Raw genomic sequence first — 230,686 nt, 5'->3', positions numbered from 1 at the left:
TCACGCACGAGGAGATCATCGCGGAACACGGCGAGCAGTACGCGGCGTGGAAGCGCGGCGAGCCGGTGCGGCGCGGCGGCGGGGAGCTGGAGACCGAGGTCGCGGACCGGGCGGCGCCGGTGGTGCTGGGGCACGCGGACAAGCTGTCGGACTCCGGCACGCTGGTGGTGGTCAGCCACGGTGGCACGATCCGGACGACGATCGGGCGGCTGCTGGGCATCGAGCCGCGGAACTGGGAGGCGCTGGGCGGGCTGTCGAACTGCAGTTGGTCGGTGCTCGGGGAGTCGGTGCGCGGCTGGCGGCTGCTGGAGCACAACGCGGGCAGCCTGCCGGAGCCGGTGCTGGGCGACGACACGTAGCTCCCGGGCGGTCCCCGGTAATCGATTTTTGTTTCCGGGCCCCTTCCGGCTAAGCTCTACCTCGTTCGCCCCGCAGTTCTGGCAAGGGCGACTGCAAGGGGCTATAGCTCAGTTGGTAGAGCGCTTGCATGGCATGCAAGAGGTCAGGAGTTCGATTCTCCTTAGCTCCACAAAGCCGACCGGCGACGTGTGCCCGCGGAAAGCGCGGACCATGTCGCCTTTGTCGCTTCTGCGTGGACTTCGTCCGCGCCTGGCGGGGGCTTCGCCACCCGCACCCCTCACTCCGGCAGCCCCGCGCTCTGTTCACCCCGCACTGTCCCGCTGGGGCGGGATTCGTCGTTTTCCGGCCCCTTCAGCGTCGCCTGGCGGGCGCGCTCCTCGGACAGGGGGCGGGCGTGGGCCGGGCAGCCGATCAGCGGGTCCGCCAGCGTCCGCAGGCAGTCGAGCAGCTTGCGGCTCGCCTCGTCCGCGGGGGTGTAGACGACGATCCGGGTCTCCGGCATGCCCGTGATGGACAGCGACGTCGACATGCAGCGCAGCTCGCCGACCGAGGCGTGCTGCACGACCTTGATGCGCGAGCCCGGCGGCGCCACGTCCCCGCTGCGCCACATCTCCGCGAAGTCCTCGCTGGTCTCGGACAGGGCGCGGATCAGCCGCTCCCAGGACGGCTCGCCGACGTGCCGCCCGTACGCCCCGCGGAACGTGGCCACGAGTATCGGCAGCTCCTCGTCCCGGTTGACCATCGCGCAGCAGCAGGCGCGGGCGGAGAAGAGCTGCCACAGCACGTTCCGGCCCTGCGGCCCGGCGGCGCGGACGGCGGGGAACATCCGCTCGTACAGCCCGTTGGCGGCGAGCACGTCATAGCGCGAGTTGTAGACCGCCGCGGGAAGGTCCATGGCGGCCAGGATCCCCAGCACCTCGGGGCCGACGGACTGGGCGGCGGCGGCCGGCTCGGGCGCGTACGGCACCTCGGCCAGGTGGTACAGGTGCTCGCGCTCCATCGCGTCCAGGCGCAGGGTGCGCGCCACCGCGTCCAGCACCTGGGGGCTGGCGTTGATGCGCCGGCCCTGCTCCAGCCACGTGTACCAGGTGACGCCGACGCCGGAGAGCTGCGCGACCTCCTCGCGGCGCAGCCCCGGGGTGCGGCGCCGCGGTCCCGGCGGCATGCCGACGTCCGCCGGGGTGATGCGCGCCCGGCGGCTGCGCAGGAAGGCCGCCAGCTCCGGCCTGCGGCGTCCTGTCGCCATCGTCGTCATGCTCATCTCCCCAGGGTCAGGGCGTTCCGCCCGCCGTGCCAGGTGCTGTCAGTACCAGCATCAGCAGGCTCTCATTACCAGTACGGCGCGCGGGAGATGCTTGCGGTATGCCTGACACCACCACGACGTCCCCCGCCGGCGGGAGCGCGCCGGGCGCCGCCGCCGTCTCCAGTAAAGCGCGCGGCACCGACAACGCTCCCGGCACACGTACCGGCTGGCTCCTCGGCATCGTCCTCGCCGGGCAGTTCATGGCGCTGCTCGACGTCTTCATCGTCAACGTCGCCGCTCCCACCATGCGCACCGACCTGGGCACCTCGGGCGCCGAGCTGCAACTGATCATCGCCGGGTACGTCATCTCGTACTCCGTGCTGCTGATCACCGGCGCCCGGCTGGGCGCCATGCTCGGCCACCGCCGCATGTACCTCGGCGGCCTCGTGCTCTTCACCGCCGCCTCCCTCGCCTGCGGGCTGGCCGCCACCTCGGGACAGCTCATCGCGTTCCGGCTGGTGCAGGGCGCGGGCGCAGCGGCGATGATCCCGCAGGTGCTCAGCCTGATCCAGCGCAACTTCACGGGCACCGAGCGGGTCCGGGCCCTCGGCGTCTACGCGGCCGTCCTGGCCACCGGCGCGGCCGCGGGGCAGATCGCGGGCGGCCTGCTGGTCAGCGCCGACCTCTTCGGCTGGAGCTGGCGCCCGGTGTTCCTGGTGAACGTGGTGGTGGGGGTGCCGCTGCTGGTGCTCGGCGCCCGGCTGCTGCCGCGCGACGAGCCGCGGCCCGCGGCGGGCGGCGCCCCGTACGGCGGCGTCCTCGACCGCGGCGGGCTGGTGCTGCTGGCGGCCGCGGTGACCCTGTTCACCGTGCCGCTGGTGCTCGGGCAGGAGCTGGACTGGCCCGTCTGGGGCTGGGTGATGCTGGGCGGCAGCGTCGCGGCGGCGGTGGCCTTCGCGGTGTACGAGTCGGGCCTGGCCCGGCGCGGGGGCGTGCCCCTGTTCCCTCCGCGCGTGGTGCGTGCGCCGGGGATGCCCGTGGCCGTGGTGCGCTCCGGGCTTGCGATGGTGCTCAACGGCGCGTTCATGTTCGTCATGGCGCTGCATCTGCAGTCCGGGCTCGGCTTCGGCCCCCTGCGCGCCGGGCTGACCTTCGTGCCGACCGCCGTCGCCTTCGGGGCCGCCGGGCTTACCTGGCAGCGGCTGCCGGAGCGGCTGCGCCCGGCGCTGGTGCCGGCGGGCTTCGTGACGCTCACGGTGTCGTTCCTGGCGGTGGGGCTTGCGATGCGCGACGGCGGCGAGGGCGGCCCCGGCTTCTACGCCGGGCTGACCGGCGTCGGCCTCGGTCTCGCGCTGGCCTTCAGCCCCAACCTGACGGCCGCGCTCGCGCTCGTACGCACCGAGGACGCGCCGCACGCCAGCGGCCTGCTGACGACCACCGCACAGCTCGGCGGGCTCATCGGAGTGGCGACGATCGGCACCCTGTATCTGGAGCGCGTGGGGGCGCTCACGGCGCAGAGCTCCGCGGACGCGGTGTGGGACGCGCTGCTCGCGCTGGCCGCTGTGGGGGTGCTCGGGCTGCTTGCGGGGGTTCGGTACCGGTATCGGCGCTGACCACCTCGGCCGCGCGTGGCAGAATCACAGCATCCTCACAGGGCGGAAGCCGAAGGGAGGGGCTGCGAGATGCCTTCGTGCGCCACCAGGAGGCAGCCGGCGGCCGAGACCCGCCGGCCGGGAGCCATCCGCGCCTCCGCCCTGCACTGTCCAGCCTGCGGTTCCTCGCACGTCGCGCAGGTGCTCGGTGACAACGGCGGAGTGTCCTATGTGTGCACGGCCTGCGGCCATAGCTGGAGCTGAGTGATGGGAGCACACAGCAGGAAGTGCGACTGGTGCGGAAACGGCACCCCCATCGTGCGCGACATGGAGCCGCTCAACCCCGACTACCAGTACTGGTGCGAGGAGTGCGCGCGGGCGCTGATCATAAAGGGCGATCCCATCGAGACGTACCGCGAGCTGGAGGGTGAGCCGATCTACGGCCGGCTGCTGGACGAGCACTGCACGCTCAAGCGCTTCTACTCGTTCGCGACCGCCTGATCTGCCACCGCCGCCGGTGGGGTAGGGTAAAGCCCGCCCAGGGGCTATAGCTCAGTTGGTAGAGCACTTGCATGGCATGCAAGGGGTCAGGAGTTCGAATCTCCTTAGCTCCACTCGGCTCCCCTTCAGGCTGCGATATCCTGAGCGCATGCGTGCCCGACGCCTTCTGCTTAGCGGGCCGCGCTGACGGCAGGAAACACTCAGCGCGGCGTCCCCTCCTGTGCGAGGGGTTTTTTCGTTTCCGCATCCGGACCGCAGGCAGAGACCACCAGGAGCTTTGAGGACGATGAGCAGCGAGACGACCACCGCCGCCGCCACCGAGTCAGTGCCGGCGACGGCACCGCACCGCTACACCGCGGCCCTGGCGGCCGAGATCGAGGGACGCTGGCAGGACTTCTGGGAGCGCGAGGGCACGTACGCGGTGGACACGGCCGCGGCGTCGGACAGGCCCCGGAAGTTCATCATGGACATGTTCCCGTACCCCTCGGGCGCGGGCCTGCACGTGGGCCACCCGCTGGGGTACATCGCCACCGACGTCTTCGCCCGCTACGAGCGCATGACCGGCCACGACGTCCTGCACACCATGGGCTTCGACGCCTTCGGCCTGCCCGCCGAGCAGTACGCCGTGCAGACCGGCACCCACCCGCGCGTCACCACCGAGGCGAACATCGCCTCCATGCGCCGCCAACTGGGCCGCCTGGGCCTGGGGCATGACCGGGACAGGTCGTTCGCCACGATCGACCCGGACTACTACAAATGGACCCAGTGGATCTTCCTGCAGATCTTCGAGTCCTGGTACGACGAGGAGGCCGGCGCCGCCCGCCCGATCGCCACCCTGGTCGAGCAGTTCGAGACCGGCAAGCGCGAGACGCCCGGCCGGCGCCCCTGGGGCGAGCTGACGCCCGAGGAGCGCGCCGAGGTGCTGAGCGGCTACCGGCTGGCGTACGCCTCCGACTCCCCGGTCAACTGGTGCCCCGGCCTGGGCACCGTGCTGGCCAACGAGGAGGTCACCGCGGACGGTCGCTCCGAGCGCGGTAACTTCCCCGTCTTCAAGGCGAACCTGCGGCAGTGGATGATGCGGATCACCGCCTACGCCGACCGGCTGCTGGCCGACCTGGACGAACTGGACTGGCCCGAGGCCATCAAGCTGCAGCAGCGCAACTGGATCGGCCGCAGCGAGGGCGCCCGCGTCGGCTTCCCCGTCGACGGCCACGAGGGCACGCAGGTCTCCGTCTTCACGACCCGCCCCGACACCCTGTTCGGCGCCACCTACATGGTGCTGGCGCCCGAGCACCCGCTGGTCGACGGCATCACCCCGGCCGGCTGGCCGCAGGGCACCCACGAGGTGTGGACCGGCGGGCACGCCACGCCCGCGGAGGCGGTGGAGACGTACCGCGTGCAGGCCGCCGCCAAGTCCGACGTGGAGCGGCAGGCGGAAGCCAAGGAAAAGACCGGCGTGTTCACCGGCGCGTACGCCCTGAACCCCGTCAACGGCGAGCGCGTCCCCGTCTTCATCGCCGACTACGTCCTGATGGGCTACGGCACCGGCGCCATCATGGCCGTACCCGGACAGGACCAGCGCGACTGGGAGTTCTCCGAGGTCTTCGAGCTGCCCATCATCCGCACCGTGCAGCCGCCCGCGGACTGGGACGGCAAGGCGTACACCGGCGAAGGACCCGCGATCAACTCCGCGGGCGACGGCATCGACCTGAACGGCCTGGAGGTCACCGACGCCAAGCGGAAGATCATCGCCTGGCTGGAGGACAACGGCGTCGGCGAGGGCACCGTCAGCTTCCGGCTGCGCGACTGGCTGTTCAGCCGCCAGCGCTACTGGGGCGAGCCCTTCCCGATCGTCTACGACGAGAACGACGTCGCCCACGCCCTGCCCGAGTCGATGCTGCCGCTGGAGCTGCCCGAGGTCGAGGACTACTCGCCGCGCACCTTCGACCCGGACGACGCCGACAGCCGCCCCGAGACGCCCCTGTCGCGCAACGCGGACTGGGTGAACGTCACCCTGGACCTGGGCGACGGATCGGGGCCGCGGCGCTACCGGCGCGAGACCAACACCATGCCCAACTGGGCCGGCTCCTGCTGGTACGAGCTGCGCTACCTGGACCCGCACAACGCCGAGCGGCTGGTCGACCCGGCGATCGAGCGCGCCTGGATGGGCCCGGCCGAGGGCAAGCCGCACGGCGGCGTCGACCTGTACGTCGGCGGTGCCGAGCACGCCGTGCTGCACCTGCTGTACGCCCGCTTCTGGTCCAAGGTGCTGTACGACCTGGGGTACGTCTCGTCCGCCGAGCCGTTCCACAAGCTGTTCAACCAGGGCATGATCCAGGCGTACGTCTACCGCGACGCCCGCGGCTTCCCGGTGCCCGCCGCGGAGGTCGAGGAGCGCGACGGCGGCTACTGGTACGACGGCGCGCAGGTCAGGCGCGAGCTGGGCAAGATGGGCAAGTCCCTGAAGAACGCCGTCACGCCGGACGAGATCTGTGCCGAGTACGGGGCGGACACGCTGCGGCTGTACGAGATGGCGATGGGCCCCCTGGACGTCTCCCGGCCCTGGGACACCCGCGCGGTCGTCGGCCAGTACCGGCTGCTGCAGCGGCTGTGGCGCAACGTCGTCGACGAGTCGACCGGTGCGGTCACGGTCGTGGACGCCGAGCCTGACGAGGGGACGCTGCGGGCGGTGCACAAGGCCGTCGACGGGGTCACCAGGGACATGGCGGGGCTGCGCTTCAACACCGCCATCGCGAAGGTGACGGAGCTGAACAACCACGTCACCAAGCTGCCCGCGGTGCCGCGGAGTGTCGCCGAGACGCTGGTGAAGCTGGTCGCGCCGCTGGCGCCGCACGTCGCCGAGGAGCTGTGGCACCGGCTGGGGCACGGCACGACGGTGGTCTACGAGCCGTTCCCGGTCGCCGATCCGCGGTACGTGGCCGACGAGACGGTCACGTGCGTGGTGCAGGTCAAGGGCAAGGTCAAGGCCCGGCTGGAGGTGTCGCCCGACATCAGCGAGGCGGAGCTGGAGGCGGCGGCGCTGGCGGACGAGTCGGTGGTGCGGGCGCTGGGCGGGGCGCAGGTGCGGAAGGTGATCGTACGGGCGCCGAAGCTGGTGAACGTGGTCATCTGAGGCCGCCCGGCGGCTTCGTACGAGGCACGGGAGCAACCGCGGGGCACTCGCGGGGAGCAACTGCGGGGCACCGGTGGGATCGGCCGCGGGCGGGTCCCCGGGGCGTTCCCTAAGGGACGATTCCGGGAAGGCCGGGGGCCGGCGGGGCCGCCCGGCCTTTCCCGTACCCGTACGCTGGAGGGCAGACCGCCTGCCGTGGCCGCCCGGGGCTGCGCGGCCCGAGATGGAGGGATGCAGACCTCATGGACGTCGTCGTCGCTCTGCTGGCGCTGTTCTTCGTGCTCTGTGTCGCGGCGGGCGTGGTCCTGACCGTGAAGGCCACGCGGGCGGTGAAGCGGGGCGTCGAGCGCACGGTGGCCGACACCCGCAGAACGGTCCAGGAGACGACGCTCAGGGCCCGCCGCGCGGTGCAGCCCGGCGCGGCCGGCGACATCGCGGGCCTGCGGCTCTCCCTGCGCAACTCCATCGACGCCACCCGCCGCGAGCTTGAGCACGCCGTGCAGGGGGACCCCGGGCTGCGCGAGTCGATCGGCCTGCTCGACCGGCTCCACGAGTACGCGCGCCAGGTCGACGGCGAACTGCGGCACCTGGAGCGGGAGCCGGACAAGTCGCGCGTCGCGGAGCGGCTGCCGGAGCTGCGCGGCCGCGCGGAGCGGATCGCGCAGTCGGCGAACTCGCTGCGCTGGGCGGCGCAGGACCGCGCGCGGCACACGGCGGAGGACGAGGACGGGCTGGATGCGCTGACGACGCAGATCGACCTGGAGACGGGCGCGCTGCGGCACTGGACGCCGGCGGCGGGGCAGGAGACCGCCCCGGGCGCCGCGCCTTCGGAGGCACCGTCCGAGGCGTCTTCCGGTGAAAAGGCGCGTCCTGCGGACAGTGCGGGCCGGTCGCCGAAGCAGCAGCCGGCGCTGTCGTCCGGCGGGACGTCGGAGGGGCAGGACGCCTTCCAGGCACTGCTGTCGAAGATCGAGAAGATGCGCAAACCGGAGTCGGCGTAGCGCTGTCCGGGGCCGGGACACGGGCGTGACCTCGGCGGACCGCCTAGCCCGTACGCGCCGTGCGGGCCCTCGGATGCGGGGTGTTCGGCAAGCCCAGTAGTGTCTTGGGCATGTCCTCCGATGTCGCGATCGTCGCCGATTCCACGGCCTATCTGCCTCCCGAGGCGATGCGGCGGCACGGCATCATCTCCGTCCCGCTGACCGTCGTGCTCGGTGACCGGGCGCTGGAGGAGGGCACCGAGATCTCCGCCCGCTCGCTGGCCGAGGCGCTGCGCAAGCGGAACCCGGTGACGACATCACGGCCCAGCCCGGCGCTCTTCGCGGCGACGTACCGGAAGGCGGCGGAGGCGGGCGCGCGGGGCATCGTGTCGCTGCACCTGTCCGCGGAGTTCTCCGGGACGTACGACGCGGCGGTGCTGGCGGCGAAGGAGGCGCCGGTGCCGGTGCGGGTGGTGGACACCCGCATGGTGGCGATGGCCCTCGGCTTCTGCGCGATCGCCGCCGCGGAGGCGGCGGAGGCGGGCGGCACCGTGGACGACGCGGTGGAGGCGGCGGAGCGGCGGGCGGCGGGCACGTCGGCGTTCTTCTACGTCGACACCCTGGACTACCTGCGCCGCGGCGGCCGGATCGGCACCGCCCAGGCGCTGCTGGGCTCGGCCCTGGCGGTCAAGCCGCTGCTGCGGCTGGACGGCGGGCGGATCGAGCTGCTGGAGAAGGTCCGTACAGCGAGCCGGGCGATCCTGCGCCTGGAGGAGCTGGTGCTCGAACGGGCGGCGGAGGGCCCGGTGGACGTCGCGGTGCACCACCTGGCGGCGGCGGAGCGCGCGGCGGAGCTGGCGGACCGGCTGCGGGAGCGGGTGCCGGGGCTGGGGGAGCTGCATCTGAGCGAGGTGGGCGCGGTGATCGGGGCGCACACGGGGCCGGGGCTGCTGGGGGCGGTGGTGTCGCGGCGGGGCGGCGCGTAGCCACGAGTTGTCCACAACCGGCGAGTTATCCACAGGAATTGCCGGTGATCAGCGGGGGTGGGGGCGGGGCTCGTACCTTCGGGCCATGAGCGCACGAACGGGTACGGAGACCAGGGGACCGGGCCGCCACGACCCGCGCAGCCGCCGCCGGCGGGGGAGCGGGGCGGCGGGGACGCCGAGGAGCACGCCGCGGGAGCACCTGCGCCACAGAGCAACGACGATGCTCGGCCCACCCATCCGCCACCCCACAGACGAACCACGCCCACACCTCCGCTGGACCAGCAAGGACCCGCCCCGCTTCCCCCGGAGGGGGACGGGCGGGGAGGGCGCGGAGGGGCCGGGGCCGGCGAAGCCGGGATGGCCGGGCGGGGAGCGCAGTACGGCGGCGGAGTCGCACGGGCCGCAGCTCGCGGAGCCGACCGCGCCGCCGGGGCGGGACAGCGGCGGCGCCGAGGTGGCGGCACCCGCGCCGGAGCCTCCCTTTGACGAGGGTGCGCCGGGTCCGCCCGGGCCGCGGCGGCAGTTCGCCGGCTGGGCAGCGGGCAGCCGTGACGGCGGGCCGGTGCCGGCCCCTGTCCCTGCGCCCGCTCCCGCGTCTGTCTCCGGCTCTGTGCCTGCCTGTCCACCCGCGCCCCTCCCTGCCCCCGCCCCTGCTGCCGGGTCCACCCCTGTCGCCGCGCCACCCCGCCGTACCGCCGCACTCACCCCTGCCCCGCGCCCTGGGCGTGCCGCCTCTCCGCCCGAGGATGACGGCGATCAACCCGCCCTCGACCGCGAGGGGATGGGGCGGTGGGAGCGGTGGGGAGTGGCGGTGCGGGAGCGGTTGCCGGTGTGGATCCGGCTGCGGTGCGGGCTGGAGCCCGGGACGTGCGTGGCCCTCGTGCTGGTGCTCGTCGCCGGGGTCGCTCTCGCCGCGTACCACTTCTGGTCCGGCCGCCCCCAGTCCGTACAGCCTCCGGAGGCACGCGGCTCGGCGCCACCGCCCGCCGCGGAGGCGGCGGTGCCGGATGCCACGGGGGAGCCCAGCGCCAGTGAAGCGGCGGACGTGGTGGTGGACGTCGTCGGCAAGGTGCGCGAGCCGGGTGTCCACCGGCTGTCTGCCGGGTCCCGCGTCGAGGACGCCTTACGCGCCGCGGGCGGTGTCCGCCCCGGCGCCGAGGCGGACGGCCTGAACCGGGCGCGGCCGCTGGTCGACGGCGAGCAGATCGTCGTCGGCGAGCCGCCACCGGCGGCGCCCGGCGCCCCACCGGCCCCCGCCGCGAACCCACCGGCGGGAGGCGGCTCGCCGACGACCGGACCGACAGCGGTGGTGAGTCTCAACTCCGCGACGCTGGAGCAGCTCGACGCGCTGCCGGGCATCGGTCCCGTGCTGGCGCAGCACATCATCGACTACCGAGACCAGAACGGCGGCTTCACCGACATCGAGCAACTCCGCGACGTGAACGGCATCGGTGACAGCCGCTTCGCGGACCTGCGCCCCCATGTCCAGCCGTGACCTCGCCTCGACCACGACCACCGCCGCCGCCGTACCTGGACAACCCCCGGCACCCAGGGGCCGGTTGCCTGGCACGCGACGGGAGGACGGTACGGCGGCTCCGTCCGCCGCGGCGGAGGGACCGGTCGATCTGCGGCTGGTGCCACCCGCGTTGGCCGCCTGGGCTGCGGCAGCGCTCGCGCTGGGCCGGGAGGGCGCGGCGGTGCCGGTGGCGTGCGCACTGGCAACGGCCGCCGCGCTGGCGCTGCTTGCCGCCGCCCACCTCCGCGGCAGGGGGCACGGGCCGCGGCCGGGGCGCAGCGCCGCCACCGTCCGCCCGGCCGCCGCCGGGCGGTCGCGGGTGCTGGTGGCCGGGGCGGCGGCGCTGCTGTGCGGTGCCGCGGGGGCGGGAGTCGCGGCGCTGCACGGTGCCGACCTCCACCGAGGACCGCTGCCCGCGGTCGCCGAACGGTACGGGCAGGCCACCGTCGAGATGGAGGTGACCTCCGACCCCCGGCTGAACCGCCCGCAGGTCCGCGGCCCGGCCGCCACCCCGCCCGCCGTACTCATCAGAGCAGAAGCCCGCCTGGTCACCACCCGCCCCACGGACACGCCCCAGGCGTCGCCGAAGAGCCCCGCACCACAGACCGCCGCCAGCCCGCCGACCGCCCTTCCCGCACCGCAAACCGCCGCTCCGGAGCGGACCACCTCCACCGATCTGACGCCAACTCCACCCGTCACTCCGGCCGCCGGCGCACCCCCCGAAGCCGCCGGCCCGCCGCCGACCACCCTCGCCGGCTCGGCGCCCGCCCCTCTCGCCACCCCGCTCCTCAACTCCACGCCGCTCCTCAACTCCACCCCGCAAGCCGCAGACCCGGGTCCTACCCCACCCGCCACCGCCTCACAGACCGCCCGCGTGCGGACGCCCGTGCTGGTCCTCGTGCAGCCCCGTGACGCCGCCGCGCGGCAGGCGTGGTTGAGGCTGCTGCCCTCGACCCGGGTGCGGGTCGACGCGCGGGTGTCGCCGGACTCCGGGGGCGGCCGGGCCGTGGGGGCCGTGCTGCGGGTCGTCGGGGACGGGCCGCCGGACGTCGTGGTCCGGCCCAGCGGGATGCAGCGCGCCGCGGGCGCTCTGCGGGGCGGGCTGCGCGAGGCCACCGACGGGCTCACCGCCGACGCCCGCGCGCTGCTGCCCGGGCTCGTCGTCGGCGACACCTCCCGCATCCCCGCCGAACTCCAGGACGCCTTCCACGCCACCGACCTCACTCACCTTCTTGCCGTCAGCGGAGCCAACTTCACGATCTTGCTCGCCCTCCTCATCGGACCGCCCCACCTCGCCGCCCGCGCCGAGCGCCGCGGGCTCGCGCCGCGGCTCGGCATTCCGCTGCGCGCGACCGCGTTCCTCGGCGGGCTCCTCACCCTCGGCTTCGTCGTCGTCTGCCGCCCCGAGCCGAGCGTCCTGCGGGCGGCGGTCTGCGGGCTCATCACCCTGCTCGCCCTCGGCACCGGCCGGCGCCGCTCCCTGCTGCCCGCCCTCGCCGCCGCCGTCCTGCTGCTCGTCCTCTACGACCCGTGGCTGGCCCGCGAGTACGGCTTCCTCCTCTCCGTCCTGGCCACCGCCGCCCTGCTCACCCTCGCGCCCCGCTGGAGCGCGGCGCTGCGCGCCCGCCGGGTGCCGCCGCGGCTCGCCGAGGCGCTGGCGGCGGCCGGGGCGGCGCAGGCGGTGTGCGCGCCCGTCGTCGCCGTGCTCGCGGCGCGCGTCAGCCTGGTCGCGATTCCGTGCAACCTGCTCGCCGAGTTCGCCGTCGCGCCCGCCACCGTCCTGGGGTTCGCGGCGCTCGCCGCCGCCCTGCCCGCGATGCCCGTCGCGGAGTTGCTGGCGGTGCCCGCGGGCTGGGCGGCGGAGTGGATCGCCGGCGTCGCCAGGACCGGGGCGGCGCTGCCCGGCGCCACGTACGGCTGGCCCGGCGGGTGGTACGGCGGGCTGGCCCTGGCCGCCGCGACGCCTCCCCTCCTGCTCGGCCTGCGCCGCCTGGCCCGCCACCGGTGGCTCTGCGTCGCCTGCGCCCTTCTCGTACTGCTCGCCGTGCTCCGCCCCGTCCCCCTCACCCGGGTCCTCACCGGCTGGCCGCCCGCCGGCTGGCGCCTCGTCGCGTGCGACGTCGGCCAGGGCGACGCGCTCGCGCTGGCCGCGGGCGACGGGGAGGCGGTCGTCGTGGACACCGGACCCGACCCCGCGCTGGTCGACCGCTGCCTGCGCGACCTCGGCGTCCGCCGCATCCCCCTCGTCGTCCTCACCCACTTCCACGAGGACCACGTCGCCGGACTGGCCGGTGTGCTGCGCGGCCGGGCCGTGGGCGCCATCCAGGTCGGCGGCCTGGACGAACCCCCGGGCCAGGCGGCCGCCGTGCGCCGCACGGCCGCCGCCGCGGGCGTGCCGGTGGTCCGCGCGCGCCCGGGGGAGCGGCGCCGGGCGGGCGGTCTTTCGTGGCAGGTGGTCTGGCCCGCGGCCGGCGCACCGCCCCCGGCCGAGCCGAACGACGCCAGCGTCACCCTCCTCGTGGAGACGGCCGGCCTCACCGTGCTCCTGCCCGGGGATCTGGAGCCGCCCGCCCAGCGCGCGTTGCTCGCCGCCGTCCCCCGACTGCCCCGCCTCGACGCGCTGAAGGTCCCGCACCACGGCTCCGCGTACCAGGACCACGAGCTGCTACGGCGCCTCAAGCCCCGCTTCGCCCTCGTCAGCGCGGGCGCCGGCAACCCGTACGGCCACCCCTCGCCCCGTACCGTCGCCGCCCTGCGTGCCCAGGGCGCCGCGGTGCTGCGCACCGACCTGCACGGCCCGCTCGCCCTCACCGCGGAAGGAGAGGAAGAAGACCGCACCCCCGCCGCCACCCTCGGCGGCAGATAGCCGCGTCGGCAACGGATCCCAACGGACCGGTGAACTCCGGCACTTGACTCAAGCACGTCCCAGCCGTCACAACCCGGCGGTGAACCCCCGGTTTGCATAGAAAGCAGTACCAGTGCTCGAATGAACGCCCGAGCCACTGAAATTCCACGGGGGTGGATGCTTCATGATCGGTCGTCTCCGGCGCAGATCCCCGGCCACGGCAACCCGGCGCGACGCCGGCCTGGTCGGCGTGCGGGTCCCTTCACACGCGGGGGTGCTGAGCTGCCGTGTGCTCGACCCCGTCGACCAGCCGCTGCCGCAGGCGGAGATCGTGCTCGCCGACGCCGCCGGGCGCAAGGTCGTCAGCGGCGAGAGCGATCCGTTCGGCACCTTCGTCGTCGCGGTCCCGGCCGGCAGCTACCGGCTCTCGATCAACGCCGAGGGCTTCACCCCGTACCGCGGCGAGATCGAAGTCGCGGAAGGCGCCCACAACTCCCTCGGCGACCTCGCGCTCGGCCCCTCCCCGCTGCCGCAGCTCCCGCCGCCCGGCGACTGGGAGATCGACCAGGCGCACACCACCATCGCCTTCGTCGCGCAGCACATCGGCATGGCGCGCGTACGAGGCCGGTTCAACGCCTTCAGCGGCGCCCTGCGCATCGGCCGGCGCATGGAGGACTCGGCCATGCGCGTCGCCATCCAGGCGGCCAGCATCGACACCAACATCAAGATGCGCGACGACCACCTGCGCTCCCCGGACTTCCTCGACGTCGGGCGCTACCCGGCGATCGAGTTCGCCAGCGACCGCTTCGTCCACCGCGGCGGCGCCCGCTGGGCCGTCTCCGGCGCGCTCTCCATCCACGGCGTCAGCCGCACCGTCACGCTCGACACCCGCTACCTCGGCACCGGTTACGGCATGGAGGGCGAACTGCGCGCCGCCTGCCGGGCGACCGTCGAACTGCACCGCGAGGACTTCACGCTCAACTGGCAGCACATGCTCGCCCGCGGCATCGCCGTCGTGGGTTCCAGTATCCAGATCGAACTGGACATCCAGGTGGTGGCCGCAAGCTGACGCCACGGGGCTGCGCGGCGCGCCCGGCCGGTCATCCTGCCGGGTCGTCCGGCACGGTCGCGGAGCCCTCCAGCCAGCCGTCGTACGACTCGGCCAGCTCCTCAAGACCCGCCGCCACCGCCTCCCCCGCGTCCTCGACGACGACGAGCCACTGCGCGTCCTCCGCGTCGTCCTCGCCGGCCAGGGCGTCGCGGATCAGTTGCGGCTCGCCGGCCAGGCCGAAGCGCTCCACGGCCAGTTCGGCCACCGCCTCCGCGGCGTCGCGGTCGGGCAGCACGAGTACGTAGGTCAGGTCGCTCACGCCGCCATTGTGCCCGCGGCCGCGGGAGGTGTCGTACCGGCGTGGGATGCTGTACGGCGATGGCAGCGACGACCCGGAACCCCAGGACCAGCAAGGGCGGCAGCGCCGGTGGCGACCCGCTCACCCCTGTCACGCTCGCCGTGGGCCAGGAGGACCTGCTGGTCGACCGCGCGGTGCAGGAGGTCGTGGGCGCCGCCCGCGCCGCCGACCCCGACACCGACGTGCGCGAGCTGACCCACGACGCCCTCCATCCCGGCACGCTCGCCGAGCTGACCAGCCCGTCGCTCTTCGCCGAGCGCAAGGTCGTGGTCGTGCGGGGCGCGCAGGACCTCGCCGCCGACGCGGTGAAGGACGTCAAGGCGTACGTGGCCGCACCCGCCGCCGAGATCACCCTGGTGCTGGCGCACGCCGGCGGCGCCAAGGGCAAGGGCCTGCTGGACGCGGCGCGCAAGGCCGGCGCCCGGGAGGTCGACTGCGCCAAGGTGACCCGCCCCGCGGACCGGCTGGCGTTCGTGAAGGCCGAGTTCCGGGCCGCGGGCCGCACCGCGACGCCGTCGGCCTGCCAGGCGCTGGTCGACGCGATCGGCTCCGACCTGCGGGAGATGGCCAGCGCCTGCGCGCAGCTCGCGGCCGACGTGGAGGGCACGATCGACGACGCGGTCGTCGCGCGCTACTACACGGGCCGGGCCGAGACCTCCGGCTTCGAGGTGGCCGACCGGGCCGTCGAGGGCCGTACGGCCGAGGCCCTGGAGGCCCTCCGCTGGGCGCTGAGCACGGGCGTGGCCCCGGTCCTCCTCACCAGCGCCCTCGCCCAGGGCGTCCGCTCCATCGGCCGCCTCGCCTCGGCCCCCCGCGGCATGCGCCCGGCCGACCTGGCCCGCGAGCTGGGCATGCCGCCGTGGAAGGTGGATCGCGTCCGCCAGCAGATGCGCGGCTGGACCGCGGACGGCGTGGCGACGGCACTCCGCGCGGTGGCCCAGGCAGACGCGGACGTCAAGGGCGGCTCGGACGACCCGGCCTACGCCCTGGAGAAGGCCGTTGTCACCATCAGCACCGCCGCCCGCCCCCGCTGACCGGGCACCCCCGGGGCCGGGAGTCACCAAGGAACGGTTGCGGCGCCCCGCCCGCCTCGGCAGCGGCCGAGCGCAGCGCCCATGCGCAAGGCCCCGTCGGGCCCTGGGGAGGGGCCGGGACGGGGCCTTGCGGGGTTGCTGTGCGCCGCACCCGCGTGGCGAACGCAGGCCGCGTGCGGCGTGGTGTTCTCGGTGCCCGACCGGAGCGGAGTGAGAGGGCTCGCGACTGTCGGCCGGGGTGGGCCCCTCCGGGGGCCGGGGTCAGGCCTGGAGGGCCTGGACGCGCTTGGCCAGGGCGGCCTTCTTGTTCGCCGCCTGGTTGCGGTGGATGACGCCCTTGCTGACCGCCTTGTCCAGCTTGCGGGCGGCGGCGCGCTGCGCCTCCACGGCCTTCTCGGCGTCCCCGGCCTCGACGGCCTCGCGGGTACGGCGGATCGCGGTGCGCAGTTCGGACTTCACGGCCTTGTTGCGCAGCCGGGCCTTCTCGTTGGTCTTGATCCGCTTGATCTGGGACTTGATGTTCGCCACGTAGCTGCCTCTTGAGAGATGTTCGAAGATCGTCCTGTGGGACCTGAACTGCCGGACCTCACCGGGTCCAGGCACAGTGGCTCAGGCTACCAGCAGCCAGGACGGCCGCCCAAACCGCTCCCGGCCCCGCGCGCATGGGACCATGGGGGCGACGAGTGCAGACACGCCCCTCCCTCCCGACAGGACCCCTAGGTGCCCGCGACCGAAACCACCGTGCCGCAGCCCAGCCGTACCGAGCCCGCGCTGATCCGCAATTTCTGCATCATCGCGCACATCGACCACGGCAAGTCGACGCTGGCCGACCGGATGCTCCAGATCACCGGAGTCGTCGACAAGCGCCAGATGCGTGAGCAGTACCTCGACCGTATGGACATCGAGCGCGAGCGCGGCATCACGATCAAGTCCCAGGCCGTACGCATGCCGTGGTCGCCCTCGGAGGGTGACAGCAGCGGCGAGGCGCACATCCTCAACATGATCGACACCCCCGGGCACGTCGACTTCACGTACGAGGTCTCCCGCTCGCTCGCCGCCTGCGAGGGCTGCGTGCTGCTGGTGGACGCCGCGCAGGGCATCGAGGCGCAGACCCTCGCGAACCTCTATCTCGCGATGGAGAACGACCTCACGATCATCCCGGTGCTGAACAAGATCGACCTGCCCGCCGCGCAGCCGGAGAAGTTCGCCGCCGAGCTGGCCGGGCTCATCGGCTGCGACCCCTCCGACGTGCTGCGGGTCTCGGCGAAGACCGGGGAGGGCGTCGGGGCGCTGCTCGACGAGGTGGTCCGGCAGGTGCCGGCGCCGGTGGGGGTCAAGGACGCCCCCGCCCGCGCGATGATCTTCGACTCGGTCTACGACTCGTACCGCGGCGTCGTGACGTACGTGAAGGTCGTCGACGGCACGCTCGGCAGGCGCGAGCGGATCAAGATGATGTCGACCGGCGCCCAGCACGAGCTGCTGGAGATCGGCACGAACTCGCCCGAGATGACCCCGGCCGACGGCCTCTCCGTCGGCGAGGTCGGCTATCTGATCACGGGCGTCAAGGACGTCCGCCAGTCCAAGGTCGGCGACACCGTCACCCGGCTCAGCAAGGGCGCCACCGAGCCGCTCGGCGGCTACAAGGACCCCAAGCCCATGGTGTTCTCCGGGCTCTACCCGGTCGACGGCTCCGACTACCCCGAGCTGCGCGACGCGCTCGACAAGCTCCAGCTCAACGACGCCGCGCTGGTCTACGAGCCGGAGACCTCGGCGGCGCTCGGCTTCGGCTTCCGCGTCGGCTTCCTCGGCCTGCTGCACCTGGAGGTGATCAGGGAGCGGCTGGAGCGCGAGTTCAACCTCGACCTGATCGCCACCGCGCCCAACGTGATCTACCGCGTCGTGCTGGAGGACCGCACCGAGCACGTCGTCACCAACCCCAGCGAGTTCCCGGTCGGCAAGATCGAGGAGGTCTACGAGCCGGTCGTACGGGCGACGATCCTCACCCCCAGCGAGTACATCGGCTCGGTCATGGAGCTGTGCCAGAACCGCCGCGGCACGCTGCTCGGCATGGACTACCTCTCCGAGGAGCGCGTCGAGATCCGCTACACGCTGCCGCTCGCCGAGGTCGTCTTCGACTTCTTCGACCAGCTCAAGTCGAAGACCCGCGGGTACGCCTCCCTCGACTACGAGCCCACGGGCGAGCAGAGCAGCCAGCTCGTCAAGGTCGACATCCTGCTGCACGGCGACAAGGTCGACGCCTTCTCCGCGATCACGCACAAGGACAAGGCGTACGCCTACGGTGTCCGGCTCGTCGCCAAGCTGAAGGAGCTGATCCCGCGGCAGGCGTTCGAGGTGCCCGTACAGGCGGCCATCGGCTCCCGTGTCATCGCCCGCGAGACCATCCGCGCCATCCGCAAGGACGTCCTCGCCAAGTGCTACGGCGGCGACATCTCCCGTAAGCGGAAGCTGCTGGAGAAGCAGAAGGAAGGCAAGAAGCGGATGAAGATGGTCGGCAACGTGGAGGTGCCGCAGGAGGCCTTCATCGCGGTGCTGTCCTCGGACGAGGACGGCAAGGCGAAGAAGTAGCGGCGGCCGCCCCGCGGGGCGCGAAGCGGAATCGTACGGACCGGGCCGGCGCGGGATCCCCCGCCCGGCCCGGCTTCGAAACATATCCGACGCCTTGCAGACCCTTACGCCGTTCGATGTCACCCTCTAATCTGCTGGTTACTCGCCAGTTACCAGCGAAGAGCAGGGCCGGAGGATGCAGTGACCGAGACCGAAACCCAGACGAAGCTGGACAGCCGCCCGCCGTCCGTCGCCACGCTCTTCCTTGACCGCGTCGAGTCCACTCCCGACCGGGAGGCGTTCCAGTACCCGGTGCCCGCGGCCACCGCCGGCGAGGGCGACGAGTGGCGGTCGCTGACCTGGGCGCAGTCCGCCGAGCGGGTCTTCGCGATCGCCGCCGGGCTGCTCGACCTCGGCCTGCAGCCCGAGGAGCGGGTCGCGCTCGCCTGCAACACCCGGCTGGAGTGGATCCTCACCGACCTCGGCATCCTCTGCGCCGGCGGCGCCAACACCACGGTCTACCCCAGCACCAACGCCGAGGAGACCGCGTACATCCTCGCCGACTCCGGCAGCCGCGTGCTCGTCGCCGAGGACGCCGCCCAGCTCGCCAAGGCGCGCGAGATGCGGGCGGGGCTGCCCGACCTGGCGCACGTCGTCGTGGTCGAGGCCGCGGACGCCGTCGCCGCCGAGGGCGACCCGGACGGCTGGGTGCTCTCCCTCGCCGAGCTGGAGCGGCGCGGCACCGACTATCTGGAGAAGCACCCCGAGGCCGTACGGGAGCACATCCGGGCCCTGCGCCCCGACCAGCTCGCCACCCTCATCTACACCTCCGGCACCACAGGCCGTCCCAAGGGCGTGCGGCTGGCACACGACTCGTGGTCGTACATGGGCTACGCGATCGAGGGCATCGAGCTGGTCATGCCGGAGGACACCCAGTACCTGTGGCTGCCGCTCGCGCACGTCTTCGGCAAGGTGCTCACCGCCGGGCACATCAAGGTCGGGCACGTGATGGCCGTCGACGGCCGGATCGACAAGATCATCGAGAACCTGCCGGTCGTCCGGCCCACCCAGATGTGCGGCGTCCCGCGGATCTTCGAGAAGGTCTACAACGGCGTGGCCGCCAAGGCGAAGGCCGGCGGCGGCGCCAAGTACAAGATCTTCCTGTGGGCCGCCGAGGTCGCCCGCGAGTACGCGCGCGTCACCCAGGACAACCACCGCCGCACCGGCAAGCGCACCGCGCCCGTCGGCCTGGCGACCAAGCACGCCCTCGCGGACAAGCTGGTCTACGGCAAGTTCCGCGCCGCCTTCGGCGGCCGGATGCGCGGCATGGTCTCCGGATCCGCCGCCCTCGCCCCCGAGATCGGCTACTTCTTCGACGGCGCCGGCGTCCCCATCCTGGAGGGCTACGGCCTCACCGAGTCCGCCGCCGCCAGCTTCTGCAACCGCCTGGAGACCTACCGCACCGGCACCGTCGGCAAGCCGCTGCCCGGCTGCGAGGTGCGGATCGCCGACGACGGCGAGATCCTGCTGCGCGGCCCCGGCATCATGCAGGGCTACCACGGCCTGCCGGAGAAGACCGCCGAAGTGCTGGAGGACGACGGCTGGTTCCACACCGGCGACATCGGCGAGCTGTCCGACGACGGCTTCCTGCGCATCACCGACCGCAAGAAGGACCTGATCAAGACGTCCGGTGGCAAGTACATCGCGCCGAGCGAGGTCGAGGGCCAGTTCAAGGCCGTCTGCCCGTACGTCGGCTCGATCCTCGTCATCGGCGCCGACCGCAACTTCTGCACCGCCCTGATCTCCCTCGACGAGGTGGCGCTCACCGGCTGGGCGAAGGAGAACGGCCTGGCGGACGGGTCGTACGCCGAGCTGGTCGTCTCCCCGGAGGTCCGGGAGCTGGTCGACGGGTACGTACAGCAGCTCAACGAGCGGCTGCAGCGCTGGCAGATGATCAGGAAGTTCCGGATCCTGCCGCGGGACCTCGACGTCGAGCACGGCGAGCTGACGCCGAGCCTGAAGCTGAAGCGTCCCGTGGTGGAGAAGGAGTACAAGGACCTGATCGAGGACATGTACGAGGGCGCCAGGGAAGCCTGAGGCCCGGCTCCTTTCCGACGCGCCCCCGGGGCCGGAAGTGCCGTGCGGCGGTGGCCGCTTGCGGCCGGTCCGCGGGGGTGCGTCTGTTGTCGTACGCGGGGAACGGGAAGGGCGTTCAGGGGTGTGCGGGCGGCGTGTGCGTCGCCGGTCGCGCCCCTCGAACGTGCGACGCACGCGATCCCGTTGACAGTGGCCGCGGCCCCCGCGGCGGGGTGGTGAGAGGGCTGCTCCCGGAGGCGCGGAGGTCTCGTACGCACGCGTGTCCACCGCGGTGAGCTGTGTCTTCGCCGTTACGGCCGGTGCGGCAGCGGGTCGCCGGGGGCCCGTGGGAAGGGCCGGGCGGGGGTGGCCGGAGGGGGTAGTCCGGGGGGTGTGGCGGGGGTCGGATGGGCCATATCCGGTCACCAGTTGTGTCACTTGGTGCATCTGGGCGAGCTCAGTCTGTCACCCTGGTACGCGGGGAATGCCCGTATGCCGGGATTGGGCCGGGAGAGGACAGTGGGGACGACCTTCGCAGTGCAGGCCGTACGTCGATCCACCGTGGTGTCGGTCGTGCGAAGAGAGCCCGCGGAGCCGGACGGCGGGGACGGCGGAGGCGGCACGGAAGGTGCCGACGACGCGGACGGTACGGACGGCGCGGACGACGTGCCGGCATCCGGCGGGGAGTCCCGCGGCGGCGCCCGCAGAGCGCACCGTACGGCCCGGGGCGACGCGGACGGCGAGGCCGCGGACGACGGCGGGGACGACGGTGGGGACGACGGCGGTGACGACGGCGGTGACGGCTCGGGGGAAGACGGCGCAGACGCCGGGGCGGAAGGCTCCGCGGGCAGCGGCGCGGAGGACACCGGCGAGAATGCGGACGCGGACGCCGCCCCGGGTCCGGAGGGCGTGACCGACGTCGCCCTGACCCTCGCCGCCGGAATGCCCGCCGCCGCAGCCGCCCGCCGGTTCGTACGCGAGCTGCTCGCCGGCCGTGCAGGGCCCGAGGTCGACGACGCCGAGCTGCTGACCAGCGAGCTGGTCACGAACGCCGTGGTGCACGCCGGCACCGACGTACGGGTCCGCTGCCGGCTCGTCACCGAGGACGCCACCGCCGCCGGTCTCGCGCGCGACGGCGCCGACGCCGGCGGCCCGGCCGCGGAGCCGACGCTGCTGGTGGAGGTCACCGACCGGCACGCGGCCCGGGTGATGCCGCTGCCGGCGCCCGAGGAGTCGTACGGCTACGGGCTGCAGCTCGTCGCCGCGCTTGCCGACGCCTGGGGCGTGGAGCACCGGCGCAGCGAGAAGACCGTCTGGTTCCGGATGGGCCCGCTGCGCGAGGTCGCGGACGAGCCGGCCGACGACGACCCGGCCGTCGCGGCACCGGGCCGGGAGACGGGCGCGGCGCAGGACGAGGCGGGCGCGTACGGCGCGGGCGCCGTTCGCGGCGACGCGGCCCACGGCCGGGGCGTACCGCACCACGCGGACGGCTCCGGCGGCGACACCGTCCGCGGGGCGCACGACCTCGCCGACGACGACCTCGCCGACCCGCACGCCGCCGACACCGCCGCGCTCCGCCTGCCCAGCCAGGCCACCGCGCACACCCCGCGCAGCGCCACCGACCCCGAACTGCGCGGCGGCGGCCCCTGGGCCGGCGTCGGCGCCTTCTCGTTCCTCGCCGAGACCTCCGACATGCTCGCCGGGCAGTTCGACGAGGACATGGTCGCCTCGCTGGCCACCCAGCTCCTCGTACCCCGGCTCGCCGACTGGAGCGCCGTCTGGCTCGAAGGCGCCGACGGCGCCGAGCCCCGCCTCGCGCAGGTCTGGCACGCCGCCGAGGAGCGGATCTCCCCGCTCCGCCGCGCCCTGGAGCAGTGCCCGCTGCCGCCGCCCGACGCCCGCCCCGTACCGGTCTCGTGGCCCGGCGGCAGCGGCGGCGTCGCCCGCGGCCCCGGAGACGCCGGCTACGGGCTCGGCGGCCCCGCGCTGGCCTGCCCGCTGGTCGCCGGCGGCCGGCGGGTCGGCACGCTGCTCTTCGGCCGCGCCGGCGTCGCCCGGATCGGCGGCGACGTCGTCGCCGTCGTCACGGACTTCGCGCGCCGCGTCGCGCACGCCGTCTCCGCCGCCCGCCAGTACACGCGCCAGGTGACCATCAGCGAGGTGCTCCAGCGCGGCCTGCTGCCCAGCGGCATCGCGGAGATGCCGGCCATGGACACCGCCGTCGTCTACGAGCCGGCCGAGGGCGCCGCCGCGGGCGGCGACTTCTACGACCTCTTCCCCAGCGGCAGCGACCGCTGGTGCTTCGCCCTCGGCGACGTTTGCGGCCAGGGCCCGGAGGCGGCGGTCGTCACGGGCCTCGCGCGGCCGGTGCTGCGGCTGCTGGCGCGCGAGGGCTACGGCGTCGCGGACGTGCTCGCCGGCCTGAACCGCACCCTCGTGGAGCACGCCTTCGAGGCCGTCGAGGCGGCCACGGCGTTCGGGCTGCCGCCGGAGCAGGCGCGGTTCCTGTCGCTGCTGTACGGGGAGCTGGTGCCGTACGAGCACGACCGCGGCGGCGTCCGCTGCACCGTGGCCAGCGCCGGCCACCCGCTGCCGCTGCTGCTGCGCAGCGACGGCGGGGTGCGGGCGGCGGCGGACTCGCAGTTGCTGCTGGGGGTGCTGGACGACGCGGAGTACTACAGCCAGTCGTTCGACCTGGAGCCCGGCGACACGCTGCTGTGCGTGACGGACGGCGTGACGGAGCGGCGGTACGGGGACCGGCTGTTCGATGACGAGGACGGGCTGGCGGAGGCCCTGTCGTGCTGCACGGGGCTGGGCGCGGCGGCGGTGGCGGAGCGGATCAGGACGGCGGTGCACGACTTCGCGCCGGTGCCGCCGCGGGACGACCTGGCGATGATGGTGCTCCAGGCGCGGGGGACGGAGCCGGGCGGGTACTGAGGCGGGGCTGGAGCCGGGATCCGGGCTGCGCCGGGGGCCGGTGACCGGGGGCCGGTGACCGGGGAGTCCGGGACTTCCGGCGGCCCGGGGGACAATGGGGCGTATGCCCTCCGTACTGCCCGATGGCGAGCCCGCGCCCGAGGACGGGGCCCTGCCCGCCGAGGCGCTGGCCGGGGCCGCCGGCCGCCCCCTCGGCTTCTACGCCCACGTCCCGTACTGCGCGACCCGCTGCGGCTACTGCGACTTCAACACGTACACCGCCTCCGAACTGCGCGGCACCTCGCGCGACGACTACGCCGCCACCTTCGCCGAGGAGGTCCGCCTGGCCCGCAAGGTGCTCGGCGACGATCCGCGCGAGGTCGAGACGGTGTTCTTCGGCGGCGGTACGCCCACGCTGCTGCCGGCGGCGGACCTGGGGCGGATGCTGGCGGCGATCCGCTCGGAGTTCGGCCTCGCGGCGGACGCGGAGGTGACGACGGAGGCCAATCCGGAGTCGGTCGATCCGGCGTATCTGGCGGAGCTGCGGGAGGCCGGGTTCAACCGGATCTCGTTCGGGATGCAGAGCGCGCGGGAGCACGTGCTGCGGGTGCTGGACCGTACGCACACCCCGGGGCGCCCGGAGGCGTGCGTGGCGGAGGCGCGGGCGGCGGGGTTCGCGCACGTGAACCTGGACCTGATCTACGGCACGCCGGGGGAGACGGACGACGACTGGCGGGCGTCGCTGGCGGCGGCACTGGAGGCGGGTCCTGACCATGTGTCGGCGTACGCGCTGATCGTGGAGGAGGGCACGCAACTGGCGCGGCGGATCCGGCGGGGGGAGGTGCCGCCGACGGACGACGACGTACACGCGGACAGGTACCTGATCGCGGAGGAGGCGCTGTCGGCGGCGGGGATGGAGTGGTACGAGGTGTCGAACTGGGCGGCCGCGGGGGGCGGCGCGGGCGCCCGGTGCCGGCACAACGAGCTGTACTGGACGGGCGCGGACTGGTGGGGCGCGGGCCCGGGGGCGCACAGCCAGGTGGGCGGGGTGCGGTGGTGGAACGTCAAGCACCCGGCGCCGTACGCGTCCGCGCTGGCGGCGGGCCGGTCGCCGGCGGCGGGCCGGGAGGTGCTGACGGAGGAGGACCGCAGGGTGGAACGGATCCTGCTGGAGCTGAGGCTGTCGGCGGGCTGCCCGGTGTCGCTGCTGCGCCCGGCGGGGGCGGCTGCGGCGGCCCGGGCGGTGGGGGACGGGCTGCTGGAGGGCGGTCCTTACGAGGCGGGGCGCTTGGTGCTCACGCTGAGGGGCCGCTTGCTGGCGGACGCGGTGGTCCGGGACCTGGTGGACTGAGGGTTCCCCGACCCCGCCCTTCCCGAAACTCAAGGGCCCCGCCCCCGAGACCCCGAGGCTGCGCCACCGGACCCGCTCAGGGCCGGGTGCTGGGGCAGTTTCGGGGTGGCGTCCGACGATCCCCGCACACCCACCCAAGGGTATGCGCCTGCTGTGACATCGCGGGTCCCGGATCCAGCCCCCAGTGCTGTGACCGCTAGGTTCGCGGGTCGGTGGTCCTGGCCTCATGCGGGCGAGGCGAGCATCTCCTGAAGGATGCGCTGCAGCTCGCTACGGTCCTGAGGAGTGATCCTCGCCAGCCTGCGGTCGTACTCCGCCGCGAGGGCTGCGAGTGCGCGGTCCCGTGCCTCTGCGCCCTCGGGGGTCAGTACGAGCCGGTGACGCCGCAGGTCCGCGTCGTCGATCTCGCGCCGGATGAACCCCTTGGCGACGAGGTTGCGGACGTAGACCGTCACGCTCGCTTTGGGCAGCAGCAGTGCCGCCGCGATCTCCGCTGGGTACGGCGACGCGGCCACCTCCGCCAGGACGAAGAACTCCTTCGTCTCCAGCCCGAGATCCGCCAGCTCGTCCGTGCAGGCATCCATCACGACACTCAGCAGCCGCTGGTTCAGCGTCCACAGCTCTGCCCCGTCGACTGCCATGCGAGCCCCTCATCCAAGTGGTACGATTCTGTATTAGTTCCAAGCTGTACCAGTAGCGGTTTTGTACTGGACATCTATGGAACAATAACCTCGCGAAGGGCGCCCTCCATGCTTCAGCACCTCACGATCCCGCGCGGACCGATCGAGCTCGCGGCCGACCTCCACCTGCCCGACAACGCCGACAGCGCCGCGCCGCTGCGCACCGTCGTGCTCTCCACACCCGGCAGCAGCGTGAAGGAGCAGATCGGCGCCAACTATGCGTCCCGCCTCGCCGCCCACGGCATCGCAGCGCTCGTCTTCGACCCGGCCCACCAAGGGCAGAGCGGCGGCGAGCCACGTGACCTGGAAGACCCGTACCGCCGCGGTGAGGACATCTCCTACGCCATCGACACGCTCCTCACGACCCCCGGCGTCGACCCGCAGCGCATCGGCGTCCTCGGCATCTGCGCCGGCGGCGGATACGCGGTACACACCGCCCGCACCGACCACCGCATCAAAGCGGTCGGCACGGTCGTCCCCGGCAACATGGGCACCTCGTTCCGCAGCTTCCAGCCCGACGGCCCGGCCGCCGCACTCGACGCCCTCGCCGACGCGCGCACCGAAGAGTCCCGCTCGGGCGGGCTCACCCGCGTGAACTGGCTGCCCGACACCCTGGAGGACGCCGCAGCAGCCGGTCTGACCGACATCGACACCACCCAGGCCCTCACCTACTACCGCACCGAGCGCGGCGGCAACGAGCACTCCACCAACCGCCGCCTCTCACGCGGCGACTCCCTCCTGCTGGGCTACGACGCATTCCACCTGGTCGACCAGCTCATGACCCAGCCACTCCAGGTCATCCTCGCCGGACGCATCGGCAACACCGGCTCCTACGAGGCGGGCATGGAGCTGTGGAAGCTGGCCCCCAACCCGGTCGACCTCATGGTGATCGACGGCGCCGGCCACTACGAGATGTACGACGAGCCCGAGTACGTCGACGCCGCCGTCGACCGGCTCACCGACTTCTACGTCAACAACCTGTAAGGCATCCAGCCGGACGAGCGGCGCGCGTCGTGGGGAAAAACTCGGCCCTCAGGAGCCGATTCGGGCCGGATCAGGGGGTGCGACCGCGGGTTACGGCCGGATTTCTCCGCCGAGGGTGCCGTGGGCCGGGGGCGGCGGTGGTACGCGCCCCGCCCGCCGGACCCATACGGCGGGCGGGGCGCTCCCCGGCCGGTCGTGAGTACCGTCGCCCGCCCCGGGGCCGCCTCGTGACCGCGGTCTGCCCCCGGCGGCCAGGAGCCGGGGGTTCAGTGGGGATTGCCGGCGGATGAGGACGTTGGCGTCGCTGACGGCCGACAGGTCGCCTTCCGCGCGCGCCGCGGTCCGGCCCTCTGCGAGCTTGGCGCACCGGCCGCAGCCGGGGGCAGGGGCGGCGTCCGGGGGAGGGAACACGTCGGGCAGGTAGACCGGATCGGCCATGGACGTAGGGCGCTTGGTGCTCACGACCGGCCCCTCCGTAAACGCGCGGCGGCGATCCGCCCGTGGCCCGGTTCCAGGTCGCTCTCGCCCGCCGTGGTGACGCAGTGGCCCCCTGCCCGGTGCACTGCCAGGCGGAGGATCGCCCTGTCGGCCCGGTCCCAACTGATGCGGTCCCACGTGTCCACGAGGCACACCGCGGGGCCGGCGGCCTGGCGCATGGTGTAGGTGAGCATCTGCCACTGCGCCCGCTGCCAGGCGCACAGCGCCTGGTCCCCGCGGTCCACCCACTCCCCGGCCACCACCCAGCCCTGCTCGGCGGCATACCGCCTGCAACGCGCTATGCGCTCGTCCAGGGCCGCGGTCGTCAGTGTGGCGTGCCGGTCGTAGATGAACGCCAGCGTGGGCCGGGGTGGGTGGGTGTCGGGTTTCTCCATCACGCTCGCCTGTCGTCGGTGATCAGGTCGTCACCGACCGTAGGAGCGTCTGGAGTGAGGCAGGGGCAGAAATCCTGCCCCTCGCATGCCCGTTCGTTACGCGGCCAGGAGCCCGACCTTCGTCGCGAGTGCGGCTGCGCGCCGCCTGCGCCTCGGGCTCTTGGCCTCGGACTCTTCGAGGATGATCCGGCGGGCGTACCCGTTGTAGCGGATCGTCTCTGGCGCCGCGGCGTTGGCCTTCTCCAGCGTCGCCAGGGCGACCTCGGGCTGGCCGTTGAGCTGGTAGCCGCGCGCCTCCTCGATGCGGTGCCGGGCCCGGCGCGGTTGGCTGGGGATGACGGTCGCGTCAGTCCGTGCGGCCTGCCGTACCGACTCGCCTCCGGCGTGCAGCTCCACGGCCACCGTGACCGCGTGCGGGCCCATGATGGCCGCCCCGAAACTGGTGACGGGGTGGTAGTAGCCGGCCGGGAGCCGTCCGGCCTTGGCGCGTGCGTCGTCCCAGTGCGCCCACGCCGTGCCGGATGCGCCCCGGCGGGCGGCGGTGTAGCCCATCTCGAAGTCGAGCGCACCGGCGATGGCCAGCACGCGGTCGTCGGCGGCGGGCAGCAGCGGGCGGAGGTAGTCGATGGCCGCGCGGTTGACGTCGTCGGCGGCGTCGAAGTCCCGCGGACCGGCGTCGCGGTGGGCCTGGGCGAGCAGCCAGGCGGCGGTGCCGATGGCGTGCGGGTCTTCGCTCTCCTGGGCGGCGACCATGCCGCGGTCGGCGACGCGCCAGAGCAGCGAGCTGTCGGGCTGGTAGGCGAGGAAGAACTGCGCCAGCGCGTACGTCTCGGCGAGCAGCGACTGCGCGCGGCGGCGTTCAGCGGCGGTCTCGGCCTGCCGCGTGGCCAGGTGCGCGTCCAGGATCAGGTCGGGCAGCAGCGCGCCGATGACGTCCCGGTGGTCGGGGGCGGAATGACGGGCGCTCCACGCATGGTCGAGGCGGGCCCGCAGGTGCGGGAGGCCCGGGGCCTCTCGGTCGCCGGGCAGCGGGAAGCGGTTGATGGCGTCGCGGACCGCGGGGAGCCTGGCGTGTCCCGGGCCGATGAACATCTCGACGCTCATGGACTGGTCGCCGGTGAGGTCGGCGAGATCGCGGACGCGCAGCAACTCGGCGATCCGCAGGATCATGGGCAGCTTCGGCAACTGGAGCTTTCCGGTCTCCACTTGCTTCACCCACGACGGCGACTTGCCGAGCAGCCCGCCCATGACGGGACGGCTCATACCGCGACGTTCGCGAAGGATCTGCATCCGCTGGCCGAACGCGAGTGGTTCCATGAGCGGGTCGGTGGCACCGTCTGATGACGTCACAGCCTTACCTCTTCTCTGCGGCTCGCCACTGCCAGGGTAGGAGGCGGGGCCGGTTCTGTGTGCGGTCGACCGCAAACAGTGTGTTACAGAGAGCGTGAGGAAACGCCGGCCGCTGCGGGCCTGGCCTCGCCTCGGAACCCCTCAGGAACCCGGCGCCGTGACGAAGTCGATCAGTTCCTCCACCCGGCCCAGCAGCGCCGGTTCCAGGTCGCGGTACGTCCGTACCGAGTCCAGGATGCGGCGCCACGCCGCGCCCGTGTCCGGGGGCCAGCCCAGTTCCCGGCAGACGCCCAATTTCCAGTCCTCGCCCCGCGGGATCCTCGGCCACGCTGCGATGCCCACCGACGCGGGCTTGACCGCCTCCCAGATGTCCACGTACGGGTGACCCACCACCAGCGCGTGGGTGCTCGTCACCGACTCCGCGATGCGCCACTCCTTCGTGCCCGGTACCAGGTGGTCCACCAGGACTCCCAGCCGGGCGTCCGGGCCGGGAGCGAAGGACTCGACCACCGACGGGAGGTCGTCCACGCCCTCCAGGTACTCGACCACCACGCCCTCGACCCGCAGGTCGTGGCCCCAGACGCGCTCCACCAGCTCCGCGTCGTGGCGGCCCTCGACGTAGATGCGGCCGGCGCGGGCCACGCGCGCGGTGTGGTCGCGGACCGCGATCGAGCCGGAGGCGGACAGGAGAGGGCCCGAGGACGACGCGGGGCGGCCCGGACGTACGAGCGTCACCACCCTGCCGTCGATCATGAAGCCCCGCGGCGTCAGCGGGAACACCCGGTGCTTGCCGAAGCGGTCCTCCAGGGTCACCGTCGGGCCCTCCGCGGTCTTCTCCGTGCGGATGACCGCGCCGCAGAAGCCCGTCGCCACCTCCTCCACCACGAGGTCCGGCTCCGCCGGCACCTCGGGGGCGGGCTGCTGCGGCTTCTTCCAGGGGGGCGTGAGGTCGGTGTCGTAGCGGCGCACGGAAGTGAGATTACGACAAGCGCCGCGCCAGCTCGTCGCGTTGGGCCCGTACGAAGTCCGCCCCGACCGCCGCCCCGTGCCCCGGCACGTACACCGCCCCGGAACCGCCCAGCTCCAGCAGCCGGTCCAGCGCCGCCGGCCAGCGGGCCGGGTCCGCGTCCCGGCCCGCCTGCGGGGGGCCCGACTCCTCGACCAGGTCGCCGCAGAAGACGACGGCCGGGCGGCCCGGGACGTAGACCGCCATGTCGTGCGACGAGTGCGCCGCGCCCAGCTCGGCCAGCAGCACTTCCCGGCCGCCCCCGAGGTCCAGCGGGTACGTGCCGGAGACCGCGTGCCGCGGGGCGACCAGGACGTCGACGGCCTCCGCCGCCGCGTCGCGGTTCAGCCCGTGGCGTACGGCGTCCGCGCGCAGCTCGTCCGCGCCGGCGCCGCGCAGGTGCGCGGCCATGCCCGCCGGGCCGTAGACCTCGGCGCCGGCGAAGGCGGCGGTGCCGAGCACGTGGTCGAAGTGCGGATGCGTGAGCGCGATACGGGTCACGGGACGGCCGAAGCGGTCCCGTACGGCCCGCCGCAGCTCCGCGCCCTCCCGCAGCGAGGCGCCCGTGTCCACGAGCAGCACGCCTTCCGCCCCGCCCACCGCGCCCGCCGTCGCGTCCCAGCGGGGCAGCCGGCGCCGCAGGACGTCCGGGGCGAGCTCTTCCCAACCGCCACCCATACCCCGACGCTATAACCTGACAGGCCGCCTTGCCCGGGCTGCCCTACCCGGCCGTACACTGGCCCGGAACCCTGGCACTCCCCGCCGTCGAGTGCCAGCGGCGGAACGACCGGACGGGACCCCGAGTACGGAGGTGGGCAGCATGCTCAGCGAGCGCCGGCTCGAAGTGCTGCGCGCCATCGTCCAGGACTACGTGGGCACGGAGGAGCCGGTCGGCTCCAAGGCGCTCACCGAGCGGCATCACCTGGGTGTCTCCCCGGCCACGGTGCGTAACGACATGGCCGCCCTGGAGGACGAGGGGTTCATCGCCCAGCCGCACACCAGCGCCGGCCGTATCCCCACCGACAAGGGGTACCGGCTGTTCGTCGACAAGCTCGCCGACGTCAAGCCGCTGAGCACGGCCGAGCGGCGGGCGATCCAGAACTTCCTGTCCGGCGCCGTCGACCTCGACGACGTCGTCGGGCGCACGGTGCGGCTGCTGGCGCAGTTGACGCGGCAGGTGGCGGTGGTGCAGTACCCGTCGCTGACCCGCTCGACCGTGCGCCACGTCGAGCTGCTCCAACTCGCCCCCGCGCGCGTGATGCTCGTGCTCATCACCGACACCGGCCGGGTCGAGCAGCGCATGATCGACTGCCCGGCGCCGTTCAGCGAGGACTCCCTCGCCGACCTGCGCGCCCGGCTCAACAGCCGCGTCGTCGGCCGCCGGTTCGCCGACGTGCCGCGGCTGGTCGCCGACCTGGCGGAGCCCTTCCCCGCGGACGACCGCGGCACGGTGCAGACCGTGCTGTCGGTGCTGCTGGAGACGCTGGTGGAGGAGACGGAGGAGCGGCTGATGATCGGCGGCACCGCCAACCTCACCCGCTTCGACCACGACTTCCCGCTCACCATCCGGCCGGTGCTGGAGGCGCTGGAGGAGCAGGTGGTGCTCCTGCGGCTGCTCGGGGAGGCGAAGGAACCGGGCGTGATGGTGCGTATCGGCCATGAAAACGACCACGAGGGGCTCACCTCCACCTCGGTCGTCTCCGTCGGATACGGTTCAGGCGGCGACACCGGTGAAGCCGTCGCCAAGCTCGGCGTGGTCGGACCTACCCGCATGGACTACCCCGGAACGATGGGAGCGGTACGCGCAGTGGCACGGTACGTCGGACAGATCCTGGCGGAGTCATAGTTGGCTACGGACTACTACGCGGTCCTCGGCGTCGGACGTGACGCGTCGCAGGAGGAGATCAAGAAGGCGTTCCGCAGACTCGCCCGCGAGCTGCATCCGGACGTGAACCCCGATCCGAAGACCCAGGAGCGGTTCAAGGAGATCAACGCCGCCTACGAGGTGCTGTCGGATCCGCAGAAGAAGCAGATCTACGACCTCGGCGGCGACCCCCTGTCGCAGAACGGCGCCGCGGCCGGCGGCTTCGGCGCCGGCGGCTTCGGCAACCTCTCCGACATCATGGACGCCTTCTTCGGCCAGGCGGGCCAGCGCGGGCCGCGCTCGCGCACCCGCCGCGGCCAGGACGCCATGATCCGGCTCGAAATCGAGCTGGAGGAGGCGGCGTTCGGCGCAACCAAGGAGATCCAGGTCGACACCGCGGTGGTCTGCGGCACCTGCAACGGCGAGGGCGCGGCGCCCGGCACGTCGGCGCAGACGTGCGACATGTGCCGCGGCCGCGGCGAGGTCTCGCAGGTCACCCGGTCCTTCCTCGGCCAGGTCATGACCTCCAGGCCCTGTCCCCAGTGCCAGGGCTTCGGCACGGTCGTGCCCACGCCGTGCCCCGAGTGCGCGGGCGACGGCCGGGTGCGCTCGCGGCGTACGCTCACGGTCAAGATCCCCGCAGGCGTCGACACCGGCACCCGCATCCAGCACGCCGGCGAGGGCGAGGTCGGCCCGGGCGGCGGCCCCGCGGGCGACCTGTACGTGGAGATCCGCGAGCTGCCGCACCCGATCTTCCAGCGCCGCGGCGACGACCTGCACTGCACGGTGACGATCCCGATGACGGCGGCCTCGCTGGGCACGAAGGTCAATCTGGAGACGCTCGACGGCCTGGAAGAGGTCGACATCCGTCCCGGTACGCAGTCGGGGCAGTCGATTCCGCTGCACCAGCGCGGTGTCACGCATCTGCGCGGCGGCGGCCGGGGCGACCTGGTCGTGCACGTGGAGGTCGAGACGCCGCAGAAGCTGGATCCGGAGCAGGAGCGGCTCCTTCGCCAACTCGCCCAGTTGCGCGGCGAGGAGCGCCCGCAGGGCCAGTTCAAACCGGGCCAGCAGGGGCTGTTCTCGCGGCTGAAGGACGCCTGGAGCGGCCGCTAGCTCCCCGGCCGGGGACCTCGCCGGGCCGCCGCCGTGCGGCCCGTGCGACGGGTGTTGCGGGTGGGACGCCAGCCGTCCCCAGGTGCGTGAAGACGCGCGGATTCCATGATCCGGCGCGGGCCGCCGGCGTCCGACCTGCATGACAGGATTGAGCCATGCCCACCGAGCTGAACGATCTGTTCACCTTCCCGATCGTGCAGGCGCCCATGGCCGGTGGCGCATCCTGCCCGCAGCTCGCCGCCGGGGTGCTGGAGGGCGGCGGCCTGGCGTTCCTCGCCGCCGGGTACAAGACGCCCGAGGCGATGTACGAGGAGATCCGCCAACTGCGGGCCGTCACCGACCGGCCCTTCGGCGTCAACCTGTTCATGCCCCAGCCCCCCTCGCCGCCCGACCCCGCCCAGATCGAGGCGTACGCGGAGCAGTTGGCCGGCGAGGCCGAGTGGTACGGCACGGCGCTGGGGGACGCCGAGGCCGGCACGGACGACGCCTTCGACGCCAAGGTGGCGATACTCCTGGACGAGCCGGTGGCGCTGGTGTCGTTCACCTTCGGCTGCCCCAAGGCGGCCGTGCTCGACGCCTTCGCCCGCGCCGGGACGTACACCGTCGTCACCGTCACCAACGTCGTCGAGGCGCGCCGCGCGCAGGCCGCCGGGGCCGATGCCGTGTGCGTGCAGGGCGTCGAGGCCGGCGGCCACCAGGGCGGCTTCCGCAACGATCCGCGGGACGACTACGTGGGCCGCGGGCTGCTCACGCTGCTCGCCGAGGTGCTGGAGGCCGTCGATGTGCCCGTGATCGCCGCCGGCGGGCTGATGCGCGGCGGGCAGATCGCCGCGGTGCTCTCCGCGGGCGCCGCCGCCGCGCAGCTCGGCACCGCGTTCCTGGTCTGCCCCGAGTCCGGCGCCAACGCGCTGCACAAGCGGGCCGTCACCGGGGGGGTGTTCACGCGTACGGAGCTGACCCGCGCCTTCTCCGGCCGCCCCGCGCGCGGGCTGGTCAACCGGTTCGTACGCGAGCACGGCCCGTACGCCCCCGCCGCCTACCCCCAGGTCCACCACCTGACCTCCCCGCTGCGCGCCGCCGCCGCCCGCGTCGGGGACCCGCAGGGCATGGCGCTGTGGGCGGGCCAGGGCTACCGACTGGCGCGGGAACTGCCCGCCGCGGAGCTGGTGGAGGTGCTGGCCCGGGAGCTGGCCGACGCGCTCAGCGGCACGACGAAGCCCACCGGCGACGCCTCGGGCGGCCTGCTGTGACCGCCCCGGTGTTCGTCGCCGAGCCCGCCGTGCTGGACGCCGCCCGCCCCGGCGCGGTGCTGGCGCTGACCGGGCCCGAGGGGCGGCACGCGGTGTCCGTACGGCGGCTGCGGGCCGGCGAGGACGTCGTGCTCACCGACGGCGCGGGGCGCGGCGCGTACGGCACCGTGGCCGGCGCGGAGGACCGCGACCGGCTGCTGGTGACCTGCGCCGAGGTGCGCGAGGAGCCGGTGCCGCGCCCGCGGCTGACTGTCGTGCAGGCGCTGCCGAAGGGCGACCGGGGCGAGCTGGCCGTCGAGACCATGACCGAGACCGGCGTGGACGCGGTGGTGCCGTGGGCGGCGGCCCGCTGCGTGACCCAGTGGCGCGCGGAGCGCGGGCGGAAGTCCCTGGCCAAGTGGCGCGCCACCGCCCGCGAGGCGGGCAAGCAGGCCCGCCGGCTGCGCTTCCCCGAGGTCGCCGGACTGCACTCGACGAAGGAGCTGCTGCCGCTGCTCGCGGGCGCGGCGTTCACGGCCGTGCTGCACGAGGAGGGCGCCGCGCCGCTGGCCGCCGCCACGCTGCCGGAGGAGGGCGAGATCGTGCTCGTGGTCGGCCCGGAGGGCGGGGTCGCGCCGGAGGAGCTGGCCGCGTTCGAGGGCGCGGGCGCGGGGGCGTACCGGCTGGGGCCGAGCGTGCTGCGCACCTCCACGGCGGGCACGGCGGCGGGTGCGGTGGTGCTCGCCGCGACCGGGCGGTGGTCCTGAACAAGCGGAGCGAGAGGTTCCGTGCGCCCGGATCCCGACCTTCCGCGCGCGGGAAACAGGGGGTTTTCCCAAGGTGTTCACAATTACGTCCCGATTCGTTCCGCCCCGGGACGGGGCGGGTACAGGACGAAGGTCACACCGCACCGCAAAGCGGTGGTGAGTACTGCTTCCGCATGATGGGATGATCGACGTGACTCAGCCTGCTTACCTGCGATTCCCGCACCTGCACGGCGACTTGATCACCTTCACGGCGGAGGACGACGTCTGGGCCGCGCCCCTCGACGGCGGCCGGGCCTGGCGGGTGAGCGCCGACAACATGCCGGTGGACCATCCGCGCATAGCCCCCGACGGAACCCGCGTCGCCTGGACCTCCACCCGCGACGGCGCCCCCGAGGTCCTCACCGCGCCCGTCGACGGCGGCGCGCCCGTCCGCCTGACGTACTGGGGCAGCGGCAAGACCTCCGTACGCGGCTGGACGCCAGACGGCGACGTGCTGGCGCTGACCACCCACGGCCAGTACTCGCTGCGCCGCACCTGGGCCCGCGCCGTGCCGCCCGACGGCGGCCCCGCGCACACGCTGCCGTTCGGACCCGTCGGCAACGTCGCGTACGGGCCCGAGGGCCGCGTCGCGCTGCTCACCACGGGCATGGGCCGGGAGGCGGCGTACTGGAAGCGCTACCGCGGCGGCACCGCGGGCCGGCTGTGGCTGCGCACCGCGCCCGACGCGGAGTTCACCCGCCCCGCCGAGCTGGACGCCGTCCTCGGCAACGCCGAGTACCCGCTGTGGGCCGGCGGGCGGCTGGCGTTCCTCTCCGACCACGAGGGCACCGGCGCGCTGTACTCCGCCGACACCGACGCCCCCGACGCGTACGCCGCGCTGCGCCGCCACACCCCCCTCGGCGGCTTCTACGCCCGCCACGCCGCCACCGACGGCACCCGCGTCGTCTACGCCAGCGCCGGCGAACTCTGGCTCCTCGAAGGACTCGACGAGGGCACCGAGCCCCGCCGCCTCGACATCCGCCTCGGCGGCCAGCGCACCGACCTGCGCCCCCGCCCGCTGCGCGCCCGCCACAACCTCGGCACCGCCCGCCCCGACCACACCGGCCGCGGCAGCGCCGTCGAGATCCGCGGCACCCTGCACTGGGTGACCCACCGCGAGGGCCCCGCCCGCGCGCTGGCATCCGAGCCCGGCGTACGGGCCCGGATGCCGCGGGTCTTCCGCGCCGAGGGCGCCGAGCACGTCGTGTTCGTCACCGACGCCGAGGGCGAGGACGCGCTGGAGTTCACCCCCGCCGCCGGCCGCGACGCCGGCGCCACGCCCCGCCGCGTCGCCGCCGGGCGCCTCGGCCGGGTCACCGGGCTGGCCGTCGCGCCGGACGGCAGCCGCGTCGCCGTCGCCTCGCACGACGGCCGGGTGCTCCTCGTCGAACGCGCCTCCGGCGACGTACGCGAGGTCGACACCAGTGCGTACGGCGACGCCGGCGGGCTGGTGTTCTCCCCCGACTCCGCCTGGCTGGCCTGGTCCCACCCCGGCCCCGGCGCGCTGCGGCAGTTGCGCCTCGCGACCACCGACGGGCTGGCCGTCGCCGAGGCGACGCCGCTGCGCTTCCGCGACTACTCCCCGGCGTTCACCGCGGACGGCAAGCACCTGGCGTTCCTCTCCGAGCGGGCCTTCGACCCGGTCTACGACAGCCACGTCTTCGACCTGTCGTTCCCGTACGCCTGCCGCCCCCACCTGATCACGCTGGCCGCCGAGACGCCCTCGCCGTTCGGCCCGCAGCGCCACGGCCGGCCCCCCGAGCGCGGCACCTCCGACGACGGCGACGACGCCGGCTCCGGCTCCGGCTCCGGCTCCGGCGACACCCCGCCGGTCACCCGCATCGACCTCGAAGGACTCGCCGACCGCATCCTGCCCTTCCCCGTCGAGGCCGCCCGCTACTCGACGCTGCGCGCCGCGGAGGGCGGCCTGCTGTGGCTCGTCCACCCGCTGCGCGGCGTCCTCGGCACCGACGCCGCGGGCCCCGAGGACGACGGGCCCACCAGCCGGCTGGAGCGCTACGACCTCGGCAAGCAGCGCGTCGAGGAACTCGCCGACGACGCCGAGGGCTTCACCGTCACCGGCGACGGCACCCGGATCCTGCTGCGCACCGAAGGCAAGCTGAAGGTCGTCCCCGCCGACCGCAAGGCCAGCCACCTCGACGACGGCGACGGGGACAACGTCACCGTCGACCTCACGCGCGTACGGCAGTTGCTCGACCCGGCCGCGGAGTGGCGGCAGATGTACGCCGAGGCCGGCCGGCTGATGCGCGACCACTTCTGGCGCGCCGACCTCGGCGGCGTCGACTGGGACGGCGTGCTGGAGCGCTACCGGCCGCTGCTGGAGCGCGTCGCCACCCACGACGACCTGGTCGACCTGCTGTGGGAGGTGCAGGGCGAGCTGGGTACGTCCCACGCGTATGTCATCCCCCCGGGCGGCGGGGCTCCCGCGGGCGCCCCGGAGCGGCGGCAGGGGCTCCTCGGAGCCGACATCACCCGCGGGGACGACGGCAGTTGGCGCGTCGAGCGGATACTGCCGTCCGAGACCTCCGACCCGCACGCCCGCTCCCCGCTGGCCGCGCCAGGCGCCGCGGTCCGCCCCGGCGACGCGATCGTCGCCGTCGACGGCCGGCCCGTCGACCCGCAGGCCGGGCCCGCGCCGCTGCTGGTGGGCTCGGCGGGCAAGCCCGTCGAGCTGAGCGTGCTGCCCGCCGACGGCGGCGACGTGCGCTACGCGGTGATCGTCCCCACCGCCGACGAGGAACCGCTCCGGTACCACACGTGGGTCGCGGGACGGCGCGCGTACGTGCGCGAAGCCTCCGGCGGCCGCCTCGGCTACCTCCACGTACCCGACATGCAGGGCCCCGGCTGGGCACAGCTCCACCGCGACCTGCGCGTCGAAGTCGCCCACGAGGGCCTGGTGGTCGACGTCCGCGACAACCGCGGCGGGCACACCTCGCAGCTCGTCGTGGAGAAGCTGGCGCGGCGCGTCGTCGGCTGGGACGCGGGCCGCGGGCTCCGGCCCGTCAGCTATCCGATGGACGCGCCGCGCGGTCCCGTGGTCGCGGTGGCCAACGAGTTCTCCGGCTCGGACGGCGACATCGTCAGCGCCGCGATCCGGGCGCTGGGCATCGGGCCGCTCGTCGGGCGGCGCACCTGGGGCGGGGTCGTCGGCATCGACAGCCGCTACCGGCTGGTCGACGGCACGCTGGTGACGCAGCCGAAGTACGCCATCTGGCTGGAAGGACCCGGCTGGGGCGTGGAGAACCACGGCGTGGAGCCGGACGTGGACGTGCAGCTCACGCCGGAGGACTGGGCGCAGGGGCGCGACCCGCAGTTGGAGACGGCGGTGCGGCTCGCGCTGGAGGAACTGGAGCGCAGCCCGGCGGCGGTGCCGCCGGAGGTGCCGGGTGCGGTACGGGACGCGCCGGAGGCGGCGTCCTCGGACCCGGCGTCCTCGGAGTCCCCGGCGGGGGAGTAGCGGCAGGGCACGGGTACGGGCCGCGGGGTACCATGCGGCCCGTACCGCCCGACTCGTACGAAGGAGGCCGGGAACATGGCCGGGGAGCCGCAGGCAGACTGCCTGTTCTGCAAGATCACCGCGGGCGAGGTGCCCGCGACCGTCGTCCGCGAGACCGCGACGACGATCGCCTTCCGCGACATCAACCCGCAGGCGCCCACGCACGTCCTCGTCATCCCCAAGGCCCACTACCCGGACGCCGCCGCCCTCGCCGCCGCAGAGCCGCAGCTCCTCGCGGACGTGCTGCGCGAGACCGCCGAGGTGGCGATCGAGGACAAGATCGACGTCACCGGCTACCGCGTCGTGTTCAACACCGGCGCGGGCGCCGGCCAGACCGTCTTCCACACGCACGCCCACGTGCTCGGCGGCCGCGGCCTGAACTGGCCGCCCGGGTAGCGCGGGCCGCCCGCACGTGGCCGCCCGCGAACTCGTCGTCCTCGGCACCGCCAGCCAGGTCCCCACCCGCCAGCGCAACCACAACGGCTACGTGCTGCGCTGGGACGGCGACGCGATCCTCTTCGACCCCGGCGAGGGCACCCAGCGCCAGATGCTGCGCGCCGGCGTGGCCGCGTACGGGCTGACCCGCGTCTGCGTCACCCACTTCCACGGCGACCACTGCCTCGGCCTGCCCGGCGTCATCCAGCGCATCAACCTGGACCGCGTCCCGCACCCCGTGACCGTGCACTTCCCGGCCAGCGGGGGGCACTTCTTCGAGCGGCTGCGGTACGCGAGCGCGTACCGGGAGACCGCGCGCATCGAGGCGGGGCCCGTCGAGGGCGACGGCGTGATCGCCACCACGCCCGCGTACACCCTTCAGGCCCGCCGGCTGCACCACCCCGTGGACGCGTACGGCTACCGCCTCGTCGAGCCCGACGGCCGCCGGATGCTCCCCGAGCTGCTCGCGCGCGCGGGCATCGCGGGGCCCGACATCTCGCGCCTCCAGCGCGAGGGCGTGCTGCGGGGCGTCCGGCTGGAGGAGGTCTCGGCGCCGCGCCGGGGGCAGCGGGTCGCCTTCATCATGGACACCGGTCTGTGCGAGGGGGTGTACGCGCTGGCGGAGGAGGCGGACCTGCTGGTCATCGAGTCGACGTTCCTGGGCGCGGAGACCGGGCTGGCCATCGAGTACGGGCATCTGACGGCGGCCCAGGCGGCGGGGGTGGCGATCGCGGCGGGCGTACGGCACCTGGTGCTGACGCACTTCTCGCAGCGCTATCCGGACCCGGCGGACTTCGCGCGGGAGGCGCGCGAGGCGGGGTACGCGGGGCCGCTGACGGTGGCGACGGACCTGGGCAGGGTGGCGGTGCCGGGGCGGCGCTGAGGGCGGCGGGGACGGGCGCGGAGGGCCGTTGTCAGTGGGCTGAGGCAGACTGAAAACAGTCGGACAAGTGTTCCGTTCTCGGTGCGGAGGCCCGGTGTGGAAGGAGGCGCTCACGTGACCACCCACCCGTCCGCTTCAGCCGTGTCCGCCGTGACGGCCGCATCGGCAGTGGCGGGCGTGGACCCGCTCACGCACGTGCGCGGCCCCGGCGACCCGGCCATCGACGTCTACCTGACGGGGACCGTCTTCCTGGACATCGTCTTCACCGGCCTGGACAGCGCCCCCGTCCGCGGCACGGAGTCCTGGGCCCGGGGCATGGGCTCCAGCCCCGGCGGGGTGGCCAACATGGCGACGGCCCTGGCCCGCCTCGGCCTGCGGACGTCGCTGTCGGCAGCCTTCGGCGACGACGTGTACGGCGACCACTGCCAGGAGGCCCTGGCCGGCGAGGGCGTCGACGTGTCCCTGTCCCGCACCTGCCGCGGCTGGCACTCGCCGGTCACCGTCTCCCTGGCGTACGACGGCGAGCGCACCATGGTCTCCCACGGCCACGAGGCGCCGCCGCCCGACGAGCCTCCGCGCTGCCCGCCGCCGAGCCGCGCCTGCGTCGCGTCCCTCGACCCCGGCCGCCGGCAGCCGTGGATCGAGCGGGCCGCGCTGCACGGCAGCCGCGTCTTCGCCGACGTCGGCTGGGACGACACCGGGCGCTGGGACCTGGCGGAGATACCGGAGCTGGCGCACTGCGAGGCGTTCCTGCCGAACGCGGTGGAGGCCATGCGCTACACCGGCACGGCCTCGCCGCGCGCGGCGGCGCACGCGCTCGCGGAGCACGTGCCGCTGGTGGTCGTCACGATGGGCGCCGAGGGGGCGTACGCGGTCGACGGGCGTACGGGCGAGAGCGCCGAGGTCCCGGCGATATCGGTGGCGGCCCTGGACACCACCGGCGCCGGGGACGTCTTCGTCGCCGGCTTCGTCACCACGTCGCTCGCGGGCTACCCGCTGCCCGACCGGCTGGCGCTCGCGGGGCTGACGGCGGCGCTGTCGGTGCAGGAGTTCGGCGGCTCCCAGTCGGCCCCGGGCTGGACGGAGGTGGCGGCGTGGTGGGAGCAGATACGCACGGTCGAGGAGCAGGATCCCCAGGCCCTCGCCCGCTACGCGTTCCTGGACGGCATCACGCCGTGCGCCCCCCGCCACTGGCCGCTGCGCCGGGCGGTCCCGACGATCGGTTTCCGCCCGGAGCGGGACGCCCCGTAGGGGGCCGGTTCCGGGTCCCGTCGTGCGCGGTCGTGCGGGCCGCGCTGCGCGCGGCCGCCGGGGCTGCGTGGCGGGGCCGGGTGCGGCCGGGCGCTCGGGAGAGCGTGGCGGTCCCAATCCCCACGCCGGGGACGCCGGTCGTACGGGTCGGGGCCGTGCGCTGCGCCGCTGCGGTCGTCCCTGCCGCCGGGGCCCGCAGAAAGCCCGCGGGCAGCGGTCCTGCGGACGCCCCCGCACGCCGGCGGGCTCCCGGTTCCCCTCAGGCCCGGGTCGTGCTGCGTACCTCACCGTCCGGGGCGGCCAGCAGGACCGGGGTGCCCGGACCGCCGAGGTCGCGGACGGCCGCGAGGTCCGCGTCCGCGGGACCCTCGGCCTCGGTGACGACCGCCGCCGCCTCCAGCGAGGTGGCGCCGCTGGCGACGGCCATCGCCACGGCGGTCTGCAGCGCGGTCAGCCGCAGCGAGTCCAGCGCCACGGTGCCCGCGACGTAGGTGCGGCCGGTCTCGTCCCGTACCGCCGCGCCCTCCGGCACGGCGTTGCGCGCACGCGTACTCCGGGCCAGCGTGACGATCTTGCGGTCTTCCGGGTCCAGCGAGCTGCTCTCGTTCATACCGGCGAGCATACGAACCCCGTACGGCGGCCGCTCAACGGGCCGCCTCCACCGCCTGCGTTGTCGTAGGCGCCTGTCAGGGTGGCGGCATGGACAACACGTACCGGATTCACGTCGTACACGCGGATGCCTCGGGAGGCCCGGTGCGCCTGCGGGTGCTGCTCGTGCACCATGAGCCGTGGTGGGACCGGACCATGCTGCTGCCGTCCGACCCGGGGTTCTTCCTGCAGGTGCTGCGGGAAGCGGCGGACGGCGACGCCGGCCGGCCCCGGGGGCCGTTGGCCGGGGAGGTCGGTGAGGCGCAGTTGCTGGACGCCGCGTTCGTCCGCGCCAACGCGCACCGGTTCGTCGCACGCGTCGAGCGCGTAGCCGTGCGCCATCATCCTGTCGACGACGCGCTGGCCGAGTACTACCGCAACGCCTACGACACCCTTGACCACCTGTACTACGCGGGGACGTTCAACGGCCGCTACCGCCCCGGCGAGCACGGCCCGCTGGAGGAACGCCTCGTCCAGGCGGAGTACGACGTCTGGCCCACCGACCCGCGCTGGACGCAGACGCTCCGGGCCGGCCAGTGCTGGGGCACCCGCGCATGGGGGCCGATCGCGCAGGCCGAGGCATCGGTGCGGCTCGGGTGGGTGCTGTGGGACGACGACCCCGAGGGGGCCGCCGCCGCGTTCCGCCACGCGATCGAACTCGAACACGGCGACCCGTACGCCAAAGTGGAGGCGCGTCTGCACCTCGATGCCCTGCTGACCGGGCAGGACCAGTACGCCGCACAGGACCAGGGTGCGGACGCACCCCTGGAACTGGCCCTCCGGCTCCACGCGGAGGGGCACGAGGAGGAAGCGCGGGCAGCCTACGCGCAGGCGGTCTCCCGGGGCGACTGCTCCATAGGCGGCGTTTTCCTGGGCGGCGCTTCGGTCATCGCCGAAGCACGCCGGCGGGCGGGTATGGAGAGCCCGGCCGAGTACGGGTACCGCCTCGCACAGGCAGGTGACCTGTCACGGGCGGCGGCGGAGCTGCGCAGGATCTACGACGACGGTTCTGCCCGGGTGGCCGCCTTCGCGCTGGCCCTCTGCGAAGGGGCCTTCGACCGGGCCGACGAGGTCTCGGGGGGAAGCCTCGAAGGAGACCTGGCGGGAACGTGGATGGGCCAGTTCGCGATGGACCTGGCCTTCGTGCACGCTCGCGCCGGCCATACCGACACGGCCCGCCGGCTGGCGGATCTGGCCGATGAGGGGCTCAACAGCGGGCCATTCCTGCACGCGTTGGCCAGCGGTTCGGCCCGCCCGGTGGAGCTGGCCGTGGAGAGGGGGACCGCCCTGGTCGACAAGATCGTCAACCCGGCGTGGGACGACGGCATCGAGGCGATCGTCGACGTGGCACGCGAACACCTCCCCGAGCTGGCCGTGTACGCCTGTCGTGCCCAGGCCGCTTGCGAGTCCGCGTACGGGCAGGAGGAGAACGCCGCCCGCTGGCGGGCGCGGCTGGCGCGCCTGGAAGCCACCGGTCCCTTCCACTGATCGCACACCGCCGGCCGTGCCGGCCGCGATGGCCGTGCCGGCCGCGATGGCCGTGCCGGGTGCCGCGGAGGCGCACGTAAGGAGGCGGCGCGGGGGAGGGGGCTACGCCCCTTCGTCCTGCTCCACCGGCACCTCCCGCACCGGCTCCACCAGCACCGTCACGATCTTGTTCCGCCGCCCGGCCGGCGACTCCGCCGTCAGCCGCAGCGCCCGCAGCCCCGGGTCGGAACCGTCGTGCGTGACGTCGACCTCCGCCGTCGCCCCCGCGATCGGCACCCGCCCCAACTGCTTGGCCAGCAGCCCGCCGACGGTCTCCACGTCCTCGTCGTCCAGCTCCAGGTCGTACAGCTCGCCCAGGTCGCCGATGTCCAGCCGGGCCGTGACCCGGAAGCGGCCCTCGCCCAGCTCCGCCGCCGGCGGCAGCTCCCGGTCGTACTCGTCGGTGATCTCGCCGACGATCTCCTCCAGGATGTCCTCGATCGTCACGATGCCCGCCGTCGACCCGTACTCGTCGATGACGACCGCCACGTGGATCCGCTGCTGCTGCATCTCCCGCAGCATGTCCGCGGCCTTCTTCGTGTCCGGCACGAACGCCGCCGGCCGCATCGCCGTCGACACCAGCTCCGACTCGGCCTCCCGGCTGATGTGCACCTTGCGCGCCAGATCCTTCAGATACACGACGCCGACGACGTCGTCCTCGCTCTCACCCGTCACCGGGATCCGCGAGAAACCGGAGCGCAGCGCGAGCGTCAGCGCCTGCCGGAGCGTCTTGTACCGCTCGATGGTCACCACGTCCGTCCGCGGCACCATCACCTCGCGCACCAGGGTGTCGCCGAGTTCGAAGACCGAGTGGACCATGCGCCGCTCCTCGTCCTCGATCAGCGACTCCTTCTCCGCCAGGTCCACCATCGCGCGCAGTTCCGCCTCCGAGGCGAACGGCCCCTGGCGGAAGCCCTTGCCCGGCGTCAGCGCGTTGCCCAGCAGGATCAGCAGCCGCGGCACCGGGCCCATGATCCGGGCCAGCGGCAGCAGCACGTACGCGGAGGCCGTCGCGGTCGCCACCGGGTGCTGGCGCCCGATGGTGCGGGGCGAGACGCCGATCGCGACGTACGAGACGAGGACCATCGCGGCGATCGCGACCGTCAGCGCCTCCCAGGTGCGGTCGAAATGGCGCAGCGAGGCGTACGTGACGAGGGCGCCCGCAGCCATCTCGCAGCCGACCCGCACCAGCAGCGCCACGTTCAGATAGCGCACCGGGTCGGACGTCACCGCCAGCAGCTTCGCGGAGCCGCGCCGCCCGGCCCGTACCGCGTCCTCGGCGGCGATCCGCGTCGTCCGCGCCAGCGCCGTCTCGGCGCACGACGCCAGCCAGCCGACCCCCACGAGCAGGACCGCCGCGGCGATCAGCCGGGCGGTCATCGCTCGGTGGGCGCCGGCGAAGGACCGGTCACGCCGCGCTCGGCGCGCCAGCCGTCGACGATCGCCTTCTGCAGACCGAACATCTCGGCCTTCTCCGCGGGCTCCTCGTGCTCGTAGCCGAGGAGGTGCAGCACCCCGTGCACCGTGAGCAACTGCAGCTCCTCGTCCATGGAATGCCCGGTCGGCGCCGCGGCACCCTGCCGGCGGGCGACCTCGGGACAGAGCACGATGTCGCCGAGGAGCCCCTGCACGGGCTCCTCGTCGTCCTTGGCGGGCGGGCGCAGCTCGTCCATGGGGAACGACATCACGTCCGTCGGCCCCGGCTCGTCCATCCACTGCACGTGCAACTGCTCCATCGCGGCGGGGTCGACGAGGATCACCGACAGCTCGGACAGCGGGTGGATCCGCATCCGCGCCAGCGCGTACCGGGCGACCCCGAGCACGGCCTCCTCGTCGGCCTCGACCCCGGATTCGTTGTTGACCTCGACGGACACGGGTCTAGGCCCTGCCGTTCCTGTCGTCGCTGTTCCTGACGTCGAACTTGTCGTACGCCTCGACGATCCGGCTCACCAGCTTGTGCCGCACGACGTCCTTGCTGGTCAGCGTGGAGAAGTGCACGTCCTGCACACCGTCCAGGATCCCCTGCACCTGCCGCAGCCCGCTCTTCGTCCCGCCCGGCAGGTCGACCTGCGTGACGTCACCGGTGACGACGATTTTGGAGTTGAACCCGAGCCGGGTCAGGAACATCTTCATCTGCTCGGGATTCGTGTTCTGCGCCTCGTCGAGGATGATGAACGCGTCATTGAGCGTGTTGTGCGTGAGCAAGTAGTCCTGCGTGACGTACAGCGAATCCTCCGCCGCCACCTGGATGCACACGGTCTCCTCGCGGCCCGCCGGCTCGATGCTGTCGATGAACCGCGTCGGACGGCCACCGCCTCCGGCGGCCTGGTACTTCTCGCGCTTGCGCGCGAGCCGGAAGGGCTCGATGCCTTCGGGGAGGCGGATGTCGACGATGTGCGCGTCGCGACGGTGGTGCACATCGCGGCCCCGTGCCCGCCCGGGCTTGCGGCCCCCGGCCGCCCGGCGACGCATGTAGGCGACGCCGCCCAGCGACTGCACGAGGGCGATGACGTCGTCACGGAGCAGGATCGACGCCGTCGTGTACTGAATGCGGCAGGTCCGGTCGGACTGGGTGACCGGTCCGCCGTCGCTGTCGAGCAGCCCCTGAAGCAGAGCCAGCCGGACCTCGGGGGTGTTGTAGAGGTAGTCGTCCGGGATGAACTTCGAGACGGAGCGTGAGCCGAGCAGGCCGAGTGCGCGCAGGTCCCTGGTGACAGGATTCGCCAGCGCGATGACGTCGCCGGGAGCGCTCTCGCGGTTGAGGACGTAGTCGGTCGGTCCTTTCCGCCGGACCTTAACGCCGGGCAGAGCCAGTTCCAGGGCCGAGACCAGCTCCGGATCGGCGGTGGTGAAGCCCGGCGTGGTGGTACCCGTGATGCAGCCGTCACCCAGCAGCAGACCCAGCGCGTACGGGTCCATCGGCACCTCGCGGGCCGGGAACTGCGCCGGTCCGGTCAGCGTCGGGAGCTCGTACCGGCGGGCGTGCGCGGCGCGCAGATTGCCGATCATTTCCTGGGTCTCCAGGACCCGCCAGGGCTTGTTGCGCCGCTTGTCCGAGGCCGTCCGGACCGTCCACAGGTGCTCGCCGCAGCACAGCGTCCACGAGCCGTCCTGCGCGGTGACGCGGTAGATGTCCCGCTCACCCTGGGGATACACCCCCAGCACCGGGGTTGGCTCGCCGTTCGAGCCGATCACCAGGTCACCGACCTGGAGGTCGCCGATGGGGCGCCAGCCATCCGGTGTGAGTACATTTGTCCAGATTGGCTGCGAACGGCCCCTCATGTATGCCAGGGGGGCGACCTCGATCGTGCCCGCGGCCATCAGGCGCGGGATCGAGTCCGGGTCCAGCATGTCGTGCAGCGCGTCGTACAGCGGGCGCAGGTACGGGTCGATCTTCTCGTACAGCGTGCCCGGCAGGAAGCCGAGGCGCTCGCCGGCCTCGACCGCGGGGCGGGTCAGGATGATGCGGTTGACCTGCTTGGACTGCAGGGCCTGGACCGCCTTGGCCATGGCGAGGTACGTCTTGCCGGTGCCCGCGGGGCCGATGCCGAAGACGATGGTGTGCTTGTCGATGGCGTCGACGTAGCGCTTCTGGTTCAGCGTCTTCGGGCGGATCGTCTTGCCGCGGTTGGACAGGATGTTCTGCGTCAGGACCTCGGAGGGGGCGTGGTGGCCGCCGGCCTCGTCGTCGCGGTCGGATTTGAGCATGGCGATCGTCCGCTCCACCGCGTCCTCCGTCATGGGGGCTCCGGTGCGCAGGACGAGCAGCATCTCGTCGAAGAGGCGCTGCACGAGGGTGACTTCCTCGGACGCGCCGACGGCACTGACCTCGTTGCCCCGCACGTGGATGTCGGTGCTGGGGAACGCCTTCTCGATGACCCGCAGGAGGGAGTCTCCGGAGCCCAGCACGGTCACCATGGGGTGCTTCGCAGGGATGGTGATGTGGGCGCGGGCCTGTCCCTCTTCGGGAGTGCGGCTTACGGGTGTCTGTGTCATGGGCCGGCCCTCGGGCCTGAATCTCATCCCACTTCTTCGCTCGCGGAACTGTGAGGAGGGCCCGCCGGACGGACCACGCCCGGGGTCCCGACGCCTGCTCCACACGCAGGCCCTGACGCCATCGTAACGGGGGGAGGTGCGGCTGTGGCCAGTGAGTTTCGAGGACGGTACGCCAGACGTGTGGAAGAGGAGCGGGTGGCCGCTCACGGGCTACCGCGGTACCGCGGTAGCCCGTGAGCGGCGGGGTGCCGTTACGCCGGCAGCGGAGCCCCCGGCGGCTCGGGCGGGACGTCGGGGGCGGGGCGGGCGGCGTCGGCCTGCGGTTCTGCGGGGGCGGGACGGGGGGTGGGATCGGGTACGGCGTCGGGGTCGTCGGGCGCCGGGTCGCGGCCGGCGGGGCGGCGGTCCCGGGGCTCGGGGGCGGGCGGCTGGTCGGCGGGCTGGTCGGCGGGCGGGGGTGGGAGGGCCTGGGCGCGCACGTACGCTTCGAGCGCGCGCGAAGGATCGATCGGCATGGCGAACTCCGGCTTGCCGCTGGCGTGCTGACGTGGGGGGCACGGGCAGCAGGGCAGGCGTCCGTCCGTACGCGGACGGGCCCGCCCCGCGGGCCCTGTCAGCAGCGCAGCACGGCGTAACGCGTCCGGGCGGCGGCGAGCACCGCCGCCTCCGGGGCGTACGGGCACCACGGGGAGCCGGTCTGCTCGGCGCCGCGGGGCATCCGGGGCGCGGGCCAGGCGGCAGCCGCCACGCGGCCGGCGTAGTCGGTGCGCCCGGCCTTCGCCGGCCGCGGCCCGCGCCGGGCGAGGGCGGGCGCCGGTCCTGTGTCCTCGCCGGGGGCCGCCTCGCCCGCGGCTCCGGCCGCCCCGGGGGCGGCGGAGGACGTGGAGAAGCCGTCCGCGGCGCTCGCGCGCTCGACGGCTCCGCCGGGCACCAGCAGCACCCCGAGGAGCAGCGCGAGCACGGCGCGCAGAGCGAGCCCGCGGACGAGCGCGGCACGGACGATCACGACTTCAGGTAACCATGGTGCTACGTTCCGTACAGTCCATCCTGAGGGTGATGTTCCGCGCGCCGCCGCGCCCTCCACCCGGCGCCCGCGCCGTACGCCAGGACCCCGCCCGCGCGGCGCACGCCCGCGCCCCAGGCGTACGCGACGACACCCCCGCGCCCCGTCCACGTACGTGCCTCACGCTCGCGCTGGCCGCGCTGGCCGAGACGGCCTATGTGTGCTCCCTCGTGCTCCCCCGGGCGCTGCCGCCCCGCCGTCCCGGTCCCGGTTCCGCTCTGCCGCCCGCCGCCGCCGGTGGCTCCCGGAACGCCGCCGCGAACTCCGCGACCTCCCGCCGCCCGTCGGCCGTCCGCCACAGCAGCGCCAGCTCGCACGGCGCCAGCCCCCGTACCGGCACCGACACCACGTCCGGACGCGGGTACAGCCGGGCGTTGCCCTCCGCCAGCAGGACCACGCCCAGGCCCGCGCCCACCGCCTCGAACACCTCCTCCGGCGCCGACGCCTCCAGCGCCACCACCGGCTCCCGTCCGGCCCGCTCAGCCGTGCCCAGCCAGAAGTCGCGCAGCACGCCCGCCGACCGCGGCAGCGCCACGAACGGCTCGTCCAGCAGCTCCGCGAAGTCCACCGACGCCCGGCCCGCGAACCGGTGCCCCCGCGGCAGCGCCACCCAGCGCTCCTCCCGGGCGAGGACCTTCGCCGTCAGCTCCGTGCCCACCCCCGGCACCGGCAGCCAGCAGAACGCCGCGTCGGCGCCCCCGCCGGCCAGCCCCGCCGTGGGGTCCTCCCAGTTGACCAGCCGCAGCGAGATCCGCCAGCCCCGCTCCCGGAACCGGCCCAGCACCTCCCGTTGCAGGTCACGCCCCACCGCCGTCTGCATGCCCACCGCCAGCGACTCCGCGGGACCGGCCCTGCGCGCGGCCCGTACCGCCTCCGCCCAGCCCGCCGTCAGCTCCCGCGCCGCCGGCAGCAGCGCCGCGCCCTGCGGGGTGAGCGCGATCGTGCGCGCCCGCCGCTCGAAGAGGGGGAAGCCGAGCTGCCGCTCCAGCGCCCGGATCTGCTTGGAGAGCGCGGGCTGCGAGACGTACAGCCGCTCGGCGGCGCGGGTGAAGCTCAGCTCTTCCGCGACCGCCGTGAAGTAGCGCAGATCGCGTACGTGGACGTCCATAGCCACCGGTTATAGCCATAGGTCTTGGACGCCGCCACGCAATTCAGCGGAGGCTGCGGGCATGACGACAGCTTCGAACACCGTCCCCTCCCGCACCCTCGGCGCCCTGGAATCCCCGGCCATCGGCTACGGCGCGATGGTGCTCTCGCCCGGTGTGTACGGCGAGACCGACGACGACCGCGGCGTCGCCGCGGTGCACGCCGCGCTCGACGCGGGCGCCACGCACATCGACACCTCCGATGCCTACGGCCCCGACGGCCACAACGAGCGCCTGGTCGGCCGGGCGCTGCGCGGCCGGCGCGACGAGGTGGTGGTGGCCACGAAGTTCGGGCTGCGCCTGCCCGAGGGCGCCGAGGGCCGCACGCATCCCGTCAGCTACGCCTTCGGCCACCTCACGGTCAACGCCGAGCCGCGGTACGTGCGCGGCTACGCCGAGAGTTCACTGCGCAACCTGGACACCGACCGCATCGACCTGTACTACGTGCACTACCCCGACCCCGCCGTGCCGATCGAGGACACCACGGGCGCGATGGCCGAGCTGGTCGCCGAGGGCAAGGTCCGCCACCTGGGCCTGTCCAACGTCACCGCGGACCAGTTGCGCCGCGCGCACGCCGTCCACCCCGTCGCGGCGGTGCAGGCGCAGTGGTCGATGTGGACGCCGGTCGACCCGGAGCTGCACGCGGCGGCGCGCGAGCTAGGGGTCGGTCTCGTCGCGTGGGGGCCGCTGGGTACGGGCTTCCTCACCGGCTCCGTGACGGACGTCGCGGAGAGCGACTTCCGCCGCAACATCGGCGCCTTCGACGCGGCGAACCTCAAGGCCAACCACGACCGCTTCGCGCCGCTGCGCGCGGTGGCCGCCGACGTGGGGCTGACCCCGGGGCAGCTCGCGCTGGCGTGGCTGCTGCACCAGGACGACCACGTCGTGCCCATCCCCGGCAGCCGGACGCCGGCGCACATCGAGGAGAACGTGGCGGCCGCGCACGTCGAGCTGCACCCCGACACCCTGGCGCGGATCGACAAGGTCCTCGACGGGCTGGCCCCGGAGGGCGGGGCACGGCTGCTGGGCGCGTAGCACCCGCCGCGATCGGCGGTCGGCACGTAGCGCCTGCCGCCCGAGCGGGACGCCCGCCGCCCGCCGTCTGCCGCCCGCCGCGGTCGCCGGGACCGGAGCGGCGGCGGGTGCCGGGCGGCGGTCGGGGAGAATGCTCCCCATGACCACCCCTGACACCGGGCACCGCTCCGGCTTCGCCTGCTTCGTCGGCCGGCCCAACGCCGGCAAGTCGACCCTGACCAACGTGCTGGTCGGCCAGAAGGTGGCCATCACCTCCAGCCGGCCGCAGACGACCAGGCACACCGTGCGCGGCATCGTCCACCGCCCCGACGCGCAGCTCGTGCTCGTCGACACCCCCGGCTACCACAAGCCGCGCACGCTGCTGGGCCAGCGGCTCAATGACGCGGTGCGCGCGACCTGGGCCGAGGTCGACGTGATCGGCTTCTGCGCGCCGGCGAACGAGAAGATCGGCCCGGGCGACCGGTACATCGCCGGCGAGCTGGCCGCCCTGCGGCGTACCCCGAAGGTCGCCGTCGTCACCAAGACCGACCTGGCCGACTCCGACACGGTCGCCGCGCAGCTCGTGGCCGTGGACCGGATGGCGAAGGACCTGGGCTTCGAGTGGGCCGAGGTGGTGCCGGTCTCGGCGGTCGAGGGCAAGCAGGTCGGCCTGCTCGCGGACCTGCTGGTGCCGCTGCTGCCGGAGGGCCCGGAGCTGTACCCGGACGGGGAGCTGACGGACGAGCCGGAGCAGGTGATGGTCGCCGAGCTGATCCGGGAGGCGGCTCTGGAGGGCGTACGGGACGAGCTGCCGCACTCGATCGCGGTGGTGGTCGACGAGATGGAGCCGCGCGAGGACCGCCCGGCGGACCGGCCGCTGCTGGATATCCACGCGAACCTGTTCATCGAGCGCGACAGCCAGAAGGGGATCGTCATCGGGCCGAAGGGCAAGCGGCTGAAGGAGATCGGCACCAAGGCCCGCGGGCACATCGAGGCGCTGCTGGGCATGCCGGTGTATCTCGACATCCATGTGAAGGTCGCCAAGGACTGGCAGCGGGACCCGAAGAAGCTGCGCCGGCTGGGCTTCTGAGCCCGGGGAGGGCAGGGGGCGGGCGGTACGCGGGGGCGCGTGGAGGCGCGCGGGTCCCGCGCGCCCCTTACGACGGCGTGCGCGCCGACGTCAGCAGCCGCTCGACGTCCGAGGCCGGCAGCAGCAGCGCGTCGCCGACGACGGCGAGGGTCTCCCACTCCGGCGGCGTGTACGCCCCGTCCGCGAGCGCGATGCGCGCCCCGCTCAGCAGGATCGACTCCCGCCCGACCGGCACCAGATGGGGCGCCAGCGGCGCCAGCGTCTCGCGCAGCTCCGCCTCGAAGTTCCGCTGCTCCGGCGGCAGGTCGGCGCACAGGTCGGGCATCCGCCCCGAGTCGGCCTCGATGGCGGCCAGCAGCGTCAGCAACTGCTCCTCGGTGCAGTCGTCGTAGCCCGCGGTGCGCACGGCGGTGACGGCGGTGCAGCGGACGGCGGAGGAGGAGGTGCCGCCGGCGTGCAGGACGGCGAGCGCGACGGCGTGGGTGGCGTCGCGCAGCAGCAGCGCGAAGCGCGTCGAGGTGGGCTCCGCCAGGGACGTGAGGCCGAAGTGGCCGCCGCAGTCGGCGCATTCGACGACGGGTCCCGCGGCGCCGCGGGGCAGCACGGGCACGCCGAGGACGGTGAACCGCCGTCTGCCGCTGCGCCTGCGGTAGTTGCGGTCGCCGCCGCAGCCGGGGCAGAAGAACTCACCGTCTGACTCGGTGTGCCAGGACGTCCGCACGCCGGCGAACCGGCGGAGGATATGCGTCACGTCGACCTCCATCACGCTTCGGCAACGCTGCCGCGCTGACGTGATGCTAACCACACCGGCCGACATCGTCAGCCCTCGTGCACGTCAAGGCGGTGCGAACGAGCCGCGCCCCGCGCCCCGTCCGCGGCCGGACGGCGCGCGGGGCGCCCGGTGCTCCGGGGGTGCCGCGGTGGTCAGCGGGCGGCGCGGTTGACCGCGGAGACGACGGCCTTCAGCGACGCGCGCGTGGTGTTGGCGTCGATGCCGATGCCCCACAGCACCTTGCCGTCGACGGCGACCTCGATGTACGAGGCGGCCTGCGCGCTGGCGCCCTCGCTCATCGTGTGCTCCTGGTAGTCCAGGAGCCGCGCGTCGATGCCGACGCCCTGGAGGGCGTGGAAGAACGCGGAGATGGGGCCGTTGCCGGTGCCGACGAGGGTGGTCTCGGCGCCGTCGACGTCGGCCTGGACGGTGAGGGTGTCGACGCCGTCGCGGTCGGTGGTGGTCTGCCCGCCGCGGAGCTGGATGCGGCCCCAGGCGTTGCCGGGGTTGGGCAGGTACTCGTCGCGGAAGACGTCCCAGATCTGTGCGGGGGTGACCTCGCCGCCCTCGGCGTCGGTCTTGGTCTGGATGATGCGGGAGAACTCCACCTGCATGCGCCGCGGCAGGTCGAGGCTGTGGTCGTGCTGGAGCACGTACGCCACGCCGCCCTTGCCGGACTGGGAGTTGACGCGGATGACGGCCTCGTAGGAGCGGCCCACGTCCTTGGGGTCGATGGGCAGGTACGGCACCGCCCAGGCCAGTTCCTCGACGGGCTTGCCGGCCTGCGCGGCCTTGGCCTCCATCGCCTCGAAACCCTTCTTGATGGCGTCCTGGTGGGAGCCGGAGAAGGCGGTGTAGACGAGGTCGCCGACGTAGGGGTGGCGGGGGTGGACGCCCATCTGGTTGCAGTACTCGTAGGTGCGCCGGATCTCGTCGATCTCGGAGAAGTCGATCATCGGGTCGACGCCCTGCGAGAACAGGTTCATGCCCAGGGTGACCAGGTCGACGTTGCCGGTCCGCTCGCCCTGCCCGAACAGGCAGCCCTCGACGCGGTCGGCGCCCGCCATGAGCGCCAGCTCGGCGGCGGCGACGGCGGTGCCGCGGTCGTTGTGCGGGTGGACGGACAGGCAGACGTGCTCGCGGCGGGACAGGTTCCGCGACATCCACTCGAAGCGGTCGGCGTGCGTGGAGGGCGTGGAGCGCTCGACGGTGGCCGGCAGGTTGAGGATGATCTCGCGGCCGTCCTCGGGCTGCCAGACGTCCATGACGCCCTCGCAGACCTCCAGCGCGAAGTCCAGCTCGGTGTCGGTGAAGATCTCCGGGCTGTACTGGTAGCCGAAGGTGGTGCGGTCGTCGAGCAGCTTCTCGGCGTACTCCACGACCAGCCGGGTGCCGTCGACGGCGATCTGCTTCACCGCGTCGCGCGAGCCGCGGAAGACGACCTCGCGCCAGACGGGCGCGGTGGCGTTGTACAGGTGGACGGTGGCGCGGTGGGCGCCCTTCAGCGAGGCCACGGTGCGCTCGATCAGCTCTTCGCGGGCCTGGGTCAGGACGGAGATCGTCACGTCCCCGGGGATGGCGCCGTCCTCGATGATGGAGCGGACGAAGTCGAAGTCGGTCTGCCCGGAGGAGGGGAAGCCGACCTCGATCTCCTTGTAGCCCATGCGTACCAGGAGGTCGAACATGGCGCGTTTCCGCGCCGGCGACATGGGGTCGATCAGGGCCTGGTTGCCGTCGCGCAGGTCGGTGGAGAGCCACCGGGGCGCGTGGGTGATGCGGTTGCCGGGCCAGGTGCGGTCGGGGATGTCGACGGCGTCGTACGGGCGGTAGCGGTGCACGGGCATGCCGGAGGGCTGCTGGCGTACGGTGGCGGCGGTGACGGGCGTACCGCGGCCGACGGCGTTACCGGGGTGGTCCATGGTGGCGTGGGCTCCTTCGCGCGAGCTGGTCGTCGACCGACGGGTGGCAGCACCGGACTCCGCGGGGAGGGGGTCGGTCTACGACAGCAGACCCTCGCCGCGGCGGCTAAGAAGAAGCAGCCCGTAACGCACGATGCCGACCAATGTAGCCCAGCCGCGGCGGCGCCGGCCGATCAGTATCACGATGCGAGACCCCGCGCCGAGTCCGCGGCGGCCCCCGACACCCGAAATCGCGAAGAATTCGCTGCGGGGAGTGACAAGTCGATTACTCAGTGACACATTGCAGGGTATGGATGCATCCTCACGTACCCCCGTGTTCTGCACGATCGTGCCGCCCCACATGCTGGACAAGCTGGCCCGTACGGACAACCCGGCGCTGTCGGCCCGCGCCCGCCGCACCCTGGAGCGCGACGCGCTGCAGCGCACCCGCCGCCGCATCACCACGGTGCGCGGCGCCGCCGCCCCGCCGGCCGCGCGGCAGGCGCCGGACGACGCGAAGCCGAAGCGGACGGTCTACGACGCCGGGCAGACCCAGGACCTGCCGGGCACGGAAGTCCGCAAGGAGGGCGGGGCGGCGGTCGACGACGCCACCGTCAACCGCGCGTACGACGGCCTCGGCGCCACCTTCGACCTGTTCCTCAGCAGCTTCGCCCGCGACTCCATCGACGGCGCCGGGCTGCCGCTGAACGCCACCGTCCACTACGGCGAGGACTACGGCAACGCCTTCTGGGACGGCGAGCAGATGGTCTTCGGCGACGGGGACGGCGAGGTGTTCCTCGACTTCACCCTCGCCGTCGACGTCATCGGCCACGAGCTGACGCACGGCGTCACCCAGTACACCGCGAACCTGGAGTACTTCGGCCAGTCCGGGGCGCTCAACGAGTCGGTCTCCGACGTCTTCGGCTCCCTCATCAAGCAGTACGTCCTGGGCCAGAGCGCCGCCGACGCCGACTGGCTCATCGGCGCCGAGCTCCTGGCCCCCGGGGTGTCCGGCGAGGCGCTGCGCTCGATGAAGGCCCCCGGCACCGCCTACGACGACGACGTCCTCGGCAAGGACCCGCAGCCGGCGACGATGGCCGACTACGTCGACACCTCCACCGACAACGGCGGCGTCCACATCAACTCCGGCATCCCCAACCACGCCTTCTACCTGCTGGCCACCGACCTCGGCGGCAACGCCTGGGAGCGTGCAGGCCGCATCTGGTACGACGTGCTGACCGGCGGCGGCCTCACCACCACCGCCGACTTCGCCGCGTTCGCCGCCGCCACCGTCGCCGCCGCCGAGGCCCGCTACGGCGACGGCGCGGAGCGCACCGCGGTGCTCTCGGCGTGGTCGCAGGTCGGGGTGGACACCGACGCGGGGGCCACGGTGCCGCGGCAGAACCCGGCCCGGGAGGGTGCGGCGCCGCAGGCGGGGTAGGCGTGGGGACATGCGCATCACCGTCACCCGCACCGGGGGCTTCGCGGGCCTGACCCGCGAGGCGACCCTGGACACGGCCGGCCGCGCGGACGCGGCCGGCCTGGAGGCGCTGGCAGGACGGGCGCTCGCGGAGGGCAGCGCGGCCCCGTCCGCGGGCGTACCGGACGGCTTCGCGTACCGCGTCACGGCCGGGGGCCGCACCGTGCACTTCGCCGACCCGAAGCTGACCGACGCGCAACGCGCGCTCGTACGGACGGTGCTGAAGGAGGGTGCGTAGGAGTACTCCCCGGGGAGCAGCGGCGGCCCTAGGCCACCCCGTGCAGTAGGCGAGGTTTCGCACCCGGGAGCGAAGCCCGGTGCCGGATCCCCGGGGGAAGCTGGGCGCAGTCCAGTTGCTTCCCGGAGGGAGAGCCCGCCATGGGCGCCGTTTCCGCACCACCCGAAGCGCCACCAGGCCCCGCGAGGAGACCGGGGCGCCGCTGGCTGCCCTGGGCCGTGCTCGGCCTGTGGGTCGCGGTCCTCGCCCTGGCCATGCCGTTCGGCAGCAAGCTCGGCGACGTCAGCCGCGACCGCGCCGTCGACTACCTGCCCGGCAGCGCCGACTCCACCCAGGTGTCGCAGATCGCCGAGGACATGCCCGGCGGCGACACCCTCGCCGGCATCCTCGTCTACCAGCGCGACGGCGGCGTCACCGCCGCCGACCGCGAACTGGCCGCCGAGCACGCCGGCGAGGTCGCCGACCGGTTCGAGCTGGCGAAGGACGGCACGCCGCAGGCCGTGCCGTCCGAGGACGGCAGCACGCTGATGCTGCCGTTCTCCGTCGTCGGACTGCCCGACGAGGACGCCCAGTCGGCGGCCGTCGAGGAGATCCGCGAGGAGGTCGTCGCGGATCCCCCCGAGGGCCTGTCCGTCGAACTCGGCGGCCCCGCCGGCATCCAGGCCGACTCCGAGGCGGTCTACGAAGAGGTCGACGGCACCCTGATGTACGCCACGGCGGGCATCGTGACGATCCTGCTGATCCTCACCTACCGCAGCCCGTTCCTGTGGCTGCTGCCGCTGGTCTGCGTGGGCGTCGCGTCGATGAGCGCCATGGCCCTCGTCTACGGCCTCGTCCAGGCGTTCGACCTGACGGTCAACTCGATGAGCTCCGCGGTGATGACGGTGCTCATCTTCGGCGCGGGCACCGACTACGCGCTGCTGCTCGTCGCGCGGTACCGCGAGGAACTGCGCCGCACCACCGACCCGCAGGAAGCGATGCTGACGGCGGTGCGCAACTGCGGCCCGGCGATCCTCGCCTCCTCCGGTACGGTCGCGGCGGGCCTGATCTGCCTGCTGGCCGCGGACCTCAACTCCAGCGCGGGCCTCGGCCCGGTCGGCGCGGTCGGCGTGGTGTGCGCGCTGGCGGTCATGACGACGCTGCTGCCGGCGCTGATGGTGCTCTTCGGCCGCCGCATCTTCTGGCCGCTGGTCCCCGCCTACGGCAGCGAGCCCAAGCGGCGCGGCTTCTTCGACCGGATGGGCTCCTCGGTGGGCCGCCGCCCGGCGGCGATACTCCTGGGCGGCGTGGTGCTGCTGGGCGCGCTGGCGCTCGGCGCGTTCAACCTGCCGGGCAACCTCAAGCAGGAGGACGCCTTCACCGACAAGCCCGAGTCGATCACCGCGATGGAGAAGCTGAAGGACGCCTATCCCGAGCAGAGCGCCCAGGCGATCGTCGTCGTCGCCAACGACGCGCAGGCGGACGCGGTGCTGTCGGCGGCGCAGGGCGTCGAGGGCGTCGCCTCCGCGGAGATAGCGCGCTCCGGCAACGGGTTCAGCGAGATCACCGTCTACGCCGCCGACCCGCCGCAGTCCGCGGGGGAGGACCGTACGATCGCGGACCTGCGCTCCGAACTCGGCGCCGTCGACGGCGCCGACGCCCTGGTCGGCGGGCCCAGCGCCGAGGCTCTTGACCTGGCGGAGGCCAACTCCGGCGACCGCAAGCTCGTCATCCCGCTCACCCTGGCCGCCGTCCTGGTCATCCTCATCGTCCTGCTGCGCAGCCTGGTGGCGCCGCTGGTGCTGACCGTCGCCGTGGTGGCGTCGTGGGGCGCGGCGATGGGCATCGGCGGCCTGATCTTCGAGCCGGTCATGGGCTATCCGGGCATCGGCGGCGAACTGGCGCTGCTGACCTTCGTCTTCGGCGTGGCGCTCGGTGTCGACTACGGCATCTTCCTGCTGCACCGGATGCGCGAGGAGGCCACCAACGGCGCCGGCACCCGCACCGCGGCGCTCACCGCGCTGCGCCGCACCGGCGGCGTGATCGCCTCGGCGGGCCTGGTGCTGGCGGCGACGTTCGCGGCGCTGGCGACGATGCCGATGGTGATGATGTTCGAGCTCGGTTTCGTCGTCGCGGTCGGCGTGCTGCTGGACACGTTCCTGGTACGCACCTACCTGGTGACGTCCGCGAGCTGGCTGCTGGGCAAGAAGATCTGGTGGCCGGGGCCGCTGTCGAAGCGGGAGGAGGTCCCGCCGCCCGCTCCCGGGGAGCGGCAGGAGCCGGAACCGGCGGGCGCGGGCGCGGCGCGCTAGCACCTCCCCGCCACGGCCGTACGCACCGTACGGCCCACCGCCCCGGCCGTTTCCGCGCCCCGCGGGCGTGCGGGAACGCCCTGCCCGTACCGAGGAGTTTCGCCTGAGGAGCCGTAGGCGAGGATGGTGGTCATGCAGTCAGCGAGGACCCGGCTGAGCGGGCTGAAGAAGCCGACGCGCCGGGACGTTCTGTTCACCGCGCTCGTCGGCGCCGTCGTCGCGTGCCTGGCGCTGTTCGGCGGCGTCGAGGAATCCGCGCACCGGCCGGACGCCTTCGGCTGGCTGCTGCTGTTCGTCATGGTGGCGGTGCTGGCCTGGCGCCGCCACTACCCGATGGCCGTCTTCCTCGTGTCCGTCCTCCCCGAGGCGCCCTACCACCTCCTCGACAACATCCACAGCGCGCCGACGCCCACGATGATGGTCGCCGTCTACTCCCTCGCCGTCGCCGGACCCCGGCTGCGGACGCTGCTGATCACCTGCGGGCTCGTCGTCCTGGCCGTCACCATGCTGACGCTGCGCAACGCCGACCAGGGCGCGGAACTGCTGCGCACCTCCGGCTGGGTCATGTCGGTGGCGCTGCTCGGCGAGGCGGTGCGGGTGCACCGCAACTACGTCGGCGCCATCGTCGAGCGCGCAGAACGCGCCGAACGCACCCGGGAGGAGACCGCCGCCCGCCGGGTCGCCGAGGAGCGGCTGCGCATCGCCCAGGACCTGCACGACCTGCTCGCCCACAGCATCACCCTCATCGGCGTGCAGACGTCGGTGGCCGCGCACCTGCTGGTCGCCGACCCCGGCCGGCTGGACCGCGCGGCGCTGGCCGACGCCCTCGACGGCATCGCCGGCACCTGCCGCGACTCCCGCGCGGAACTGCGCACCACGCTGCAGGTGCTGCGCGGCGGCGACTCCGTGGACGGCACCCGGCCGCCCCCGGGCCTGGCGGGTCTGGACGACCTGGCGGCCGCGGCGCGCTCCGGCGGCGCCGAGGTGCGCCTCGACATCGCCGACGCGGCCCGTGACGTGCCGCGGGGGGTGGGGGCGGCGGCGTACCGGATCGTGCAGCAGTCGCTGACCAACGCGGTGCAGCACGCCGGGTCCGCGGTGCACGTGCGGATCGCCGTCACCTACGACGAGGGGGCGGGCGAGCTGCGCATCGCCGTCGTCGACGACGGGCCCGCCCACCCGGAGAAGGCCGCCGCTCAGGCCGCGGGCGCCGGTGCGCGCCCCGGCTACGGCATCGTCGGCATGCGCGAGCGGGCCCGCAGCGTCGGCGGCACCCTGGAGGCGGCCCGCCGCACGGACGCCGCGGGCTTCGCGGTCACCGCCGTGCTGCCCTGCGTACCGGCCGGCCCCGACGGCGTCGAGACCGTGGAAGCGGACCCCCCAGCACAGGCAGAACCCGCGGAACCCGCCGCCCCCGGCGACCATGCCGCCCCCGCCGACCGGCCAGGGGCCCGTACCGCTTTCACCGACAGGAGCCGCACCGCATGACCGCGCAGCCCATCCGCGTCCTGCTCGCCGACGACCAGACCCTGGTGCGCAAGGCGTTCGCCATGCTCGTCGACTCCGCCGCCGACATGGAGGTCGTCGGCGAGGCGGGCAACGGCCGCGAGGCCGTGGCGCTGACCCGCAGCGAGCGCGTCGACCTGGTGGTGATGGACCTGCGGATGCCCGAGCTCGACGGCATCGAGGCGACCCGGCTCATCGCCGCCGACGAGGACCTGGCGGGCGTGAGGGTCCTGGTCCTCACCACCTACGACACCGACGAGCACATCATGGCCGCGCTGCGCGCCGGCGCCTCCGGCTTCCTCGTCAAGGACACCCAGCCGGCGGCGCTGCTGGAGGCCATCCGCACCGTCGCCGCCGGCGACGCGCTGCTCTCGCCCGGCCCCACGGCCCGCCTCATCGAGCGCCTGGTGCGGCTGCCGGAGGCGCCGCAGCCGGCCGCGACGCAGCACGGCGGGGCGGCGCTGGGCGCGCTGTCGGAGCGCGAGCGGCAGGTGCTGGTGCTGGTGGCGCGCGGGCTGAACAACACCGAGATCGCCGAGTCGCTGGCGCTGTCGCCGCTGACGGCCAAGACCCATGTGAGCCGGATCATGGGCAAGGTGGGCGCCCGCGACCGGGCGCAGTTGGTGGTCATCGGCTACGAATCGGGGCTCATCACTCCCGGATCTTCCTCATCTTCCGGATGAACCTCCCGTATCACACGTAGGATGTCCCTCCTTGTGCGTACGATAACGCCATGCCCCAGGAGCTGAAGCACCCCCAGCCGCGTTCGGACCGCAGGAAGCGCATGGGCGGCCAGATCCAGCGCGAGATCATGCAGCTCATCCTCGACCGGGGGCTGCGCCCCGGCGCGGTGCTGCCCACCGAGACCGAGCTGATGGACGACCTGGGGGTGAGCCGCAACTCGGTGCGCGAGGCGCTCAAGGCGCTGCAGGCCCTCGACATCGTCGAGATCCGCCACGGCTACGGAACCTACGTCGGCGAGGCGTCGCTGACGCCGCTCGCCGACGGGCTGACGTTCCGCACCCTGGTGCAGCTCGGCGGCGACGACGCGCACGCCCTCACCGAGATCCTCCAGGTCCGCGAAATACTCGAAGAGGGCCTGATCAGCCGGGTGGTGGAGAGCATCCCCGAGGCCGACCTCGACGCGCTGGACACCATCGTCGCGCGCATGGAGACCCGCGCCGGGCAGGGCGAGGTCTTCCCCGAGGAGGACCGCGAGTTCCACGAGGTCCTCTACCGCTCGACAGGCAACACCCTGGTCCCGCAGCTCCTCGGCGCGTTCTGGAACGTCTTCCACCGCGTCGCCGGCGCCCGCGGCTGGGCCGACGACCCCTCGCCGCTGGGCACCGCCCGCCGCCACAAGGAGATCGTCGCCGCGCTGCGGGCCCGCGACCGCGAGCACGTACGGGCCGCGATGACCACCCACTTCCGCGGCATCGAGGCGCGCGCCGGGAAGGCGATGCGCGGCGTCGGGTGAGCGGCGCGGGCATGAGCAGAAGGTGAACTGCGGGTAGCTGCGGACGGACCCTTGACCGTACGGGGGGCTGCCTTTACGTTACGCGGTGGACATCCCACGTCCTACGTTGGACATGGGCTATCCACTGCTGTCCGCGTCACCCCGACGTGCCCCACGTGCCCCACGTGCCCGACGTATCCCGACGAAAGCGAGACGCACCATGCAGCCACGCCTCGCACCTGCCGCAGACCGCTCCCGCCGAAGAAGCCCCCGCCGCGCCACCGCCCTCGCGGCGTGCGCCGCGGTCCTCGGCGCCGGCCTGACCGCACTCGCCCCCCACGCCAGCGCACAGGACCCCGCAGCAGCACCCGAGTTCAGCCAGGAAGTGCTCTTCCAGGGCGGCACCGGCGGCTACTTCTGCTACCGCATCCCCGCCGTCGTCGAAGCCGCCGACGGCACCCTCCTCGCCTTCGCCGAAGGCCGCGTCGACAGTTGCGCCGACAAAGGCGACATAGACATCGTGCTGCGCCGCTCCACCGACGGCGGCGCCACCTGGAGCGCCCCGCAGGTCGTCCTGGCCGGCGACGGCGACACCCGCGGCAACCCCGCCCCCGTCGTCGACCGCGAAACCGGCCGCATCTCCCTCCTCAGCACCCACAACCCCGGCGCCGACGACACCGTCCGCACCCCCTACCTCCAGCACTCCACCGACAACGGCCGCACCTGGAGCGCCGCCCGCAACATGGCCGCCGAACTCTCCAGGCCCGCATGGGACCGCTGGTACGCCACAGGACCCGGCCACGGCCTCCAGCTCACCACCGGCGACCACGCGGGACGCCTCCTCGTCGGCGGCAACCACCAGGGCCTCGACGGCCGCCAGGGCGCCCACCTCCTCTACAGCGACGACGGCGGCACCACCTGGCAGCTCGGCGCCGACGACACCCGCGCCGTCCAGCCGCCCGACGTCAAACCCCAGGAACTCAGCCTCTTCGAACGCCGGGACGGCTCCGTGTACGCCGCCGCCCGCGACGAACGCGGCACCGACCCCGGCAACCGCGCCGCCGCCGTCAGCAGCGACGGCGGCACCACCTTCGACGCCCCCTTCGCCACCACCCCGGACCTCGTCAGCCCCGTCGTCCAGGGCTCCACCCTCCGCCACGGCGAGACGGTCCTCGCCTCCCTGCCCGCCCACCCCGCCGACCGCAAGGTCATGTCCGTACGCGCCTCCCGCGACGACGGCGCCACCTGGGAACCCTGGCAGCAGGGCCGCGTCATCCACTGGGGCCCCACCGCCTACTCCGACATGGTCGGACTCGGCGGCGACCGCGTCGGCCTCCTCTACGAAGCCGGCGCCGCAAGCCCGTACGAGACGATCCGCTGGGCCCGCTTCAACGACGCCTTCCTCGACCAGCCCAACGACGACCCGCCGCAGCCCCCCGCCCCCGCCCCCGGAGCGACCACCCCCGACGTCTCCGGCAGCGGCAACACCGCCTACGTCCGCGGCAGCTCCCACCTGCGCCCCGGACAGTTCGGCCAGTCCCTCTACCTCGACAACGCCGCCCCCCACGTCGACGCCCGCGTCGAAGTCCCCTGGAACGACTCCCTCGACGTCGGCGACGGCGACTTCACCTGGACCGGCTGGTTCAAGTACGGCCGCACCAACGGCGCCCACGCGATCATGTGGGCCTACGGAGTCGGCGGCAACGCCCCCTCCGTCTGGCTGCGCGCGGAACCCGAGCAGAACCGCATCATCGCCCGCATGCAGATGGAACAGGCCGCCGTCAGCGTCCAGACCACCGGCGCGTACAACGACAACGCCTTCCACTTCGTGACCCTGCAGCGCGCCGGCGGCAAACTCACCCTCAGCGTCGACGGCACCTCCTACGCCGCCGACGCCCCGCCCGGCTCACCCACCGCGGGCAGCGAGTTCGGCATCGGCGGCATCGACGTCGGCCAGCGCCTCGACGGCGCCAACCGCTTCCACGGCTACCTCGACGACATGCGCGTCTACGACCGCGCCCTCAACCGCGGCGAGCTGACCGCCGTCCGCAAGGACAACGCCGACGTCCCCCGGGGCCAGCAGCTCCGCCTCCCCCTCGACACCGTCAACCCGCAGTAGCACCGCGGCGACGCCGGCCCGGGCAGCCACCGGCCCGGGCCGGCCCCGCCCACCGCCCGCCGCCCGTACCGCGCCGGGCGCGAAGCCCGCCGCGTAGGCAAGAATGGGGCCCATGACCCTGTTCCGCGACGACGGCATCGTGCTGCGCACCCAGAAACTGGGCGAAGCGGACCGGATCATCTCCCTCCTCACCCGCGGCCACGGCCGCGTCCGCGCCGTCGCCCGCGGCGTGCGGCGCACCAAGTCGAAGTTCGGCGCCCGCCTCGAACCCTTCAGCCACGTCGACGTCCAGTTCTTCGCCCGCGGCAGCGACCTCGTCGGCCGCGGCCTGCCCATGTGCACCCAGACCGAGACGATCGCCCCCTACGGCGCCCCCATAGCCGCCGACTACGCCCGCTACACCGCCGGCACCGCCATGCTGGAGACCGCGGAACGCTTCACCGACCAGGAAGGCGAACCCGCCACCCAGCAGTACCTGCTCCTCGTCGGCGCCCTGCGCACCCTCGCCGGCGGCGCCCACGCCCCCCAGCTCGTCCTCGACGCCTACCTGCTGCGCTCCCTCGCCGTCAACGGCTACGCCCCCAGCTTCGGCGACTGCGCCCGCTGCGGCCTCGACGGACCCCACAGGTTCTTCTCCGTCAACGCGGGGGGAGTGCTGTGCGGCGATTGCCGCGTGCCCGGTAGCGTCGTACCGTCACCCGAGGTACTCGCGCTGCTCGGCGCACTCCTGACCGGCGACTGGCACACCGCCGACCGCTGTGGAGCACATCACGTCAAAGAAGGCAGCGGCCTCGTCGCGGCCTATCTGCACTGGCACCTGGAGCGGGGCCTGCGCTCGCTGCGCCACGTCGAAAGGTAGCCGGGCGGAACCGGCCCGCCATGAGACGGGCCCCGGGCGGGCAGAAGCCGGGCAGCAGAGAACAAACGGACGGGAACGACACGGCCCACGCCGAGGAACGGGAGAGCACGGCACATGGCACGACGAGGGATCCGCGGCACGTCCCTGACGCGGCACCGCCGCTCCTACCGGCCCCCCGAGCCGCACCCCTCCGGCGCCCGCGCGCCGAAGCTGCCCGGCGAGCTGGTCCCCGGACACGTCGCGATCGTCATGGACGGCAACGGTCGCTGGGCCAAGGAACGCGGCCTGCCGCGCACCGAAGGCCACAAGGTCGGCGAAGCCGTCGTCCTCGACGTCGTCAAGGGCTGCCTCGAACTCGGGGTGAAGAACCTCTCCGTCTACGCCTTCTCCACCGAGAACTGGAAGCGCTCACCCGACGAGGTGCGCTTCCTCATGAACTTCAACCGCGACGTCATCCACCGCCGCCGCAGCGAACTCGACGCCATGGGCGTACGCATCCGCTGGGCCGGCCGCATGCCCAAACTGTGGAAGAGCGTCGTCCAGGAACTCCAGGTCGCCGAGGAACAGACCAGCGACAACGACGCCATGACCCTCTACATGTGCGTCAACTACGGCGGCCGCGCCGAGATCGCCGACGCCGCCGCCGGCATCGCCCGCGACGTCGCCGCAGGCCGCCTCGACCCCAAGAAGGTCAGCGAACGCACCTTCGCGAAATACCTCTACCACCCCGACATGCCGGACGTGGACCTGTTCATCCGGCCCTCCGGCGAGCGGCGCACCTCCAACTACCTCATCTGGCAGAGCGTCTACGCCGAAATGGTCTTCCAGGACATCCTGTGGCCCGACTTCGACCGCCGCGACCTGTGGCGCGCCTGCGTCGAGTACGCCTCCCGCGACCGCCGCTTCGGCGGCGCCATCCCCAACGACATCGACACCGGCTTCGACACCGGCTTCGACAACGGCTTCGACAACGGCTTCGACAACGGCTTCGACAACGAGGCGCACACCCGCTGACGCGGGCGCGCGCGGCGCGCCCGCACCGCCGCGGTCAGTCCCGCGCCTGCGCCGCGCACTCCGCGCACGTACCGAAGACCTCCACGGTGTGCGCCACATCCACGAACCCGTGCTCCGAGGCGATCGACTCCGCCCAGCGCTCCACCGCGGGACCGTCGACCTCCACCGCCTTGCCGCACACCCGGCACACCAGATGGTGATGGTGCTCACCGGTGCTGCACCGGCGGTACACCGCCTCACCCTCCGTCGTCCGCAGCACGTCCACATCGCCCGCGTCCGCCAGCGACTGCAGCGTCCGGTACACCGTCGTCAGCCCCACCGACTCGCCGCGATGCCGCAGCATGTCGTGCAGCTCCTGGGCGCTGCGGAACTCGTCGACCTCCGCCAGCGCCGCGGCCACCGCCGCCCGCTGACGCGTCGACCGGCCGCGTACCGGGGGACCTGCGGTCGTCACCCTTGCCTCCTGCTGCTCGCTCGAAGCCCTGTCCGCCCCACGAGCCGCCATTGTGCCAGCAGCACCCACGGAAACGGACACAGCCGCCGCAGCCGTCCTCACCGCGCCCCACCGCCGACCCGCTCACCGGCCCCCGCACCCGGCCCCGCCGCGACCGGCCCCCCGGCCCCGGCCACCGCCCCGCCACCCGACCGCGACCGCAGCTTCGCCAACGGCACCGCCAACGCCATGACCAGCAAAAACAGCCCGAGCGCAAACAGTACGATCGTCGCCCCCGGCGGCACGTCCACGTAGTACGAGAACACCGTCCCCGATAGCGTCGTCACCACCCCCATCGCCACCGCCAGCGCCAGCGTCGCCGCGAACGCGCGCGTCGCCTGCTGCGCCGCCGCCACCGGAATCACCATCAGCGCACTGACCAGCAGCAGCCCCACGACCCGCATCGCCACCGTCACCGTCACCGCCGCCGTCACCGCAAGCAGCAGATTCAGCGACCGCACCGGCAGCCCCGTGACCTTCGCGAACTCCTCGTCCTGGCAGATCGCGAAGAACTGCCTGCGCAGCCCCAGCGTCACCAGCAGCACGAACACCGACAGCCACAGGATCGCCGTCACATCGGAATCCGACACCGTCGTCACCGAACCGAACAGATACGTGGTCAGGTTCGCCGTCGACCCGTTCGGCGCCAGATTGATCAGCAGCACACCGCCCGCCATGCCCCCGTAGAAGAGCATCGCCAGCGCCAGATCACCGCGCGTGTGCCCGTACGAGCGGATCAGCTCCATCGCCACCGCGCCCGCCGCCGCCACCAGCACCGCCGTCCACACCGGGCTCGTGTTCAGCAGGAACCCCAGCGCCACCCCCGTCAGCGCCACATGCCCGATACCGTCACCCATGATCGCCTGCCGGCGCTGCACCAGATAGATGCCCACCGCCGGCGCCGCGATCCCCACCAGCAGCGCCGCCAGCAGCGCCCGCTGCATGAACGGCGGCTCCAGGAACTCCAGCATCATGTCAGCAGCCCCGTCCTGTCCGCCGCCGCCGGCTCGCCCGCACCGCCCGGGTGCGGATGGCACGCCAGATCGTGCACCTGCGCCGCCGCGTCCGCCTCCCCGCGCCCGTACTCCCGCACCACCAGACCGTCGCCCAGCACGACCGTACGGTCGATCAGCGGCTGCAGCGGCCCCAGCTCGTGCAGCACCAGCAACACCGACGCACCACCCTCCACCTGCCCGGCCAGCGCCTCCGCCAGAATCCGCTGGCTCGGCAGATCCACCCCGCCCAGCGGCTCGTCCATGATCAGCAACTCCGGCTCCGCCGCCAGCGCCCGCGCGATCAGCACCCGCTGGTGCTGCCCGCCGGACAAACGATTCACCGACTCCTTCGCCCGGTCACCGAGACCCACCACCTCAAGCGCCCCGTCCACCGCCGCCCGGTCCGCCCGCCCCAGCGGCCGCAGCCGCGACCGCGACAGCCGCCCCGACGACACCACCTCCCGCACCGACGCCGGCACCCCCGACGCCGCCGTCGAACGCTGCGGCACGTACCCGATCCGCCGCCACTCACGGAACCGCCCCAGCGGCGTCCCGAACAACTCCAGCTCACCCGACGTCAGCGGCACCCGGCCCACCACGGCCCGCACCGTCGTCGACTTCCCCGAACCGTTCGCCCCCAGCAGCGCCACCACCTCACCGCGGCCCACCGCCAGATCCACCCCGCCCAGCACCGCGCGCCCGCCCAGCGACGCGCACGCACCGCGCAGACCCACCACCGGCTCCACGCCCGCTCCCTCCGCCGGCACCCCGCTCACTTCGCCCCCAGCGCCTTGTGCAGCGCCCCGAGGTTCGCCTCCATGATCTCGAAGTAGTCGTCACCCCTGGACTTGTCCGTCACGCCCTCGATCGGGTCGAGCACATCCGTCTCCAGACCCAGGTCACCCGCGAGGGTGCGCGCCGTCTCGTCGCTGACCAGCGTCTCGAAGAACACCGTCGTCACCCCGTCGTCCGCCGCGATGTCCTGCAACTGCTGCATCCGCGCCGCGCTCGGCTCCGACTCCGGGCTCAGCCCCTTGATCGACTCCTGCACCAGGCCGTAGCGGTCGGCGATGTAGCCGAACGCGGCGTGCGTCGTGATGAAGGTGTCCGTACGCCGGTTCTCCAGCCCCGCGGCGAACTTCCCGTCCAACTGCCGCAGCCGGTCCGCCAGCTCCGCGGCGTTCTTCTCGTACGCCTTCGCGTGGCCCGGGTCCGCCTCCGCCATCGCCTTGCCGACGCCCTCGGCGACCTCCGCGTACCGCACCGGGTCCAGCCAGATGTGCGGATCCGTCCCCTCCTCGCCGCCGTGGTCGTGCCCCTCGTGGCCGCCGTCGGCCTCCTCCTCCGCGTGGCCCCCGTCCTCCTCCGCGTGGCCGTCGCCGTCCTCCTCGCCGCCGTGCTTCTCCAGCGACGTGAACTCCGACGCCTCCACGACATGCTCCGCGCCCGACTGCTCGATGGCCTCGTCCACCGCCGGCTGCATGTCCTTCAGGTAGACGATCAGCCCCGCGTCCGCCAGGTCCCCGGTCTGCCGCGGGCTCAGCTCCAGATCGTGCGGCTCCGTCCCCGGCTTCGTCAGCGTCGAGACCTCCGCGTTCTCGCCGCCTATCTCCTCGGCCAGGAACTGCATCGGATAGAACGACGCGGTCACCCGCAGCCTGCCGTCCTCCGTCGTGGTGCCCGAAGCCCCGTCGCCGCAGGCGGACAGGGCCAGCAGCGCGGCCGCGGACAGCGCCGCGGCGGCGGCGGGGGTGAGACCGGATATGGACCGGCGGGAAGCTCTCATGACACTCATTTTCATCAAAGATGGAAACGATTGTCAAAAATATTTACGGGCGGTACCCTCCGGCCCACCCGGCGACCGCCCCGGGGCGGCCCGCCGCCCCCCGCACCCCCGCCCCGCCCGCCCCCCGATTTGAAACCAAGGGCACCGCCGCCGGTAACCTGGAGCACCGCTTCGTCGTCGTAATGAAGAGAGCACCGTGGCCGCCGACAAGATCGACACCATCGTCAGCCTGAGCAAGCGCCGTGGCTTCGTCTACCCGTGCAGCGAGATCTACGGCGGCCAGCGCGCCGCCTGGGACTACGGCCCCCTCGGCGTAGAGCTCAAGGAGAACATCAAGCGCCAGTGGTGGCGCTCCATGGTCACCTCCCGCGACGACGTCGTCGGCCTCGACTCCTCCGTCATCCTCGCCCGCGAGGTCTGGGAAGCATCCGGTCACGTCGCCACCTTCACCGACCCCCTCACCGAATGCACCTCCTGCCACAAGCGCTTCCGCGCCGACCACCTCGAAGAGGCCTACGAAGCCAAGCACGGCCACCCCCCCACCGGCGGCCTCGCCGACATCAACTGCCCCCACTGCGGCAACAAGGGCGGCTTCACCGAACCCAAGCAGTTCTCCGGCCTCCTCTCCACCCACCTCGGCCCCACCCAGGACGCCGGCTCCGAGACCTTCCTGCGCCCCGAAACCGCCCAGGGCATCTTCACCAACTTCATGCAGGTCCAGACCTCCTCCCGGAAGAAGCCCCCCTTCGGCATCGCCCAGACGGGGAAGTCCTTCCGCAACGAGATCACCCCCGGCAACTTCATCTTCCGCACCCGCGAGTTCGAGCAGATGGAGATGGAGTTCTTCGTCAAGCCCGGCGAAGACGAGACCTGGCACGAGTACTGGATGCAGCAGCGCTGGAACTGGTACACCGGCCTCGGCATGCAGGAAGCCAACCTCCGCTGGTTCGAGCACCCCAAGGACAAGCTCTCCCACTACTCCAAGCGCACCGTCGACATCGAATACCGCTTCGACTTCGCCGGCAGCCAGTGGGGCGAACTCGAAGGCATCGCCAACCGCACCGACTTCGACCTCAAGGCCCACTCCGCCGCCTCCGGCCAGGACCTCTCCTTCTTCGACCAGGAAGCCGGCGAACGCTGGACCCCCTTCGTCATCGAACCCGCCGCCGGCGTCGGCCGCACCATGCTCGCCTTCATGCTCGACGCCTACGTCGAAGACGAAGCCCCCAACGCCAAGGGCAAGATGGAAAAGCGCACCGTCATGCGCCTCGACCCCCGCCTCGCCCCCGTCAAGGCCGCCGTCCTGCCCCTCTCCCGCAACCCCGAACTCTCCCCCAAGGCCAAGGGCCTCGCCGCCGACCTCCGCGGCCACTGGAACATCGAGTTCGACGACGCCGGCGCCATCGGCCGCCGCTACCGCCGCCAGGACGAAATCGGCACCCCCTACTGCATCACCGTCGACTTCGACACCCTCGACGACAACGCCGTCACCGTCCGCGAACGCGACACCATGAAGCAGGAGCGCGTCTCCCTCGACCAGGTCGGCACCTACCTCGGCGGCCGCCTCCTCGGCTGCTGACCCACCCGCCACACGGCCACACGGCGACGGCGCCCCCCGGCCGGGGGGCGCCGTCGCCGTATGCGCAGACCGTACGGAAGCCGCGTGCCCGGACCGTACGGAAGCAGTGCGCAGACCGCACGGAAGCCGCGTGCACAGACCGTACGGAAAACGTGCAGCAAGCTGCGGCACGCTGACCCCTTGCTGCACACTGAGCCCCACCGCCAGGCCAGAAGGAGCCACGCACAGCACGAACAAGCAGCAGCAGGAGGCGCGCCATGCACGCGAGGGCCACCAGCCGGGTCACCGCCACCGACCCCGACGGCCACGAACACACCGTCCACGTCACCGGCGCCGGCGCCCGGCGCACACTCCGCTGCGAAAGCTGCGACTGGACCAGAGCCGCCCAGTTCCTGCCCTGGCTCAAAGCAGAAGAACACCTCGCGGAAGCACACGAAGCCTCCGCCGGAACCGGATCCGCCGACACCGGCCCCGCACCCGCCTCAGGGACGTAGCCCCCGTCTCAGGGACGCAGGCCCCGCACCACCACATCCACCACCAGCGCGAACTCCGCCGCCACCCCCGGCTCCTCCCAGTCCGGCGCGAACGCCGGATCGTGGAACCGGCGCGTCGCATCGAACACCGCCCGCGCCACCCCCTCCACCGAACGCCGCGCCGCCTGCGCCACCGCCGTCGCCTCCGCATCCCCCTCCGCCACGGCCGGCGGCACCGACAACACCCCCTGACGCACCCCGTCCTCCAGGATCAGCGTCAACTGCCCCGTCAGCTCCGCGACATGCCGCGCCACCACACCGGCCACCGTCGCAGAACCCGCCGCTCCCGCAGCCCCGGCCGCGGCCGGGCCCGTACGGCCCGCGGAGCCGCTGTCGCCGATCAGCGCCATGTACGTCGCGAACATCTCCGGATCGTCATGCGCCTTGTGCCGCTTCGCGTCGAACAACTCCGCCAGCCACCGCCGCAACCGCACATCCGCAGGACCCTCCTCCGCCGCGACCTTCTCCAGCGCCGCCGACGTCCGGTCCAGCCACCGCGCCGCCACCGCCGCGTGCAGCGCCGCCTTGCTCGGAAAATGCCGGTACACCGAGCCGTGGCTCACCCCCAGCACCCGCGCCACGTCCACCACCGTGGCCTTCGCCGGGCCATAGCGGCGCAGCACGTCCTCCGTGGCTTCGAGGATGTGCTCGGGGGTCAGGGTCTCGGGCGGCATCGGCGCTCTCCGGCTCTCGGGCTCTCCCGACTGGCGTCGGCTCTGCTACCAGCTTCGCAGCCGCCGCCGACAACGACACACCCGCCGCCGGGAGCCGCCCCGCCCGGCAGCGGCGCGGGCGGGGCGGGGCCGCGGCCCGGGGGACCGAGGGACTGAGGGCTGCATCCGGCTACGCGCCGGCCGTACCGGCTACGCGCCGGACTTCCCGCTCGTCCGCTCGCTGTCCAGCATCGCCATCTGCTCCGGCGCATACCGCTCGCCCGCCGCCGCGCCCGGCGGCACCGCCTCCTCGATCGCGGCCAGATCCGCCGCGTCCAGCACCACGTCCAGCGCGCCGAGGGACTCCGCGAGCCGGTCCCGGCGCCGGGCGCCGACGAGCGGCACGATGTCCTCGCCGCGGCCCAAAACCCAGGCGATGGCGATCTGCGCGACCGTCACCCCCTTGTCGTCCGCGACCCGCCGCAGCGCGTCGACGAGCCCCAGGTTCCGGTCGATGTTCTCGGCGGCGAACCGCGGGGAGTGCGCGCGGAAGTCCTGCGCGCCCATCCCGCGCACGCTCTCGCGGGTCATGTGCCCGCTGATCAGGCCGCGGGAGAGCACGCCGTACGCGGTGACGGAGACACCCAGCTCGCGGCAGACGGGCAGGATCTCGTCCTCGATGCCGCGGGAGATCAGCGAGTACTCGATCTGGAGATCGGCGACCGGCGCGGTGGCGGCGGCCCGGCGCACGGTCTCCGCGCCCACCTCGGAGAGGCCGATATGCCGCACGTAGCCGGCGTCGATCAGCTCCTGCACGGCGCCGACGGTCTCCTCGACGGGCACATCGGGGTCGAGGCGGGCGAGCCGGTAGACGTCGATGTGGTCGGTGCCGAGGCGCTGCAGCGAGTACGCGGCGAAGTTCTTCACGGCGGCGGGCCGGCCGTCGTAGCCGAGGAAGCCGCCGGCGGGGTCGCGCAGGGCGCCGAACTTGACGCTGACGACGGCCTGGTCGCGGCTGCCGGGGCGGGCGGCGAGGGCGTCGCGGATGAGCAGCTCGTTGTGGCCCATGCCGTAGAAGTCGCCGGTGTCGAGGAGGGTCACGCCGGCGTCGAGGGCGGCGTGGATGGTGGCGATGGACTCCTTGCGGTCGACGGGCCCGTAGAGCGCGGACATGCCCATGCAGCCGAGGCCGAGGGCGGAGACGCGGGGGCCGGTGGTGCCGAGGGAGCGAGTCGGGATCGAAGTCATGATGACAAGTATGGAATGACGGATGACAGATGTCAAAATCTGTCAGCGCTACATTCTCACGTGATCCGGAACACCGTCGTCCCCGCCGCCGTTGACCCCACAGTCCGAGACCAAGGAGTCTCAATGATGAAGTCAAGCCGTCTGCGTGGCCGGCGGGGCGGGGGTGAATGCTCGGTTGTCGCGCAGGAGTGCCCACAAGACGCTGGCGCGTCGGCGGGCCAGGGCGATGACGGCCTGGACGTGTTTGCAGCCTTCGCCGCGCTTCTTGAGGTAGAAGTCCCGGTTCGGGCCTTCGCGGATGATGCTGGTCTGCGCGGAGAGGTAGAACACCCGTCGCAGGCGGCGGCTGTAGCGCTTGGGCCGGTGCATGTTGCCGGTGCGCCGGCCGGAGTCGCGTGGGACGGGCACGAGGCCGGCTGCGGAGGCGAGGTGGCCGGCGTCGGTGTAGGCGGTCAGGTCGCCGGCGGCGACGATGAACTCGGCGCCGAGGATCGGGCCCATGCCGGGCAGGGACTCGATGATCTCGGCTTGGGGGTGGCTGCGGAACACCTCACGGATCTGCTTGTCGATCTGCTTGAGCCGGTCGTCCAGGGCCAGGATCTGCGTGGCCAGGTCGGCGACGAGCTGAGCGGCGACGTCCTCGCCGGGCAGCGCGGTCTGCTGTGCCTGGGCGGCATCCAGTGCGGTCGCGGCAACGGCGTCGGCGCCGCGCACGCTGCGGTTGGCCAGCCAGGCCGTCAGTCTCGCCCGGCCACGGCGCCGGATCGCGGCCGGTGTCTGGTAGCCCGTCAGCAGGACCAGCGCACCTTTGTGGGCGGAGTAGTCGAAGGCCCGTTCCAGCGCGGGGAAGACGCCGGTCAGCATGTCGCGGAGCCGGTTGATCATCCGCACCCGGTCGGCGACCAGGTCGGCGCGGTGGGCGGTCAGCAGTGCGAGGTCGGCGGCCAGCTGCGCGGGCACGTCGATCGTGGCGAAGTCCCGGCGGTGGCGGGCGGTTTCGGCGATGACGTAGGCGTCACGGGCGTCGGTCTTGGCCTCGCCCCGGTAAGCCCCGGCCATGCGGTTGACCGTGCGGCCGGGCACGTAGACGGCCCGCTGGCCGTGGGCGGCGAGCAGAGCCAGCAGCAGCGCGGAGGACGTGCCGGCAATGTCCACCGCCCAGCAGACCTCGTCCGCCAGGCCGAGGATCTCCCCCAGCGCGGTCAGGATCGCGGACTCGTCGTTGTCGATCTTCTTCGACCACAGCGTGGCGCCGGTGTCGTCGACCACCGCGGCCCAGTGATGGCCCTTGCCCGCGTCGATACCGGCCCAGACCCGGACCTGTCGCTTACTCACTCGCCCCTCCTCGTTCCGTACAGCATGCCGCCGGCCCGAGGAACACCCCGCTGTCATCTCCGTAATCAGCGACCGCACACAGCGCGCACATCTCAATCAGCAGCCAGGGCGCCCCGGAGAACCGGACGGCCACTCCTTGGAAGCCACTGAAGGCAAGAACCCATAAGCCACATCCGGCCCTCCCGGGCCGCCCAACAACTTACGGAGTAGCCCATGCGTCGAGTTCGCCCCGCGTCGTTCGGTGCCGAGCCGGCTGGTGCCCGGCTGGCGCGGATTCTCAACTCGCCGAACTACGACCCGGAGGCCGGCGCGTTCCGCAACCCCGTCCCCGCAGGCATCGGCCCGCAGCCCGGCGGCGGTTCCCGCGGCGAGATGTTCCGCGCCCTGCTCCGCCGCGACGGCCGCAAACCCGCGGGCCCCATCCCCGTGCAGCGCCCCGACCTGTCCGCCCCGCCCGCCGACGGGCTGCGCCTGACCTGGCTCGGCCACGCCACCGTCCTCGCCGAGATCGACGGCCGCCGGGTCCTCTTCGACCCGGTCTTCGGCGAGCGCTGTTCGCCGTTCTCCTTCGCCGGCCCGCGCCGCTTCCACCGCGTACCGCTGCCGCTCGGCGAACTCGGCCCGCTCGACGCGGTCGTCATCTCCCACGACCACTACGACCACCTCGACATGTCCACCGTCCGCGAACTCCGCAAGGCGGTCGCCCCCGACGTGCTCTTCGCCGTGCCCCTCGGCGTCGGCGCGCACCTGGAGCGCTGGGGAGTGCCGCAGGACCGCATCGCGGAACTGGACTGGAACGAATCCACCGAGGCCGCGGGCCTGACCCTCACCGCGACGCCCGCCCGCCATTTCTGCGGCCGGGGCATCCGCAACAAGCAGCGCACGCTGTGGGCGTCCTGGTCCGTGCGCGGCCCGGAGCACCGGGTGTTCCACAGCGGCGACACCGGCTACTTCCCCGGCTTCGCCGGCATCGGCGCGGAACACGGCCCGTTCGACGCGGCGATGGTGCAGATCGGTGCGTACAGCGAGTACTGGCCGGACATCCACATGACCCCGGAGGAGGGCGTACGGGCCCATCTCGACCTGCGCGGCGGGGTGCTGCTGCCGATCCACTGGGGCACGTTCAACCTCGCCCCGCACCGCTGGGAGGAGCCCGCGGAGCGCACCGCCGCCGCGGCGACGGCGGCGGACGTCCGCGCGGCGATCCCCCGCCCGGGCGAGCCCTTCGAGCCGTCGGCCCAGACGCTGCCGACGACCCCGTGGTGGCAGGAGATCGCCGCCCCCGAGCGCACCCCCCAGCCGGGGGGCGGCCGCCAGGCCCCGGCGAAGCCGAGCCCGGCGACGGAGCAGTAAGCGGGCACCGGGCCAGGACCGGGGGCGGTGGCGATCGCCCCCGCCCTCCTGGGCCACCGCGCCACTGCGGCGGCGGTTGGCAGACGTCGTCGGTCAGGTGCCGAGGACGGTTCGGGCCTGGACGATGCGTGAGCGGGTACGGCTGACGTCGAACCGGGTGTAGTTCTGGCCGTGCCTGACCAGTTCCTCGTACGTGCGCACGGCGGGTTCACCGATCCGTTTGATCACTCTGGCGAGGTCGGTGACCCGGTCGAGCGGGCTGTCGCCGACGTCCGCGCGCAGCGCGTGCGACCCGACCTTGTCCACGAGGCCCGCGCAGAGCAGGACGTAGCGGGACCGGGCGTCGGCGTTGAGGGCGACCCGCTCCTCGGCCCGGCCCCGGTTCGTGCCGCTCACGCAGGAGCGCACGGCGCTGGGCCGGGCGCGCGTGGGGTCCAGCCGGCCGTACACCTTGCAGGCCTGGAGCGCGGTGAGCCAGCCGGTGGCGATGTCGCCGGTACGGACGTGGAGTTCGGCCAGGTTGTAGTAGACGGACCCCAGCACCGCGTGGTCCCGGTCGGCTCCTCCGGTCTGGGCGACCTTGAGCGCGGGGGCGTTGGCACTCCGGTAGTGGTCCAGGGCAAGGGCCCAGTCGCCGCGGGCGATTGCCTGATCGCCCTGCCGGATGGCGTAGGTGACCGTCCACCGCTGGTCGTCGAGTGATGGTCGCTGGTCCATCGTTCCTCCTCGTCGAGGCGTGGACAGCTCGCATGGTGACCGCACGACCGACGTTACCTTCTGCGTCCGGGGGGCGGGAGGCCGCGGAGCGGGGTAAGTGCCTTGAGGGCAGGTGCCGTTACGCGGCCGGGGGGGGTGCGGCGGGGAGCGTTGCCGGGTAGGCCGTCAGGGGCGTGGTCTGGCCCTCTTCGTGGGCCTTGGTGAAGGCTTTGCGGCCCAGGGCGGTCGTGGCGCGGGTCGTGATGCGGAGGACTTGGCCGGTGCCGGTGCCGGTGCCGGTGCCGGTGCCGGTGCCGGGGCCGAGGTTGGAGCCGGGGACGGGGGCGTGGGGAAGTGAGCCGGGGGCGTACGGGGGCGTACCCCGCCCCCGTATCGCCGGGTACTCCACGCCCCGGCTGGCGCATCCGACTCTATTGTCACCCGGGCCCGTTAGGCTGCCTCCCGAAGCATGGACACAGTGCGCGCATCGGACACGGTGCGGGCACCGAACGGCAGAGGGCGGCTGTGGGGGAGAGCGAAGCGGGAGCCGGCCGGCGGCTCGCCGGGCGGTATCGCGTGGTGGGGCAGCTCGGCCGGGGCGGCATGGGCACGGTGTGGCGTGCCGTGGACGAGGTCCTGGGCCGCGAGGTCGCGGTGAAGGAGCTGCGGGCGTTCGGCGAGGGAGCAGGGCATGACGCGGGCGAGCTGCGGTTAAGGATGCAGCGGGAGGCGCGGGCCGCGGCCCGTGTCGACCACCCGGGCGTGATCGCCGTGCACGACGTCACGGAGCACGAGGGCCGGCCGCTGATCGTCATGGAGCTGGTCGAAGGACCGTCGCTGGACGACGTCATCCGTGAACGGGGCGTGCTGGACCCCGCGGAGGCCGCCGGTATCGGCGCGAAGGTCGTCGACGCGCTGGCCGCCGCCCACCGGGCCGGCGTCCTGCACCGCGACGTCAAGCCGGCGAACATCCTGCTGGCGCGCAGCGGCCGCGTCGTCCTCACCGACTTCGGCATCGCCGCGATGGACGACCCGGGCGACGACGGCACCACGCGGCTGACCGCCCCCGGCGAAATGGTCGGTTCCATCGACTACCTGTCGCCGGAGCGCGCCCGTGGCGACCTGCCGGGGCCGCCGTCGGACGTGTGGTCCCTGGGCGTGACGCTGTACGCGGCGGTCGAGGGCATGTCGCCGTTCCGCCGCTCGTCCACGTGGTCGACGATCAGCGCGATCGTCGTGGACCCGCTGCCGGAGCCGCAGCGCGCGGGCGCGCTGACCGGTGCGCTGCGGGAGTTGATGGACAAGGACCCGGACCGCCGCGCGGACGCGCTGCGCGCGGGCCGGCTGCTGGCGGCGGTGGCGGCGGGCCAGCCGCTGCCGGACCCGGCGGAGACGATGCGCCTGGGCGGCCCGATTGCCGCGAGCGGCGGCGGTACGGGTCCCGGTGTCGGTACGGGCGCCGGTACGGGTGCGGGGGCGGGCGGGTTCGGGCCCGCGCCGGAGTCGCAGACGCCGTCGATGCCGCCGGAGGCCCTGAACCCGTCGGCGGGCTTCGCGGGAGCCGCCCCGTACGGCCGGGGCGGGCAGCCGCAGGGGCAAGCTACCCCGTACGGGCAGACCCCTCCCGGCTCGGCGGAGACCTCCCCCGGGCACCGACCGTCGCGGCGCCGCCGCCCCTTGGTGCTGGCCGGCGCGGCGGTCGCGGTGGCGGCCGTGACGGCGGCCGCGTTCACGGTGCCGGGATGGGTGGGCTCCGACGACGGCGACGACGCGAACGCCGCGGGGGCGGACCGGAGTTCGAGCGCCCCGGCCGAGGACGGCGCACAGCGGGGAAAAATGCAGCCGTCCGAGGAGAAGGAGGACGGCAAGGAGTCCGCCTCCCCGTCCCCGAGCCCCTCCGCCGCAGGCACCTCGCAGCCGACCGAAACCCCCGGCAAGACCACCGACCCCACCCCCAAGCCCTCGCGCCCCGACGCGACCTCGGCGAAGCCGACGAACGGGCCGACGACCTCGGCGCCCCCCGCGGACCCGTGGGACTCCTGCACGTACTACTCCGGCACGGCCCTCACGCAGAACGGCGACTCCGGCGAACGCGTGGTGCAGCTCCAGTGCATCCTCCACGCCCGCGGCTACGACCTCGGCTCGGACGGCGTCGACGGGGTGTTCGGCCCGAAGACGGAGGCGGCGGTGAAGAAGTTCCAGGGCGACGAGGGCCTGGCCGTCGACGGCCAGGTGGGCCCCGACACGTGGGGTGCGCTGCGGGGTTGAGTTCGGGCTAGAACTCGTCGTTCTTCACGGCGGCGAGGAATGCGGTCCAACCTGCGGTGCTGAAGAGGAGTTTGGGACCGTCGGGGTCCTTGCTGTCACGGACGGGGACGAGATCGGGGATACCCTCCCCGATCTCGACGCAGTCGCCGCCTTCGCCGTTGCTGTATGAAGACTTGTGCCATGCGCCGATCTCGACACATTCGCCACCATCGCCGTTGCTGTACGACGATTTACGCCAGGTGATCATGATCTCCCATAGTCCTCCGCCACCGATTCCATCAGCTCCAGGGACGCCGTCGGTGACAGGGCAGCGGCCCTGACCAGATCGTAGGACGCACGGTAGTTCCGTACCAGGGCCGGATCGTCGATGAGGGCGCCGCTGTAGGCGCTTTCCACGTACACCATGGAAGGTCCTTCCGCGAAGGTCATGATCCGCGCCATGCCGTTCATGAAGGTGTGGGCTGCTGCGGCGAACGGAAGTACCTGCACGATGATGCGGTGGCTGCGGGCCAGCGACACGATGTGGCGTAGCTGATCCGCCATCACCGTGGGCCCGCCGAACGGCGTGCGGAGCACAGCCTCGTGGAGAACCGTCCACACTGCCGGTTGGTCCGGGTTTTCGAGCAGGCGCTGGCGTTCCATGCGGCGCTGCACGCGAACTTCAATCGCCTCGTCGCGCGCAAGCGGTTGGGTCGCCCGGTTGAGTGCGCGGGCGTAGTCCCGTGTCTGAAGCAGACCGGGGACCAGCAGCGGGGCATGGTCGTGCAGGTGCGTCGCGACCGTCTCCAGGTCCGCCGCATCCGTGAAGTAGTCCGGATACGAACTCCTCCGCGCCAACAGGCAGAGCCGTTGCAGGTGCTCCCCCGTACCGAAGAGGTCGTCCAGCAGCTTCGAGATCTCCTCCTGCGGCAGTCGCACACAGCTCTCGAAGTGCGCGATGTACGCCGGTGAGCAGAACACCCGCTCACTGAGCCGTTCTTGTGAGAATCCGGCATCTTCGCGCAGTCGGCGCAACTCCGCTCCGTAGAACGTGCGTGGTGAGTCGTAGGGATCCGGCCGTCGTGTCTGTTTCATGTGACCGAAGGTAGTGGCTCATGTGCCGTACGAAGTCGATACATGCGCGGTTGTACGACCGCCGGTACCCTGCCGCCAGCGACGTAAGACCTCAGGGGGACGAACATGGGCGATCTGTGCGTGGACTACGAACGCCTTCAGGTGATCGAGCGTGATCTCGGCATCGTGAAGCGGGAGTTCGAGAGCTGCGAGGACCATCAGGAGCAACTGCGCGGAATATGGGGATCCGGCACCGTCGCGGATGCGATGGAGGATTTCACCACCAACTGGGACCGGCACCGCAAAGAGGTGCTGGAGTCCGTGAAGTCCGTCGGCGAGATGGCGAGCAGCGTCCATCAGTCGTTCCTGAAGACGGACAAGAAGCTTGAGCAGGAATGCAAGGGTGAGTGACGGACATGGCCCGCCCCACCGACTGGCAGCCGCTCGCCGACTCCGATCCCGTGCCGGGGAACGTCGAGGACATCCGGGATGAGGCTGCCCGGCTGAAGAAGATCGGCGAGACGATCGAGTCGCAGGTCGGCAAGCTGCGCGACATCGGCAAGGACGGCGCCCTGAAGGGCAAGTACGCCGACAAGCTGCGCAGCGCCGCCACCGATCTGGCCGGGAAGATGGAGAAGACCTCCGGGCGGTACAAGGAGGTCGCCGGGCATCTGTCCTCGTGGGCGGGTGATCTGGACGAGGCGCAGAAGGCCGCGGAGCGGGCGCTGAGGAAGGCGGAGAGCGCTGCCGGGACGATGGCGCAGAACAAGCCGCCGGACCAGGCGTCCCCGCCGGACGCGCCGGAGCCCACTGACGACGAGAAGGAAGCGGACAAGCGGCGGGAGAAGGCGTACGGGGCGGCCGAGGGGGAGTTGGAAGAGGCGCGCCGGATGCTCGGGCGGGCGACGTCCGCGCGGGACAGCGACGCGGATACGGCGGCCGGGCGGATCAAGAAGTCCATCGATGACGATGTCAAGGACAGTTGGTGGGACAACGTCAAGGACTTCGTCGACAAGTACGCGGACATCATCAAGATCGTCATCGATGTCATCAGCTGGATCGCCACCGCGGTGGCGATCATCTCGCTGTTCATCCCGGGCCTGAACGTGGTGGCGTTCCTGCTGATCGCGGGATTGCTGGTGGTCGGGGGCAGAGCCCTGCTCGCGGCCACGGGCAACGCGAGCTGGATGGACGTGCTGGTCGACTCCATCGGGCTGCTGACCATGGGGCTCGGCCGCGCCGGGATGGCCGCCCTGAAGGGCACCAACGCGCTGGCGAAGACGGCGGCGACCGGGGCCCGTTCGCAGCAGGTCGCCCAGAACCTCGCCCGGTCGTCCGCGCAGCGGCAGGCGCTGGGCCGGGTGCTCAGCAGCCGTACGGCGAGTGCCGGGGCGAAGCGCGCGGCCCGTGCGCAGATCGACGCGCTGAAGGCGCAGGCGCGGCGGCAGGCGACGAGCGTGCCGCAGAACCTGCCGTCGGTGGGGCGCCTGGGCAAGATCCTGAACATGGGCGACACCGAGGGCCTGTCCATGATGCGCAACATCGGGCGGATCTCGGACCGGTTCCCCGGCCTGGTCGGCGGCGGTACGGCGGCGAAGGCGGGGGCCGCGTACTCGGCCTCTCTGGGCGCTGCCTGGGGCGGTACGATCGTCGACCTCGGCGACAAGGCGTTCGGCAGCAGCGACATGCTGCCCTTCAAGCCGTTCAACGACTCGTACAACGACTGGAAGGGCGACACCTGGAAGGCGCCGATCGGCTCGACGTGGTGAGGCAGCCGGCGCCGTAACGCCCGGAGGCCGGGCACCCGACGTGAAGAGGAGCCATGGTCTTCCTGCCCCGCCGCACCACCCCGTCCGCGCGGGGGCGCGCCGACGGGCCGCTGCTGGTGGCCGCCCGCGCCGCGGTGCTGGTGCCGCTGGCGGCCGGGGCGGTGCTCGTCGCGCTGGCGGCCCTCTTCGACGGGACTGCCGACGCGATGGCCTGGGTCGAGCGGGGGCTGCTGTGCGCGGCCGTTGCGGTGCTGGTGTGGTCGGTCGTCACGGCGGCGGTACGGAACGTGGGCGACGGCGAACTGGAGGTCACCGCCGTCTTCGGGGCGGTGCTGCTGATGATCGCCGCGTACTTCACGGGGCCCGTGGCGCTGGTCGCGGTGCCGGGGGTGGCGCTGGTGACGGGGGTGGTGTCCGCGGTGCGTACGGACCGGGCGGAGCGGCGGCGCCGGCGGGAGCGGCGGGAGCGGGACGCGCGGGTGCGGGCGCACCATGCGGAGAAGAAGCGGCGTAAGAGGGAGAGCGGGGGAGCAGGCGGTGGCTGAGCAGGCGGGACGCATCGATTACGGCAAGCGGCCGGGGCGGCCGGAGCCCACGGAACGGGCTGAAGGACCGGCGCGTACGGAACGGGCGGAGGGCGCCGAGCGTACGGAACAGCCGCAACGGCCCGAGCGTACGGAAACGCCCGAGCGCGCCGCGCGCACCGACCGTACAGACAAGTCCGTAGTGGACCGGGACGAGGGCGCCGCCGTCGGCTACACCCTCGTGCTGCCGCCCAACTGGTCCCGCATCCCCCTGCGCGACGGCACGGACGAGGCGATCATGCGGATCGTCGACGAGGCCGTCGCCGACCTGCCCGACGACATGCCGCGCGACCGGATACCCCCGGTGCGCCTGGAGCTGGTACGGCGGCTGCGCAAGGCCGCCGCCGACGCCCGCAAGAGCGGCGGCCTCGACCTCTACCTCCCCGTAGAGCAGATGCACGGCGTGACGGTCGCCGCGTCGTTCGTCGTCTCCGAGATCACCCTGGCCACGGGCGCCGACCCGTCGCTGATCCTCGCCCGGCTGCTCGCCGACGCGGAGAAGTCGCAGCCCGCGGCCGTCGACGGATCCGTCGGCTACCGCAACGAGCGGGTCGCGCGCGGCTCCGGCGACGAGGGCGGCGAGTACGCTTCGCGGCGCGTCGACTACGTGCTGGCGGTCCCCGAGGACGACACCCGGTGGGTGACGGTGGGGTTCAGTACGCTCGCGGACGGCGATCCGAAGGGGCAGTTCGCGGACGTGCTGGTCGAGCTGTTCGACGCCCTGATGACCACCTTTCGCTGGACGAGGAGCAGCCGGTGAGCTGGATCGAGGTCGACTACGACGACGCCAAGTGGCTGTGGGTGCCGCAGCAGTGGGAGGGCATGCCGTGGCCCGGGCCCGCGGAGTGGGCGGAGGCGTTCGCGGAGGCGTGGTGGACGCTCGCGGACGTCGAGCCGGGCGACGAGGAGGAGGTGGCGCGGCTGCGGGACGCGCTGCTGGAGTTCGCGACCCGCGCGGGCACGGTCTTCCCCGGCCAGGACCTGTACCTGTACATGCCGGACCCGCGGCAGGCGCCGGTGCCGCTGGCGGTGTGGGGGCTGGCGACGGCGGGGGAGCGCAACGACCGGCTGCGTGAGCTGGTGCGGTCGATGGACGCCGAGGCGGTGGAGGCGCCGATCGTGGAGCTGTTCCGCCACCCGCACCTGGGAAACGGGCTGCGGGCCATGCGCTACTTCACCGACCAGGCCGACGGCACGCTCGGCTGCTCGCTGAACTACGCGTTCCGCTCCGAGCCGCACGGCGTGGACGTCCTGGTCCGCGCCCTCAGCTCCGACGTGGGGCGGCTCGCGGCGGCGGCGCAGGACATGGACGAGCTGGCGCTGGCGGTACGGGTCCGGCGCGACGAGGACCGCTGAGGAGCGCTGACGGGCCGCGTGACCTGGCGCGTACGCGGTCCTGCCCGCGGTGAGGGACAATGGACGGTCCGTCCCCGTACGCAACGAGGTAGCCCGCCGCATGTCCGAGCTGCAGATCGGCCCGCACACCGTCTCCCCGCCCGTGGTGCTCGCGCCCATGGCGGGAATCACGAACGCGCCGTTCCGCACGCTGTGCCGGGAGTTCTCCGGCGGCCGGGGCCTGTTCGTCAGCGAGATGATCACGACGCGGGCGCTGGTGGAGCGGGACGCCAAGACGATGCGGCTCGTCCACTTCGACGGCACGGAGAGGCCGCGGTCGATCCAGCTCTACGGGGTGGACCCGGTGTACACCGGGCGCGCGGCCCGCATGATCGCCGACGAGGACCTCGCCGACCACATCGACCTCAACTTCGGCTGCCCCGTCCCGAAGGTGACCCGCAAGGGCGGCGGCTCGGCGCTCCCGTACAAGCGGAACCTGCTGCGGGCGATCCTCCGCGAGGCGGTGGCCGGCGCCGGGGACCTGCCGGTGACGATGAAGATGCGCAAGGGCATCGACGACGACCACCTGACGTACCTGGACGCGGGCCGGATCGCCGTCGAGGAGGGCGTGACGGCGATCGCGCTGCACGGCCGCACTGCCGCGCAGCACTACGGCGGCACCGCGGACTGGGATGCGATCGCCCGGCTGAAGGAGCATGTGCCGGAGATCCCGGTGCTGGGCAACGGTGACATCTGGTCGGCGGCCGACGCGCTGCGGATGGTGCGCGAGACGGGGTGCGACGGGGTGGTGGTCGGGCGCGGCTGCCTGGGGCGGCCGTGGCTCTTCGGCGACCTGGTGGCGGCGTTCGACGGGTCGTCCGAGCCGTCCGCGCGGCCGACGCTGAAGGAGGTCGCGGGGGTGATGCTGCGGCACGCGGAGCTGCTGGGGCAGTGGCTCGGCGACGAGCGGCGGGGCGTCATCGACTTCCGCAAGCACGTGCCGTGGTACACGAAGGGCTTCTCGGTCGGCAAGGAGCTGCGGCACCGGATGGCGATGGCGGGCACGCTGGCGGAGCTGGACGACCTGCTGGGCACCCTGGACCTGGACCAGCCGTGGCCGGAGGGCGCGGAGGGGCCGCGGGGGCGCACGGCGGGGCGGAACAAGGTGGTGCTGCCGGAAGGCTGGCTGGCGGACCCGTACGAGTGCGCGCAGGTCGACGCGGCGGCGGAACTGGACACGTCGGGAGGCTGAGGCGGGGGCCCCGACCCCGCCCCGTCCCGAAACCGGGGGCCGGGACCCCGGACTCCCGCCTCCTGCGCTGTGCCCGGCGCTCCCGGTCCGTGACCCCCGGGGCTAGCCTCGGGGCGGTGGATACGACCCATCGGCCCGCCGCGCGGGTCATCTGCCTCGACGCCGCCCAGCGCATACTGCTGCTGCGCTGGCGCGACCCCTTCGACGGTGCCCTGATCTGGGAGCCGCCCGGCGGCGGCATCGAGCCGGACGAGACGCCGCTCGCCGCCGCGCGGCGCGAACTCGCCGAGGAGACCGGGCTCGACCCCGCCGCCGTGGCGGAGCGGGGCGTGCCCGTCGCGCGCGACTTCCACTGGAAGGGCACCCACTTCGCGGGCACCGAGCACTTCTTCCCCGCCCGCTACCCCGACGACCGGCCCCCGCTGCGCCGCACCGGTCTCCTCCCCGACGAGCAGGTCACCCTCGCCGGCCACGCCTGGATCGCCTGGCCCGACATCCCCGCCCTCCCGGACCCGCTCGAACCCCCGCACTTGCAGGCCGTCCTCGCCGACCTCGCCCCCGGCGGCCCCTGGAGCAGTCCAGCGGGCGGTTAGCGGCGTACGCGGTGGTGGAGGTAGACGACGCCGCTGTCGAAGGTGCGGGTCTCCACCAGTTCGAGGTCCACCTGGCGCTCGATACGGGCGAAGAACGGCGTGCCGCCGCCGAGCAGCACCGGGTTCACCCTGATCCGGTACTCGTCGATCAGCCCCAGCTCCGCCGCCTGGGCGGCGAGCGTCGCCCCGCCGATCGCGATGTCCCCCTCACCCGGCTCCTCCCGCAGCCGCGCGATCTCCTCGGCCAGCCCTCCGGAGGCCAGCCGCGCGTTGCCCTCGACCGCCGTCAGCATGTGGGAGAACACCACCTTGGGCAGCGGGTTCCACAACGTGGTCCACTCCCGCTCCGCCTCGCTGAGGGAGGAGGGGTCCTGCGCGGCGGTCTCCCAGTAGAGCATCGTCTCGTAGAGCCGCCGGCCCATCAGATGAACGCCGACGTCCTTGATCTCCTCGATGGAGAAGCGGAAGACCTCCTCACTGGGCGCCCCCCAGTCGATGCCGCCGTCGGGCCCGGTGACAAAGCCGTCGAGCGAAACGGCCATCGAGTACGTCACGCTGCGCATCGCACATCCTCCTCGGTAAGGGGTTCGACAGTAAGACCGGCGAGCCCCCCAGAACTCATCGCGACGCGCGAGACGGCCGCGGCACGGCTCGGAGCCCTTTGACGAGATACGGGTGCGGTGTCCGGGGACCGGTCCCCGGCGGGGTCTGACAGCGTGGCCCGGATCCGGAGCCCGACCGGGTCATCCCTTCAACGACAGTGAGGCCCTGTGAGACGGATACATCGTGCGCTTCTGGTGGGGCTGTTAGCCCTCGGAGTCTCGGCTACGTACCAGCCGGTCGCGTCCGCCGAGGCGGGTCCCCGGTTAACGGTCGCGGGAGTCCTGGCCAGTGCCGACGACGGGAACGTGGCGGCCAACACCCTCGACAACGATCTGAGCACCCGCTGGTCCGCGGAGGGCGAGGGGGTGTGGATCCGCTACGACCTCGGCTCGGCGCAGACGATCGGCTCGGCGTCGATCGCCTGGCACCAGGGCAACACCAGGAAGAACACCTTCGACGTCGAGGTGTCCGACGACGGATCGTCGTGGAGACCGGTCCTGACACGAGAAACCAGCAGCGGGACCACGCTCCAGCCGCAGGACTACGACTTCGCCGACACCTCCGCCCGGTATCTGCGCATCGTCGGCCACGGCAACACCTCCAACGACTGGACCAGCATCACCGAGACAGCCGTCTACGGAGCCGACGGCGGCGGCGGCGATACCTGTGACTACCCGGCCGACGTGCTGGACCTGACGAACTGGTACATCGGGCTGCCGGTCGGCGAGGAGGAGTCGCCGACCAACGTCGAACAGCCGGAACTCGCCACGTACGCGAACGACCCCTGGTTCACCGCGACCCCGGACTGCGATGCCGTTCAGTTCCGCGCCGCCGTCAACGGTGTCACCACCAGCGGCTCCAGCTACCCCCGCTCGGAGCTGCGCGAGATGACGGGGCAGAACAAGGCGAGCTGGTCGTCGACCTCCGGCACGCACACGATGGTGATCGACCAGGCCATCACGGATCTTCCCGCGGACAAGCCGCATGTCGTCGCCGGGCAGATCCACGACGCCGACGACGACGTGTCGGTCTTCCGTCTGGAAGGCAGCAAGCTCTACGTCACCTCTCCCGAGGACAGCAATCACAAGCTGGTGACAGACGACTACGAGCTGGGCACGCCGTTCGAGGCGAAGTTCGTGGTCAGCGACGGCGAAATCAAGGCCTACTACAACGGCGTCCTGCAGACCACGCTCTCGGAGGACTTCTCCGGCGGCTACTTCAAGGCGGGCGCGTACACCCAGGCCAACTGCGAGCGCTCGTCGCCGTGCAGCGACGACAACTACGGCCAGGTCGAGATCTACGGGCTGAGCGTCACGCACGACGACGGTCAGGAAACCGAGGACCCGACGCAGGCGGCCGAGCGGTACGGCTGGGGTGAACCGCTGCCGATCTCGGACGAGTTCGACTACACAGGACCGGTCGACCCGGAGAAGTGGGACGTACCGTCGGGCACCGTCGGTGGCACCGCCCAGTGCTGGGAAGGGCACGCCGGGAACGGCCGCCGGTGCGGGAAGAACAGCACCGTCGCCGACGGAATACTCAGCATGCGCGGTGAGGCGAACGGCGACACGGGATGGATCAGGCAGAACCGTGACATGCAGTACGGCCGCTGGGAAATCCGCTCACGCTCGCGGAACACCGGCTCTTCCGGCGGGCTCTACCATCCCCTGCACCTGATCTGGCCCACGGCCGGTGACCGGCTCAAGAACGGGGAGTACGACTGGGTCGAGTACTCGAACCCCGACGCGCAGTGTCTCTCGGCGTTCCTGCACTACCCGGAGAGCCCGTCGGACGAGAAGGAATACCGCGAGCTCTGCCCCGTGGACATGACGGAGTGGCACAACTTCGCGTTCGAGTGGACGCCGGACGAGCTGGTCGGCTATGTCGACGGTGTCGAATGGTTCCGGCTGGCGGACGGCGCGAACTCCGACCGCGGGGACATCCAGAAGATGCCGCTGGGGAACCTCACCATTCAGCTCGACAACTTCACCGGCGACAGCGGTCTGCGCCCGGCGGTGTTCGAGGTCGACTGGGTCAGGACGTACCCGGTCACGTCGGAAGGGGGCTCTCCTGGCGCTCCGGTGACGGTCACGGGAGTCTCGGCGAGCGCCGATGACGGCAACGTGCCCGCCAACACCCTCGACAACGATCTGAGCACCCGCTGGTCCGCCCAGGGCGAGGGGGTGTGGATCCGCTACGACCTCGGCTCGGCGCAGACGATCGGCTCGGCGTCGATCGCCTGGCACCAGGGCAACACCAGGAAGAACACCTTCGACGTCGAGGTGTCCGACGACGGATCGTCGTGGAGACCGGTCCTGACACGAGAAACCAGCAGCGGGACCACGCTCCAGCCGCAGGACTACGACTTCGCCGACACCTCCGCCCGGTATCTGCGCATCGTCGGCCACGGCAACACCTCCAACGACTGGACCAGCATCACCGAGACGACCGTCCACGGGGCCGACGGCGGCGACGGCGGTGATCCCGGCGATCCCGGCCCCGGCCGTACCGTCGAGGTCGCCGACTCGGACCAGTTGCAGGACGCGATGGGGGACGCGCGGGCCGGGGACCGTATCGTGCTCGCGGACGGCCGGTACACGATCGGCAAGATGAGCGGGAAGAACGGGACCGCCGACGAGCCCATCACCGTCGTCGCGGAGAACCGCGGGCAGGCGGAGGTCGCGGACGGGCAGTTGGAGGTGGCCGACTCCTCGTACGTCACCTTCGAGGGTCTGAAGTGGACGAACAGTGACACGCTGAAGATCACAGGATCGAACAATGTGCGCCTGACCCGCAACCACTTCCGGCTGACCGAGGAATCCTCGCTGAAGTGGGTGATCATCCAGGGTGCGAACAGCCACCACAACCGGATCGATCACAACCTGTTCGAGGAAAAGCACCAACTGGGAAACTTCATCACCATCGACGGATCCGCAACCCAGCAGTCGCAGCACGACCTCATCGACAACAACCACTTCCGCAACATCGGCCCGCGTGCGGCGAACGAGATGGAAGCCATCCGGGTCGGCTGGAGTGAGATATCCCGGTCGAGCGGATTCACCGTCATCGAGTCGAATCTCTTCGAGAACTGCGACGGTGATCCGGAGATCGTCTCCGTGAAGAGCAACGACAACATCGTCCGCCACAACACGTTCCGCACCTCGCAGGGCGTGCTGTCACAGCGGCACGGGAACCGCGGCTCCTTCTACGGCAACTTCTTCCTCGGCGAGGGGAAGGCGGGAACCGGGGGAATCCGGATCTACGGCCAGGACCACAAGATCTACAACAACTACTTCGAGGGCCTGACCGGCACCGGCTTCGACGCCGCGCTGCAGATCGACGGCGGCGACGTCGACACCTCGGGCGCGCTGAACGCGCACTGGCGCGTCTACCGGGCGACCGTCGTGAACAACACCTTCGTGAACAACGTGTCGAACATCGAGGTCGGCGCCAACTACAGCCTCGCGCCGGTCGACTCGGTCGTCGCCGACAACGTGGTCACAGGAGGCAGCGGCAAGCTGTTCAACGAACGCAAGGCGCCGGTGGACATGACCTACGCCGGCAACATCGCGTGGCCGACCGGATCGGCGACCATCGGCGTCAGCGTGCCCTCCGACGCCGTCAGGGCGGTCGATCCGCTGCTGGCCCCCGACGGGCCGGTGCACCGGATCGGCGCGGGAAGCCCGGCCATCGACGCCGGCACAGACGACCACCCGTTCGTGACCGACGACATGGACGGCCAGGCCCGCACCGGCGCCGTCGACGTCGGAGCCGACGAGCGGGCGTCGTCCGCCGTCACGCGAGCGCCCCTCACCGCGGGCGACGTCGGCCCCGGCTCCGCGTAGGACGTGCCACACGACCGGTGGCGGCTTCAGCCGCCACCGGTCGTGCCCGTCGTGCCGGACACTCCGGTCCGGCACGGGCGCCCTCCCCTCCCGTACTCCAAGGAGACGCACGTGAACGATCTGAACGCCCCCCTACGTCCCCCAGTCGCCCACCGGCTCCGCCGGACGGGTACGACAAAGCGCAAAGGCGCATCGGTGAGACGCCTGCTGACCGCCGCGCTGTGCGCGTGCACGGCGCTCGGCTCGGTGGCCCTGCTCGGCCCCACGGCATCGGCGGCGACGCTGCCCATCACCGCGGCGACGGCCAGCTCCCACGACGGCAACGTGCCGGCCAACGCGGTCGACGGCGACCTGTCCACCCGGTGGTCCGGCGCCGGTGACGGGGTCTGGATCCGCTTCGACCTCGGCTCGGTCACCACCGTCGACTCGGTATCGCTGGCCTGGTACGTCGGGGACAGCCGGCGGACGACGTTCGACGTCCAGCTCTCCCAGGACGGCTCGGCGTGGTCGACCGTGCTGTCCCGGGAAACCAGCAGCGGCACCACGCGCAGCCTGGAGACGTACGACTTCGCCGGCGGGTCCGCCCGCTACGTACGGATCGTCGGGCACGGCAACGACTCCTCCGACTCGTCCAAGTGGACGAGCATCACGGAGGCGGCCGTGTCCGGGGAGCCCGGTGGCGATCCGCAGCCCCCCGGGCAGTCTCTCGGCGTCGGCGGCGTGGCGACTCCGCCGGGTGCGATTCTCGTTCCGGACCAGGATTCCCGGTTCGAGATCGAATCCGGCGGCACCGCCGCCGCGCCCAAGGTCTACGACTGCCAGGGCAACACCATCCGCGGCGGCGTCCTGATCGACGCCGACAACGTGGTGATACAGAACTGCCGGGTCGACGCCGAGCAGCAGTACGGCATCTACTCCGACGACAACACCAACGTGACCATCCAGAACAACGACATCAAGGGCGTCGAAGGCCCCGGCGACCTGAACGCCATCACGTTCTTCGGCAACCGGCACAAGATCCTCTACAACACCGCCATCGACTTCGTGACCGGCGACCCGGGCGACAGCCACACCGACTTCATCCAGACGTGGGTGTCAAGCTCGCACCCCATCGCCAGTGACGACGTGCAGATACGCGGCAACAAGGCCGTCGGCCCGGCCAACCCGGACCGCGAGAACAGCGTCCCCAGCATCCACCAGTGGCTGATGGCCGAGGACTACGGCCGCGGCGGGAACTCGGGCGGCAACACCGACGGCATGAAGAACTGGATCGTCGCGGACAACGAGATGGGCGACAGCTGGAACCAGTCCATCAAGCTGGACGGGCCGGACGACGTGTCGATCACCCGCAACGAGTTCGTGGGCTCCTCGACCCGGGTCATGGAAGTCACCTCGGCCTCGACCGGCGTGAAGTTCTACGGCGACAACCACGTCGGCCCGGACTACGGGTAGGTCGGCATGTCCATCACCCCGGGCGAAGGGCCCGCCTGACGGATCACCGCCCTCACGACGGCAGACCCCCCGTCCGGTCCTCCGCCGTCGTGAGGGCGGTGAGCAGGGCCAGGGGGGTGGCCGCCGACCACGACTGCGGGGAGCAGGCGTGCGGGAAGGGGACCGGGATGGGCTGGGTGGTGCGGGGGTAGCCGGCCGTGGCCTCCGGGAGGCGGCCCGCGGTGTGGGTCGCCAGGTCGGTGAGGGCCCTCGCCACGGTGCGGGCCTCCTCGCGGAGGCCGTAGCGGGCCAGGCCCAGCGTCAGGATCGCGTTGTCGTGCGGCCAGACGCTGCCGCGGTGGTACGCCATCGGGTGGTACGCCCCCTGCCCCGCGGCTACGCTCCGCACCCCCCAGCCCGAGAAGAAGTCCGGCTCCAGCAGCCGCCGTCCCACCCGCCTCGCCCGGTCGGGATCCAGCAGCCCGGACCACAGCAGGTGCCCGGCGTCGGAGGCCAGCGTGTCGGCGGGGCGGCCCGCGCCGTCGAGGGCCAGGGCGGGGAAGTCCTGGGCGGAGAGCCAGAAGTCGGTGAGGAAGCGGGCGCGGAGGTCGCCGGCGGCGGCGGTGAGGCGGTCGGCGAGCCGCGGGTCGGCCCAGACGGTGGTGGCGAGGCGGGCGGCGTGGACGAGGGCGGCGTAGGCGTAGCCCTGGGGGGCGGCGGGCGCGAGGGCGCCGGTGACGCGGGTGCCGTCGGCGGCGCAGAGGGCGCCGGGGGAGTCGCGCCAGCTCTGGTTCGCCGGTCCCGTGCCCGCGCCGTCGTCGGCGCGGTGGCGCAGGTAGCCGGAGTCGCCGAGGCCGCCGTCGCGGAACATCCACTCCACCGCTGCGCGGGCCTGCGGCTCCAGGCGGCGGGCCGGCTCGTCGTCGCCGGTGTGCTCGGTGAGTGCGCCGAGGAGGACGAGGAACAGCGGGGTGGTGTCGACGGCCCCGTAGTAGCGCCCGTACGGCACCTGCCCGAAGTGGGCCAACTCGCCGTGGCGCACCTCGTGCACGATCTTCCCCGGCTCGCCGTCCGCCTCCCCGGCCTGGGTCGCGGCGAGCGCGAGGAGCGTGGCGCGGGCGAGCGCGGGGCGGTGGCGGAGCGCGAACAGCGACGTCACGAGCGCGTGCCGGCCCACGAGCGCCAGGTACCACGGCACCCCGGCCGCCGGCACCCGTACCTGTTCGCCGCCGGGTCCCGCGGCGGGGACGAGGAGCCCGTCGAGGTCGGCGAGGCCCTGCTCGGCGGCCCGGGCGAGGTCCGGCCAGGGGGCGGCTTCCGCGGGGGGCGGGGGCGCGCCGACTGTTGCCTCCGCCGCCTCCGTTCCCGTGGCCGGGGTACCGGCGCCCGTGGCGGCCCGGCGGGCCGCTGCCTCCGCGGCGAGGTCCTCCGCCGCTATCCCCGTCGCCGTCCCCGTCGCCGTCCCCGGCTCCGTCGCCGGCTCCGCCGTCGGTCGCGGGCCCGCTCCCGGCCAGGCCGCGGCACGGAGTGTCAGTTCCGTGGTCTCGTACGGCTCCAGTTTCAGGTGCCACACCAGGCGTCGTGCGCCGCTCCCCGTCTCTTCCACCGCATCCGGCGGCGGCTCCGCCGTGACCGTGGTCCTGGCCTGCCAGCCGCCGCGGCGGTAGCGGAACTCCACGCCCGCCGGCAGCACCTCCCGGGCCCGTACCGCGTGCGGCTTGCCGTAGACGCGGTGGTCGGCCCGTAACTCGAACTGGTCGGCGAAGTCCGCGTCCACCGTCAGCGCGAGCCACAGCTTCTCCGGCTCCGCGCGGTTGCAGGTGACGCGCAGGACGTCGACCAGCGCTCCGCCCTCGACGCGCTGCTCGCGGAAGACCGTGTGCGGCGGCGGCTCGTCGCGGCCCGTGGGCGGTACGAGGACGGCCGCGGCCGGCTCCGCGACCAGCAGGGTCGGGACCGCGCCGTCCACCGTCAACTGCCAGCGGCTCAGATGCCGGGTGTCCCCGAGGAAGAAGCCGTCCGGCTGCGTGCCCCGGGCGCCGGTGATGTCCCCGGCGCGGGTCATCGCGGCGAACGCTCCGCCGTGGAAGAGAAGACGGTGTTCCGCGCCGCTCATGCGAGCGCCTCCCTCGGCGAGGTGTCATCGCGCCATCGCGTTGTTAAGTCTGGTTGGCACGCAAAACTAGCGCGCGGCTGTCGGGTCGACAAGCAGAACCGGGGGCGCATGTACGCACGTTGCGGGAGCATGGCCCGCCCGCCTCCGGCTCCGGCCGGGCCGTCCCGCGATTCGCACGCCCCGCTGTCCACATCGTGAGATTCTCCCCGCCCGATCGCGTGATTCTCCCCACGCTTGATATGTCTTGCGCTCAAACGAGCGCTCAAATGTGGACGTCATCTCTCGTATGCGCGGCACTGAGTGCCACACCGATCCCTTCACCCCTCGAAGCCACAAACGCGTTCCGTAACGCGGATGACCCTCCCCGGCTTGCCGATGCCCGTCCGTCCGGGATCGTCGTTAAGAGAAGTGAAGAAGGGGCGCGGCTCCCGGTCGCCAGCAGGATCCCAGGTGTGAGGGCCGAACCCCCTCGTGATCGTCTACGCCTCATCCCGGGGAGCCTTCGATCTGGGTATGTTCCTCGCCGTCAGGGCAGCTCCCCGCCAGGGGTCCCACACGAGGAGTCGATCCCGTGCCGGAAACGAAGCCGGATAAGAAGAAGGCAGCGAAGAAGTCCCCGGGGAAAGGGGCCGCCTCCGCCAAGGCCGCCGCGGTCAAGTTCGTCTACGACTTCCACGAGGGCAACAAGGACCTCAAGGACCTCCTCGGCGGCAAGGGCGCCAACCTCGCCGAGATGACGAACCTCGGCCTGCCCGTCCCGCCGGGCTTCACCATCACCACCGACGCCTGCAAGGTCTACCTCGCCAGCGGCGCCGAGCCCCCCGCCCTGCGCGACGAGGTCAGCGCCCACCTCGACGTCCTCGAACGGCGCATGGGCAAGAAGCTCGGCCAGGCCGACGACCCGCTGCTGGTCTCCGTACGCTCCGGCGCCAAGTTCTCCATGCCCGGCATGATGGACACCGTCCTCAACATCGGCCTCACCGACGCCTGCCTGCCGGGACTCGCCGCCCAGGCCGGCGACGAGCGGTTCGCCTGGGACTCGTACCGCCGCCTCATCCAGATGTTCGGCAACACCGTGCAGGGCATCGACGGCGAGCTGTTCGAGACCGCCATCGAGGACGCCAGGCGCGCCAAGGGCGTCGCCACCGACGTCGAACTGGACGCCGCCGACCTCGAAGCCCTCGTCGGCACGTTCAAGGACATCGTCGCCGGGGAGACGGGACGGCCGTTCCCGCAGGACCCGCGCGAGCAGATGGACCTCGCCGTACGGGCCGTCTTCGAGAGCTGGAACGGCGAGCGCGCCAAGCTCTACCGCCGCCAGGAGCGCATCGCCGGCGACCTCGGCACCGCCGTCAACATCTGCTCCATGGTCTTCGGCAACCTCGGCCCCGACTCCGGCACCGGCGTCGCCTTCACCCGCGACCCCGCCAGCGGCCAGCAGGGCGTCTACGGCGACTACCTGCAGAACGCGCAGGGCGAGGACGTCGTCGCCGGCATCCGCAACACCGTGCCGCTCTCCAAGCTCCAGGACCTGGACGAGAAGTCCTACGACGAGCTGATGCGGATCATGGAGACGCTGGAGACGCACTACCGCGACCTGTGCGACATCGAGTTCACCATCGAGCGCGGCAAGCTGTGGATGCTCCAGACGCGGGTCGGCAAGCGCACCGCGGCGGCGGCGTTCCGCATCGCCGTGCAGCTCGTGGACCAGGGGCTGATCACCGACGCCGAGGCGCTGCAGCGCGTCAACGGGGCGCAGTTGGCGCAGCTCATGTTCCCGAGGTTCGACAACGGCCACAAGGGCGACCTGCTCGCCCGCGGCATCGCCGCCTCGCCGGGCGCCGCCGTCGGCAAGGCGGTCTTCGACTCGTACACGGCCGTGAAGTGGTCGCGCTCAGGCGAGAAGGTCATCCTCATCCGCCGCGAGACCAACCCCGACGACCTCGACGGCATGATCGCCGCCGAGGGCATCCTCACCTCCCGCGGCGGCAAGACCTCGCACGCCGCCGTCGTCGCCCGCGGCATGGGCAAGACGTGCGTGTGCGGCGCGGAGGAGCTGGAGGTCGACACCAAACGGCGGCAACTGACCGCGCCCGGCGGCGAGGTCATCGACGAGGGCGACGTCGTGTCCATCGACGGCTCCAGCGGCAAGGTCTACCGCGGCCGGGTGCCGGTCGTGCCGTCGCCGGTCGTGGAGTACTTCGAGGGCCGCATGCACGCGGGCGCCGAGGACGCCGACGAACTCGTCGTCGCCGTGCACCGCCTCATGTCGTACGCGGACCGCATCCGCCGGCTGCGCGTCCGGGCCAACGCCGACAACTTCGACGACGCCGCCCGCGCCCGCCGCTTCGGCGCGCAGGGCATCGGGCTGTGCCGCACCGAGCACATGTTCCTCGGCGAGCGGCGCGAGCTGGTCGAGCGGCTGATCCTCGCCGACACCGAGGAGGAGCGGGACGCGGCGCTGAAGGAGCTGCTGCCGCTCCAGCAGCGCGACTTCGTGCAGCTCTTCGAGGTGATGGACGGGCTGCCGGTGACGGTGCGGCTGCTCGACCCGCCGCTGCACGAGTTCCTGCCGGACATCACGGAGCTGTCGGTACGGGTCGCGCTCGCCGAGTCCCGCAAGGACCACAACGAGAACGACCTGCGGCTGCTCCAGGCCGTCCACCGGCTGCACGAGCAGAACCCGATGCTGGGCCTGCGCGGCGTGCGCCTCGGGCTGGTGATCCCGGGGCTGTTCACGATGCAGGTGCGGGCCATCGCGGAGGCGACGGCGCAGCGCCTGGAGGCGAAGGGCGACCCGCGGGCGGAGATCATGATCCCGCTGGTGGGCACGGTGCAGGAGCTGGAGCTGGTACGCGACGAGGCCGAAGCCGTCATCGCCGAGGTGGAGGCCGCGCGGGGCGTGGAGCTGAAGCTGTCGCTGGGCACGATGATCGAGCTGCCGCGCGCTGCGCTGACGGCGGGTCAGATCGCGGAGTCGGCGGACTTCTTCTCGTTCGGCACCAACGACCTGACGCAGACCGTGTGGGGATTCTCGCGGGACGACGTGGAGGCGAGCTTCTTCACCGCGTACCTGGAGAAGGGCATCTTCGGCGTCTCCCCGTTCGAGACGATCGACAAGGACGGCGTCGGCGCGCTGGTCCGCGACGCGGCGAAGGCGGGGCGGGCGACGCGTCCCGACCTGAAGCTGGGCGTGTGCGGCGAGCACGGCGGCGACCCGGAGTCGGTGCACTTCTTCCACGACGTGGGTCTCGACTACGTCTCGTGCAGCCCGTTCCGTATCCCGGTGGCCCGGCTGGAGGCGGCACGGGCGGCGGCGAACGGGGCGGCGAACGGGGCGACCGCGAAGGGGACCGCGAACGGGGCGGCGCAGAACGGGACTTCCCCGAACGGCAAGCCGGCCCGCGGCGCCACGAGCGCCAGGAAGCCGCAGCCGGCCACCTGAACCCCCGGCCACCGTCGGCGTTGCCCTGACCCTCACCCGACGGCAGACCGGTTCCCGGAGGGGCGGCGCCCGTGCGGGGGCGCCGCCCCTCGTCCCTGGTTCAGGCGAGCCACTCGCGGTAGCGGGTGGGGGCGATGCGGGCGTCGGGTGGGGCGAGGAGGGCGTCGCCGGGCGCCGCGGCGAACATGCCGGCGGTGGGGTCGCTCACGACCGCGCGGCCGTCGGGGCGCGCGGTCAGGGTGATCCGGCCGAGTTCGTCCAGGGGGAAGACGTCCGGACCGGCGATGTTCACCGTGCCGTTCAGGGGCGTGCCCGCGGCGACCTCGGCGACCGCGTCGGAGACGTCCTGGGCGGCGATCGGCTGGACCGGGGTGGAGGGGAGGCGGACGGTGTCACCCTCGGTGGTCATGGCCAGGGTCGGCTCCATGAACTCCATGAACTGGGTGGCGCGGACGATGGAGTACGGGATCGGGCCGGCCCTGAGGATGTCCTCCTGCAAGGTCTTGGCCCGGTAGTAGTCCAGGCCGGGCACCAGGTCGACGCCGACGATCGACAAGATCACCGCGTGCCGCACCCCGGCGTCCCCGCACGCGGCCAGGATGTTGTCCATCGAGGTCTGGAAGAACGCGGGGGAGGCGTCGTCGAACGTCGGGGAGTTCGTCAGGTTGACGACGACGTCGGCACCCGCCACCGCCTCGGCCAGGCCCTCGCCGGTGATCACGTCCACTCCCGTGGACGGCGAGAGCGGCACGGCCTCGTGGCCGGCCGCGGTCAGCTTCTTCACGACCTGCGACCCGATCAGGCCGGTTCCGCCGATGACTGCGATCTTCATGGGTCACCTTCCGTCGAGCACGCGGCAGTCGGGCCGGTGCGTGCCGCTCCCGGCGGTCGCGCTGCCGGCCGCGCCGCCTGCGATACGCACACCCTCGACCACGGTAAACGTGCCGGATGCCGCGTGCCCGCCGAAAACAAGGCGTTCCGTCCGGGAAGGGCGACCGGCCGCTCACCGCGCGGACCGCGGGTGGCCGGGGGTTCGTTACGCTGTCGCTCGCTCTACGGGGCCGCGGTGGCGGTTCGGGTCAGGCGAGGTGGTCGGCAGACCGCCGGGGGTGAGGGGGATCATGTCCCGACCGGACGAGTCGGCCGTGCCGCACGGCCGTACGGGGGACGCCGGGTGGTCCACGGTCGCGCCGCCGCACCTGCCCCTGGGGGCAGCCGACCCCGCCGCGGCCGGTCCGTACCGGCTGGAGGCGGTGCTCGGCGCGGGCGGCATGGGCTGCGTCTATCTGGGGCGTACGCCGGCGGGCAGCGCGGTGGCGGTGAAGCTCGTGCACCGCGAGTACGCGGGCGACGCGGCGTTCCGTCAACGCTTCGCCCAGGAAGTCGCCGCCGCCCGGCGCGTGCAGGGCCTCTACACCGTGCCCGTCGTCGACGCCGACCTCCATGCCGACGAGCCCTGGCTCGCCACCGCGTACGTGCCCGGGCCCTCCCTCCAGCACGCGGTCGCCGAGAGCGGGCCGCTGCCCGCCGACGCGGCGCTGGCGCTCATAGCCAGGGTCGCCGAGGCGCTGCAGTCCATCCACGCCGCCGACGTCGTCCACCGCGACCTCAAGCCCTCCAACATCCTGCTGACCGCCGACGGGCCCAAGGTCATCGACTTCGGCATCGCCCGCGCCGCGGACCTCACCGCCGTGACCGCTACCGGCGTACGCACCGGCACGCCCGCCTACATGGCGCCGGAGTACATCCGGGGCCAGACCGTCACCGAGGCCGGCGACATCTTCGCCCTCGGCGGCGTCGCCCACTTCGCCGCGACCGGAGAGCACGCCTTCGGCGGCGGTACGGACCACGGCGTGGTCTACCGGATCCTGGAGCAGGAGCCCGACCTCGACGGCAGCCCCGAGCCGGTACGGGCCGTCGCCGCGGCCTGTCTGGCGAAGGACCCGGAACGGCGGCCGACGCCCGCCGAGGTCATCGAGATGTGCCGCCGGGCAGCGGGGGACGGGAGCGGAGGCGGAGGCGGAGACGGGGCCGGGCATCCGGCGACCGTCGTCGACGTGCCGCCGCCCCGTACGGCGCCGGACGCCGCGGCGTCCGCGGCCCCCGACCCGGGCACCCCCGACCCGTACGCCCTGACCCGGACCGCCGCCCCGGCCGCGCCGTCCCCTCCCGGCGAGCCCGACCCCGAGGCCCGGACCGGCACCCTCGGGCCCGTGGTCCTGCTGCTCGGCGGGGTCGCGGCCGTCGTGCTCGTCATCGTCCTGGTCGCCGTCCTCCTCCCCTCGTCCGGCTCCGGCGAGCGGCAGCAGCCGAGTTCGCCGTACAAGACGTACGAGCCCACCGGCAGCCTCGCCTTCCCCGCCCGCGCCCCGGGCCCCGCCGGCATCGACTTCAGCCCTGACGGCAAGACGCTGGTCACCGGCGGCGAGGACGGCAAGATCCGGTTCTGGGACGTCGCCGGCCGCAAGCAGCGCGCCGCCTCCACCCAGAAAGACAGCGTCGGCAACGAGTTCGGGATCGCCGACGTCGCCTTCAGCCCGGACGGCAAGCTGCTCGCCACCGGCCTCGACAACGGCGGGACGGGCGTGTGGGACGTGGCCGGGCGCCGGCCGGTCTCCTACCTCTCCATGGGGGGCGACAACGTGGCGTTCTCCCCGGACGGCACGTTGCTCGGCCTCGGCAGCAGGACGGGGTCGGTGTTCCTGCGGGACCCCGCCGAGCGCTCGGACGACATCCTCGCGTACTTCGACCACGAGTCGGGCGTCACCGCGGTGGCCTTCAGTCCGGACGGCAGGACACTGGCCTCCGCGAGCGACGACTCCGACAGCAACCTCACCCCGGAGAACTCGGTGCGCCTGTGGGATGTCGCGGGCCGCGACCCGGAACCGTACGGCCAGGACGGTCCCCGCGCCACCCTCGACCACAGGTTCCCCGTGCTGAGCCTGACGTTCAGCCCCGACGGCGAAACCCTCGCCACCGGCGAGGACGACGGCGCGGTGCGGCTGTGGGACGTGACCACCGGCCGGAAGAAGGCGACCCTGCGCGACGCGTACCTCACCACCGTCGCCGACCTGGAGTTCAGCCCCGACGGGAAGACGCTCGCCACCACCTCGGAGAGCGGCGGCGGCGTGCTGCTGTGGAACGTCGCCCGCGGCAAGCCGGGTGCGCGGCTGGCGACCGGCGAGGAGGACGGGAGGGGCAAGGGCCCGGTCGAGGAGGTGACGTTCAGCCCGGACGGGAAACTGATCGCGGGCGCGGACCGCAAGGACCGCGCCGTACGGCTGTGGCGGAACCCCCTGTGACGGGGGCGGGCGGGCTCAGGTGCGGAACGGGCCCGTTATCTCGTACGTGATGCCGCCCGAGGAACTGCCCGTGGTGCCGCGCTGGCTGGAGAAGTACAGCCGGGTGCCGTCCGGGGTGAAGGCCGGGCCGGTGATCTCCGAACCGCCCTGGCCTTCGACGCGCAGGAACGGGGCGACGACGTCGTCGGGGGTGATGAGGCAGATCTCCATGTTGCCGCCGTCCTCGGCGACGTAGAGGTCGCCGGAGCGGCTGCCGGTGACGTTGTCGACGCCGGTGAGCGGGGCGGTGCCCGGTATCAGGGAGTCGTCGTACGCCAGCTCCAGGGTCTGCGCCGCCGCGTCGTACTGCCAGACGCGGCCGTCGCCCTTCGTCGTGAACCAGCAGGTGCCGCTGTCGCTCGCGTAGTGGCAGCCCTCGCCGCCGTCGAACCGCTTCGCGCCCGCCACCTGGTTCCGCGTCGCCGCCGACGCGCCGCTCGGGTCCGGCACCTGCGCCCACGTCACCGGGCCCGAGGTGCCCGAGCCCATCCGCAGCACCTCCAGGGTGCCGGAGGAGAGCGAGCCCCAGGTGGTGGGCCGGAAGCGGTAGAAGCAGCCGTCCGAGACGTCCTCGGTCAGGTAGACGACCCGCCGCTCCGGGTCCGCGGCCGCCGCCTCGTGCTTGAAGCGGCCCATCGCGTCGCGCCGCACCGCGGCCTTCGCGCCCCAGGGGTCGGTCTCGTAGACGTAGCCGCGGTCGACCTCCTCGCAGGACAGCCAGGTGTCCCACGGCGTCTTGCCGCCCGCGCAGTTCTGCCGGGTCCCGGAGACGATGCGGTACGCGCCCGCCACCTCGCCGGCGGCGGTGAAGCGGATCGAGCCGGCGCCGCCGGAGGGGGTGACCTCGGAGTTGGAGACGTAGATCCAGCCGTCGCCGTCCGCGAAGCAGGCGCCGCCGTCGGGCGCGGGGTGCCAGGTGTACGACGTACCGGGCACCTGCTGCCCGGAGCGGGCCACGACCCGGCTGGTGAAGCCCTGCGGCAGCCGGATCCCGTTGCCGTCGGCCTGGCCCGGCGATCCGTACGGGCCGGCCCCCGGCTGCGCCGGATCCGCGGCGGCGGACCCCCGCCACAGACTGCCGCCGAACGCCGCGGCAGAACCGCTGACGACCGCTCCGCGCAGGAAAGAACGGCGCTCCACGACCATCCACTCCTTGAGGTGGGGGAGCCCGGGGACAGCCGCCCGCGGGCCGCCTTCGCACCATAGAACTGCGAGGTTGACGGAGCGGCAACGGTCCGGTTACGCAGAGCTGACCGCTGGCCGTCAGGCGGCGGCGCGGGCGGTGGTGGCGGTGGGGGTATCGGCGGTGGTGTCGGCTCGCTTGCCGGGGCGGGAGAGTTCTTCGTCGTAGCGGTGGAGTACGAGCCGCGCGAGCGCCGGATGTGCGCCGAGCGGCGCCGCGACGGTCATGCCGAGGGCGCGGGCGTCGGCGGCGGTGCGGGCGGCGAAGAGGCCGGGTGCGGTGAAGCAGCAGGCCACGCCGATACGGCGGCAGCCCCGGGCGGCGAGGGTACGGGCCGCCTCCGCGACGGTCGGCGCGGCGGCGGAGGCGTACGCGGGCAGCACGGGCACCCCGAGCCGGTCGGCGAGCAGCGCGGCGGTGGCGGCGGAGTCGGCCGCCGCCGGGGCGGCCCGCGACCCGGCGGCGGCGAGCACCACCCCGTCACCGCGCCACCCGGCCTCCGCCAGCCGGCCGGCGAGCGCGGCGGCGAGGAGGGGGTGCGGACCGAGGGGGGCGGCGATGCGGGCGGCGAGGGCGGGGGCCGCGCCGGGGCGGCCGCCGGCGGTGGGGGCTTGAGGAGAGGTGGGGCCGGCGTGGACGAGGGCGCCGGTGGCGCGGGGGGCGGACCCGTGGGCGGCGGGGTGGCCAGGGTCTTCCGCGTGCTTCCTGCGGTCGTGTTCCGCCGCCGCCCGCAGCGTCTCCGGGATGTCCCTCGTCACGTGGTGGCCCCGGGCGAAGAGCAGGGGGACCAGGACCGCGTCGCCCGTCAGCGTGCTCAACGTGTCCCGCAGCAGCGGTGCGTTCAGTTCCACGTGCCCCAGCCGCACCCGCAGTCCCGGGCGCTGCGCCCGTACCGCCGCCAGCAGCGCCCGTACCGTACGCGCCGCCGCCGGGTCCCGGCTCCCGTGCGCCACCGCCACCAGCGTCGGGCGTCCCCGTCCCCTGCCCGCCGCCGCAAGACCCGTGCTCAGCTCGGCGGTGATCCTGCTCATCAGCTCTGCCGCGGTCGTCATACCCGCGAGCCTTGCCCATCGCCGTTGCGGCCCCGTTTCCGCGCCGCGTCGCCTTGTTGACGGCTGCTCACTCCCGTACGCCCCCGCCGCTGAGGACGGCGAACCCCGCCCGTAATACCCCCGTCCACCGGGGGTGACATCCGTCCCGCACCCTCACCCCATGACCGTCGACACCCACTGCCCCTACTGCTCCCTCCAGTGCGGCATGACGCTCGCACCGGCCGCCGCCGACGGCGGGCTCGACGTGCGGGAGCGCCCGGCGTTCGACGTCAACCGCGGTGCCCTGTGCGGCAAGGGCCGTACCGCGCCCGCCGTCCTCGGCTCCGCCGCCCGGCTGACGCAGCCCCTCGTACGCGACGACCGCGACGACCCCGCCGCACCGCTGCGCCCCGCCTCCTGGACCGAGGCGCTCGACCGCGTCGCCGCCGGGCTCGCGGCGGCCCGGGACGGGCACGGGGCGGACGCCGTGGGGGTCTTCGGCGGCGGCGGGCTGACCAACGAGAAGGCGTACGCGCTCGGCAAGTTCGCCCGCGTCGTCCTCGGCACCTCCCAGATCGACTACAACGGCCGCTTCTGCATGTCGTCCGCCGCCGCCGCGGGCACCCGCGCCTTCGGGCTCGACCGCGGCCTGCCCTTCCCCCTCGCGGACATCCCCCGCACCGGCTGCGTGATCCTCGTCGGCGCCAACCCCGCCGAGACCATGCCGCCCGCCCTGCGCTACTTCACCGAGCTGCGCGCCAACGGCGGCACCCTCGTCGTCGTCGACCCGCGCCGCACCCGCACCGCGGAGCAGGCCGACCTGCACCTCGCCCCCCGCCCCGGCACCGACCTCGCGCTCGCCCTCGGGCTGCTGCACCTCGTGATCGCCGAAGGCCGCACCGACGACGCCTACATCGCGGAACGCACCACCGGCTGGCCCGCCGCCCGCGCCGCCGCCATGGCCCACTGGCCGGAGCTGGTCGAGCGGATCACCGGCGTGCCCGTACCGCAACTGCGCCGCGCCGCCGCGCTGTTCTGCGACCCCGAGGCGGCCATGGTCCTCACCGCCCGCGGCCCCGAGCAGCAGTCCAAGGGCACCGACACGGTCGGCGCGTGGATCGACCTGTGCCTGGCCACCGGCCGCCCCGGGCGCCCCTTCTCCGGCTACGGCTGCCTCACCGGCCAGGGCAACGGGCAGGGCGGCCGCGAACACGGCCAGAAGGCCGACCAGCTCCCCGGCTACCGGCTGCTCACCGACCCCGCCGCCCGCGCCCACGTCGCCGCCGTCTGGGGCGTCGACCCCGGTACGCTCCCGGGCCCCGGGCGCAGCGCGTACGAACTGCTCGACGCCCTCGGCGCCCCCGGGCCCGACGGGGTGCGGGCGCTGCTGCTCATGGGCTCCAACCCGGTGGTCTCCGCGCCGCGCGCCGCGCACGTCGAACGGCGGCTGCGGTCGCTGGACTTCCTGGCGGTCGCGGACGTGGTGCTGTCGGAGACGGCGGCGCTCGCGGACGTCGTGCTGCCCGTGGCGCAGTGGGCGGAGGAGACCGGCACGCTGACGAACCTGGAGGGGCGGGTGCTGCTGCGCCGCCGCGCCGCCGACCCGCCGCCCGGCGTCCGCGGCGACCTCGACGTGCTCCGCGGCCTCGCCGAGCGGCTGGCGCCGGCGCGGGCGGCGGGGTTCCCGGTGGCGGCGGAGGAGGTCTTCGCGGAGCTGCGGCGGGCGTCGGCCGGAGGGAAGGCGGACTACTCGGGGATCACGTACGCGCGGATCGAGGCGGAGGACGGCGTGTTCTGGCCGTGCCCGGAGGGCGGCGAGCCGGTGCCGCGGATGTTCCTCGACCGGTTCGCGACGCCGGACGGGCGGGCGCGGTTCGCGGGGGTGCAGCACCGGCCCGCGGCGGAGGAGACGGATGCGGAGTACCCGGTGTGGCTGACGACGGGCCGGGTACTCGCCCAGTACCAGTCGGGCGCCCAGACGCGCCGGGTGAGCGAGCTGAACGCGGCCTCACCGGGGCCGTACGTGCAGATGCACCCGGAGCTGGCCGCCCGCGTGGGCGCCGACGAGGGCGACCCGGTCGCGGTTCTCTCCCGACGCGGCCGGGCCGTGGCGCCGGCGCGGATCACCACGGCGATCCGGCCGGACACGGTGTTCATGCCGTTCCACTGGCCGGGCGCGGGCCGGGTGAACACGGTGACCAACCCGGCGCTCGACCCGGTGTCGCGGATGCCGGAGTTCAAGGTGTGCGCGGTGCGGGTGGAGCGGGCGGGTCCTGCGGGGGAGTAGCGGTGGGTGCGCCGCGTACGCGGCGTCAGGCCGTCGTCTCGCGCTCCACCCAGGCCAGGTACCCGGCGCTGCCGTGGGTCACCGGGGTGGCGATGATCTCCGGCTCGTCGTAGTCGTGCGCCTCGCGCAGGTGGGCCTCCAGCTCCGCGTAGCGCGCGGCCGTCGTCTTGAGGAGCACCTGCCACTCCCGGGTCTCCTCGACCGCGCCCTGCCAGCGGTAGACCGACGTGACCGCCGCGCTCACCTGCGCGCACGCCGCCAGCCTCGCCTCCACCGCCCCGCGCGCCAGCGCGTCGGCCTTCTCCCGGCCGTCCGTCGTCGTGAGCACTGTCAGGAAGTCCGTCATCAGGTCTCCTTCGTGGATACCCCCGGCTTCAGCCGGGGGAGGAAGCGGAGCCTCCGCGGGCGCGGGGCAGAGAGTCGAGTCGCCGTCAGGGCGATTGGGGCGTGCACCAAAACTGCTGGTGGGGGACACGGCAGGGATTGAGCGGGGTCAATTGTCAGTCCTCCCCGCTAGGTTCTGATGCATGACGACAGAAGAGGCTACGGAAGCGGCCGGGCATGCTCGGTACACCTTCCGTCTTCGCGTGTCGTCTACGGGCCGTACGGCTCTTGAAGCTGAGTGGGGCCGGGTGCGCTGGGTGTGGAACGAGTGCGTCGCGAAGTCCAGGCAGGTGCACCGGCACAATCGGGCGAGGGGTGGGAAGGCGACGTGCGGGCCGGTGCAGCTTGCGGCGATGCTGACCGAGGCCCGCGCCCGCATGCCGTGGTTGCGCGAGGGGGCCTGTGTTCCGCAGCAGCAGGTGGTACGCGACTTCGGAAAGTCCCGCGCCAAGGCGCTGAGGGACATCAAGGCCGGGTTGCCGATGCGGCAGCGGGCCGGGATGCCGAAGTGCAAGAAGAAGCGCGAGGCGCTGCCCACTCTCGAGTACACCCGGCGCGGGTTCCGCCTCAAGGACGGCCGTCTGCACTTGGCCGGCGGGATCGTGGTACGCCCGGTGTGGTCGCGGCAACTGCCCAAGCCGCCCAGCTCGGTGCGGGTGTACCGGGATGCGGTGGGGCACTGGTGGGCGAGCTTCGTCGTCCCCGCCGTGAACGAGCAGTTTCCCGTCACCGGGCGTGTGATCGGTATCGACTGGGGTGTCAGCCAGACCGCCACCACCACGTCCGACGACCACGACCTTCCCCACCCGCAGCACGGAAAGACGGCTGCGCAGAAGCTGGCGAAGTACCAGCGGATGATGGCCCGCAGAAAGCCGAAGCGCGGGCAGGCCGCATCGAACGGCTACCGCGAAGCGAAGCGGCATGCCGCCAAGCTCCACAAGAAGGTCGCCCGGCAACGCCAGGACACCGCCCGCAAGTGGGCCAAGAAGGTCGTCCGTGACCATGACGCCCTGGCGGTTGAGGACTTCCGCCCGAGGTTCCTCGCGAAGTCGACCATGGCCCGTAGGGCCGCTGACGCGGCGATCGGCGCCACCAAGGCCGCGCTGGTCGAGATGGGCCGCAAACACGGCCGGATCGTGCACCTGGTGCACCCGGCGCACACCACCATGGATTGCGCAGACTGCGGAGCGAGAACCAAGCACGCGCTGCCTCTCTCGGAACGAACGTATAAGTGCACCGCGTGCGGAGTGTCCCGGCCCCGGGACAAGAACTCCGCCCGCGTGATGCTCGTCCGGGCCGGTCTTCAACCCGGCTGGCGCTGACCGTGTAAGACCTGCACCCCCGCCGGTGGGCAGGCAACGTGAGCCAGGAATCCCCCTCTCTTTACGAGGGGGGAGGAGTCAAGCCAACTGATCGTAGGCGAGTTTGGCGACCAGACCGACGACCGTGACGACCAGGACACCGCGGACGAAGCCGCTGCCCTTCTTCAGCGCCATGTGCGCGCCGAGCCAGCCGCCGCCCAGGTTGAAGACCGCGAGCAGCGCGGCCAGCGACCACAGGACCGTGCCCTGGACCGAGAACATCACCAGCGCGCCGAAGTTGGTGCAGACGTTGACGATCTTGGCGGTGGCGGACGCCTGGACGAGGTTCATCTGCAGCACCGCGGTCAGCGCGAGCACCAGGAACGTGCCCGTACCCGGGCCTATCAGCCCGTCGTAGAAGCCGATGCCCAGCCCCGCGAGCGCCACCGCGGCGGCGATCCGGCGCGGCGTCACCGGGCCGGTCGCGGGGGCGTCCGTGCCGAACGACGGGCGCAGCGCGACGAACGCGAGCACCGCGAGCAGCACCACCATGATCACCGGTCGCAGCACGTCGCTGCTGACGCCGGCCGCGAAGAACGCCCCGAGCGCGGAGCCGGCGAGCGCCGCCGCCCCGATGCGCACGGCGAGCCGCACGTCGACGGGGGACTTGCGGGCGTACGTCACCGCCGCGGCGGAGGTGCCGACGATGGCCACGGCCTTGTTCGTGCCGAGCAGATACGCGGGCTGCAGATGCGGATACCCCAGCAGCAGCGCGGGCAGCAACAGCAGCCCGCCGCCGCCGACCACGGCGTCGATCCAGCCGGCCGCCGCGGCGGCGGCACACAGCATGACCAGGGTCAACAGGGGTATGTCGGGCATGGTCGGGCGAGCGTAACCCGGGGTGGGGAGCCGTCCGGGAGGCGGGGTGGAACCGGGGTCCGGGGCCGGCTTCGTTGCAGGGGACGGGGAGGGGAGTTCCGCGTGGGGATGCTGTGCGTGTGGGGGAGGGGGGACCGGGCGATACGGGCCGCGGTGGCCGTACGGGAGCGGCTGCCGGGGTGCGGGTGCGCGGCGGCCGCCGCGGCGCGGCAGGCGGCGGGTCCGGGCTCGGGACCGGGGGAGCCCGGCGCTCACAGTGCCGTCCGGTGGGTGCTGAGGGCAGCGTTGCGCGGTGGAAACCGGGGGGATGCGGCGGGGTAACGGCCTCGCCGCAGGCTGAGCGCATGAGCCAGCCCGAGCCCGCAGCCGACCGCCCCGCCGAGGGGCGCCGCGTCGTGATCGCCGGCGGCGGCATGGCCGGTACGCGGCTCGCGCGGCAGCTCGCCGGTGCCGGGGTGCGGGTGACGGTCGTCGGGGAGGAGCCGCACGCCCCGTACAACAGGGTGCTGCTCGCCGACGTCCTCGCCGGCAGCTACGCGCCGGACGTCATCCGCCTCCCCGACTCGGGCCCGGCGGTGCGCACGTTGCGCGGGGTGCGGGCGGTGCGCGTCGATCGCGCGGCGCGCCGGGTGTGGTGCGACGACGGGCGGGAGGTGCCGTACGACGTGCTGGTGCTGGCCACGGGCGCCTGGCCGGTGCTGCCGCCGCTGCGCGGGCTGTTCGACGACGACGGCGACGCCGGCGGTGCCGGTGTCGCGTTGCCGGCGGGGGTGCACGCCTTCCGGACGATGGACGACTGCCTCGCGCTCGCCGCGGCGACGACCCCGGGCGCGGCGGCGGTCGTGGTCGGCGGGGGGCTGCTCGGCGTCTCGGCGGCCCGGGCGCTGGCCCGCCGCGGCGCGCGGGTGGTGCTGGCGCAGCAGGGGGAGCGGCTGATGGAGCGCCAACTCGACCCGGCGGCGGCCGGGCTGCTGCGGACGCACCTGGAGGAGCTGGGGGTGGAGGTCCATACGGAGTGCCGGGTACGGGGCGTGCGGACGCGCGCTGCCGCGCCGGGGCGCCCGAGCCGTACGGCGCGGCCCCCGGCCCGCAGGCCCGACGGCGACGGCTCCGCCGCACCCCTGACCGGTTCTGCCTCCACCCCGCGCCCGGCCCCCGCCACCCGCGTCGTCACCGGTGTCGAACTCGCCGACGGCTACGTCCTCGACGCCCGCCTCGTCGTCCTCGCCTGCGGTGTCCGGCCCCGCGTCGGGCTCGCCAGGGCCGCCGGGCTCGACGTGGGCGCGGGCGTCATCGTGGACGACGAACTCCGTACCTCCGATCCCGCCGTGCACGCCATCGGCGACTGTGCCGAGCACGCCGGGATCCTCTACTGCCTCGCCACCCCCGCCCTCGAACAGGCCGACGTCCTCGCCCGCGTCCTCACCGGCACCGGCACCCCACCACACCGCTACGCCGGCACCCGCGCCCTCACCCGCCTCACCCTCTCCGCCGCCGACACCCCCCTCGACCTCGCCTCCTTCGGCGAAACCGAACCCGCCCCCGGCGACGACGTCGTGCACCTCGCCGATGCCACCCGCCGCGTCTACCGCAAGGTCGTCGTCCGCGCCGACCGGCTCGTCGGCGGCATCCTCCTCGGCGACCTCGGCGCGGTCGGCACCCTCGCCCGCGCCTGGGAGGGCGACGAGCCGCTGCCCGCCGGTGCCCCACTGCACCACCTGCTCACCGATCACCTCGGAGGCTCCTGACGATGTCGACGACCACCCGCACGCCGCCGGCCCCGCAGCCGCCGCAGGCACCCCGCACGCTCGTGCTCGTCGGACACGGCATGGTCGGGCAGCGCTTCCTCGAAGCCCTTGCCGAGCACGGCGTCACCGACACCCACCGCGTCGTCGTCTTCTGCGAGGAGCCCCGGCCCGCCTACGACCGCATGCACCTCACCTCCTACTTCTCCGGCACCACCCCCGAAGGGCTCTCCGTCACCCCCGACGGGTTCCTGGCGGAGCACGGCATCGAACTCCACGTCGGCGACCCCGCCGTCGCCGTCGACCGCGCCGCGCGCACCGTCACCTCCGCCGCGGGCCGCACCGTCCCGTACGACGTGCTGGTGCTGGCCACCGGCTCCTTCCCGTTCGTCCCGCCCGTCCCCGGCAAGGACGCCCGCGGGTGCTTCGTCTACCGCACGGTCGAGGACGTCCTCGCCATCGAGGCGTACGCGCAGGGGGCGACCGCCGGCGTCGTCGTCGGCGGCGGACTGCTCGGGCTCGAAGCGGCGGGCGCGCTGCGCGGGCTGGGGCTGGCGACGCACATCGTGGAGTTCGCGCCGCGGCTCATGCCCGTCCAGGTCGACGAGGGCGGCGGCGCCGCGCTCCGCCGCACCATCGGCGACCTGGGGCTCGACGTGCACACCGGGGTCGCGGGGAAGGAGATCCGCACCGACGCCGCGGGCGCGGTGACCGCGATGGAGCTGTCGGACGGCTCGGCCGTCGCCGCGGACCTCGTCGTCTTCTCCGCGGGGGTACGCCCCCGGGACGGACTCGCCCGCGAGGCGGGCCTGGAGGTGGGCGAGCGCGGCGGCGTCGCCGTGGACGAGCGGTGCCGGACCTCCGACCCGGCGGTCTTCGCCATCGGCGAGTGCGCGCAGGCCGCGGACGGCCGGGTGTACGGGCTGGTCGCGCCCGGGTACGAGATGGCGGAGACCGCCGCCGCCGCGATCGCCGCCCAACAGGCCCCCGCCGCCGCCCCCAGGACCTTCACCGGCGCCGACACCTCCACCAAGCTCAAGCTCCTCGGCGTCGGCGTCGCCTCCTTCGGCGACGCCCTCGGCACCGCAGACGACTGCCTCGACGTCGTCTACTCCGACTCCCGCGCCGGCCTCTACAAGAAGCTCGTCGTCGCCCGCGACGGCACCCTCCTCGGCGGCGTCCTCGTCGGCGACACCGACGCGTACGGCATGCTCCGCCCGCTCACCGGCAGCGTGCCGCCCGTGCCGCCCGAGCAGTTGGTGCTGCCCCCGGGCGCCGGCGCCCCCGCCGCCCTCGGGCCCGCCGCGCTCCCCGACGACGCCGTGGTCTGCAACTGCCACAACGTCACCAAGGCCGCCATCCGCGGCGCCGTCGCAGACCACGACTGCACCACCGTGCGCGAGGTGGAGAAGTGCACCCGCGCAGGATCCGGCTGCGGCTCCTGCGAGAAGGTCCTCACCGCGCTGGTCAACGACGAGCTGGCGGCCCGCGGGGTCGCCGTCGACAAGGGCCTGTGCCGCTGCTTCGCCCACACCAGGACCGAGCTGTACGAGATCGTCCGCGTCAAGCGCATCAGCTCGTACGTCCGCCTCCTCGACGAGCACGGCCGCGAGGAGGCGCGCAGCGGCGACGGCTGCGAGGTGTGCAAGCCGGCCGTCGCGTCGATCTTCGCCTCGCTCGCGCCCGAGATCGGCGCCGCAGGCTACGTACTCGACGGCGAACAGGGCGCCTTGCAGGACACCAACGACCACTTCCTCGCCAACCTCCAGCGCAACGGCTCGTACTCCGTCGTCCCGCGCGTGCCCGGCGGCGAGATCACCCCCGACAAGCTCATCGTGCTCGGCGAGGTGGCGCGCGACTTCGGGCTCTACACGAAGATCACCGGCGGCCAGCGCATCGACCTCTTCGGCGCCCGCGTCGACCAGCTCCCCGCCATCTGGGCCCGGCTGGTCGACGCCGGGTTCGAGTCCGGGCACGCCTACGGCAAGGCGCTGCGCACGGTCAAGTCCTGCGTGGGGTCGACCTGGTGCCGCTACGGCGTGCAGGACAGCGTCCGCATGGCCATCGACCTGGAGCTGCGCTACCGCGGGCTGCGCTCGCCGCACAAGCTGAAGGCCGCCGTCTCCGGCTGCTCGCGGGAGTGCGCGGAGGCGCAGGGCAAGGACTTCGGCGTGATCGCGACCGCGAGCGGCTGGAACCTGTACGTCTGCGGCAACGGCGGCGCCACCCCCCGGCACGCCGACCTGCTCGCCCAGGACCTCGCCGACGACGAGCTGATCCGGCTCATCGACCGGTTCCTGATGTTCTACATCCGCACCGCCGACCGGCTGGAGCGCACCTCGGTCTGGCTGGAGCGGCTGGAGGGCGGCCTCGGCCACCTGCGGGACGTCGTCGTCGAGGACTCGCTCGGCATCGGGGCCGAGCTGGAGGAGCAGATGGCCGCGCACGTCGCGCACTACCGCGACGAGTGGGCCGCCACCCTGGCCGATCCCGAGCGGCTGGCGCGCTTCGTCTCGTTCGTCAACGCGCCGGGCGTGCCGGACCCCTCCGTGCGGTTCGTCCCCGAGCGCGACCAGGTCAAGCCCGACCTCACCCTGCTGTCAGGCCCCGCCATCCCGGTGCGCGGGACGCTGGAAGGAGCCTCCGCATGACCACGACGGCGTACGCGCCCGCCCGGACCGTACTGCGCGTCGAGATCCGCACCGCGGCCGGCTGGCACCCGGTGTGCGACCTCGCCCTGCTCACCCGCGGCCGCGGCGTCGCGGCGCTGCTGCCGGACGGCACGCAGGTCGCGATCTTCCTCGGCCGCACCGGCGACGCCTACGCGATCGGCAACCGCGACCCGTTCACCGGCGCGTACGTGCTGTCGCGGGGGCTGCTCGGCTCCGCACCCCCGGCCGAGGGGGGCCGGCCGTTCGTGGCGTCGCCGCTGCTGAAGCAGCGCTTCGACCTGGCGACGGGGCGGTGCCTGGACGACGAGGAGGTGGCGGTGCCGGCGTACGAGACGCGGATCGCGGAGGTGGCGGCGTAGCGAAGGTACCCCGCGGGGGTGCGGTTTCCGGTACGCGCCGGGGAGCAGGACTGGTGCGCACCGGAGACGCTCATCCCGTACGAACCGGGCGTCCGGCCCGTACCGCCCGAACCCCCGCGCACCGCCCCGGCTACCGTTCCGTGCATGGGGTACACCGACGCCGACCTCGAACGCTGGGCCCCCGAGCCCGACAAGCGCCCCGGCCGCACCGCCTTCCAGCGCGACCGCGCCCGCGTGCTGCACTCCGCCGCGCTGCGCCGGCTCGCGGGCAAGACCCAGGTCGTCACGCCGGGCGTGAGCGACGACGGCGTGGGCGGCCAACCCCTGACCTTCGCCGACGCCACGCCCCGCACCCGGCTCACGCACTCGCTGGAGTGCGCCCAGGTCGGCCGCGAGCTGGGCGCCGCGCTCGGCTGCCACCCCGACCTCGTCGAGACCGCGTGCCTGGCGCACGACCTCGGGCACCCGCCGTTCGGGCACAACGGCGAGCAGGTGCTCGACGGGCTGGCCGCGCCCTGCGGCGGCTTCGAGGGCAACGCGCAGTCGCTGCGGCTGCTCACCCGGCTGGAGCCCAAGCGGTTCACCGACGACGGCAGGTCCGTCGGGCTGAACCTCACCCGGGCGGCCCTGGACGCCGCCACCAAATACCCCTGGCAGCGCGGCGGCCATCCGGCGGGCCCGGACGCGGTGAAGTTCGGCGTGTACCCCGACGACGTGCCGGTCTTCGACTGGCTGCGGGCGGGCGCGCCCGGCGGACCCGCGGGCCGCACCTGCTTCGAGGCGCAGGTCATGGACTGGTCGGACGACGTGGCGTACTCCGTGCACGACGTCGAGGACGGCCTGCACGCCGGCCACTTCGACCCCGCGGTGCTGCTCGCCGGTCCTGAGCGGGCCGAGGTCTTCGCCGTCGCCGCCGGGCGGTACGCCCCGGGCACGGACGCCGCGGAACTCGCCGAGGCGCTCGACCGGCTGCTGGCCCAGGAATGGTGGCCGCACGGCTACGACGGCACGGCCGCCGCGCAGGCCCGCCTCAAGGACGCCACCAGCCAGCTCATCGGCCGGTTCTGCCTCGCCGCCGAGGGCGCCACGCGCGCCGCGTACGGCACGGGGCCGCTGTCGCGCTACGCCGCCGAGCTGATCGTGCCGCGGGCGGAGCGGCTGGAGTGCGCGGTGCTCAAGGCGGTCGCGGACCGGTTCGTGATGCAGCGCCCCGACCAGGCGCGGCTGCGGGCGGACCAGCGGGTGGTGCTGGGGGAGCTGGCCGAGGCGCTGACGGCGGGGGCGCCGGCGGGCCTGGACCCGCAGTTCCGGGCGCTGTACGAGGAGGCGGCGGACGACGCGGGGCGGCTGCGGGCGGTGGTGGACCAGATCGCGGCGCTGACGGACGCGGCGGCGCGGCGGCTGCACGCCCGGCTGACGGGGTAGGGCGGGGCAGGCGTACAGGCGACGGCGGCCGCAGGTCGCAGGGGAACGGCGGCGCACGCGGTACGGAACGGCCGCGCGTGTCCCGCGCGGGCGCGGCGGCGCACGTCGTACGACCGGCGGCGGGCACCGGCGCCCCCGTACACAGCGGCAGCCCGCCTCCCGCGCCACGACCGCCGCCGGGGTGAACGGCGAGTTCCGGCCACCGGCGCGTCGTCGGGCACGGGGGCGGGCGGGGAGCCGGGAGCGCCCCCGGTCGGTTACCGGACTCCCGCCCCGCCCCCGTACCCGCCCAGCACCGCCCCCACCAGCCCGTTCTCCCACCACCCGCCCCTGCACCGCCGCCGTTCGCGGGCCGCCGCGCGTCCCGCCCGTCCTGTCCGCCGCCCCGCCCGTCCGCCCAGCCCTGGCGCGCCTCCCCCTTCCGCCGTCACGCCTCGGTGCGGGAGGCTCGCGGTGTCGGCAGCGCAGCCGAGGACACGGCAAAATGGATGGTCGGGGCCAGGGAGCTAGGAGGCGTGAAGTGGTCGACGCACATCAGACGTTCGTCATCGTCGGTGGAGGACTGGCCGGTGCGAAAGCAGCAGAGACGCTGCGATCGGAAGGGTTCACCGGCCGGGTCATCCTCATCGGCGACGAGCGCGACCACCCGTACGAGCGACCGCCGCTGTCCAAGGGCTACCTCCTCGGCAAGGAAGAGCGCGACAGCGTCTTCGCGCAGCCGTCCGGCTGGTACGCGGAGGCGGAGGTCGAGCTGCACCTCGGGCAGACCGTCACCGCGCTGGACCGCGCCGCGAAGACCGTGACCCTCGGCGACGGCACCCGGGTGCACTACGACAAGCTCCTCCTGGCCACCGGCGCCGAGCCGCGCCGCCTCGACATCCCCGGCACCGACCTCGCCGGCGTCCACCACCTGCGCCGCCTCGCCCACGCCGAGCTGCTGCGCGGCGTCCTCGCCGCCCTCGGCCGGGACAACGGCCAGCTCGTCATCGCGGGCGCCGGCTGGATCGGCCTGGAGGTCGCCGCGGCGGCGCGCACGTACGGAGCGGAGGTCACGGTCGTCGAGCCGGGGCCCACGCCGCTGCACGGGGTGTTCGGCCCGGAGATCGGCCAGGTCTTCGCCGACCTGCACAGCGAGCACGGCGTGAAGTTCCACTTCGGCGCCCGGCTCACCGCGATCACGGGCAAGGACGGCATGGTGCTGGCCGCGCTCACCGACGACGGCGAGGAGCACCCGGCGCACGACGTGCTGGCCGCCATCGGCGCCGCCCCGCGCACCGCGCTCGCCGAGGCGGCCGGGCTCGACGTGGTGCCGCCCGCGGAGGGCGGCGGCATCGCCACCGACGCCTCGCTGCGCACCTCCGACCCGGACGTCTACGCCACCGGGGACGTCGCCGCGTTCGAGTACCCCGCCGCAGACGGCGGCCGGCTGCGGGTGGAGCACTGGGCGAACGCGCTCAACGGCGGCCCGGCCGCGGCCCGCGCCATGCTCGGGCAGGACGTGACGTACGACCGGCTGCCGTACTTCTTCTCCGACCAGTACGACATGGGCCTGGAGTACTCGGGGCACGCGCCGCCCGGCTCGTACGACCAGGTGGTGTGCCGCGGGGACGTGGGGCGGCGGGAGTTCGTCGCCTTCTGGCTCAAGGAGGGCCGGGTGCTCGCGGGCATGAACATGAACGTGTGGGACGTCACCGAGGACATCCAGAAGCTGATCCGCTCCGGCGCGAAGGTCGACGCGGAGCGCCTGGGTGACCCGGCGGTGCCGCTGGCGGACCTCATCGCGTAGGGAGCAGGACCGGGCCGCGGCGTACCCGCCGGCCGTCCACGTGACGGTCGCGGGCCCGCCGCGTGCGACGGGGAAGGCGCCGCTTACGGGCAACGCCCCCCGCCCGGCGGGAGTCCCGCGGGCCCGGCCTATCCTCGGCGCATGACCATCCGCACCGCCCGGGTCGACGTCGCCGAGATCTTCGCACTGCGCCACTCCGTGCTGCTGCCCGGACGCCCGCCCGCCGAGGCGGAGTTCGCGGAGGACAGCGCGCCGGGCGGCTTCCACCTCGCCGCGTACGACGAACGGGGCGCGCTCGCGGCCTGCGTCTCCTTCTGCCCCGGACTCCTCCCCGGCGACGGCACCCCCGCCTACCGCTTCCGCGGCATGGCCAGCGCCCCCGCCGCCCGCGGGCGGGGCTACGGTGCCGCCGTCCTCGCCGCGGGCCTCACCGAGTCGGCGGCCCGCGACGCTCACCTGGTCTGGTGCAACGCCCGTACCTCGGCGGCCGGTTTCTACCTGAAGCACGGCTTCGAGGTGCGCGGCGCCGAGTTCGTCATCGAGGGCGTCGGCCCGCACGTCGTGATGACCAGGAAGCTCACCCCGGGCGACTGACCGGGCGGGCGCACTACTACCGGCGGGTACTCCCGCGGGAGTAGCGGCCCGTCCGGGTCGCCCGGGGCAGTAGCGCCGGTCTCGGTCGCGGGAGCGAGGACACCCGCCCGGGCTGCCGGGACGCTGGATACGTACCAGCACGGGAACACCAGTCGTCCCGAACGGGTGGGGGAGGTGTCCGGGTAGCGGCGGCGCGTCCGCCTCCTGTGCGGGCCCGCTCCCCCCGGCCGGGTCCGCGACGGGCGGCGGCCTGCGGCCGGCGCGGTGCTCAACCCACCAGCCTGCGGGCTCCGGTTCCCCCGGCCGGAACCCGCGGTCCCCGCCCCGCCGGGCGGCACCCCCAAGGGCTGCCCGGCGGGGCTTCCACCGTCGCCCGGGGCCCTCCCCGCGACGACACGACCGGGCCGTCCGGGTGAGGAAGAACCGCATGCCGTCACCGATATCGGTACAGGGGCGGTTCGTGATGCCCCTCCGCAGGGACATGGCGCTCGCGGTGGCCGTGGCGGCGATGTCGGTGGGGCTCGCGCTGCTGGCGGAGGTCGAGGAGGGCGCGCACCGGCCGGACGCGGTGGGCTGGGTGCTGCTGGTCGCCACCTGTGCCGCGCCGGCGTGGCGGCGTCCCGCGCCGATGGCGTCGTTCGCGGCGGTGATCGCCCTGCAACTCCCGTACCACGCACTGCAGAACGTCCACCACGCGCCGGTGCCCGCCACCGTCGTCGCCGTCTACTCGCTCGCCTTCGCCGGGCCCCGGCTGCGGACCGCGCTGGTCGTCGGCGGGATGCTCACCGTGCTGACGGGCGTGCTGACGACGGTCGACATGAGCCGGGCCATGGACATCCTGCGGATCTCCGGCTGGATCATCGCCGTCGCCCTCTTCGGCGAGGCCGCGCGGGTGCACCGCAACTACCTCTCCGCGATCGTCGAGCGGGCCGAACGGGCCGAGCGCACCCGGGAGGAGACCGCGGCCAGACGCGTGGTCGAGGAGCGGCTGCGCATCGCCCGCGACCTCCACGACCTGCTGGCGCACAGCATCACGCTGATCGGCGTGCAGACCTCCGTCGCCGCCCATCTCCTCGTCTCCGACCCCGACCGGCTCGACCGCAAGGCCGTCGCCGAGGCGCTGGACGGGATCGCCGGCACCTGCCGGCACGCCCGCGCGGAGCTGCGCACGACGCTCCAGGTGCTGCGCACGGGCGACGGCGGCCAGGACGCCACCGGGCCGCTGCCGGGGCTCGCGGGACTCGAAGGGCTGGCCGAGGCGGCGCAGTCGGCGGGCGCGCGGGTGCGGCTGGAGGTCACGGCGGAGCTGGAGGTGCCGCAGGCGGTGGGGGCGGCCGCGTACCGGATCGTGCAGCAGTCGCTGACCAACGCCGTGCAGCACGCGGGGCCCGGCGTGCGGGTGCTCGTCGAGGTGCGCTACGACGAGGAGGCGGAGGCGCTGTCGGTCTCCGTCACCGACGAAGGACCGGCCGCCCGCGGCAAGCAGCCGCTGCCGGCGGCGGGCCCGCGGCGGGAGGGCTACGGCATCGCGGGCATGCGCGAACGCGCCCGCAGCGTGGGCGGATTGCTCACGGCGGGGCACCGCCCCTGCGCGGCCGGCTTCGCGGTGGCCGCCGTGCTGCCCTGCGCCCGGGAAGCGGACGCCTGAGCCGACGGCGCCGGCCGCGGCCCCCGCCGCCTTCGGGCTGCCGTACGCGGCCGGAGGCTGCCCGCCGCCAAGGCGCCCGTACCCCCGTACCCCCGCCTGCGGGCGCACCTGCGCGGATACGCGTGACCGGGCCTGCTCTTCCACCGATCCTTCAGCGGTTCTGGATGTGCGGAGCGCACGCTGGTCACGCGATTCGGGGAGATGAGATGCACCGGGAAGAGGCGACGTTGTTGGTGCTCTCGGGGGACCACCTGATCGACGCTGCCAAGGGGGCAATCTGGTGAGCATTCTCGTGGAACTGACCCGCTCGACGGCACCCGGCGAATGGGACGCCGACCTCGCTCCCGACGGGCCTCCGGGGCTCCACGACACCCTGATCGGCCGGGAGCGGGAGATCGCCGACGTCCGGGCCAGGCTGGCGGCCCCCGGCTGCCGGCTGCTGACGGTCACCGGCCTGGCGGGCGTGGGCAAGAGCGCCCTCGTACGCGCCGCGCTCGCGGACCGTACCGGCACGGACTTCGTCGTGGTGAGCGTGGACCTGGCCGCCGCCGCCGACGCGGACGGCGTCTGGACGCGGGTCGCGGCGGCCCTCCGCCAGCCGCAGGACGGCGACGCCCGGGAGGCGGCCTGGACGGCGCTCGCCGACCGCGCGGCCGACCGCGAGCTGCTGCTCGTCCTCGACAACGGGGACCTGGCCGCCCGCGCCGTCGCCGGGGACCTCGCCGTGCTGCTGCGGCGCATCCCCAGGCTGTGCGTGGTGTTCACCAGCCGGATCGCGCTCGACATCCACGCCGAGCGGATTTTCCCGCTCGGCCCGCTGGCCACCGGCGCCGCCGGGGCGGCGGGACCGTCCGCGGCGTCCGACGCGGCGCGGCTGTTCGTCGCCCGGCTCCAGCCGCACTACCGCTGGGCCGTCACCTCCGCCGCGGACCGCGACGGCATCGCGGAGATCTGCGCACTCCTGGAGGGCGTGCCGCTGGCGGTGGAGGAGGCCGCCCGCGCGGTCGGCGCCCTCAGCCCGCGCCGGATGCTCCAGCGCATACGCGACGGCGAACAGCTCTACAGCAGGAGGCTGGTGGACGTACCCTCCCGGCACGGCTCCATGAACGCCGCGCTCTCCTGGGGCGACGCGGCGCTCACCGCCGGCGAGCTGCAACTGCTGCGCCGCCTCTCGGTCTGCGAGGCCGCCTTCGACCTGGCCGTGGCCCAGCAGGTCGCGGGCCTCAACTGGGCGCAGACCGTGCAGGGCCTGGACGCGCTGGTCCGCAAGAGCCTGCTGCACAGCGTCAAGCGCGAGGGCGCGGAGCCCGAGTTCCGGATGTTCCGCGCCACCCGCCGGCACTACCGCACGCGGCTGGCCGCGGACCCCGCGGACCTGGCGGCCACCCGGGCGCGGCACGCCGCGCACACGCTGGAGTTCGCGCTCCAGGCCCGGCAGGGGCTGCGGCTGCCGAAGGAGCGCGCGTACTGGCTGGAGCTGGTGGCCGAGCGCACGCCCGACCTGTTCGCGATCGCCCGGCTGAACCAGGAGGCCGGCGACCACGCCGCGGCCGCCCGGATGCTGCTGGCACTGGAGGAGGCGTGGACCGTACACGACCTCCTCGGGACCGCCGGCGCGCTGCTCGACGGCTCCCTGGCGGCGCTCACCGGCGCCGAGGGCACCCAGGCCACGGAGGCCGCCGCCCGCTGGGCCCTGACGGAAGGCGACTGGGCGCGCGCCGAGGTGTACGCCGAACGCCTCGGCCGCGGCCTCGACGCCGCCCGCGCCGCGGCGCTCCGCGCCGAGCTGATGCTGGGCCGCGGCGACGCCGTGGGCGCCCTCCAGCAGGCCGAGTTCGCGCTCGCCGGCAAGCGCGCCCCGGGCAGCACGGTCGCGACCGCCCGCGTACTGCGTACGCTCGCCGCCGCGCGCGCCGCGGTCGGCCGGCGGCAGCCGGAGGAGCCGCTGGTGAAGGCGGCGCGAGGACTGCTGGAGCTCGGCGAGCCGCGGCAGGCGGCGCTGACGCTGGCCGCGCTGGCGGTGGCGCAGCGCGGCCACGCCCGGGCCAGGGCCGGCGCCGGCGAGGCGGTGGAGCTGCTGCTGGCGCACGCCGCGCCGGTACGGGACGTCCGCGCCGTGCTGGTCGCGGCGGCCGGGACGGTGCCGGCCGGCGGGGAGGCGTACCGGCGGCTGGGCGCGCTGGCCGACCGGATCCCGGCCCGGGGCGACGACGTGCCGCAGGGGGCGCAGGAGCCCGCGGTCCCCGACGGCCACGGGGGCGTGCTCCTCGCCGCGCGCGCCGCGCTGGCGGAGGCGGCGCGGGAGGAGGCGGAGGCCGCGCCCGCCGGCGGTCTGGAGCGGCTGACGCACCGTCAGCTCCAGGTGGCGGAGCTGGTGGCCGAGGGGATGACGAACCGGCAGATCGCCCGCGCGCTGGAGTTGTCCGAGTGGACGGTGGTCAACCACCTGCGGCAGGTGATGCAGCGGCTCGACTGCCCGTCCCGGGTGCACGTGGCCCGCATCGTGCAGGGCCGCGCCACCGCCCGGCTCTCGGGCTGAACCCGCGCCCCCGCCCGCAGCGGGCCCGTCCGCATCACCTGACGTCCCTTCCCGCCGGACGGGACGCCCGGCTGTCACTTCCGCGGCCGGCCGCCCGGGCAGGCGGAGCCGTACGACAAGGAGCACCGGCCACCGCGCGACGGCGCGGGGGCCGGCGGTCCCTGTCCGGGGGCCGGGCACCCCCGTGCGGTGGTGGTGCTCAGCCCCGCCGCGCTTCCTCCGCCCGGCGGTCGCTGCGGTCGTCGCCTCCGCGGGGAGGCGGTCCTGCCGGGTCGAGGACGGCGCGGGCGATGGCGTCGGTGTCGGTGAGCGTCGCCGAGCCCACCGACGGACGGATCGCCGCCGCGGTGACGCCGTCCGCGGACTCCGTGGGCACGCCCAGCGCGAACCGCCGCGGGTGCGGCGCCCCGTCGCCGTCCACGACGTGGAACGGCCGCCCGGTGACGGCGAGTCCGCCCGCGACGTAGCCGGTCCTGCCGGGGCCCAGCTCGTACGGGCGGCACTGCCCGGTGTCGAGCAGGTGCCGCAGCAGCGGGTCGGCGGTGCGGCGCAGGTCGACGCCGGGCAGCCGGCCCTCGACGAGGACCCGGGCGGTCTCGCGCGAGCCGCTGACCCACGGGGACTCGCAGGCGAACTTGCCCGCCTCCCGGTCGGCCGCCACCTGCATCCCCGGGCCCACGATCCGGGCCACGCCCGCGCGGACGAGCGCGATCAGCTCCTCGGTCCGCCGGGCCGCCGGGCCGCCGGAGAGATAGGTGCCGAGCGGGGCGAACCAGCCGTCGAGGTCGCGGCGGCGCGACTCGCCGCCCAGACCCGCGTGGTCGACCGCGAGCCGGACCTCGTCGCGCAGGTCGTGCAGCACGTCGAGGGCGGCCTCGACCGGCCCGCCCGCGGCGCCCCCGCGGGCGCCGGCGCCCGGCCGGAGGCCGCTGAACACCGGTGCCCGCTCCGGCCGGTCGCGCCCGGGGAGCAACGCGGTGTAGTACGCGGACTCCATCTCCCGGGCGATGAGCGGCCACAGGGACTCGCGGAAGTCGAGCGGCCCGTCGCGCTGCGCGCGCAGCCGCGCGGTCAGCTCCTCGGTGAACACCCGCGGCACCTGCCGGCCCCCGCCGTTGGGGTGCGCGCCGCCCGTCGCGTACGGGACCGCGCGGCGGGCACCGCACAGGACCCGCGGCTCGCGGCCGGACGGCCGGTAGGTGACCCGGCCGTCCCGGTCGCGGTCGAACCGGCCGCCGCGCCCGGTGGTCAGCAGCGTCAGGTAGTCGAAGAAGTTCAGCCCGAGGCCGCGCAGGATGACCGGCTCACCGGGGGCGATCGCGCTCAGGTCGGCGTCCGCGGGGTTCGCGGGGGCGACGTAGACCAGGCCGAACTCGGCGGCGAAGGCGGCGTATCCGCGCTCCTGCGCGGTCGGCAGCACCGGCATCCGGCCCTGCGCGAGCACCACGGCGTCGAGGCCGGTCAGCCGCCGGCCGCCGGCGAGCCGGATCTCCTGGGTGCCGCCGGGCCCGTCGTCCAGCGCCACCGCGTCCGCCGCGTGCACCCGCAGCGCGAGGGACTCCGCGCTCGCCACGGCGACCTGCCGGAACACCCAGCGGAAGTAGCTGCCCGCGAGCGCCCGGGTCGGGTACGAGTCCGGGCCGAGCCGGCGCGCCTCGGCGGCGTCGGCGCCGCCGGCTCCGGAACGGGCCAGCGCCCGCGCCCACTCGTACAGTCCTGGCCCGCGGCGCTGCGGCGCGCCCGCCGGCGTCACGCCCTCGCCGGCGAACGCCGTCACCCGGCCCGCCACCGTGTCCAGCAGCAGCGAGCGGTCCTGCCCGGTGCGCCACTCCCGGCCCGCGCCCGGCGGCCGCGGGTCGATCAGATGGACGGTCACCGCGCGCCCCGCGGCGAGCCGCCGGGCGTGCGCGGCGAGCCGCTCGACCACCGAAAGGCCGCGCGGCCCGGCGCCGACGACTCCCACCACGAGTGACTTCTCGCTCATCAAAGGATCTCCCTCTCCGGGGAGTTCACCCCCGGTGCGCGGGGTCGGAGCGTCGCGGGTCAAACCCCAGCCATCCTGAACGCGCGGACGGGCCCGGGACAGCGGCTGATTCTTGCTAGCCCGCGGGGCCGAATGCCGGGGCCATTGCCATGTCGCCGGACGGGCCGCGGTCGTACGGTGCCCGGCACCCGGAGCCCGGACCGCCGGCCCCTCACGTGCGCGCCGCCAGGCGGAGATCACCGGCCGGTCCCGTACGGATTCCGCCGCCCGGCCGCGTACGACGGAATGCGCGCGCGATCAGTCCGCCGGCCGCCGGTGCAGCGCCAGGTGCGTGAGCACCCCGGCCAGCAGCCCCCAGAACGCCGCCCCGACGCCGAGGAGTTCGATGCCCGAGGCGGTGACGAGGAACGCGACGAGCGCGCTGTCGAGCCGGCTGGCGTCGCGTGTCGCCGCGGCCAGCGCGCCGCCGGTCGCGCCCAGCAGCGCGATGCCGGCGATGGCCGCCACCAGCGCGGCCGGGAGGACCGCGAAGAGGCCGAGGAACGCCGAGCCGAAGACCCCGACGACGATGTAGCCGACGCCGGCCGCCACCCCGGCCCCGTACCGCCGCTCCGGATCCTGATGGGCCGAAGGGCCGCTGCAGATGGCCGCGGTGATCGCGGCGAGGTTGAGCCCGTGCGCCCCGAACGGCGCCAGCACCAGCCAGGCGGCGCCGGTCGAGGTGACCAGGTGGTCCGCGTCCGGGTGGTAGCCCGCGGCGTTGAGCACGGCGAGCCCGGGGGCGTTCTGCGACGCCATGGTGACCAGGAACAGCGGCAGCGCGATGCCCACCGCGGCGTCCACGGTGAACTCCGGTGCCGTGAACGCCGGCACGGCCACGCCCACCTCGCCCGACCAGGTGCCGAAGCCGCCGGTGGCGGCGGTCCAGGCGCAGCCGGTGAGCAGCGCGCAGGCGGTGGCCCAGGAGGCGGCGAAGCGGCGTCCGGCGAGATACGCGCCGAGCATGAGGACGACCAGCGCCAGATCGCCCTCGGCGGTACGGAACAGCCGCAGCCCGAACTCCAGCAGGATGCCGGCGAGCGTGGCCGCCGCGACCTCCGGCGGCAGCAGCCGCATCAGCGTGCCGAAGAGCCGGCTCAGGCCGAGCAGCACGGTGAGCACCGCGGCGATCACGTACGCGCCGGTCGCCTCGGCGAAGGAGTGCGTGGTCAGCACCGTGACCAGCAGTGCCGCCCCCGGCGTCGACCAGGCGGTCAGCACCGGGGCGCGGTACGCCAGGCTCAGCAGCACGCACGTCACGCCGCTGCCCAGCGACAGTGCCCAGAGCCACGACTCCAGTTGGCCCGCGGTGAGGTCCCCGGCGCGCGCGGCCTGGAGCACCACGGCGACCGGTCCTGTGTACGAGACCACCACCACGACGACGCCGGCCACCACCGTCGAGACGGTGAGGGCCGGCCGACGCCTGGCCGCGGGTGCCGCGTCTGGGGTCAAGGGGCGCTCCGGTCAGGCGGGTGCGGCGAGCAGGTCGGGGCCGGTCAGCACCGGCACGCCCCCGGCGGGTCCGGGCGCGGCGACTCGGCCACGGCCACGGTAGCCGCCGCTCAGCGCGGCCGGCGGCCGTACGTGGAGATCAGGATCTGGCTCAGCCAGCGGTTCGCCGGGTCGGCCATCTCCTCCAGCGCGGCGTCGATCCGCGCGTCGTCGAGGAGCCCGGCGCCGGTGATCCGCGGGCGCATGAACTCCAGCCAGAGCTGGTAGTGCCGCGCCTGCGGCGAGCCGCCCTGCATCATCACCGTCCGGCCCTCCGCGGACACGTCCTCCAGGCCGCACTCCAGCGCCGCCTGGAGGTCGAAGTGGCCGCCGCGGGGCTCGTGCCCGGACTCGCGCATCAGCCCGTAGCCGGCCGCGCGGATGTCCTGGAGGAAGTCCTCGGAGACCACGCTGCGAAAGAGCGGCAGCGAGTCGGTGTCCTCCAGGAACAGCCAGCCGCCCGGCTTGAGCGCGGCGACCATCTTGCGGACCGCGGCGGGGCGGTCGGGCAGGTGCTGGACGAGCATGCGCGAGTGCACCAGGTCGAACTGCCCGGCGGGCAGCTCGTCGGTGGTGATATCGACCTGGAGCACCTCGATGCCCTTGTCCTTCAGCCGCGCCAGCCGGCCGGTCTCCAGGTCGGCCGCGGTGACCCGGCCGGTGGGGCCCACGAGTTCGGCGAGCCGCTCCGCGGTGCCGCCGTAGCCGGCGCCCACCTCCAGCACGGACCAGCCGGCGGCGACACCGAGCCGGTCCAGCCGCTCACTGGTACCGGGATCCCAGATCGCCTCGTTCGTCAGCAGCCGTTCGGTCTCCTGGTCCCACAGCGGGTCGAAGACATAACGCTTGGCGGGCTGTTCTGAGCTGGACACACACGCCCCCAGAGATAATCCGGCTTTCGCGTTGGGAGCGTAGGAGCCGGAATTGCCGGGCGGCCATGGCAATTCCGTGTCCCCGGGCCGGACGGGACGGCAGATATCTGCCACCGCCCCGGCTCCGCCTCCCGCCGTAGCCTGCTGAGGTACCTCGCTTTCGTACCGGACGGACGACCGTAAGGAGTGCGTGTTGCGTACGTTCATCGTCGGTTTGGGACGCTCCGGCCGCGAGCTCCATCTGCCGGTCCTGCTGCGGCTGCGGCGCCGGTTTCCCGATCTCTTCTCCGCCTCACCGCCGCTCGGGTACGACACGGGGCCGGCCGGCGGCCCGGACGACGACCCGGAGATCGAGACCGTCGGCTCGCTGGCCGCGGCCCGGCTGCGGCTCGACCCGGCGGCGACGCTGGTGCACGTGTGCACCCCGCCCGGCGAGCGGGCCGGCGTCCTGGCCGCCCTCGGCGAGCTGGGGTTCGTCAACGTCCTGGTGGAGAAGCCGCTCGCGGACACGGCCGAGGCGCTGGCCGAACTGGCGGCGGTCCGGGAGAAGTACGGGCTGCGGATGGCCGTGGTCGCGCCGTGGCTGCACAGCACGCTCACCGAACGGCTCGCCGACCTCGTCGAGAGCGGGCGCTTCGGCCCGCTGCGGCACATCGGGATACGGCAGCACAAGCCCCGTATCCACCGCACCCTCAACAGCGCCGGGCACCAGACGGCCTTCGACGTGGAGCCGCCGCACGCGGTCGGCGTCGCGCTGCGGCTGGCCGGCGACGCCGACGTCACCGGCGCCGCCCTCACCGACGTGGACGTCGGCGGCCGGCGGGTGCCGGGCATGGGCGGGGCCGGGCTGACGCTGCGGCACCACTCGGGGGTGGTGAGCCGGCTGGAGTGCGACCTCACCTCGCCGCGCCGGGAGCGCCGTATCGAGCTGGACTTCGCGTCCGGCCGGGCAGTCGGCCACTACCCCGTCGGCAGCGAGGACCACTACGCACACCTGAGCGCGGGCCCCGTGGACGGCCCCGCGGCGGAGTCCGTGTTCCCGGACCTCGCCCTCGACGCCTGCCTGCTCGACGCCTACCGGCACCTCGCCGGCGACGACCCCGACGACCCCGACGACGCCGTGCTCGACGCGCAGGTGCGGCGCCAGATGCAGGTCGTCCGGCTGCTCGACGCGGCCAAGCACATGTCCGGCTCCAGGACGGAGGCACGTGATGCCGGCTGACACCCTCCCGCTCTGCGGTATCGGCGACGAGGCGGGCGCCCCGGCGGCGGTCCAGACCGGCGCCCTGAACGAGCTGGGCTGGCCGCTGATCGAACTGCGGTCCGTGGACGGCGTCGCCCTCGCGGACCTCGGCGACGCCGCCTTCGACGAGCTGGCCGGCTCTGTGCGCGCCGCCGGTCTCGGCGTGCACTGCGTGGACTCCCGGATCGCCAACTGGGCCCGCCCTGTCACCGGCGACTTCGACGAGGACCTGCGCGAGCTGGACATCCTCGCCGAGCGCTGCGCCACGCTCGGCACCCGGTACGTACGCGTCATGTCGTACCCCAACGACGGGCTGAGCCCCGGCGCCTGGCGCGCCGTCGTCCTGCGGCGCATGGCGATCCTCACCGCGCGCGCCGAGCGCGCCGGGCTCGTGCTGCTGCACGAGAACTGCGCCGGCTGGGCCGGCGCCAGCGCCGACCGCATGCTCCAGCTCCTGCGGTACGTCGACAGCCCCGCGCTGCGCCTGGTCTTCGACACCGGCAACGGGCCCGCGTACGGCTACCGGGCGTACGACCTGCTGCCCCAGCTCACGCCCTGGATCGAGCACGTCCAGATCAAGGACGCGGTCGTCGAGGGCGACGAGATCCGCTACACGCTGCCGGGACACGGCGAGTGCCGCGTCCTGGACTGCCTGCGGCACCTGATCGACCGCGGCTACACCGGCGCGCTGTCGATCGAGCCGCACGTCAAGGTGCGCCCGCACGAGTCCGCGACCGCGGGCGACGACGAGACCCGCGCGGCCTTCGTCGCCTGCGGCCGGGCGCTGGAGGAACTGCTCGCCCGGATCGGCAAGGTGACCGTATGACGACGGCGCAGGTACGGCTGTCGCGGGCGGACCGCGACCTGCTGCTCGACCTGGTCGGGTTACCGACCGCCGGGCCGATGGAGACCGGCCCGGACGCGGAGCCGCCGCGGCTGCGCGAGGCGCAGATGCGCTACGCCAGGGCCGCGGCCGAGCTGGGCTTCGAGGTGGCGTACCACGCCGCGCCGGGCCCCGAGTGGCTGGACCGGCCCGACGTGCCCGCGCAGGTACGCGACATGGCGCGGCGGGTCGACGGGTTCCTCGACAACCAGCCGAGCCTGGTGCTGCGGCTCGGCGGCGCGCTGCCCCGGGCGCGCACCCTGATGTTCAACGTGCACCTCGACACCGTCGCCGGCGGCAAGCCGCCGCACCTGGCCGGCGACCGCTTCCACGGCCGCGGCGCCGTCGACGCCAAGGGGCCCGCGGTCGCGCTGCTCGCCGGGCTGCGGGCCGCGATCACCCGGGTGCCCGCGCTCGGCACCGACGTGGGCGTGCTCATCCAGGCGGTGTCCGGCGAAGAGGGCGGCGCCATGGGCGTCTTCGGCACCCGGCCGCTGGTGGAGCAGGGCTGGACGGGACGTATCAACGTGTTCTGCGAGCCGACCCGCGGCCTGCTCGTGCCCCGCGCCACCGCGGCGGCCACGGCCCGGATCGCCGTCGCCGGCGCCGACTCCATCGACGACCACCCGGAGGCCGGCCACAACGCCTCCGTCCTCCTCGGCTTCCTCGCCCAGCGGCTGGCGCGCACGCTGCCTGGCGCGGTGGCCGAGGGCCGGGTCTGCGTCGCCGGGCTGCACACCGGCGCCGCGCACAACAAGGTCTACGGCACCGGCGCCCTGCTGCTGAACCTGGCGTACCGCACCGCCGCGGCCGGCCGGGCGCAGGAGGAGGCGCTGGAGCGCGAACTGACCGCCGGGATCGACGAGTTCGCCGCCGTCTTCGGCGGGCTGCCGGACTTCGCCCGCACCGCAAGGGACGCCCGCAGGATCACCCGGCTGGCGTGGCTCAAGCGCGGCCTGCCCGCGCTCGACAGCCGCGACGCCTGGGCGGAGCAGGTGCTCACCGGGGCCGGGCTTGAGTACGCCCCGCCGGACGCCCCCGCCTGCACCTGCGACGCCATCTGGGCCCACGCCCTGCCGCACGCGCACACGGTCGTCTACGGCCCCGGAGACCTCGACGCCAACGGCGCCCACGCCGCGGACGAGTACGTCGACGCCCCCGACCTGGAGCGCTACGCCGACGGCATCGCCTCCATGGTGGCCGCCTTCGCCTCCGCTACGAACGGATCGTCATGACCCTGCTGCCGTACCACCAGCTCACCGACTTCACCACCGAGGTCTTCCAGGCCCAGGGCGTGCCCGAGGACCGGGCCCGTACCGCCGCCGAAGCCCTCGTCTACGGCGACCTCGTGGGCATGCGCTCCCACGGCCTCGCCAACCTCACCCGCCTCTACCTGCCGCTCTTCACGTCCGGCCGGGTCGCGCCCGCCGCCGAGCCCGAGGTGCTCGCCGACCGCGGCGCCACCGTGCTGCTCGACTCCCGCAAGGGCCTGGGCCTGTGGGCCGCCGCGGAGGCCATGGACCTCGCCGCCGAGCGGGCCGGGCAGTACGGCATCGGCATGGTGTCCGTGCGCGACGCGACGCACCTCGGCTGCGCCGGCTTCCACGCCGCCCGCGCCGTCGAGAACGGCATGATCGGGCTGGTCGCCTCCAACTGCGGCCGGCAGCGCATCGCCCGCCCGCCGGGCGGCCGGGTCGCCATGCTCGGCACCAACCCGCTCGCCGCCGCCGCCCCTGCGGGCCCCGGGCAGGCGCCGTTCGTGCTGGACATGAGCACCACCGTCGCCCCCACCGGCAAGGTGCGCGAGGCGGCGCGGGCCGGCCGGTCCATACCCGAGGGCTGGCTGCAGGACGCCGAGGGCCGCTGGGTGACCGACCCGCACGCGCTCGACTGCGGCGAGGGCTTCCCGCTGTTCCTCGGCGGCCACCCGGAGACCGGCGGCTACAAGGGCTACGGCCTCGCGCTGCTGGTCGAGGTGCTGGCCGCGCTGGTGCCCGGCGCCGGGCTCGGCCCCGACCCCGAGGCGTACTCCGGCACCGGCGGCCCGAGCGGCCGCGACGACGACATCGGCTTCTTCGTCCTGGCCGTCGCGCCCGGCACCCTCCGCCCCGAGGAGGACTTCACCCGCCAGGCGGCCGGGCTCTTCGCCGCCCTCACCGGCAGCCCGACGCTGCCGGGGACCGACAAGGTCGCCTACCCGGGCTGCCGGGAGGCGGACCTGAAGGCCGCGGCGCTGGCCGAAGGCGTGCCCGTGGCGGACGCGCTCCTCGGCGAACTGCGCTCCGTCGCCGACGACCTGGGGCTGAAGCTCCCGGAGGGAGACCGCAATGACCGGTGACGACACCGCCCGCCCGCTGCGCATCGGGCTGATCGGCCTGGGCGTCATCTCCCGCTTCTACGCCGCGGCGCTGGACGAGGTGCCGGGCGTCGAACTCGCCGCGGTCTGCGACCTGCGGGACGAGGCGCTGGCCCCGTACCGCGACCGCGTCCCCTGCTATACGAGCCACGCGGACCTGCTCGCGGCCGGCGGCCTGGACGCGGCCGTCGTCAACGTGCCCAACGACGCGCACGCGGCGGTGTGCGGCGACCTGATCGCCGCCGGGCTGCCGGTGTGCGTGGAGAAGCCGCTGGCCACCAGGCTTTCGGACGGCCGCGCGCTGGTGCGCGCGGCCCGCGACCGCGACGTCGTGCTGTTCACCGCCTTCCACCGGCGCTACAACGGCAACGCGCTCGCGCTGCTGGAGGCGATCCCGCCCGGCGTGGGCATCGAGTGGATGGTCGTGCGCTACCTGGAGAAGATCGAGGAGCACGCCGGCGCCGACGCCTGGTACCTGGACGCCGACCGCTGCGGCGGCGGCTGCGTGGCGGACAACGGGCCCAACGCCTTCGACACCGTGCGCCAGTTCCTCGGCCCGGTCGAGCTGGAGTCGGCCGAGGTGGTGCGGGACGAGGCCGGCACCGACCGGCAGGCGCGGGTGTCGCTGACCGCCGCCTCCGGCGCCCGCGGCCGGGTGGAGCTGGACTGGTCGTACGAGGGCGAGCGCAAGGACGTCACGGTCCGGCTCACCGACGGCTCGCTGCACAGCGCCGACATGCTCGACGGCTACCCGGAGTTCAAGCAGTCGCTGTGGCACGAGTACCGCGGCATCGTGACCGACTTCGCCGAGGCCGTACGCGCCGGGGAGGACCGCGCCGAGGGCGGGCTCGCGGCGCTGGAGCTGGTCGCCGAGATCTACCGCAGGGAAAGCACGGCCGGCGAGCCGACGACGACGGGAGCAGCGCGGTGAACCCGCAGGAGGACGGCGACAAGCTGACGGTGACGGGCCGGCTGGTGAAGATCCTCGTCCACCGCCGCGAGGACCGCGGGATGTCCGTGGACGAGTGGGCCAGCCGCTGCGTCCGCAGCGGCGAGGTGCACGAACTCGTCACCACCGACCAGCACGACACCACGACGGGCGCGAGGGTCGACCGGGTCGGGTTCCTCGGCTTCGTGGAGATCTCCGAGGCCGGCGTCGTCGACCGCGGCGACCCGGTGGTGATCGACGGCAAGCGGGTCGGCTCCGTACTCGGCTTCGACTCCTGCCACTTCCCCAACCACTACAACATCCTCATCGCGGTCGACGCGACCGTCACCGGCAGGGAACTCGGCCTGACGCCCGACATGAAGGTGTCCATCGGCCCGCAGCCGTGATCACGGAGTGCCCTTCCATTCGCCGCCGGGCAGCGGCGGCGGCCCGCAAAGATCGGCGCGCTGAAGGACCGCTTGCGCGAAGCTTGGGAACCAATTGCGGCCGACTTGGCGTCGAGTTGCTGCCGGGACCCGCCACCGCTGGTCAGCGGGCCCCGGTAACCCGGCCGCCTGTGAAACTGCTTGTGCCGAACCATGCGTTCGGTTACGCTCCCGTGAGGTCTCAGGGGGATATCACGGGGGAGTGATCACCGATCGAGCCTCCGCTTACATGCACGATTATCGGAAGGGTTCGAGAGCGCGATGGAATTTTCCCTACTCGGTCCACTGCGCATGCACGAACAGGGGTGTTCTTATACTCCGACGGCGCCCAAACAACGACAACTTCTCTCGTTGCTCCTGCTCAACGCCAACCAGGTTGTTTCCACGCGCACCTGCATAGAGGAACTCTGGGAGAATACTCCGCCCAACACCGCGCTCTCGACGGTCCAGTCCTACATCCTGCAGTTGCGGCGCATCCTGCGCCGGGTGCCGCGGGTGGGCAGTCTGGAGGCGGCCCGGCGGATACTGGAGACACGTGACGGCGGCTATCTGCTCACGGTGCGCGGGGAGGAGCTGGACACGAACCAGTTCGCCACGCTCGTCGCCAGCGGCCGGTCCAAGCTGTACACCGACGACGTCGCGGCGGCCGAACTCCTGGGCCGGGCACTGGCGTTATGGCAGGGTTCGGTGCTGGCGGACGTCCAGGTCGGGCCGGTGGTCAGGGCGTACGCGGTCGGTCTCGAAGAGGACCGCATGAGCGTCCAGGAACAGCGGATTGACGCCGACCTGCGGCTCGGCCGGCACCGCGAGGTGCTCGGCGAACTGAGTTCGCTGACCACCAAGCTGCCCACCCGGGAGAGCCTGCACGCCCGGCTCATCCTGGCGATGTACCGGTCAGGACGGCGCAGCCAGGCCCTGGAGGTCGTCCACCGGCTGCGTACGACGCTCCGTGAGGAACTGGGCCTGGAGCCCTCACCGATGATCCGGAATCTGCAACAGGCGGTGCTGACCTGCGACCCCGAATTGGACGATCTCATGCGCGGTCCCGACCTGACGAAAGCCGTCCCCGCGAGTCAATTCGACCTCGTGGCGCCCGGCCGGGTCGAGCAGCACGCGCTGGCGTCCGCCGCATTCGGTAGGGACGTATAGCGGAGCCCGGATTCGGCGTCTTCCGGAAAAGCACCTTCTGCGCTTCGCGCCGAGGGTGCTTTTTCCATGTCCATAGGAACTCCGCGGGACGTATTTCGGAACTGCGGTATACATGTCCTGAAATTCGCCCCGCGGTTCAGAGGGATTCCACATGGTCCGCGGCCGGCACCCGGTGCCGGCAGTCGAAGATATAGCCGGCCGTCGCCACGAGATGCGTGTAGTCGAAGGCGTCGTGGTCCGTGGCGACCAGCACGACGTGCGCCGCCTCGACCTCCTCGTCCGACAGCTCCACCCGCACCAGCCCCGCGGCCCCCGGGTCCTCCGAGACCAGCGGGTCGGCGACCCGCACCTGCGCGCCCTCCGCGAGCAGATGCTCCGCCAGGCGGACCGCGGGCGACTCCCGTACGTCGCCGGTGTTCGGCTTGTACGCCAGCCCCAGCATCAGCACCCGGGCGCCGTGGAGCGTCTGGCCGCGCCTGCCGAGGCCCCGCGTGACCCGGCGGACCACGTACTCCGGCATCTGCGTGTTCAGCTCGTCGGCCAGCGCGACCATCCGGAACGGCCTGCTGAGATCCTGCTCGACCTTCCACGACAGATACAGCGGGTCGACCGGGAGGCAGTGGCCGCCGACCCCGGGGCCCGGGGTGAAGCGCATGAAGCCGAACGGCTTGGTGGCGGCGATGTCCAGCGCGTCCCACACGTCGACGCCGAGCGCCTCCGCGTGCATGGCCAACTCGTTCACCAGGGCGATGTTGACGTGCCTGAAGGTGTTCTCCAGCACCTTCGCCAGCTCCGCCACCCGGATCGTGGGCGCGGGCACGACCGTGTCGACGATCGAGCCGTAGAAGTCCGCCAGCCGGCGGCGGGAGCGCTCGTCGACCCCGGCCACGACCTTCGGCGTGGTGGTGAACGTCCAGCGGGTGTTGCCCGGGTCGATGCGCTCCGGGCTGTAGCCGAGGTGGAAGTCCGTGCCCGCGGCCAGCCCGGACAGCCGCTCCAGCAGCGGGGCGAGGACGTCGCCCGTGGTGCCGGGGTAGCTGGTCGACTCCAGCGAGACCGCCGCCCCCGGCCGCAGCCGGCGGGCGAGGGTGGTGCCGGCGGCCTCGATGTACGACAGGTCGGGCAGGCCGTCGCGCATCGGGGTGGGCACGGTGATCACGGCGAGGTCGAAGCCCGCGAGGTCGTCCGGCTCCATCGTGGGCCGGTACGCCCCGCTGTCCAGCAGCGCCGCCAGTTGCGCCGAGTCCACGTCGCCGACGTACGACTCGCCCACCGCGAGCTTCTTGACCCGGTCCTCGTCGACCTCGAAGCCGACGACCTCGTACCCGCGCTCCGCGGCGGCGACGGCCAGCGGCAGGCCCACGTAGCCCTGCCCCATGACGACGACCTTCTCGCCCATGCCCGTACCCCCTAATCGAAGAATTCGCACACTGAGTCCGCGATGAACTCCACCTGGAAGTCCGTGAGGTGCGGCCAGATCGGGATGGCCAGGTTGCGCGCGCTGACCTGCCGGGCCCGCGGCCAGTCCGCACCCTCGGGGGCGTACTTCGCGAACGCGGGCTGGAGCGGGAGCGGCACCGGGTAGTAGATGTGCGTGCCGATCTGCTTCTCGGTGAGCCAGGCGCGCAGGTCCTCGCGCCGCTCGACCAGCAGCGAGTACACGTAGTAGCAGCGGCCGTTGCGGCCGGCGGGCGGTGCGACGAGGCCGCGGTCGGCGAGCGGGGCGAAGCGCTCCGTGTAGTAGTCGGCGATCCGGGCCCGGCGCTCCAGCCGGTCCGCGAAGCCGCCGATCCGGTGCAACTGGAAGGCGGCCAGGATCTCGTCGAAGCGGCTGTTCTGGCCGATGGAGTGGTGCAGGAACCGGGTGATGCCGTCCTGGCCGTGGTTGCGGAGCATCCGTACCGTACGGGCCAGGTCCTCGTCGTCCGTGACGACCATGCCGCCCTCGCCGGCCGTGCCGAACGCCTTGACCTGGAAGTAGGAGAACACCCCGAGGTCGCCCCAGGCGCCGGACGGGGTGCCGTCGAGCACCGCGCCCTGCGCGACCGCGGCGTCCTCGATCACCTTCAGCCCGTGCGCCCGGCCGATCTTGTTCATGGCCGGCATGTCGGCCATGATCGAGAAGACGTGGGCGGGCATCAGGGCCCGGGTGCGCTCGGTGATCAGCTCCTCGGTGCTCGCCGGGTCCATCACCATGGTGTGCGGGTCGACGTCGGCGAAGACCGGGGTCGCGCCGAGGTTCGCCACCGAACTGGCCACCGGCTGGCAGCAGAACGCCGGGACGATCACCTCGTCGCCGGGTCCCACGCCCACCGCCTGGACGGCGAGGTTGAGCCCGCCGGTCCCGCTGGAGCAGGCGACGGCGTGCTCGACGCCGGTCGCGGCGGCGGTCGCGCGTTCGAGTTCCGCGGTGCGCCGGCCGAGGATGAACTTCTGCTCGTCGTCCGTGCCGACCTCGTAGAGCAGGTCGAGGAACGCCTGCCGGTCCTGCTCGAAGAGGTCGTCGGGGAAGAACGGGATGGTCACCGGTCGGCACCTCCGGCGTAGAAGTCGGCGACGGCCGCGCAGACGATGTCCACCTGGTCCTCGGTGAGGTCCGGGTAGAAGGGCAGGGCCAGCGTGCGCTTGCAGGTCCGCTCCGCGACCGGCAGCGAGCCCTCGGGGTGCTCGGGCCCGGCGTAGCAGGGCTGCAGGTGGAGCGGGCGGGGGTAGTACGTCTCGGTGCCGATGCCGCGGGCCGCGAGGAAGTCGACCAGCTCGTCCCGCTTCTCGACCTCGATGAGGTAGACGTAGAACACCGGGTCCGTCTGCGCCGGACGGGGCACCAGCCGGGGCAGGGAGTGGATGCCCTCCTGCCCGCGCAGCCGCTCGTCGTACGCGGCCGCCAGCTCCCGGCGCCTGGCGATGTCGGCGTCCAGCCGGGTCAGCTTGGCCAGCAGCACGGCGGCCTGGACGTCGTCCATCTTGCTGTTGGTGCCGGAGACGCCGGAGAGGTTGGAGATGCCCGCGATGTGGTCGAGCGTCTTGCCCATCCGCCCGTGGTGGCGCAGGATCGCGGCCTGCTGGGCGATCTCGTCGTCGTCCGTCAGGATCATCCCGGCGTCGCCCAGGGCGCCGAGGGTCTTGGTGGGGAAGAAGCTGAGCACGCCGCCGGCGCCGAGCAGCCCGGCGTGCACGCCGTCCCAGCGCATGCCGATGCCCTCGGCACTGTCCTCCAGCAGCTTGAGGTCGTGGCGCCGCGCCAGCTCCGTGAGCCGGTCCATCGCCGCGAGCTGGTGGAAGAGGTGCACGGGCATCACGGCCCGGGTGCGCTCGGTGACGAGCGCCTCGGCGGAGTCCGCGTCCATCGCGTAGTCGCCGTCCGCCGTGATGTCGGCGAAGACGGGACGGGCGCCGGCCATCGTGACGGACGACGCGGTGGCGAAGAAGGTGAACGCGGGCACGATCACCTCGTCACCGGGGCCGATGCCGGCGGCCCTGAGCAGCAGGACGAGGGCGTCGGTGCCGCTGTTCACGCCGAGAGCGTGCCGGGCGCCGGTGTACTCGGCGACGGCGCGCTCCAACTGCCCGACCTGGCGGCCGTGGGAGTACTTGCCCCGGTCGAAGACGGCGTTGACGTGGTCACTGATCTGCGGCCACAGCTCGGTGAAACTCCGTGCCTGGGAGAAGAACGGCACAGGTGGAGCCGCAGCTTCGGAGTGGGTGAGCGCCATATCGGTCAGCGTAGGGAGCGATTCCGGGGGCGGCCACGGACAAGTTGTTGCCTGCACGCGACGCACCCGGGGTGACAGTCCCGGGGTAGGAGCGGGGTCCGCGATCGGACACCGGCACCTGCGTCCGGGCCGCCCCTTTCCCGGGGCGGCTCTCGTCAACGCCCGGCGGGCGGGCCCTTCTCGGCCCCTTCCACCGCCACCCGCGCGCAGCGCAGCGTCTCCCGGCTGGTCGTCCCCAGCGCCTTGCGGACGTGCGCGCGGGCCTCGGCGAGCGTCGCCCCTGCCCCCGGGAAGTCCGGCACCGCCTCCGGCCGCAGCACGGCGGTGTGCCGGTGCACGGCCCGTACGCCGCCGGCCGTTTCGGTCAGCGACCACTCGGTGAGGTGCGCCGCCAGCAGCGCCGGCAGCCGCAGCCGCTTGGAGACGATCCGCCCGGGGCCCGGGCGCACCCGTACCGACTCGGTGGTGTGCGTGCTCCCGTCGGGGAGCACCGTGTCCAGCTCCAGGAGCTGCGCCCGCGGCGAGACCTCGGTGAGCGCCGCGCGGGTGACGTGCGGGACCCGCTCCGCCCAGGCGCCGGCGCGCCAGAGGAAGTCGTGGACGGCCGCGGGCGCCGCCGCGATCTCCAGCTCGTCGGCGAAGGTGAGCAGCACGTCGCCGATGCGGTCCGCCTGTTCCGCGGCGTGCTTCAGGCTCTCCAGGCCCGACTTGGCGTCCGCCTCGGCCGCCGCGCGGAGCCAGGCCAGTCGCTCCGGGTCGTCGCCGGCCGCCGCGTACGCCTGGTCGAGCACCACCTCGCAGCCGCCGGCCGCCGGGCGGATGCGCCAGGTGCCGCTCCGGCCGGCGGCCGGGGGGCGCGGTCCTTCGTACCGGAAGCCGAGGGTCAGCCCGTCCGGGTCAGGCGTGAGGCGTACGCGGACGTCGTCGACCCCGCCGTCCGCGGTCGTCCAGAGCCGCAGCACGTCCTCGCCGCCCTCCGCCGGGTCCCGTTCCGCGTGCACGACGGCGGGGAACAGCCGGGACCAGCCCGGCGCGTCGGCGAGGAGTCCGTACACGACGATCGGGGGCGCCGTGACGGTGCCGGTGTGCCTGACATGGTGGGAGTGCGCCATGGTGGATCGTCCCCTTCTCTGCCGGACGTGCCGTGGCTTCGATCGTGAAGAGCGGCAGTGAGGATTCGATCGTCTCTTGCTGGTGGCTCGACGGAGGCTGCCTCCACTCACCATCGCGGCACCAGGCCGGGGGTGGACCATCGGGGACGCGTACGTCCGTCGTCCGCAGGAGGTCACGTGCCCGAACCGCCGCAACGAGACATCGAGACCACCCGCCGCCGCCTGGCGCGGTGGCTCGCCGACCGGCTGCCGGAGGCCGGGACCCCCGAGGTCGGGGTGGAGGCGGCGCGCGGACGGGGCTTCGGTCCTGAGACCCTGTGGGCCGTCGCCGAGTGGCAGCGGGCCGGGACGCGCCGGGACTTCGCCGTACGGGTGGCGTCCACGCGGTATCAGGTGCTGCCCGAGCCCCGGCTCGTCGACGAGTACCGGGTGCTGCGCGCGCTGGCGCCCACACCGGTGCCGGTGCCCGCCGTGCTGGGCTACGAGGCCGACCCCGCCGTGCTCGGGGCACCCTTCTACGTCACCGAGCGCGTCCACGGGTGGACGCCCGCGGAGCGGCCCCCGTACCACTCGGCCGGTGCGCTCGCCGACCGCGACGAGGCCGGCCGGGCGGCGCTGTGGTGGGCGGGCCTCGGCGTGCTCCGGACACTGCACGGCCTGGACGCGGACCGGTTGAACGTCGCCTTCCTGGAGCACGCCGCCGGCGCCCCGAGCGGCCTCGGCGGCCAGCTCGACTACTACGAGCGGCACTTGGACCACTTCGCCGCCGACCGCTCGGGCGTCGTCCTCGCGGCGCTCGACTGGCTGCGCGAGAACCTCCCGGAGCCCTCGGGGCCGCCCCGGCTGCTCTGGGGCGACGCCCGGCTCGGCAACATCGTCTTCCGCGACGCCCGCCCCGCGGCCGTACTCGGCTGGGAGACGGCCTTCCTCGGCCCGCCGGAGGCCGACCTCGCCTGGTACCTGTACGCCGACCGCCACCTCGCCGGCGACGGGCCCCGGCTCGCGGGCCTGCCGGGACGGCAGGCTACGATCGACCGCTACGAGGAGTGGCTGGGCCGGCCGATCGCCGGACAGGTGCCCTGGCACGAGGTCTTCGCCGGCTTCCGCTCCGCCCTCGTCGCCGCCCGCACGGGCCGGCTGCTGGCCGAACAGGGCCTGGCCGACGGGGCATCGGAGATCCCCTTCACACGCGCCGCGGAGCGCCGGCTCGCGGCGACCCTCGCACCCCTCGACGCCGTCGCCGTCTGAGCCCTGCGGGCCCGCGGCGGGCCCCTTCAGCAATCAAGATCGGCGATACACCGCCGACTTTGGGACAAGGTGTACGGATACCTCCGAGTGAGGCCGTACGTGATCGTCAGCCGGCCCCGGCCCTCGGGGACACGCGGGATGGAGTCCTGTTGTCGCCTCAAACCGACACGAGATCTTCGGGCCTGGAGCGCGGACCCGATCCGAGAGCCGTACGCAGCCGGGCCGCCGCCCTCGACGCCGCGCGCGCCCTGCTGGTCGAGCAGGGCTGGGCCGCCGTCACGCACGTGTCGGTGGCCGCCCGCAGCGGCGTCGGCCGCACCACTCTGTACCGCCACTGGCCCGACCCCGCGGAGATGATCCGCGACGCCATCACCGAGGGCCTGACGATCGCGCACGTCCGCCGCACCGGGGAGCTGCGGCGCGACCTGCTCGGCGAGCTGAACGTGGTCCGCCGCTGGCTGCACGACCCCACCGCGGAGCGCGCGCTGCGGGCCGTCATCGAGCGCGTCAGCGTCGACCCGGCGTACGGCGAGCTGAAGACCTCCCTCCACACCGCGGCCTCCGAGGGGCTGCGCGCCATCGTCGACACCGCCAGGGAGCGCGGCGACCTGCCCGCGGGACTCGACACCGACCTGGCCGTCGACCAGCTCTCCGGCCCGCTGATGTTCCGCCGGCTGGTGGCCGAGCGGACCTTCGACGGCGGGTTCGTGGAGTCCGTCGTCGACTTCTTCCTCAGCGCGTACGACGACACCTCCTCCTGAAGCACTCACTTCCCGGGGCCGCCGCGGCGGCGGGGCGCGGGGCTGTCGGCGCCCGGCCGTAGACTGCACTCGTGGCAGGCAGGATCAACGACGACGACGTGCGGACGGTCAGGAACGCGGTTCCGATCGACGCCGTCGTCTCCGAGTACCTGCAGCTCCGTCCCGGCGGCGGGGGCAACCTCAAGGGGCTCTGTCCCTTTCATGATGAGAAGTCCCCTTCCTTCCATGTGAGTCCGGCCAAGGGCCTGTACCACTGCTTCGGCTGCCAGGAAGGCGGGGACACGGTCGACTTCGTCATGAAGGTCGAGCACCTGTCCTTCTCCGAGACCATCGAGCGCCTCGCCGCCCAGGCCGGCATCACCCTGCGGTACGAGGAGGGGGGCTACACCCCCGGCCGCCAGCAGGGCGAGCGCACCCGGCTGCTGGAGGCGCACAAGGTCGCCGCGCAGTACTACGCCGAGCAGCTCGGCTCCGCGGAGGCGGAGATCGGGCGCGGGTTCCTCGCCGAGCGCGGCTTCGACCAGGCGGCGGCGGAGCGCTTCGGCGTGGGGTACGCGCCGGCGGGCTGGGACCACCTCACCCGGTTCCTGCGCGGCCGGGGCTTCACCGACAAGGAGCTGACCCTCTCCGGCCTCTCCCAGGACGGCCGCCGCGGGCCCATCGACCGGTTCCGGGGGCGGCTGATGTGGCCGATCCGGGACATCACGGGCGAGGTCGTCGGCTTCGGCGCCCGGCGGCTGCGCGAGGACGACAACGGGCCGAAGTACCTGAACACGCCGGAGACCCCGATCTACCGCAAGTCCCAGGTGCTGTACGGGATCGACCTGGCCAAGCGGGACATCGGCAAGCAGGGCCGGGCGGTCGTCGTCGAGGGGTACACCGACGTGATGGCCTGCCACCTGTCCGGGGTGACGACGGCCATCGCCACGTGCGGCACGGCGTTCGGCGGCGAGCACGTCAAGATCCTGCGCCGGGTGCTGACGGACAACTCCCGCTCCGAGGTGGTCTTCACCTTCGACGGCGACGCGGCGGGGCAGAAGGCGGCGCTGCGCGCGTTCGAGGACGACCAGAAGTTCGCGGCCCGTACGTCGATCGCGGTGAGCCCGGGCGGCATGGACCCCTGCGACCTGCGGCTGGCGAAGGGCGACGAGGCGGTGCGGCAGCTCATCGAGGAGCGCTCGCCGCTGTTCGGCTTCGCGATCCGCTCGTTCGTCACGCAGCACAACCTGGAGACGGCGGAGGGCCGTTCGGCGGCGCTGGAGCAGGCGGCGCCGGTGGTGGCGCGGATCAAGGACGTCGCGATCCGGCACGAGTACGCGGTGCAGTTGGCGGGGATGCTGGGGATCCTGGACGAACGGTTCGTGGTGGACCGCGTACGCCAGCTCGCGCGGTATGCGGCGCAGGGCGGCGGGGGCCGGGGCCGGGGCGGTCAGGGCCAGGGCCGCGGCGGTGGCGCGCCGCAGGCGGGCTCCGGACCCGCGGGCCCGGGACGACCGGGACCCGCACCCGGCACGGGCACCTCCGGCGGCCCGGCGCTGTATATGCGGACCCCGGCGCTGCACCGCGAGCGCGAGCTGCTGAAGCTGGCGCTCCAGCACCCCAAGCTGGTCGCCCCCGCCTTCGACGCCTATCTCGCCGACGAGTTCACGGCCGCCCCGTACGCGACGGTCCGCGCCGCCATCGAGGCGGCCGGCGGCGTCGCCACCGCCGACGACAGCGCCGCCTACCTGGCCCGGGTCCGCGACGCGGCGCCGGACGACGGCGTCCGCTCCCTGATTACGGAGCTGGCGGTGGAACCCCCGCGCAGCCGCCGCGACCCGGACGCGATCTACGCGGGCGAACAACTCGCGGGCGTCCGCCTGGCCGCGGTCGACCGCCGCATCGACGACGTCCGCAGCACGGTCCACCGCCTGGGCGCCCAGGGCCCGCCGGACCAGTTCGAGTCGGCGCAGCGCGAGTTGTGGACACTTCAGCAGTACCGCGAATCCCTCCGCGCCCGCGGCGCCGCAGCGCTCTGACGCGGAGGGGCGGCACCGGTCAGCCGCCTGCGGCGGTGGCCTCCGGCGGGTTGATGCCGAGATGCTCCATGATGGCCACCTGTCCGGACACCAGCACACCGAGCACCTGGCTGTGCTCCAAGAGGGTCTTGCCGTGTGCCTCAAGGGCCTTGCTGTGCGCCTCAAGGATCTTGCCCTGCTCAAGCTGGGTCTGCCGCAGCGCCTGGAGAAGCTGTATGTCGGCGCGCCGCTGCTCCTGCAGCGCCGCCACGTCGCGGTCCGAGTTGACCGCCAGGTGCCGTGTGGCCGCCTGCTGTTCGGTCAGCTCGTGCACCTGTGCCTCCAACGCGTCCATCCGCCGATGAAGCTCGTCGATCTCGCCCATGAGCAGCGGTTCGTCTCGTGCTGAGGGCACAAGTCTGACCGGCGCGCCGCATGGCGGTCAAATCACCAGTGTGACCGTATGGTCACGTTGGGCAAGGGGTTGTGTCGCCCCAAGCGTGCGCATTCGTCCGTTGCGTAACCGTCCGGTCACGAGCCGGACACAAAATGTGGTCGCACGACCCTACTGCCGGGCGTGTGTCGTACCCCACACTGGGGGCGGTGCCTGAGTCCTCGGAGCGTGGCGGGGTTGTCCGGAACGGGCGACAAGCCGCCAGGGATCCGCTATCCACGATCGGGACGGAAGGCGGCGAGTCCGCCGCTGCCGTTCCGCTGCCCCACGTCCCCGAACCGGCAGTGACCACCCTGGAGGTCGCCCCCGTGCAGACCCAGACCCTCAAGACTTCCGTACGGGCCGGGCGCGAGGGCGCGCCCGACGTCCTGACCCTGCCGAACGGGGCTCCGGCGGGGCTCGACGAGCCCGGCGCCGCGCCCGCGCCGCCGCCCCCGGCATCCGCCGTGCGGCCCGATCGGGGCGGGCCCACGTCCGACCTGTTCCGGCAGTATCTGCGCGAGATCGGCCGGATTCCGCTCCTCAGCGCCGCCGAGGAGGTGGAGCTGGCGCGGCGGGTCGAGGCCGGGCTCTTCGCCGAGGAGAAGCTGGCCAGCGAGCCGGACCTGGTCACGCCGCTCGCGCTGGACCTGGACAAGCTCGTCGTGCTGGGCCGGATGGCCAAGCGCCGGCTGATCGAGGCGAACCTGCGGCTCGTCGTCTCCGTCGCCAAGCGGTACGTGGGCCGCGGGCTGACGATGCTCGACCTGGTGCAGGAGGGCAACCTCGGGCTGATCCGCGCGGTGGAGAAGTTCGACTACGCCCGCGGCTACAAGTTCTCCACGTACGCGACCTGGTGGATCCGCCAGGCCATGTCCCGCGCCCTCGCCGACCAGGCCCGGACGATCCGCGTCCCGGTGCACGTCGTCGAGCTGATCAACCGGGTCGTGCGCGTCCAGCGCCGCATGCTCCAGGAGCGCGGCTACGAGCCGACGCCCGAGGAGGTCGGCGCCCATCTCGGGCTGCCCGAGGAGCGGGTGAGCGAGGTGCTGCGGCTGGCGCAGGAGCCCGTGTCGCTGCACGCACCGGTCGGCGAGGAGGAGGACGTCGCGCTCGGCGACCTCATCGAGGACGGCGACGCCGCCTCGCCCGTGGAGTCGGCGGCGTTCCTGCTGCTGCGCGAGCACCTGGAGGCGGTGCTGTCCACGCTGGGTGAACGGGAGCGCAAGGTCGTCCAGTTGCGGTACGGGCTGATCGACGGCCGGCCGCGGACGCTGGAGGAGATAGGCCGCATCTTCGGGGTGACCCGCGAGCGGATCCGGCAGATCGAGTCCAAGACCCTCAACAAGCTGCGCGACCACGCCTTCGCCGACCAGCTCCGCGGCTACCTGGACTGATGCCCGTACGGTCGTCCGTGGAACCGGTCCGACCGGGCGGGCGCGTGGGGCCTGTGAAGGACCCCCGACCGGCCGGACCGGGGTCGGGGGCGGCGGTGGTTCTGTGGGGGCCGCGTGCGAGAAGTTAACACCGCCGGGGCCGCGTTGAAAGACCTTGCAAGCATCTTTCCTACGGCCTCCCGTGCTCCGGTGCGGCCTCCGCTGTGGTCGAAGAACGCGGCACGTGGCGACACAAACCAGTGCCAGATTCTCGCGTGTGGGTCAAGACACCCTGGTCAAGCGGCAGTTCGGGCACCGTGCCCGGCTTGCATTGTCTCCTGCCGGGGTTCGCGCAGCGGATGATCAGGCGCATGCGGCCCGCACCATGTGGAAGCGCCCGGCAACCCGGCCCGGCGCACGCGGTCAGGCACGCTCCGCGGGCGCCGAGGCCGTCGAGCCGCGGACCACCAGCTCCGGGTGGAAGACGAACTCGCTGTGCGGGGCCGGGGTGCCGCCGATCTCCTCCAGCAGGGCCCGTACCGCGGCCTGCCCCATCGCCGTCACCGGCTGGCGGACCGTCGTCAGCGGCGGGTCGGTGAAGGCGATCAGCGGGGAGTCGTCGTAGCCGACGACCGACACCTGCCGCGGCACCGCGAGCCCCCGCTGCCGGGCGGCGCGGATCGCGCCCAGCGCCATCATGTCGCTCGCGCACACGATCGCCGTGCAGCCGCGGTCCAGCAGCGCCGCCGCCGCGGCCTGCCCGCCCTCCAGCGAGTACAGCGAGTGCTCGATGTCCGCCCGCGCGTCCGCCTCCGGCACGGACAGCACGTCGCGCATCGAGTCGAGGAATCCCTCGACCTTCCGCTGTACGGGCACGAAGCGCCCGGGCCCGAGCGCGAGCCCGATGCGGCGGTGGCCCAGGGAGGCCAGGTGGGTCACCGACAGCCGCATCGCGTCCCGGTCGTCGGGGGAGATGAACGTGCCCTGGAACTTCTCCGAGTAGCCGTTGATCATCACGAACGGCACGCCCTTGCCGCGCAGTCGCGTGTAGCGCTCCATGTCGGCGGTGGTGTCGGCGTGCAGCCCGGAGACGAAGACGATGCCGTCCACGCCGCGCTCCACCAGCATCTCGGTCAGCTCGTCCTCCGTCGAGCCGCCTGGCGTCTGCGCGGCCAGCACCGGGGTGTAGCCCTGCCGGGTCAGCGCCTGGCCGATGACCTGGGCGAAGCCGGGGAAGATCGGGTTGTCCAGCTCCGGGATGAGCAGCCCGATCAGGCCCGCGCTGCGCCGGCGCAGCTTCACCGGCCGCTCGTAGCCGAGCACGTCGAGCGCGGCCAGCACGGCCTGCCGGGTGGTGTCCGCCACGCCCGGCTTGCCGTTCAGCACCCGGCTGACCGTCGCCTCGCTCACCCCGGCCTGGGCCGCGATGTCGGCGAGCCGCGCGGTCACGGGACCTGACTGTTCCTGGCGCACGTCGTGCCTCCCTTGTCTCGCTGAGACCGTAACTCCTTGCAGAAATTACTTGCAAGGTCTTTCGGTCGCATGTCAATCCTGTTAGCTTCCTCGGCGTCCGGAGCCGCGCTGCGCGGTCACGGTTCCCTGCCTGAAGGAGAGTTCACTATGCGACGTGGCATAGCCGCCACCGCCCTGGCCGCCTCACTTGCGCTGGTGGCGACGGCCTGCGGTGATGACGGGGACGGCGGCGGGAGCGCCGGCGGGCAGGTGACGATCACCTGGTGGGACACCTCCAACGCCACCAACGAGGCGCCGACGTACAAGGCGTTGATCAAGGAGTTCGAGAAGGCGCACCCGGACATCAAGGTCGAGTACGTCAACGTCCCCTTCGACCAGGCGCAGAACAAGTTCACCACCGCCGCCGGCACCAAGGGCGCCCCCGATGTCATCCGCACCGAGGTCGGCTGGACCGCCTCCTGGGCCAAGTCGCAGTTCCTCGCCCCGCTCGACGGCACCGCCGCCCTCAAGGCACAGGACGACTTCACGCCGTCGCTGCTGAAGCAGGCGCAGTACGAGGGCACCACCTACGGCGCCCCGATCGTCACCGACACGCTCGCGCTGATGTGGAACAAGGACCTGCTCAAGAAGGCCGGCCACGACGCGCCGCCCGCCGACTGGGACCAGCTCATGGACGTCGCCGCCGACGTCGAGGACAAGACCGGCGCCGACGGCTTCTGGCTCCACAAGGACCCGTACTACACACTGCCGTTCCTCTTCGGCGAGGGCACCGACATGGTCGACGCCGAGGCGCAGAAGATCACCGTCAACTCGCCCGGGGCCGTCACCGGCGTGGAGAAGGCCAAGGAGATCGTCGACGCTCCCGGCACCGCCGGTCTCGACGTCACCGCCGACGCCTACGCCCACATGCAGGACGCCTTCGTCAACGGCAAGGTCGCCATGATCATCCAGGGCCCGTGGGAGCTGACGAACGTCTATGCCGGTTCCGCCTTCAAGGACAAGGCCGACCTCGGCATCGCCCCCGTCCCGGCCGGCTCCACCGGCAAGGCCGGCGCCCCCACCGGCGGCCACAACCTCTCCGTCTACAACGGCTCAGACGAGGCCCACCAGGAAGCCGCGATCGAGTTCGTCGGCTGGATGACCTCCGCCGACACCCAGGCGAAGATCGCGGTGGAGAACGGCACGCTGCCCACCCGCACCTCCGCCTACACCGACGAGGTCAAGGCCGCCCCCGGCGTCGCCGACTACCAGCAGGTGCTCGCCGACACCGCCCAGCCGCGCCCCGCGCTGCCCGAGTACAGCACCCTGCTCGGCGACGACTTCGCGCAGAACCTCGCCGCCGTCCTCAAGGGCGACACCGGCGTCAAGGACGGACTCGACGCCACCGCCGAGAAGTTCGGCGAGCTGGTCCCCGACTTCTCGTAGCGCGGCAGCGGTCCTGAAGGGCACCGAATGATCAGCAGCCTGAAGCAGTCGTACAGCCGCCACTGGTACGCCTACGCCATGGTGGCCCCGGTCGTCGCCGTCCTCGGCGTGCTCGTGGCCTACCCGCTGGGCCGCGGCGTCTACCTGTCGCTGACCGACGCCACGAGCGACAACGTCGGGCGCACCATCGGCGTCAACAAGATCCCCGACAGCTTCTCCTTCGTCGGCTTCGACCACTACGTCGAGATCCTCACCGGCAGCGCCGCCGACACCTTCTGGAAGCAGTTCGCCTGGACGCTGTTCTGGACCGCCGCCTGCGTCGCCCTCCACTACGGCATCGGCCTGGGCCTCGCCGTCCTGCTCAACCGCAGGATGCGCGGGCGCACCCTCTACCGGCTCGCGCTGATCCTGCCGTGGGCGGTGCCGACGTTCGTCACCGTCTTCTCCTGGCGGATGATCCTCGCCGACGGAGGCGTGCTGAACTCCGTGTTCGCCTCCGTCGGCATGCCGGAACCGGCCTGGCTCAGCGAGCCGTTCTGGCAGCGGACGGCGGCGATCGTCGTCAACACCTGGTGCGGCGTGCCGTTCATGATGGTCTCGCTGCTCGGCGGGCTGCAGTCGATCCCGAACGAGCTGTACGAGGCCGCCGAGACGGACGGCGCCACGCCCTGGCAGCGGTTCCGGTACGTGACGCTGCCCGGACTGCGCGCCGTCAGCAGCACGGTGATCATGCTGGGCGTCATCTGGACGTTCAACCAGTTCATCGTCATCTTCCTGCTCTTCGGCTCCACCGCGCCCGACACCGAGATCCTGGTCACCTGGGCCTACCGGCTCGGCTTCGGCCAGACGCCCCGGGACTACGCGGGATCCGCCGCGTACGGCGTGATCATCCTGTCCATGCTCGTCGTGCTGGTGTCGGTCTACCGCCGCTGGCTGAACCGCAACGAGGAGGCGGCCGTCCGATGAGCCAAGCAACCACCTCCCGCCCGACCCGCTCCGCTCCCTCCCGCCCGGCCCGCCCTGCCGCCGCCCGACCGCGCCGCCGCGGCGAGCGCAGCACCGCCGCCTCCGTCGCGCTGCACGGCACGCTGCTCCTGGCGAGCTTCGTCGCGCTCTTCCCGGTCGCCTGGCTCGCGTGGATCTCGCTCGGCCCCGACAAGACCGACTTCCTGCACGCCGGTGAGATAGCCGGGAAGGTCAGCCTGTCGAACTACACCACCGTGCTGTCCGACACCGACTTCCTGCACTGGGTCGGCAACTCGCTGATCGTCAGCCTCGGCACGTGCGTGATCGGCGTCTTCGTCTCCGCCAGCGCCGCGTACGCCGTCTCGCGCATGCGCTTCCCCGGCCACCGGCAGCTCATGTGGACGTTCCTGGTCACCCAGATGTTCCCGTTCGCGATCCTCATCGTGCCGCTGTACAACATCCTCGCCGGGCTCGACCTGCTGGACACGTACTGGGCGCTGATCGCGGTCAACCTCACCCAGGCCGTGCCGTACTGCGCCTGGCTGCTCAAGGGCTACTTCGACACCATCCCGCACGAGATCGACGAGGCGGGCCGGGTCGACGGGCTCACGCCCTTCGGCACGTTCTGGCGGCTGGTGCTGCCGCTCGCCCGGCCGGGCATGGCGGTCGCGGCGTTCTACACCTTCATCACCGCGTGGGCGGAGTTCGCCTTCGCCTCGGTGTTCCTGCTCAGCTCCGACAAGTACACGCTCCCGATCGGCCTGGCGACCTTCGTCAGCGAACACGACCAGCAGTGGAACCTGATGGCCGCCACCGGCGTGCTCATCGGGCTCCCGGCGGCGGCGTTCTTCTACCTCGTCCAGCGCCACCTGGTGACCGGCCTGACGGCCGGCGCCGCCAAGTCGTAAGCGCTGCCCGCCCTTCCGCTACGCCCCTCCGCCTCCCGCAAGCCACTGGACGCGGCCCGCGCGCCGCCCGCCCACCGACGACCCGGGGAAGACATGACCCAGCACCTGGCCGCCCGTACGGCCGCAGACTCCGCCGACGCCCTCGACTGGTGGCGCGACGCCGTGATCTACCAGGTCTACCCGCGCAGCTTCGCCGACGGCGACGGCGACGGCACCGGCGACCTGCCCGGCATCCGCGCCCGGCTGCCGTACCTCGCGCAGCTCGGCGTCGACGCGGTGTGGCTCAGCCCGTTCTACGCCTCCCCGCAGGCGGACGGCGGCTACGACGTCGCCGACTACCGCGCCATCGACCCCGTCTACGGCACCCTCCACGACGCCGACGCCCTCATCCGCGACGCCCACGAACTGGGCCTGCGGATCATCGTGGACGTCGTGCCCAACCACTCCTCCGACCGCCACGAGTGGTTCCGCCGCGCTCTGCGCGAGGGCCCCGGATCCCCGCTGCGCGCCCGCTACCACTTCCGCCCCGGAAAGGGCGCGAACGGCGAACTGCCGCCCAACGACTGGGAGTCCATCTTCGGCGGCCCCGCCTGGACCCGCGTCCCGGACGGCGAGTGGTACCTGCACCTCTTCGCCCCCGAGCAGCCCGACTTCGACTGGGAGCACCCGGCGGTCGCCGACGAGTTCCGCTCCATCCTGCGCTTCTGGCTCGACATGGGCGTCGACGGCTTCCGCGTCGACGTCGCCCACGGCCTGGTCAAGGCCGCCGGGCTGCCCGACATCGGCGGATCCGACCAGCTCGGGCTGCTCGGCAACGCCGCCATGCCGTTCTTCGACCAGGACGGCGTGCACGACATCTACCGGAGCTGGCGGCGCGTCCTGGAGGAGTACCCCGGCCGGCGCATCGCCGTGGCCGAGGCGTGGACGCCGACCGTCGAGCGCACGGCCAACTACGTCCGCCCCGACGAGCTGCACCAGGCGTTCAACTTCCAGTACCTCGGCACCTACTGGGACGCCGCCGAGCTGCGCCCCGTCATCGACGCCTCGCTGGCCGCCATGCGCCCCGTCGGCGCGCCCGCGACCTGGGTGCTGTCCAACCACGACGTCACCCGCCACACCACCCGCTTCGCCAACCCGGCGGGCCTGGGCACCCAGTTGCGGTCCGCCGGCGACCCCGTCCGCGGGCTGCGCCGCGCCCGCGCCGCGACGCTGCTGATGCTCGCGCTGCCCGGCTCCGCGTACCTCTACCAGGGCGAGGAACTGGGCCTGCCGGACGTCACCGACCTGCCCGACGAGGTGCGGCAGGACCCGGCGTTCGCGCGCGGTGCGGGGCAGGACGGGTTCCGCGACGGGTGCCGGGTGCCGATCCCGTGGACGGTGACGGGGAGTTCGTACGGCTTCGGGGAGGGCGGCAGTTGGCTGCCGCAGCCGGCCGGGTGGGGCGAACTGAGCGTCGAGGCGCAGACGGGCACGCCGGGCTCGACGCTGGAGCTGTACCGCACGGCGCTGGCGGTACGCCGGGCGCACCCGGCGCTGGGCGCGGGGGACACGGTGGAGTGGCTGCCGGCACCGGACGGGGTGCTGCTGTTCCGGCGGGAGTCGGGGGGCGCGGCGTTCGTCTGCTCGGCGAACACCACGGGCGCGGCGGTGCGGATCACGGTCCCGGCGGGACGGCTGCTGCTGGCGAGCGCGGAGGGGGCCGGCGGTGAGCCGGGCGACTCGGGCGGGGGCGAGGTGGAGCTGCCGGCGGACACCACGGTGTGGTGGTCGGCCGGGGAGTCCTGAGCGGTACGGACCGGGGGAGCACCCGGTGCGTACGGAGCGGGGGAACGCCCGTGCCGTACGCACCGGGTGCACGCCCTTTCGGGTGGCGGGTTCCTCCCGTCCGCCGCGCCCCGGCCCGCCGGTTGCCGATAGCCTCGGTGAGCTGGACTGGGGCGAGTGCGGAGGCAGTTGATGCCGGGTCGGGAGACGGGGAGGCCGGGTGCCGGGGGCGGCCGGGGGAGACGCCGCGACCTGCGGAGCCGCCCCTTCCCGGGCGCAGCGCTCGAACAGGCGGGCGGGCAGGCCGAGATCCTGCGGGAACTGCGCACCTGGGCCGAGCACGAGGCCGAGGACGCCATCGAGTGGTATCTCGACGACAAGCGCCTCAAGCGCCGCGGCTCCCGCGTCATCAGCGCACTGACGATCCTCCTCGCCGTCGCCGGCGCGCTGATCCCGCTGGCGAGCGTCGTCTCCGGCGGCCCGCCGCAGGGCTGGGGCTACGTGCTGCTGGCGCTGGCGGCGGGCTGCAAGGGGTTCGACCACTTCTTCGGGCTGTCGTCCGGCTGGATGCGCGACATCACTGCGGCGCAGGCGCTGCGCGCGGAGCTGAACGACTTCCGCATGGCCTGGGCGGCCGAACAGCTCCGCGCGGCGGATGGGGCCGCATCGGGTGACACCCTCGACCCGGCGGCGCTGGAACGCCGGCTCGCGCTGCTGACGTCGCTGGTGGAGGCCGTACGGCGGCAGGTCGAGTCGGAGACGGCCGAGTGGCTGAACGAGTTCCGCGCGACGGCCCAGCAGTTGCAGGACAGCGCGGGGCCGCCGACGGGCGCGGGGGCGTGAGGCGCGGGTGGCCACGGAACGGATGCTGACGGTCGTACTGCCCGACGGCACCGAGCTGGACGTGGTGCTGGAGGCGCCGGACATCGCGCCGGTGGCTCTGGTGTCGCGGCGGCTCGGCCAATGGTGCGGACTCGCGTCAGGAACGGAACCGCTCTTCCTCGACGACGCCACCGAACTGCCGCTCGATGCCATGCTCGCGGACGTGCCCGTACGCCCCGGCACCCGGCTCTGGCTGGGCGCACCGCCGGCGGACCCGGAGCGGAGTCACCTCACGCCGCAGGCCATCCACCGCGCACTTGTCAAGAAGGGCCTCGCGGAACCGCGCGACGGCGGCACGCTGTACGTCTCCCGCCGCCGGGACGAGGTAGATGGTGCGAAGCCCGAGCGCAGCGGATGGCGACGGCTGCTGCCGGGCAGGCGGCGTGGCCAGCGCACCCCACCGGGACATGCGCAGAGGGCCATGAACCCCCGCTGGCTGCTTACGGACACGGCCGAGCTGTGGCACCGCGCCCCGCAAGACGAGGAGTTCCTCCGCATTGAATTGGGCTACTTGTTCAACCACAACGAGGAGATCCGGTACGAGCCGGTCACAGTGGACCTGCCGGGCATCGGGGTCCTCGGCGTCGTGGAGTGGCACGCGGCGGGCCAGGTCGGCGCCTGGCTCGTCGCCCATGTCCTGGCCACGCACAGCCCGGCTGATGTCGACGTACGCGTCCTGACCTCCGACCGACAGCGCGACGTTTGGGACTTCCTCCGCTTGCTCCCCGACACCCCCGCAGGCCCTCGTGTGAGCTACGACGCCGGGTCGTCGGCCCGGCACATCGCCGACCTACTCAGCCGCGGCTCCGCCCGGCCTGGGACTCCCCGGCCCACCGCGGCCGTGCTGGTCCTAGACGGCGCCCGCGATCTTCGCACGTTGCCGGGGGTCACAGAACTGCTCCAGCGCGGGCCTGAGTACGGAGTGTTCGTGATCTGTCTGGAGTCCACCGACCGGCTGGGGCCCGAGTGCCGCGTGGTGTTTGATGCCGACCCTTCCTCCCCGCTGCTGCAGAAGGGAGGCCGCCTATACGAGGGCTGGCACGTGCACTGGGCCGATCGCGCACAGACCGACCGCCTCGCCCGCATTCTCGCGCCCCTGCGCGCCCCCACCGTCTCCGCGGAGCCGGACAGCCCTCGGCTGCTCGACCTGCTCGACCTGCCGCTGTTCGAGATGGACGTGCAGCGACGGCGATGGGCGCGCCCCTCCCACGGGCTCTCCGCTCCGATCGGCGAATCCCAGGGCGTGCCGGTCGCCATCGACCTCGTACGCGACGGCCCTCACGCCCTCGTCGCCGGCACGACCGGCTCCGGCAAGACGGAGTTCCTACGCACTTGGATCGCCTCCATGGCCGCCAACCACCCGCCCGACGCCTTGTCGTTCGTGCTGGTGGACTACAAAGGCGGCGGCGCGTTCGCCGACTGCGCCCGATTACCGCACACAGTCGACGTCATCGTCGACTTCGACACGTACCTCGTCGAACGCACCCTCATCGGACTCGCCGCCGAGCTACGGAGGCGCAGTGAACTGCTGACGAGGACAGGAGTACGCGACATCGGCGACTACGCCGACCTCTTCCGTGCCGGCGACGTGCGTGCACCGGAACCACTGCCGCGGATGGTGCTCGTCGTGGACGAGTTCGCCTCGCTCACCCGGGAGTTCCCCGACTTCATCAGCGGCCTCGTGGATATCGCCCGGCGCGGCCGCTCCCTGGGCGTGCACCTCGTGCTCGCCACCCAGCGCCCCGGCGGCGTGGTGACCCCCGCCATCCGGGCCAACACCAACCTGCGGATCGCGCTGCGCCTCGTGGACCGGAACGAGAGCACGGACGTGATCGACGAGCCGGACGCGGCCTGGCTCGGCAAGTCGGAGCCCGGGGCCGCGTACGTGCGCACCGGGGCGGAGACCCTCGTGCGCCTGCGCACCGCGCGCGTCGGTATCCGCCACGCGCCCGAGCCCGAGCACTGGTCGGACGTGCGGGTGCGCGACGCGCACGGCGACCCGGAAGACAGCGGCTCGCTGCGCGTGGAGTCCGAGCCCGCCGGCATGACGGACCTCACCAGCCTGGTCGACCAACTCGACGCCGCCGCCACCGTCCTCGGCATCCCCCGCCCGCCCGCGTTCCTGCCGCCGCCGCTCGCCGACGTGATCCGGCTCGGCGCGCCGCTGGCCGAGACGGACCTGCCCGAGCATGGGCGTGACCGCATGCCCGTACCCATCGGCCTCGCGGACATGCCCGAGAACCGATTCCAGACAGTCGCCACACTTGACCTCGCGACAATGCCGCTGCTCGCCGCGGGCGGCCCGCGCAGCGGGCGCTCGCAGCTCCTGCGCACCGTCGCCGGCTCCGTCGCCCGCCAGCACAGCAGCGCCGACGTGCACCTCTACGGCATCGACTGCGGCACCGGCGCCCTCCAGGCGCTCACCGAACTGCCGCACTGCGGCGCGGTTGTCTCCCGCAACGAACGTGACCGGCTGACCCGGCTGCTGGACCGGCTCACCACCACTGTGCGGGTCCGGCAGTCGGAGCTGGCCGCGGGGGCGTTCGCCGACGTCCCTGCCCAGCGGCAGGCGGTGGCGTCGCACCTGCGGCTGCCGTACCTGCTGGTGTTCGTGGACGGCTGGGAGGGCTTCACCGACGCGATGCAGGACGTCGACTACGGCAAGCCCGTCGATGACTTCCTGCGGCTCTGCCGGGAGGGCCCGCGGGTCGGGGTTTGCCCGGTCGTCGTGGGCGGGCCGCAGGTGCTTCACGGCCGGATCCGGGCGGCGGCGGCGAACCTGCTTGTGCTGCGGCAGGCCGACGAGACGGACTATCTGGACGCGGGCATCAGGACCTGGCTGGTGCCTGGTCGCATGCCGCCGGGACGAGTGCTTTACGCCGAAGGCAGAGACGTCGTGCAGATCGCGCTGCTCCCAGGCGGTGCGGAGACCGCCCGCGGCCAGGCCGAGGCGCTGGCGCGGATCGGCGCCGCGGCGCGGCAGCGGGACGCCGGAGTGCCCTCCACGCGGCGGCCGTTCCGGGTCGACGCGCTGGACCTGGCCGCCGACCGCTTCCACGTCGGCGGCGGTACGGGCCGGCCCGTGGGCCGCGAAGCGGAGCTGGCGTGGCTGCGCGACCGGTACGCCACCGGCACCTCCGTCGCACTGCTCGGCCCGCGCCGGGCGGGCAAGACGTGGGTGCTCGGCGAGCTGGAGCGGCGCCTCGTCGCGGACGGCGCAGGACAGGTCCGCAAGCTCACCGTCCCGCACCGCGCCAGCCCCGTCGACAGCTCCGACCAGCTCGCCGCCCTCCTCGACCCCGCCGTCCGCGGCGCGACCAGCCCCGCCGAGGCGCTGCTCACCCGGGCCGCCGACCGCGCGGCGCGCGCCGACCGGGAGGCGTTCCTGCTCGACGAGGTCGGCCGGCTCGCCGAGTACCACCCCGCGGCCGTCTCCTGGCTGCGCGACCTCGGCCAGGCCGGCGCGTGGCTCGTCTACACCGGCACCGAGAAGGACTGGCAGACCGTCGTCCGCTCCGCGCTCACCGCCCCCGGCTCCAGCTTCGGCAACGACGTCGACAAGCGCATCCTCGGCCCCCTCGGCGAGCCGCACGCGCTGGCCTTCCTCACCGGCACCGCCGCGAACCTCGGCGTCGACATCGCCCCCGACCGCGCGGGCGCGCGGATCCTCGCCCTGGTCGGCACCTGGCCGTTCTACCTCCAGGTGATGGGCGACGCGGTCGTACGGGCCGTGCAGGCGGACGACCGCCGCCCGCTGACGAGCGGTCCCGCGCTCGAAGAGCTGTGCAGGCAGGAGCTGCTGATCGGGCGCAGCGAGCAGTTCCAGTCCCGCTGGGCGGAGATCGGCCCCGCGGGCCGCGCCGCGCTGCTGCACACGCCCGGCGCGCCGCCGCCGGAGCCGGCGCCGGCGCAGCGGATGGAGCTGCGCGACGTGGGGCTGCTGCGGCCGGGCGACGTGTGGCTGGCGGACCGGCCGTTCTTCGACTGGATCGCGCTGAGCCAGGTGTCGCTGCGGGACGAGTCGTTACGGGGCGGGGGACGGCGCGAGCCGCCGGGAGAAGAGCCGCGGGCCGAGGGCCCCCGAACCGATGAGGAGCAAGCCCCATGAGCCGCTTCCGGCCGAGCCGGGCCTACCAGCCCGAGCTGGATGTCCGGTTCCCCGGCGACCACGTGCCCGGCTGGGCGCGCCCCCTGGTCGAGGGCCAACTGCCCAACTCCGCCGCGTGGCTGGTGGAGCTGCCCCGGCGGGCGGGCAAGACGTGGCTGGCGCGCGCCGTCGAACGGGCCCGGGCGGAGCGGCCGTCGCTCCGGGTCGACCTGCGCTCGACGGCCGAGGCGGTGCGGCGCAGCGGGCTCGGGTGCCTGACGGGCGGCAAGCAGGCGCCGCGGGTGGCGCCGGGGTGCGTGGTGCTCGTCGACGAACCGGCGGTGGCGCGGGGCGCGGAGAACGGCGCCCGGACCCGTACGCGGAACACCCCGGCCGCGCCGGGCGCGCCCACCAGGACCGCCCTGGGCGGCGTCGACCCCGCGGCGCTGGCCGCGGGGCTTGAGCAGGTACGGGACGCGGGCGCCGTGCCCGTCGTCTTCGCCACCCCCGCCGAGCAGTTGCTGCTCGCCCCGCACCTCGGCGCCGACGCGCCCAAGGACGTGCTCCGCCCGCCCCGGATGACCGACGGCGAGTGCGCGCGCATGGCCGCCCGCGCCCCGGAGTGGGCGCCCGCGGTCGTCGAGCTGCTGCGGGCGGCGGAGCCCGCCTGGCTGCAGACGCCGTTCCTCCTCGAACTCGCCCTGCAGACCGCCGAGGAGCACCCCGCGCTCCGCGCCGACGCGGCGCGGCTGGCGACGGCCGCGTACGAGGAGGCGTGCGGCCGGCACCAGTACGTGCCGCAGTGGTTCCACGACGGCCTCGCCCCCGAGCACCGGGCGGCGCTGCGGGCGCGGCGGTGGCACGACGCGGGCGTGGAGATCGCCGTACGGGCCGCGCACACGCCGCCCGCCGACGACCCCGTGCTCGTCCGGCACCTGCCCGACGTGCTCCGCATCCACCACGTCACCGACCTCCACCACGGCGGCGGGCTGCGCGCCAACGTGGACGCCAAGGACACCTCGCAGGCCGGGCAGCGGCTCGCCGAACTCGCGGGCGCGGGCTCGCCGCTGGACGCGTACCTGGACCACGTGCGCCAACTCGCCGACCAGGGCCGGGCGCCGCACCTGATCATCGCCACCGGCGACCTCGTCAACCGGCCCGTCGACGCCGACGGCGAGACGGCCCTCGCCTGGCTGCGCGCGCTGGAGGACCTGCTCGCCGGCCACGCCGACCTGCGCCCCGGCGACCCGCGGGTGCTCCTCACCGGCGGCAACCACGACGTGTCGTGGGAGCTGTGCCTGGACGAGGACCCGCAGGCGCGGCACCGCTGGTTCGCCCGGGTCTTCGCCGGCTACCCGCACCCCGACCTGCACGAGCCCGACACCGCGGCCCGCCGCGTCTACGTCACCTATCCGGACGCCGGACTGCGGGTGGCGCTCCTCGGCACCGCCGAGTCCGGCGGCGAGCCGGCGCACGACCGGGACCGCGAGCGGCTGGAGCGGTTCCGGGAGACGTACGTGGCGGCGGCGGACGCGGCGGACGAGGACGCCGTACGCCGGATCGTGCTGGAATTCGAGCGCCACGACCCCGGCGTCATCGCCCGGGGCGTACTCGACCGGCTGACGCGCGAACCGGGCTACGTCACCCTGGCCGCCCTGCACCACCCGCTGTCGCCGGTGCCGGCGGTGGAGATCGCCCCGTACTCGGGGGTGGTCAACGCGGGCCAGGCGAAGTGGACCATGGCGGAGGCCGCCACGTCCCTGGTCCTGCACGGCCACACCCACCTGGGCTTCACCGCGGCCGAGCGGCTGCTGGGCACGGCCCGCCCCTGGACCACCCGCATCGCGGGCGCCCCGGCGCTGGGCAGCCGGGAGTCGGACGAGCGCAACGGGTACAACGAGGTGTTCGTCGCCCGCGAGGGCGGCGACCACGCGCTGGCGCTCCGCACGGTCCGCTACGAGGCCGGCACCTGGACCCCGAGCCCCACCGTCGGCTTCACGCCGGGCGCCCCGGACGAGACCCCCTTGCCCCTCCTCTGCGGCGACCCGGCCTGACGGGCGGGCGGTTCACTCAGCTCTGCGGCACTTCCTGCCCCGCCCGCTGCTCCTGGTCCTCCGACCCGGGCTGCCCGGGCCCCGGCTCCCCGCCGGCCGTGTCCCCGGCCGCCGCCGCACCCGCCGTGCCGGCCGCAAGGCCCAGCGCACCGGGGTACACCGACTCCCGTACCGCCGCGTACTGCTGCCGCACCGCCTGGCCCAGGGCCTGCTCCTCGTCCGCCTCGAACGTCTCGTGCGGCCCCGTCTCCCACACCGGAGGTGCGTCCGCGCCGAGCCGGCCCTCCGCCACCCCCAGCGCCCACGCCGCCTGCCGGGCCGCGCCGAGGGCCGCGTAGTCCGCGGACGCCGGGACCACGACCTGCGCCTGGAAGATCGCCGGCGCCAGCGCCTGCACCGCCGGGAGGCCCGCCGCGGCGCCGAGGAGGAAGACGCGGCGCACGCTCACGCCCCGGGCGCGCAGCACCTCCAGCGCGTCCGCGAGGCCGCACAGCATGCCCTCGAAGGCCGCGCGCGCCAGGTGCTCGGGGCGCATGCTCTCGCGGCGCAGGCCGTGCAGGGAGCCCGCGGTCTGGGGCAGGCTCGGGGTCCGCTCGCCGTCGAGGTACGGCAGGAGTACGAGCCCGTGGGCGCCGGGCGTGGAGTTCAGCGCCAGCTCGGAGAGCCGCTCCAGGTCGGTCGGCGCCAGGCCCAGCAGTTCGGCGGCGCCGCGCAGGGCGCGGACGGCGTTGAGGGTGTGGACGACCGGCAGGTGCATGCCGGTGGCGTCGGCGAGCGCGGTGATGGTGCCGCCGGCGTCGGGCAGTGCCGCGTCGTGGACGGCGTAGACCGCACCGGAGGCGCCGAGGGTGACGACCGCGTCGCCGGTGCCGAGGCCGAGGCCGAAGACGGCGGCCATGGTCTCGCCGGTGCCGGCGGAGATCAGCAGCCCCTCGGGCGTGCGCCCGGCGGCCTCGGCGGGGCCGAGCACCTCCGGCAGCCCGGCCTCGTGGCCGAGGGCCAGCTCGACGAGGTCGCGGCGCCACTCGCCGGCGTGCGCGGACCAGTAGCCGGTGGTGGAGGCGGAGCCGCGGTCGGTGGTGCGGCGGGCGGGCTTGCCGAGCAACTGCCACACCAGCCAGTCGTGCGGGGTCATGAGCTGCGCGGTGCGCTTGGCGTGGTCGGGCTCGGTGGCGGCGAACCGGCGCAGCTTGGTGACGGGCAGCTTCGCGTCCGGCACGGCGCCGACGGCCTCCGCCCACGCCGCCCGGCCGCCCAGCTCGCCGGCGAGGTCGGCGGCGGCGCCCTGGGCCCGCTTGTCGTTGCCGGTGAGCGCGTGGCGTACGGGCGCGCCCGCGGCGTCCAGCGGGATGACCGCGTGCTGCTGGGCGGCGACGCCGATGGCCTGCACGCCCTCCAGCACGCCGCCGTCCGCGGCCTCGCCGAGCGAGAGGAGCCACGTCTGCGGGTCGGCCTCGTATGCCGCCGTCTCGTCCACGGACTCGGACACCGGGTGCGGGGCGTAGCCCTGCTTGAGTACCGCGCCGGTGTCGGCGTCGCAGACGACGATGTTGGTGCCTTCAGGCGAGCTGTCCAGACCGGCGACTATCCCCATGCCGCAGATGATGCCCTATCCGGGGGGCCGCTCGGGCACCGGCGGGCATTCGGCCGGCGGGACGGACGGGATCCGGCCCGCCGGGCGCGGCGCCGGCTCGAACCGGTGCGCGCCAGGCGGGCGGGGCCGGGGTCAGGTGTTCGTCGTACCCCAGTCGTCGGACTCCTCGCGCCGGCCGCGGCTGCCGTTGGCGTGCCCGTTCCCGAGGAAGTGCACGCGCGAGGCGACGTTCTCCGGCACCACGTCCGCGAACTTCGTGGAGAGCGTGCTCGCCGCCTTGGTCACGGCGTCCCGGCTGGTCAGCGCGGCGGCCTCGGCGGCGTTGCGCACCGCGGGGGACTCGCTGAACTGCTGCGCCGCCTTCCGCAACTGCTCGTAGCGCTCGCGTCCGGCCCGACTGCCCAGGACGTACCCGACGGCGATCCCCGCAACGAAGCTCACCCGGTACCGCATGGTCTCCACCTTCCCTCGGACTTCCTCGACTGGGCTGTTCCACCCTGCTGTCACCGGTACGGGTACCCGGAGGAGGGGAGGGGTGAATACCGATTTCGGAGCGGACCCAGCCATGCGCTAATGTATGGCGAGCAGCACAGGAGCGCCCCCCGGGAGCCGGAAGGGCCTCCGTGCGGAGCAGTCCTCCGTAGCTCAATCGGCAGAGCAGCCGGCTGTTAACCGGCAGGTTACTGGTTCGAGTCCAGTCGGGGGAGCAGGTACGCGAAGGCCCCGAAAGGGGCCTTCGCCCCTTTCTGCCCGTACGACCCTGTCGGCCCACCGCCGCCCCCCGGAACCGGAAGCGGTCCAGCCGCGTCTTTCCGGGCATGCGCAGCGGCCCGGCCCCACCCCGGCGAGGGGGTCTCCGGGCGACAGATCGTATGAGCGGCTATGCTGCGGCAGACGGCGCGCACATCTGTACGTGACGCGCCGTACGGGGCGGTAGCTCAGCCGGTTAGAGCAACGGACTCATAATCCGTCGGCCGTGGGTTCGAGTCCCACCCGCCCCACCCAGATCCTCCCCCGAAGGATCGTTTCGACCAGGGATTTCCTGCTGAACTCCCGTCGGCGTCCGTCCCCCGGCAGCCGCAGAGATCATGAGCCCGGCCGGTTGGCCGGCATCCGGCGTCTGTGGGCGAGCAAGACTCCCGACTCCCCAGCGATCTCAGGCTGCACGCATGCGCCGCTGTAGTCGCGGGCTTGCTCCGGCGGGGCTTTGCGCGTCAGGGGTGGCGCGGTGTGTACGGCGGGAACGCGACGGGGTCGGTGAGGTCCAGGTCCGCGTCTGGCCAGCGGTGGCGCAGCAGGGCTGCGGTGCGGCGGGTCCAGCCGGCGAGGTGGGGGAAGGCGCAACGGTGCTCGGCGGTACGGGCCGCGGCCTCCAGTGTCTCGATGAGTTGGGGGCGGCTGGGGTCCCCCTGTACGCGGACGTCGAGTGCGCCGAACCGTTGCAGGCGGGCGATCGCCCAGAACAGACAGGCCGCCGCCAGCCCGGTTCCGTACCGCCGGTCGTCCTCGGCTTCGGGCACGCCGCGGGCGAGGGCGTGGCGGTGGTGGTCGGCGAGTCCGGTGGCGACGGGGTCGCCGACGGTCATCCACGCGGGGCCCGGTACGTGGAGGCAGACCGCGTCGAGGAGGGCGTGGGTGTAGGCGGCCGACTCGAAGTCGATGAGACGGGCGTCGGCGGCGCCCGACTCGTGGACGAGGACGTTGTTGGTCTCCGCGTCGCCGTTGCTGAGCGCGCCGAACGGGCCGGGGTCGCTCAACTCGGTGAGAACGGCATCGAGTTCGGTCGCGACTCGCCCGGCGAGGGGCACACCGAGCGCCGCGGCTTGACCAGGTGCCCGGTTCCGGAGCCGGGCGAACCGGGCCGTGTCGGCCGCCGCCGGGTCCGCAGGCCCGAGGGACGTCCGTCGCAGGAGGTATCTGCCGGCGTGGCCGGCGGTCGACGCGCCGAGTTCACCGCGGGCGCGGGCGAACGCGGCCAGGCGGTCGGCGTGGGCGGCGGCGCCGTCCCGGCGGAGAAGTCCGTCGAGCGCGGTGCGCGGGGCCAGGTCCTCCAACACGACGAGCCCGCCGGAAAGGTCGGCGGCGAGGACGCGCGGGGCGAGCGCCAGACCGAGGTCGTCGGAGAGATGACGGAGTGCAGCCACCTCGGTATGCAGGCGCCAGGGCTCGGTGCGAGTGGAGCCCGGCCGGTCACGTACCCACTTGACGACGACGGTCCGCAGAGCGGCGATGCCACGGAGCGTCACACGCGCGATCGCCCAGGGCTCCAACCGCTCCCAGGCGACGACGCGGACGGGCGAGGAATGGAGATCCGTCAGGAGCGCTTCGACGATGGCGCATCGCGGAGTCGCGCCGGAGGCAGACATCGAGGGAGTGTACGGCGCTCGCAGCGGACCGGACTGCACCCCGGCTCCTACGCGGACGACGCAGCGACGAAGCAGCCCCGCCGGACGGCGGGGCGGCGGCTCGTCCGCCGGTGCCCAGCGGCACGCCCGGCCGCCGCTGCGTGTCGTCGGCGAGTCCACTCCGCCGGGGAACCGCCTTCGGTTTCCCCGCGCGCACAGAACGGCGTCCATGGCGGACGCACACGCTCTCCGTCGTTCTCCGCGCGGAGGGCACGCACTCGTCGACGAATCCGGCCCGCGGGCCTCCTCGACGAGGCGCTCCGTTCCACGGACAAAGGCATCGCCCCACGCTAAAGGAGGCCCTGTGTGCAATCCGGTCAGACCCGGGCGGCCAGCTTCACCTCGACCGGCAGCTCGGGGAAGGCCATTCGAGAGGTATCGATCGTCGTGCTCGCCACCTGAGGGCCAGGCCGTGGCGGTCCCCGCCGGAGCGGACCGCCACGGCCTCGAAGCGGCTGACCGAGGCGGCTGACCACAAGCTGATCGGGGATCAGGATTCGTGCGATCTCGTGGCTACCGTCTGTGCAGGTCGTTGAGCTCACCGCCGGCGCGTGAAGCTCGATCCTCCCGACTGCCGGCAACGCGGGCAGCAGGGCCAGGACTGCCCGGCCCTGCCCGTGGCTCAGGCCGACGGTCCCGACCCCCGGCGCGCGCACCTCAGGCACTCAGTCGCCGGTCGCCGGTCGCCGGTTACCCGGCGTTCTACGACTCAGTCGCGGACGTCGTGGTCGACGGGGTGGCGGTGGGCGCGTCCTGAGCCGATGGGCGAGGCCGGTTCCGCGACGTGACGGGGTGGAGCCGGTCGCAGCCGGCTCCACCCCGTGCCTCACTTCCGTGCCGCCCTCACTTCGTGCGATAGGTCGCCGTCACCTCGACCTCGACCAGCCAGCCCGGCACTGCGAGAGAGGCGACTTCCATGGTCGCCCGGGCCGGGCGGGCCCTGTTGACGAGGATCGGCGGCTTCGGCGCCGAGGTGCCCATCGGCGCCGGGACCGTTTCGCCCGAGGCCAGGTCGACGTTGGCGTAGAACTGCCGGTACGCGCGGTTCCAGCCGGCGTAGTCGGCGAGTTCGGCGCGCGGCGGCTTCATCAGATAGCACTTCATCGTGATGACATCGGCCGGAGCCAGTCCGGCCGCGGCGAGGTTGTCGGAGATCTTGCGCAGCACCACCAGTGCCTGCGCCTCGGTCACCGTGACGCCCTCGGCGCCCTCGGTCATCGACGGGTCCGTCCAGTGCTCCGGCGTACCCGCCGGAGCGGCCGGGTTGAGCGCGTCGGGGCCGAGTCCACTGCTGGCGTAGAGTGCGACGGACTCACCGGTCGCCACGCCGGTGGCGATGGCCGGATTGCTCTGCCCGGCCGGCAGCATGACCTTGACCTGGCGCGGCCCGGGCCGCCAGCCGCGTGCGGCCGCGAAGGCGGTGGCGGAGGTCAGCAGCGCGCCGCCGGCGCCGGCGGCGGTGAGCATCACGGCGCGTCGCTTCGGTGTGCTCATCCCAGCATCACCCTCTCGTGTAGTTCGGTGACGACCTTGCGGGCCGAGGTGATGGCTCCGTGCTGCCAGGCGATCGCGTGGCTGAGCCAGTCGCCGGTGAAGTACACGTGGCCCGCGGGCTCAAGCAGCCGCCGGTACTCGGGGCCGGTCTGCGACTCCCAGCCGACCCATCCGCCCTCGATGAAGGGGGTGCGGTGCCAGGCGACGCTGAAGGAGGCGGCGAGTTCGGTGCGGTACTTGTCGCCGTGGATTCTCACGCCCTGACGCAATGCCCGCGCCTCGCGCTCGGCGTGCGTCAGCCGACCGTAGGCGACGGCGTCCGCCCCGAAGTTGTAGTAGCCGATGAGCGTGCCCCGCCGGCCGTGGTAGCCGTACGAGGGGTACCAGATGGTGGCCAGGTCGGTGTCGGTCGGGGTGATGCCGCCGTAGATGTGCTCGTCTGTCTCCCACCAGCGGCGGCGATACTCCAGGCCGATCTTGCCCACGGGGACGGGAGAGGGAGTTCTGAGCGCTGCGGTGACGTCGGCGCCCAGGTTGTGGTCGAGCCGGGCGGCGATCATCGGCGGGATTGCGGAGACGACGAAGTCGGCGCGCTCGGTGTGGGTGCGGCCGCGGACGTCCCGCCAGGTGACTTCCGCGCCGTCGGGGCGGTCGGTGACGGCGGTGGCCTCGGCCCCGTAGACGATCCGCTCGCGGCCGATGGCCCGCGCCAGCGCGTGCGGTATCCGGTCCATGCCGCCCTTGGGCTGGAACATCAACATGGCCTGGTCGTAGCCGAACTCGAAGGTGAAGCGGTGGCCGATGCGGCTGGCGAAGACGTCCGAGAGAGAGGGGACGGGGTCGAGAACGGTGCCCGACTCCAAGCCGGCGCCGGGCTCGACGGAGTAGCCGCGGCGTTCGCTGCCGGAGTATGCCCAGCCGTCCGCGCGCCCTCCTATGCCGCCGAACTCTTCCAGGAACGCCAGTAGCCGCTCCTTGTCGTCGGCGGTCAGCTCCTTGTCCAGGGCGCCCTGGTCGGTGGCGGTGGCCAGCAACTCGGAGACGTAGCCGTAGACGTCGGCCTTGGCGGTGCGCCAGCGCACCGGCTTGCCGTCGAGCGAGCCCGCGGTGTTCTCGTGGTAGATGTAGGCGTTCGCGTTCTGGTTGGTGAAGACCTCAAGCTCCACGCCCAGTTCGCGGCAGTACTCCAGCGTGACGTGGGACTGCGGCAGCCGGGCCGGGCCGGCGTTCATGTACTGGTCTTTGGAGAACGTCGCGTGCTGGGTTCGTCCGTCGAGGTCGGTCTCGGTGGTGCCACCGCGCACGGTCCAGTTGCGGCCGCCCGGCCGGTTCCGGGCCTCCAGGATCCGTACGTCGTAGCCCGCCTTGCCCAGCTCGTACGCGGTGATCAGCCCCGCGATGCCGGCGCCGAGCACGATGACCGAGCCCGCGGCCCGGCCGGAGAGGGTGAAGTCGCTGCGCTGCGGCGGGCGGAACTCGGTCGCGGCCGCCTCGACGACGGGGGCCAGGCCGAGCGCGCTCATCGTGGAGTACAGCACTCCGGCGCCGCCGGCGGCACCGACGGAGCGCAGGAAGTCCCGGCGGGTTGCTGAACCTGCCAAAGTCTCCTCCTTGCCCGCGGCCGCCCGCGGAGGACCGGCGGCCACGTGTTCGTGGAACGGTCCGGCCCTGTGGGGTGGGAACCGGCGTGCGAGAGGAGCCTCTCCCCGGCGTGTTTCCTGCATATGCCGACTGCATCACCGGCCGGTTGAAGCCTCGACTGCCCCGTGTGGGGGCTCGGCGGGCGGCGTTCGCTGGGGCCGACGAGGCGTTACCGCAGGTAGTCGGCGGCCTCCGTGCCCAGGACGTTGAGCAGCTCCAGAGTCCGGGCCCCGGCCCGGGGGGCCGCGGGCGAGGATCACGATCTTCAACTCCTGCGCAGCGAATCCTGAACGGACGGTGCTTCGGGTGACCGTCGAAACGGAACGGACGGCACTCCGGGTACTCGCGGTCCTGCGGTGGGGTTATTCGAAGGCGCCCATGTTCGTCCCTCAGGGCAGGAACGTTTCGTCTGACGTGCGTGCCATGCCGGGTGCTGGCTGATTTCCGTGTGGCGTACACGAGTCGCGCGCATCCTTGACCCGGCATCAGGGCAGACACGTACGTGGCACGGGGAGCCTCGGCGTGCGGTGCGTGCAGGGGTGGCCCGGGCGGCGGTGCTCGGCGGGAGCGCACGGGTCGAGAGGCGGGAGTCTTGCCATGTCGCACGTGGTTTCGTACGAGGTGGACGCGGATACCCGGGTGGGATTCGAGATCGAGCCGACGGAGGACTGGCAGCCCGTGGGCGCCGACCAGCTCGCCGGGCGTATCCGCGACGCGGTGGAGCCCGCGGTGCGGGCGGCCCGTACGGTGCTCGACCGGCTGGCCGAGCTGAGTCCCGCCGAGGTCACCGTGACGTTCGGCGTCAAGGCGAACGGAACGGCCAACTGGGTCGTGGCGAAGGCGGCGACGGAGGCAAGCTTCCAGGTCACCATGACCTGGCAACCGAATGCCGCGGCCGCCCGGGGAGAGTGATGGTCCCGCCTCCCCTCACCGGTCCCCGGCCCGGCTCGGACGGGTGGGCGGCCGCCGTGCACGCTACCGACCGGGACCGCACCCCCCTCGGGTCCGGGTTCCTCGTCGACGCGGGGCGCGTCCTCACCTGCGCGCATGTCGTCCTCGACCGGGACGAGTTGTGGGTGGCCCTGCCGAAAGCCGACCGCCCGGGCCGGCACCGGATCCGGGTCCGGCGCGTGGCCATGCCGCCGCGGGAGGAGGTGGACGTCTTCGACGTGGCGCTGCTGGTCCTGGAGCACGAGGTGCCTGACGTCCCCTCCGCCCGGCTGCGGCAGCCGCCGCTGGAGGGCCTGGTGGGCAGCCCGTGGTGGTCGTTCGGGTTTCCCGACGGCATGATGGGCAACCCCGTCTTCGGGGCGATCGGCGCGGAGTTGGGATACGGCTGGGTCCGCCTGGACGTCGAATCGCCCTACCCGGTGGCCTCGGGCTACAGCGGCGCCGCCGTCTGGTCGTCGACGTACGACGCCGTGATCGGCATGGTCGTCCAGGCCCAGCGGAGCACCGGCAACGCCCGGGCGCTCACGATCCGGGAGATCAACTCCTGCCTGCCGGGGGAGGGGCTGGACGCGCTCACGGGCTGGACCGTCGAGGCGTCGGGCGAGACCGCGCTCGCCGCCTGGGGGTGGTCGCTGAGCACCGACCCCGAGGCCACGCGGCACTGGCAGCCCCGGGGCCGCGGCGTGAGCACGGCGTCCGAGCAGGGCTTCAGGTTCCGGGGCCGCACCACCGCCCTGAACCGTGTCATCTCCTGGATGACGGCCACGCCCGCGCCGCGGGAGGTGCTGGTGGTGACCGGTTCCCCGGGCGTCGGGAAGTCGGCGGTGCTCGGACGGATCGTCACGACCGCGTCCCCCGCCGCCGCGGAACTCCCCGCGGAGGACCGGGCGCCCCGCGCGCCGCGCGGCTCGGTGAGCTGCGCCGTCCACGTCAAGGGCAAGACCGCGCTGGACGTCGCCCGGGAGATCGCCCGCGCCGCGTCCGCGCCCGTGCCCGACCAGGCGGAGGACCTCACCGCCCACCTGCGTACCACGCTCGAAGACCGGGCGCCGGACTCCTTCGTGGTGGTCATCGACGCGCTGGACGAGGCGACGACGCCCGAGGAGGCGCGTCTCCTCGTCACCGGTGTGATCTTGCCCTTGGCAGAGAACTGTGCGGACCTTAACGTGCGGGTGGTGGTCGGCAGCCGCCGCCAGGACGACCTGGGTCATCTGCTCAGGCTCTTCGAGGACGGAGCGCACGTCGTGGATCTCGACGATGAGGAGTTCTTCGTCCAGGAGGATCTGGTCGCCTACGCGCTGGCGAGCCTTCAGCTCCGGGGCGCCGAGCGCCCGGACAACCCGTACAACGACGACGACGTCGCCCTGCCCGTCGCCAGGCGCATCGCCGTCCTGGCCGAGGGCAACTTCCTCGTCGCCGGGCTCGTCGCGCGCACCCACGGCCTGTACGACCGCCGGGCGGTCGACCCCGGCGCGCTGACGTCGCCTGCCCGGGTCGACGCCGTCCTCCACGACCACCTGGCGCGGCTGCCGGACCTCGTGCCCGGCGTGTCCGCCGCCACGGCGCTGACGGCCCTCGCCTACGCGGAAGCGCCCGGGCTTCCGCTCGGCCTGTGGCGGGTCGCCCTCGCCGCGCTCTCCGGAGTCTCGCCGTCGGAAGAGGAGTTACGGGTCTTCGCCCACGCCTCCTCCGCCAACTTCCTGGTCGATTCCGGCACCCCCGACGACGCCGGGGCCTCCGGCTCGTTCCGGCTCTTCCACCAGGCGCTCAACGACGCCCTGCTCCACACCCGGGCCGAGCTGGGCGCCACGACCTCCGACGAGCAGCGGCTGGCCGCCGCCTTCATCGCCCACGGGCGGGAGTCCGGCTGGGACGCCGCGCCCGCCTACCTGTTGCGTTCCCTGCCCCGCCACGCGTCCCGGGGCGGTCTCATCGACACGCTGCTCGCCGAGGACGACTATCCGCTCTACGCCGATCTGCGCCGACTCATCCCCCAGGCCGCGACCGCCGTCACGGCGCGGGCCCGCGCCCGCCTGCTGCGCGCCACGCCGCAGGCCATCGACGCCACGCCCGCGACGCGCACCGCGCTGTTCAGCGTGACCGAGGCGCAGCAGCGGCTGGGCGACAGCTACCGCGCCAGCAGCCTGCCGACGTCCTACCGCGCCGTCTGGTCCGCGGTCGCCCCGCAGGCGGAGCACGTGCCGGTGGAAAGCCCGACCGACCGGGTGCGGACGCTGTGCGCGGTGACCGTCGACGACCGGGTGTTCCTGGCCAGCGCGGGTGACGCGCGTACGGTACGGCTGTGGGACCCCGCGACCGGCGAGCACTTCTGCAGCATGGAGGGGCACACGGACCGCATCCGCGCGCTCTGCGCGGTGGCGGCGGACGATCGCGAACTGCTCGCCAGCGCGGGCGAGGACCGTTCCGTACGGCTGTGGGATCCGGCCACCGGCGAGCACGTCCGCACCCTCGAAGGCCACACGGACCGGATCCGGGCGCTGTGCGCCGTGCACGTGGACGGCCGCGAACTCCTCGCCAGCGGGGGCGAGGACAGTGCCGTACGGCTGTGGGACCCCGCGACCGGCGAGCACGTCCGTACCCTCGAAGGCCACACCGACCGCATCCGCGCGCTGTGCGCGGTGGCGGCGGACGGCCGCGAACTGCTGGCCAGCGGAGCCGACGACGGGTCCGTACGCCTGTGGAACCCGGCCACCGGCGACCAGGAGCGGGTCCTGGAGGGCCCCGCCGAGCACATCGGCGTGCTGTGCGCCGTGGAGAGCGGCGGGACCGCCCTCCTCGCCGCCTGCGGGGCGGGCGGCAGCCGGGTGGTGCGGCTGTGGAACCCGGCCACCGGCGAACTCGCCGGCACCCTGGACGAGGGGCACGCCGACTGGGTCCGGGCGATGCGGGCCGTGGCGGTGGACGGACGGACGCTGCTGGCGATCGCAGGGGACTCCCGGACGGTGCGGCTGTGGGATCCGGCCACCGGCGAGCACGTCCGCACCCTCGAAGGCCACACGGACCGCATCCGGGCCCTGTGCACGGTGCCGGTGGCCGGCCGGGAGGTGCTGGCCAGCGGCTCCGACGACGACTCGGTGCGGCTGTGGGAGCTGACGACGGGCGAACAGGTGCGCAGCCTGGGCGGCCAGACGGATCGCGTACGCACCCTGTGCGCGGTCGACATGGGCGACCACACGCTCCTCGCGAGCGCCGGCTTCGACGGCATCGTGCGGCTGTGGGACCCCGTGACCGGTGCGGAAGTACGCACCCTGGAGGGCCACACGGACCGCGTACGGGCGCTGTGCGCGGTGACCGTGGACGGCGGCACGCTGCTGGCCAGCGCGGGAGACGACGGCACCGTGCGCCTCTGGAACCTCCGCACGATGCGGCCCGCGATGGAAGTGCCGATCCGCGCTTCCGTCAACGCCCTCGCCTGGGCGGACGGTCTGCTCGTCGTCGGGTTCCAGGACAGGATGCTGGCCCTCCGGCTCTCCGACGCGATCCGCCGGAACGTCGGTTCCTGAGCAGGGCCGGGGGACCGCCACGGACGCGGGGCGCCGGGAGACGGCGGAGACGGAGGAGACGCGATGGCCGACGACGAAGTCGCCAAGCTGCTGGCCGGCGGCCCCCCGCGGGACCGCCCCCGCGCCGCCGCCGAGATCGGCGCCGGGCTGGCCCGACGGCTGCGCCGGGGGCCGCTGTTCACCGGGGCGACGCTGGAGCACATCGAGCGGCTTTCGGCCGAGGATCCCGCGTGGCTGGAATCCCTGGGCATCGGAAGCGTGCCCGAGGCGGAGCAGTACCTGCGCGCGGGGCGGTACTACGACTGGCTGAGGCTGCCGCCCGGCAAGCGGCTGCTCCTGGCCAGCCTGGCGTGGCGGTCGGGCCGCACGCACACGGCCGCCTCCGGCGGCGAGGTGCCGACCCACCCCGCGTACACCCTCGGCCGCTTCCTCACGCTGCGGGACGAGGAACTGCCCGCGCCGGAGCGGGCGCGCCTGACCGCGGAGCGGAACGACCAGATCCGTACCACGTTCGTACGGACCCTGGAGCCCTCGCTCGCGCCGCGCCCGCCGGAAGCCCTCGCCCGGGTCGGGGTGACCCACCGGCAGCGGGACCTGCGGAGCAGGACGATCCTGCGGCGCGTCTTCCTCGTCCTCCAGTGCGGCCTCCAGGTGTACCGGGACGGTGCGCCGGGCGGCCACCGGCCCCTGCTCGACACGGATGTGGCCCGCGCGCTGGCCCACGGCGGCCGGGTCAACATCCGTATCCCGCAGTGCGATCGCGCCGCGGCGCCGCACGCCCTCCTGGACTGGCTCGGGCTGACCGCGGACGGCACGGACGCGGATCCGGCCGAGCGGCGCCGGGCCGGCTCCCACCACATGCGGATCGGCCGGAACGAAGCCGGCGCGGGCTCGGGGACGTTCGAGGAGCTGGGCGGTCACGGCGCCTCGGCGCGGAACACCGTACGCAAGCTGTTCGGCCCCAGGAGGCCGCGGCTGTACGGCGTCGACCTCTCGGCCGGCGGCCTGGGCACCGTGGACTTCAACGGCGACGTCGTCGTCCCCGACGGAAGCCACGGCCACATGTTCCTCGGCTTCACCCCGCCGGGCCCCCACCACGACGGCGCACTCCAGGTCGGCGTCGAAACCATCGCACCGGGCGCGCCCAGCCCCGTGGGATACCGGCACACCTGGCGCTCCACCGAGGCCACCGCGAACCCGGAGTCCCGCTTCTTCGGCTTCAAGCAGGACAAGATCGGCGAGGGCGTTCTGCCCCTGAGTTCGCGCTACGTCGACCTGGCCGCCCTCCGCACCGCGGAGGGCGGCGACTGGCCCACGTACCTCGCCGCCGCCGAACGACGGCTGACGGAACTCGTCGACGCTGCGGCCGACGCCGGCCCGGCCCGGACGGCGGCGCTCTACGGCCAACTGACGGGCCCCCGCTCGCCGCTCTTCCAGCCGCCGGACTGACGGGGGGCGGCTCTTCCCCCCGGCGGGGGAGAACCGCGGGCGGCGTTTCGTCGTCTCTCTCTGCAGGCCGCACGGTGCCGCCGCAGGTCGGCGGGGCCGTGGCCGGGACGGCCGGGAACGATCTGCGGAGGGCGCCGTGGGGACACGTCCGACGGATTGGCATGTGCTGGATCTGGATGAGGATCCGACGCCGGGGGATCCGGAGCGGGTCAAGCAGTTGGCGCGTGAGTTGCATGATTTCGCCGATGACGTGGCGGATGCGTTGCGGCAGATCAAGGGCATGGCCGGTGAGGATGCCCTGCTGCGGTGGGCGGGGAAGACGGCGAAGGCGTTCCAGGACGAGTTCGAGGAAGTTCCGAAGAATCTGAAGAAGCTTCAGCGGTCGTACGACCTGGCGGGTGATGCGCTGGCGGCGTACTGGCCGAAGCTGGAGCGCGCCCAGTCGCTGGCCGACAAGGCCCTCGCCAAGGGGCGCGAGGCCCAGAGTGATCTGACCGCCGCCAACGGGCGCCTCGATTCCGCGAACTCCTGGGTCGATCGGGCGACGAAGAAGACGGAGGAGTACGACGAGAAGGAGGGCAAGGAGAAGCCCGACGAGTCCGAGGTGCGCGCCGCCACGCGCAACGCCACCGACGCCAAGTCCGCCCGGGCCTCGGCCCAGACCGCCGTCGACAACGCGCAAGGTGGTCTCGAAGCGGCGAAGAAGATGGCCGCCGACGCGAAGAAGATGCGCGAGGACGCGGCGTCAGAAGCGAAGGACAAGCTGGAAGAAGCCTCGGACGCCGGGATTCAGAACCGTAAGTGGTGGGAGAAGGCGGTCGACTGGGTCAAGGACAACTGGGACACCATCGTCAACGTCTGCAAGGTCATCGTCGCCGTCCTCGGCATCGTCGTCCTCATCATCGGCGGCCCCCTCGCGTGGGTCGTCCTCGCGGCCGCCCTCGTCGTCCTGGCCGACACGCTCTACAAGTACATGAACGGCCAAGCCTCCCTCTGGGACGTGGCGTTCGCGGCCCTGGACTGCATCCCCGGCATGAAGGGCATCACCTCCCTCGCCAAGCTCGGCAAGATGGCCGGGGGTCTGAAGGCACTCGCCAAGACCGGCCTGAAGGGCATGACCGCGGCCGTCAAGGGCCTGGCGCAGGGAATGCGGAAGGGCGCCCGGGGCATCAAGGGGCTGTTCACCTGCGGCGATCCGATCGATATCGCTTCCGGCGACATGGTCATGTCGGAGACCGACGTGTCGCTGCCCGGAGTCCTCCCGCTGGTCCTGGAGCGGCATCACCGCACCAGCGTGCGTACCGGCCGGTGGTTCGGCCGCAGTTGGGCCTCGACGCTCGACCAGCGGCTGCGCCTCGACGACACGGGGGTGCGGTACGTCGCCGATGACGGGATGGTCCTGCACTACCCGGTGCCCGAGCCGGACGCTGCCGTCCTGCCCGTCGAAGGCCCGCGGTGGCCCCTCACGTGGGACAGTTCGCCCGGCGGGCTGATCACGGTGGCCCGCCCTGACACGCAGGTGACCGCGCACTTCCGGCCGGTGCCTGGGGGCGAGCCCGGTGACCTGCCGCTGTGCGCGCTCACCGACCGCAACAGCAACCGTATCACCGTCGCCTACGACGACGGCGCCGCTCCCACCGCGGTCGTGCACGAGGGCGGCTACGCGGTCGACGTCACCACCGCAGGCGGCCGGATCACCGCCCTGCGCCTGCGCGACGCCCCGGACGCCCCCGCACTCGTCCGGTTCGGCTACGACGACGGCGGCGATCTCACTGAGGTAGTCAACTCCTCGGGCCACCCGCTCACGTACACGTACGACGACCGCCACCGGATCACGGGATGGCGGGACCGGATCGGGTACTGGTACGCGTACGAGTACGACGACCGCGGGCGCTGCACGGCGACCCGGGGGACGGGCGGGTTCCTCGACTACTCCTACGCGTACGACGACGATGCCCGGCTGACCACGGTGACGAACTCGCTGGGCAAGGTGAGCCGCCACCAGTTCAACGACGCCTATCAACTCGTCGCCGAGACCGACCCGCTGGGGAACGTGACCAGGCGGGAGTGGGACCGCTACGGCCGCCTCGTCAGGCTGACGGATCCGCTCGGGCGCAGCACGTCGTACGCCCACGACGACGACGGCAACGTCATCGAGGTCACCCACCCCGACGGGAGTGTCGCCCGCGCGACCTACGCGGGCCCCGGGCTTCCGGAGCGGATCGTCGAGGCTGACGGCAGCGAATGGCGGTACGCGTACGACGGCGCCGGGAACCTCGTCTGCGAGACCGACCCGCTCGCCGCGGTCTCGACCTCCGAGTACCACCCCTCGGGTGCCCTGCGGCTCGTCACGGACGCCCTGGGGCACCGTCGGCACGTCGAGGTGAACGGACTGGGAATGCCGGTCCGGATCACGGACCCCGAGGGCAACGTGACGGCTGTCGAGTACGACCCCTTCGGCCGGATCAGCGCGGTCACCGAGCCGGGCGGCGCCCGTACGGAGACCGCGTGGACCCCGGAGGGCCTGCCCGCCCGGCGGCGCTGGGCCACCGGGGAGACCGAGGAGTGGGCGTACGACGCCGAGGGCAACCTGGTCGAGCACGTGGACGCGAACGGGGCCAGGACCCGCACGGAGATGGGGCCGTTCGGGATCACCACCGCCGTGACCGACCACCTCGGCGAGCGGACCGTGATCGAGTACGACACGGAGACCGCGCTGCGGCGGGTCGTCAACCCGCTCGGGCAGTCGTGGGAGTACCGGTACGACGCCGCGGCTCGGCTGGTCGGCGAGACGGACTACAACGGCCGGTCGCTCGCCTACCGCTACAACGCCGCCGGGGAGGTCGTCGCTCACGTCAACGGCGCCGGGCAGCGGACGGAGTTCGTCAGGGACGCCAACGGCGCCACCGTCGAGAAGCGCGCCCACGACGGCGTGAGCCGCTTCGGCTACGACGCCGCCGGGCGCCTCGTCCGCGCGTCGAACCGGCACGCCGAGATCGCTTTCGTGTACGACCCGTGCGGGCGCCTGCTTGCGGAGGAGTGCAACGGCCGTGCGGTGACCAGTACTTACGACGCGCTGGGCCGGCGACTGCGCCGCGTGACCCCCTCGGGCGCCGCCTCCGACTGGTCGTGGACTCCCGGGGGCCGGGTCGCGGCGCTCACCACCGCGGGGACGACCGTCGCGTTCCGCCGCGACGCCCCCGGCAACGAGATCGAGCGGCGCGTCGGCCCGGAGGCCGTGCTCCGGCAGGTCTGGGACCAGGGCAGGCGGCTTGTGTCGCAGACGCTGGTACAGGGCGGCGGCACCCGGCAGCGGGACTTCCGCTACCGGGGAGCGGGCCGGATGACCGGTGCGGGCGCGGCCGAGATGACGCTGGACGGCCTGGGCCGGGTCACCGCGCTCACCTCGGCGGAGCACAGCGAGCGCTACGCGTACGACCCGCTGGGCAATCTCACCGCGGCCGAGATCCGCGCCGGTGACCGGCTCTCCGAGTCCGCGGACGACGACACCTCCCTCACGTACTCCGGCACGCTGCTGCGCAGCGCGGGACGCCGCAGGTACGAGCACGATGGCCAGGGCCGGCTGGTACGCAAGAGCGTGCGCACGCTGTCGGGCAAACTCAGGGAGTGGGCGTACAAGTGGGACGCCGAGGACCGGCTTCTCGCGCTTACCTGCCCCGACGGGGCCGTGTGGGAGTACGCGTACGATCCGCTCGGCCGCCGGATCGGCAAACGCCGCCGGGAGGGCTCGGCGACCACCCGGGAGACCGTCTTCGCCTGGGACGGCTCGCGCCTGGCCGAGGAGACCTCGCACGGCCGGGTGACGACCTGGGACTGGGAACACGGGTCGGACCGGCCGCTCACCCAGGTCGAAGGGCCCGCGGAACCCGGGCGGGAACCCGGCCAGGAACTCGGGCAGGAGGAGGTGGACCGGCGCTTCTACGCCATCGTCACCGACCTCGCCGGCACCCCCACCTCGCTGCTGGACCGCCAGGGCGCGGTCGCGTGGGAACGGCGGGCCACTCTGTGGGGCCGGCCCCTGGCCGGGGGCTCCGACGGCGGGCCGGCGCCGGCCGTGCACTGCCCGCTCGATTTCCCCGGGCAGTACCGCGACGCGGAGTCCGGGCTCCACTACAACAACCAGCGCTACTACGACCCCGAGACCTCGCGGTACCTCAGCCCCGACCCTCTCGGTCTCGACCCGGCCCCGAACCACCACGGCTACGTCGGCAACCCGCTCACCGAGATCGATCCACTCGGCCTCACGCCGTGCAAGGTGGTCGTCCGCCACTTCACCACCAAGGACAGCTACCAGAGGATCATGAGCGGTGGCGGGAAGGACGCCATTCTCCTCAAGGCCAGTGCCCCGGCGAAAGGACATCCGACCGGTGTCTACGTGACCCCGATGAGCCCGGCGGACATCCTGAAGAAGCCGGGCGGCTTCAAGTCGTTCCTCGGCCTCACCAAGGAGAAGTCGGAGTACCTGATCGAGTTCGAGATGGACAAGGCCCTCTTCAAGGCGATCAGGGGGGATCGGGGCAAGCACGTATGGTACAGCCCAGGTGATCTCAATATCCCCAAGAGCGCGATCTCCTATCACGGACCCACCTCTGGATGGACCCCGTAGGACACCACCGCAAGAGGAGCAACCGTGGACCTGACCGGATACCCCACCGACTTCGTCGCCGACCTCGGCTTTCCCGGGGCCGCGCGGAGGTTCCTGGAGCGGCGGGCGCGGCACTGGCCGCGGCTCTTTCTGAACGGGGTACCTCTGGACGACACGGCGCTGGGCGGTTGGCAACTGCCTGAGGAGCCGGACGCGTCCGAGTCGAACATCCTCGGCTTCGCCCGTGACGCCGCGATGGAGCAGCACTGGGAGGACGAGGGGTACGCGCTGGACGAAACCGGCGAGGGGCCGTTCGCCCTCTTCTACTCGCGCTACGGCAGGCGGCTGACGGCCGGCGCGATCACCGGTGTCTCCGGCGTACCGGAGCAGGTCGCCGAGTCCATCGAGTCCATCGGCCTCATGCTGAGCGGCTTCTTCGTGGTCAGCCTCCTCACCCCGGACGACCCGGCCACCGACCCCTTCTCCGGGACCGTCCTCCGCGACCTGCGCGAGAGCTTCGCGGAGTGACGCCGGCGGCGGGAGCAGAAAGGCCGGCCGGATCATGACGGAAGAATTCACGACGGACCTCGACGAGGGAATGCTGAGGTATTTCCGCGACATCGCCGATGTCATGGTGCGGCGCATCGGCATGTCCCGGGCCGAGGCGGTGGCCCGGATCAACAGGGCGTACGGCGGCATGGAAATCGGGCCGTACCCCGACCTCATGTGCCACGAACTGCCCGAGTTCTGGTCCTACGGCCTCTGCTACGCGGGGGACGTGCCGTACTGGGAGCCGGACGCGGATCCCTCCGGCTGGGAGGTCCGCGAGGCGCCGCCGCGGGGCGGGCCCGAGTGGACGCTGCCGGAGGGGTGAGCGCTGGTGGCGGCTGCCGGGGGGTCAGAGGCGGTCGTGGAGGAGGCGGGACAGCTCCACGCGGCGGGTCTTGAGGGTCGCGGTGCGGGGGAGTTCGGCGAGCGGGAGGTGGACGGGCGCGCCGAGCTGGGGGTAGTCGGCGGTGGCCGCCTGCCAGCGGGCGGGGGCCAGGGGCTTGTCGTCGCGGGTGCAGAGCACGGGGACCGGTTCCGCGTCGGGGCCCTGGACGACGACGAGTTCGACGAGTTCGTCGAGGCGGTCCAGGACGGCGTCCTCGATCTCCAGGCTGGAGCCGACGCCGGGGATGGTGTCGATCTCGCGGTCGAGCATGTGCAGGCAGCCGGCGCGGGTGCGGTAGCCGACGTCGCCCGTGCGCCACCAGCCGTCGTGGACGTTCTCGTCGTAGCGCTCCTGCTCGCCGTGGTACGTCTTCGCGATGCCGTCCCAGCGGACCTCGATGAACCCCGGGTTCGTCGCGGAGACCCTCCGGTCGTTCCTGGGGACGACGCGGACCCGGGCGCTGCCCGGGAGCGGGAAGCCGACGCAGCGGCCGTCCATGCCGTGGGTGTCGCGGCGGAAGTAGGGGCGGCCCACGGCGGGGCCGACCTCGGACTGGCCGTAGATCTGGAAGAACTGCGGGGTGCGGCGGCGGGAGGCGTCGAGGAGGCGGCGCACGGTGCGCGGGTGGATGGCGTCGAAGGTGGAGGAGAAGTACTTCACGGACGCGAGGGGCCGGCGCGGGTCGTCGGCCAGGCCCTCCCAGGCGAGGAACGAATTGGGCAGCGCCTCGATGAGGCCGGGCCGGTTCTTCAGGAAGAACTTCGCGACGTCCGCCGGCTCGTTGTTGTTGAGCAGCAGCGTCGGCATGCCCTTCATGAGCACCAGCGACATCGCCGCGAACAGCCGCGAGTGCACGAACGGCACGCTGACCGCGACCGTCTCGCGGCGGCGCAGCAGCGCGAGCAGGACGAGCTGGGGGCGCAGCCGGGCGCGCATGGTGCGCGGGGTGTGGACGACCAGCTTCGGTACGCCCGTGGTTCCCGAGGTGTGCGTGATCATCGCGGGCTCGTCCAGCCCCTGGTACACCGGCGGTACGGGCGGGGAGCCGGCGAGCCGGGCCAGCGACGCCACGCCGCGTCCCGCGCCCGCCACCCCGATCACGGAGGTGGCCAGCTCGTCGAGGGGCAGGCCGGCCAGCTCGGCGAGCTTCGCGCCGTCCGTGAGGAGGTGGGGGCGGTGCGGGCCGTGCAGCCGCCTGAGGAGGGCGGCGACCGTGGGCGCGGGCAGGGCGGGGGAGAGCAGGACGGGGATCGCGCCGAGCCGGGCGGCGGCGGTGGCGAGCAGCCAGGCGTCGAAGTTGGCCCGCTTGTAGACGACGACGTGCTCTCCGGCCCGTACGCCCGCCGCCGACAGCCGGTTCGCCAGGTCGGCGGCGAAGACGGCCATCTCCGCGACCGTCAGCCGGCGGCCGGCCCCGGGCAGGGCGTCGAGATCGTGGTCGAGCGTCAGCAGGGTGGCGCCGTGCTTCGCCGCGGCCCGCTCCGGCACCGTACCCAGATAGAGGCCGCGCTTGTGGTTCGGAATCTGGCTCATGAGGCCCTCCACCCAGACCGGCGTCACGTTCGGTTACGCGGGGGCGGCGGGCCGCCCGGGGTCGCGCGCCGACAGTGTGGGGTGGCCGACTTGGCCGCCAACAGGGGACGACTTGGCGTCTACTTGAGTATTCGTCATGGGAAAGGCGGCATACAAGACACGCCCGACCTCTCGGGCACCGGATTCGGGGTGTGAGGTCGTGTTTGATTATCTGTTCGAATTCGGTTGTCCGGTGCCCGCGGGCTCCGGCGGCGGCTCCGGAGCCCCGCGGCCCGGCACGAGGTGACCCAACGTGACGGCGCGAGGGCCGGCCGGCCGCGCTCAGGTGGGCAGGACGCAGCCGGCGGACGCCGTCGCGAACGGCTCGCCCGACGCGGTGAGCGCGCCGGTATCGGCGTCCACGGTGAACACGCCGATGGTGCGGCCCCGTTCGTTGGCCGAGTAGAGCAGCCCGCCGTCCGGCGAGAGCGTGATGTGCCGCGGCCAGTTGCCGCCGCAGGGCACGGTGTCCACGAGCCGCAGCGCGGCGCCGTCGTCCTCGACGGCGAGGCGGGCGACGCTGTCGTGGCCCCGGTTGGAGAGGTAGACGAAGCGGCCGTCCGCCGAAATGGTGATCTCCGCCGGGAAGTTGCCGCCCGGGTCCACGTCGTCGGGGAGGGTCGGCAGGCTCGCCAGCCGGGTCAGCTCGCCGGTCGCCGCGTCGTGGGCGTACGCGGTGACGGTGCTGTCCAGCTCGTTGGCCACGTAGGCGTACGCGCCCCGCGGATGGAAGACCATGTGCCGCGGCCCGGCGCCCGGCACGGCCTTCGCCTCGGAGACCGGCGAGAGCGCGCCGCTGCCGGGGTCGAGGGCGTACGTGTAGACGGAGTCGGTGCCCAGGTCGACGGCGTAGACGAAGCCGCCTGCGGGGTCGGTGACGATCTGGTGGGCGTGCGGGCCCTCCTGGCGGTCCGGGTCGGGTCCCGAACCGGAGTGCTGGACGAAGCCGGTGCGCTCGCCGACGCTGCCGTCCGCCTCGATGGCGTGCGCGGCGACGCTGCCGCTGCTGTAGTTGGCGCTGAGCAGATGCCCGCCGCCGGGGTGCACCGACAGGTGCGTGACGCCGGCGCCGCCGGTGGACTGCACGCCGCCGAGGGCGCTGAGCGCGCCGTCCGCGCCGATGGCGTACGCCCGTACGCCGCCCTCGGCGCCGCCGCCGACGGTGGAGTAGAGGACGCCGCCGGCGGGGGAGAGGGCGAGGAAGTCGGGGTTGGTGACGTCGCCGAAGCCGCCGTCGGCGGCGGCGAGGGCGCCGGTGGCGGTGTCGTAGGTGCAGGCGAGGATGCCCTGGCCGTAGGTGCCGAGGTAGAGGGGGCGCCGGGCGAGGGGGCGGGCGGTCTGCGGCGGGCCGGCGTGGGCGGTGCCGATGGCTGCGGTGCCGATGCCTGCGGCGCCGAGTGCGCCTATGCCTGCGGCGCCGAGGAGGACGGCGCGGCGTGTGGGGCGGGACGGCATGGAGACCTCCAGTGGGGGATGGAGTGACGTGGGTGGCATGTCCCGGCCATGAGCATGCCGGGACCCCCGGGGCGGGTCAACGGCGCCCGGGGGCCGCTGTGCCGGGGCGCCGCGCCGGGGAGGGCGCCCCGCCGGGGGACGCCCGTTCCGTACCCCTCCCTCCCCCGGGGACTACCAGCCCTCGGCGCCCGCCGCCTCCGCCGCGATCGTCGTCGACTCGCCGTGCCCGGTCCGTACGACCGTCTCCGGCGGCAGCGTCAGGAGCCGTGCGCGGATCGACGCCTCGATCGTCGGACGGTCGGAGTACGAGCGTCCGGTGGCACCCGGGCCGCCGTGGAAGAGGGTGTCGCCGGTGAACACGGTGCCCAGCTCCGGGGCGTACAGACAGACCGCGCCCGGCGCGTGGCCCGGGGTGTGCAGGACCGTCAGCTCCGTGCCCGCGACCGGCAGCGTCTGGCCGTCGGCGAGGGCGGCGTCCGGGGCACGGTCGGGATAAGTCATGTCCCACAGCACCCGGTCGTCGGGGTGGAGCAGCACCGGCGCGCCGGTCTTGGCGGCGAGGGCGGGGGCGGCGTCGATGTGGTCGTCGTGCGCGTGGGTGCAGACGATCGCGGTGACGCGGCGGTCGCCGACGGCGGCGGCGATGGCGTCGGAGTCGTGGGCGGCGTCGATGACGAGGGCCTCGGTGTCGTCGCCGACGATCCACACGTTGTTGTCGACGTCCCAGGTGCCGCCGTCGAGCGAGAACGTACCGGAGGTGACCAGGTGGTCGATGCGGGCGCGGCTCACAGGATCACCACCGAGCGCAGCACGTCGCCGGCCTGCATCCGGGCGAAGGCGGCCTCCACGCCGTCGAGTTCGATGGTCTCGGAGACGAAGGCGTCGAGGTCGAGGCGGCCCTGCCGGTAGAGGTCGATGAGCATGGGGAAGTCGCGGGACGGCAGGCAGTCGCCGTACCAGGAGGACTTCAGTGCGCCGCCGCGGCCGAAGACGTCGAGCAGCGGCAGCTCCAGCTTCATCTCGGGCGTGGGCACGCCGACGAGGACGACGGTGCCGGCGAGGTCGCGGGCGTAGAACGCCTGCTTGTACGTCTCCGGGCGGCCGACCGCCTCGATGACGACGTCGGCGCCGTGGCCGCCGGTGAGGTCCCGTACCGCCTCGACGGGATCGGCGGCGCGGGCGTCGACGGTGTGGGTGGCGCCGAGGCGGGTCGCGGTGGTCAGCTTCCGCTCGTCCACGTCGATCGCGATGATCTTCCCGGCACCCGCGAGCCGCGCCCCCATGACGGCGGCTCCGCCGACGCCGCCGCAGCCGATGACGGCGACGGAGTCGCCGCGGCCGACGTTGCCGGTGTTGAGCGCGGCGCCGAGACCGGCCATCACGCCGCAGCCGAGCAGCCCGGCCGCGGCGGGGGACGCCCCGGGATCGACCTTCGTGCACTGGCCGGCGGCGACGAGGGTCTTCTCCGCGAACGCGCCGACGCCCAGCGCGGGCGACAGCTCGGTGCCGTCCTGGAGGGTCATCTTCTGCGTGGCGTTGTGGGTGTCGAAGCAGTACCAGGGCCGGCCCCGCTCACACGCCCGGCACCGGCCGCACACGGCCCGCCAGTTGAGGATCACGAAGTCGCCGGGCGCCACGTCGGTGACGCCGTCGCCGACGGACTCCACGACACCGGCGGCCTCGTGGCCGAGGAGGAAGGGGAAGTCGTCGTTGATGCCGCCCTCGCGATAGTGCAGGTCGGTATGGCACACCCCGCACGCCTGCACCGCCACCACCGCCTCCCCGGGCCCGGGGTCGGGCACGACGACGGTGGCGATCTCCACCGGCTCGTTCTTCGCACGCGCGACGACGGCTCGTACGTCCTGGGGCACGGGGCGCTCCTCTCGTGGCGGGGCTCATACAGTACGTCGCCGGCCTCCCCGGAGGGGCGAGGAGGGCGTCAGCGAGGCGAACGGAAGACGCCGCCTACCGGACGAGCCCGACGAACTCCCCCTGGTCCCCGGCCAGCAGCCCGCCGGCCCGCTCCAGGGGGACGAAGAAGCACCGGAAGACCATCCCCTGGTCCTCGTCGCCGCTGACGACGGTGTGCATCCAGTCGTCCCGGGTCTCGGCGGTCTCGGCCTGGAAGTAGACGGTGACCTGCGGCTGCCCGGTATGGGGATGCGGACTCTGCTGCACGGCCAGCGCCGCCCCCAACGTCACCCCCGCCACCCCGGTCTCCTCGGCGATCTCCCGCAACGCGGCCTCGGCGAGCAGTTCCCCGCCCTCCACACCCCCGGTCGGCACCTGAGTCCCCGCCTCGGGATAGTCCCGGTGATCGAACACGAGCAACTCCCGCCCACCCGGACGACGGCGGATCACGTAGGCGGCAGTCCTGACACGCGCGGTATGCATCGGAAACCTCCGGTCAAAGCCGACCGCACCGGCCGGAAACCGATCCGGAGCCACGCTACGGCGCGCCGCGCGGGCATCTGCTTGCGGCGAGGGGGATGCCACGCGCCCGTTCCCCGGGGTGCAAGACCCTATCCGGGAGTGAGTTCGCCCAGGGTCACGGGCGTGCAGTCATGGACGGTGACGACCTCCTGCACCGCCAGGACCCAGCGCAGCCGGGAGGGGTTGCCGTATGGGACCAGGGTGAGGCCGCTCTTCGCGGTGCTGAGGACCGGTTGGAGCGTCGCCGGATTATAGACAAGCCCGGCGACACCCCAGCTCGACGTGCGTCCCACCAGCGCGGCGGTGTGGGATCTGCGCAGGCGTGGACAGTGACGTACGGCTTCGTCGCCGCAGGTCTTGTGGACAGGCGGCTGGAACATGCGTTCCCCGGCGGCGATGGGCTCGTCCCCGGCGACCACGAACAGCAGCGGCTCACCCGTGGGCGCGGCCGGGGCGAAGCAGACCTGGCACAGCTTGTCGGTCATCGCCTGCCGCTGACGAGGCCCATGCACGAGTCCGATCTGAGCCCGCCCTTCCCCCGGGGCCTCCGGAACCCGCTTCCACAGCAATCCACGATGACGGTCCATCGGCTGCTCGTCCGCGTACCCGATTCCTTCGCCACCGAGGAAGGGGAGCCATCGGCGCGTGACGCGCGCGGCCACCGATGCTTCGCCAGTCCACGGAGCGATCGCGGGTACCCGCATGCCGTTCTGGTAGTGCGGTTCCTGCGATGCCATGACACTCCCTGCGCTGCTCTCGACTTTCCGGGGGCAGATGCCCGGGAGTCGAGCAGTCCGTCCGTCCCGGGCCTCTGAGACGAGAGAGATTCGTGGAGGTGCAGGAGGCGGGCAACTGGCATCCGTCACAGTTCCCAGCGATCGGCGTGGCGCATCACAGCAATTGTCCCAGGTTTCCGAGGTGCGAACAGATCCTTGTCAGACTGGGCATGCCGCCGGTCAATCGGATCTTCCGGCCCGGAGAGGAAGCGAATGGATCGAGAGGTACGGGCACATGGCCCTTCGTGTGCGCACCGGTTACGTGCGCAAGGAATCGCCGAGGGGCGGACATGCCAGGAAATCGCCGCGACGATTCACCAGCACTGCTCCGTTTCCCTGCTGCGCGCCCACCGCCTGGCACGAGGGTTCACCCTCAAGAGCGCCGCAGAGAAGCTACGCAACCTGGCAGCGGGACACGGAGAGGCCGCTCCGAAGCCGGACCCGATCCAACTGGGATATTGGGAGACGGGCAGGAATCATCCAAGACCCGTGACCCTGGGTCTGCTGTGCTCCTTCTACGCGGCCACGCCGGAAGAGATCGGCTTCACAAGTACGGCGTCAAGGCAGGCACTTGTGCCCGCCGGCACCTTCGCCGGTGGATCCTTCGGGCTGCGGCTTGATGCGGTCCGGCGCGCAGTCGACCGGACTCTGGCTGCCGCCAGCATCAGTCCCGCCCAGCTCGATCTGCTTGACGAGCGGATTCTCTGGGCCCGCCAGCAGTACGTGTACACGCCTCCGGCTCCCATGATGGAGACACTTCTCGGCCTCCTCGCGGACGTCGAGGACCTGGCCGGGGACCGGCAGCCGGCCGCGGTTCAGGTCCGGCTGTCAGAACTTACGGCGATCCTTTCGACGTTGACCGCCGACGCCCTGATGAAGCTCGGCGACCTCGCCAGATCACAGGCGTGGTACGGGACCGCACGTGCTGCCGCAGAAGACAGCGGAAACGTGGAGTTGCGCGCGAGAGTCAGGGCACAAGCAGCGATGCTGCCGTTCTACTACGGTCCTCTCGAAGCCGCGGTCGCTCTTACCCGCGAGGCCAGGATGATGACCCGTGGCCGCCCCTCAGTCACCGCCGCGTTCGCCACAGCCGCGGAGGCTCGTGCACTGGCAAAGCTGGGCGATGGCCAAGGGGCGCGGTGTGCGCTCCGCAACGCGACCGATCTGTTCGAACGGTGTGCGTCGGAAGACAACGGCGATGACGCCTTCTCCTTTCCCGAGCGACGGTTTCTGCTGTACCGGAGCGGGACACTGACCGCGCTCGGCGACACGCGGCAGGCCCGGCGGGTGCAGGCGCGGGCCCGGGACCTCTACCCGACCAGAACGGGTATCGATCCCGCACTGCTCCAACTGGAAACGGCAATCTGCGCCGCCGTCGACCAGTGCCCGGCCGACGCCTGCGAGCTGGCGGGTTCCGCGATCCTGGCGATCCTTCCCGCTCACCGGACACCGATCTTGCGAGCGCGGGCCCGCGAGGTCATCAGAGTGCTACCGTCCCCGACACGCAGCAGCCGGCCGGTACGTGAACTGCGGGAGATCCTCGCGCTGACTCCGGGGGCGAGGTGACAACGGGGGCCGCGGTGGGCGACCTTGGAGTCATGACAGCGGCGGTGCCGATCGCGGGTGGCTTCACCGAGTCGGAGAGGCAGCACGTTCTGGAGCGGGCATGCGCGGTGGTCGGCCTCGACGGTTCCAGCGCCCGTCTGCTACGTGGGCATACGAACGCGGTCGTGCTGCTGGCCAGGGAACCGGTGGTGGTGAAGATCGCGAGGCGCGGGACACGGGTCGGTGACGTGGCGCGCACCGTGGCGTTCGTTCGCTGGCTCATGAGCGTCGGATTCCCGACCGTCTCCCTCCTGCCCGTTGATCAGCCCGTGGTCGTCGACCAGCATGCGGTGACGTTCTGGACCTATCTCCCCCAGCCACCCGATCCGGTCGCGGCCGTCCAACTTGCCGCCCCTCTCAACGCACTTCACGCACTCACTCCGTCGCTGACTCTCCCGACGCATGACAACCTGCGTGCCATTCGCCGCTCGATCTCGGCGATCGCGCATCTTCCGGTGTCGACGGTGGACTATCTGTCTGGCTGCGCCGATCGGCTCGAATCCGAACTCCGGGACGTTCGATTCGACCGACAGCCAGGCATCCTTCAAGGCGACCCGCAGCACCGAAACGCCTTGCACACCCCGACGGGAGCGGTCCTGTGCGACTGGGACACGGTGACCGTCGGGCAGCCGGAATGGGACCTGGTGACCGTTGAGATACATTGCCGCAGATTCGGCCATGGGCGCCGCCACTACGAGCGGTTCGCGGACGCCTACGGCTGGGATGTGGTGCGGTGGCCGGGGTACGGCACACTGGCTCGGATCCGCGAGCTTCGCATGATCACCACCAACGCCCGGAAGGTACGGCACACACCGGGCAGTCTGGAGGAGGTCAAGCGCCGGATCGAAGGCGTACGGCGTGGGGACAGCGAACTCCGTTGGCACATCCTGTGATCAGGAGTCCGCGTGCCGGCGGTTGGTGGCTCGGGGACGGGCGGGTGTGGTGGCGATGCTCATCCGGGGGAGGGTCCGGCCGGGAAAGGTGCCCGAGGGGATCGTGCCGATCCGGGTGGCTCCCATGGCGCGGTAGAACGGTTCGGCGTAGGGCTCGGATCCGATCTCCAGACGGGTGAAGCCGAGGGCTTCGGCGACCGCGACCGCGTGCTGGAAGAGCCGCCGGCCGACGCCGGTTCCGATGGCCGGGGGGTCGACGAAGAGCATGCCCAGCTCCCCGTCCGGCGGGTCGCCCTGGACGGTGACGAAGCCGAGGATCCGGCCCCGGTGCTCCGCCACCGAGGTGCGGCGCCGTTCGATGTCGCCCGGGGCCAGCGTCAGCTCAGCGCGGCACCGGGCGAGGAAGTCCTCGTCGTACCCCCAGTGACCCTTGGAGCGCAGGGCCAACTCGCTCAGCTCTCCCGCTTCGTCCGGCCGGGCTGCTCTGATCTGCATCGGTGCCTTCCCTTCTGCGGTCGGTGGAGCCCCCGTCGGCGGGGTGTGTGAGCATGGGGGGATGGTGGACGGGCTTCGTGTCGATGCGTCGATCCTCATCCCCGAGGACGAGTTGCGCTGGGAGCTTCCCGCCGATCCCGCGGTCGGCCGGGCCGATCCCACCCTGGGCGGCTTCTACACCGTCCTCATCCTCGACATCACCGCGTGCGCCGCGCTGGATGCGCCGCAGCGGCAGCGGATTCGTGAGCACGTCCCGCGGTTTCGGCGCAGCGGGGACGTCGTCGTGGCGAACGTCGACGGTGTCATCACCGTGACCGTCGACTGGATCGTCGGCCATCCCGAGTCCGGCCGTATCGCCCGGGAACATCTGGCCGCGGTGCTGCGCGACGCCCTCTGACCTGGCGGGGCTCAGGTGAGGACTTCCAGCTTCAGCTCCTCGATCCGGCTCCTTTCCGCGGTGAGGCCGATGCTCGTGATCAGGCCGCCCACGATGCCGAACCTGAACACCACCAGCGGGCGGCCGTCGCGGATCCAGACGGCGCCCACCGCGCCGTCGACCAGCGCGAGCTTCGCGCCGCCCGCGCGGCCGAACGGGAACCGGCCCGCGGCCACCGAGCCGAACGCCTCCTCGGGGGCGCCGAGCCGTACCGCGGGGGTGTCGGCGCGCAGGACGACATCGGGGTCGAGGACGCCGAGGAGGGCTTCGAAGTCACCGCCGCGGGAGGCCAGGAGGAAGGCGGAGACGACCTCGCGGCTGCGCTTGGCGTCGGCCGCGGGATATTCCGAGCTTATGGGTAATTCTGCCCGGTGTGTGACCGCTCTACGCTGCTGTGCATGAGGCAAAGCCCTGTGGAACTGGTGATCTTCGACTGCGACGGCGTGCTCGTGGACAGCGAGCGGATATGCATCAAGGTCGACGCGGTCGTCATGGCCGACCTGGGATGCACCTTCACCGAAGCCGAAATGGCCGAGCTGTTCGTGGGCTCGTCCATCGAGGTCTACACGGCGGTGGTCGAGGAACGGCTCGGACGGCGGCTGGAAAAGGGCTGGCACCGGCAATACGACCACCTTTACCAGGCGGCGCTCGAAGAACAACTGACCGCGGTCGACGGCATTCCGGAAGTCCTCGACGGACTCACCACGGGCTTCTGCGTCGCGTCGAACGGTGACCACGCCGCCATCCGGCGCAGCCTGACGACCACCGGTCTCCTCCGCCATTTCGAGAACCGCATATTCAGCGCGGCCGACGTCCCGCGCGGCAAGCCCGCTCCCGACCTCTTCCGGCACGCCGCCCGCGCCATGGGTGTGCCGCCCGACCGCTGCGCGGTGGTCGAGGACAGCGCCTACGGGGTGCGGGCGGCCCGGGCCGCGGGGATGCGGGCCTTCGGCTACTGCGGCGGGCTCACGCCGGCCGCGCGGCTGACGGGGCCGGGCACGGTCGTGTTCGACGACATGCGCGACCTGCCCGCGCTGCTGGCGGACTGACTGCGGGGGCGGAGCGGCCGCCCGCCTCGTCGCGGGCCTCGACTTCCCGTACGTACCGGGGCGTTGACCCCGGGCGGCATGAGGCTTACGTTGACAGAGCACAGTCAGAAAGCGCTTTCTTCGCGATCTCAGGAGAATCACTGTGCCCACCCCCCACCGCCGCATCCCCCTCCGGGCCGCCCTCGTCGCAGCCGCCGCCGGCTGCCTCCTCGCCGCCGCCCCCGCCCCCGTACCCGCTGCTACCACCCCCGCCGCCACCCCCGCTGCCCAAGCCCCACCCGCCGCCGAACGCCTCGTCCTCTTCGACGGCACCGGCACCGAAGGCTGGAGCCAGGCCGGGCCCGGCGGGTTCACGCTCGCCGACGGCGCCCTCACCTCGTACGGCGGCCTCGGCCTCATCTGGTACTCCGGCCGGGAGTTCGGCACCCGCTACCACCTGACCCTCGACTGGCGCATGGCCGGCGACGACAACTCCGGTGTCCACCTCGGCTTTCCCGCCGGCGACGACCCCGCCATCCGCAACAGCGGCTTCGAGGTCCAGATCGACGCCACCGACTCCCCCGACCGCACCACCGGCGCGGTGTACGGGTTCCAGTCGCCCGACATCGCCGCCCGCGACGCCGCGCTCAGGCCACCCGGCGAGTGGAACACCTACGACCTGCGCGTCGACGGCAACCGGCTCACCGTGGAGCTCAACGGCGTGCGGATCAACGACTACACCGACACCGTCCCCGAACGCCGGCTCGGGCCCGGCCACATCGGGTTGCAGAACCACGGGACCGGGGACGAGGTCTCGTTCCGGAACATCGTGATCGAGGTCTATGGCAAGTGACGAGCAGGCGGGGTCCGTCGTCCCGCCGCACCGCCTCCACCGTTGGGAGCCCCATGAGCCGCACGGTCAAACCCCTGTCCCTCGTCGCCGCGCTCACCGTCCTGCCCGCCTTACTGGTGGCGACGCCCTCCGCCGTGGCCGCGCCCGAGCCCACCGGCGCGAGCGCACCGAACGCGGCCGGGTTCACCCGCACCGCGCTGGTCGACTCCGGCCTCGCCGACCCGTTCGAGCTGGCCGTCACGCCCGACGGGCGGGTGCTGTACGCGCAGCGCACCGGTGAGCTGAAGATCATCGACCAGGAGACGCGGGAGGTCACCACCGCGTACGACTTCGACTACCCGCTGGAGTTCACCACCCAGTCCGACGGGCTGATCGGGCTCACGCTCGACCCCGCGTTCGCGCAGAACCACCGGCTGTACGTCATGCACTCCGACAAGGCCGAGAAGAAGGTCAACATCTCCCGGTTCACCCTCAAGGGCGACCGGCTCGACCCCGCCTCGCAGAAGGTGCTGCTGTCCGTCCCCACCTGGCGCGGCGAGGGCCGCGCCAACGTGCACATGGGCGGCTCCCTGGCCTTCGACAGCAAGGGCAACCTGTACGCCGCCACCGGCGACAACACCGACCCGTTCGAGTCGGACGGCTTCAGCCCGACCGACGAACGCGCCGGCCGGCACGCCTGGGACGCCCAGTCCACCGCCGCCAACACCAACGACCTGCGCGGCAAGGTGCTCCGCATCAAGCCCACCGAGGGCGGCACGTACACCGTGCCCCAGGGCAACCTCTTCCGTAAGGGCGAGAAGAAGACCCGCCCGGAGATCTACGCGATGGGCTTCCGCAACCCCTTCCGCATCTCCGTCGACCCCGCGACCGACGCGCTGATGGTCGGCGACTACGGCCCCGACGCCCGCGCGGCGAACGAGAACCGCGGCCCGGCGGGCATCGTCGAGTACAACCTGATCTCCAAGGCCGGCAACATGGGCTGGCCGTACTGCGTCGGCAACAACATCCCGTTCAGCGACTATGACTTCGCCGCCGGCACCTCCGGCGGGAAGTTCGACTGCGCCGCGCCCGTGAACAATTCGCCGAACAACACGGGCAAGACGCAGTTGCCGCCGGCCACCCCCGCGCAGGTCTGGTATTCGTACGCGGCCTCCGCCGAGTTCCCGCAGCTCGGCTCCGGCGGCGGCGGTCCGATGGGCGGCCCGGCGTACGACTTCGACCCGGACCTCGACAGCGCGACGAAGTTCCCCGAGGCGTACGACGGCAAGTGGTTCAACTACGAGCTGACCCGCAAGTGGTTCAAGACGTTCTCGTACGCGGACGGCAAGCTGGAGTCGATCGACCCGGTATTCGAGGGCATGAGCTGGATCCAGCCCTTCGAGGCCGAGTTCGGTCCTGACGGCTCGCTCTACGTCATCGACTTCGGCGAGGGCAGCGGCGTCGGCCGCGGGAGCACCAACACCAACGCCGGGATCTACCGCATCGACTACGCCGCGGGCGGAGCCGAATAGGCGTGACGGAACGGGCGTAGCCCGTCAGCCGTGGCCGACGGGGCGCCGCCGGGCGATTCTCTCCCGCCCGGCGGCGCCCTCGGCCTCGCGACTGCCGTACGCGTCCTCGGCGGCCCCCGCGACGGCCGTACACGACCTCCCGGCCCGCACGGTGCCGGACCCGGCTACTCCAGCACCGCGATGTCCAGCTCCTCCAGCCGACCCGGCTCGCCCACCAGCTCGATCGCCGTGATCCTGCCGTCCTCCAGGGTGAAGCCGAACGCCACGATCGTGCGTGCCTTCGCCTGCCACACGGCGCCCACGGCCCCGTCGACCAGCGCGAGCCGCGCCCCCTGAGCGCCGCCGGAGAAGATCCTCGCCACCCCCTGCGCCCCGTGGGTGGCCTGCGCCGCGCCGATGCTCACCGCGGTGGCGTCGGCCCGCATCGCGACGTCCGGCGCGAGCAGCGCCAGCAGCCGGTCGAACTCGCCGTTGCGGGCGGCGGTGAGGAACGCGCTCACGACCTTGTGCTGACGCCGCAGGTCGGGCAGCGGCGAGGCGCCCCGGACGCGGCGGCGGGCCCGGCTGGCGAGCTGCCGCGTGGCCGCCGGGCTGCGCTCGATGACCGCGGCGATGTCGGAGAACGGCACGGCGAACATGTCGTGCAGCACGAAGGCCAGCCGCTCGTCCGGCTCCAGCGTGTCCAGCACGACCAGCAGCGCCCTGCCCACCGAGTCGGCGAGCATCGCCGCCTGCTCCGGGTCGGCGGCCTCGTCGGCCGGGGCGGCGGGCTGGGGGTCGGCGTGCTGGTCGAGCAGCTCCTCGAACAGTTCCTCGCGCCGGGTACGGGCCCGCAGGATGTCCAGGCAGACGCGGCCGACGACGGTGGTGAGCCAGGCGTCGAGGTTCTCGACGGCCGCCACGTCGGCGCGCTGCAGCCTGATCCACGCCTCCTGCACCGCGTCCTCGGCCTCCTCCGCGGAACCGAGCATGCGGTGGGCCACGGCCTGGAGCCGCGGGCGCTTCTCCTCGAACCTGCCGGCCAGCAGTTCGCTCTCGTACATGGCCACCATCATCCTCCTTGCCGGTGCGGCCGCGCGGCGGGCCGGTGTCACACCCGCCCGCCGGCAGACGTCGTAGCAGTGTGCACGTCGGAATCCGGCGGCACGCAATTTCCATGAGGAGTGCGATTCCATGCAACCGCGAATGCAGAATCCGGCCATGATTCTCGATGCCATGCAGCCCGTCGGGGACATTTACAAGGCCGCCTTTTCCGGCGGGGTACCGAAAACCACGCTCGACCTGGTGCACCTGCGCGCCAGCCAGATCAACGGGTGCAGCTCGTGTGTCGACTCCGGCGCCCGTAACGCCCGCAAGAGCGGCGAGACCGACGAGCGGCTCGCCAGCGTCGCCGCCTGGCGGGACGCGCCGTATTTCACCGACGAGGAGCGCGCCGCGCTGGCGCTGACGGAGGCCACGACGCGGATGGCCGACCGCAGCGACCCGGTGCCCGACGTCATCTGGGACGAGGCCGCCAAGCACTACGACGAGAAGGGCCTCGCGGCCATCGTGCTGACGATCGCCGTGACCAACCTGTTCAACCGGCTCAACGTGACCACCAAGCAGGTGCCGCAGGACTGGAGCTCCTGACCCGGGCTTCGCACACCGGCCCGGTCCGCGGGCGGCGGACCGGGCCGGCTGCCGCCCGGGGCCGTGGGGCCGCGGGTCGTTGACGGTCGCGGCCCTCCCCGCTGGGCCGGCCGCGTGCGGGGGGAGTAACGCGGACGCCGGAGGTCTGCTCCGGGGGGACACGCCGCGCTGGCGGTTCGGCTCCTCGACGAGGGCGGCGGCGCAGGGGGCGGGGCGGGGCGCGGGGCGGGGAGGATGCCGGTGCCGTGGAGGTGGCGGCGGGCGGCGGCGACGGCGTCGGGGGTCGTGGCGTACTCGCGGCCCTCGGCCCGTAGCAGAACCAGCGCGCCCACGGAGTCGAGCGCCCGGCGGTGCTCGTGGCGGATGCCGGAGGTCATGACGACGATGCCGCGGCGGTCGAGGGCCTCCACCGCGTCCTTGAGGACGAGCGCGCCGGTGGCGTCGATCGTCGAGACCCGGGACATCCGCAGGATCACGACGCGGACGTCGGCGATGTCGGTCAGCTCCAGCAGGAAGCGGTGCGCGCCGGCGAAGAACAGGGTGATTCAGGTTGGTTTCGCCGACTGGTTGCCGTGAGTTTGCCGCAGTGGCGCTCACTCCAGGCGGCCTGAGTGGGCGCTGGCGCGCCCAGGTGGGCGAAAGTCGGGCCCGGTGGGCGTTTTTGGGCTGGTTTTCGGGGTGGGTTACCGCGAGTTCATCCCGGCCGCGTGCGTTCCGATCGGTCTGGGGGGCGGCTGGCCAGGTGGGTGCGTCTGGGTGGGCGAAAGTCGGCACCAGGGGGCCGATTCGGGCCGGATCCAGGGGTGTTACCGCGAGTTACGGCCCAATTCCTCCCCTGTAGCGCTACGGACAGGGTCCGCCGCACCGTCGCCGGGCTGATGCACGTCGTGGGGCGGGGAGTTGGGCGTCGCTTCCCCGGGTGGGTGGGTTCCGGGTGTCGGCGGGCGCGGGTTGTCGCGTGTGATCGCCGCTGCGGCCGGAGCCGGTTCCGCCGGGGACGTGGCCGGGCTCCGAGGTGGGGGGCCCAATGCTCCACAACCCACGTTGGGCCGTTCACCTACGAGATCGCCCACCCCGACGCCCGCTCCCACCACCCGGGCATCCTGCGCGCGGTCCCCGAGGGCTGCCGCGAGGCGCTCGACGTCGGCTGCGGCGACGGCCTCCTCGCACGCGAACTCGCCGCGCGGGCGGAGCGCGTGACCGGCGTCGACAACTCCCCGGAGATGATCGCCAGCGCCCGCGAACAGGCCGCGGACCGGCCCGGGATCGACTTCGTCGCGGGCGACTTCCTCACCGTCGACCTGCCCGCCGCCGGCTACGACTTCATCTGCTCGGTCTCCGCCGTGCACCAGATGGACTTCACGGCCGCCCTCGCCCGCATGCGCGAACTGCTGCGCCCCGGCGGCGTCCTCGTGGTCGTCGGCCTCGCCCGCGAGGCGAGCGTCGGCGACTGGGCGGTCATGATCGCCGCCGCGCCCGTCGTACGCGCCGCGAAGGTGCTGCGGCGGGCCTCCTTCCCGACCGGCATGCCGTGCATCAGCCCGCACATGAGCTACGGCGAGGTCCGCGCCGAGGCCCGCCGCCTGCTCCCCGGCGTGCGCTACCGCCGCCACGTCCTGCGCCGCTACAGCCTCACCTGGCACGCCCCCTGACCGGCCGCCGGCTTCGGCGGTCCCCCGACCCGACCGGCCTCGCCCCGACCCACCCCGCCCACGTGCGAGTTCACCTGCTCGTCACGTCGCGCGGCCTACGCCCCCGGCCGCCGGGCTCCTAGGCTGATCAGCATGCCGACCCACCGCATCAGCGCGCCCCTGCCCGCCTTCGACCCCGCGCAGGCGGAGGTCGTCATGGAGCCCGAGGCCCCCGAAGCCGGGTACTGGACCGGCTGTCCCGGGGTGCTGTACGAGCCCGAGCAGGGGCGGTGGCTGATGACGTACCGGCGACGGCGGCCGCGGGGGCACCCCGGCGGTGAGCGCGGCTGGCGGTGCGCGATCGCCGTGAGCGAGGACGGGGTGGACTTCACCGACGTGTGGAGCGTGGAGAGCCGGCAGTTGGGCACCGACTCGATGGAGCGCTTCAGCCTGCTGCCCACCCCGGGCGGCTATCAGCTCTACCTCAGCTACGTCGACCCCGCCGACTCCCGCTGGCGCATCGACGTCGTCGACGCCGCCGCACCCGACGCCTTCGACCTCGCCGGGGCCCGCCCCGCGCTCACCGCCGCCGGCACCGGCACCGAGGGCGTCAAGGACCCGTACACGCTCCGGCACGGCCCGGTGACCTACCTCTTCGCGAGCTACGCGGCCGCCGGGATCGCCGCCGCCGACGCCGACCGCGCGCACGCCACCGCCGACGTCTTCAACACCGGTGTCACCACCCACCCCACGGGTCTCGCCCTCTCCCTCGACTGCGGCGCGACCTTCGCCTGGCAGGGCGAGGTCATGCCCACCGGCAGCGGCTGGGACGCCTACCAGACCCGGCTCAACTCCGCCGTCCCGCTCGGCCCCGGCGCCGGCTGGCTCGGCTTCTACGACGGCATCGCCTCCCACGAGCAGAACTACGAGGAGAACTGCGGCCTCGCGCTCTCGTACGACCTGCGCACCTGGCACCGGCTCAGCACCGAGGGGCCGTGGGCGACCGTCCCGTACGGCACGGGCTCGGTGCGCTACGTCGACGCGGTGGTGGCCGAGGGCATGTGGCACATCTACTTCGAGTCCGCGCGCCCGGACGGGGCGCACGAACTGCGGCTGGCGCGCGTACCGGTGGGGTGAGCGGGGGCCCGCGGTTAAGCGTCCGTTGGTGCGCGGCGCGGAACTGTGACCGTGCTGTGTCAGACGGAGTGACCCCCGTCACGGCCGCGGCGCATCCGCCCTGGTCAACTGAGCGGATGCGCCCCGCCACCCGTGCCACCCGGCCGTTCCGCAGACGTCATGTCGGCCTCCTCGCCCTCGGTCTCGCCGCCGTACTGCTGCTCGCCGGCTGCGGCACCGAACCGGCGGACGGGGCCGTGGACGCCGGGGCCCCGACCGCGCCGGGCGACCCGACCCCGGTGGAGGTCGACGGCGTGACCCTCACCCGCGTCCACACGAACCCGGAGAGCGCGGAGCCGGTGCGGGTGGAGTTCGAGATCGCCAACCGCGGGTCGGAGGCGATGACGTACACCGTCGCCTTCGAGGTCCGTACCGCCTCCGGCGAGGTGCTGTCGTACCCGGAGAAGATCGTGGAGTCGGTCCCGGCCGGCCGCACGGTGCCTGACCAGGCGGACGTCACCGACGCGATGTCGGCCGGGCGCGTGGCCCAGGTGCAGATCGGCGAGGTGCGCAGTGTCCCGGCGGACGAGGCGCCCTCGATGGGCGGTCCGTGCCCGCCGACGGGGGTGCGGCTGTACGCGGACGAGGGCAACGCCGCGATGGGCCTGCGGGTCGTCGGGCTGTACCTGGAGAACTGCGGCACCGAGGTACACCGGCTGGAGGGCTATCCGCGCCTGCAACTCCTCGACGAGGAGCACGCGGAGGTCACCGGCGTACGCATCCGCCGCGGCGGCGCCGCCATCGCCTCCGGCACCGGCGCGGACGCCCCGCCCCGCCCGCTGGCGCTGCAGCCGGGGGAGCGGGCGTCGAGCCAGTTGGTGTGGCGCAACACGGTCGAGGCGGGCGAGGCGGTCAACGTCCCGTACGTACGGGTGTGGGCGAAGCCCGACGCCGCACCGGTGACGGTGACGCCGGAACTGGACCTCGGCACGACGGGCGAACTCGGCGTCGGCGCCTGGCAGAAGACCGACTGACCCGCACCCGCACCATCCCTTCCCGCACCCCCGCCCAAGGGTAGCCGCGCCCTGTGACATTGCCCCGGCGCCCGCGGCGGCGTTGCGCCCCGAGAGGCGTGGACAGCGTGCGATGTCAGAGTAGGCCCCTACCCTTGGGCGGGAGTGCGGGGTTTGATGGCGCGCTTCCGGTGAGTAATCCGGTGCGGTACGCGGTACGCGGTACGCGGTACGCGGTACGCGGTACGCGGTACGCAGTGCGGTACGGGTGCTCGGTTCCGGTCAGCGCTTCAGGTGCGCGGTTTCGGGCGTTCCGTACGCGGTTCCGGTGCGCTGCGGCAGCGCGTCCCGGTGTTACCTCGTGAACGTACGGATGCGGTACCGCAGTCCCGACCCGCTGAGCTGCCAGCCGCCGTCCTCGGCGACCCGCCACTCCGGGCCCGGCACCGGCGCGTACGTGTCGCCGCCCGCCACCGCCGTGTCGACCTCCGTCACCGAGAGCGTCGTGGCGTGCCCCAGCGCGGCCCGGTAGACCTCCCCGCCGCCGATCACCCACACCATCGTGGCGGCCGGCGAACCCGCGGCCAGTTCCAGCGCCCCGTCGACGGACCCGGCGCCGACCGCGCCCTCCGCCGTCCACCGGGGGTCGCGCGTCACCACGACGTTGCGCCTGCCCGGCAGCGGGCGGAACCGCGGTGGCAGCGAGTCCCAGGTCCTGCGCCCCATCACCACCGGGTGGCCGAGGGTGGTCGCCTTGAAGTGCGCCATGTCCTCGGGAAGGCGCCACGGAATGCCGTTGTCCGCGCCGATCACGCCGTCGCGCGCCTGCGCCCAGATGAGCCCTACGTTCACACCGCGACCGGGGCCTTGATGGCCGGGTGGTGCCGGTAGCCGAGCATCTCGACGTCCGCGTAGGCGTAGTCGAAGAGCGAGTCTGCCCGGCGCAGCCGCAGCTCCGGGAACTCGTACGGGGTGCGCGAGAGCTGCTCCGTGACCTGCTCGACGTGGTTGTCGTAGATGTGGCAGTCGCCGCCGGTCCAGATGAACTCGCCGGGTTCGAGGCCGGTCTGCTGCGCCACCATGTGCGTGAGCAGCGCGTAGCTGGCGATGTTGAACGGGACGCCGAGGAAGAGGTCCGCGCTGCGCTGGTAGAGCTGGCAGGAGAGCTTGCCCTCGGCGACGTAGAACTGGAAGAAGGCGTGGCACGGCGGCAGCGCCATGTTCTCCAGCTCGGCGACGTTCCAGGCGGAGACGATCATGCGGCGCGAGTCGGGGTTGCGGCGGAGGGTGTCGAGCACGTCGCTGATCTGGTCGACGTGCCTGCCGTCCGGCGTGGGCCAGGAGCGCCACTGGACGCCGTAGACGGGGCCCAGTTCGCCGTCCGGTCCCGCCCATTCGTCCCAGATGCTGACGCCGTGCTCCTGGAGCCAGCCGACGTTGGAGTCGCCGCGCAGGAACCACAGCAGCTCGTACACGATGGACTTCAGATGCACCCTCTTGGTGGTGATCAGCGGGAAGCCCTGCGCGAGGTCGTAGCGCAGTTGGTGTCCGAAGACACTCCGGGTGCCGGTGCCCGTCCGGTCGGCCTTGGCCGTCCCGGAGGTGAGCACGGTTCGCAACAGGTCTTCGTACTGGGTGTCCGCCACAGCGGCGAGTCTACTGCCGCCCACCAGGCAGACCGCGAAACGGAACCCCCGCCACCGCCCGGGCGGCGGGGATTCGCCCCGGGTGCCGTACGGAACGGGCGCCCCGGCCCGTACGCGCTACTTGCGGCCGTGCCGCAGCCCGTGCACCGCGGCGATGGCCGCCGCCCCGCCGGCCGCGACGCCGGCGATGACGAAGCACAGGACGTACGCGTCGACGGTCGGTACCTCGGTGCTGTCGATGACCTGCGCCGCCAGCACGGCCGCGGTGGCGGCGCTGGCGATGCTGCCGCCGGCGGTGCGCACGAGGGAGTTGATGCCGCTGGCGATGCCGCTCTGGTCCATGGGTACGTGCTGGACGGCGAGCGTGCCGAGGGCCGCGTAGGCGATGCCGATGCCGAGGCCCTGGATGCCGCTGAAGATCATGACGTCGAGTGCGGAGTCGTGCATGAGCGCGAGCCAGACGTACGCGACGCCCGCGATGACCGAGCCGGTGGCGAGGGTCCAGGCGGCGCCGATCCGGGCCTCGATGCGGCCGGAGAGCGCCGAGAAGACCAGCATGGAGAGGGTGCTCGGCAGCATGTACAGGCCGACGTCGAGCACCGAGCCGGTGAGCCCGTAGCCGACCTCCGCCTCGGGGGTCTGGATGAAGTTCGAGATCAGGGTGAAGGCGGCGAACATCGAGAAGCCGAGGAGCAGCGAGGCGAGGTTGGCCGAGAGCGACTTGGGGCCGACGAGGATCTGCAGCCGTACGAGCGGCTCGCGCATCCTCAGCTCGACGGCTACCCAGACCGCGCACAGCACGACCGCGGCGGCGAACAGGCCGAGGATGCGGGCGTCCGTCCAGCCCCACGAGTTGCCCTGGCTGATGCCGATCAGCAGGCTGACCAGCCAGCCGCCGAGCAGGGCGGCGCCGATCAGGTCGGGGCGCCCGCCGGCGCGGCGGCCGGAGTCGCGGGTGCAGAACAGCACGAAGAGCAGTCCCACGGCGGCCATGGCGGCGGCGATCCAGAAGACCGGGTGGTGGGAGTCGGTGTTGTCGGCGATGAGACCGGTGACGAGCATGCCCACGGCGCCGCCGACGCCGAGGGTGGCGCTGACGACGCCGATGGCGGTCGTGACCCTCTCGCGCGGGTAGGAGTCGCGGATCATCCCGATGGCCAGGGGGATGACGGCCGCGGCGGTGCCCTGGAGCGCGCGGCCGACGATGAGCAGGGCGAGCGAGTCGGCTATCGCGCAGATGACGGAGCCGGCGACGAGCAGGCCCATCGTCACCGAGATCATCTTCTTCTTGCCGTACATGTCGCCGAAGCGGGAGAGCAGCGGCGTGGCGACCGCCCCGGCGAGCAGGGTCGCGGTGAAGACCCACGAGACGGCGGCGACCGAGATGTCGAACGTCTGCATGAGCTGGGGGAGCAGGGGCAGCACCAGCGTCTGCTGCAGCGATACGACGAGCCCGGCGGACGCCAGCGCGAGCAGCGTCAGGCCGGGTCCTGAGGACTGGTCCGGCCGGTCGGCGCGGCCGTCCTCGGCCACCGTGGTGGCGGTGTCTGTCATCGGGGTGGACTCCTGCGACGGGAAGTGGATTACTTGACTTACGCAAGCATGTGATACTTAGTTGAGTCAAGCAAATTAAGGTTAAAGTGATCCCCATGTCTGTCCGGCCGCCTGAAGCCACTCACGTCTCCTCGGATGTGGCCGAGATCGAGCGTGCCCTCAGCCGCATCGCGTATCTGAGCAGCCGGGCGCGGCAGCACGACCGGCTGATGGCGCTGGCCGAGGTGCCGCTGGACCGGGCGGCGGTGGCGCTGCTGCGGCAGATCGACGACTCCGAGCCGCTGCGCCTGGGCGAGCTGGCGGACCGGCTGGGGGTGGAGGCGTCGCACGTGACGCGGCAGGTGCAGCAGTTGCAGAAGGCGGCCTACGTCTCCCGCGTCCCGGATCCGGACGACCGCCGGGCGCAGCGCATCCAGCTCACCGACGCCGGGCGTGAGGCGATCGGGCGCATCCGCGCGGTGGCGTGCCGGGGGATGCAGGGGGCGCTGGCGGAGTGGTCGCCGGAGGACCTGCGGACGCTCGCGGAACTGTTCCACCGGATGGTCGACGACTTCGTCGCGCACGTCGACGAGTGGGCGGCCGAGGTGGAGCGGGTCGCCGGCCCCGGGCCGGACGGGGAGGACGAGGCGGGCGGGCCGGGCGCGGCCGGTCCCGCGAACCGCTCCGGCGACGACACCCCGCCGGGGGCGGGGGTCTGACGGGGCGGAGGGCTCGTGTGTATGGACTTACGGGCCGCGGGAAACGACTCGTGGTGCGGGCGGCGACCTTGACGGTCAGCATCGCGGGCGTCGACCTCCGCGGTCCGCTTCGCGGCCACCGTCCTCGCGCCCGGCTGGCACCTCGATCAGGCGACCGAGTTCAACGGTGCCGTCTGGCCCTGCCTGGGCTCCGCGGTCACACAACGGCTCGGGGGCTGGCGAGTGCGCCGGCACCCCCGGGGTCCGCTCCGGGGGCGCCGCCGCGTCCGCCGCGTCCGCGGGGCGTGCGGCGCGACGGCGCAGGGCGAGCGTTATGAGCAGGGCGAAGGCGGCGACCGCGGTGAGCGTCCGCAGGTTGTTGTAGAGGTCCCAGCGCCGGAGTATCTCCGCGTGGTCGGCGGGGGCCGAGGAGGCGGCCCACTTCTTGATGCCGGAGTTGATCGGGACGTTGCCGAACCGGGTGATGAGGAACGAGGCCAGCGCCAGCAGCGTGGCCCCGGCGGCCGGCACCCGCTCGCGGCCGCGGTGCAGCAGGGCGAGGGCGAGCGCGCTGAGCACGGTGAGCGTCATCGCCGTCTGCATCACGGGCGAGTTCATCTTCATCAGCTCGGCGTGGAACGACAGGCGGGTCTCCAGCGGCACGGCGTCGAACGTCGGGCCGAGGTTCACCGCGCCGTAGCCGAACGCCCCGGCGAGCAGCCCGGCGGAGAGCAGGGCGACGGTGGTGAGGATACGGATCGGCACGGGCTAACTCCGTGGTGTCGCGGGTGGTTCGGGCGGGGGTGGGCCAGGCGTGTAGCCCGCTTCCTCCACGGCGGCGTGGATGTGCGCCCGCGGCACCGGGCGGTCCGCCCGTACGACCACGGTCTCGGCCGCTATGTCCACGCGCACGTCCGTGACGCCCGGGACCCGGCCGATCTCCTCGCCGACGATGTCCGCGCAGTGACTGCACACCATGCCCAGCACGGTGTGACGGGTCTCGATCACGGGCCGTCCCCCTCCTTGCCCGCCGCTTTCCCGCGCGGGCTCTTCCCGTCCGCCCCCGGGTCCTTGATGGTCCTGCTGAGCTGGTGTGTCCTGCGTATCCGGCCGTCCGGGGCCAGCTCGCCGAAGAGATGGACCTCCGTGGCCGTCCGCCGGCCCCTGCGGTCCGTGGCGTGGATGGTGAAGCGGGCGGCGATCCGCTCCCCGTCCCGCAGCGCCTCGTGCACCTCGAAGGCGAAGTCCGCCAGGTTCTTACGGACCGGGCGGATGTGCGCCACCAGCCGCTCCCGGTCGATGCGGATCCCGTCGGCCGTCTGCACGATGTCCGGCGTGTAGTAACGGTCGACGACCGGGCCCGGGTCGCTGCCGTCCGCCGTGATCTCCCGCGTGAAAGAGGTGAAGAACTCGGCCATGAACTGGCGGGCTGTGTCTGTCATCTCGCTCCCCCCGGTGGCGAGGGCGAGCCCGCGCGCACGGCGACGTAGCACCCGCAGGGCGCTATCTCTTACACTCCGTAAGATATAGTGCCCGATCTAACTTTGACAAGGTGTAAGATTTTGCCGTCCAAGGGATCCAGCGAACCCGCCGAGTCCGCGGGCCACCGCCCCGCCCCGCGCCGCCGCCGCGCCGACGCCGAGCGCAGCAGGTCCGCCATCGTCGACGCCGCGGTCCGGCTGCTCGGCGAGCGGCCGGAGGCCAGCGTCGAGGCCATCGCCGCCGCCGCGGGCGTCACCCGCCAGACCGTCTACGCCCACTACCCCTCGCGCAACGAGGTGCTCACCGCCGTCTTCGACCGCGTCACCGCGGAGACCGACGCTGCGCTCGACGCCGCCCGCCTCGACGAACTCCCCGCCGCCACGGGTCTGCTGCGGCTGCTCGACGTGAGCTGGGAGATCGCCGACCGCTACCCCGGCCTCCGGCACGCGGAGCCGCCCCCCGCGGACCGCCGGCAGGAGGACGAGCAGCACCGGCCGATCACCGACCGGCTGGAGCGGATCGCCCGCCGCGGCCAGGAGTCGGGGGAGTTCGCGCGCGACGCCGAGCCGCACTGGCTGGCCGCCGCCACCGTCGCCCTCGGCCACGCGGCAGGGGCGGAGGTCGCCGCCGGCCGGATGACCCCGGCCGCGGCGGCGGAAGCCCTGCGCGTGGGAGTGCTGCGTCTGCACGGGGCGGAGTCGGAGGGCTAGGGCCCCGAGCGTGCGTACGGGGTACGACGGCCGGGCCCGGGAGTCTCAAAGGAGTGCGACCCGCGGCCCGGGCCCGTCGGCCCGGGTCGCGGGGTCCTTCGCAAGGCCGGGCGCCCCCGTGGTCGCCCCGCCCCGCGGCGCCCTCGGCGCCGCCGTCCGTACCGCCCCCGTCGCCGCCGTCAGGCCTGCTGCCTCCCCGGGCCGTTCCGGCGCTGGTTGTACACCAGCGCGCCGCCCGCGAAGATCACCGCACCCGCGCCCGCCAGCGCCGCCGGCAGCACCGCCGAGGAGCCGTCCGACGAGGCGGCCAGGTTCGACTCGCCCTCGTTCAGCGTCTCCACCGCCTGCGCCTTCGGCGCGGCCGCGCCGTGGTCGCCGTGCGCGCCCTTGACCGGGTCGGCCTTGGTGTTCTCCTGGCCCGCGCCCAGCGCCTTGACCTCGTCCGCCGACATCGCGCCCGGCGTCAGCCCGGTGACCTCGCCGTTGCCGCCGTCGAAGACGACGTCCGAGCAGGAGAAGAAGTTCTCCTGGCTGTCCGAGCGGATCCACTGGATGAACAGCATGTGCTGCCCGCTGCGCTGCGGCAGTTGCAGGTTCCAGTAGTAGTGCCCGCCGTCCGAGCCCGCGCCGCCCGCCTGCGGCGGGTTGGTGACCGTCTGCAGGTGCGTCAGGTCGCCCCAGGCCAGCGTCTTGGACGGGCTCCAGCCGTTGTTGGTGATGTAGACCTCGAACCGGCCCGGGTGGTGCGCCCAGTTGCTGTACTGCAGGTTGATGTTCGAGCCGGAGGTGAGGTGCGTGAGCGGCCAGTCGGTGCGGGCCGCGTTGTACGGCGAGAAGTTGTACGGGCTGCGGTCGCCGGCGCTGCAGAGCTTGCCGTCCGGTACGTAGCCCTGGGCGCGCCCGCCGGCGTTGGAGTCCAGCACGGCGAACCAGTTGTACAGCGGCGTCGTACCGGCGGACTGCACCGCCGCCTTGCACGCCGGGTTCTGCGGCATCTGCGTGGAACTGTTCGCGATCAGGTCCTTGTAGCACAGGAACGTGCGCGAGCCGGGCACCATCGCGACGCCGTGGGCCGACGCGGGCGTGGGCACCGCCAGTGCGGCGGTCGCGACGCCCGCGACCCCGGCGAGTGCGAGCGTGCGCCGGAGGCGGAGCGATCGTGCGGCGCGGACGAGTCGTTGGACAGCCATGGTCATGGTCTCCTTCGGGTTCTCCCTGAGCGCTGACGCGAGAGCCCGCGACCTCGGTGCGCGTGCCGGGCCGCCGGGCCGTCCCCGAGCACGGGGCCCGGGCCCGGGGCCGGGGCGGGCGACCGACCTGGCGGGGGGTCTCACATTCGTCGTGAACAGGTCAATGGGAGCGCTCCCATTGAAGGTAGCGCGGGATTTCACGGCTGTAAACGGAATGTGCGCCCGCGTGACGACATCTCTTCCCCTCCTACGGGCATGGGCCGGCCGGTGGCGTTGTTGTCGATCACGACAGCCCCGCCGCGAACAGGAGAGACACATGTCCGAGATCCGCGACGCCCAGGTCGTCGTCTTCGACGTCCTCGGCACGCTCGTCGACGAACCCGGCGGGCTGCGCGCGGAGATCCGCGCCGCCGCGCCCGCCGCCGACGACACGGCGGCAGGCGAACTCCTCGCCCTGTGGCAGCGGCACGTCGAGACCGAGCAGGCGCGGATGGCCCGGGGCGAGCGCCCGTACGCCGACAGCGAGACCGTCGACCGCGAAGCCGCCGAAATGGTGGCCGCACGCGCCGGCGTCACCGACCAGGCGGCCGTCGACCGGCTGGCCACGGCCACCCGGCGGCTGCCCCCGTGGCCCGACTCCGCCGCCGGACTCGACCGCATCGCCCGGCACTTCCCCGTCGCCGGACTCTCCAACGCCTCCGGCCCCGCGCTGCTCCATCTCGCCGCACACGGCGGGCTGCGCTGGCACCAGGCTCTGTCGGGCGCGGCGGTACGGGCCTACAAGCCGGCGCCCGAGGTCTACCGGCTCGCCGCCCAGGCCGCCGGCTGCCCACCCGAGCGGGTGCTGATGGTCGCCGCCCACGCCTGGGACCTGCGGGCGGCGCAGGAGAACGGGCTGCGCACGGCGTACGTCCCGCGGCAGGCCGGCGATCCGCCGGCGGCGACGGACGCGTTCGACTGGCTCTTCGACGGGCTGGAAGGTCTTGTCCAGGCGCTGACGGCGGAGTAAGGCGCACGGCGGGTGCGCCGGCAGAAAGGCGCGGCGGGCCGGGCGGGCCCGTAGCGCGTACACGGTCCGCATACGCGGGACCGGGACCATACCTGGGCGGCGGATGTGCCGCAGCGCGCGCTGCGGCACATCCGCCGCGGCTCTTACGCCCCCGCAAGCGCACTCCGCAAGTCGTCATCGGCCCCACTCGGCGCACCCGCCCCGCGAGGGGCGCGCGGCGCAGGGTGCGCTTCCGTGACCCGCGGCAAGGCCGGGTTCTGCCTGTTCGGCGGGGCCGCGATGGGTCACGATCCTCCTGGCGGCTCATGTGCCCGCCGGGGGGCGGGTGTTCCGGGACCCCTCCCGGCTCCGGTGCCGAAAGATGGGGAAGGCCCGCCGGTGGCTCGCCCGAGAAAGGGATCACGATGGAAGCGTTTCCCCCGATGCCCAGCGAGCCGCCCTCCGAACCCGAAAGGACCGCGGACTCCGGGCAGCAGCCCACCGAACCCGACATCCTCGCGTTCGGACCCGACCGCCCCGTGTTCGAGCTGGCGCCCGTGCCCGTACGGGCCCGGGACCCGTACGCCGTCGGGCTCGCCAACGCCTCGCTGCTGGGCATCGGTTACGGGATGCTCCGCAGGCCCCGGATCGCGCTCGGCACCGCGGGTGTGTCGGTCGTGCTCGTCATCCTGCTGGCGACGGCCGGACGGAACGCGTGGTTCCAGGCCGTCGTGCTGGCGTGGTGGATCGGCGTCACGGTGCACGGCTGGTATCTCGCCGGGGGCCGCCTGCCCCGCCGCGGCGGGGCCGCACCGGAGGCATCCCCGCAGGCCACGGAGTCGCAGCCGACGGAGCCCGCGCAGCCGGCCGTAGCCGAGCCCGCCGACGCGCCCCCGCCGCCCGCCACACCCCCCGTCCTTCCCGCGAACGTGCGCCGTGACCGCCTCGTCGCCCTCCTCGTCGCCCTCCCCGTCCTCCTCGCCTGCACCGCCCTGCGCCTCGACGCCTCCCGGATCGAGGGCAACGCGGCCGACGCCCACCGCGCCGGCGAGTGCGCCCAGGCCGTCTCCGATCTCGAAGGACTCTGGTTCGGCCACCGCCTCGCCGACGCCCCGCTGACCGCTCGTGCCGAGGACGGCACCGAGGCGTGCGAGCTGCTGCTCAAGGCAGAGCGCCAGGCGGAGGACGACCGCATACGCGGCGCCCGCACCCTCAAGGCGTACGCCGACCATCCCGGCGCGCTCTGGGACGGCGCCGCCGGCCGCCGGGCCGATCTCCTCCTCGCCCAGGCCGAGGACGAGCTGGACGCAGGACTGACCGGCGACACCGACGCGCTGAGTGCGGGTTTCGGCCATCTCGCCACCGTCCTCAAGGAGTACGGGGGCCGCGACGCCGACGGCGGCGAGGACCGCAGCGGCGACGTCGACGAGGCGCTCGACGGGTTCCTCGGCGCGCTGCCCACCGACGACGCCTGCCAGACCAAGGAGGTCACCGACTGGCTCGGCGCCAACGAGGCCGGTGACGACGGCCTGGCGCGCGCCGCCGACGTCGTGCCCGAGGTCGCGCCCGCCGCGATCGTCGACTGCGGCGACGCGCTGATGGCCGACGACACCTGGAAGCAGGCCCGCACGCAGTACGAGCAGCTCCTCGACGAGTACCCCGACAGCGAGCTGGCCGGTGCGGCGAAGGACGGGGTCGAGCGCGCGGACCTGGCCATCCAGCTCGACAAGGTACGCGGCCTGCTGAAGCCCGGCGAGTACGGCGAGAAGCCCGCGTACTGCGACAACCCGGCCCCGTACCGCGGCGCCAAGCCCTACCGCGGCGAAGGACCGCACCGCGCGATGCTCGTCGGCCAGAGCAAGCACCGCTCGAAGCTCCCGTCCTCCTGGCTGGCGAAGGACCCGAAGGACGCGGTGGCGATCATCTGCGCGGGCTCGTCGAAGCACGGCGCCACGGTGGCGAACTGCCCGTACGAGGACGACATAGCCATCGGCGGCTCCGTCAACGTGGCCTTCAAGAACCGGGAGATCCCCGTCCGGGTCTACGAGCTGCGCACCGGCAAGCTGGCGAAGAAGACCACCGTCGAGATCGGCGGCGCCAGTTGCCCGGCCGTGCTGGAGTACACGTACTACGGCGTCGACACCGGCCCGCCGTCCGAGGTGTACGTCAAGTCCTCGGAGTCCGACGTGCGCGCGGGCTACGAGCCGCTGATCTATCCCTGAGAGCCACCCCTGAGGGCCGGGTCCGGTCCGGGTCGGTGGCGGCCGACCCGGACCGGCCCGGCTGAACGCCGGCCGGTGGCGAGCAGGCTCAGTTGGTCGCCAGCGCGTACGCGAGGTCGGGGACGAACTGCCCCGCCCGCGCCGCGCAGCCGTCCGCCTCGCCGGGCGGCTTGACCCACAGCAGCGCGTCCACGGCGTCGTCCCCGGTCGCGAGCGTCGGTTCCGCGCCCAGCGCGCGTCCTGAGGGGTCGCACCACTGGCCGTTGGAGCCGTTGCCGTTGCGGCTGGTGTCCACGACCAGGCTGAGGTCCGGGTCGCCGAGGGCGGCCAGGATCTGCTTGCCGTACGCGATTTCCTCCGCCGTGGTGCGGAAGTTGGAGACGTTGGTGAACACGCCGTCCGCCTCCGCGACCCCGGAGGCCGCCAGCCGGGCGGCCTGGTCGCCGGGGGAGTGCCAGGCGGAGTGGCCGCCGTCGAGGTAGACGTGGGTCTGCGGGCCGGCGGACTTCAGGGTGGTGACGGCCTGCCGCAGCGCCGCGTGCCGGGCGTCGCGGCCCGCCTGGTCGAGGCAGTCCTCCAGGGCGAGCGCGTCGGTCTCCAGGATGATCACCACGGGGTGGTCGCCGAGGCCGGCGGCGATGAGCCGGATCCAGTTCTGGTACGAGGGCAGGTCGGGGGCGCCGCCGGAGCTGGCGCCGCCGCAGTCGCGGTTGGGGATGCCGTAGACGGAGAGGACGGGCAGGGCATCGCCGGCGGCGGACATGTAGCCGGCGACCTCCTGCTGCACGGTGCCGGGGTTGTACTGGGAGAGCCAGCGGGCCTGCGGCTGGGAGGCGATGCGGTCGGCGATGACCGGCTGCCGCCAGTCGCCGGGGTTGGCCGCGGTCCACCGCCGGACCTGGGAATCGGGGTCGACGTACAGGGGCCCGGGCAGTGCGGCGGCGGCGTGCGGGGTGCCTCGTCCTGAGGGCGACTCCGCCGCGGGGGCGGCGGTGGCGAGGCCGGCGAGGGCGAGGCCGGCGCCGAGGAGGCCGGCCAGGGTGGTGCGGCGCCATCGGCGCAGGATGCGTACGCGCATGGTGGTCCGTCCTTGTCGCGTCTGCCGGAGACGGAGGTCTCCGGGTGGGAGGTGTGCGGGATTTGGGAGCGCTCCCATGCGTTGCCGGAGCATAGCGGCGGACCGCCGGGTTGGAAACACCGCCCGCGCGCGGGGCCTGGGGGGTGGGGCGTACCTCACGGCGGGAGGTCCGCGGGATCCGGGTTACAGTCGACCGGTGAACGTGGGAGGACCCGGGGATGAAGCCGTCGGCTGCCCGCTGACCGCCGTCGCCGCCAGGTACCTGCCCCGGCTGTCGGAGTTCGCTTTCGAGCCGGGGCTCGTCGCGGCCGTCGACCAGCACGCGGCCGCCGTACGCGATGCGCTCGTGCCCCGGCAGCGCCGCCCCTGGCGCGACCTCCTCCCGCAGCGGATCGAGCGCGTCTGCGCGCCGCAGCAGATGCGCCGCGAGGACCTGACGGACTACGTGGTCGGGTTCACCGACGTGCTGGCCGAGAGCGACTGGCGCGAGCCGGCCGGATACGACTTCGCGGTGCTGCGGCTGACGGCGGTCTGCTGGCTGATCCGCGAGTACGACCTCCTGTCGGGCTGACCGGGCGAAGGTCCCCCGTACGACTCCCCGCCGCACGGGCGGGTGAACGCGGCCCGCCGCCGGATTGCGCTGTCCGGTACGTCCCGTATCGTCACGAATGCCCCCGTGACCAGGAGGGACCGTGCCCGAACCCCAGCCCGTGCTGGCTCCGCCCGCCACCGCCGCGGTGTTCCTCGTCGTCACCGTCGCGCCCGGCGGCGAGGACACGATCCGCGACGTACTCGCAGACCTCCCCGCGCTCCAGCGCGCCGTGGGCTTCGGCGCCCCCGACGACGATCTGACGTGCGTCGCTGGCATCGGCGCCGCCGTCTGGGGCCGGCTCTTCCTGGGCCCGCGCCCGGCCGGGCTGCACCCGTTCCGCGAGCTGGCGGGCGAGCACCACCGCGCCGTCGCCACCCCGGGCGACGTGCTCTTCCACATCCGCTCCCGGCGCATGGACCTCTGCTTCGAGCTGGCCAGACGGCTGCGCGCCCGGCTCGGCGACGCCGTCGCGGTCGCCGACGAGGTGCACGGCTTCAAGTACTACGACATGCGCGACCTGCTCGGCTTCGTCGACGGCACCGAGAACCCGGTCGGACAGGCCGCGGGCGCCGCGGTGTTCACGGGACCCGAGGACCCGCGGTTCGCCGGCGGCAGCTACGTGATGGTGCAGAAGTACGTGCACGACCTCGAAGCCTGGGAGGCGCTGAGCACCGAGGAGCAGGAGCGGGTCATCGGGCGCACCAAGCTGGGCAACACCGAGCTGCCGGAGGAGGCGCAGCCCGGCGACTCGCACGTCGCGCTCAACACGATCACGGGCCCCGGCGGCGAGGAGCGCCAGGTCGTACGGGACAACATGCCGTTCGGCTCCGTCGGCGACGGCGAGTTCGGCACGTACTTCATCGGCTACGCGCGCGAGCCCGGGGTGCTGGAGGAGATGCTGGAGAACATGTTCCTCGGCCGCCCGCCCGGGACGTACGACCGGATCCTGGACTTCTCCACGGCCGTGACCGGCTGCCTGTTCTTCGCCCCCGCGGCCGGCTTCCTCGACGACCTCCCCGACCTGCCGGCCGCCCTCGGCGCGGCGGCGACCGTCGTTCCGGACCCCGTCGCCCCGGCCCCCGTACCCGACCCGCAGGGCGCCGGTGACGGCTCGCTGGGGATCGGCGGCCTCAAAGGAGCACCCGCACGATGAACAACCTGCACCGCGAACTCGCTCCGATCACCCAGGCGGCCTGGGCGGAGATCGAGGAGGAGGCCCGGCGCACCTTCCGCCGCCATGTCGCGGGCCGCCGCGTCGTCGACGTCACCGGCCCCGAGGGCCCCGAGCTGGCCGCCGTCGGCACCGGGCACCTGGAGGAGATCGCCCCGCCCGCGCCCGGCGCGACCGCGCGGCTGCGCGCGGCGCAGTCGCTGATCGAGCTGCGGGTGCCGTTCACCGTCAGCCGCGACGCCGTGGACGACGTGGAGCGCGGCTCCCGGGACTCCGACTGGCAGCCGGTCAAGGACGCCGCCCGCACCGCCGCGTTCGCCGAGGACCGGATGATCGCCGACGGGTACGCGGCCGCCGGCGTCGAGGGCCTGCGCATGCGCAGCTCGCTGCCCGAGCTGAGCCTGCCCGCCGAGGTCCGCGACTACCCCGACACCGTCAGCCAGGCGCTCTCCGCGCTGCGGCTGGCCGGCGTGGACGGCCCGTACTCGCTGCTGCTGGGGGCGGACGTGTACACGGCGGTGAGCGAGACCGCCGACCACGGCTATCCGGTCGCCCAGCACATCTCCCGGCTGCTGGACGGCGAGCTGATCTGGGCCCCGGCGATGACCGGCGGGCTCGCGCTGTCCACCCGCGGCGGCGACTTCGAGCTGCGCCTCGGCGAGGACCTGGCCATCGGGTACACCGCGCACGACGCGAAGACGGTGCAGCTCTACCTGCACGAGACGCTGACGTTCCTGACGTACACGGACGAGGCGATCGTCGTCCTACGGGCGTGAAGGGTCCGCGCGACGACGACGAGGACGGCGTCCGGGGCGGTGACCGGGACGGCGGCCCGGACCGCGGCCCGGAGCGCCGCCGGGACCCTCTGCTCGCCTGGCTGCGCGAGGTCGTACCCGTGGCGCTCATGGTCGTCGCGTACTTCCTGCTGCCTCTGCACCTGCTGGGCGCGGAGAGACCCGAGCTGAGCTGGACGCTCTTCGCGCTGGCGCTCAGCGCGGTGACCCTCTTGCTGCTCCGCGAGATCCGGGCGGTGCTGATGGAGGTGCCGCGCGCCCGCCCGGGGGTCACCATCCCGCTTCTGATGATCGCCTCGCTCCTGGTTTTCTCCGCCGCGTACAACGGGATCGCCCAGCATTCGGCGGAGTTCCACGGGCTGCGGACCCGGGTCGATGCCCTGTACTTCACGGTCGCGACCGTGGCGACCGTCGGCTACGGCGACATCACCGCGCGTGGGCAGACGGCCCGGATCCTGGTGATGGGGCAGATCACGTACAGCTTCGTCTTCCTCACCGCCGCGGCGACGGCGCTGAGCCGCCGGCTGCGCCGGTCACTGGGCGAGGGGCGGACCAGCGGCAGACGGCGGCACGGCAGGGGGCGGCGGCACGGGGGTGGGCGGTCTGCGGGGCGGGGCTGAGGCCCCCGGGCGTTCACCCGAACGGCCGTCACGGGATCGTCCGCCCGCGGCCCCGGCGTGATGCTGGGACTCCTGGCCACCCCCGGCGGCCCTCGGCAAGGAGCGTGTTCCGATGACCTCCCCCACCGCCTCCTCCCACGACACGACGCCGTCGAGCCCCACCCCACCGAACCGCGGCGGCAGCCCCTGGGCGACAGGGGGCACGGTGTTCGCCGGGGTGCTGATGCTGGTGTACGGCGTCCTCGCCGTGTTCCAGGGCATCGCGGGCATCGCCCACGACGACGTGTACGCCCGGCAGGGCGACTACGTGTTCAAGTTCGACCTGACGACCTGGGGCTGGATCCACCTGATCCTCGGCGTCGTCGCCGCGGCGGGCCTGGGCATTCTCATGGGCAACGAGTGGGCCCGGCTGCTGGGCGTCGCGCTGGCCGCCCTGGCGGTGATCGCCAACTTCGCGTGGCTGCCGTACCTGCCGGTGTGGGCGATCGTGAACATCGCGATCGGCATCTTCGTGATCTGGGCGCTGTGCACCGACAGGTCCCGGTCGCTCGGCTGAGGCTTCGCGGGCCGCGGCCTCCGGCGGCGGGCGCCTCCGCTCCCACGCGGAAGCGCCCGCTCCGGCTGGTGCGGTGTGACACCTTTCCACACGGCGACGCTGAACTACGGGAGTCCCGACATGGGGAGGTGTGAACCGTCAGCGCCGCAGACATGAACAACGGTTTCCACGAGCCCGCCCACCGCGCCCGCGATCTGGTCGCGTTCCTCCGCGAGCGGTACGCGGAGCAGCGCAGAACCGCCGTCGAGCAGCGGTTGCAGCACTGGCATCGGGAGGTCGCCGAGCTGAACGCCAAGCAGGCCGTCGTGGACAACTGCGAGCGGTGGTCCCTCATGGCCGACGAGGCGGGCCGCAGGATCGCCGAGCGGTCCGCCGCCGGCCTCGGCGTCGAGCCGGCCGAGGCGCTGGAGGCGGCCCGGCTGGACGGTTGTGCGACGGCGGTGATCCACGTCGTGGCGACGCTGGCGCTGCCGTACCAGCGCCACCCCGGGTACCGGGAGGCGTGGCGCCCGCCGCCGGGGCCGTGAGGGCGCCGGGGCCGTGAGGGCGCCGGGGCGCGGGGTCAGCCGCCGGAGCGGCCGAGGAGGGTGCGTACGCCCGCGGCGCTCAGCGTCAGCGCGCCGGGACTGCCGGTGTCGATGGTCAGATACACCTCGTCCGACGGCCAGGCGTTGGCCAGGAGCACCAGCGGCAGCTTGCGGTACTTGTCGACGGAGGGCAGCGCGTGCCCCATCCGGGACTCGGACGTGAAGACGGGCACGAGCCGGTCGCCGTTCGGCTGCTCCATCACCGGCAGCATCATGCTCTCCTCGGCTCCGGCCCGCTCCTGCTCCGCGCCCCCCTCCGGCGGGCCCGGTCCCTCGTCCGGCACGGGCACGAGGACTTCGCTGTGGGCCAGCGCGTGCAGCGCCGCCGGGTCCTTGGCGTCGGTCGCCAGTGCCTCCAGCGCCCGCTGAGTGGTCGAGGGGTCGCTCCCCTGCGGTGCCTCGGTCATGGTCCTTCGCTTCCTCCGGTGTGCCGCGGCGCGCAGTCCCTTCCGGCCCGCCCGCGGCATTGCCTACCCCGTACAGCGTCGAACGTGCCCCCGCTGTCACTCCCGGGACCGGTGACCGGGCCGTTCCGGGTGTGCGCGCGGCCCGGAGGGACCATAATCCGGCGATGAGCGACCCCGGGGGCCAGGCACGACCCGATCCCAGAGCCGGTCACCGGCTCGCGCTGCACACCGCCGCCAAGAGGTTACGGGCGGAGTTCCAGGGGGTGTTCGGCGAGCAGACCATCGAGCGGTTCCTGTACGGCGCGTACGGGGACATAGCGGTACGCGGCGCTCCGCCGGACGACCTCCCGCGCCTCACCGAGCGCTACGCGCGCCGCCGGCTGCATGCGCTGGCCCGGGTGGAGGGGGTGAGCGGCGACGGGCGGCCGGTCGTGCTCTTCCTGTGCGTGCACAACGCCGGGCGCAGCCTGATGGCGATGGGCCTGATGGCCCGGCTGGCGGGGAACCGCGCGGTGGCCTGGTCGGCGGGGTCCGCGCCCGGTGCCTCGGCCAACGCGGCGGCGGTGGCCGTGATGGGGGAGCGGGGGATCGACATCTCCGGGGAGTTCCCCACGGCGTGGACGGACGAGGTGGTCAGGGCGGCGGACGTGATCGTCACGATGGGCTGCGGGGACGCCTGCCCGGTGTTCCCCGGCAAGCGGTACGTGGACTGGCCGCTCGCCGATCCGCGCGGGTGGGCGGCGGCGGAGGAGGTGCGGCCGCTGCGGGACGAGATCGAGCAGCGGGTCCGCAAACTCCTCGCGGACCTGGGCATACCGCCCCGCGACTGACGGCGGCGGACGACCGCGCGCCCACCGGTTCCGTACGCCGCCTGGGTGCGCCCGCTTCACCCGAAGGGCGGGCGGTGGCGCGCGTGTTGGTCTCGGGCCCGCCGCCCGCCCTGCGGATCATGGTGGGGCCGCCGACCGCCGAGCGCGAAGGGCCCCACCGTGACGCGAACCCCCACCGTGACGCGAACCCGCACCGTACGCACGGCACTTGCCGTCCTCGTCGCCGCCGCAGGGCTGGCCGGCGGCGTTCCCGCCGCGGCGGTCGCCGCCGGCCACCCCGACCCCGCGACCCACCCCTCGGCCGTCCACCCCCCGGCCGCCGGCCGTGCGGCCGCCGTGCCCGCGCCCGCCGTGGGGGCCTCCCTGCGGGCCGAGCGCGTCTGCACCGGCGAGCGGCTCGGCGACGCCCGGCTGGGGCCCGAGCACCTGCCGGACCGGTGGGAGCCGCGGGTGGGGCCGCTGCTGCAGGGCTGGCGTCCTACCGGTTCGCTCACGCCCGCCGCGTTCCTGGAGAAGTACTGGACGGGCCCCGCCGAGGGCGGCACCTGGAAGTACCCGCCGCACGACGGCTTCGCCGAGGTCAACGGCACCGTCGACCGGGAGGCGACGCGGCTGGAGGCCGGGCAGTTGCTCGACCGCTTCGGCTCGGAGTACGGCGGCTACCTCGCCCCCGCAGGCGACCGCTACGCCGAGCGCGCGCTGCCACCGCAGAACCTCAACACATGCGACCCCGGCGCCCCCTGCGATTACCGCGTCTACCAGGTCTCCAAGCCGTTCTGGGTCTGGCAGGGGGCGGTCGCGCCGTGGTTCGAGCAGCCCGGCGGGGGCGAGCAGATCAAGCTGGACCCGGTGTTCCTCGACCCGGGCGAGGGACAGCGGCTGAACGTCACCTGGCTGCTGGAGCACGGCTACCTGGCGCCCGTGTGAGGTCCGGCGGCTGGCTGGGTCAGTCGGCCGGCGGGGCGGGGCGTCAGTCGTGCTCGGAGACGAGGACGGCGACCGTGTCCGGCGCCAGGGCCTCGAAGACGTGCGGGACGTCGGCGGGGTACGAGGCGTAGTCGCCCGGCTCCAGGTCGACCGGCTCCTCCGCCAGGCCCACGCGCGCGTGCCCGCTGCTGACTATGACGTGCTCCACGACGCCGGGTGAGTGCGGATCCGAGCGGCGCGGGGTGCCGGGCTGGACGGTGACGAGGTAGATGTCCCGGCGGGCGTGGGCGGGGGAGGAGGCGAGCAGCGTCGCGGCGTAGTCGGCGTGCTCGGAGGGCACGGACGGGCCCTCGCCGCGGCGTATGACCTGCACCCGCGGGCGGGGCGGCTCGACCAGCCGGGAGAAGGGCACGTCGAGCGCGACGCTGAGCGCCCACAGGGTCTCCACGCTCGGATTGCCGGTGCCGGACTCCAGTTGGGAGAGCGTCGACTTGGCGATGCCCGCGCGGCGGGCCAGCTCCGTCAGCGTCAGCCCCGTACGGCGGCGCTCGCGCTGGAGCGACGCGGCGATGGCGTCGAGGGGGGCTCCGCCGCTCGGGACCATGGCGCTCCGTTCGCTCTGTCGGTCGTTTATTCGGCTTGACGAACAGAGTAGCGGATGTTCAGCATGGCAGTCATGCGTTCGATATGGCGAACCCTGCGCGGCGACCTCGCCCGCGACATCGCGCTCGTCTGCGCCGCCGACACCCTGGTCGGCGTCTCGTTCGGGGCCATCGCGGTCGGCGAGGGGCTGCCGCTGTGGCTGCCGGTGCTGCTGTCGGTGGTGGTCTTCGCGGGGGCGGCGCAGTTCATGTTCGTCGGCATCGTCGCCTCCGGTGGTACGGCGCTGGCGGCGGTCGCGGCCGGGCTGCTGGTCAACGCGCGGCACGTACCGTTCGGCTTCACCGTCGGCGACGCGCTGGGCGGCGGGAGGCTGCGGCGGCTCGCCGGCAGCCATCTGATGATCGACGAGACCGTGGCGTTCGCGCTGGCCCAGCGGGACCCGGTGCGGCGGCGGGCGGCGTACTGGGCCTGCGGCGTGGGGCTGTTCGTCTGCTGGAACGCGGGGGTGGTGCTCGGTGCGCTGGGCGGTACGGCGGTGAGCGACACGGACGCCTTCGGGCTGGACGCGGCGTTCCCCGCGGTGCTGCTGGCGCTGGTGCTGCCGTCGCTGCGCGAGGCGGGTACGCGGCGGGCGGCGCTGGTGGGGGTGGGCGTCGCGCTGGCGGCGGCGCCGTTCCTGCCGGCGGGGGTGCCGGTGCTGCTGGCGCTGGCGGGGCTCGCGGTGGCGGGTGCCGGCGGCGAGGCGGCGCGGGAGAAGGGGAGCGGTGCGGTGGCGGAGGGCGGTCCGGTGGGGAGTCCGGTGCCCGAAGGCGGCGTGCCTGGCGGTGTGCCGCCCGGGGGCGGGGTGCCGGGTGGCGGTGACGACGAGCCCGGGGCCGGTTCGTACGACGAGGAGCGGGTGCCGTGAGCACGACGACCCTGGTGCTCGCCGTCTTCGTGCTCGGCGCCGGCACGTTCGCCTTCCGCTTCGCCGGCCCCGCGCTGCGCTCCCGCGTACGTCTGGAGCCGCGGGCGGAGCGGCTGATGACCGTCGCGGCCATCGTGCTGCTCACCGCCCTGGTCGGCACGCAGGCGCTGCTGGACGACGGCGGCTTCGCGGGGGTCGCGCGGCCGGCGGGCGTCGCGGTCGGCGGCGTCCTGGCGTGGCGGCGGGCTCCGTTCGTGGTCGTGGTGGTCGCCGCGGCGGCCACGGCTGCGCTGCTGCGGCTGATCGGCGTGGACTGACCGGTCGGCCGCTCGCCGCCCGCCGCTGCCGCCCGCGCCGTACGGGCGGGCTGCCCCCGGTGCCGTACGGGCCGGGGGTGAACCCGGCGGCCCCGGCCGGGTGTCAGGCGGGGTCGAGGGGGCCCAGGAGCCAGCTTCCGGCCGAGGCGGGGTCGTCGTCGAAGTAGTAGTCCCTGATGGCCGCGAGCAGGTCGGCGGTGGTGACGCGGCCGTCCCCGTCGGTGTCCAGCCGGCGGAAGACCTCGCGCGCGTCGTGCGCCGGGAGGTTCATCAGCGCGCCCGTCCAGCGCACGTGCTCCTCTCGGTCGAGCGCGCCGTCGCCGTCCACGTCGGCGATCGCCATGATCGCCTCCAGGAACTCCCCGTACCCCGCGGCGAAGTCCTCCGGCGTCTCCAGCAGCCCGGCGGCGAACGCCGCCGCGTACTCGGCCTGGTCGACCCGCCCGTCCCCGTCCCTGTCCGCGGCCCGTACGAGCCGCTCCCACACCCCGAGGCACAGTTCCTCCACCCGGCGCCGCGCCGGCGAGTCGGGGCCGTGGCCGAACTCCTCGCCCAGTTGGCGGGCGGCGCGCTCGAAGTCCGCGCGGTCGACGTAGCCGTCGCCGTCCGTGTCGTACGTACGGAAGCGTCGCGCGAGCTTCCGCGCCAGGAACGTCGATACCTCCACGAGCCGTCCTCTCCGCAGGAATTGCCGCCGGTGCACGACGCTACGGCCGGTCCGCCTGGGCGCACAGGGCGCCTGGACGGGCGCACGGTGGCCCGGAGACGGACGGGGCGCCGACCCCTTTACGGAGAGTGATGAAGGATTTACGATGAGTGCGTGACGGCGCCGAAGGCCGGCACTGACCGACGTCACCAGCCAGAGAAAACCGGGGGGTTGCTCGCATGGCAGAACCACTGTCCGCCGCCGTCGTGCTGCGCGCGCTGGAGCGCGAGGGGCTGACGATCGTCGAGCACGGCGAATGGCGCACGCACAATCGCAACCACGTGGGCCCGTGGGGCCCGGTGCACGGCGTGGTCGTCCACCACACGGCCACGTCCGGCACGGACGACAGCGTCCGCCTCTGCTACCGCGGCAGGCCCGACCTGCCGGGCCCGCTCTGCCACGGCGTCATCGACAAGAGCGGCCGGGTCCACCTCGTCGGCCACGGCCGGGCGAACCACGCGGGGCTGGGCGACGACGAGGTGCTGCGCGCGGTGATAACCGAGCGGTACGGGGAGCGCCCGCCGTCGCCCAACGAGCAGAACACGGACGGCAACGCGCGGTTCTACGGCTTCGAGTGCATCAACCTCGGCGACGGCGAGGACCCCTGGCCCGACGCGCAGTTGGAGGCCGCCGAGCGGGCCTCGGCGGCGCTGTGCCGGGCCCACGGCTGGCAGGCGAAGTCGGTGATCGGCCACAAGGAGTGGACGGACCAGAAGATCGACCCGCTGGGCTTCGGCATGCCGGGGATGCGCGAACGCATCGCGAAGCGCCTCGCAGGCAAACCAGAAGGCGAACCCCCATCGGAGCCCTCCGACCCCCCGAGCCCGGCGCCCTGATCGGGCCGGTGGCGGGGCCATCGGCAACGGGCCCACCGGCAGGCGCTCGCCGGGCGCGGCGGCGGGGAGGACCGGGGCGGAGTAACCGGCGCGCCCGGCCGGCTTGCGGTACGTAGGCGCGCCCGCCTCGTGCCGCAGCATGCGCAGCATGTACGCGAACCGCTGCACCGGTCCGGCGGCCGGATCCAGCGCCTTTTCCCGGCGACCCATCGCGTCCCCGCCCCCCTATCACGCCGGCCGAATCGATAGGCCGGTCGAGTGGGGGCTGCCCGTCAAACGGGTGGCCGCCGGACTCCGGGGAGTCCTGTCCTCGCTCCCGCCGGTGCCCGCCGTCGCCACCGTCCAGCACCGCAGCCTCACCCCCGTCCCCGACGCGGAGCCCCCGGGCCACCGCCCGGCCGCCACCGCCCTCGCCGAAGCCGCTCGGGCGCCGGGCCGCGGCGTGGCCACCGCGCCCCTCGTCCTCGCACCGGCCGCGCTCGCGCTCGTCCTGGGGCTGTGGGTCCTCGGCCGGCAGGGCACGATGTGGCGCGACGAGGCCGTCACGTACGAGATGGCCCACCGCGACCTGACCGCGCTGTGGCAGACGCTGCCGCACTTCGACGCCGTGCACGGCCTCTACTACCTGCTGATGCACGGCGTCTTCGGCCTCTGGGACGGCGGCCTCCTCGCGCTCCGGATGCCCTCCGTACTGGCGACGGCCGCCGCCGCGGCCGGCGTCGCGCTCCTCGCCGGGGCGGCGCTCGACGCGGCGTTACGCGCCGGGGTGCACGACCCGGCCCGGGACCGCCACCCCGCCACCGGCACCGCCGCCCCGGCAGGGCCGCGGGACCGCGCACCCGGCGGCGCGTGACGGCCGTGGCCGTGGTCGCCGTTCTCGTCGCGCCGCTGCCGGCGACGTTCCACCTGCGTACGCCCGCCAGCCGGCTGGACGACGTCTCCGCTGTCGCCCGCGCCGTCCAGGCGCAGAGCAGGCCCGGCGACGGGCTGCTGTTCCTGCCCGCCCGGCGGCGCGTGTGGCTGCACGGTGCGCCCGGGGCGTACGACGGGCTCGTCGACCTCGCGCTCGCCGCGTCCGCCGCCGACTCCCGCACCCTGTACGGCGCGGAGCTGCCCGCCGCGCACATCCGCGCCCGGCTGCTGGCCGCCGACCGGATCGTCGTGCTGCGCGACCCGCCCGGGCAGCCGCTCGACGCCGAGCCCGGCGAGGCGGCCAAACGTGCCGTGCTGCGCGCGCACTTCAGGGAGTGCGGGACCCGGAGCGTCCGGGGCGCCCGCGTCTCCCTCTACGCGCGGTCCGGGCTCTGCCGCACCGGCTCCGCGTCGGCGTCCACGTCCGCGGAAGCCTCGTCGTCCCTGTCCTCGTCGCCCGAGCGCTCTCCGTCCCCGTCGTTCTCCTCCGAGTAGCGCGGCCGGGGCACCGAGGTGCGGACGAACTCCACCTCCGCGTACGGCGGCGTGCGCAGCCACAGCCGCCGCCCCACCGCGAGCCACACCACCCAGCAGAACGCCACCAGGCCCGTCAGCCCCACCAGGGTGTTCGCCAGGAACTCCGTCACCGGCGGATGCTCCACCGTCGCCTTGTCGACCCAGTACGGGCCGCCCCACTTCCAGTCCATCGGGGCGTCCTCGGACGCCTGCGCCCAGATGGTCCAGGCGAAGATCCGGCACGCGCCGTAGAGGAAGTAGGCGTGGTAGAGCGCCAGCAGGAAGCGGTCGGACAGGCCGACGCGGTGGCGCAGCCAGCCCCAGGCGGGGTCCGCCGGATAGACGTGCTGCTTGAAGTACTTGGCGGTCAGGGAGCGGTAGTTGTACGCGAGCATCGCCAGCCAGAACAGGTCCCAGGCCAGGCCCAGACTGCCGTAGTACGCGGCGGCGTCCCCGTAGCGGCCCTCCTGCGCCGCGTACGCCCACATGCCCGTCGAGTAGTGCTGGTCGGTGAAGGGGAAGAAGAGCATCACGCCGACGCTGTCGAAGCAGTCGGTCAGCACGTGCGCCCACTGGCCGATCAGCAGACCGAGCGCCCACTCGCGGCTCTTGAAGATCAGCAGCACGGCCAGCGCCAGCACCACGCCCCACACCAGCGTGTGGGTGAAGCCGACGCCCGGCCAGCCGCGGTGGTAGTCCCAGGCGTTCTCCGGCTTGAAGGAGAAGCTGCCTATCTCGAAGCCGTAGACGGTGCCCTTGGTGCCCATGTCGGGCAGGAAGCAGCCGAGGAGGATCGCCAGGTACGAGACCTTGACCTTGGTGTGCTTGTGGAGGATGTAGCTCTCCAGCTCATGTGCCGCCCAGCTCACCGGTCTTCCCCCTCGCCGCCGTCCCGGCCGTCCTCCGGGCCGCCGTCCGGCTCGTCGTCCCCGGGGTGCCGCCGGGCGCGTACCTTGTCGACGGCCCAGCCGGTCAGGAGGATCGCCGCGATCGCGACCACCGGGCCGCGGGTCCAGGTGAGGATGGAGCGGGTGAAGATCGCGCCGCCCGCGACGAGGGCGATCACGGCGGCCGTGTAGCCGGCGATGTCGCCGGCGCGGGTGCGTTGTACGGGCCGCAGGAATGCCGGGCGGCTAGGCACCGGGGGTCACCCCCGCGGCGCGGCCCGACTGCCCGGGGTGAGTCGTCCGTATGCCTACGGGCCCGCCCCCGCGTCCCGTTCCGCTTCCGCGTACGGCTACGCCGTCGCGTATCGCGCCCTCACCGTGCACCGCGCCCCACCGTTCCGTCGTCGCCGGCGCGGCTCCCCGGCCGCGCAGGCCCCCCTCGGTCGTCCGGGATCTTACGGGATGGGGCGCGGTGCCCGGCATTCCGGCGTCAGCTCGCGGGCCTGGTCTCGTAGACCAGCAGTTCCGTGCCGGCGGGGGAGGCGCCGTCGTCGGGCGCCGCCCACATGCGCAGTCCTTCGCCGCGCAGCGCCTCCAGCAGCACGGGGTTGCGGGTCGCGACGTGGCCGCCGGTCGACCAGAGCTGCACCGGCACCTCGTGCTCGATGTCGAACGTGCGCAGGTCGATGGTCGCGATGCCGCCCAGCTCGAAGTCGGCGCCGGAGGCGTTCTTGAAGCCGGTGATGCCGGTGCAGAGCATCTTGCGCGAGTCGGCGTACGCGCAGTCCTGGTAGTCGACGAAGTGGCTCTGGTTCGTGCGCCGCTGCAGCTGGCGGCCGTGCCGGTCCCAGGTGTAGAGGGTCCGCGAGCCCCACGAGACGCCGTGCACCTTGCCGGTGCGCGGCTCGGGCACCACGCCGCCGACGTGGTCGTCGACCCGGAACTCCTCGGTCACCTTCAGCGTGCGGACGTCGACCCGGTAGACGACGGCGGCGCTGTCGGGCCGGTACTCCGCGACCGGGACCCAGACCGAGCGGCCGTCGGTGTCGATGCCGCCGGGGTGGTACATGTCGCCCTCGCCCAGCGTGATGTCCTCCAGGAGCCGGCCCTTGAGGTCGAGGACGAAGAGGTGGCCTACGCCGCGGCCGGGGCTGCGGTCGTAGCCGTCGACGGGCTCCGGGTAGCGCACCGGCGGCTCGATGACCTCGACGCTGGAGAGGAACAGCCGGTCGCCGACGCGGGTCATGCCCTGCGGGTGGTACGTCTCGAAGTCCAGCGGCAGCTTCTCGACCAGCTCCCACTTGCTGTTGCGGTCCAGCTTCGCGACGGCCTCGACGACGGGGGCGTCGCGCTCGGTCCCGTGGTCGCCGCCGGGCCGCGCGGCGGGGGCGGCGGAGGCGGCGACGGTGCCGAGCAGGGCCGCGGCCAGGGCAGTGACGCCGAGCGTTCTGACGTACCTCATGTGCATCGATCCTCTCCCTCGCGGGCCGGCCAGGACGGCGGGGTGCTCCCCGCGGCGGCCGCCGGCCGGCGCCCGATGATGGCGAGGCCATCCTGCCCGTACGTGGCGGCGAGGCAATCCCGCGGCGAACAGCGGAACACGGCGACGGAACACGGCGACGGAAAACGGGGTCGGAACACGGCGAAGGTACACGGCGAAGGAACACGGCGGACGCGGCACCGCGACCGGACGCGGCGAGGGGGACACCGCGCCGCCGCGGGGAGGGACGGCGGCGCGGCAGGTGACACGGCGACGGGACACCGCGCCGTCCGCTGATGTCCCGCCGCCGCGGTCCGAGTGCCCCTTTCTCAGCCGGCCATGCCCAGCACCGTCAGCGAGTACGGCGTGAAGCCCAGCTCCATCGTCCGCGTCACCTCGAACCCGTCACTGGCCACCTCCGCCTCGATCAGCGAGCCGGTGAACGGATCCGTCACGTACACCGACTCCTCGCCCGGCGCCAGCGCCGCCTGGTTCTTGGTCCAGTCCTCCGACACCTCGAACGGCTCGGTCACCTTCGAGGAGGCGACGACCTTCGCGTCCTTCGGGTCGACCCCGTGCAGCTCGCCGTCCGCGGTGAGCGCGAGGCCCCGCTCCCAGTACGGGTCCCAGGTGAACGCGGCGCGCGCGGCGGGCAGTTCGACGCGGCGCATGGTGCGCTCGCCGAGGTCCAGCGCGGCCACCGCCTCGTCGCCGAAGGTGCCGAGGACGGCGTCGCCGCTGTGCCCGGCGAAGGAGCTGACGCGCTCCTCCTCGCCGCTGCCGGCCGGGTTGGGGATCTTGTCGGCCTTCCACTTGCCGCCGTCGCCGCGCTCCAGCACCAGCACGCCGTCCAGGCAGCCGAAGAGCAGCAGGTCGTCGCCGACGGCGTGTTCGCCGTGCAGTTCGGGGCAGTCGCGGAAGGCGGCGAGTTCGCGGTTGTGCGCGTCGTGGACCCGTACGCCGACCGGCAGGTCCTCCTCCGTCTTGCCGGGGATGGTGACGGCCATCTCTCCGTTCTCCAGGGTCACGGCGACGCCGTGGTGCGGGCCTTCCGCCGTCAGCTCGCGCTCCGGTTCCGTGCTCGCGTCCTCCGCGCCGACGTGCAGCACCCGGGCCGTACCGGTGCCGTCGTCGAAGACGGTGACGTGCTCCCCGTGCGGCACGGCGTGCGAGGGGTACTCGCCCTTCAGGCTGCCCAGGACCCGGGGGCGTTCGTGGTGCGCGTCCTGGTGGCCGCCGTGGTCCTCCCAGCGGATGCCGGCGTCCAGGAGGTGGGTGACGCCCTGCTCGCCCTGGGGCAGCAGGACGTGGGTGTCGTCCTCGGTCCTCACGGGCCTGGACTGGCCCTCGACGCGCAGCGTACGCACCGTGCCGCCGTCGGCGAGGCCGATGACGCGGACGGCGCCGGAGCCCTGTTCGGTGACGACGGCGCGCAGCTCGGGGGCGCCGTGGGCGGTCTTCTCCGCGGGCCAGCCCGAGCGGTCGGCGCCGGCCTGCTCGCCGCCGGCCGCGTCCGACGCGCGGCCGGCGCCGGGCTTTCCGCCGCCCGGGTCGTCGTCGTTCTCCGCACACCCGCCGGCCAGCACGAGGGCTATCGCCGCCACGCCGGCGGCGAGCGTCTTCCTTGTCTTCGTAATGACAATCATTTTCATGACGATAGCAGGAGTGTGCGCGGGTGTCCGCCACGGGGGTGTGCGGGCATGCGAAAGCCGGCGGCCCCACCCAGCGGGGCCGCCGGCCGGTCTCGTGGCTCGGCGCGTGTCGTGGCTCGGTTCGCGTCGTGGCTCGGCGCGTGCCGTAGCTCAGTTCGCGCCACGGCTCAGTGCGCGCCGTCGTGCGGCGCGCGCCGAGGCCGGGGGTGCGCGGTGTGCGCGGCGCTCAGTTCGTGTCGTGGCTGCCGTGGGCGGGTGCGTCGCGGGTGGCCTTCATCGCCTCCGCGTTGTGCGTCCCGGCCACCGTGCCGTTGGCGTTCGTCACCACCAGCAGGCCCGCCATGCCCATGTCCGCGTGGCTCTGGACGTGGCAGTGGTACATCCACCGCCCCGAGCCGACCAGTTCGCCCGCGATGAACTGGAAGCCGAACGAGTCGCCGGGTCCGCATATCTTGTTGTCGATGATCGGTGTCGGGTCGTCCACGCTGGTCAGCATGCCCGTACGGTTGTCCGCCCAGCGATGGCCGTGGACATGGAACGTGTGGTAGAACTCGCCGTGCGTGATCATGATGATCTCGCACCGCTCGCCGAGCGTGGCGGTGAAGTCGGGCCCGTGCCCGGTGACGTTGTTGATCGTGTTGTCGTTGAAGACGATCACGAACTGCTTGTCGGGCAGCTTGTCGCCGCGCCGGCGGACGATCAGGCCGCCGTACAGTCCGCGCTTGACGCCGCCGGAGCCGTGCGGGGTGCCGACCGCGTGGTCGTGGTAGTGCCAGTAGCCCGCGCTGCCCGGCTGGATGGTGCCGTCGCGGCGGGTGCCGGCGGTGTGCGAGTGCCAGACGTAGTCGCGCGAACCGCCCGGCGGCACCGCGCTGTTCGTCATCGGCGTGCCGTCGTTGTCGATGTCGTAGTCGACGCCGTGGACGTGCAGGCTGGCCTCGACGTCGAGGTTGTTGACCAGCTTGATCATCATGCTGTCGCCCTCGTACATCTCCAGCAGCGGGCCGGGGATGGAGGGCTTGCCCGGTTCGAGGCCGTAGCCGAGCTGGCCGTCCGGCATGGCCTCGACGTACATGGTGATCCGCTTGATCTCGCCGAGAGGCTGGGGTTGGGGTTTGTCGTCGGACGCCGTGACCGTCGCTCCCGAGGTGGACAGGGCGACCGGGGTCGCCAGTGCGGCCGCGGCCGCACCGCTGGTGAAGGACCTTCTGGAAAAAACGTTGCGCGGCATGGTGGCCCCCGCCTTCTCGCGCGTTTGTGACTCGTCCCTGACAGCCGCTCATGGTAAGGGCTTGCGGAGGCTTTGCCCATCCTCAGGACAAAGTTCGGATCGAATCCGGCTGTAGGCATTGGCAGTTCGCGAAAAGGGGTCTAACTTCCTACGGCGGCGCAGCTATCCCGCAGCATCCCGGGACGAGGTGGGAGGACCATGCGACGCAGGGGAAACGCCCTACGCTGGGCGGCCGGTGCATCGGCGGTGGCCATGGCGGCAACGCTCCTGGCAGGAGCGCAGGCCGTGGCAGGACCGTCGGACGCCGGACCGCTGGCGGCAGGCAGTCCGCCGGGCAGGGCGAACGCTTCGGTACTCGTGTTCTACCGGGTCGACGGCGACCAACACGCCGTGACCCGGGCGGGCATCGAGGCCATCGAGGCGATCGGTGCCCAGGGGCCCGAGACATTCACGGTGACCGCGACCGACGAGGTCACGGCGTTCACCGACAAGAACCTGGCCAGGTACAACGCGGTCGTCTTCCTGTCACCGGGCAGCGACCGGCTCAACACCATGCAGGAACAGTCGTTCCAGCGCTACATCAAGGCGGGCGGCGGGTTCCTCGGCATCCATGACGCGGCCCGCTCGGAACCGGAGTCCGACTGGTTCACGGGCCTGATCGGCAGCCGCCCCGCCGGCACCTCCGGCGGCGCGCAGGAGGCCGTCGTCGAGGTCGGCGACCGGCTGAACCCGGCCACCAAGGAGCTGCCGCTGGAGTGGAAGCGCAGCGACGTGTGGACCAACTGGGAGAAGAACCCGTCCGGCAGCGTCCACACCGTCGCCAGGGTCCGGGAGAACACGTACCAGCCGGGCTCGACGGCCAACGGCTGGGACCACCCGATCTCCTGGTGCCGCGACTACGAGGGCGGCCGCTCGTTCTACACCGGCATGGGCGGCACCGCCGCCGGCTTCGCCGAGGAGAACTTCCGGTCGCACCTGCGCGGCGCCCTGCTGTGGACCACGCGCCAGGCGCGCGCGGACTGCCAGGCGAGCATCACCGCCAACTACGAGGCGACCCGGCTGACCCAGCCGAACCAGGCGAACCAGCTCGACCAGATCGGCGAGCCGCACGGCATCGACATCGCCGACGACGGCAAGGTCTACTACATCGGCCGCGGCGGCCGCTGGTCCGGCGCCCCCGTCGACGTCGACTGGAACAGCCCGGAGATGGGCAAGGGCCCCGGCACGATCCACATGTGGGACCCGGAGACCGAGAAGGTCACCGCGGTCGGCACGCTCGACGTCTTCGGCAACAAGGGCGGCGGCGACGAGCTGGTCAAGGTCGAGGAGGGCCTGCTCGGCATCGCCCTCGACCAGGACTTCGCCGACAACGGCTACGTGTACCTGCACTACACGCCGCACTCCGGCGTCGACCGTGCCGCGCACATGGCCGAGCGGCGGGTCTCCCGCTTCACCATCGACCAGGAGACGCAGAAGCTCGACACCGCCTCCGAGAAGGTCGTGCTGTCCTGGCCCGTCCAGGTGCACAGTTGCTGCCACGCCGGCGGCGACATGGAGTGGGACTCCAAGGGCAACCTGTACATCGCCACCGGTGACACCAACTCCTCGCGGTTCAGCGACGGCTACTCGGGCAACAACCCGGAGCCCAACTTCGGCGGCGTGTCCTTCGCCGACGCGCGCCGCACCGCGGGCAACACCAACAACCTCAACGGGAAGATCCTGCGGATCCACCCCGAGGACGACGGCACGTACACCATCCCCGAGGGCAACCTCTTCACCGGCGACGAGGGCGACGGCGACCAGGCAAGGCCCGAGATCTACGTGATGGGCGTGCGCAACCCGTCCCGGATCGAGATCGACGAGAGCGACCGGCTCTACGCGGGCTGGGTCGGCCCGGACGCCGGCTCGCCCAGTACCACCTGGGGTCCGGCCAAGTACGACACGTTCGCCGTCATCACCAGCGCGGGCAACCAGGGCTGGCCGTACTGCATGGGCAACTCGCAGCCGTACCGCGACCGCAACCTGCCCGACCCGTCGCAGCCGCTCGACTGGTACGACTGCGACAACATCAAGAACACCTCGCCCAACAACGACGGGCTCACGGACCTCCCGCCGGTCCGCGACAACAACATCTGGTACTCGCCCCAGGGCGGCGGCCCCGACTACCCGCGCAACGCGGACGGGGTGCCCAGCTACAACGTCAACGAGGCGCAGTACCGCCTGCCCTGGCTCAAGGGCGGCGGCCAGGCGGCCATGACGGGCCCCGTCTACCGCTACGACGCCTCCTCCGACAGCGACGTGAAGTGGCCGGAGTACTGGGACGAGAAGTGGTTCGTCGGCGACTTCTACGACGGGGACCAGCCGCGGCACGCCGTGGTCATGGACCCGGACAACGCCGGTGACGGCGGGCTGCCGGTGCACGCCGAGTCGCTCGACAAGATCATCCCGGTCGGCAACGGCGGCATCCGCAACCTGATGGACTGGAAGTTCGGCCCCGACGGCGCGCTCTACGTGCTCGACTACGGCCGCGGCTTCTTCAACGCCGACTCGGCGTCCGCCCTGTGGCGGGTGACGTACAAGGGCGGGCCGGCGACACCGCTGCCCGGGGACCTGATCGCGAAGGGAAGTCAATGAGATCCGGAGCTCTGACCGCGGGTGGACTGCGGCGGGCGCTGATCACTCTGGTGGCGGTCTGCCTGGCGCTGCTCGCGCCGGGCGGCCTGCCCACCGCGGGCGCGGCGGCGCCCGACGAGGCCCGGGCGGCGGCGCAGACGCTGACCTGGACCGCGGGTGACAGCATCACCGAGTACACGTCCGCGCCCACGACGGCGGTGGCGGGGGAGACGACCATCGTCTTCGAGAACAGCGCCGCCACCGGCAACACCACCGGCATGGTGCACACGCTGACGTTCGACACGTTCACCGACGGCTACAACAAGGACGTCAGCCTCAACCTCCAGGCGTCCCCGAACGACCAGAACAACGGCAAGTGGCAGGCGACGGTCAACCTCTCGCCGGGCAAGTACCGCTACTACTGCGCGATTCCCGGCCACGGTTCGATGGTCGGCGAGCTGATCGTCACGGACGGCAGCGCCGAGGACACCACGGCGCCCGAGGCGGCCGCGGAGGTCAAGGGCGAGCAGGACGCGAACGGCGCGTACCTGGGCAGCGCGACGGTCGAGCTGTCCGCCACCGACGACATGTCGGGGGTCGACCGCGTCGACTACGCCCTGGACGGGGCCACCGACTGGACCGCGTACGAGGCGCCCGTCGTGGTCAACACCCCGGGTGAGCACACCGTCAGATACCGCGCCACCGACAAGGCGGGCAACACCAGCGAGGAGAAGTCGGTGACCTTCACGGTCGCCGAGGCCGGGGAGGACACCACGCCGCCCACGGTCACCGCCTCGGTGGACGGCGAGCAGAACGACGACGGCGCGTATCTGGACAATGCCATGGTCACGCTGAAGGGGGCGGACACCGGCGGCTCCGGGCTCGACAAGGTCGAGTACTCGGTCAACGGCAGCGCCTTCCAGACGTACACCGAGATGCTGCACATCCACACCGTCGGCGAGCACAAGGTCTCCTACCGGGCCACCGACAAGGCGGGCAACTCCTCCGAGGTCGGGACGGTCACCTTCACGATCGTCGAGAGGTACCCCAACCCCGACCCGGACTGCCCGGAGCTGGACTCCCGTCCGATCGTCTTCATCGGCCAGTACGACACCCACGTGCCCAACCGCGTCACCCCGAACGGCTGCACGATCAACGAGGTGATCGAGGACGAGAAGGCGTGGGCGAAGCAGAAGGCGTTCCTGGACCACGTCGGGGACGTCACCGACGAGCTGTACGCGGACGCCGTGATCAACGGCGAGGAGCGCCAGATCATCCGCGACACCGCCAGGGAGTCGGGGATCGGCAAGCCGGGCCAGAACGAGGGCTACACGCCGATCTTCACCGGCACGGAGAACTCCTTCTCCAAGTGGCAGCAGGTCGGCGGCGGCAGCTTCAACCTCAACGGGGACGGCTCGATGACGAGCGGGACGACCGTCAGCGGGATGGGCATGCTGTGGTACCCGCAGGCCCAGTACGGTGACTTCTCGCTCAAGCTGCAGTGGCGCGACGACGCGCCGGGCAGCGGGCGCGCCAACTCCGGCGTCTTCGTCCGCTTCCCGGACGTGCGCGACCACCCGGACGAGTCGCGGCCCGAGTGGGTGGCGATCAAGTACGGGCACGAGGTGCAGGTCTTCGACTCGGAGGCCGGCGACCAGTACAAGACCGGCTCGATCTACGGCTTCGACCGGGTCGACCACGGCTCGGCCGGGGTGACGCCGAAGGGCACGTGGAACGACTACGAGATCCGGGTGGTGGGCCAGAAGTACTCGATCTACCGCAACGGCGTGCTCCTCAACGAGTTCGAGAACTCCCCGGGGCAGCTCTTCTCGCCGCCGCGCGGCGACGACCCGGGCACGGACGGCCGCCAGCACGCGAAGGGCTACATCGGCCTCCAGGTGCACGGCACGACGGACGTGGTCTCGTACCGCGACATCCGGATCAAGCCGCTGTGACGTATACGGTCGGCTGAGCCGGATCGAGTCCCGGTGGGGGGCGGTGGCACACACCGCCCCCCATCAGGCGTTTTGCGGGGTGTACCAACGGGCGCGGGGGCCGAAACGCCTGTTCGCCACGGGATCGAAAGCGCACCGGTGCGCGTACCTCGGTGGGATAGTCGGTCCGTTCGGTGTCCACGGTCCCGAAGGAAGGTGATGGCCCGTGGTGTTCGCCATGGGATTCTCCGAGTACGGCGGCCCCGAGGTGCTGCGCCCCCTCGACGTCGAGGTCCCGGCGCCGGCCGCCGGCGAGGTGCGCGTCCGCGTCCGCTGCGCGGGGGTCAACCCGCTGGACTGGAAGCTGCGCGCCGGGCGGATGGCGGCGGTCAGGACGCCGGCCTTCCCGTACGTCCTGGGGCTGGAGGCAGCGGGCGTCGTCGAGTCCGTGGGCGAGGACGCGGGGTCGTGGCGGGTGGGCGACGAGGTGCTGGGGCCGGTGACGGCGGGGTACGCGGTGCAGACGCTGGCCCGCGCGGACCGGCTGGTCGCCAAGCCGCCGGGGCTGCCGTGGGAGCTGGCGGGCGGGCTGCCGGTGGCGGCGGAGACCGCGTACCGCACGCTGACGGCGCTGCGCGTGGCGAAGGACGACACGCTGCTCGTGCACGGCGCGGCGGGCGGGGTCGGCAGCCTGGCGGTGCAGTTCGCGGTCTCGGCGGGGGTACGGGTCATCGGCACCGCGAGCCCCGCGAACCACGACTACCTGCGCTCGCTGGGCGCGGAACCGGTCGCGTACGGGGAGGGCGTGGGCGCGCGGGTACGGGAACTGGCGCCGGACGTCGACGCGGTTCTGGACGTCGCGGGACGCGGCGTGCTGCCGGAGTCGGTGGACCTGGCCGGCGGCCGGGACCGGGTCCTGACGATCGCGGACGCGGCGGGCGCGCAGCCGCTGGGCGTACGGTTCTCACGCCAGTCGGACGGCGAGGACCAGTACGTGCCGGGCATCGAACGCGCCCTGGCGCTGTACCGCGACGGCCGCCTGCACCTGCCGGTGTGGCGCGCCCTGCCCCTGACGGAGGCCCCGGACGCCCACCGGGCGAGCGAGGGGGGCCACTTGCGGGGGAAGATCGTCCTGGTGGCGGACTGAGGGGCAGGGGGGATGTCGTCCGGCGGTCAGCGGGCCAGGCTGAAGGTTTCGGCCGGGCTGGGGGCGGGGTGGCGTGCCCAATCGGGGGTCCGGTCCGTTGTCTTGGCGGCCGGGCGTGGCTGCGGCGCCGGGGCGGAGGGGGCCGCCGGTGTCCGTTCCGCCGCCTCTTCGGGGCGGGAGAGCAGGAGTACGCCGTGGGTGGCCAGGGCCGTTGCCGTCAGGGCCGCCGCCAACCCCGGTGCGCCGCCGGTCAGTTGCTCGCCTAGCAGCGTCAGGCCCACCGCCGCGCAGACCGCCGGGTTGACCAGGGTCACCGTGGCCAGGGGCGCGCCGAGGCCGTCGCGGTAGGCCGCCTGCGAGAGCATCAGCCCCGCGGGGGCCAGTGCCGCCACCGCGAGGCCCGCCAGCACCGTGAAGGCGTCCGGGCCGGGGCGTACCGCGACCGTCTGGGTCAGCACCGAGCCCGCGCCGAAGGCGATGCCCGCGGCCGTGGCGTACGCGATCCCGGCGGCCCGCGGGCCCGCCCGGCGCGCCGCCGCGACCAGCGCCGCCAGCGCCGCCGCGGTGGCCGCGACCGTGCCGAGGACCTGCGCCGGAGTGAGCACCTCGATGTGCCCGCCGCCGCGCACCAGCAGCAGCACCCCCGCCAGCCCGGCCAGCGTCAGCGCCGCGCCCCGCCACCGCGCCGCGCCGACCGTCCGCCCGGTGACCGCCGCCTGCAGCGGCAGCGCGAGGACCAGCGTCAGGGCCCCCAGCGGCTGTATCAGGGTCAGCGGCCCGTACCGCAGCGCGAGCACGTGCAGCGCCGCGCCCGCGACGTTCAGCCCGACCGACAGCCACCACGAGCCGCGCCCGAGCGCCGCCCACACCCCCGCGTCCGCCTCCCGGCCCGCCCCCGCGACCCGCTCCTGGAGCACGGCGGCCCCCGCGTACGCGGCGGCGGACGCGAGTGCCAGCACCAGTGCTGCCGCGAGGCCGTTCATGCCGTTCATGTCCCCTCCGGTGGTCGAACCCGTCCCCGGACGGTATCGAGCCTTGCGGACAGATCCTGTCCGCAAGTCGTCGCTGCCGTCGTGTTTGTGGACTGCCCGCGGCGCCGGAACTCATCGGCGGTGAATCATGGGCGCGTGGCCTCCCTCCTGTACGACGACTCCGCCCCGCCGCCCGGCCCCGTGCAGTTCCAGCTCGTCCTGCTGCGCCGCATGCAGGACTTCCAGCCCGACCTGGTCGCCGAAGCACTGCGCGCCCTCGGCGTGCCCCGTACCGCGATGCGCGAGGCCAACCGCCGCTGGCAGGGCCGGCTCCGCGCCCGCGGCGGCCAGGCCGCAGGCGCCGCGCGGGCCCGGGACTTCGCCGCACTGCTCGGGCCGCCCGCGTCGGTGACGCGGCGGGCGCACGGCGACATGGCGCTGGACGTGCACGTCTGGCCGGTGCCGCTCTGGCCTGACCTGCGGTTCGAGGCGACCTGCGGCGTGGGCGGCGTCGCGCTCAACGCCTGGCTCGTACGGGCGCCGGAGGCGGCGGGCCCCGCGCTGCGCACGCTCGCCGATCTGGCGCCCTGGGGCTGCACCGTCGACGAGGTGGCGCGGGCCTTCCCGCCCGCGGTGCCCCGCGAGGCGTCCGCCGCCCACCGCTTCGCGCTGGCGTTCACCGCGCCGGACGCGGCCGGCGAACCGCGTGCGTGCACGGCGGAGTTCGCCTGGGGGCTGGTGCAGCGGTGGACCGTCGATTAAGCGTCGCTTACCGATCCCTTGAACGGATTCTCGCTGGTGCTGCACAGTCCTCCGCGGGGAGACTGGACGGCATGATCACACCGGACACCAAGGACTGGACCTGGGTCCTGGACCGCCCCTGCCCCGAGTGCGGCTTCGTGGCGGCCGAGACCCGCCCGCAGGACGTCCCCGCGCTGATGCGGAAGTGCGCCGTGCGCTGGGTGCAGGTGCTGGCCGACGAGCCGGAGCGGCTGCGGGCGCGGCCGCGGCCCGACGTGTGGTCGGCGCTGGAGTACGCGTGCCATGTGCGCGACGTGTTCCGGCTGTACGACGAGCGGCTGGACCTGATGCTCACCCAGGACGGCCCGCACTACGCGAACTGGCAGCAGGACGAGACGGCGGTCGCGGCGCGGTACGGGGAGCAGGACCCGCTCCAGGTGGCGGCGGAGCTGTCGGCGTGGGGGGAGACGCTGGCGGAGCACCTGGACGAGGTCGGCGAGGGGCAGTGGCAGCGGACGGGGTTCCGGAGCGACGGCGCGGCGTTCACGGTCGACACGTTCGCGCGGTACTTCGTGCACGACGTGATCCACCACCTGTACGACGTGGGCGCCCCGCTGGACCGCTGACCCCCTCCCCGGGGGGATGAAGAGCTGGTTTCCGGGGGCTTCGTGGCGCTGGAAGTACTCGGCGCCCTTGGCGGAGGAGCCGAGCAGGTTGGCGCGCCAGAGGGTGACGATGCGCGGCCAGTTCTCCTCGGCGTCGGGGTCCTCGCAGGCGAAGCCGAGCCGCCCGGCGCGCAGTTCGTCCACGGTGTACGCCACCGGGTCCTTGCCCGCGGCGTCCGCGTCCTCCGCGAGGTCGAGCGGGTTGCGGTCGAAGGTCGGGTACGAGGGCATCCAGCCGGCCCGCGCCGCGGCGGCCAGGCAGTCCGCGGCGGTCATGCCCGCGAACGCGCCGCGGCCGAGCGGGGAGGCGAGGACGTCGGCGCGGAAGCGGTCGTAGCGCCACTGGTCGGTGTTGAGGAACCAGTACGCGGTGCCGATCATCTGCCGCGGCGGCCGGGACCAGTCGTTCGCCGAGGCCAGCGTCGCCCAGCCGGTCGAGGGCCGGCACTTCTCCTGCCCGACGTAGTGTGCCCAGCCGCCGCCGTTGACGCCCTGGCAGCCGGTGAGCTGGAGGAGGGCGAGGAAGGCGCGGTAGATGGTCTCGGAGTGGAACCAGTGGTTCGTGCCCGCGCCCATGAGGATCATGCAGCGCCCGCGGGACGCCTCGGCGGTACGGGCGAACTCCCGGGCGATGCGCACGCACCGGGCGGCGGGGACCGAGGTGTGCACCTCCTGCCAGGCAGGCGTCGCGGGCTGCGCGGCGTCCTCGTACCCCTCGGGCCACGTGCCCGGCAGCCCGGGCGGGCGACGCCGTACCGGGCGAGCAGCAGGTCGAAGACCGTGGTGACCAGCCGCCCGTCCGGCAGCCGCAGCGCAGGTACGCCGCGGGCGACGGACTCGCCGCGGCCCTGGCCGTGCGCGCCGCCCTCGGTGTCGAAGCGCGGCAGCAGCACCTCGGCGGGCTCGGCGCCCGGCACCCCGGACAGGCTCAGCCGGGGGACGGTTGCGCCGAGATCGAGGTTCCACTTGCCCTTGCCCGACTCGGTCCACCGGAAGCCGAGCGAGCCGTTGGGCACGACGGTTTCGCCGGTGGTCTCGTCCACCACCACCGTCTGCCACTCCGCGCCCTCGGCCGCCGCCTCCGGACGGCCTGTCAGATCGGCCGCGCGCAGGAACTTGTCCGGCAGGTGACTCCACCCGCGCGGCCGGAGGGTGACGAGGAACGGCAGGTCGGTGAAGCGGCGTACGTAGTCGGTGAAGTAGGGGACTTGGCGGTCGACGAAGCACTCCTTGAGGATCACGTGCCCCATCGCCAGCGCGAGCGCGCCGTCGGTGCCGGGGTGCGGATGCAGCCACTCGTCGGCGAACTCGGCGTTGTCGGCGTAGTCGGGCGCGACGACCGCGACCTTCTGCCCGCGGTAGCGGGCCTCGGCCGTCCAGTGCGCGTCCGGGGTGCGGGTCACGGGGACGTTGGAGCCCCACATGACGAGGTACGCGGCGTCCCACCAGTCGCCGGACTCGGGCACGTCGGTCTGGTCGCCGAAGACCTGCGGGGAGGCCACGGGCAGGTCCGCGTACCAGTCGTAGAAGGAGAGCATCGGGGCGCCGATGAGCCAGTGGAAGCGGGCCCCGGCGGCGTGCGAGACCATCGACATCGCGGGGATCGGGGAGAAGCCGGCGATACGGTCCGGGCCGTACCGCTTGACGGTGTGCACGTGCGCGGCGGCGACCAGTTCGACGGCCTCGTCCCAGGTGGCCCGGACGAACCCGCCCTTGCCGCGGGCTCGCTGGTAGCGGCGGCGGCGCTCGGGGTCGCCGGTGACCTCGGCCCACGCCGGCACCGGATCGCCCAGCCGCCGGCGCGCCTCGCGGTACTGCTCCAGCAGCACGCCGCGGACGTAGGGGTAGCGGACGCGGGTGGGGGAGTAGGTGTACCAGGAGAAGGCGGCGCCGCGCGGGCAGCCGCGCGGCTCGTACCCGGGGCGGTCGGGGCCGGCCGAGGGGTAGTCGGTCTCCTGGGTCTCCCAGGTGATGATCCCGTCTTTGACGTAGACCTTCCAGCGGCACGAACCGGTGCAGTTCACACCGTGCGTGGAGCGGACCACCTTGTCGTGGCTCCACCTGTCGCGGTAGAAGACGTCGCCCGCTCTGCCGCCCGTTTTTCGTCACCGTACGTAGATCCGGCGAGACCGTGCCGCGCGTGAACCAACGGCCCGTACGCAACAGCAGGTCGGATGCGGCACCGTCGGTTCCGGCCACGGCTACCTCGGTTCTCTCGCGCTCTGCGGCGGTGGGGGACGGCTGACGGTGGCAACCCTGTCCGGGCCCCACGATCAACGCTAAGGGCCGGCCGGCCCGCGAACCCGGCCGAGAGGCCCGTACGGGTGACTACCGTGCGTAGCGGAAGAAGGCGGAACGGAAGCAGTCGGAAGCCCCTGATTGCAGCCAGGTCACGGCAGTGGCCTAGACCTGTTCGCGAGAGGCGCCCGTCGGTAGGCTGACGCCCAGCGCACGCTGGATGATCTTCATCTGGTCGTAAACCAGCGCCGAGGACAAAGGGGTTCAACAGTGAGGACAGTACGGTTGATCAGTGCCGGCGCAGCCGCCTCTGCGCTGGTACTGGGGCTTGCGGCATGTGGTGACGACGGGGGCAGCTCGGACGGGACCACCACCATCAAGCTGGTGGCGGCCGACTACGGGGACAAGGCGTCGAACGCGTCCAAGGTCTACTGGGACGACGTCGTCAAGCGCTTCGAGGCGAAGAACAAGGACATCAAGGTCGACGTCCAGGTCATCAACTGGAACGACATCGACACCAAGGTCAAGACGATGATCCAGGGCGGGAACGTCCCGGACATCCTGCAGACCGGCGGCTACGCGGACAAGGTCGCCGACGACCTGCTGTACGAGGCCGACGAGGTGCTCTCGCCGAAGACGAAGTCCAACCTCATCGAGTCCTTCGCCAAGGCGGGCGAGGTCGACGGCACCCAGTACGGCATCCCGTTCGTCTCCTCGGCGCGGCTGATGTTCTACAACAAGGAAGTCCTCGACAAGGCCGGCGTGGAGGTCCCGCAGAGCTGGGACGACGTGGCCGCCGCGGCGGAGAAGATCAAGGACAAGAAGGCCGCGGAGATCCCCTACGCGCTGCCGCTCGGCCCGGAGGAGACCCAGGGCGAGTCGATGATCTGGGAGATCGGCAACGGCGGCG

At 73.2% G+C, this 230,686-nt stretch carries 186 protein-coding genes, 4 tRNA genes and 8 pseudogenes (2 of these 198 cut by a window edge); 121 read left to right on the top strand and 77 right to left on the bottom strand.

Translation table 11 applies throughout. The annotated features are described in order from the left end of the window. Both OG946_RS10555 and OG946_RS10550 read left to right on the top strand, forming a co-directional pair. On the top strand, positions 1 to 359 hold the 3' portion of the coding sequence (locus OG946_RS10555; protein ID WP_326795874.1) for a histidine phosphatase family protein. 277 nt of this gene lie to the left of the window's left edge; only the last 359 of its 636 coding nucleotides appear in the window; its start codon lies off the left edge, out of view; the stop codon is at positions 357 to 359. Positions 360 to 456: 97 nt separating this feature from the next. Further along, positions 457 to 529, top strand: a tRNA-Ala gene (locus OG946_RS10550). A gap of 108 nt (positions 530 to 637) precedes the next feature. Here OG946_RS10550 and OG946_RS10545 read toward each other — a convergent pair. Beyond that, on the bottom strand, positions 638 to 1,615 hold the full coding sequence (locus OG946_RS10545) for a helix-turn-helix transcriptional regulator (RefSeq protein ID WP_326800204.1): 978 nt from the start codon (positions 1,613 to 1,615) through the stop codon (positions 638 to 640). Positions 1,616 to 1,722: 107 nt separating this feature from the next. Between OG946_RS10545 and OG946_RS10540 the strand changes: the two genes are divergently transcribed. The 9 genes from OG946_RS10540 (at position 1,723) to OG946_RS10500 (ending at position 14,225) form a co-directional block, all read left to right on the top strand. Beyond that, positions 1,723 to 3,216, top strand: a complete 1,494-nt coding sequence (locus OG946_RS10540; protein ID WP_326795873.1) for an MFS transporter — start codon at positions 1,723 to 1,725, stop codon at positions 3,214 to 3,216. A 246-nt stretch (positions 3,217 to 3,462) separates the two neighbouring features. Further along, complete coding sequence (locus tag OG946_RS10535) at positions 3,463 to 3,696, top strand: hypothetical protein (RefSeq protein ID WP_026276023.1); 234 nt, start codon at positions 3,463 to 3,465, stop codon at positions 3,694 to 3,696. A 40-nt stretch (positions 3,697 to 3,736) separates the two neighbouring features. Further along, positions 3,737 to 3,809 (top strand) — tRNA-Ala (locus tag OG946_RS10530). A gap of 173 nt (positions 3,810 to 3,982) precedes the next feature. Beyond that, positions 3,983 to 6,829, top strand: coding sequence for a leucine--tRNA ligase (gene leuS, locus OG946_RS10525; protein ID WP_326795872.1), 2,847 nt, complete (start codon positions 3,983 to 3,985; stop codon positions 6,827 to 6,829). 242 nt (positions 6,830 to 7,071) lie between these two features. Further along, positions 7,072 to 7,830 carry a hypothetical protein gene (locus OG946_RS10520; protein ID WP_326795871.1) on the top strand — a complete coding sequence of 253 codons (759 nt, stop codon included), beginning with the start codon at positions 7,072 to 7,074 and terminating at the stop codon, positions 7,828 to 7,830. Between the two features lie 110 nt (positions 7,831 to 7,940). Beyond that, positions 7,941 to 8,795 carry a DegV family protein gene (locus OG946_RS10515; protein ID WP_326795870.1) on the top strand — a complete coding sequence of 285 codons (855 nt, stop codon included), beginning with the start codon at positions 7,941 to 7,943 and terminating at the stop codon, positions 8,793 to 8,795. Positions 8,796 to 9,606: 811 nt separating this feature from the next. Next, positions 9,607 to 10,290 carry a ComEA family DNA-binding protein gene (locus tag OG946_RS10510; RefSeq protein WP_326795869.1) on the top strand — a complete coding sequence of 228 codons (684 nt, stop codon included), beginning with the start codon at positions 9,607 to 9,609 and terminating at the stop codon, positions 10,288 to 10,290. Positions 10,291 to 10,762: 472 nt separating this feature from the next. Further along, the gene (locus OG946_RS10505) at positions 10,763 to 13,177 is read left to right on the top strand and encodes a ComEC/Rec2 family competence protein (protein ID WP_442814604.1); all 2,415 of its coding nucleotides are present in this window, start codon (positions 10,763 to 10,765) and stop codon (positions 13,175 to 13,177) included. 163 nt (positions 13,178 to 13,340) lie between these two features. Then, the gene (locus OG946_RS10500; protein ID WP_326795867.1) at positions 13,341 to 14,225 is read left to right on the top strand and encodes a YceI family protein; all 885 of its coding nucleotides are present in this window, start codon (positions 13,341 to 13,343) and stop codon (positions 14,223 to 14,225) included. A gap of 31 nt (positions 14,226 to 14,256) precedes the next feature. On the opposite strand, the gene OG946_RS10495 is transcribed toward OG946_RS10500, so the two are convergent. Next, positions 14,257 to 14,526, bottom strand: coding sequence for a hypothetical protein (locus tag OG946_RS10495; RefSeq protein ID WP_326795866.1), 270 nt, complete (start codon positions 14,524 to 14,526; stop codon positions 14,257 to 14,259). A gap of 59 nt (positions 14,527 to 14,585) precedes the next feature. Between OG946_RS10495 and holA the strand changes: the two genes are divergently transcribed. Beyond that, the gene (gene holA / locus OG946_RS10490) at positions 14,586 to 15,599 is read left to right on the top strand and encodes a DNA polymerase III subunit delta (RefSeq protein ID WP_326795865.1); all 1,014 of its coding nucleotides are present in this window, start codon (positions 14,586 to 14,588) and stop codon (positions 15,597 to 15,599) included. A 261-nt stretch (positions 15,600 to 15,860) separates the two neighbouring features. Here the strand turns inward: holA and rpsT are convergent, their stop codons facing one another. Beyond that, entirely contained in the window at positions 15,861 to 16,127 is a 267-nt protein-coding gene (gene rpsT, locus OG946_RS10485) for a 30S ribosomal protein S20 (RefSeq protein WP_326795864.1), read from the bottom strand. 192 nt (positions 16,128 to 16,319) lie between these two features. On the opposite strand from rpsT, the gene lepA reads away from it, so the two are divergent. The 4 genes from lepA to hemW all read left to right on the top strand — a co-directional run bounded on the left by lepA (position 16,320) and on the right by hemW (position 24,507). Then, positions 16,320 to 18,185: a translation elongation factor 4 gene (gene lepA / locus OG946_RS10480; RefSeq protein ID WP_326795863.1), complete on the top strand. Its 1,866-nt coding sequence runs from the start codon at positions 16,320 to 16,322 to the stop codon at positions 18,183 to 18,185. A gap of 180 nt (positions 18,186 to 18,365) precedes the next feature. After that, positions 18,366 to 20,261: an AMP-dependent synthetase/ligase gene (locus tag OG946_RS10475; protein ID WP_326795862.1), complete on the top strand. Its 1,896-nt coding sequence runs from the start codon at positions 18,366 to 18,368 to the stop codon at positions 20,259 to 20,261. Between the two features lie 540 nt (positions 20,262 to 20,801). Then, the gene (locus OG946_RS10470) at positions 20,802 to 23,177 is read left to right on the top strand and encodes a SpoIIE family protein phosphatase (protein WP_442814603.1); all 2,376 of its coding nucleotides are present in this window, start codon (positions 20,802 to 20,804) and stop codon (positions 23,175 to 23,177) included. Positions 23,178 to 23,280: 103 nt separating this feature from the next. Continuing rightward, positions 23,281 to 24,507, top strand: a complete 1,227-nt coding sequence (hemW, locus tag OG946_RS10465) for a radical SAM family heme chaperone HemW (protein WP_326795860.1) — start codon at positions 23,281 to 23,283, stop codon at positions 24,505 to 24,507. Between the two features lie 224 nt (positions 24,508 to 24,731). Here the strand turns inward: hemW and OG946_RS10460 are convergent, their stop codons facing one another. Then, positions 24,732 to 25,148 (bottom strand): MarR family winged helix-turn-helix transcriptional regulator, encoded by a 417-nt coding sequence (locus OG946_RS10460; RefSeq protein WP_326795859.1) that lies wholly within the window; start codon positions 25,146 to 25,148, stop codon positions 24,732 to 24,734. A gap of 108 nt (positions 25,149 to 25,256) precedes the next feature. On the opposite strand from OG946_RS10460, the gene OG946_RS10455 reads away from it, so the two are divergent. Next, the gene (locus OG946_RS10455) at positions 25,257 to 26,171 is read left to right on the top strand and encodes an alpha/beta hydrolase (RefSeq protein WP_326795858.1); all 915 of its coding nucleotides are present in this window, start codon (positions 25,257 to 25,259) and stop codon (positions 26,169 to 26,171) included. 458 nt (positions 26,172 to 26,629) lie between these two features. Here the strand turns inward: OG946_RS10455 and OG946_RS10450 are convergent, their stop codons facing one another. The 4 genes from OG946_RS10450 to OG946_RS10435 form a co-directional block, all read right to left on the bottom strand. Continuing rightward, positions 26,630 to 27,043 (bottom strand): recombinase family protein, encoded by a 414-nt coding sequence (locus OG946_RS10450; RefSeq protein ID WP_326795857.1) that lies wholly within the window; start codon positions 27,041 to 27,043, stop codon positions 26,630 to 26,632. Positions 27,044 to 27,139: 96 nt separating this feature from the next. Continuing rightward, positions 27,140 to 28,360 (bottom strand): helix-turn-helix domain-containing protein, encoded by a 1,221-nt coding sequence (locus tag OG946_RS10445; RefSeq protein WP_326800203.1) that lies wholly within the window; start codon positions 28,358 to 28,360, stop codon positions 27,140 to 27,142. A gap of 174 nt (positions 28,361 to 28,534) precedes the next feature. Then, complete coding sequence (locus tag OG946_RS10440) at positions 28,535 to 29,362, bottom strand: DUF3097 domain-containing protein (RefSeq protein WP_326795856.1); 828 nt, start codon at positions 29,360 to 29,362, stop codon at positions 28,535 to 28,537. 10 nt (positions 29,363 to 29,372) lie between these two features. Beyond that, positions 29,373 to 30,077 carry an MBL fold metallo-hydrolase gene (locus tag OG946_RS10435; RefSeq protein ID WP_326795855.1) on the bottom strand — a complete coding sequence of 235 codons (705 nt, stop codon included), beginning with the start codon at positions 30,075 to 30,077 and terminating at the stop codon, positions 29,373 to 29,375. Positions 30,078 to 30,219: 142 nt separating this feature from the next. Between OG946_RS10435 and hrcA the strand changes: the two genes are divergently transcribed. The 8 genes from hrcA to OG946_RS10395 all read left to right on the top strand — a co-directional run bounded on the left by hrcA (position 30,220) and on the right by OG946_RS10395 (position 40,500). Then, a complete protein-coding gene (hrcA, locus tag OG946_RS10430; protein ID WP_326795854.1) occupies positions 30,220 to 31,245 on the top strand; it encodes a heat-inducible transcriptional repressor HrcA in 1,026 nt (341 codons plus the stop codon). After that, positions 31,246 to 32,379, top strand: a complete 1,134-nt coding sequence (dnaJ, locus tag OG946_RS10425) for a molecular chaperone DnaJ (protein ID WP_047015746.1) — start codon at positions 31,246 to 31,248, stop codon at positions 32,377 to 32,379. Positions 32,380 to 32,534: 155 nt separating this feature from the next. Further along, on the top strand, positions 32,535 to 33,629 hold the full coding sequence (locus OG946_RS10420; protein ID WP_326795853.1) for a nitronate monooxygenase: 1,095 nt from the start codon (positions 32,535 to 32,537) through the stop codon (positions 33,627 to 33,629). After that, positions 33,626 to 34,375: a 16S rRNA (uracil(1498)-N(3))-methyltransferase gene (locus OG946_RS10415; RefSeq protein WP_326795852.1), complete on the top strand. Its 750-nt coding sequence runs from the start codon at positions 33,626 to 33,628 to the stop codon at positions 34,373 to 34,375. Before OG946_RS10420 ends, OG946_RS10415 begins: the two co-directional genes overlap by 4 nt. 181 nt (positions 34,376 to 34,556) lie before the next feature. Continuing rightward, the gene (locus OG946_RS10410) at positions 34,557 to 37,892 is read left to right on the top strand and encodes a S41 family peptidase (RefSeq protein ID WP_326795851.1); all 3,336 of its coding nucleotides are present in this window, start codon (positions 34,557 to 34,559) and stop codon (positions 37,890 to 37,892) included. Positions 37,893 to 37,967: 75 nt separating this feature from the next. Further along, positions 37,968 to 38,327 carry a histidine triad nucleotide-binding protein gene (locus OG946_RS10405; RefSeq protein ID WP_326795850.1) on the top strand — a complete coding sequence of 120 codons (360 nt, stop codon included), beginning with the start codon at positions 37,968 to 37,970 and terminating at the stop codon, positions 38,325 to 38,327. Between the two features lie 16 nt (positions 38,328 to 38,343). Beyond that, the gene (locus OG946_RS10400; RefSeq protein WP_326795849.1) at positions 38,344 to 39,249 is read left to right on the top strand and encodes a ribonuclease Z; all 906 of its coding nucleotides are present in this window, start codon (positions 38,344 to 38,346) and stop codon (positions 39,247 to 39,249) included. A gap of 141 nt (positions 39,250 to 39,390) precedes the next feature. Then, the gene (locus OG946_RS10395) at positions 39,391 to 40,500 is read left to right on the top strand and encodes a carbohydrate kinase family protein (protein WP_442814601.1); all 1,110 of its coding nucleotides are present in this window, start codon (positions 39,391 to 39,393) and stop codon (positions 40,498 to 40,500) included. A gap of 259 nt (positions 40,501 to 40,759) precedes the next feature. Here the strand turns inward: OG946_RS10395 and OG946_RS10390 are convergent, their stop codons facing one another. Beyond that, a complete protein-coding gene (locus OG946_RS10390; RefSeq protein ID WP_326795848.1) occupies positions 40,760 to 41,122 on the bottom strand; it encodes a cytidine deaminase in 363 nt (120 codons plus the stop codon). 77 nt (positions 41,123 to 41,199) lie between these two features. Between OG946_RS10390 and OG946_RS10385 the strand changes: the two genes are divergently transcribed. Next, the gene (locus OG946_RS10385; protein WP_326795847.1) at positions 41,200 to 42,636 is read left to right on the top strand and encodes a hypothetical protein; all 1,437 of its coding nucleotides are present in this window, start codon (positions 41,200 to 41,202) and stop codon (positions 42,634 to 42,636) included. Between the two features lie 102 nt (positions 42,637 to 42,738). On the opposite strand, the gene OG946_RS10380 is transcribed toward OG946_RS10385, so the two are convergent. From OG946_RS10380 to OG946_RS10355, 6 genes are all read right to left on the bottom strand, one after another. Further along, positions 42,739 to 44,055, bottom strand: a complete 1,317-nt coding sequence (locus OG946_RS10380; protein WP_326795846.1) for a hemolysin family protein — start codon at positions 44,053 to 44,055, stop codon at positions 42,739 to 42,741. Next, entirely contained in the window at positions 44,052 to 44,549 is a 498-nt protein-coding gene (gene ybeY / locus OG946_RS10375; protein ID WP_047015737.1) for an rRNA maturation RNase YbeY, read from the bottom strand. The genes OG946_RS10380 and ybeY overlap by 4 nt, the downstream gene beginning before the upstream one ends. Before the next feature lie 4 nt (positions 44,550 to 44,553). Further along, positions 44,554 to 46,593 carry a PhoH family protein gene (locus OG946_RS10370; RefSeq protein WP_442814308.1) on the bottom strand — a complete coding sequence of 680 codons (2,040 nt, stop codon included), beginning with the start codon at positions 46,591 to 46,593 and terminating at the stop codon, positions 44,554 to 44,556. A 329-nt stretch (positions 46,594 to 46,922) separates the two neighbouring features. Further along, entirely contained in the window at positions 46,923 to 47,186 is a 264-nt protein-coding gene (locus OG946_RS10365) for a hypothetical protein (protein WP_326795844.1), read from the bottom strand. Between the two features lie 98 nt (positions 47,187 to 47,284). Next, complete coding sequence (locus tag OG946_RS10360) at positions 47,285 to 47,677, bottom strand: hypothetical protein (RefSeq protein WP_326795843.1); 393 nt, start codon at positions 47,675 to 47,677, stop codon at positions 47,285 to 47,287. Positions 47,678 to 47,888: 211 nt separating this feature from the next. Continuing rightward, positions 47,889 to 48,842 (bottom strand): LysR substrate-binding domain-containing protein, encoded by a 954-nt coding sequence (locus OG946_RS10355; RefSeq protein ID WP_326795842.1) that lies wholly within the window; start codon positions 48,840 to 48,842, stop codon positions 47,889 to 47,891. Between the two features lie 61 nt (positions 48,843 to 48,903). Between OG946_RS10355 and OG946_RS10350 the strand changes: the two genes are divergently transcribed. Next, positions 48,904 to 49,914, top strand: a complete 1,011-nt coding sequence (locus OG946_RS10350; protein WP_326795841.1) for an aldo/keto reductase — start codon at positions 48,904 to 48,906, stop codon at positions 49,912 to 49,914. A gap of 139 nt (positions 49,915 to 50,053) precedes the next feature. Next, positions 50,054 to 50,983, top strand: coding sequence for a GTPase Era (gene era / locus OG946_RS10345; RefSeq protein ID WP_326795840.1), 930 nt, complete (start codon positions 50,054 to 50,056; stop codon positions 50,981 to 50,983). A gap of 67 nt (positions 50,984 to 51,050) precedes the next feature. Here era and OG946_RS10340 read toward each other — a convergent pair whose 3' ends face one another. Both OG946_RS10340 and leuA read right to left on the bottom strand, forming a co-directional pair. Then, on the bottom strand, positions 51,051 to 51,746 hold the full coding sequence (locus tag OG946_RS10340; RefSeq protein WP_326795839.1) for a TerB family tellurite resistance protein: 696 nt from the start codon (positions 51,744 to 51,746) through the stop codon (positions 51,051 to 51,053). A 161-nt stretch (positions 51,747 to 51,907) separates the two neighbouring features. After that, on the bottom strand, positions 51,908 to 53,674 hold the full coding sequence (gene leuA, locus OG946_RS10335; RefSeq protein ID WP_326795838.1) for a 2-isopropylmalate synthase: 1,767 nt from the start codon (positions 53,672 to 53,674) through the stop codon (positions 51,908 to 51,910). Between the two features lie 289 nt (positions 53,675 to 53,963). On the opposite strand from leuA, the gene OG946_RS10330 reads away from it, so the two are divergent. From OG946_RS10330 to OG946_RS10290, 9 genes are all read left to right on the top strand, one after another. Further along, on the top strand, positions 53,964 to 55,094 hold the full coding sequence (locus OG946_RS10330; RefSeq protein WP_326795837.1) for a M4 family metallopeptidase: 1,131 nt from the start codon (positions 53,964 to 53,966) through the stop codon (positions 55,092 to 55,094). A 10-nt stretch (positions 55,095 to 55,104) separates the two neighbouring features. Then, on the top strand, positions 55,105 to 55,371 hold the full coding sequence (locus tag OG946_RS10325) for a protealysin inhibitor emfourin (protein ID WP_326795836.1): 267 nt from the start codon (positions 55,105 to 55,107) through the stop codon (positions 55,369 to 55,371). Between the two features lie 218 nt (positions 55,372 to 55,589). Beyond that, entirely contained in the window at positions 55,590 to 57,662 is a 2,073-nt protein-coding gene (locus OG946_RS10320; RefSeq protein WP_326800201.1) for an MMPL family transporter, read from the top strand. A 123-nt stretch (positions 57,663 to 57,785) separates the two neighbouring features. Then, positions 57,786 to 59,150, top strand: a complete 1,365-nt coding sequence (locus OG946_RS10315; protein ID WP_326795835.1) for a sensor histidine kinase — start codon at positions 57,786 to 57,788, stop codon at positions 59,148 to 59,150. Continuing rightward, the gene (locus OG946_RS10310; RefSeq protein ID WP_047015725.1) at positions 59,147 to 59,851 is read left to right on the top strand and encodes a response regulator; all 705 of its coding nucleotides are present in this window, start codon (positions 59,147 to 59,149) and stop codon (positions 59,849 to 59,851) included. Before OG946_RS10315 ends, OG946_RS10310 begins: the two co-directional genes overlap by 4 nt. Positions 59,852 to 59,952: 101 nt before the next feature. After that, the gene (locus tag OG946_RS10305) at positions 59,953 to 60,645 is read left to right on the top strand and encodes a FadR/GntR family transcriptional regulator (RefSeq protein WP_326800200.1); all 693 of its coding nucleotides are present in this window, start codon (positions 59,953 to 59,955) and stop codon (positions 60,643 to 60,645) included. A gap of 199 nt (positions 60,646 to 60,844) precedes the next feature. Next, entirely contained in the window at positions 60,845 to 62,743 is a 1,899-nt protein-coding gene (locus tag OG946_RS10300) for a sialidase family protein (protein WP_326795834.1), read from the top strand. 112 nt (positions 62,744 to 62,855) lie between these two features. Beyond that, on the top strand, positions 62,856 to 63,602 hold the full coding sequence (gene recO / locus OG946_RS10295) for a DNA repair protein RecO (protein ID WP_326795833.1): 747 nt from the start codon (positions 62,856 to 62,858) through the stop codon (positions 63,600 to 63,602). Positions 63,603 to 63,716: 114 nt separating this feature from the next. Further along, entirely contained in the window at positions 63,717 to 64,616 is a 900-nt protein-coding gene (locus OG946_RS10290) for an isoprenyl transferase (protein ID WP_326795832.1), read from the top strand. A 34-nt stretch (positions 64,617 to 64,650) separates the two neighbouring features. Here the strand turns inward: OG946_RS10290 and OG946_RS10285 are convergent, their stop codons facing one another. The 4 genes from OG946_RS10285 to OG946_RS10270 form a co-directional block, all read right to left on the bottom strand. Then, positions 64,651 to 65,070, bottom strand: a complete 420-nt coding sequence (locus OG946_RS10285; RefSeq protein ID WP_101424595.1) for a Fur family transcriptional regulator — start codon at positions 65,068 to 65,070, stop codon at positions 64,651 to 64,653. A 98-nt stretch (positions 65,071 to 65,168) separates the two neighbouring features. Beyond that, a complete protein-coding gene (locus tag OG946_RS10280; protein ID WP_326800199.1) occupies positions 65,169 to 66,080 on the bottom strand; it encodes a metal ABC transporter permease in 912 nt (303 codons plus the stop codon). After that, entirely contained in the window at positions 66,080 to 66,880 is an 801-nt protein-coding gene (locus OG946_RS10275; protein WP_326795831.1) for a metal ABC transporter ATP-binding protein, read from the bottom strand. Before OG946_RS10275 ends, OG946_RS10280 begins: the two co-directional genes overlap by 1 nt. Further along, on the bottom strand, positions 66,877 to 67,899 hold the full coding sequence (locus tag OG946_RS10270; protein ID WP_326795830.1) for a metal ABC transporter substrate-binding protein: 1,023 nt from the start codon (positions 67,897 to 67,899) through the stop codon (positions 66,877 to 66,879). The genes OG946_RS10275 and OG946_RS10270 overlap by 4 nt, the downstream gene beginning before the upstream one ends. A gap of 187 nt (positions 67,900 to 68,086) precedes the next feature. Between OG946_RS10270 and OG946_RS10265 the strand changes: the two genes are divergently transcribed. Beyond that, on the top strand, positions 68,087 to 69,469 hold the full coding sequence (locus OG946_RS10265) for a glycine--tRNA ligase (protein WP_326795829.1): 1,383 nt from the start codon (positions 68,087 to 68,089) through the stop codon (positions 69,467 to 69,469). 257 nt (positions 69,470 to 69,726) lie between these two features. Then, complete coding sequence (locus OG946_RS10260; protein ID WP_326795828.1) at positions 69,727 to 69,963, top strand: hypothetical protein; 237 nt, start codon at positions 69,727 to 69,729, stop codon at positions 69,961 to 69,963. Positions 69,964 to 69,971: 8 nt separating this feature from the next. On the opposite strand, the gene OG946_RS10255 is transcribed toward OG946_RS10260, so the two are convergent. From OG946_RS10255 to OG946_RS10245, 3 genes are all read right to left on the bottom strand, one after another. After that, complete coding sequence (locus OG946_RS10255) at positions 69,972 to 70,676, bottom strand: TetR/AcrR family transcriptional regulator (RefSeq protein ID WP_326795827.1); 705 nt, start codon at positions 70,674 to 70,676, stop codon at positions 69,972 to 69,974. A gap of 189 nt (positions 70,677 to 70,865) precedes the next feature. Further along, on the bottom strand, positions 70,866 to 71,903 hold the full coding sequence (locus OG946_RS10250) for an aldo/keto reductase (RefSeq protein ID WP_326795826.1): 1,038 nt from the start codon (positions 71,901 to 71,903) through the stop codon (positions 70,866 to 70,868). A 132-nt stretch (positions 71,904 to 72,035) separates the two neighbouring features. Then, positions 72,036 to 73,238, bottom strand: coding sequence for an IS110 family transposase (locus OG946_RS10245; RefSeq protein WP_326795825.1), 1,203 nt, complete (start codon positions 73,236 to 73,238; stop codon positions 72,036 to 72,038). A 213-nt stretch (positions 73,239 to 73,451) separates the two neighbouring features. Here OG946_RS10245 and OG946_RS10240 point away from each other — a divergent pair, with 213 nt between their 5' ends. Then, positions 73,452 to 74,591, top strand: coding sequence for an MBL fold metallo-hydrolase (locus OG946_RS10240; RefSeq protein ID WP_326795824.1), 1,140 nt, complete (start codon positions 73,452 to 73,454; stop codon positions 74,589 to 74,591). Positions 74,592 to 74,684: 93 nt separating this feature from the next. On the opposite strand, the gene OG946_RS10235 is transcribed toward OG946_RS10240, so the two are convergent. Both OG946_RS10235 and OG946_RS10230 read right to left on the bottom strand, forming a co-directional pair. After that, entirely contained in the window at positions 74,685 to 75,308 is a 624-nt protein-coding gene (locus OG946_RS10235; RefSeq protein ID WP_326795823.1) for a hypothetical protein, read from the bottom strand. Positions 75,309 to 75,426: 118 nt separating this feature from the next. Then, complete coding sequence (locus OG946_RS10230) at positions 75,427 to 75,696, bottom strand: hypothetical protein (RefSeq protein WP_326795822.1); 270 nt, start codon at positions 75,694 to 75,696, stop codon at positions 75,427 to 75,429. Positions 75,697 to 75,812: 116 nt separating this feature from the next. Between OG946_RS10230 and OG946_RS10225 the strand changes: the two genes are divergently transcribed. Beyond that, positions 75,813 to 77,555, top strand: a complete 1,743-nt coding sequence (locus tag OG946_RS10225; RefSeq protein ID WP_326795821.1) for a serine/threonine-protein kinase — start codon at positions 75,813 to 75,815, stop codon at positions 77,553 to 77,555. Between the two features lie 7 nt (positions 77,556 to 77,562). On the opposite strand, the gene OG946_RS10220 is transcribed toward OG946_RS10225, so the two are convergent. Then, positions 77,563 to 77,802 (bottom strand): DUF397 domain-containing protein, encoded by a 240-nt coding sequence (locus OG946_RS10220; RefSeq protein ID WP_326795820.1) that lies wholly within the window; start codon positions 77,800 to 77,802, stop codon positions 77,563 to 77,565. Further along, on the bottom strand, positions 77,799 to 78,629 hold the full coding sequence (locus OG946_RS10215; RefSeq protein WP_326795819.1) for a helix-turn-helix domain-containing protein: 831 nt from the start codon (positions 78,627 to 78,629) through the stop codon (positions 77,799 to 77,801). The genes OG946_RS10220 and OG946_RS10215 overlap by 4 nt, the downstream gene beginning before the upstream one ends. A 120-nt stretch (positions 78,630 to 78,749) precedes the next feature. Here OG946_RS10215 and OG946_RS10210 point away from each other — a divergent pair, with 120 nt between their 5' ends. The 7 genes from OG946_RS10210 (at position 78,750) to OG946_RS10180 (ending at position 84,141) form a co-directional block, all read left to right on the top strand. Next, positions 78,750 to 79,019 carry a hypothetical protein gene (locus OG946_RS10210; protein ID WP_240662078.1) on the top strand — a complete coding sequence of 90 codons (270 nt, stop codon included), beginning with the start codon at positions 78,750 to 78,752 and terminating at the stop codon, positions 79,017 to 79,019. A gap of 5 nt (positions 79,020 to 79,024) precedes the next feature. After that, a complete protein-coding gene (locus OG946_RS10205; protein ID WP_326795818.1) occupies positions 79,025 to 80,377 on the top strand; it encodes a putative T7SS-secreted protein in 1,353 nt (450 codons plus the stop codon). A 53-nt stretch (positions 80,378 to 80,430) separates the two neighbouring features. After that, a complete protein-coding gene (locus OG946_RS10200; RefSeq protein ID WP_326795817.1) occupies positions 80,431 to 80,922 on the top strand; it encodes a hypothetical protein in 492 nt (163 codons plus the stop codon). Further along, a complete protein-coding gene (locus tag OG946_RS10195) occupies positions 80,915 to 81,721 on the top strand; it encodes a hypothetical protein (protein WP_326795816.1) in 807 nt (268 codons plus the stop codon). The genes OG946_RS10200 and OG946_RS10195 overlap by 8 nt, the downstream gene beginning before the upstream one ends. Beyond that, positions 81,718 to 82,317 carry a hypothetical protein gene (locus tag OG946_RS10190; protein ID WP_326795815.1) on the top strand — a complete coding sequence of 200 codons (600 nt, stop codon included), beginning with the start codon at positions 81,718 to 81,720 and terminating at the stop codon, positions 82,315 to 82,317. Before OG946_RS10195 ends, OG946_RS10190 begins: the two co-directional genes overlap by 4 nt. 100 nt (positions 82,318 to 82,417) lie before the next feature. Next, positions 82,418 to 83,548, top strand: coding sequence for a tRNA dihydrouridine synthase DusB (gene dusB / locus OG946_RS10185; protein WP_326795814.1), 1,131 nt, complete (start codon positions 82,418 to 82,420; stop codon positions 83,546 to 83,548). A gap of 116 nt (positions 83,549 to 83,664) precedes the next feature. Continuing rightward, positions 83,665 to 84,141, top strand: a complete 477-nt coding sequence (locus OG946_RS10180) for an NUDIX hydrolase (RefSeq protein WP_326795813.1) — start codon at positions 83,665 to 83,667, stop codon at positions 84,139 to 84,141. Here the strand turns inward: OG946_RS10180 and OG946_RS10175 are convergent. Then, a complete protein-coding gene (locus OG946_RS10175) occupies positions 84,138 to 84,704 on the bottom strand; it encodes a dihydrofolate reductase family protein (protein ID WP_326795812.1) in 567 nt (188 codons plus the stop codon). The two genes, OG946_RS10180 and OG946_RS10175, sit on opposite strands and share 4 nt — an antisense overlap. Before the next feature lie 345 nt (positions 84,705 to 85,049). Between OG946_RS10175 and OG946_RS10170 the strand changes: the two genes are divergently transcribed. Both OG946_RS10170 and OG946_RS10165 read left to right on the top strand, forming a co-directional pair. Then, positions 85,050 to 88,589: a chondroitinase-B domain-containing protein gene (locus OG946_RS10170; protein ID WP_326795811.1), complete on the top strand. Its 3,540-nt coding sequence runs from the start codon at positions 85,050 to 85,052 to the stop codon at positions 88,587 to 88,589. A gap of 195 nt (positions 88,590 to 88,784) precedes the next feature. Further along, complete coding sequence (locus OG946_RS10165; RefSeq protein WP_326795810.1) at positions 88,785 to 90,041, top strand: discoidin domain-containing protein; 1,257 nt, start codon at positions 88,785 to 88,787, stop codon at positions 90,039 to 90,041. Positions 90,042 to 90,093: 52 nt separating this feature from the next. Here OG946_RS10165 and OG946_RS10160 read toward each other — a convergent pair whose 3' ends face one another. Beyond that, positions 90,094 to 92,136, bottom strand: coding sequence for an amylo-alpha-1,6-glucosidase (locus OG946_RS10160; RefSeq protein WP_326795809.1), 2,043 nt, complete (start codon positions 92,134 to 92,136; stop codon positions 90,094 to 90,096). A 571-nt stretch (positions 92,137 to 92,707) separates the two neighbouring features. Here OG946_RS10160 and ppdK point away from each other — a divergent pair. After that, on the top strand, positions 92,708 to 95,581 hold the full coding sequence (ppdK, locus tag OG946_RS10155) for a pyruvate, phosphate dikinase (protein WP_326795808.1): 2,874 nt from the start codon (positions 92,708 to 92,710) through the stop codon (positions 95,579 to 95,581). A 100-nt stretch (positions 95,582 to 95,681) separates the two neighbouring features. On the opposite strand, the gene OG946_RS10150 is transcribed toward ppdK, so the two are convergent. Next, complete coding sequence (locus OG946_RS10150) at positions 95,682 to 96,413, bottom strand: SDR family oxidoreductase (protein WP_326795807.1); 732 nt, start codon at positions 96,411 to 96,413, stop codon at positions 95,682 to 95,684. Between the two features lie 289 nt (positions 96,414 to 96,702). Between OG946_RS10150 and OG946_RS10145 the strand changes: the two genes are divergently transcribed. Continuing rightward, entirely contained in the window at positions 96,703 to 98,883 is a 2,181-nt protein-coding gene (locus OG946_RS10145) for a WD40 repeat domain-containing serine/threonine protein kinase (RefSeq protein WP_326795806.1), read from the top strand. A gap of 15 nt (positions 98,884 to 98,898) precedes the next feature. On the opposite strand, the gene OG946_RS10140 is transcribed toward OG946_RS10145, so the two are convergent. Further along, positions 98,899 to 100,062, bottom strand: coding sequence for an alkaline phosphatase PhoX (locus OG946_RS10140; RefSeq protein WP_326795805.1), 1,164 nt, complete (start codon positions 100,060 to 100,062; stop codon positions 98,899 to 98,901). Between the two features lie 123 nt (positions 100,063 to 100,185). Continuing rightward, positions 100,186 to 101,157, bottom strand: coding sequence for a sirohydrochlorin chelatase (locus tag OG946_RS10135; RefSeq protein WP_326795804.1), 972 nt, complete (start codon positions 101,155 to 101,157; stop codon positions 100,186 to 100,188). Positions 101,158 to 101,317: 160 nt separating this feature from the next. On the opposite strand from OG946_RS10135, the gene OG946_RS10130 reads away from it, so the two are divergent. Next, the gene (locus OG946_RS10130; protein WP_326795803.1) at positions 101,318 to 103,423 is read left to right on the top strand and encodes a molybdopterin oxidoreductase family protein; all 2,106 of its coding nucleotides are present in this window, start codon (positions 101,318 to 101,320) and stop codon (positions 103,421 to 103,423) included. A gap of 25 nt (positions 103,424 to 103,448) precedes the next feature. On the opposite strand, the gene cutA is transcribed toward OG946_RS10130, so the two are convergent. Then, the gene (gene cutA / locus OG946_RS10125; RefSeq protein WP_326795802.1) at positions 103,449 to 103,769 is read right to left on the bottom strand and encodes a divalent-cation tolerance protein CutA; all 321 of its coding nucleotides are present in this window, start codon (positions 103,767 to 103,769) and stop codon (positions 103,449 to 103,451) included. Between the two features lie 181 nt (positions 103,770 to 103,950). Between cutA and OG946_RS10120 the strand changes: the two are divergent. Next, a pseudogene (locus tag OG946_RS10120) lies at positions 103,951 to 105,220 on the top strand (RNA-guided endonuclease InsQ/TnpB family protein). Here the strand turns inward: OG946_RS10120 and OG946_RS10115 are convergent. Further along, a complete protein-coding gene (locus tag OG946_RS10115) occupies positions 105,208 to 105,987 on the bottom strand; it encodes a sulfite exporter TauE/SafE family protein (protein WP_326795801.1) in 780 nt (259 codons plus the stop codon). The pseudogene OG946_RS10120 and the gene OG946_RS10115 sit on opposite strands and share 13 nt — an antisense overlap. Positions 105,988 to 106,331: 344 nt before the next feature. Between OG946_RS10115 and OG946_RS10110 the strand changes: the two genes are divergently transcribed. The 8 genes from OG946_RS10110 (at position 106,332) to OG946_RS10075 (ending at position 118,755) form a co-directional block, all read left to right on the top strand. After that, entirely contained in the window at positions 106,332 to 107,735 is a 1,404-nt protein-coding gene (locus tag OG946_RS10110; protein ID WP_326795800.1) for an NAD(P)/FAD-dependent oxidoreductase, read from the top strand. 2 nt (positions 107,736 to 107,737) lie between these two features. Then, a complete protein-coding gene (gene nirB / locus OG946_RS10105) occupies positions 107,738 to 110,383 on the top strand; it encodes a nitrite reductase large subunit NirB (protein ID WP_326795799.1) in 2,646 nt (881 codons plus the stop codon). Further along, a complete protein-coding gene (gene nirD, locus OG946_RS10100) occupies positions 110,380 to 110,763 on the top strand; it encodes a nitrite reductase small subunit NirD (protein ID WP_326795798.1) in 384 nt (127 codons plus the stop codon). Before nirB ends, nirD begins: the two co-directional genes overlap by 4 nt. A 144-nt stretch (positions 110,764 to 110,907) precedes the next feature. Further along, on the top strand, positions 110,908 to 112,188 hold the full coding sequence (locus OG946_RS10095; RefSeq protein ID WP_326795797.1) for a deoxyguanosinetriphosphate triphosphohydrolase: 1,281 nt from the start codon (positions 110,908 to 110,910) through the stop codon (positions 112,186 to 112,188). Between the two features lie 520 nt (positions 112,189 to 112,708). Further along, on the top strand, positions 112,709 to 113,974 hold the full coding sequence (locus OG946_RS10090) for an NAD(P)/FAD-dependent oxidoreductase (RefSeq protein WP_326795796.1): 1,266 nt from the start codon (positions 112,709 to 112,711) through the stop codon (positions 113,972 to 113,974). A 141-nt stretch (positions 113,975 to 114,115) separates the two neighbouring features. Next, positions 114,116 to 114,568 (top strand): GNAT family N-acetyltransferase, encoded by a 453-nt coding sequence (locus OG946_RS10085; protein ID WP_326795795.1) that lies wholly within the window; start codon positions 114,116 to 114,118, stop codon positions 114,566 to 114,568. Positions 114,569 to 114,995: 427 nt separating this feature from the next. After that, a complete protein-coding gene (locus OG946_RS10080) occupies positions 114,996 to 116,216 on the top strand; it encodes a sensor histidine kinase (protein ID WP_326795794.1) in 1,221 nt (406 codons plus the stop codon). 280 nt (positions 116,217 to 116,496) lie between these two features. Next, on the top strand, positions 116,497 to 118,755 hold the full coding sequence (locus OG946_RS10075) for an ATP-binding protein (RefSeq protein ID WP_326795793.1): 2,259 nt from the start codon (positions 116,497 to 116,499) through the stop codon (positions 118,753 to 118,755). Positions 118,756 to 118,954: 199 nt separating this feature from the next. Here the strand turns inward: OG946_RS10075 and OG946_RS10070 are convergent, their stop codons facing one another. From OG946_RS10070 to OG946_RS10060, 3 genes are all read right to left on the bottom strand, one after another. After that, a complete protein-coding gene (locus OG946_RS10070; RefSeq protein WP_326795792.1) occupies positions 118,955 to 120,739 on the bottom strand; it encodes an FAD/NAD(P)-binding protein in 1,785 nt (594 codons plus the stop codon). 297 nt (positions 120,740 to 121,036) lie between these two features. Further along, positions 121,037 to 122,230, bottom strand: a complete 1,194-nt coding sequence (locus tag OG946_RS10065; protein WP_326795791.1) for a benzoate/H(+) symporter BenE family transporter — start codon at positions 122,228 to 122,230, stop codon at positions 121,037 to 121,039. Between the two features lie 110 nt (positions 122,231 to 122,340). Beyond that, on the bottom strand, positions 122,341 to 123,141 hold the full coding sequence (locus OG946_RS10060; RefSeq protein WP_326795790.1) for a class I SAM-dependent methyltransferase: 801 nt from the start codon (positions 123,139 to 123,141) through the stop codon (positions 122,341 to 122,343). Between the two features lie 193 nt (positions 123,142 to 123,334). Between OG946_RS10060 and OG946_RS10055 the strand changes: the two genes are divergently transcribed. The 7 genes from OG946_RS10055 to OG946_RS10025 all read left to right on the top strand — a co-directional run bounded on the left by OG946_RS10055 (position 123,335) and on the right by OG946_RS10025 (position 130,146). Continuing rightward, positions 123,335 to 124,363, top strand: coding sequence for a Gfo/Idh/MocA family oxidoreductase (locus OG946_RS10055; RefSeq protein WP_326795789.1), 1,029 nt, complete (start codon positions 123,335 to 123,337; stop codon positions 124,361 to 124,363). Next, a complete protein-coding gene (locus OG946_RS10050) occupies positions 124,353 to 125,210 on the top strand; it encodes a sugar phosphate isomerase/epimerase family protein (RefSeq protein WP_326795788.1) in 858 nt (285 codons plus the stop codon). Before OG946_RS10055 ends, OG946_RS10050 begins: the two co-directional genes overlap by 11 nt. Further along, positions 125,207 to 126,502 carry a M20/M25/M40 family metallo-hydrolase gene (locus OG946_RS10045; RefSeq protein ID WP_326795787.1) on the top strand — a complete coding sequence of 432 codons (1,296 nt, stop codon included), beginning with the start codon at positions 125,207 to 125,209 and terminating at the stop codon, positions 126,500 to 126,502. Before OG946_RS10050 ends, OG946_RS10045 begins: the two co-directional genes overlap by 4 nt. Next, entirely contained in the window at positions 126,499 to 127,605 is a 1,107-nt protein-coding gene (locus OG946_RS10040; RefSeq protein ID WP_326795786.1) for an Ldh family oxidoreductase, read from the top strand. The genes OG946_RS10045 and OG946_RS10040 overlap by 4 nt, the downstream gene beginning before the upstream one ends. Next, positions 127,595 to 128,554, top strand: coding sequence for a Gfo/Idh/MocA family protein (locus OG946_RS10035; RefSeq protein WP_326795785.1), 960 nt, complete (start codon positions 127,595 to 127,597; stop codon positions 128,552 to 128,554). The genes OG946_RS10040 and OG946_RS10035 overlap by 11 nt, the downstream gene beginning before the upstream one ends. Then, the gene (locus OG946_RS10030) at positions 128,551 to 128,958 is read left to right on the top strand and encodes a DUF6917 domain-containing protein (RefSeq protein WP_047015669.1); all 408 of its coding nucleotides are present in this window, start codon (positions 128,551 to 128,553) and stop codon (positions 128,956 to 128,958) included. The genes OG946_RS10035 and OG946_RS10030 overlap by 4 nt, the downstream gene beginning before the upstream one ends. Positions 128,959 to 129,258: 300 nt before the next feature. After that, a complete protein-coding gene (locus tag OG946_RS10025) occupies positions 129,259 to 130,146 on the top strand; it encodes an AfsR/SARP family transcriptional regulator (RefSeq protein WP_326795784.1) in 888 nt (295 codons plus the stop codon). Positions 130,147 to 130,282: 136 nt separating this feature from the next. Here OG946_RS10025 and OG946_RS10020 read toward each other — a convergent pair whose 3' ends face one another. From OG946_RS10020 to OG946_RS10005, 4 genes are all read right to left on the bottom strand, one after another. Beyond that, positions 130,283 to 131,545, bottom strand: a complete 1,263-nt coding sequence (locus tag OG946_RS10020) for a nucleotide sugar dehydrogenase (RefSeq protein WP_326795783.1) — start codon at positions 131,543 to 131,545, stop codon at positions 130,283 to 130,285. Positions 131,546 to 131,556: 11 nt separating this feature from the next. Further along, the gene (locus tag OG946_RS10015; RefSeq protein ID WP_101424638.1) at positions 131,557 to 132,672 is read right to left on the bottom strand and encodes a DegT/DnrJ/EryC1/StrS family aminotransferase; all 1,116 of its coding nucleotides are present in this window, start codon (positions 132,670 to 132,672) and stop codon (positions 131,557 to 131,559) included. After that, entirely contained in the window at positions 132,669 to 133,859 is a 1,191-nt protein-coding gene (locus OG946_RS10010; RefSeq protein WP_326795782.1) for a DegT/DnrJ/EryC1/StrS family aminotransferase, read from the bottom strand. The genes OG946_RS10015 and OG946_RS10010 overlap by 4 nt, the downstream gene beginning before the upstream one ends. A gap of 155 nt (positions 133,860 to 134,014) precedes the next feature. Further along, positions 134,015 to 134,971 (bottom strand): aromatase/cyclase, encoded by a 957-nt coding sequence (locus tag OG946_RS10005; RefSeq protein WP_326795781.1) that lies wholly within the window; start codon positions 134,969 to 134,971, stop codon positions 134,015 to 134,017. A gap of 177 nt (positions 134,972 to 135,148) precedes the next feature. Between OG946_RS10005 and OG946_RS10000 the strand changes: the two genes are divergently transcribed. From OG946_RS10000 to dnaG, 3 genes are all read left to right on the top strand, one after another. Then, a complete protein-coding gene (locus OG946_RS10000) occupies positions 135,149 to 136,219 on the top strand; it encodes a phosphotransferase family protein (protein WP_326795780.1) in 1,071 nt (356 codons plus the stop codon). Between the two features lie 149 nt (positions 136,220 to 136,368). Then, positions 136,369 to 136,980 carry a TetR/AcrR family transcriptional regulator gene (locus tag OG946_RS09995; protein WP_326795779.1) on the top strand — a complete coding sequence of 204 codons (612 nt, stop codon included), beginning with the start codon at positions 136,369 to 136,371 and terminating at the stop codon, positions 136,978 to 136,980. 71 nt (positions 136,981 to 137,051) lie between these two features. Further along, positions 137,052 to 138,998 carry a DNA primase gene (gene dnaG / locus OG946_RS09990; RefSeq protein WP_326795778.1) on the top strand — a complete coding sequence of 649 codons (1,947 nt, stop codon included), beginning with the start codon at positions 137,052 to 137,054 and terminating at the stop codon, positions 138,996 to 138,998. 19 nt (positions 138,999 to 139,017) lie between these two features. On the opposite strand, the gene OG946_RS09985 is transcribed toward dnaG, so the two are convergent. Beyond that, on the bottom strand, positions 139,018 to 139,392 hold the full coding sequence (locus OG946_RS09985; protein WP_326795777.1) for a hypothetical protein: 375 nt from the start codon (positions 139,390 to 139,392) through the stop codon (positions 139,018 to 139,020). A 323-nt stretch (positions 139,393 to 139,715) separates the two neighbouring features. On the opposite strand from OG946_RS09985, the gene OG946_RS09980 reads away from it, so the two are divergent. Then, positions 139,716 to 140,807, top strand: a complete 1,092-nt coding sequence (locus tag OG946_RS09980; protein ID WP_326795776.1) for an RNA polymerase sigma factor — start codon at positions 139,716 to 139,718, stop codon at positions 140,805 to 140,807. Positions 140,808 to 141,209: 402 nt separating this feature from the next. On the opposite strand, the gene OG946_RS09975 is transcribed toward OG946_RS09980, so the two are convergent. Further along, complete coding sequence (locus OG946_RS09975) at positions 141,210 to 142,235, bottom strand: LacI family DNA-binding transcriptional regulator (protein WP_326800198.1); 1,026 nt, start codon at positions 142,233 to 142,235, stop codon at positions 141,210 to 141,212. A 171-nt stretch (positions 142,236 to 142,406) separates the two neighbouring features. Between OG946_RS09975 and OG946_RS09970 the strand changes: the two genes are divergently transcribed. The 7 genes from OG946_RS09970 to OG946_RS09940 all read left to right on the top strand — a co-directional run bounded on the left by OG946_RS09970 (position 142,407) and on the right by OG946_RS09940 (position 154,345). Further along, on the top strand, positions 142,407 to 143,684 hold the full coding sequence (locus tag OG946_RS09970) for an extracellular solute-binding protein (RefSeq protein ID WP_326795775.1): 1,278 nt from the start codon (positions 142,407 to 142,409) through the stop codon (positions 143,682 to 143,684). A 27-nt stretch (positions 143,685 to 143,711) separates the two neighbouring features. Continuing rightward, positions 143,712 to 144,650, top strand: a complete 939-nt coding sequence (locus OG946_RS09965; protein WP_326795774.1) for a carbohydrate ABC transporter permease — start codon at positions 143,712 to 143,714, stop codon at positions 144,648 to 144,650. Beyond that, positions 144,647 to 145,558, top strand: coding sequence for a sugar ABC transporter permease (locus OG946_RS09960; protein WP_326795773.1), 912 nt, complete (start codon positions 144,647 to 144,649; stop codon positions 145,556 to 145,558). Before OG946_RS09965 ends, OG946_RS09960 begins: the two co-directional genes overlap by 4 nt. Positions 145,559 to 145,651: 93 nt before the next feature. Beyond that, on the top strand, positions 145,652 to 147,343 hold the full coding sequence (locus OG946_RS09955; RefSeq protein WP_326795772.1) for a glycoside hydrolase family 13 protein: 1,692 nt from the start codon (positions 145,652 to 145,654) through the stop codon (positions 147,341 to 147,343). Positions 147,344 to 147,514: 171 nt separating this feature from the next. Then, on the top strand, positions 147,515 to 148,165 hold the full coding sequence (locus tag OG946_RS09950) for an SLATT domain-containing protein (protein WP_326795771.1): 651 nt from the start codon (positions 147,515 to 147,517) through the stop codon (positions 148,163 to 148,165). Between the two features lie 7 nt (positions 148,166 to 148,172). Next, positions 148,173 to 152,312 (top strand): FtsK/SpoIIIE domain-containing protein, encoded by a 4,140-nt coding sequence (locus tag OG946_RS09945; protein ID WP_326795770.1) that lies wholly within the window; start codon positions 148,173 to 148,175, stop codon positions 152,310 to 152,312. After that, a complete protein-coding gene (locus OG946_RS09940) occupies positions 152,309 to 154,345 on the top strand; it encodes a metallophosphoesterase family protein (RefSeq protein ID WP_326795769.1) in 2,037 nt (678 codons plus the stop codon). The genes OG946_RS09945 and OG946_RS09940 overlap by 4 nt, the downstream gene beginning before the upstream one ends. A gap of 16 nt (positions 154,346 to 154,361) precedes the next feature. Here the strand turns inward: OG946_RS09940 and OG946_RS09935 are convergent, their stop codons facing one another. Both OG946_RS09935 and OG946_RS09930 read right to left on the bottom strand, forming a co-directional pair. Further along, complete coding sequence (locus OG946_RS09935) at positions 154,362 to 155,939, bottom strand: xylulokinase (protein ID WP_326795768.1); 1,578 nt, start codon at positions 155,937 to 155,939, stop codon at positions 154,362 to 154,364. 132 nt (positions 155,940 to 156,071) lie between these two features. After that, on the bottom strand, positions 156,072 to 156,392 hold the full coding sequence (locus OG946_RS09930; protein ID WP_101426609.1) for a hypothetical protein: 321 nt from the start codon (positions 156,390 to 156,392) through the stop codon (positions 156,072 to 156,074). Between the two features lie 181 nt (positions 156,393 to 156,573). Between OG946_RS09930 and OG946_RS09925 the strand changes: the two genes are divergently transcribed. Together OG946_RS09925 and OG946_RS09920 are read left to right on the top strand one after the other, a co-directional pair. After that, positions 156,574 to 156,646: transfer RNA gene (locus OG946_RS09925), tRNA-Asn, on the top strand. Positions 156,647 to 156,866: 220 nt separating this feature from the next. After that, a tRNA-Ile gene (locus OG946_RS09920) sits at positions 156,867 to 156,940 on the top strand. 213 nt (positions 156,941 to 157,153) lie between these two features. Here OG946_RS09920 and OG946_RS09915 read toward each other — a convergent pair. The 3 genes from OG946_RS09915 to OG946_RS09905 form a co-directional block, all read right to left on the bottom strand. Beyond that, on the bottom strand, positions 157,154 to 158,305 hold the full coding sequence (locus tag OG946_RS09915) for a hypothetical protein (RefSeq protein WP_326795767.1): 1,152 nt from the start codon (positions 158,303 to 158,305) through the stop codon (positions 157,154 to 157,156). 882 nt (positions 158,306 to 159,187) lie between these two features. Continuing rightward, on the bottom strand, positions 159,188 to 159,838 hold the full coding sequence (locus OG946_RS09910; protein WP_326795766.1) for a Rid family hydrolase: 651 nt from the start codon (positions 159,836 to 159,838) through the stop codon (positions 159,188 to 159,190). Then, positions 159,835 to 161,361: a flavin monoamine oxidase family protein gene (locus OG946_RS09905; protein WP_326800197.1), complete on the bottom strand. Its 1,527-nt coding sequence runs from the start codon at positions 161,359 to 161,361 to the stop codon at positions 159,835 to 159,837. Before OG946_RS09905 ends, OG946_RS09910 begins: the two co-directional genes overlap by 4 nt. Before the next feature lie 715 nt (positions 161,362 to 162,076). Between OG946_RS09905 and OG946_RS09900 the strand changes: the two genes are divergently transcribed. From OG946_RS09900 to OG946_RS09875, 6 genes are all read left to right on the top strand, one after another. Further along, on the top strand, positions 162,077 to 162,391 hold the full coding sequence (locus OG946_RS09900) for a CU044_2847 family protein (RefSeq protein ID WP_326795765.1): 315 nt from the start codon (positions 162,077 to 162,079) through the stop codon (positions 162,389 to 162,391). Positions 162,392 to 162,447: 56 nt separating this feature from the next. Beyond that, a complete protein-coding gene (locus OG946_RS09895) occupies positions 162,448 to 165,954 on the top strand; it encodes a trypsin-like peptidase domain-containing protein (protein WP_326795764.1) in 3,507 nt (1,168 codons plus the stop codon). Positions 165,955 to 166,017: 63 nt separating this feature from the next. Continuing rightward, entirely contained in the window at positions 166,018 to 167,403 is a 1,386-nt protein-coding gene (locus OG946_RS09890; protein ID WP_326795763.1) for a PE-PGRS family protein, read from the top strand. 163 nt (positions 167,404 to 167,566) lie between these two features. Further along, entirely contained in the window at positions 167,567 to 172,030 is a 4,464-nt protein-coding gene (locus tag OG946_RS09885) for a DUF6531 domain-containing protein (RefSeq protein WP_326795762.1), read from the top strand. A gap of 24 nt (positions 172,031 to 172,054) precedes the next feature. After that, positions 172,055 to 172,537, top strand: coding sequence for a hypothetical protein (locus tag OG946_RS09880; RefSeq protein WP_326795761.1), 483 nt, complete (start codon positions 172,055 to 172,057; stop codon positions 172,535 to 172,537). Positions 172,538 to 172,571: 34 nt separating this feature from the next. Next, positions 172,572 to 172,883: a hypothetical protein gene (locus OG946_RS09875; protein ID WP_326795760.1), complete on the top strand. Its 312-nt coding sequence runs from the start codon at positions 172,572 to 172,574 to the stop codon at positions 172,881 to 172,883. 24 nt (positions 172,884 to 172,907) lie between these two features. Here OG946_RS09875 and OG946_RS09870 read toward each other — a convergent pair whose 3' ends face one another. From OG946_RS09870 to OG946_RS09845, 6 genes are all read right to left on the bottom strand, one after another. Further along, complete coding sequence (locus OG946_RS09870) at positions 172,908 to 174,476, bottom strand: class I adenylate-forming enzyme family protein (protein WP_326795759.1); 1,569 nt, start codon at positions 174,474 to 174,476, stop codon at positions 172,908 to 172,910. A gap of 321 nt (positions 174,477 to 174,797) precedes the next feature. After that, positions 174,798 to 175,970 (bottom strand): lactonase family protein, encoded by a 1,173-nt coding sequence (locus OG946_RS09865; protein ID WP_326795758.1) that lies wholly within the window; start codon positions 175,968 to 175,970, stop codon positions 174,798 to 174,800. A 171-nt stretch (positions 175,971 to 176,141) separates the two neighbouring features. Further along, on the bottom strand, positions 176,142 to 176,759 hold the full coding sequence (locus tag OG946_RS09860) for an MBL fold metallo-hydrolase (protein ID WP_326795757.1): 618 nt from the start codon (positions 176,757 to 176,759) through the stop codon (positions 176,142 to 176,144). Further along, the gene (locus tag OG946_RS09855) at positions 176,756 to 177,841 is read right to left on the bottom strand and encodes an S-(hydroxymethyl)mycothiol dehydrogenase (protein ID WP_326795756.1); all 1,086 of its coding nucleotides are present in this window, start codon (positions 177,839 to 177,841) and stop codon (positions 176,756 to 176,758) included. The genes OG946_RS09860 and OG946_RS09855 overlap by 4 nt, the downstream gene beginning before the upstream one ends. Before the next feature lie 94 nt (positions 177,842 to 177,935). Further along, positions 177,936 to 178,364, bottom strand: coding sequence for an NUDIX hydrolase (locus OG946_RS09850; protein WP_326795755.1), 429 nt, complete (start codon positions 178,362 to 178,364; stop codon positions 177,936 to 177,938). Between the two features lie 128 nt (positions 178,365 to 178,492). Then, positions 178,493 to 179,140, bottom strand: a complete 648-nt coding sequence (locus OG946_RS09845) for a hypothetical protein (RefSeq protein WP_326795754.1) — start codon at positions 179,138 to 179,140, stop codon at positions 178,493 to 178,495. A gap of 528 nt (positions 179,141 to 179,668) precedes the next feature. On the opposite strand from OG946_RS09845, the gene OG946_RS09840 reads away from it, so the two are divergent. Beyond that, positions 179,669 to 180,745, top strand: coding sequence for an XRE family transcriptional regulator (locus OG946_RS09840; RefSeq protein ID WP_326795753.1), 1,077 nt, complete (start codon positions 179,669 to 179,671; stop codon positions 180,743 to 180,745). Between the two features lie 32 nt (positions 180,746 to 180,777). After that, positions 180,778 to 181,677: a phosphotransferase family protein gene (locus OG946_RS09835; RefSeq protein ID WP_326795752.1), complete on the top strand. Its 900-nt coding sequence runs from the start codon at positions 180,778 to 180,780 to the stop codon at positions 181,675 to 181,677. On the opposite strand, the gene OG946_RS09830 is transcribed toward OG946_RS09835, so the two are convergent. Beyond that, positions 181,678 to 182,172 carry a GNAT family N-acetyltransferase gene (locus OG946_RS09830; RefSeq protein WP_326795751.1) on the bottom strand — a complete coding sequence of 165 codons (495 nt, stop codon included), beginning with the start codon at positions 182,170 to 182,172 and terminating at the stop codon, positions 181,678 to 181,680. 61 nt (positions 182,173 to 182,233) lie between these two features. Between OG946_RS09830 and OG946_RS09825 the strand changes: the two genes are divergently transcribed. Further along, a complete protein-coding gene (locus OG946_RS09825) occupies positions 182,234 to 182,569 on the top strand; it encodes a hypothetical protein (protein WP_326795750.1) in 336 nt (111 codons plus the stop codon). Between the two features lie 11 nt (positions 182,570 to 182,580). Here OG946_RS09825 and OG946_RS09820 read toward each other — a convergent pair whose 3' ends face one another. Then, positions 182,581 to 183,015 (bottom strand): hypothetical protein, encoded by a 435-nt coding sequence (locus OG946_RS09820; RefSeq protein ID WP_326795749.1) that lies wholly within the window; start codon positions 183,013 to 183,015, stop codon positions 182,581 to 182,583. Here OG946_RS09820 and OG946_RS09815 point away from each other — a divergent pair. The 3 genes and pseudogenes from OG946_RS09815 to OG946_RS09805 form a co-directional block, all read left to right on the top strand. Further along, positions 183,007 to 183,657 carry an HAD family hydrolase gene (locus OG946_RS09815; RefSeq protein WP_326795748.1) on the top strand — a complete coding sequence of 217 codons (651 nt, stop codon included), beginning with the start codon at positions 183,007 to 183,009 and terminating at the stop codon, positions 183,655 to 183,657. The two genes, OG946_RS09820 and OG946_RS09815, sit on opposite strands and share 9 nt — an antisense overlap. Before the next feature lie 298 nt (positions 183,658 to 183,955). Beyond that, positions 183,956 to 184,489 (top strand): annotated as a pseudogene (locus OG946_RS09810) (3-keto-disaccharide hydrolase); the annotation flags it as partial. Between the two features lie 182 nt (positions 184,490 to 184,671). Further along, positions 184,672 to 185,991 (top strand): annotated as a pseudogene (locus OG946_RS09805) (PQQ-dependent sugar dehydrogenase); the annotation flags it as partial. 173 nt (positions 185,992 to 186,164) lie between these two features. On the opposite strand, the gene OG946_RS09800 reads toward OG946_RS09805, so the two are convergent. Continuing rightward, positions 186,165 to 187,052, bottom strand: coding sequence for a sigma-70 family RNA polymerase sigma factor (locus OG946_RS09800; RefSeq protein WP_326795747.1), 888 nt, complete (start codon positions 187,050 to 187,052; stop codon positions 186,165 to 186,167). Between the two features lie 133 nt (positions 187,053 to 187,185). Here OG946_RS09800 and OG946_RS09795 point away from each other — a divergent pair, with 133 nt between their 5' ends. Next, complete coding sequence (locus OG946_RS09795) at positions 187,186 to 187,629, top strand: carboxymuconolactone decarboxylase family protein (protein WP_326795746.1); 444 nt, start codon at positions 187,186 to 187,188, stop codon at positions 187,627 to 187,629. A gap of 197 nt (positions 187,630 to 187,826) precedes the next feature. Here OG946_RS09795 and OG946_RS09790 read toward each other — a convergent pair. Next, positions 187,827 to 188,168: pseudogene (locus OG946_RS09790) on the bottom strand (STAS domain-containing protein); the annotation flags it as partial. Positions 188,169 to 188,507: 339 nt separating this feature from the next. On the opposite strand from OG946_RS09790, the gene OG946_RS09785 reads away from it, so the two are divergent. The 3 genes from OG946_RS09785 to OG946_RS09775 all read left to right on the top strand — a co-directional run bounded on the left by OG946_RS09785 (position 188,508) and on the right by OG946_RS09775 (position 191,410). After that, a complete protein-coding gene (locus tag OG946_RS09785) occupies positions 188,508 to 189,281 on the top strand; it encodes a class I SAM-dependent methyltransferase (RefSeq protein WP_326795745.1) in 774 nt (257 codons plus the stop codon). Positions 189,282 to 189,413: 132 nt separating this feature from the next. Next, positions 189,414 to 190,397: a hypothetical protein gene (locus tag OG946_RS09780; protein WP_326795744.1), complete on the top strand. Its 984-nt coding sequence runs from the start codon at positions 189,414 to 189,416 to the stop codon at positions 190,395 to 190,397. A gap of 236 nt (positions 190,398 to 190,633) precedes the next feature. Then, positions 190,634 to 191,410 (top strand): DUF4232 domain-containing protein, encoded by a 777-nt coding sequence (locus tag OG946_RS09775; RefSeq protein ID WP_326800196.1) that lies wholly within the window; start codon positions 190,634 to 190,636, stop codon positions 191,408 to 191,410. Between the two features lie 333 nt (positions 191,411 to 191,743). Here the strand turns inward: OG946_RS09775 and OG946_RS09770 are convergent, their stop codons facing one another. The 3 genes from OG946_RS09770 to OG946_RS09760 all read right to left on the bottom strand — a co-directional run bounded on the left by OG946_RS09770 (position 191,744) and on the right by OG946_RS09760 (position 194,589). Further along, entirely contained in the window at positions 191,744 to 192,241 is a 498-nt protein-coding gene (locus OG946_RS09770) for a dihydrofolate reductase (RefSeq protein WP_326795743.1), read from the bottom strand. After that, positions 192,238 to 193,035 (bottom strand): thymidylate synthase, encoded by a 798-nt coding sequence (locus tag OG946_RS09765; RefSeq protein WP_326795742.1) that lies wholly within the window; start codon positions 193,033 to 193,035, stop codon positions 192,238 to 192,240. Before OG946_RS09765 ends, OG946_RS09770 begins: the two co-directional genes overlap by 4 nt. Positions 193,036 to 193,152: 117 nt before the next feature. Next, the gene (locus OG946_RS09760) at positions 193,153 to 194,589 is read right to left on the bottom strand and encodes an MFS transporter (protein WP_326795741.1); all 1,437 of its coding nucleotides are present in this window, start codon (positions 194,587 to 194,589) and stop codon (positions 193,153 to 193,155) included. Positions 194,590 to 194,684: 95 nt separating this feature from the next. Here OG946_RS09760 and OG946_RS09755 point away from each other — a divergent pair, with 95 nt between their 5' ends. Further along, entirely contained in the window at positions 194,685 to 195,287 is a 603-nt protein-coding gene (locus tag OG946_RS09755; protein WP_326795740.1) for a MarR family winged helix-turn-helix transcriptional regulator, read from the top strand. Between the two features lie 114 nt (positions 195,288 to 195,401). Continuing rightward, positions 195,402 to 195,485: pseudogene (locus OG946_RS09750) on the top strand (ADP-ribosylglycohydrolase family protein); the annotation flags it as partial. Positions 195,486 to 195,617: 132 nt separating this feature from the next. Here OG946_RS09750 and OG946_RS09745 read toward each other — a convergent pair. From OG946_RS09745 to OG946_RS09735, 3 genes and pseudogenes are all read right to left on the bottom strand, one after another. Next, positions 195,618 to 195,869, bottom strand: a pseudogene (locus tag OG946_RS09745) (anthrone oxygenase family protein); the annotation flags it as partial. A gap of 165 nt (positions 195,870 to 196,034) precedes the next feature. After that, complete coding sequence (locus tag OG946_RS09740) at positions 196,035 to 196,274, bottom strand: heavy-metal-associated domain-containing protein (RefSeq protein WP_326795739.1); 240 nt, start codon at positions 196,272 to 196,274, stop codon at positions 196,035 to 196,037. Further along, positions 196,271 to 196,708 (bottom strand): nuclear transport factor 2 family protein, encoded by a 438-nt coding sequence (locus OG946_RS09735; RefSeq protein WP_326795738.1) that lies wholly within the window; start codon positions 196,706 to 196,708, stop codon positions 196,271 to 196,273. The genes OG946_RS09740 and OG946_RS09735 overlap by 4 nt, the downstream gene beginning before the upstream one ends. Before the next feature lie 120 nt (positions 196,709 to 196,828). Between OG946_RS09735 and OG946_RS09730 the strand changes: the two genes are divergently transcribed. Continuing rightward, positions 196,829 to 197,458, top strand: a complete 630-nt coding sequence (locus OG946_RS09730) for a TetR/AcrR family transcriptional regulator (protein WP_326795737.1) — start codon at positions 196,829 to 196,831, stop codon at positions 197,456 to 197,458. A 179-nt stretch (positions 197,459 to 197,637) separates the two neighbouring features. Here the strand turns inward: OG946_RS09730 and OG946_RS09725 are convergent, their stop codons facing one another. Continuing rightward, complete coding sequence (locus OG946_RS09725; RefSeq protein ID WP_326795736.1) at positions 197,638 to 198,654, bottom strand: lytic polysaccharide monooxygenase auxiliary activity family 9 protein; 1,017 nt, start codon at positions 198,652 to 198,654, stop codon at positions 197,638 to 197,640. 310 nt (positions 198,655 to 198,964) lie between these two features. On the opposite strand from OG946_RS09725, the gene OG946_RS09720 reads away from it, so the two are divergent. Next, a complete protein-coding gene (locus OG946_RS09720) occupies positions 198,965 to 199,657 on the top strand; it encodes a haloacid dehalogenase type II (RefSeq protein ID WP_326795735.1) in 693 nt (230 codons plus the stop codon). 404 nt (positions 199,658 to 200,061) lie between these two features. Further along, positions 200,062 to 201,858 (top strand): tetratricopeptide repeat protein, encoded by a 1,797-nt coding sequence (locus OG946_RS09715; RefSeq protein ID WP_326795734.1) that lies wholly within the window; start codon positions 200,062 to 200,064, stop codon positions 201,856 to 201,858. Positions 201,859 to 201,946: 88 nt separating this feature from the next. Here OG946_RS09715 and OG946_RS09710 read toward each other — a convergent pair whose 3' ends face one another. After that, entirely contained in the window at positions 201,947 to 202,936 is a 990-nt protein-coding gene (locus OG946_RS09710) for a glycoside hydrolase family 6 protein (protein WP_326795733.1), read from the bottom strand. Positions 202,937 to 203,132: 196 nt separating this feature from the next. On the opposite strand from OG946_RS09710, the gene OG946_RS09705 reads away from it, so the two are divergent. The 6 genes from OG946_RS09705 (at position 203,133) to OG946_RS09680 (ending at position 207,196) form a co-directional block, all read left to right on the top strand. Beyond that, the gene (locus OG946_RS09705) at positions 203,133 to 203,507 is read left to right on the top strand and encodes a DUF6401 family natural product biosynthesis protein (protein WP_326795732.1); all 375 of its coding nucleotides are present in this window, start codon (positions 203,133 to 203,135) and stop codon (positions 203,505 to 203,507) included. Between the two features lie 121 nt (positions 203,508 to 203,628). Next, on the top strand, positions 203,629 to 204,681 hold the full coding sequence (locus tag OG946_RS09700; RefSeq protein WP_326795731.1) for a Dyp-type peroxidase: 1,053 nt from the start codon (positions 203,629 to 203,631) through the stop codon (positions 204,679 to 204,681). Beyond that, the gene (locus OG946_RS09695; protein WP_326795730.1) at positions 204,678 to 205,475 is read left to right on the top strand and encodes a family 1 encapsulin nanocompartment shell protein; all 798 of its coding nucleotides are present in this window, start codon (positions 204,678 to 204,680) and stop codon (positions 205,473 to 205,475) included. Before OG946_RS09700 ends, OG946_RS09695 begins: the two co-directional genes overlap by 4 nt. Beyond that, positions 205,472 to 206,113, top strand: coding sequence for a potassium channel family protein (locus tag OG946_RS09690; protein WP_326795729.1), 642 nt, complete (start codon positions 205,472 to 205,474; stop codon positions 206,111 to 206,113). The genes OG946_RS09695 and OG946_RS09690 overlap by 4 nt, the downstream gene beginning before the upstream one ends. 112 nt (positions 206,114 to 206,225) lie before the next feature. After that, positions 206,226 to 206,669 carry a DUF7144 family membrane protein gene (locus tag OG946_RS09685; protein WP_326795728.1) on the top strand — a complete coding sequence of 148 codons (444 nt, stop codon included), beginning with the start codon at positions 206,226 to 206,228 and terminating at the stop codon, positions 206,667 to 206,669. A gap of 152 nt (positions 206,670 to 206,821) precedes the next feature. Then, the gene (locus tag OG946_RS09680) at positions 206,822 to 207,196 is read left to right on the top strand and encodes a DUF6221 family protein (RefSeq protein WP_326795727.1); all 375 of its coding nucleotides are present in this window, start codon (positions 206,822 to 206,824) and stop codon (positions 207,194 to 207,196) included. 35 nt (positions 207,197 to 207,231) lie between these two features. Here the strand turns inward: OG946_RS09680 and OG946_RS09675 are convergent, their stop codons facing one another. Further along, the gene (locus OG946_RS09675) at positions 207,232 to 207,663 is read right to left on the bottom strand and encodes an SseB family protein (protein WP_326795726.1); all 432 of its coding nucleotides are present in this window, start codon (positions 207,661 to 207,663) and stop codon (positions 207,232 to 207,234) included. Between the two features lie 164 nt (positions 207,664 to 207,827). Here OG946_RS09675 and OG946_RS09670 point away from each other — a divergent pair, with 164 nt between their 5' ends. Both OG946_RS09670 and OG946_RS09665 read left to right on the top strand, forming a co-directional pair. Next, entirely contained in the window at positions 207,828 to 208,493 is a 666-nt protein-coding gene (locus OG946_RS09670) for an arsenate reductase/protein-tyrosine-phosphatase family protein (RefSeq protein WP_326795725.1), read from the top strand. A 177-nt stretch (positions 208,494 to 208,670) separates the two neighbouring features. Next, positions 208,671 to 209,420 carry a TNT domain-containing protein gene (locus OG946_RS09665; protein WP_326800195.1) on the top strand — a complete coding sequence of 250 codons (750 nt, stop codon included), beginning with the start codon at positions 208,671 to 208,673 and terminating at the stop codon, positions 209,418 to 209,420. 43 nt (positions 209,421 to 209,463) lie between these two features. Here the strand turns inward: OG946_RS09665 and OG946_RS09660 are convergent, their stop codons facing one another. Beyond that, positions 209,464 to 210,024 carry a helix-turn-helix domain-containing protein gene (locus OG946_RS09660; RefSeq protein ID WP_326795724.1) on the bottom strand — a complete coding sequence of 187 codons (561 nt, stop codon included), beginning with the start codon at positions 210,022 to 210,024 and terminating at the stop codon, positions 209,464 to 209,466. A 72-nt stretch (positions 210,025 to 210,096) separates the two neighbouring features. Between OG946_RS09660 and OG946_RS09655 the strand changes: the two genes are divergently transcribed. Together OG946_RS09655 and OG946_RS09650 are read left to right on the top strand one after the other, a co-directional pair. Beyond that, positions 210,097 to 210,930 (top strand): AzlC family ABC transporter permease, encoded by an 834-nt coding sequence (locus tag OG946_RS09655; RefSeq protein WP_326795723.1) that lies wholly within the window; start codon positions 210,097 to 210,099, stop codon positions 210,928 to 210,930. Beyond that, entirely contained in the window at positions 210,927 to 211,247 is a 321-nt protein-coding gene (locus OG946_RS09650) for an AzlD domain-containing protein (RefSeq protein WP_326795722.1), read from the top strand. Before OG946_RS09655 ends, OG946_RS09650 begins: the two co-directional genes overlap by 4 nt. Before the next feature lie 103 nt (positions 211,248 to 211,350). Here the strand turns inward: OG946_RS09650 and OG946_RS09645 are convergent, their stop codons facing one another. Further along, positions 211,351 to 211,914 (bottom strand): EF-hand domain-containing protein, encoded by a 564-nt coding sequence (locus OG946_RS09645; RefSeq protein ID WP_326795721.1) that lies wholly within the window; start codon positions 211,912 to 211,914, stop codon positions 211,351 to 211,353. A gap of 218 nt (positions 211,915 to 212,132) precedes the next feature. Here OG946_RS09645 and OG946_RS09640 point away from each other — a divergent pair. Together OG946_RS09640 and OG946_RS09635 are read left to right on the top strand one after the other, a co-directional pair. Next, positions 212,133 to 212,780, top strand: a pseudogene (locus OG946_RS09640) (peptidoglycan recognition protein family protein); the annotation flags it as partial. Positions 212,781 to 213,069: 289 nt separating this feature from the next. Then, a complete protein-coding gene (locus OG946_RS09635; RefSeq protein WP_326795720.1) occupies positions 213,070 to 213,642 on the top strand; it encodes a hypothetical protein in 573 nt (190 codons plus the stop codon). Positions 213,643 to 214,075: 433 nt separating this feature from the next. On the opposite strand, the gene OG946_RS09630 is transcribed toward OG946_RS09635, so the two are convergent. From OG946_RS09630 to OG946_RS09610, 5 genes are all read right to left on the bottom strand, one after another. Further along, on the bottom strand, positions 214,076 to 215,086 hold the full coding sequence (locus OG946_RS09630) for a metal-dependent hydrolase (RefSeq protein ID WP_326795719.1): 1,011 nt from the start codon (positions 215,084 to 215,086) through the stop codon (positions 214,076 to 214,078). Then, the gene (locus OG946_RS09625) at positions 215,083 to 215,358 is read right to left on the bottom strand and encodes a hypothetical protein (RefSeq protein WP_326795718.1); all 276 of its coding nucleotides are present in this window, start codon (positions 215,356 to 215,358) and stop codon (positions 215,083 to 215,085) included. Before OG946_RS09625 ends, OG946_RS09630 begins: the two co-directional genes overlap by 4 nt. Positions 215,359 to 215,594: 236 nt before the next feature. Next, positions 215,595 to 216,566: a DUF6454 family protein gene (locus tag OG946_RS09620; protein ID WP_326795717.1), complete on the bottom strand. Its 972-nt coding sequence runs from the start codon at positions 216,564 to 216,566 to the stop codon at positions 215,595 to 215,597. Positions 216,567 to 216,913: 347 nt separating this feature from the next. Further along, positions 216,914 to 218,230: a hypothetical protein gene (locus OG946_RS09615; protein ID WP_326795716.1), complete on the bottom strand. Its 1,317-nt coding sequence runs from the start codon at positions 218,228 to 218,230 to the stop codon at positions 216,914 to 216,916. 232 nt (positions 218,231 to 218,462) lie between these two features. After that, a complete protein-coding gene (locus OG946_RS09610) occupies positions 218,463 to 219,467 on the bottom strand; it encodes a multicopper oxidase domain-containing protein (RefSeq protein ID WP_326795715.1) in 1,005 nt (334 codons plus the stop codon). Positions 219,468 to 219,665: 198 nt separating this feature from the next. Between OG946_RS09610 and OG946_RS09605 the strand changes: the two genes are divergently transcribed. The 3 genes from OG946_RS09605 (at position 219,666) to OG946_RS09595 (ending at position 225,161) form a co-directional block, all read left to right on the top strand. Next, positions 219,666 to 222,101, top strand: coding sequence for a ThuA domain-containing protein (locus OG946_RS09605; protein WP_442814303.1), 2,436 nt, complete (start codon positions 219,666 to 219,668; stop codon positions 222,099 to 222,101). Beyond that, the gene (locus OG946_RS09600; RefSeq protein WP_326795713.1) at positions 222,098 to 224,035 is read left to right on the top strand and encodes an OmpL47-type beta-barrel domain-containing protein; all 1,938 of its coding nucleotides are present in this window, start codon (positions 222,098 to 222,100) and stop codon (positions 224,033 to 224,035) included. The genes OG946_RS09605 and OG946_RS09600 overlap by 4 nt, the downstream gene beginning before the upstream one ends. Before the next feature lie 208 nt (positions 224,036 to 224,243). Then, positions 224,244 to 225,161, top strand: a complete 918-nt coding sequence (locus OG946_RS09595) for an NADP-dependent oxidoreductase (protein ID WP_442814302.1) — start codon at positions 224,244 to 224,246, stop codon at positions 225,159 to 225,161. A 26-nt stretch (positions 225,162 to 225,187) separates the two neighbouring features. On the opposite strand, the gene OG946_RS09590 is transcribed toward OG946_RS09595, so the two are convergent. Next, positions 225,188 to 226,153, bottom strand: coding sequence for a DMT family transporter (locus tag OG946_RS09590; protein ID WP_326795711.1), 966 nt, complete (start codon positions 226,151 to 226,153; stop codon positions 225,188 to 225,190). Positions 226,154 to 226,288: 135 nt separating this feature from the next. Between OG946_RS09590 and OG946_RS09585 the strand changes: the two genes are divergently transcribed. Together OG946_RS09585 and OG946_RS09580 are read left to right on the top strand one after the other, a co-directional pair. Further along, positions 226,289 to 226,894, top strand: a complete 606-nt coding sequence (locus tag OG946_RS09585; protein WP_326795710.1) for a hypothetical protein — start codon at positions 226,289 to 226,291, stop codon at positions 226,892 to 226,894. Positions 226,895 to 226,965: 71 nt separating this feature from the next. Beyond that, positions 226,966 to 227,499: a DinB family protein gene (locus OG946_RS09580; protein WP_326800194.1), complete on the top strand. Its 534-nt coding sequence runs from the start codon at positions 226,966 to 226,968 to the stop codon at positions 227,497 to 227,499. A 42-nt stretch (positions 227,500 to 227,541) separates the two neighbouring features. Here OG946_RS09580 and OG946_RS09575 read toward each other — a convergent pair. Further along, positions 227,542 to 229,737, bottom strand: a pseudogene (locus OG946_RS09575) (molybdopterin-dependent oxidoreductase); the annotation flags it as partial. A 324-nt stretch (positions 229,738 to 230,061) separates the two neighbouring features. On the opposite strand from OG946_RS09575, the gene OG946_RS09570 reads away from it, so the two are divergent. Continuing rightward, positions 230,062 to 230,686 carry the start of an ABC transporter substrate-binding protein gene (locus tag OG946_RS09570; protein WP_326795709.1) on the top strand. It continues 629 nt past the right edge of the window, so 625 of the gene's 1,254 nt are visible here — the first part of the coding sequence; the start codon lies at positions 230,062 to 230,064; its stop codon lies off the right edge, out of view.

The sequence above is a fragment of the Streptomyces sp. NBC_01808 genome (genome assembly GCF_035917395.1).
In the GTDB taxonomy this organism is placed as follows: domain Bacteria; phylum Actinomycetota; class Actinomycetes; order Streptomycetales; family Streptomycetaceae; genus Streptomyces.
This window is presented reverse-complemented; position numbering and strand designations above follow the sequence as displayed.

Coding starts and splice junctions, on each gene's coding strand:
- OG946_RS10545 (WP_326800204.1), bottom strand. CDS start 1,615: ATGACGACGATGGCGACAGGACGCCGCAGGCCGGAGCTGGCGGCCTTC.
- OG946_RS10540 (WP_326795873.1), top strand. CDS start 1,723: ATGCCTGACACCACCACGACGTCCCCCGCCGGCGGGAGCGCGCCGGGC.
- OG946_RS10535 (WP_026276023.1), top strand. CDS start 3,463: ATGGGAGCACACAGCAGGAAGTGCGACTGGTGCGGAAACGGCACCCCC.
- leuS (WP_326795872.1), top strand. CDS start 3,983: ATGAGCAGCGAGACGACCACCGCCGCCGCCACCGAGTCAGTGCCGGCG.
- OG946_RS10520 (WP_326795871.1), top strand. CDS start 7,072: ATGGACGTCGTCGTCGCTCTGCTGGCGCTGTTCTTCGTGCTCTGTGTC.
- OG946_RS10515 (WP_326795870.1), top strand. CDS start 7,941: ATGTCCTCCGATGTCGCGATCGTCGCCGATTCCACGGCCTATCTGCCT.
- OG946_RS10505 (WP_442814604.1), top strand. CDS start 10,763: ATGGAGGTGACCTCCGACCCCCGGCTGAACCGCCCGCAGGTCCGCGGC.
- OG946_RS10500 (WP_326795867.1), top strand. CDS start 13,341: ATGATCGGTCGTCTCCGGCGCAGATCCCCGGCCACGGCAACCCGGCGC.
- holA (WP_326795865.1), top strand. CDS start 14,586: ATGGCAGCGACGACCCGGAACCCCAGGACCAGCAAGGGCGGCAGCGCC.
- hemW (WP_326795860.1), top strand. CDS start 23,281: ATGCCCTCCGTACTGCCCGATGGCGAGCCCGCGCCCGAGGACGGGGCC.
- OG946_RS10460 (WP_326795859.1), bottom strand. CDS start 25,148: ATGGCAGTCGACGGGGCAGAGCTGTGGACGCTGAACCAGCGGCTGCTG.
- OG946_RS10455 (WP_326795858.1), top strand. CDS start 25,257: ATGCTTCAGCACCTCACGATCCCGCGCGGACCGATCGAGCTCGCGGCC.
- OG946_RS10450 (WP_326795857.1), bottom strand. CDS start 27,043: ATGGAGAAACCCGACACCCACCCACCCCGGCCCACGCTGGCGTTCATC.
- OG946_RS10445 (WP_326800203.1), bottom strand. CDS start 28,360: ATGGAACCACTCGCGTTCGGCCAGCGGATGCAGATCCTTCGCGAACGT.
- OG946_RS10435 (WP_326795855.1), bottom strand. CDS start 30,077: ATGGGTGGCGGTTGGGAAGAGCTCGCCCCGGACGTCCTGCGGCGCCGG.
- hrcA (WP_326795854.1), top strand. CDS start 30,220: ATGCTCAGCGAGCGCCGGCTCGAAGTGCTGCGCGCCATCGTCCAGGAC.
- OG946_RS10420 (WP_326795853.1), top strand. CDS start 32,535: ATGCCCACCGAGCTGAACGATCTGTTCACCTTCCCGATCGTGCAGGCG.
- OG946_RS10410 (WP_326795851.1), top strand. CDS start 34,557: ATGATCGACGTGACTCAGCCTGCTTACCTGCGATTCCCGCACCTGCAC.
- OG946_RS10405 (WP_326795850.1), top strand. CDS start 37,968: ATGGCCGGGGAGCCGCAGGCAGACTGCCTGTTCTGCAAGATCACCGCG.
- OG946_RS10390 (WP_326795848.1), bottom strand. CDS start 41,122: ATGCTCGCCGGTATGAACGAGAGCAGCTCGCTGGACCCGGAAGACCGC.
- OG946_RS10385 (WP_326795847.1), top strand. CDS start 41,200: ATGGACAACACGTACCGGATTCACGTCGTACACGCGGATGCCTCGGGA.
- OG946_RS10380 (WP_326795846.1), bottom strand. CDS start 44,055: ATGACCGCCCGGCTGATCGCCGCGGCGGTCCTGCTCGTGGGGGTCGGC.
- OG946_RS10370 (WP_442814308.1), bottom strand. CDS start 46,593: ATGGTGACCGTGCTGGGCTCCGGAGACTCCCTCCTGCGGGTCATCGAG.
- OG946_RS10365 (WP_326795844.1), bottom strand. CDS start 47,186: ATGCCGATCGATCCTTCGCGCGCGCTCGAAGCGTACGTGCGCGCCCAG.
- OG946_RS10355 (WP_326795842.1), bottom strand. CDS start 48,842: ATGGACGTCCACGTACGCGATCTGCGCTACTTCACGGCGGTCGCGGAA.
- OG946_RS10350 (WP_326795841.1), top strand. CDS start 48,904: ATGACGACAGCTTCGAACACCGTCCCCTCCCGCACCCTCGGCGCCCTG.
- era (WP_326795840.1), top strand. CDS start 50,054: ATGACCACCCCTGACACCGGGCACCGCTCCGGCTTCGCCTGCTTCGTC.
- OG946_RS10340 (WP_326795839.1), bottom strand. CDS start 51,746: ATGGAGGTCGACGTGACGCATATCCTCCGCCGGTTCGCCGGCGTGCGG.
- leuA (WP_326795838.1), bottom strand. CDS start 53,674: ATGGACCACCCCGGTAACGCCGTCGGCCGCGGTACGCCCGTCACCGCC.
- OG946_RS10330 (WP_326795837.1), top strand. CDS start 53,964: ATGGATGCATCCTCACGTACCCCCGTGTTCTGCACGATCGTGCCGCCC.
- OG946_RS10325 (WP_326795836.1), top strand. CDS start 55,105: ATGCGCATCACCGTCACCCGCACCGGGGGCTTCGCGGGCCTGACCCGC.
- OG946_RS10315 (WP_326795835.1), top strand. CDS start 57,786: ATGGTGGTCATGCAGTCAGCGAGGACCCGGCTGAGCGGGCTGAAGAAG.
- OG946_RS10310 (WP_047015725.1), top strand. CDS start 59,147: ATGACCGCGCAGCCCATCCGCGTCCTGCTCGCCGACGACCAGACCCTG.
- OG946_RS10305 (WP_326800200.1), top strand. CDS start 59,953: ATGGGCGGCCAGATCCAGCGCGAGATCATGCAGCTCATCCTCGACCGG.
- OG946_RS10300 (WP_326795834.1), top strand. CDS start 60,845: ATGCAGCCACGCCTCGCACCTGCCGCAGACCGCTCCCGCCGAAGAAGC.
- recO (WP_326795833.1), top strand. CDS start 62,856: ATGACCCTGTTCCGCGACGACGGCATCGTGCTGCGCACCCAGAAACTG.
- OG946_RS10290 (WP_326795832.1), top strand. CDS start 63,717: ATGGCACGACGAGGGATCCGCGGCACGTCCCTGACGCGGCACCGCCGC.
- OG946_RS10280 (WP_326800199.1), bottom strand. CDS start 66,080: ATGCTGGAGTTCCTGGAGCCGCCGTTCATGCAGCGGGCGCTGCTGGCG.
- OG946_RS10270 (WP_326795830.1), bottom strand. CDS start 67,899: ATGAGTGTCATGAGAGCTTCCCGCCGGTCCATATCCGGTCTCACCCCC.
- OG946_RS10260 (WP_326795828.1), top strand. CDS start 69,727: ATGCACGCGAGGGCCACCAGCCGGGTCACCGCCACCGACCCCGACGGC.
- OG946_RS10255 (WP_326795827.1), bottom strand. CDS start 70,676: ATGCCGCCCGAGACCCTGACCCCCGAGCACATCCTCGAAGCCACGGAG.
- OG946_RS10250 (WP_326795826.1), bottom strand. CDS start 71,903: ATGACTTCGATCCCGACTCGCTCCCTCGGCACCACCGGCCCCCGCGTC.
- OG946_RS10240 (WP_326795824.1), top strand. CDS start 73,452: ATGCGTCGAGTTCGCCCCGCGTCGTTCGGTGCCGAGCCGGCTGGTGCC.
- OG946_RS10235 (WP_326795823.1), bottom strand. CDS start 75,308: ATGGACCAGCGACCATCACTCGACGACCAGCGGTGGACGGTCACCTAC.
- OG946_RS10220 (WP_326795820.1), bottom strand. CDS start 77,802: ATGATCACCTGGCGTAAATCGTCGTACAGCAACGGCGATGGTGGCGAA.
- OG946_RS10215 (WP_326795819.1), bottom strand. CDS start 78,629: ATGAAACAGACACGACGGCCGGATCCCTACGACTCACCACGCACGTTC.
- OG946_RS10205 (WP_326795818.1), top strand. CDS start 79,025: ATGGCCCGCCCCACCGACTGGCAGCCGCTCGCCGACTCCGATCCCGTG.
- OG946_RS10200 (WP_326795817.1), top strand. CDS start 80,431: ATGGTCTTCCTGCCCCGCCGCACCACCCCGTCCGCGCGGGGGCGCGCC.
- dusB (WP_326795814.1), top strand. CDS start 82,418: ATGTCCGAGCTGCAGATCGGCCCGCACACCGTCTCCCCGCCCGTGGTG.
- OG946_RS10175 (WP_326795812.1), bottom strand. CDS start 84,704: ATGCGCAGCGTGACGTACTCGATGGCCGTTTCGCTCGACGGCTTTGTC.
- OG946_RS10160 (WP_326795809.1), bottom strand. CDS start 92,136: ATGAGCGGCGCGGAACACCGTCTTCTCTTCCACGGCGGAGCGTTCGCC.
- OG946_RS10150 (WP_326795807.1), bottom strand. CDS start 96,413: ATGAAGATCGCAGTCATCGGCGGAACCGGCCTGATCGGGTCGCAGGTC.
- OG946_RS10145 (WP_326795806.1), top strand. CDS start 96,703: ATGTCCCGACCGGACGAGTCGGCCGTGCCGCACGGCCGTACGGGGGAC.
- OG946_RS10135 (WP_326795804.1), bottom strand. CDS start 101,157: ATGACGACCGCGGCAGAGCTGATGAGCAGGATCACCGCCGAGCTGAGC.
- OG946_RS10130 (WP_326795803.1), top strand. CDS start 101,318: ATGACCGTCGACACCCACTGCCCCTACTGCTCCCTCCAGTGCGGCATG.
- cutA (WP_326795802.1), bottom strand. CDS start 103,769: ATGACGGACTTCCTGACAGTGCTCACGACGACGGACGGCCGGGAGAAG.
- OG946_RS10115 (WP_326795801.1), bottom strand. CDS start 105,987: ATGCCCGACATACCCCTGTTGACCCTGGTCATGCTGTGTGCCGCCGCC.
- OG946_RS10110 (WP_326795800.1), top strand. CDS start 106,332: ATGAGCCAGCCCGAGCCCGCAGCCGACCGCCCCGCCGAGGGGCGCCGC.
- nirB (WP_326795799.1), top strand. CDS start 107,738: ATGTCGACGACCACCCGCACGCCGCCGGCCCCGCAGCCGCCGCAGGCA.
- nirD (WP_326795798.1), top strand. CDS start 110,380: ATGACCACGACGGCGTACGCGCCCGCCCGGACCGTACTGCGCGTCGAG.
- OG946_RS10095 (WP_326795797.1), top strand. CDS start 110,908: ATGGGGTACACCGACGCCGACCTCGAACGCTGGGCCCCCGAGCCCGAC.
- OG946_RS10085 (WP_326795795.1), top strand. CDS start 114,116: ATGACCATCCGCACCGCCCGGGTCGACGTCGCCGAGATCTTCGCACTG.
- OG946_RS10080 (WP_326795794.1), top strand. CDS start 114,996: ATGCCGTCACCGATATCGGTACAGGGGCGGTTCGTGATGCCCCTCCGC.
- OG946_RS10070 (WP_326795792.1), bottom strand. CDS start 120,739: ATGAGCGAGAAGTCACTCGTGGTGGGAGTCGTCGGCGCCGGGCCGCGC.
- OG946_RS10050 (WP_326795788.1), top strand. CDS start 124,353: ATGCCGGCTGACACCCTCCCGCTCTGCGGTATCGGCGACGAGGCGGGC.
- OG946_RS10045 (WP_326795787.1), top strand. CDS start 125,207: ATGACGACGGCGCAGGTACGGCTGTCGCGGGCGGACCGCGACCTGCTG.
- OG946_RS10040 (WP_326795786.1), top strand. CDS start 126,499: ATGACCCTGCTGCCGTACCACCAGCTCACCGACTTCACCACCGAGGTC.
- OG946_RS10035 (WP_326795785.1), top strand. CDS start 127,595: ATGACCGGTGACGACACCGCCCGCCCGCTGCGCATCGGGCTGATCGGC.
- OG946_RS10025 (WP_326795784.1), top strand. CDS start 129,259: ATGGAATTTTCCCTACTCGGTCCACTGCGCATGCACGAACAGGGGTGT.
- OG946_RS10020 (WP_326795783.1), bottom strand. CDS start 131,545: ATGGGCGAGAAGGTCGTCGTCATGGGGCAGGGCTACGTGGGCCTGCCG.
- OG946_RS10010 (WP_326795782.1), bottom strand. CDS start 133,859: ATGGCGCTCACCCACTCCGAAGCTGCGGCTCCACCTGTGCCGTTCTTC.
- OG946_RS10005 (WP_326795781.1), bottom strand. CDS start 134,971: ATGGCGCACTCCCACCATGTCAGGCACACCGGCACCGTCACGGCGCCC.
- OG946_RS09970 (WP_326795775.1), top strand. CDS start 142,407: ATGCGACGTGGCATAGCCGCCACCGCCCTGGCCGCCTCACTTGCGCTG.
- OG946_RS09965 (WP_326795774.1), top strand. CDS start 143,712: ATGATCAGCAGCCTGAAGCAGTCGTACAGCCGCCACTGGTACGCCTAC.
- OG946_RS09960 (WP_326795773.1), top strand. CDS start 144,647: ATGAGCCAAGCAACCACCTCCCGCCCGACCCGCTCCGCTCCCTCCCGC.
- OG946_RS09955 (WP_326795772.1), top strand. CDS start 145,652: ATGACCCAGCACCTGGCCGCCCGTACGGCCGCAGACTCCGCCGACGCC.
- OG946_RS09950 (WP_326795771.1), top strand. CDS start 147,515: ATGCCGGGTCGGGAGACGGGGAGGCCGGGTGCCGGGGGCGGCCGGGGG.
- OG946_RS09940 (WP_326795769.1), top strand. CDS start 152,309: ATGAGCCGCTTCCGGCCGAGCCGGGCCTACCAGCCCGAGCTGGATGTC.
- OG946_RS09935 (WP_326795768.1), bottom strand. CDS start 155,939: ATGGGGATAGTCGCCGGTCTGGACAGCTCGCCTGAAGGCACCAACATC.
- OG946_RS09930 (WP_101426609.1), bottom strand. CDS start 156,392: ATGCGGTACCGGGTGAGCTTCGTTGCGGGGATCGCCGTCGGGTACGTC.
- OG946_RS09915 (WP_326795767.1), bottom strand. CDS start 158,305: ATGTCTGCCTCCGGCGCGACTCCGCGATGCGCCATCGTCGAAGCGCTC.
- OG946_RS09910 (WP_326795766.1), bottom strand. CDS start 159,838: ATGAGCACACCGAAGCGACGCGCCGTGATGCTCACCGCCGCCGGCGCC.
- OG946_RS09905 (WP_326800197.1), bottom strand. CDS start 161,361: ATGAGCGCGCTCGGCCTGGCCCCCGTCGTCGAGGCGGCCGCGACCGAG.
- OG946_RS09900 (WP_326795765.1), top strand. CDS start 162,077: ATGTCGCACGTGGTTTCGTACGAGGTGGACGCGGATACCCGGGTGGGA.
- OG946_RS09890 (WP_326795763.1), top strand. CDS start 166,018: ATGGCCGACGACGAAGTCGCCAAGCTGCTGGCCGGCGGCCCCCCGCGG.
- OG946_RS09875 (WP_326795760.1), top strand. CDS start 172,572: ATGACGGAAGAATTCACGACGGACCTCGACGAGGGAATGCTGAGGTAT.
- OG946_RS09870 (WP_326795759.1), bottom strand. CDS start 174,476: ATGAGCCAGATTCCGAACCACAAGCGCGGCCTCTATCTGGGTACGGTG.
- OG946_RS09865 (WP_326795758.1), bottom strand. CDS start 175,970: ATGCCGTCCCGCCCCACACGCCGCGCCGTCCTCCTCGGCGCCGCAGGC.
- OG946_RS09850 (WP_326795755.1), bottom strand. CDS start 178,364: ATGCATACCGCGCGTGTCAGGACTGCCGCCTACGTGATCCGCCGTCGT.
- OG946_RS09845 (WP_326795754.1), bottom strand. CDS start 179,140: ATGGCATCGCAGGAACCGCACTACCAGAACGGCATGCGGGTACCCGCG.
- OG946_RS09835 (WP_326795752.1), top strand. CDS start 180,778: ATGACAGCGGCGGTGCCGATCGCGGGTGGCTTCACCGAGTCGGAGAGG.
- OG946_RS09830 (WP_326795751.1), bottom strand. CDS start 182,172: ATGCAGATCAGAGCAGCCCGGCCGGACGAAGCGGGAGAGCTGAGCGAG.
- OG946_RS09825 (WP_326795750.1), top strand. CDS start 182,234: ATGGTGGACGGGCTTCGTGTCGATGCGTCGATCCTCATCCCCGAGGAC.
- OG946_RS09815 (WP_326795748.1), top strand. CDS start 183,007: ATGAGGCAAAGCCCTGTGGAACTGGTGATCTTCGACTGCGACGGCGTG.
- OG946_RS09800 (WP_326795747.1), bottom strand. CDS start 187,052: ATGGTGGCCATGTACGAGAGCGAACTGCTGGCCGGCAGGTTCGAGGAG.
- OG946_RS09795 (WP_326795746.1), top strand. CDS start 187,186: ATGCAGAATCCGGCCATGATTCTCGATGCCATGCAGCCCGTCGGGGAC.
- OG946_RS09785 (WP_326795745.1), top strand. CDS start 188,508: ATGCACGTCGTGGGGCGGGGAGTTGGGCGTCGCTTCCCCGGGTGGGTG.
- OG946_RS09780 (WP_326795744.1), top strand. CDS start 189,414: ATGCCGACCCACCGCATCAGCGCGCCCCTGCCCGCCTTCGACCCCGCG.
- OG946_RS09760 (WP_326795741.1), bottom strand. CDS start 194,589: ATGACAGACACCGCCACCACGGTGGCCGAGGACGGCCGCGCCGACCGG.
- OG946_RS09755 (WP_326795740.1), top strand. CDS start 194,685: ATGTCTGTCCGGCCGCCTGAAGCCACTCACGTCTCCTCGGATGTGGCC.
- OG946_RS09735 (WP_326795738.1), bottom strand. CDS start 196,708: ATGACAGACACAGCCCGCCAGTTCATGGCCGAGTTCTTCACCTCTTTC.
- OG946_RS09725 (WP_326795736.1), bottom strand. CDS start 198,654: ATGACCATGGCTGTCCAACGACTCGTCCGCGCCGCACGATCGCTCCGC.
- OG946_RS09720 (WP_326795735.1), top strand. CDS start 198,965: ATGTCCGAGATCCGCGACGCCCAGGTCGTCGTCTTCGACGTCCTCGGC.
- OG946_RS09715 (WP_326795734.1), top strand. CDS start 200,062: ATGGAAGCGTTTCCCCCGATGCCCAGCGAGCCGCCCTCCGAACCCGAA.
- OG946_RS09710 (WP_326795733.1), bottom strand. CDS start 202,936: ATGCGCGTACGCATCCTGCGCCGATGGCGCCGCACCACCCTGGCCGGC.
- OG946_RS09695 (WP_326795730.1), top strand. CDS start 204,678: ATGAACAACCTGCACCGCGAACTCGCTCCGATCACCCAGGCGGCCTGG.
- OG946_RS09685 (WP_326795728.1), top strand. CDS start 206,226: ATGACCTCCCCCACCGCCTCCTCCCACGACACGACGCCGTCGAGCCCC.
- OG946_RS09680 (WP_326795727.1), top strand. CDS start 206,822: ATGAACAACGGTTTCCACGAGCCCGCCCACCGCGCCCGCGATCTGGTC.
- OG946_RS09675 (WP_326795726.1), bottom strand. CDS start 207,663: ATGACCGAGGCACCGCAGGGGAGCGACCCCTCGACCACTCAGCGGGCG.
- OG946_RS09670 (WP_326795725.1), top strand. CDS start 207,828: ATGAGCGACCCCGGGGGCCAGGCACGACCCGATCCCAGAGCCGGTCAC.
- OG946_RS09660 (WP_326795724.1), bottom strand. CDS start 210,024: ATGGTCCCGAGCGGCGGAGCCCCCCTCGACGCCATCGCCGCGTCGCTC.
- OG946_RS09655 (WP_326795723.1), top strand. CDS start 210,097: ATGCGTTCGATATGGCGAACCCTGCGCGGCGACCTCGCCCGCGACATC.
- OG946_RS09620 (WP_326795717.1), bottom strand. CDS start 216,566: ATGAGGTACGTCAGAACGCTCGGCGTCACTGCCCTGGCCGCGGCCCTG.
- OG946_RS09615 (WP_326795716.1), bottom strand. CDS start 218,230: ATGATTGTCATTACGAAGACAAGGAAGACGCTCGCCGCCGGCGTGGCG.
- OG946_RS09610 (WP_326795715.1), bottom strand. CDS start 219,467: ATGCCGCGCAACGTTTTTTCCAGAAGGTCCTTCACCAGCGGTGCGGCC.
- OG946_RS09605 (WP_442814303.1), top strand. CDS start 219,666: ATGCGACGCAGGGGAAACGCCCTACGCTGGGCGGCCGGTGCATCGGCG.
- OG946_RS09600 (WP_326795713.1), top strand. CDS start 222,098: ATGAGATCCGGAGCTCTGACCGCGGGTGGACTGCGGCGGGCGCTGATC.
- OG946_RS09590 (WP_326795711.1), bottom strand. CDS start 226,153: ATGAACGGCATGAACGGCCTCGCGGCAGCACTGGTGCTGGCACTCGCG.
- OG946_RS09580 (WP_326800194.1), top strand. CDS start 226,966: ATGATCACACCGGACACCAAGGACTGGACCTGGGTCCTGGACCGCCCC.